217 protein-coding genes, 2 tRNA genes, 2 pseudogenes and 3 riboswitches (2 of these 224 cut by a window edge) are annotated in these 223,589 nt (G+C 69.1%); of the genes and pseudogenes, 117 read left to right on the forward strand and 104 right to left on the reverse strand.

Features of this window, described 5'->3' with window-relative positions:
* Both FKO37_RS06180 and FKO37_RS06185 read left to right on the forward strand, forming a co-directional pair.
* Positions 1–306, forward strand: partial view of a dTMP kinase gene (locus tag FKO37_RS06180; RefSeq protein ID WP_238603951.1) — the 3' end only. 1,836 nt of this gene lie to the left of the window's left edge; 306 of the gene's 2,142 nt are visible here — the last part of the coding sequence; its start codon lies off the left edge, out of view; it ends in the stop codon at positions 304–306.
* On the forward strand, positions 303–1,502 hold the full coding sequence (locus FKO37_RS06185) for a DNA polymerase III subunit delta' (protein ID WP_238603952.1): 1,200 nt from the start codon (positions 303–305) through the stop codon (positions 1,500–1,502). The genes FKO37_RS06180 and FKO37_RS06185 overlap by 4 nt, the downstream gene beginning before the upstream one ends.
* Before the next feature lie 68 nt (positions 1,503–1,570).
* On the opposite strand, the gene FKO37_RS06190 is transcribed toward FKO37_RS06185, so the two are convergent.
* Positions 1,571–3,256, reverse strand: a complete 1,686-nt coding sequence (locus FKO37_RS06190; RefSeq protein ID WP_238603953.1) for a hypothetical protein — start codon at positions 3,254–3,256, stop codon at positions 1,571–1,573.
* Positions 3,257–3,383: 127 nt separating this feature from the next.
* Here FKO37_RS06190 and FKO37_RS06195 point away from each other — a divergent pair.
* Positions 3,384–3,460: transfer RNA gene (locus tag FKO37_RS06195), tRNA-Thr, on the forward strand.
* 81 nt (positions 3,461–3,541) lie between these two features.
* Here FKO37_RS06195 and FKO37_RS06200 read toward each other — a convergent pair.
* Together FKO37_RS06200 and FKO37_RS06205 are read right to left on the reverse strand one after the other, a co-directional pair.
* A complete protein-coding gene (locus tag FKO37_RS06200) occupies positions 3,542–4,405 on the reverse strand; it encodes a hypothetical protein (RefSeq protein ID WP_238603954.1) in 864 nt (287 codons plus the stop codon).
* Positions 4,406–4,442: 37 nt separating this feature from the next.
* Positions 4,443–5,027, reverse strand: coding sequence for a TetR/AcrR family transcriptional regulator (locus tag FKO37_RS06205; protein WP_167754083.1), 585 nt, complete (start codon positions 5,025–5,027; stop codon positions 4,443–4,445).
* A gap of 87 nt (positions 5,028–5,114) precedes the next feature.
* Between FKO37_RS06205 and FKO37_RS06210 the strand changes: the two genes are divergently transcribed.
* A complete protein-coding gene (locus FKO37_RS06210; RefSeq protein WP_134728491.1) occupies positions 5,115–5,816 on the forward strand; it encodes an SDR family oxidoreductase in 702 nt (233 codons plus the stop codon).
* On the opposite strand, the gene FKO37_RS06215 is transcribed toward FKO37_RS06210, so the two are convergent.
* Entirely contained in the window at positions 5,813–6,271 is a 459-nt protein-coding gene (locus FKO37_RS06215) for an SRPBCC domain-containing protein (protein ID WP_037808312.1), read from the reverse strand. The two genes, FKO37_RS06210 and FKO37_RS06215, sit on opposite strands and share 4 nt — an antisense overlap.
* Before the next feature lie 110 nt (positions 6,272–6,381).
* Between FKO37_RS06215 and FKO37_RS06220 the strand changes: the two genes are divergently transcribed.
* From FKO37_RS06220 to FKO37_RS06230, 3 genes are all read left to right on the forward strand, one after another.
* The gene (locus FKO37_RS06220; protein WP_134728490.1) at positions 6,382–6,813 is read left to right on the forward strand and encodes an SRPBCC domain-containing protein; all 432 of its coding nucleotides are present in this window, start codon (positions 6,382–6,384) and stop codon (positions 6,811–6,813) included.
* Positions 6,803–7,138, forward strand: a complete 336-nt coding sequence (locus FKO37_RS06225; RefSeq protein ID WP_134728489.1) for a helix-turn-helix transcriptional regulator — start codon at positions 6,803–6,805, stop codon at positions 7,136–7,138. Before FKO37_RS06220 ends, FKO37_RS06225 begins: the two co-directional genes overlap by 11 nt.
* Before the next feature lie 103 nt (positions 7,139–7,241).
* Positions 7,242–7,688 carry a hypothetical protein gene (locus tag FKO37_RS06230; RefSeq protein WP_134728488.1) on the forward strand — a complete coding sequence of 149 codons (447 nt, stop codon included), beginning with the start codon at positions 7,242–7,244 and terminating at the stop codon, positions 7,686–7,688.
* Positions 7,689–7,735: 47 nt separating this feature from the next.
* Here FKO37_RS06230 and FKO37_RS06235 read toward each other — a convergent pair whose 3' ends face one another.
* A complete protein-coding gene (locus FKO37_RS06235; RefSeq protein WP_037808306.1) occupies positions 7,736–8,194 on the reverse strand; it encodes a GreA/GreB family elongation factor in 459 nt (152 codons plus the stop codon).
* A gap of 122 nt (positions 8,195–8,316) precedes the next feature.
* On the opposite strand from FKO37_RS06235, the gene FKO37_RS06240 reads away from it, so the two are divergent.
* From FKO37_RS06240 to glyA, 3 genes are all read left to right on the forward strand, one after another.
* Positions 8,317–8,904, forward strand: a complete 588-nt coding sequence (locus FKO37_RS06240; RefSeq protein ID WP_037808304.1) for a TetR/AcrR family transcriptional regulator — start codon at positions 8,317–8,319, stop codon at positions 8,902–8,904.
* Positions 8,905–8,923: 19 nt separating this feature from the next.
* On the forward strand, positions 8,924–9,442 hold the full coding sequence (locus FKO37_RS06245; RefSeq protein ID WP_043827126.1) for a gamma carbonic anhydrase family protein: 519 nt from the start codon (positions 8,924–8,926) through the stop codon (positions 9,440–9,442).
* Positions 9,443–9,609: 167 nt separating this feature from the next.
* Positions 9,610–10,878 carry a serine hydroxymethyltransferase gene (gene glyA / locus FKO37_RS06250; RefSeq protein WP_037808297.1) on the forward strand — a complete coding sequence of 423 codons (1,269 nt, stop codon included), beginning with the start codon at positions 9,610–9,612 and terminating at the stop codon, positions 10,876–10,878.
* 40 nt (positions 10,879–10,918) lie between these two features.
* Here glyA and FKO37_RS06255 read toward each other — a convergent pair whose 3' ends face one another.
* Together FKO37_RS06255 and FKO37_RS06260 are read right to left on the reverse strand one after the other, a co-directional pair.
* Entirely contained in the window at positions 10,919–12,055 is a 1,137-nt protein-coding gene (locus FKO37_RS06255) for an RNA polymerase sigma factor (RefSeq protein WP_134728487.1), read from the reverse strand.
* Positions 12,052–12,459: a YciI family protein gene (locus FKO37_RS06260; protein WP_134662001.1), complete on the reverse strand. Its 408-nt coding sequence runs from the start codon at positions 12,457–12,459 to the stop codon at positions 12,052–12,054. Before FKO37_RS06260 ends, FKO37_RS06255 begins: the two co-directional genes overlap by 4 nt.
* Positions 12,460–12,664: 205 nt before the next feature.
* Here FKO37_RS06260 and FKO37_RS06265 point away from each other — a divergent pair, with 205 nt between their 5' ends.
* Complete coding sequence (locus tag FKO37_RS06265; RefSeq protein ID WP_238603955.1) at positions 12,665–14,314, forward strand: MDR family MFS transporter; 1,650 nt, start codon at positions 12,665–12,667, stop codon at positions 14,312–14,314.
* A gap of 57 nt (positions 14,315–14,371) precedes the next feature.
* On the opposite strand, the gene FKO37_RS06270 is transcribed toward FKO37_RS06265, so the two are convergent.
* Entirely contained in the window at positions 14,372–14,890 is a 519-nt protein-coding gene (locus tag FKO37_RS06270; RefSeq protein ID WP_037369183.1) for an inorganic diphosphatase, read from the reverse strand.
* A gap of 172 nt (positions 14,891–15,062) precedes the next feature.
* Between FKO37_RS06270 and dacB the strand changes: the two genes are divergently transcribed.
* From dacB to folK, 13 genes are all read left to right on the forward strand, one after another.
* Entirely contained in the window at positions 15,063–18,140 is a 3,078-nt protein-coding gene (gene dacB, locus FKO37_RS47390) for a D-alanyl-D-alanine carboxypeptidase/D-alanyl-D-alanine-endopeptidase (protein WP_308196514.1), read from the forward strand.
* Positions 18,141–18,249: 109 nt separating this feature from the next.
* On the forward strand, positions 18,250–19,266 hold the full coding sequence (locus tag FKO37_RS06280) for a zinc-dependent metalloprotease (protein ID WP_238608226.1): 1,017 nt from the start codon (positions 18,250–18,252) through the stop codon (positions 19,264–19,266).
* Positions 19,263–20,234, forward strand: a complete 972-nt coding sequence (tilS, locus tag FKO37_RS06285; RefSeq protein ID WP_037808286.1) for a tRNA lysidine(34) synthetase TilS — start codon at positions 19,263–19,265, stop codon at positions 20,232–20,234. Before FKO37_RS06280 ends, tilS begins: the two co-directional genes overlap by 4 nt.
* 3 nt (positions 20,235–20,237) lie before the next feature.
* A complete protein-coding gene (hpt, locus tag FKO37_RS06290; RefSeq protein WP_037369179.1) occupies positions 20,238–20,792 on the forward strand; it encodes a hypoxanthine phosphoribosyltransferase in 555 nt (184 codons plus the stop codon).
* A gap of 161 nt (positions 20,793–20,953) precedes the next feature.
* Complete coding sequence (locus FKO37_RS06295; protein ID WP_043827134.1) at positions 20,954–21,322, forward strand: hypothetical protein; 369 nt, start codon at positions 20,954–20,956, stop codon at positions 21,320–21,322.
* 140 nt (positions 21,323–21,462) lie between these two features.
* Positions 21,463–22,773 carry a hypothetical protein gene (locus FKO37_RS06300; RefSeq protein ID WP_051728667.1) on the forward strand — a complete coding sequence of 437 codons (1,311 nt, stop codon included), beginning with the start codon at positions 21,463–21,465 and terminating at the stop codon, positions 22,771–22,773.
* A gap of 79 nt (positions 22,774–22,852) precedes the next feature.
* The gene (locus FKO37_RS06305; RefSeq protein ID WP_043827135.1) at positions 22,853–23,656 is read left to right on the forward strand and encodes an ESX secretion-associated protein EspG; all 804 of its coding nucleotides are present in this window, start codon (positions 22,853–22,855) and stop codon (positions 23,654–23,656) included.
* Between the two features lie 383 nt (positions 23,657–24,039).
* Positions 24,040–24,861 (forward strand): ESX secretion-associated protein EspG, encoded by an 822-nt coding sequence (locus tag FKO37_RS06310; protein ID WP_134661998.1) that lies wholly within the window; start codon positions 24,040–24,042, stop codon positions 24,859–24,861.
* A gap of 206 nt (positions 24,862–25,067) precedes the next feature.
* Entirely contained in the window at positions 25,068–27,476 is a 2,409-nt protein-coding gene (ftsH, locus tag FKO37_RS06315) for an ATP-dependent zinc metalloprotease FtsH (protein WP_238603956.1), read from the forward strand.
* On the forward strand, positions 27,448–28,062 hold the full coding sequence (gene folE / locus FKO37_RS06320; RefSeq protein WP_037808279.1) for a GTP cyclohydrolase I FolE: 615 nt from the start codon (positions 27,448–27,450) through the stop codon (positions 28,060–28,062). The genes ftsH and folE overlap by 29 nt, the downstream gene beginning before the upstream one ends.
* Positions 28,063–28,088: 26 nt before the next feature.
* On the forward strand, positions 28,089–28,895 hold the full coding sequence (gene folP / locus FKO37_RS06325) for a dihydropteroate synthase (protein ID WP_134728485.1): 807 nt from the start codon (positions 28,089–28,091) through the stop codon (positions 28,893–28,895).
* Positions 28,888–29,247 (forward strand): dihydroneopterin aldolase, encoded by a 360-nt coding sequence (gene folB / locus FKO37_RS06330; RefSeq protein ID WP_037808275.1) that lies wholly within the window; start codon positions 28,888–28,890, stop codon positions 29,245–29,247. Before folP ends, folB begins: the two co-directional genes overlap by 8 nt.
* The gene (folK, locus tag FKO37_RS06335) at positions 29,244–29,738 is read left to right on the forward strand and encodes a 2-amino-4-hydroxy-6-hydroxymethyldihydropteridine diphosphokinase (protein ID WP_134661997.1); all 495 of its coding nucleotides are present in this window, start codon (positions 29,244–29,246) and stop codon (positions 29,736–29,738) included. The genes folB and folK overlap by 4 nt, the downstream gene beginning before the upstream one ends.
* A gap of 32 nt (positions 29,739–29,770) precedes the next feature.
* Here folK and FKO37_RS06340 read toward each other — a convergent pair whose 3' ends face one another.
* A complete protein-coding gene (locus FKO37_RS06340) occupies positions 29,771–30,709 on the reverse strand; it encodes a MerR family transcriptional regulator (RefSeq protein ID WP_238603957.1) in 939 nt (312 codons plus the stop codon).
* A gap of 70 nt (positions 30,710–30,779) precedes the next feature.
* Between FKO37_RS06340 and FKO37_RS06345 the strand changes: the two genes are divergently transcribed.
* The 7 genes and pseudogenes from FKO37_RS06345 to FKO37_RS06375 all read left to right on the forward strand — a co-directional run bounded on the left by FKO37_RS06345 (position 30,780) and on the right by FKO37_RS06375 (position 38,369).
* Positions 30,780–31,232, forward strand: a complete 453-nt coding sequence (locus tag FKO37_RS06345; protein ID WP_238603958.1) for a DUF3180 domain-containing protein — start codon at positions 30,780–30,782, stop codon at positions 31,230–31,232.
* A 69-nt stretch (positions 31,233–31,301) separates the two neighbouring features.
* Positions 31,302–33,161: a DUF6779 domain-containing protein gene (locus tag FKO37_RS06350; RefSeq protein ID WP_238603959.1), complete on the forward strand. Its 1,860-nt coding sequence runs from the start codon at positions 31,302–31,304 to the stop codon at positions 33,159–33,161.
* A gap of 706 nt (positions 33,162–33,867) precedes the next feature.
* Positions 33,868–34,974, forward strand: coding sequence for a PrsW family intramembrane metalloprotease (locus tag FKO37_RS06355; protein ID WP_238603960.1), 1,107 nt, complete (start codon positions 33,868–33,870; stop codon positions 34,972–34,974).
* Positions 34,975–35,221: 247 nt separating this feature from the next.
* A pseudogene (locus tag FKO37_RS06360) lies at positions 35,222–36,136 on the forward strand (Rossmann-like and DUF2520 domain-containing protein); the annotation flags it as partial.
* Positions 36,133–37,041, forward strand: a complete 909-nt coding sequence (gene panC / locus FKO37_RS06365) for a pantoate--beta-alanine ligase (RefSeq protein ID WP_238603961.1) — start codon at positions 36,133–36,135, stop codon at positions 37,039–37,041. The pseudogene FKO37_RS06360 and the gene panC, both read left to right, overlap by 4 nt.
* 12 nt (positions 37,042–37,053) lie before the next feature.
* Positions 37,054–37,548: an aspartate 1-decarboxylase gene (gene panD, locus FKO37_RS06370; RefSeq protein ID WP_043827144.1), complete on the forward strand. Its 495-nt coding sequence runs from the start codon at positions 37,054–37,056 to the stop codon at positions 37,546–37,548.
* A 47-nt stretch (positions 37,549–37,595) separates the two neighbouring features.
* A complete protein-coding gene (locus tag FKO37_RS06375; protein WP_037808260.1) occupies positions 37,596–38,369 on the forward strand; it encodes a type III pantothenate kinase in 774 nt (257 codons plus the stop codon).
* On the opposite strand, the gene FKO37_RS06380 is transcribed toward FKO37_RS06375, so the two are convergent.
* On the reverse strand, positions 38,366–39,100 hold the full coding sequence (locus tag FKO37_RS06380) for an SDR family oxidoreductase (RefSeq protein WP_238603962.1): 735 nt from the start codon (positions 39,098–39,100) through the stop codon (positions 38,366–38,368). The two genes, FKO37_RS06375 and FKO37_RS06380, sit on opposite strands and share 4 nt — an antisense overlap.
* Positions 39,101–39,188: 88 nt before the next feature.
* On the opposite strand from FKO37_RS06380, the gene FKO37_RS06385 reads away from it, so the two are divergent.
* Positions 39,189–40,043 (forward strand): sigma-70 family RNA polymerase sigma factor, encoded by an 855-nt coding sequence (locus FKO37_RS06385; RefSeq protein WP_238603963.1) that lies wholly within the window; start codon positions 39,189–39,191, stop codon positions 40,041–40,043.
* A 3-nt stretch (positions 40,044–40,046) separates the two neighbouring features.
* Here the strand turns inward: FKO37_RS06385 and FKO37_RS06390 are convergent, their stop codons facing one another.
* Positions 40,047–40,361 carry a multidrug efflux SMR transporter gene (locus FKO37_RS06390; RefSeq protein ID WP_037808251.1) on the reverse strand — a complete coding sequence of 105 codons (315 nt, stop codon included), beginning with the start codon at positions 40,359–40,361 and terminating at the stop codon, positions 40,047–40,049.
* A 33-nt stretch (positions 40,362–40,394) separates the two neighbouring features.
* A riboswitch (guanidine-III (ykkC-III) riboswitch) is annotated at positions 40,395–40,457 on the reverse strand.
* A 49-nt stretch (positions 40,458–40,506) separates the two neighbouring features.
* Positions 40,507–41,271 (reverse strand): class I SAM-dependent methyltransferase, encoded by a 765-nt coding sequence (locus FKO37_RS06395; protein WP_238603964.1) that lies wholly within the window; start codon positions 41,269–41,271, stop codon positions 40,507–40,509.
* 82 nt (positions 41,272–41,353) lie between these two features.
* Between FKO37_RS06395 and lysS the strand changes: the two genes are divergently transcribed.
* On the forward strand, positions 41,354–42,862 hold the full coding sequence (gene lysS / locus FKO37_RS06400) for a lysine--tRNA ligase (RefSeq protein WP_238603965.1): 1,509 nt from the start codon (positions 41,354–41,356) through the stop codon (positions 42,860–42,862).
* 162 nt (positions 42,863–43,024) lie between these two features.
* Complete coding sequence (locus FKO37_RS06405) at positions 43,025–43,378, forward strand: Lsr2 family protein (protein WP_037354752.1); 354 nt, start codon at positions 43,025–43,027, stop codon at positions 43,376–43,378.
* Between the two features lie 119 nt (positions 43,379–43,497).
* Here the strand turns inward: FKO37_RS06405 and FKO37_RS06410 are convergent, their stop codons facing one another.
* Positions 43,498–44,325 carry an AraC family transcriptional regulator gene (locus tag FKO37_RS06410; protein ID WP_238603966.1) on the reverse strand — a complete coding sequence of 276 codons (828 nt, stop codon included), beginning with the start codon at positions 44,323–44,325 and terminating at the stop codon, positions 43,498–43,500.
* A 68-nt stretch (positions 44,326–44,393) separates the two neighbouring features.
* On the opposite strand from FKO37_RS06410, the gene FKO37_RS06415 reads away from it, so the two are divergent.
* Positions 44,394–44,963, forward strand: a complete 570-nt coding sequence (locus FKO37_RS06415; protein WP_238603967.1) for a TIGR03086 family metal-binding protein — start codon at positions 44,394–44,396, stop codon at positions 44,961–44,963.
* A gap of 18 nt (positions 44,964–44,981) precedes the next feature.
* On the opposite strand, the gene FKO37_RS06420 is transcribed toward FKO37_RS06415, so the two are convergent.
* The gene (locus FKO37_RS06420) at positions 44,982–45,797 is read right to left on the reverse strand and encodes a (2Fe-2S)-binding protein (RefSeq protein WP_238603968.1); all 816 of its coding nucleotides are present in this window, start codon (positions 45,795–45,797) and stop codon (positions 44,982–44,984) included.
* 367 nt (positions 45,798–46,164) lie between these two features.
* On the opposite strand from FKO37_RS06420, the gene FKO37_RS06425 reads away from it, so the two are divergent.
* Complete coding sequence (locus FKO37_RS06425) at positions 46,165–48,714, forward strand: ATP-dependent Clp protease ATP-binding subunit (protein ID WP_037808241.1); 2,550 nt, start codon at positions 46,165–46,167, stop codon at positions 48,712–48,714.
* Between the two features lie 63 nt (positions 48,715–48,777).
* Positions 48,778–49,767, forward strand: coding sequence for a hypothetical protein (locus FKO37_RS06430; protein ID WP_238603969.1), 990 nt, complete (start codon positions 48,778–48,780; stop codon positions 49,765–49,767).
* On the opposite strand, the gene FKO37_RS06435 is transcribed toward FKO37_RS06430, so the two are convergent.
* Together FKO37_RS06435 and FKO37_RS06440 are read right to left on the reverse strand one after the other, a co-directional pair.
* Entirely contained in the window at positions 49,764–50,354 is a 591-nt protein-coding gene (locus tag FKO37_RS06435; RefSeq protein ID WP_238603970.1) for a PIN domain-containing protein, read from the reverse strand. The two genes, FKO37_RS06430 and FKO37_RS06435, sit on opposite strands and share 4 nt — an antisense overlap.
* Before the next feature lie 57 nt (positions 50,355–50,411).
* Positions 50,412–50,837: a helix-turn-helix domain-containing protein gene (locus FKO37_RS06440; protein WP_037808236.1), complete on the reverse strand. Its 426-nt coding sequence runs from the start codon at positions 50,835–50,837 to the stop codon at positions 50,412–50,414.
* A gap of 133 nt (positions 50,838–50,970) precedes the next feature.
* Between FKO37_RS06440 and FKO37_RS06445 the strand changes: the two genes are divergently transcribed.
* A complete protein-coding gene (locus FKO37_RS06445) occupies positions 50,971–52,758 on the forward strand; it encodes an Hsp70 family protein (RefSeq protein WP_238603971.1) in 1,788 nt (595 codons plus the stop codon).
* A gap of 3 nt (positions 52,759–52,761) precedes the next feature.
* On the opposite strand, the gene pcp is transcribed toward FKO37_RS06445, so the two are convergent.
* Entirely contained in the window at positions 52,762–53,367 is a 606-nt protein-coding gene (gene pcp, locus FKO37_RS06450; RefSeq protein WP_037808230.1) for a pyroglutamyl-peptidase I, read from the reverse strand.
* Positions 53,364–54,809, reverse strand: coding sequence for a M1 family metallopeptidase (locus FKO37_RS06455; protein ID WP_037808228.1), 1,446 nt, complete (start codon positions 54,807–54,809; stop codon positions 53,364–53,366). The genes pcp and FKO37_RS06455 overlap by 4 nt, the downstream gene beginning before the upstream one ends.
* A 146-nt stretch (positions 54,810–54,955) precedes the next feature.
* Here FKO37_RS06455 and FKO37_RS06460 point away from each other — a divergent pair, with 146 nt between their 5' ends.
* Positions 54,956–58,138 carry a BTAD domain-containing putative transcriptional regulator gene (locus tag FKO37_RS06460; protein WP_238603972.1) on the forward strand — a complete coding sequence of 1,061 codons (3,183 nt, stop codon included), beginning with the start codon at positions 54,956–54,958 and terminating at the stop codon, positions 58,136–58,138.
* Positions 58,139–58,207: 69 nt separating this feature from the next.
* Positions 58,208–59,227, forward strand: a complete 1,020-nt coding sequence (locus tag FKO37_RS06465) for an amidohydrolase family protein (protein ID WP_037808223.1) — start codon at positions 58,208–58,210, stop codon at positions 59,225–59,227.
* Here the strand turns inward: FKO37_RS06465 and FKO37_RS06470 are convergent.
* Positions 59,216–59,629 (reverse strand): SRPBCC family protein, encoded by a 414-nt coding sequence (locus FKO37_RS06470; RefSeq protein ID WP_037808221.1) that lies wholly within the window; start codon positions 59,627–59,629, stop codon positions 59,216–59,218. The two genes, FKO37_RS06465 and FKO37_RS06470, sit on opposite strands and share 12 nt — an antisense overlap.
* A 116-nt stretch (positions 59,630–59,745) precedes the next feature.
* Here FKO37_RS06470 and FKO37_RS06475 point away from each other — a divergent pair, with 116 nt between their 5' ends.
* The gene (locus FKO37_RS06475; RefSeq protein ID WP_238603973.1) at positions 59,746–60,555 is read left to right on the forward strand and encodes a helix-turn-helix domain-containing protein; all 810 of its coding nucleotides are present in this window, start codon (positions 59,746–59,748) and stop codon (positions 60,553–60,555) included.
* A gap of 73 nt (positions 60,556–60,628) precedes the next feature.
* Here FKO37_RS06475 and FKO37_RS06480 read toward each other — a convergent pair whose 3' ends face one another.
* Positions 60,629–61,435, reverse strand: a complete 807-nt coding sequence (locus tag FKO37_RS06480) for an ABC transporter permease (RefSeq protein ID WP_037808218.1) — start codon at positions 61,433–61,435, stop codon at positions 60,629–60,631.
* Positions 61,432–62,409 carry a daunorubicin resistance protein DrrA family ABC transporter ATP-binding protein gene (locus tag FKO37_RS06485; protein ID WP_037809320.1) on the reverse strand — a complete coding sequence of 326 codons (978 nt, stop codon included), beginning with the start codon at positions 62,407–62,409 and terminating at the stop codon, positions 61,432–61,434. The genes FKO37_RS06480 and FKO37_RS06485 overlap by 4 nt, the downstream gene beginning before the upstream one ends.
* A 108-nt stretch (positions 62,410–62,517) precedes the next feature.
* On the opposite strand from FKO37_RS06485, the gene FKO37_RS06490 reads away from it, so the two are divergent.
* Positions 62,518–63,471, forward strand: a complete 954-nt coding sequence (locus FKO37_RS06490) for an endonuclease/exonuclease/phosphatase family protein (protein ID WP_238603974.1) — start codon at positions 62,518–62,520, stop codon at positions 63,469–63,471.
* Positions 63,468–63,902: an acetyltransferase gene (locus tag FKO37_RS06495; protein WP_134728463.1), complete on the forward strand. Its 435-nt coding sequence runs from the start codon at positions 63,468–63,470 to the stop codon at positions 63,900–63,902. Before FKO37_RS06490 ends, FKO37_RS06495 begins: the two co-directional genes overlap by 4 nt.
* Here the strand turns inward: FKO37_RS06495 and FKO37_RS06500 are convergent.
* The 3 genes from FKO37_RS06500 to FKO37_RS06510 form a co-directional block, all read right to left on the reverse strand.
* Positions 63,889–64,692 carry a Sir2 family NAD-dependent protein deacetylase gene (locus FKO37_RS06500; protein ID WP_238603975.1) on the reverse strand — a complete coding sequence of 268 codons (804 nt, stop codon included), beginning with the start codon at positions 64,690–64,692 and terminating at the stop codon, positions 63,889–63,891. The genes FKO37_RS06495 and FKO37_RS06500 overlap by 14 nt on opposite strands.
* Positions 64,685–64,993: an antibiotic biosynthesis monooxygenase gene (locus FKO37_RS06505; protein WP_037808215.1), complete on the reverse strand. Its 309-nt coding sequence runs from the start codon at positions 64,991–64,993 to the stop codon at positions 64,685–64,687. Before FKO37_RS06505 ends, FKO37_RS06500 begins: the two co-directional genes overlap by 8 nt.
* Positions 64,994–65,237: 244 nt before the next feature.
* The gene (locus FKO37_RS06510) at positions 65,238–66,659 is read right to left on the reverse strand and encodes a M1 family metallopeptidase (protein ID WP_238603976.1); all 1,422 of its coding nucleotides are present in this window, start codon (positions 66,657–66,659) and stop codon (positions 65,238–65,240) included.
* Between the two features lie 57 nt (positions 66,660–66,716).
* Here FKO37_RS06510 and FKO37_RS06515 point away from each other — a divergent pair, with 57 nt between their 5' ends.
* Positions 66,717–67,469: an alpha/beta fold hydrolase gene (locus FKO37_RS06515; RefSeq protein WP_199817286.1), complete on the forward strand. Its 753-nt coding sequence runs from the start codon at positions 66,717–66,719 to the stop codon at positions 67,467–67,469.
* Between the two features lie 46 nt (positions 67,470–67,515).
* Here the strand turns inward: FKO37_RS06515 and FKO37_RS06520 are convergent, their stop codons facing one another.
* From FKO37_RS06520 to FKO37_RS06535, 4 genes are all read right to left on the reverse strand, one after another.
* Positions 67,516–68,469 carry a peptidoglycan recognition family protein gene (locus tag FKO37_RS06520; RefSeq protein ID WP_238603977.1) on the reverse strand — a complete coding sequence of 318 codons (954 nt, stop codon included), beginning with the start codon at positions 68,467–68,469 and terminating at the stop codon, positions 67,516–67,518.
* A 90-nt stretch (positions 68,470–68,559) separates the two neighbouring features.
* The gene (locus tag FKO37_RS06525; protein WP_037808207.1) at positions 68,560–69,435 is read right to left on the reverse strand and encodes an A/G-specific adenine glycosylase; all 876 of its coding nucleotides are present in this window, start codon (positions 69,433–69,435) and stop codon (positions 68,560–68,562) included.
* A gap of 23 nt (positions 69,436–69,458) precedes the next feature.
* Positions 69,459–69,950, reverse strand: coding sequence for a carbonic anhydrase (locus FKO37_RS06530; RefSeq protein WP_037808204.1), 492 nt, complete (start codon positions 69,948–69,950; stop codon positions 69,459–69,461).
* Between the two features lie 106 nt (positions 69,951–70,056).
* The gene (locus FKO37_RS06535; protein ID WP_037809317.1) at positions 70,057–71,157 is read right to left on the reverse strand and encodes a LacI family DNA-binding transcriptional regulator; all 1,101 of its coding nucleotides are present in this window, start codon (positions 71,155–71,157) and stop codon (positions 70,057–70,059) included.
* A gap of 178 nt (positions 71,158–71,335) precedes the next feature.
* On the opposite strand from FKO37_RS06535, the gene FKO37_RS06540 reads away from it, so the two are divergent.
* Genes FKO37_RS06540 through FKO37_RS06550 form a run of 3 tightly spaced genes read left to right on the forward strand, consistent with a single transcriptional unit; the run spans position 71,336 to position 73,974 of the window.
* Positions 71,336–72,250 (forward strand): metal ABC transporter solute-binding protein, Zn/Mn family, encoded by a 915-nt coding sequence (locus tag FKO37_RS06540; protein ID WP_238603978.1) that lies wholly within the window; start codon positions 71,336–71,338, stop codon positions 72,248–72,250.
* Positions 72,250–73,086 (forward strand): metal ABC transporter ATP-binding protein, encoded by an 837-nt coding sequence (locus FKO37_RS06545; protein ID WP_037808198.1) that lies wholly within the window; start codon positions 72,250–72,252, stop codon positions 73,084–73,086. The genes FKO37_RS06540 and FKO37_RS06545 overlap by 1 nt, the downstream gene beginning before the upstream one ends.
* Positions 73,087–73,089: 3 nt before the next feature.
* Complete coding sequence (locus tag FKO37_RS06550; protein WP_037808196.1) at positions 73,090–73,974, forward strand: metal ABC transporter permease; 885 nt, start codon at positions 73,090–73,092, stop codon at positions 73,972–73,974.
* Between the two features lie 75 nt (positions 73,975–74,049).
* Here FKO37_RS06550 and FKO37_RS06555 read toward each other — a convergent pair whose 3' ends face one another.
* From FKO37_RS06555 to FKO37_RS06570, 4 genes are all read right to left on the reverse strand, one after another.
* Positions 74,050–75,366: a hypothetical protein gene (locus tag FKO37_RS06555; protein ID WP_037808193.1), complete on the reverse strand. Its 1,317-nt coding sequence runs from the start codon at positions 75,364–75,366 to the stop codon at positions 74,050–74,052.
* Between the two features lie 53 nt (positions 75,367–75,419).
* The gene (locus FKO37_RS06560) at positions 75,420–76,643 is read right to left on the reverse strand and encodes a DUF445 domain-containing protein (protein ID WP_037808190.1); all 1,224 of its coding nucleotides are present in this window, start codon (positions 76,641–76,643) and stop codon (positions 75,420–75,422) included.
* A gap of 48 nt (positions 76,644–76,691) precedes the next feature.
* Positions 76,692–77,867, reverse strand: a complete 1,176-nt coding sequence (locus FKO37_RS06565) for a DUF445 domain-containing protein (RefSeq protein ID WP_051171477.1) — start codon at positions 77,865–77,867, stop codon at positions 76,692–76,694.
* Positions 77,868–77,948: 81 nt separating this feature from the next.
* Complete coding sequence (locus FKO37_RS06570; RefSeq protein WP_037808184.1) at positions 77,949–79,178, reverse strand: DUF445 family protein; 1,230 nt, start codon at positions 79,176–79,178, stop codon at positions 77,949–77,951.
* Positions 79,179–79,307: 129 nt separating this feature from the next.
* Here FKO37_RS06570 and FKO37_RS06575 point away from each other — a divergent pair, with 129 nt between their 5' ends.
* Positions 79,308–81,209, forward strand: a complete 1,902-nt coding sequence (locus FKO37_RS06575) for a hypothetical protein (protein WP_238603979.1) — start codon at positions 79,308–79,310, stop codon at positions 81,207–81,209.
* Positions 81,210–81,773: 564 nt separating this feature from the next.
* Here FKO37_RS06575 and FKO37_RS06580 read toward each other — a convergent pair.
* The 4 genes from FKO37_RS06580 to FKO37_RS06595 all read right to left on the reverse strand — a co-directional run bounded on the left by FKO37_RS06580 (position 81,774) and on the right by FKO37_RS06595 (position 86,031).
* Entirely contained in the window at positions 81,774–83,213 is a 1,440-nt protein-coding gene (locus tag FKO37_RS06580; protein WP_238603980.1) for an FGGY-family carbohydrate kinase, read from the reverse strand.
* The gene (locus FKO37_RS06585) at positions 83,210–84,541 is read right to left on the reverse strand and encodes an MFS transporter (RefSeq protein WP_167754080.1); all 1,332 of its coding nucleotides are present in this window, start codon (positions 84,539–84,541) and stop codon (positions 83,210–83,212) included. The genes FKO37_RS06580 and FKO37_RS06585 overlap by 4 nt, the downstream gene beginning before the upstream one ends.
* A gap of 76 nt (positions 84,542–84,617) precedes the next feature.
* Positions 84,618–85,412: a DeoR/GlpR family DNA-binding transcription regulator gene (locus tag FKO37_RS06590; RefSeq protein ID WP_037808176.1), complete on the reverse strand. Its 795-nt coding sequence runs from the start codon at positions 85,410–85,412 to the stop codon at positions 84,618–84,620.
* Positions 85,413–85,419: 7 nt separating this feature from the next.
* Positions 85,420–86,031, reverse strand: a complete 612-nt coding sequence (locus tag FKO37_RS06595; protein WP_238603981.1) for a histidine phosphatase family protein — start codon at positions 86,029–86,031, stop codon at positions 85,420–85,422.
* 102 nt (positions 86,032–86,133) lie between these two features.
* Here FKO37_RS06595 and FKO37_RS06600 point away from each other — a divergent pair, with 102 nt between their 5' ends.
* Genes FKO37_RS06600 through FKO37_RS06625 form a run of 6 tightly spaced genes read left to right on the forward strand, consistent with a single transcriptional unit; the run spans position 86,134 to position 92,151 of the window.
* On the forward strand, positions 86,134–86,817 hold the full coding sequence (locus FKO37_RS06600) for an HAD family phosphatase (protein ID WP_037808172.1): 684 nt from the start codon (positions 86,134–86,136) through the stop codon (positions 86,815–86,817).
* Positions 86,818–86,820: 3 nt separating this feature from the next.
* Complete coding sequence (locus FKO37_RS06605) at positions 86,821–88,506, forward strand: dihydroxyacetone kinase family protein (protein ID WP_238603982.1); 1,686 nt, start codon at positions 86,821–86,823, stop codon at positions 88,504–88,506.
* A complete protein-coding gene (locus tag FKO37_RS06610) occupies positions 88,506–88,961 on the forward strand; it encodes a ribose-5-phosphate isomerase (RefSeq protein WP_037808168.1) in 456 nt (151 codons plus the stop codon). Before FKO37_RS06605 ends, FKO37_RS06610 begins: the two co-directional genes overlap by 1 nt.
* Positions 88,962–89,014: 53 nt before the next feature.
* Positions 89,015–90,055: a 2-hydroxyacid dehydrogenase gene (locus FKO37_RS06615; protein WP_037808166.1), complete on the forward strand. Its 1,041-nt coding sequence runs from the start codon at positions 89,015–89,017 to the stop codon at positions 90,053–90,055.
* The gene (locus tag FKO37_RS06620) at positions 90,052–91,500 is read left to right on the forward strand and encodes an FGGY-family carbohydrate kinase (RefSeq protein WP_238603983.1); all 1,449 of its coding nucleotides are present in this window, start codon (positions 90,052–90,054) and stop codon (positions 91,498–91,500) included. The genes FKO37_RS06615 and FKO37_RS06620 overlap by 4 nt, the downstream gene beginning before the upstream one ends.
* Positions 91,501–92,151 carry a class II aldolase/adducin family protein gene (locus FKO37_RS06625; RefSeq protein WP_238603984.1) on the forward strand — a complete coding sequence of 217 codons (651 nt, stop codon included), beginning with the start codon at positions 91,501–91,503 and terminating at the stop codon, positions 92,149–92,151. It abuts the gene before it with no gap.
* 16 nt (positions 92,152–92,167) lie between these two features.
* Here the strand turns inward: FKO37_RS06625 and FKO37_RS06630 are convergent, their stop codons facing one another.
* From FKO37_RS06630 to FKO37_RS06685, 12 genes are all read right to left on the reverse strand, one after another.
* Entirely contained in the window at positions 92,168–92,533 is a 366-nt protein-coding gene (locus FKO37_RS06630; RefSeq protein ID WP_037808158.1) for a hypothetical protein, read from the reverse strand.
* A 16-nt stretch (positions 92,534–92,549) separates the two neighbouring features.
* Complete coding sequence (locus tag FKO37_RS06635) at positions 92,550–93,110, reverse strand: TFIIB-type zinc ribbon-containing protein (protein WP_238603985.1); 561 nt, start codon at positions 93,108–93,110, stop codon at positions 92,550–92,552.
* Positions 93,111–93,168: 58 nt separating this feature from the next.
* Positions 93,169–94,602 (reverse strand): MBOAT family protein, encoded by a 1,434-nt coding sequence (locus FKO37_RS06640; RefSeq protein WP_037808156.1) that lies wholly within the window; start codon positions 94,600–94,602, stop codon positions 93,169–93,171.
* Between the two features lie 570 nt (positions 94,603–95,172).
* A complete protein-coding gene (locus FKO37_RS06645; RefSeq protein ID WP_238603986.1) occupies positions 95,173–95,844 on the reverse strand; it encodes a TetR/AcrR family transcriptional regulator in 672 nt (223 codons plus the stop codon).
* Between the two features lie 40 nt (positions 95,845–95,884).
* A complete protein-coding gene (rlmB, locus tag FKO37_RS06650; RefSeq protein ID WP_238603987.1) occupies positions 95,885–96,841 on the reverse strand; it encodes a 23S rRNA (guanosine(2251)-2'-O)-methyltransferase RlmB in 957 nt (318 codons plus the stop codon).
* 30 nt (positions 96,842–96,871) lie between these two features.
* Complete coding sequence (cysS, locus tag FKO37_RS06655; RefSeq protein WP_238603988.1) at positions 96,872–98,257, reverse strand: cysteine--tRNA ligase; 1,386 nt, start codon at positions 98,255–98,257, stop codon at positions 96,872–96,874.
* 44 nt (positions 98,258–98,301) lie between these two features.
* Positions 98,302–98,988 carry an HAD family hydrolase gene (locus FKO37_RS06660; protein ID WP_043827186.1) on the reverse strand — a complete coding sequence of 229 codons (687 nt, stop codon included), beginning with the start codon at positions 98,986–98,988 and terminating at the stop codon, positions 98,302–98,304.
* Between the two features lie 55 nt (positions 98,989–99,043).
* Positions 99,044–100,516: a hypothetical protein gene (locus FKO37_RS06665; RefSeq protein WP_238603989.1), complete on the reverse strand. Its 1,473-nt coding sequence runs from the start codon at positions 100,514–100,516 to the stop codon at positions 99,044–99,046.
* Complete coding sequence (locus tag FKO37_RS06670; RefSeq protein WP_238603990.1) at positions 100,513–102,510, reverse strand: hypothetical protein; 1,998 nt, start codon at positions 102,508–102,510, stop codon at positions 100,513–100,515. The genes FKO37_RS06665 and FKO37_RS06670 overlap by 4 nt, the downstream gene beginning before the upstream one ends.
* A 190-nt stretch (positions 102,511–102,700) precedes the next feature.
* The gene (gene ispF, locus FKO37_RS06675) at positions 102,701–103,165 is read right to left on the reverse strand and encodes a 2-C-methyl-D-erythritol 2,4-cyclodiphosphate synthase (protein ID WP_238608227.1); all 465 of its coding nucleotides are present in this window, start codon (positions 103,163–103,165) and stop codon (positions 102,701–102,703) included.
* 5 nt (positions 103,166–103,170) lie between these two features.
* Entirely contained in the window at positions 103,171–103,815 is a 645-nt protein-coding gene (locus FKO37_RS06680) for a 2-C-methyl-D-erythritol 4-phosphate cytidylyltransferase (RefSeq protein ID WP_043827350.1), read from the reverse strand.
* A gap of 67 nt (positions 103,816–103,882) precedes the next feature.
* On the reverse strand, positions 103,883–104,374 hold the full coding sequence (locus FKO37_RS06685; RefSeq protein WP_009084200.1) for a CarD family transcriptional regulator: 492 nt from the start codon (positions 104,372–104,374) through the stop codon (positions 103,883–103,885).
* A gap of 274 nt (positions 104,375–104,648) precedes the next feature.
* Between FKO37_RS06685 and FKO37_RS06690 the strand changes: the two genes are divergently transcribed.
* The gene (locus FKO37_RS06690) at positions 104,649–105,320 is read left to right on the forward strand and encodes a hypothetical protein (protein ID WP_238603991.1); all 672 of its coding nucleotides are present in this window, start codon (positions 104,649–104,651) and stop codon (positions 105,318–105,320) included.
* A 46-nt stretch (positions 105,321–105,366) separates the two neighbouring features.
* Positions 105,367–106,728, forward strand: a complete 1,362-nt coding sequence (radA, locus tag FKO37_RS06695; RefSeq protein WP_037808135.1) for a DNA repair protein RadA — start codon at positions 105,367–105,369, stop codon at positions 106,726–106,728.
* On the opposite strand, the gene FKO37_RS06700 is transcribed toward radA, so the two are convergent.
* The 6 genes from FKO37_RS06700 to FKO37_RS06725 all read right to left on the reverse strand — a co-directional run bounded on the left by FKO37_RS06700 (position 106,729) and on the right by FKO37_RS06725 (position 114,746).
* Positions 106,729–107,823: a hypothetical protein gene (locus FKO37_RS06700; protein ID WP_238603992.1), complete on the reverse strand. Its 1,095-nt coding sequence runs from the start codon at positions 107,821–107,823 to the stop codon at positions 106,729–106,731.
* A complete protein-coding gene (locus FKO37_RS06705; protein ID WP_037808130.1) occupies positions 107,820–108,425 on the reverse strand; it encodes an RNA polymerase sigma factor in 606 nt (201 codons plus the stop codon). The genes FKO37_RS06700 and FKO37_RS06705 overlap by 4 nt, the downstream gene beginning before the upstream one ends.
* Before the next feature lie 39 nt (positions 108,426–108,464).
* Positions 108,465–108,998, reverse strand: coding sequence for a hypothetical protein (locus FKO37_RS06710; protein WP_037808127.1), 534 nt, complete (start codon positions 108,996–108,998; stop codon positions 108,465–108,467).
* A 130-nt stretch (positions 108,999–109,128) separates the two neighbouring features.
* The gene (gene otsB / locus FKO37_RS06715; RefSeq protein WP_037809311.1) at positions 109,129–111,663 is read right to left on the reverse strand and encodes a trehalose-phosphatase; all 2,535 of its coding nucleotides are present in this window, start codon (positions 111,661–111,663) and stop codon (positions 109,129–109,131) included.
* Positions 111,664–111,704: 41 nt separating this feature from the next.
* Complete coding sequence (locus FKO37_RS06720; protein WP_037808125.1) at positions 111,705–113,156, reverse strand: trehalose-6-phosphate synthase; 1,452 nt, start codon at positions 113,154–113,156, stop codon at positions 111,705–111,707.
* Positions 113,157–113,240: 84 nt separating this feature from the next.
* Positions 113,241–114,746 carry a threonine/serine exporter ThrE family protein gene (locus FKO37_RS06725; RefSeq protein ID WP_037808123.1) on the reverse strand — a complete coding sequence of 502 codons (1,506 nt, stop codon included), beginning with the start codon at positions 114,744–114,746 and terminating at the stop codon, positions 113,241–113,243.
* 209 nt (positions 114,747–114,955) lie between these two features.
* On the opposite strand from FKO37_RS06725, the gene FKO37_RS06730 reads away from it, so the two are divergent.
* Positions 114,956–115,031, forward strand: a tRNA-Thr gene (locus tag FKO37_RS06730).
* Positions 115,032–115,251: 220 nt separating this feature from the next.
* On the opposite strand, the gene FKO37_RS06735 is transcribed toward FKO37_RS06730, so the two are convergent.
* Together FKO37_RS06735 and FKO37_RS06740 are read right to left on the reverse strand one after the other, a co-directional pair.
* Positions 115,252–115,530 carry a hypothetical protein gene (locus FKO37_RS06735; protein ID WP_037808121.1) on the reverse strand — a complete coding sequence of 93 codons (279 nt, stop codon included), beginning with the start codon at positions 115,528–115,530 and terminating at the stop codon, positions 115,252–115,254.
* Between the two features lie 109 nt (positions 115,531–115,639).
* Positions 115,640–116,770 (reverse strand): TetR family transcriptional regulator, encoded by a 1,131-nt coding sequence (locus FKO37_RS06740; RefSeq protein WP_238603993.1) that lies wholly within the window; start codon positions 116,768–116,770, stop codon positions 115,640–115,642.
* Positions 116,771–116,995: 225 nt separating this feature from the next.
* Here FKO37_RS06740 and FKO37_RS06745 point away from each other — a divergent pair, with 225 nt between their 5' ends.
* The 4 genes from FKO37_RS06745 to FKO37_RS06760 are packed head-to-tail and all read left to right on the forward strand — an operon-like array spanning position 116,996 to position 121,327.
* Complete coding sequence (locus FKO37_RS06745) at positions 116,996–117,862, forward strand: xanthine dehydrogenase family protein subunit M (RefSeq protein WP_238603994.1); 867 nt, start codon at positions 116,996–116,998, stop codon at positions 117,860–117,862.
* A complete protein-coding gene (locus FKO37_RS06750; RefSeq protein WP_238603995.1) occupies positions 117,859–118,383 on the forward strand; it encodes a (2Fe-2S)-binding protein in 525 nt (174 codons plus the stop codon). Before FKO37_RS06745 ends, FKO37_RS06750 begins: the two co-directional genes overlap by 4 nt.
* Positions 118,383–120,722, forward strand: coding sequence for a xanthine dehydrogenase family protein molybdopterin-binding subunit (locus tag FKO37_RS06755; RefSeq protein ID WP_238603996.1), 2,340 nt, complete (start codon positions 118,383–118,385; stop codon positions 120,720–120,722). The genes FKO37_RS06750 and FKO37_RS06755 overlap by 1 nt, the downstream gene beginning before the upstream one ends.
* Positions 120,723–120,751: 29 nt before the next feature.
* Entirely contained in the window at positions 120,752–121,327 is a 576-nt protein-coding gene (locus FKO37_RS06760) for an SRPBCC family protein (RefSeq protein ID WP_238603997.1), read from the forward strand.
* Positions 121,328–121,371: 44 nt separating this feature from the next.
* On the opposite strand, the gene FKO37_RS06765 is transcribed toward FKO37_RS06760, so the two are convergent.
* The 9 genes from FKO37_RS06765 to FKO37_RS06805 form a co-directional block, all read right to left on the reverse strand.
* The gene (locus tag FKO37_RS06765) at positions 121,372–121,986 is read right to left on the reverse strand and encodes a DUF4190 domain-containing protein (RefSeq protein WP_037808111.1); all 615 of its coding nucleotides are present in this window, start codon (positions 121,984–121,986) and stop codon (positions 121,372–121,374) included.
* A 72-nt stretch (positions 121,987–122,058) separates the two neighbouring features.
* Entirely contained in the window at positions 122,059–122,628 is a 570-nt protein-coding gene (locus tag FKO37_RS06770; protein WP_238603998.1) for a helix-turn-helix domain-containing protein, read from the reverse strand.
* Between the two features lie 43 nt (positions 122,629–122,671).
* Complete coding sequence (locus FKO37_RS06775; RefSeq protein ID WP_037808106.1) at positions 122,672–123,997, reverse strand: MFS transporter; 1,326 nt, start codon at positions 123,995–123,997, stop codon at positions 122,672–122,674.
* Between the two features lie 180 nt (positions 123,998–124,177).
* Entirely contained in the window at positions 124,178–125,134 is a 957-nt protein-coding gene (locus FKO37_RS06780) for a PDR/VanB family oxidoreductase (RefSeq protein WP_238603999.1), read from the reverse strand.
* A gap of 21 nt (positions 125,135–125,155) precedes the next feature.
* Complete coding sequence (locus tag FKO37_RS06785; RefSeq protein WP_238604000.1) at positions 125,156–125,899, reverse strand: SDR family NAD(P)-dependent oxidoreductase; 744 nt, start codon at positions 125,897–125,899, stop codon at positions 125,156–125,158.
* Positions 125,896–126,399, reverse strand: coding sequence for an aromatic-ring-hydroxylating dioxygenase subunit beta (locus FKO37_RS06790; protein ID WP_238604001.1), 504 nt, complete (start codon positions 126,397–126,399; stop codon positions 125,896–125,898). Before FKO37_RS06790 ends, FKO37_RS06785 begins: the two co-directional genes overlap by 4 nt.
* A complete protein-coding gene (locus FKO37_RS06795; protein WP_238604002.1) occupies positions 126,392–127,663 on the reverse strand; it encodes a Rieske 2Fe-2S domain-containing protein in 1,272 nt (423 codons plus the stop codon). Before FKO37_RS06795 ends, FKO37_RS06790 begins: the two co-directional genes overlap by 8 nt.
* A 13-nt stretch (positions 127,664–127,676) precedes the next feature.
* The gene (locus FKO37_RS06800) at positions 127,677–128,057 is read right to left on the reverse strand and encodes a hypothetical protein (protein WP_037808097.1); all 381 of its coding nucleotides are present in this window, start codon (positions 128,055–128,057) and stop codon (positions 127,677–127,679) included.
* Positions 128,058–128,089: 32 nt separating this feature from the next.
* Positions 128,090–129,211 carry an acyl-CoA dehydrogenase family protein gene (locus tag FKO37_RS06805; RefSeq protein ID WP_134728440.1) on the reverse strand — a complete coding sequence of 374 codons (1,122 nt, stop codon included), beginning with the start codon at positions 129,209–129,211 and terminating at the stop codon, positions 128,090–128,092.
* 135 nt (positions 129,212–129,346) lie between these two features.
* Here FKO37_RS06805 and FKO37_RS06810 point away from each other — a divergent pair, with 135 nt between their 5' ends.
* The 4 genes from FKO37_RS06810 to FKO37_RS06825 all read left to right on the forward strand — a co-directional run bounded on the left by FKO37_RS06810 (position 129,347) and on the right by FKO37_RS06825 (position 132,892).
* Positions 129,347–130,804: a PAS domain-containing sensor histidine kinase gene (locus FKO37_RS06810; protein ID WP_037808094.1), complete on the forward strand. Its 1,458-nt coding sequence runs from the start codon at positions 129,347–129,349 to the stop codon at positions 130,802–130,804.
* 96 nt (positions 130,805–130,900) lie between these two features.
* The gene (locus FKO37_RS06815; RefSeq protein ID WP_037808091.1) at positions 130,901–131,407 is read left to right on the forward strand and encodes a flavin reductase; all 507 of its coding nucleotides are present in this window, start codon (positions 130,901–130,903) and stop codon (positions 131,405–131,407) included.
* Positions 131,408–131,429: 22 nt separating this feature from the next.
* Positions 131,430–131,678, forward strand: a complete 249-nt coding sequence (locus FKO37_RS06820; protein ID WP_051171481.1) for a hypothetical protein — start codon at positions 131,430–131,432, stop codon at positions 131,676–131,678.
* A complete protein-coding gene (locus FKO37_RS06825) occupies positions 131,675–132,892 on the forward strand; it encodes an amidase (protein ID WP_238604003.1) in 1,218 nt (405 codons plus the stop codon). Before FKO37_RS06820 ends, FKO37_RS06825 begins: the two co-directional genes overlap by 4 nt.
* Here the strand turns inward: FKO37_RS06825 and FKO37_RS06830 are convergent.
* Both FKO37_RS06830 and FKO37_RS06835 read right to left on the reverse strand, forming a co-directional pair.
* A complete protein-coding gene (locus FKO37_RS06830) occupies positions 132,882–133,496 on the reverse strand; it encodes a response regulator transcription factor (RefSeq protein ID WP_009084166.1) in 615 nt (204 codons plus the stop codon). The genes FKO37_RS06825 and FKO37_RS06830 overlap by 11 nt on opposite strands.
* Positions 133,493–134,101 carry a nuclear transport factor 2 family protein gene (locus tag FKO37_RS06835; RefSeq protein ID WP_238604004.1) on the reverse strand — a complete coding sequence of 203 codons (609 nt, stop codon included), beginning with the start codon at positions 134,099–134,101 and terminating at the stop codon, positions 133,493–133,495. The genes FKO37_RS06830 and FKO37_RS06835 overlap by 4 nt, the downstream gene beginning before the upstream one ends.
* Before the next feature lie 495 nt (positions 134,102–134,596).
* Here FKO37_RS06835 and FKO37_RS06840 point away from each other — a divergent pair, with 495 nt between their 5' ends.
* Entirely contained in the window at positions 134,597–135,142 is a 546-nt protein-coding gene (locus FKO37_RS06840; protein WP_238604005.1) for a TetR/AcrR family transcriptional regulator, read from the forward strand.
* Between the two features lie 451 nt (positions 135,143–135,593).
* On the opposite strand, the gene FKO37_RS06845 is transcribed toward FKO37_RS06840, so the two are convergent.
* Entirely contained in the window at positions 135,594–135,806 is a 213-nt protein-coding gene (locus FKO37_RS06845) for a hypothetical protein (protein WP_037354589.1), read from the reverse strand.
* Positions 135,807–136,132: 326 nt separating this feature from the next.
* Here FKO37_RS06845 and FKO37_RS06850 point away from each other — a divergent pair, with 326 nt between their 5' ends.
* Entirely contained in the window at positions 136,133–136,687 is a 555-nt protein-coding gene (locus tag FKO37_RS06850; protein ID WP_134728437.1) for a hypothetical protein, read from the forward strand.
* Positions 136,688–136,707: 20 nt separating this feature from the next.
* Here the strand turns inward: FKO37_RS06850 and FKO37_RS06855 are convergent, their stop codons facing one another.
* Together FKO37_RS06855 and FKO37_RS06860 are read right to left on the reverse strand one after the other, a co-directional pair.
* Complete coding sequence (locus FKO37_RS06855; protein WP_043827210.1) at positions 136,708–137,532, reverse strand: acyl-CoA thioesterase II; 825 nt, start codon at positions 137,530–137,532, stop codon at positions 136,708–136,710.
* Positions 137,533–137,553: 21 nt separating this feature from the next.
* The gene (locus FKO37_RS06860; protein WP_238604006.1) at positions 137,554–138,282 is read right to left on the reverse strand and encodes an alpha/beta fold hydrolase; all 729 of its coding nucleotides are present in this window, start codon (positions 138,280–138,282) and stop codon (positions 137,554–137,556) included.
* A gap of 47 nt (positions 138,283–138,329) precedes the next feature.
* On the opposite strand from FKO37_RS06860, the gene FKO37_RS06865 reads away from it, so the two are divergent.
* A complete protein-coding gene (locus FKO37_RS06865) occupies positions 138,330–139,601 on the forward strand; it encodes a cytochrome P450 (protein ID WP_238604007.1) in 1,272 nt (423 codons plus the stop codon).
* 5 nt (positions 139,602–139,606) lie between these two features.
* Here FKO37_RS06865 and FKO37_RS06870 read toward each other — a convergent pair whose 3' ends face one another.
* Together FKO37_RS06870 and FKO37_RS06875 are read right to left on the reverse strand one after the other, a co-directional pair.
* Positions 139,607–140,365, reverse strand: a complete 759-nt coding sequence (locus tag FKO37_RS06870) for a maleylpyruvate isomerase family mycothiol-dependent enzyme (protein WP_238604008.1) — start codon at positions 140,363–140,365, stop codon at positions 139,607–139,609.
* Positions 140,366–140,451: 86 nt separating this feature from the next.
* Entirely contained in the window at positions 140,452–141,432 is a 981-nt protein-coding gene (locus FKO37_RS06875; protein ID WP_134728433.1) for a small ribosomal subunit Rsm22 family protein, read from the reverse strand.
* A gap of 153 nt (positions 141,433–141,585) precedes the next feature.
* Here FKO37_RS06875 and FKO37_RS06880 point away from each other — a divergent pair, with 153 nt between their 5' ends.
* From FKO37_RS06880 to FKO37_RS06890, 3 genes are read left to right on the forward strand one after another with little or no spacing between them, the layout of a single operon-like run.
* Positions 141,586–142,011, forward strand: coding sequence for a YciI family protein (locus FKO37_RS06880; protein ID WP_037808070.1), 426 nt, complete (start codon positions 141,586–141,588; stop codon positions 142,009–142,011).
* On the forward strand, positions 142,011–142,367 hold the full coding sequence (locus FKO37_RS06885; RefSeq protein WP_037808068.1) for a YciI family protein: 357 nt from the start codon (positions 142,011–142,013) through the stop codon (positions 142,365–142,367). The genes FKO37_RS06880 and FKO37_RS06885 overlap by 1 nt, the downstream gene beginning before the upstream one ends.
* A gap of 54 nt (positions 142,368–142,421) precedes the next feature.
* A complete protein-coding gene (locus tag FKO37_RS06890) occupies positions 142,422–143,699 on the forward strand; it encodes an RNA polymerase sigma factor (protein ID WP_308196515.1) in 1,278 nt (425 codons plus the stop codon).
* A 303-nt stretch (positions 143,700–144,002) separates the two neighbouring features.
* Here FKO37_RS06890 and FKO37_RS06895 read toward each other — a convergent pair whose 3' ends face one another.
* Positions 144,003–144,782 carry an IclR family transcriptional regulator gene (locus tag FKO37_RS06895; RefSeq protein ID WP_078870254.1) on the reverse strand — a complete coding sequence of 260 codons (780 nt, stop codon included), beginning with the start codon at positions 144,780–144,782 and terminating at the stop codon, positions 144,003–144,005.
* A 242-nt stretch (positions 144,783–145,024) separates the two neighbouring features.
* Between FKO37_RS06895 and FKO37_RS06900 the strand changes: the two genes are divergently transcribed.
* The 5 genes from FKO37_RS06900 to FKO37_RS06920 are packed head-to-tail and all read left to right on the forward strand — an operon-like array spanning position 145,025 to position 149,579.
* A complete protein-coding gene (locus tag FKO37_RS06900) occupies positions 145,025–146,251 on the forward strand; it encodes a MurT ligase domain-containing protein (protein WP_037808061.1) in 1,227 nt (408 codons plus the stop codon).
* A complete protein-coding gene (locus FKO37_RS06905; RefSeq protein ID WP_037808058.1) occupies positions 146,244–146,951 on the forward strand; it encodes a type 1 glutamine amidotransferase in 708 nt (235 codons plus the stop codon). The genes FKO37_RS06900 and FKO37_RS06905 overlap by 8 nt, the downstream gene beginning before the upstream one ends.
* A gap of 59 nt (positions 146,952–147,010) precedes the next feature.
* Positions 147,011–148,369, forward strand: a complete 1,359-nt coding sequence (locus FKO37_RS06910) for a HAMP domain-containing sensor histidine kinase (RefSeq protein ID WP_238604009.1) — start codon at positions 147,011–147,013, stop codon at positions 148,367–148,369.
* Between the two features lie 2 nt (positions 148,370–148,371).
* Positions 148,372–149,040: a response regulator transcription factor gene (locus tag FKO37_RS06915; protein WP_009084133.1), complete on the forward strand. Its 669-nt coding sequence runs from the start codon at positions 148,372–148,374 to the stop codon at positions 149,038–149,040.
* Positions 149,037–149,579, forward strand: coding sequence for a chloramphenicol phosphotransferase CPT family protein (locus tag FKO37_RS06920; RefSeq protein WP_238604010.1), 543 nt, complete (start codon positions 149,037–149,039; stop codon positions 149,577–149,579). Before FKO37_RS06915 ends, FKO37_RS06920 begins: the two co-directional genes overlap by 4 nt.
* On the opposite strand, the gene FKO37_RS06925 is transcribed toward FKO37_RS06920, so the two are convergent.
* The 3 genes from FKO37_RS06925 to FKO37_RS06935 are packed head-to-tail and all read right to left on the reverse strand — an operon-like array spanning position 149,568 to position 151,123.
* On the reverse strand, positions 149,568–149,969 hold the full coding sequence (locus tag FKO37_RS06925; RefSeq protein WP_238604011.1) for a CoA-binding protein: 402 nt from the start codon (positions 149,967–149,969) through the stop codon (positions 149,568–149,570). The genes FKO37_RS06920 and FKO37_RS06925 overlap by 12 nt on opposite strands.
* 41 nt (positions 149,970–150,010) lie before the next feature.
* Entirely contained in the window at positions 150,011–150,577 is a 567-nt protein-coding gene (locus tag FKO37_RS06930) for a hypothetical protein (RefSeq protein ID WP_238604012.1), read from the reverse strand.
* A gap of 42 nt (positions 150,578–150,619) precedes the next feature.
* Positions 150,620–151,123: a VOC family protein gene (locus tag FKO37_RS06935; protein ID WP_037808045.1), complete on the reverse strand. Its 504-nt coding sequence runs from the start codon at positions 151,121–151,123 to the stop codon at positions 150,620–150,622.
* Between the two features lie 152 nt (positions 151,124–151,275).
* Here FKO37_RS06935 and FKO37_RS06940 point away from each other — a divergent pair, with 152 nt between their 5' ends.
* Both FKO37_RS06940 and FKO37_RS06945 read left to right on the forward strand, forming a co-directional pair.
* Complete coding sequence (locus FKO37_RS06940; RefSeq protein WP_238604013.1) at positions 151,276–152,073, forward strand: 2-keto-4-pentenoate hydratase; 798 nt, start codon at positions 151,276–151,278, stop codon at positions 152,071–152,073.
* Positions 152,070–152,831, forward strand: coding sequence for a 2-keto-4-pentenoate hydratase (locus FKO37_RS06945; protein ID WP_238604014.1), 762 nt, complete (start codon positions 152,070–152,072; stop codon positions 152,829–152,831). Before FKO37_RS06940 ends, FKO37_RS06945 begins: the two co-directional genes overlap by 4 nt.
* Here the strand turns inward: FKO37_RS06945 and FKO37_RS06950 are convergent.
* Complete coding sequence (locus FKO37_RS06950) at positions 152,821–153,678, reverse strand: alpha/beta fold hydrolase (protein WP_238604015.1); 858 nt, start codon at positions 153,676–153,678, stop codon at positions 152,821–152,823. The genes FKO37_RS06945 and FKO37_RS06950 overlap by 11 nt on opposite strands.
* Before the next feature lie 91 nt (positions 153,679–153,769).
* Here FKO37_RS06950 and FKO37_RS06955 point away from each other — a divergent pair, with 91 nt between their 5' ends.
* From FKO37_RS06955 to FKO37_RS06975, 5 genes and pseudogenes are all read left to right on the forward strand, one after another.
* Positions 153,770–154,207 (forward strand): hypothetical protein, encoded by a 438-nt coding sequence (locus FKO37_RS06955; protein WP_238604016.1) that lies wholly within the window; start codon positions 153,770–153,772, stop codon positions 154,205–154,207.
* 32 nt (positions 154,208–154,239) lie between these two features.
* Positions 154,240–155,877, forward strand: coding sequence for a 2,3-epoxybenzoyl-CoA dihydrolase (boxC, locus tag FKO37_RS06960; protein ID WP_043827222.1), 1,638 nt, complete (start codon positions 154,240–154,242; stop codon positions 155,875–155,877).
* A gap of 4 nt (positions 155,878–155,881) precedes the next feature.
* A complete protein-coding gene (gene boxB, locus FKO37_RS06965) occupies positions 155,882–157,303 on the forward strand; it encodes a benzoyl-CoA 2,3-epoxidase subunit BoxB (RefSeq protein ID WP_037808036.1) in 1,422 nt (473 codons plus the stop codon).
* 10 nt (positions 157,304–157,313) lie between these two features.
* A pseudogene (locus FKO37_RS06970) lies at positions 157,314–158,877 on the forward strand (benzoate-CoA ligase family protein).
* A 13-nt stretch (positions 158,878–158,890) separates the two neighbouring features.
* Entirely contained in the window at positions 158,891–159,745 is an 855-nt protein-coding gene (locus tag FKO37_RS06975; RefSeq protein WP_037808033.1) for an amidohydrolase family protein, read from the forward strand.
* A 2-nt stretch (positions 159,746–159,747) separates the two neighbouring features.
* Here FKO37_RS06975 and FKO37_RS06980 read toward each other — a convergent pair whose 3' ends face one another.
* Positions 159,748–160,389: a dihydrofolate reductase family protein gene (locus tag FKO37_RS06980; RefSeq protein ID WP_238604017.1), complete on the reverse strand. Its 642-nt coding sequence runs from the start codon at positions 160,387–160,389 to the stop codon at positions 159,748–159,750.
* 78 nt (positions 160,390–160,467) lie between these two features.
* Here FKO37_RS06980 and FKO37_RS06985 point away from each other — a divergent pair, with 78 nt between their 5' ends.
* Both FKO37_RS06985 and FKO37_RS06990 read left to right on the forward strand, forming a co-directional pair.
* Positions 160,468–160,962, forward strand: coding sequence for a helix-turn-helix domain-containing protein (locus FKO37_RS06985; protein ID WP_134661924.1), 495 nt, complete (start codon positions 160,468–160,470; stop codon positions 160,960–160,962).
* Between the two features lie 219 nt (positions 160,963–161,181).
* Complete coding sequence (locus FKO37_RS06990; protein WP_238604018.1) at positions 161,182–161,685, forward strand: RNA polymerase sigma factor; 504 nt, start codon at positions 161,182–161,184, stop codon at positions 161,683–161,685.
* A gap of 564 nt (positions 161,686–162,249) precedes the next feature.
* On the opposite strand, the gene FKO37_RS06995 is transcribed toward FKO37_RS06990, so the two are convergent.
* The gene (locus FKO37_RS06995) at positions 162,250–162,702 is read right to left on the reverse strand and encodes a MarR family winged helix-turn-helix transcriptional regulator (RefSeq protein WP_043827229.1); all 453 of its coding nucleotides are present in this window, start codon (positions 162,700–162,702) and stop codon (positions 162,250–162,252) included.
* A gap of 84 nt (positions 162,703–162,786) precedes the next feature.
* Between FKO37_RS06995 and FKO37_RS07000 the strand changes: the two genes are divergently transcribed.
* From FKO37_RS07000 to FKO37_RS07010, 3 genes are read left to right on the forward strand one after another with little or no spacing between them, the layout of a single operon-like run.
* Positions 162,787–163,386, forward strand: coding sequence for an alpha/beta hydrolase (locus tag FKO37_RS07000; protein WP_238604019.1), 600 nt, complete (start codon positions 162,787–162,789; stop codon positions 163,384–163,386).
* The gene (locus FKO37_RS07005; RefSeq protein WP_238604020.1) at positions 163,383–164,513 is read left to right on the forward strand and encodes a dipeptidase; all 1,131 of its coding nucleotides are present in this window, start codon (positions 163,383–163,385) and stop codon (positions 164,511–164,513) included. The genes FKO37_RS07000 and FKO37_RS07005 overlap by 4 nt, the downstream gene beginning before the upstream one ends.
* A gap of 37 nt (positions 164,514–164,550) precedes the next feature.
* Positions 164,551–164,967: a lipopolysaccharide assembly LapA domain-containing protein gene (locus FKO37_RS07010; RefSeq protein WP_037808018.1), complete on the forward strand. Its 417-nt coding sequence runs from the start codon at positions 164,551–164,553 to the stop codon at positions 164,965–164,967.
* On the opposite strand, the gene FKO37_RS07015 is transcribed toward FKO37_RS07010, so the two are convergent.
* Positions 164,939–165,721 carry a hypothetical protein gene (locus FKO37_RS07015; RefSeq protein WP_374204214.1) on the reverse strand — a complete coding sequence of 261 codons (783 nt, stop codon included), beginning with the start codon at positions 165,719–165,721 and terminating at the stop codon, positions 164,939–164,941. The two genes, FKO37_RS07010 and FKO37_RS07015, sit on opposite strands and share 29 nt — an antisense overlap.
* 91 nt (positions 165,722–165,812) lie before the next feature.
* Here FKO37_RS07015 and FKO37_RS07020 point away from each other — a divergent pair, with 91 nt between their 5' ends.
* From FKO37_RS07020 to FKO37_RS07055, 8 genes are all read left to right on the forward strand, one after another.
* Entirely contained in the window at positions 165,813–166,604 is a 792-nt protein-coding gene (locus FKO37_RS07020) for an Abi-alpha family protein (protein WP_037808011.1), read from the forward strand.
* Positions 166,605–166,609: 5 nt separating this feature from the next.
* A complete protein-coding gene (locus tag FKO37_RS07025; RefSeq protein ID WP_238604022.1) occupies positions 166,610–167,854 on the forward strand; it encodes a DUF445 domain-containing protein in 1,245 nt (414 codons plus the stop codon).
* A 48-nt stretch (positions 167,855–167,902) separates the two neighbouring features.
* The gene (locus FKO37_RS07030; RefSeq protein WP_238604023.1) at positions 167,903–170,911 is read left to right on the forward strand and encodes a patatin-like protein; all 3,009 of its coding nucleotides are present in this window, start codon (positions 167,903–167,905) and stop codon (positions 170,909–170,911) included.
* Positions 170,912–171,154: 243 nt separating this feature from the next.
* Positions 171,155–171,649, forward strand: a complete 495-nt coding sequence (gene ectA / locus FKO37_RS07035) for a diaminobutyrate acetyltransferase (RefSeq protein WP_037808003.1) — start codon at positions 171,155–171,157, stop codon at positions 171,647–171,649.
* Between the two features lie 41 nt (positions 171,650–171,690).
* Positions 171,691–172,941: a diaminobutyrate--2-oxoglutarate transaminase gene (ectB, locus tag FKO37_RS07040; RefSeq protein WP_134661918.1), complete on the forward strand. Its 1,251-nt coding sequence runs from the start codon at positions 171,691–171,693 to the stop codon at positions 172,939–172,941.
* Positions 172,942–172,972: 31 nt separating this feature from the next.
* Entirely contained in the window at positions 172,973–173,365 is a 393-nt protein-coding gene (locus FKO37_RS07045) for an ectoine synthase (RefSeq protein WP_037807993.1), read from the forward strand.
* A gap of 63 nt (positions 173,366–173,428) precedes the next feature.
* Positions 173,429–174,331: an ectoine hydroxylase gene (gene thpD / locus FKO37_RS07050; RefSeq protein ID WP_238604024.1), complete on the forward strand. Its 903-nt coding sequence runs from the start codon at positions 173,429–173,431 to the stop codon at positions 174,329–174,331.
* Positions 174,332–174,692: 361 nt separating this feature from the next.
* Entirely contained in the window at positions 174,693–177,446 is a 2,754-nt protein-coding gene (locus FKO37_RS07055; RefSeq protein ID WP_238604025.1) for a BTAD domain-containing putative transcriptional regulator, read from the forward strand.
* 784 nt (positions 177,447–178,230) lie between these two features.
* Here FKO37_RS07055 and FKO37_RS07060 read toward each other — a convergent pair.
* The 6 genes from FKO37_RS07060 to FKO37_RS07085 form a co-directional block, all read right to left on the reverse strand.
* The gene (locus FKO37_RS07060) at positions 178,231–178,902 is read right to left on the reverse strand and encodes a hypothetical protein (RefSeq protein WP_037807985.1); all 672 of its coding nucleotides are present in this window, start codon (positions 178,900–178,902) and stop codon (positions 178,231–178,233) included.
* A 236-nt stretch (positions 178,903–179,138) separates the two neighbouring features.
* Positions 179,139–180,023: a hypothetical protein gene (locus tag FKO37_RS07065; protein ID WP_037809292.1), complete on the reverse strand. Its 885-nt coding sequence runs from the start codon at positions 180,021–180,023 to the stop codon at positions 179,139–179,141.
* Positions 180,020–180,496, reverse strand: a complete 477-nt coding sequence (locus FKO37_RS07070; RefSeq protein WP_037807980.1) for a hypothetical protein — start codon at positions 180,494–180,496, stop codon at positions 180,020–180,022. Before FKO37_RS07070 ends, FKO37_RS07065 begins: the two co-directional genes overlap by 4 nt.
* 71 nt (positions 180,497–180,567) lie before the next feature.
* The gene (locus FKO37_RS07075) at positions 180,568–181,008 is read right to left on the reverse strand and encodes a LapA family protein (protein WP_238604026.1); all 441 of its coding nucleotides are present in this window, start codon (positions 181,006–181,008) and stop codon (positions 180,568–180,570) included.
* A 6-nt stretch (positions 181,009–181,014) separates the two neighbouring features.
* Positions 181,015–181,731, reverse strand: a complete 717-nt coding sequence (locus FKO37_RS07080; protein WP_238608229.1) for an OmpA family protein — start codon at positions 181,729–181,731, stop codon at positions 181,015–181,017.
* Positions 181,732–181,887: 156 nt separating this feature from the next.
* Positions 181,888–182,727 (reverse strand): SGNH/GDSL hydrolase family protein, encoded by an 840-nt coding sequence (locus FKO37_RS07085; RefSeq protein ID WP_037807977.1) that lies wholly within the window; start codon positions 182,725–182,727, stop codon positions 181,888–181,890.
* Positions 182,728–183,003: 276 nt separating this feature from the next.
* Between FKO37_RS07085 and FKO37_RS07090 the strand changes: the two genes are divergently transcribed.
* Positions 183,004–183,687 (forward strand): DUF3159 domain-containing protein, encoded by a 684-nt coding sequence (locus FKO37_RS07090; RefSeq protein WP_043827250.1) that lies wholly within the window; start codon positions 183,004–183,006, stop codon positions 183,685–183,687.
* A 90-nt stretch (positions 183,688–183,777) separates the two neighbouring features.
* Here the strand turns inward: FKO37_RS07090 and FKO37_RS07095 are convergent, their stop codons facing one another.
* Together FKO37_RS07095 and FKO37_RS07100 are read right to left on the reverse strand one after the other, a co-directional pair.
* Positions 183,778–184,740, reverse strand: a complete 963-nt coding sequence (locus FKO37_RS07095) for a BadF/BadG/BcrA/BcrD ATPase family protein (RefSeq protein WP_238604027.1) — start codon at positions 184,738–184,740, stop codon at positions 183,778–183,780.
* Complete coding sequence (locus FKO37_RS07100; protein ID WP_037807968.1) at positions 184,737–185,780, reverse strand: SIS domain-containing protein; 1,044 nt, start codon at positions 185,778–185,780, stop codon at positions 184,737–184,739. Before FKO37_RS07100 ends, FKO37_RS07095 begins: the two co-directional genes overlap by 4 nt.
* A gap of 155 nt (positions 185,781–185,935) precedes the next feature.
* On the opposite strand from FKO37_RS07100, the gene FKO37_RS07105 reads away from it, so the two are divergent.
* Positions 185,936–186,685 carry a GntR family transcriptional regulator gene (locus FKO37_RS07105; RefSeq protein ID WP_009084055.1) on the forward strand — a complete coding sequence of 250 codons (750 nt, stop codon included), beginning with the start codon at positions 185,936–185,938 and terminating at the stop codon, positions 186,683–186,685.
* Positions 186,686–186,689: 4 nt separating this feature from the next.
* Positions 186,690–188,177 (forward strand): MFS transporter, encoded by a 1,488-nt coding sequence (locus tag FKO37_RS07110; protein WP_308196516.1) that lies wholly within the window; start codon positions 186,690–186,692, stop codon positions 188,175–188,177.
* 24 nt (positions 188,178–188,201) lie between these two features.
* On the opposite strand, the gene FKO37_RS07115 is transcribed toward FKO37_RS07110, so the two are convergent.
* Positions 188,202–188,630: a MarR family winged helix-turn-helix transcriptional regulator gene (locus tag FKO37_RS07115; protein ID WP_238604028.1), complete on the reverse strand. Its 429-nt coding sequence runs from the start codon at positions 188,628–188,630 to the stop codon at positions 188,202–188,204.
* A gap of 87 nt (positions 188,631–188,717) precedes the next feature.
* Between FKO37_RS07115 and FKO37_RS07120 the strand changes: the two genes are divergently transcribed.
* Positions 188,718–189,407, forward strand: a complete 690-nt coding sequence (locus tag FKO37_RS07120) for an SDR family NAD(P)-dependent oxidoreductase (RefSeq protein WP_238604029.1) — start codon at positions 188,718–188,720, stop codon at positions 189,405–189,407.
* Between the two features lie 220 nt (positions 189,408–189,627).
* Here the strand turns inward: FKO37_RS07120 and FKO37_RS07125 are convergent, their stop codons facing one another.
* On the reverse strand, positions 189,628–190,572 hold the full coding sequence (locus tag FKO37_RS07125) for a threonine/serine dehydratase (protein WP_134728410.1): 945 nt from the start codon (positions 190,570–190,572) through the stop codon (positions 189,628–189,630).
* Between the two features lie 154 nt (positions 190,573–190,726).
* On the opposite strand from FKO37_RS07125, the gene FKO37_RS07130 reads away from it, so the two are divergent.
* A complete protein-coding gene (locus tag FKO37_RS07130; RefSeq protein ID WP_238604030.1) occupies positions 190,727–191,506 on the forward strand; it encodes a hypothetical protein in 780 nt (259 codons plus the stop codon).
* Positions 191,507–191,733: 227 nt separating this feature from the next.
* On the opposite strand, the gene thiE is transcribed toward FKO37_RS07130, so the two are convergent.
* Positions 191,734–192,399, reverse strand: coding sequence for a thiamine phosphate synthase (gene thiE, locus FKO37_RS07135; protein WP_238604031.1), 666 nt, complete (start codon positions 192,397–192,399; stop codon positions 191,734–191,736).
* Positions 192,400–192,429: 30 nt separating this feature from the next.
* Positions 192,430–192,536: riboswitch (TPP riboswitch) on the forward strand.
* Here thiE and thiO point away from each other — a divergent pair.
* The 3 genes from thiO to FKO37_RS07150 all read left to right on the forward strand — a co-directional run bounded on the left by thiO (position 192,533) and on the right by FKO37_RS07150 (position 194,576).
* On the forward strand, positions 192,533–193,621 hold the full coding sequence (thiO, locus tag FKO37_RS07140) for a glycine oxidase ThiO (RefSeq protein WP_238604032.1): 1,089 nt from the start codon (positions 192,533–192,535) through the stop codon (positions 193,619–193,621). It overlaps the preceding riboswitch by 4 nt.
* Complete coding sequence (gene thiS, locus FKO37_RS07145; protein WP_238604033.1) at positions 193,621–193,821, forward strand: sulfur carrier protein ThiS; 201 nt, start codon at positions 193,621–193,623, stop codon at positions 193,819–193,821. Before thiO ends, thiS begins: the two co-directional genes overlap by 1 nt.
* A 2-nt stretch (positions 193,822–193,823) precedes the next feature.
* A complete protein-coding gene (locus tag FKO37_RS07150) occupies positions 193,824–194,576 on the forward strand; it encodes a thiazole synthase (RefSeq protein ID WP_037807946.1) in 753 nt (250 codons plus the stop codon).
* A 61-nt stretch (positions 194,577–194,637) separates the two neighbouring features.
* Here the strand turns inward: FKO37_RS07150 and FKO37_RS07155 are convergent, their stop codons facing one another.
* On the reverse strand, positions 194,638–195,138 hold the full coding sequence (locus tag FKO37_RS07155; RefSeq protein ID WP_238604034.1) for a hypothetical protein: 501 nt from the start codon (positions 195,136–195,138) through the stop codon (positions 194,638–194,640).
* Positions 195,139–195,410: 272 nt separating this feature from the next.
* Here FKO37_RS07155 and FKO37_RS07160 point away from each other — a divergent pair, with 272 nt between their 5' ends.
* Complete coding sequence (locus FKO37_RS07160) at positions 195,411–199,601, forward strand: polymorphic toxin-type HINT domain-containing protein (RefSeq protein ID WP_238604035.1); 4,191 nt, start codon at positions 195,411–195,413, stop codon at positions 199,599–199,601.
* Positions 199,602–200,237: 636 nt separating this feature from the next.
* On the opposite strand, the gene FKO37_RS07165 is transcribed toward FKO37_RS07160, so the two are convergent.
* Positions 200,238–201,182: an NAD(P)-dependent alcohol dehydrogenase gene (locus FKO37_RS07165; RefSeq protein ID WP_238604036.1), complete on the reverse strand. Its 945-nt coding sequence runs from the start codon at positions 201,180–201,182 to the stop codon at positions 200,238–200,240.
* A 57-nt stretch (positions 201,183–201,239) separates the two neighbouring features.
* Between FKO37_RS07165 and FKO37_RS07170 the strand changes: the two genes are divergently transcribed.
* Together FKO37_RS07170 and FKO37_RS07175 are read left to right on the forward strand one after the other, a co-directional pair.
* On the forward strand, positions 201,240–201,863 hold the full coding sequence (locus tag FKO37_RS07170; protein ID WP_238604037.1) for a TetR/AcrR family transcriptional regulator: 624 nt from the start codon (positions 201,240–201,242) through the stop codon (positions 201,861–201,863).
* A gap of 144 nt (positions 201,864–202,007) precedes the next feature.
* Positions 202,008–202,439 (forward strand): MarR family winged helix-turn-helix transcriptional regulator, encoded by a 432-nt coding sequence (locus FKO37_RS07175; protein ID WP_037718524.1) that lies wholly within the window; start codon positions 202,008–202,010, stop codon positions 202,437–202,439.
* Here the strand turns inward: FKO37_RS07175 and thiD (FKO37_RS07180) are convergent.
* Positions 202,436–203,269, reverse strand: coding sequence for a bifunctional hydroxymethylpyrimidine kinase/phosphomethylpyrimidine kinase (gene thiD / locus FKO37_RS07180; RefSeq protein ID WP_037807932.1), 834 nt, complete (start codon positions 203,267–203,269; stop codon positions 202,436–202,438). The two genes, FKO37_RS07175 and thiD (FKO37_RS07180), sit on opposite strands and share 4 nt — an antisense overlap.
* 112 nt (positions 203,270–203,381) lie before the next feature.
* Here thiD (FKO37_RS07180) and FKO37_RS07185 point away from each other — a divergent pair, with 112 nt between their 5' ends.
* Entirely contained in the window at positions 203,382–204,389 is a 1,008-nt protein-coding gene (locus FKO37_RS07185) for a Ca2+-dependent phosphoinositide-specific phospholipase C (RefSeq protein ID WP_238604038.1), read from the forward strand.
* On the opposite strand, the gene FKO37_RS07190 is transcribed toward FKO37_RS07185, so the two are convergent.
* The 4 genes from FKO37_RS07190 to FKO37_RS07205 form a co-directional block, all read right to left on the reverse strand.
* Complete coding sequence (locus tag FKO37_RS07190) at positions 204,386–204,589, reverse strand: hypothetical protein (protein ID WP_037807930.1); 204 nt, start codon at positions 204,587–204,589, stop codon at positions 204,386–204,388. The two genes, FKO37_RS07185 and FKO37_RS07190, sit on opposite strands and share 4 nt — an antisense overlap.
* Before the next feature lie 16 nt (positions 204,590–204,605).
* Entirely contained in the window at positions 204,606–205,430 is an 825-nt protein-coding gene (thiD, locus tag FKO37_RS07195) for a bifunctional hydroxymethylpyrimidine kinase/phosphomethylpyrimidine kinase (RefSeq protein ID WP_238604039.1), read from the reverse strand.
* On the reverse strand, positions 205,427–207,070 hold the full coding sequence (thiC, locus tag FKO37_RS07200) for a phosphomethylpyrimidine synthase ThiC (RefSeq protein WP_009084020.1): 1,644 nt from the start codon (positions 207,068–207,070) through the stop codon (positions 205,427–205,429). The genes thiD (FKO37_RS07195) and thiC overlap by 4 nt, the downstream gene beginning before the upstream one ends.
* Positions 207,064–207,196: riboswitch (TPP riboswitch) on the reverse strand. Its footprint overlaps the gene before it by 7 nt.
* A 127-nt stretch (positions 207,197–207,323) precedes the next feature.
* The gene (locus FKO37_RS07205) at positions 207,324–207,890 is read right to left on the reverse strand and encodes a peptide deformylase (protein ID WP_043827268.1); all 567 of its coding nucleotides are present in this window, start codon (positions 207,888–207,890) and stop codon (positions 207,324–207,326) included.
* A 139-nt stretch (positions 207,891–208,029) separates the two neighbouring features.
* Here FKO37_RS07205 and FKO37_RS07210 point away from each other — a divergent pair, with 139 nt between their 5' ends.
* Together FKO37_RS07210 and FKO37_RS07215 are read left to right on the forward strand one after the other, a co-directional pair.
* Positions 208,030–208,338, forward strand: coding sequence for a DUF3263 domain-containing protein (locus FKO37_RS07210; protein WP_037807914.1), 309 nt, complete (start codon positions 208,030–208,032; stop codon positions 208,336–208,338).
* Entirely contained in the window at positions 208,335–208,997 is a 663-nt protein-coding gene (locus FKO37_RS07215; RefSeq protein WP_238604040.1) for a LytR C-terminal domain-containing protein, read from the forward strand. The genes FKO37_RS07210 and FKO37_RS07215 overlap by 4 nt, the downstream gene beginning before the upstream one ends.
* Positions 208,998–209,148: 151 nt before the next feature.
* Here FKO37_RS07215 and FKO37_RS07220 read toward each other — a convergent pair whose 3' ends face one another.
* On the reverse strand, positions 209,149–211,437 hold the full coding sequence (locus FKO37_RS07220; RefSeq protein ID WP_238604041.1) for an AAA family ATPase: 2,289 nt from the start codon (positions 211,435–211,437) through the stop codon (positions 209,149–209,151).
* A 51-nt stretch (positions 211,438–211,488) separates the two neighbouring features.
* Complete coding sequence (locus FKO37_RS07225) at positions 211,489–212,355, reverse strand: alpha/beta fold hydrolase (protein ID WP_238604042.1); 867 nt, start codon at positions 212,353–212,355, stop codon at positions 211,489–211,491.
* Positions 212,356–212,419: 64 nt separating this feature from the next.
* Between FKO37_RS07225 and FKO37_RS07230 the strand changes: the two genes are divergently transcribed.
* Positions 212,420–213,049 carry a helix-turn-helix domain-containing protein gene (locus FKO37_RS07230; RefSeq protein ID WP_238604043.1) on the forward strand — a complete coding sequence of 210 codons (630 nt, stop codon included), beginning with the start codon at positions 212,420–212,422 and terminating at the stop codon, positions 213,047–213,049.
* 10 nt (positions 213,050–213,059) lie between these two features.
* On the opposite strand, the gene pssA is transcribed toward FKO37_RS07230, so the two are convergent.
* The 3 genes from pssA to FKO37_RS07245 form a co-directional block, all read right to left on the reverse strand.
* Positions 213,060–214,028: a CDP-diacylglycerol--serine O-phosphatidyltransferase gene (gene pssA / locus FKO37_RS07235; protein WP_037807905.1), complete on the reverse strand. Its 969-nt coding sequence runs from the start codon at positions 214,026–214,028 to the stop codon at positions 213,060–213,062.
* A gap of 2 nt (positions 214,029–214,030) precedes the next feature.
* On the reverse strand, positions 214,031–214,744 hold the full coding sequence (locus tag FKO37_RS07240; protein WP_037807903.1) for a phosphatidylserine decarboxylase: 714 nt from the start codon (positions 214,742–214,744) through the stop codon (positions 214,031–214,033).
* A gap of 441 nt (positions 214,745–215,185) precedes the next feature.
* Positions 215,186–215,476, reverse strand: a complete 291-nt coding sequence (locus tag FKO37_RS07245) for a GlsB/YeaQ/YmgE family stress response membrane protein (protein WP_037807900.1) — start codon at positions 215,474–215,476, stop codon at positions 215,186–215,188.
* Between the two features lie 61 nt (positions 215,477–215,537).
* Between FKO37_RS07245 and FKO37_RS07250 the strand changes: the two genes are divergently transcribed.
* On the forward strand, positions 215,538–216,083 hold the full coding sequence (locus FKO37_RS07250; RefSeq protein ID WP_043827274.1) for a helix-turn-helix transcriptional regulator: 546 nt from the start codon (positions 215,538–215,540) through the stop codon (positions 216,081–216,083).
* Positions 216,080–217,339 (forward strand): MFS transporter, encoded by a 1,260-nt coding sequence (locus tag FKO37_RS07255; protein WP_238604044.1) that lies wholly within the window; start codon positions 216,080–216,082, stop codon positions 217,337–217,339. The genes FKO37_RS07250 and FKO37_RS07255 overlap by 4 nt, the downstream gene beginning before the upstream one ends.
* Before the next feature lie 512 nt (positions 217,340–217,851).
* Here FKO37_RS07255 and glp read toward each other — a convergent pair.
* A complete protein-coding gene (gene glp / locus FKO37_RS07260) occupies positions 217,852–219,045 on the reverse strand; it encodes a gephyrin-like molybdotransferase Glp (protein WP_107050886.1) in 1,194 nt (397 codons plus the stop codon).
* 134 nt (positions 219,046–219,179) lie between these two features.
* Here glp and FKO37_RS07265 point away from each other — a divergent pair, with 134 nt between their 5' ends.
* The 4 genes from FKO37_RS07265 to groL all read left to right on the forward strand — a co-directional run.
* Positions 219,180–219,791 (forward strand): AIM24 family protein, encoded by a 612-nt coding sequence (locus FKO37_RS07265; protein WP_037807890.1) that lies wholly within the window; start codon positions 219,180–219,182, stop codon positions 219,789–219,791.
* 105 nt (positions 219,792–219,896) lie between these two features.
* Positions 219,897–220,100 (forward strand): cold-shock protein, encoded by a 204-nt coding sequence (locus FKO37_RS07270; protein ID WP_009083993.1) that lies wholly within the window; start codon positions 219,897–219,899, stop codon positions 220,098–220,100.
* A gap of 83 nt (positions 220,101–220,183) precedes the next feature.
* Positions 220,184–221,959, forward strand: coding sequence for a serine/threonine-protein kinase (locus FKO37_RS07275; RefSeq protein WP_374204454.1), 1,776 nt, complete (start codon positions 220,184–220,186; stop codon positions 221,957–221,959).
* A gap of 266 nt (positions 221,960–222,225) precedes the next feature.
* Positions 222,226–223,589 carry the 5' portion of a chaperonin GroEL gene (gene groL / locus FKO37_RS07280; RefSeq protein WP_037807888.1) on the forward strand. 265 nt of this gene lie beyond the right edge of the window, so 1,364 of the gene's 1,629 nt are visible here — the first part of the coding sequence; its start codon is at positions 222,226–222,228; the stop codon falls past the right edge of the window.

Below are 223,589 nucleotides of genomic sequence, written 5' to 3' on the forward strand. Positions count from 1 at the left end.
CAGCCGCCGCTGAAGGACCAGCTCTGGGTGCAGAAGCTGCTCGCCGAGATGGCTGCCGCCGACCCGGACCGGTACGTGGTGGTCGACGCCGAGGGCTCCGACGGCGACGTCGCGGGTCGCGTCCGCGGCGCCGTCCAGTCGGTCTTCGTCGGCTCGCTCGCCGGGCTCGCCCCCGCGGAACCGCCGGAGGAGGAGCCCGAGGACGCGGCTGTCGCGGACGTCGCCGAGGCGGCGGCCGCCGAAGCGGAAGCGACGCAGAACGGTGCGGACGCATTGCCCGTAGTGTCCAAAGTGGAGGATCGGTGACGACCCCGATCGGCGTCTGGACTGAGCTTGTCGGCCAGGAGCCTGCCGTGGAAACGCTGTCGACCGCAGCGGCCGCGGCGGCCAAGATCGTGGCCGGGGAACCCGTCGCGCCAGCGGCGATGACGCACGCCTGGCTGCTGACCGGACCGCCCGGCTCCGGCCGTTCGGTCGCCGCGCGTACGTTCGCCGCGGCCCTGCAGTGCAGCACCGGAACCGGTTGCGGCGCTTGCCCCGGCTGCCGGACGACGATGGCCGGCACCCACGCGGACGTGCGGCTCGTCGTCCCGGAAGGACTGTCCATTTCGGTCGCCGAGATGCGCGCGCTCGTGCAGGCGGCGGCGCGCCGGCCGACGACCGGCGAGTGGCAGGTCGTGATCATCGAGGACGCCGACCGGCTCACCGAGGGCGCTTCGAACGCGCTGCTCAAGGCCGTGGAAGAGCCGCCCGCCCGCACCGTTTTCCTGCTGTGCGCGCCGTCGGATCATCCGGAGGACGTCTCGGTCACCATCCGTTCGCGGTGCCGGTTGGTCCCGCTGCGCACCCCGCCCGCCGAGGCGATCGCGCAGGTGCTGATCTCCCGGGACGGCGTCGAGCCCGAGCGTGCCAACTGGGCCGCGGCGGTGTGCAACGGCCACGTCGGCCGCGCGCGCCGCCTCGCCACTGATGAAGCCGCTCGCCAGCGTCGTGCCACCGTGCTGCGGATTCCGCTCGGACTGCGTCGTCCGGACGACGTTTTCACCAGCGCCGACCAGCTGATCAGCGCGGCGGAAGCGGACGCGGGCGAGGAAAGCAAGGGCCGCGACGAGCAGGAACGCTCCGAACTGCGCACCGCGATGGGCGGCGACGGCACCGGCAAGGGCGTCGCCGGAGCGAAGCGTGCCGCCGAGGCCGCGGTGAAGCAACTGGAGAAGCGCCAGAAGTCCCGTGCGACGCGAACCCAGCGCGACACGCTCGACATCGCCCTGGTGGATCTGGCCGGGTTCTACCGCGACGTGCTCGTGACGGCTTCGCGTTCCGGTGCGACGCTGACGCATCCCGACCACGCCGAGCAGATCAACTCGGCCGCGGCGGCTTGGTCGCTGGAATCGACGATGCGCCGCCTGGAAGCCGTCCTGGAGTGCCGTGAGGCGATCGGGCTGAACGTGAAGCCGCGGATCGCGGTCGAAGCCATGGTCACCACGCTTCGCCAAGGCTGACCCAGACCGGTTAACGAAAACGGCCCCCTCGCCAGCAGCGAGGGGGCCGTTCTCTCTTGCCTAGCGCGTCAGTCGCGCGGATGCGGCGACGGCTTGAACGGCGTGTCCGGACCGCCGGTCGGCCGCTTCAGCACCAGCGCGGGACGCCGCCGGTTCGGGAACGCCGCCACCATCACGACGCCGAGCAGCAGCATCGCCGTGCCTGTCCAGAACAGCGGCACGGTGTCGTACGCGCCGTTCGTGTAGGCCAGGTGCTTCACCGGACCGGCCGGTGCGGCACCGCCCTGCGGCGGGGCGGGCGGAGTCGTCGAACCGCACACGACGCCGCCGGTCGGGGCGTACGAGCGGGCGATCTGCTCGCCGAGCGACAGCTGCGCCAGCGACGACGGCAGGTTGTCGCCTGCCTGCTTCGGCAGCAGCTCCTTGAGCTTCTGCGTCGGCAGCACCTGGAGGTCGAGCAGCCGCGCGGCCGCGCCGATCTGGTAGCCCTTGAACGGCGTGGTCGCCTCGGACTGCTTCTGGTCCAGGTTCGCGATGCTCAGCCGCAGCACGCCGAGGTCGAGCACCTTCCCGGTGGTGTCGCCGAGCTGTTGCAGACCCTTCGTCGCGGTGGCGACGAGGCCGCCGACCACCGGCACGTTGTCCAGCGCACCGAACTGCTGGCTCAGCGGTGCGAGCGGCAGGCCGATCGGGATGTCCTTGGTCGGGTGCGCCGCGTCGAGCGTGTACAGCGTCTTGCCGCCGGCGGCGATGGTGATCACCGGAGCCTGGTAGTCGACCTTGGACGTCTTCGCGTCGCCGGTGGAGGTGACGGTGAGCGTCGGCTGGCTGGCGACCTTGAGGTTCAGCTCGAGCGGGGTGCCCTTGAGGATGTTGATGTCCGCCGCCTGCAGCGTGGACCTCGACTGCACCGCCTTGTTCTTCGAACCGGGGATGTCGACGAGCTTGACCTGCGACCGCGACGACAGCGTGTTCGGCAGGCTCAGCAGCGAACCGGTGCCCGTCGCGGGAGTCTGGCCGCTACCGGGCAGCAGGCCGCCGAGGCTCTGCAGCCCGCTCTTCGGGTCGAAGCCCTGCGCGAGCTGGGTGCCGTCCGGCAGCTTCAGCCCGCCGCTGCCGAGCAGCGGGACCTGCGGCAGCGTCGGGATGACGTTCAGCAGCGACAGGCTCGCGACGGACGTGCTGGCGTCAGCGATCGTGTCCACGCACGGGCCGAGCGATTCGCTCCAGCGGGCGTGCGCGGTGCCGTTCAGCAGCCCGACGTTGAGCAGCGGGTTCGGCGGCGCGTTCAGGCCCCCGCTGATCTCCTTCGGGTTGTCCGGAAGCGCGGTCTGCACGAGGCTGCCCGGCGTCTGCGGAGCCTGGCCCCCGACGGCCAGCCCGAACGGAGACGACTGCGCGATCGACTTCTCGTAGGCCAGGTAGGCCTCCGAGTTCGCCGACGCGCTGGACAGGCCCATGCCGGCCTCGAGCGCGGACTGCTTCGGCAGCGTCTGGCCGAAGCCCGGAAGGATCGTGCTCGTGGTGACCGAGTTCGGCAGCAGCCGCAGGACGCCGAGCGCGGTGCCCGCGTCGCCCACCGCGTGCCCGAGCGGCTGCGGCCCGATGGGCGCGGACGCGGGCGGCTGCGAGGGGTTGTTCGGCTGCGGAATCGGCGTCGTGGGAATCTCCTGCGCACCGGCCGGCGCGGCCAGGAGCAGCAGCAACGCGGCAGTTGCGGGTACCGCCAGCGCACGGGGCAGTCTTCGCTGCATGTGCCGGGTCCTCCAGTGGATCGCCGGGTCGGGGGGTGAGACCGAAGTCATAGGAGCCTAACGACGCGGCCCCCGCAAGGTGACGCACCACGCCTCCGCTACACTGATGACCGTCGCACAGCGGCATGCCGCCTTAGCTCAGTCGGCCAGAGCGATTCACTCGTAATGAATAGGTCGGGGGTTCGATTCCCCCAGGCGGCTCCACGAATCAGGCCCCGTCCGAGACACCTCGGACGGGGCCTGATTCGTTCGATGGGCAATCCCGAGATTCACCCGTTAGGGGAGTTAGCTCCGTTCGGCGAGCAGCTCCAGCCCGCCGGACCCGAGGTGCAGGACGGACGGGACCAGTTCTGTCGTCTCGTACGGCGAAGCGAGCACCTGCTTCCGGACGGTGTCCGCCATGTCGGAGCCCTCCCTGGCGACGTACATCTCGTCCGGGCAGGGCAGGCCGACGATCAGGTCTCCAGTCCCGAGGTGCGGTGCCAGCTGGGCATGCAGATCGGGCAGTGCGAGTGCGGACGCCGCCAGCTGGTTCTCCCTGGCCAGCGAGACCAGCACGTCCTCGCCCGAACTGCGGACCTCGAACGTCAGTCCGCGCACCAGGCAGCCGAACCCGACGTCGAACAGTTTCTCGAGCGGCGCGCCCATCTGCTCCTGCTCGTGCCGGGTGATGTGCTGCATCCCGATCTTGCCCTCCGGGGTCCGCGACACCACCGCCAGCGCGACCGACACCTTGCCGGGCACGAGCGTGCGGTGCGGCAGGGCCTCGAGCAGTTCGGCGCGCGGCGAGGACGCGCTCCAGAGGATCGGCAGGATCTCCTCGGCGCTTTTCCGCTGCTCGGTTTCGGCCATTACGGCGCGGGCTTCGGCGAAGGCGCGGTCCCATTCACCGGGACCCGGCCGGGGGAAACTGTAGGTGCACTCGGCCTTCCGGAAATTCTTGGCCATGAATTTCTGATCGGCCGCGGAGGGCTGCCATTCGCTGTACACGGCCAAAACCGCGGACCCGCGCACCTTGTGCTGCTGCCGGATGCTCGCCCACGCCTGTTCGACCGCGTCCTCGGCCTGGGTGGGCGCGCTCGTCAGCACCGGTTCGGGGAGGCCTTTGATCCGGAAGACGACGAGGTTCTGGGAAACGTCATCGTTCATGAGATTCCCCTGAGGGAAAAAGATCTTCGCATGCGTCCTAGCTACCACAATCGGCGCGCAGTCCGGCGAGGCTGAACGAGAGCATGCGCCGCCACGCGTCCGGGGTTGCCTCAACGGTCTCGCGCACGATCAGCGCGTTCGTGAAGATCAGCAGCATCAAATCGTCGGACGTGACATCCGCGCGCAGCGTCCCGGACCGTTGCGCGCGTTCGAGCAGCCGGACCGACTTCGCGAGTTCGGCCGTGCAGCGCGCGGTCAGTTCAGGCGCGTCCTGGAGTTGCCTGCTGATCGCGTCGCGGAACGCGGGGTCGTCGGCTTGCTGTTCGCACAGCACGGTCACGTAGGTGACGAACGATTCCCACGGGTCGTCGACCGCCTCCGCCCGGCGCATCGCCTCGTCCATCCGCTCGGCGGCCAGTTCCGGCATCACCGCGTCGATCAGCGCTTCCCGCCCGCCGAAGCGGTTGTAGAGAGTCCCGGCGCTGACGCCCGCCCGCTGCGCGATCTCCTCCAGCGGAACCGTCAGGCCCTTCTCCCGGAAGGCGTCCGCCGCCGCGGCGAGAAGCCGTTCCTGGTTGCGGCGGGCGTCTCGGCGCAGCGTGGGCTTCCCCTCCGTTTTCACCAGGTCATCGTAGGTGCGGACGAGAAAGTTGACAACGGTCTCAACTTGGCGTCAAAGTTGAGATCACCATCAACTTATGGAGGTTCCGTGTCGAAAACCCTGGTTCTGCTCGGTGCTGGCACCGGCCTTGGCCCTGCGATCGCCCGGCGCTTCGGCGGCGAGGGCTTCCGGATCGCCCTCGTCGCGCGCAACCGTGAACGGCTCGCGGCCTTGGCTGATCAACTGGCCGCGGAGGGCATCGAAGCCGCGGCGTTCCCGGCGGATCTGTCGCGTCCGGCGGAGATTCCCGCGTTGGTCGACGAGATCCGCGGCCGCTTCGAGCGGATCGACGTGGTGGCGTACGCGCCGTTGGACCTGAACGGTTTCACTCCCGCCGCCGACTTGACCCCGGCAGTCATGCAGCAGCTTCTCGAGCTGTATTTCTTGACCCCGATCGCTCTGGTCCAGGCGGTTTTGGGGGAACTGCGCGACCGCGGCGAAGGCAGCATCCTGATCAGCCAGAGTGTCTCGGCGACGCAGCCCGCGCCTGTCCTGAGCGGCATCGGCCCGGCGATGGCGGCGACCCGCAACTACATCCAGAGCCTGTCAGCGGAAATCTCGCCGCACGGCGTGCACGCGGCGACGCTCCAGATCGGAGCCATGATCAGGGGCAGCGCCGTCCATTCCGCACTGCTGTCCGGTGCCCTCGAACCCAATACTGAGTTTCCGGAGATCGACCCGGCCGACATCGCCGAGACACTGTGGGAGATGCACGCCAAGCGTGACGCCTCCGACCTGCAGCTTCCCTAGCTGCGTTGCGGGGCAGCGGATTCCGGGATCGGCTCGCCGACGCCAGTCGTCAGCAGCGCGTGCAGACTCGTGTTGACGCAGCTCGTCCAGCCGCGCGAGCACTCGCGGTAGCAAGCCTGGTCCGGAGTGAGGCCGTGGTGCGTGAAGCGCAACGTGGTCCCGTTCGGGCCTGGCGAGATGTCGAAGCTCATCCGGGTGTCGGTCCATTCGTCCGGCTGGTCGGTGAAGGCGACGTACGCGTCCTCGACGTGCCAGGCGACGCGGCGGCCGGGCACGAGCTCCGTGACACGGATCCGGGTCGACGGGATTCCCTTGTCCACAAAGGAAAACGCGTCGCCGACCGCGGTCGCGGTGCCGGTGATCGTCTTGCTGAACCAGGCTCGGACGTCGGTGACCGCGGCGAAGACCTCTTCGGGGGTGCGGTCGACGGTCAGCTCGGTGGTGAAGGAGTTCATCGGTCTTCCTTTCGCCAAGTAATGCAACTGAACGGTTGCAACACTATGGCAACCATTCAGTTGCGTCAATGAGGTGTGGTTGCCTAGGCTCGGTCCGGAAGGAGCACGACATGGGGTTTCCCGACCGCATCGAGCGGACGGTCGAGCTGGCACAGCCGCCCGCGACGGTGTGGACGGCGCTGACCACCGCCGACGGCCTGAGCGCCTGGTTCGGCGACGAGGCCGAGATCGACCTGCGTCCGGGCGGGCTCGGCCGGGTCGCGTGGATCGGCGAGCGCACTGCCGAGATCCGGGTCGAGCGCGTCGAGGAGCCCGCGGTGTTCGGTTTCACCTGGCAGGTCGACGGGATGCCGGAGGACGACCCGCGGCGCACGTACGTCGAGTTCACGCTGCGGGCGGACGGCGGCGGGACCCGGCTCACCGTCGTCGAATCCGGGTTCGCGCAACTGCCGGACGGCCAGTACCCGGCGACCTACCGTTCGCACGTCGAAGGCTGGGCGCGCGAACTGGACGAGCTGGTGGCCAGTCTCGATGGCAGCTGACTCCGAAGCGGTCGCCGAGCAGGTGTTCGCCGCGCTCGCCGATCCGACCCGGCGCGCGATCCTCGCCGAACTGGCCGCACGCGGTCCGGCGACGGCGACGGACCTGGCGGCGCGGCTTCCGATCACGCGGCAGGCGATCGCCAAGCACCTCGGCCTGCTGTCCGACGCCGGGCTGGTCGCCGCTGAACCCGGTGAGCGCCGCCGCGTGCGGTACCGGCTCGATTCCGCGCCGATGCGGGTCGCGCAGCAGTTCCTCGCCGCGCTCGCGCGGGACTGGGACGGTCCGCTCGCCGCGCTGCGGGCTCATCTCGACGGCGAAGAATGATCCGCGATTTCACTCATGTGAGGGACGGAGTCGGCCGACTGGCCAGCGGCAAAGGACCGGAAGAACGAGGGCGGGGCACGCCGGTCTCGGTTGACTGGAAGCCATGAACAGCGTGCGGAACAAGGCGGTACTGGCCGCGACCGGGATCGCGGCTCTGGCCACGGTCGCGTCGTGCGGGCTCGGCGCCTCGATCGAGGAGAAGTCGAACGGCCACGTGAAGGCCGTTTCCTACGACACCGGAAAGCAGGGCAAAGCCAACGCGGAGGCCCGGCTCCCATCGTGGGTGCCCGACGACGCGAAGTCGGTCACCGAACTGATCCGCACCACTGGTTCGGAACGGATTCTGCGCTATCAGCCAGGTCCCGCCGGCCTGCCCGCGCTGTGCAAGCCGGGAAAGGCCGAGGCGAAAGCGCCGACGCTCACCGCGGACTGGTGGCCGGCGGGCGAGCACAAGCGGATGGACACGGACTGCGGCGGCTGGCACGTCGCGGTCGAGACCGACGGCGTGTTCGCCTATCAGGCCGAAACGGTGGCCAACGCCGACAAATAACAGTGGCCGCCCCGGAAACCGGGGCGGCCACTGTCTGTCCTCTGTGGTCAGTTGGCGGGCGGGGTCAGCTTCAGCACCGTCGCGGTGGCTTGCCCGCGCGGGGTGCGGTAGCTGATTTCCTCGCCTGCCTTCGCGTTGGCCAGCGCGAGGCCGAGCGGGCTGTCCGAGGTGATCGCGTCCGCGTCCTCGCCGGGAAGGGTCACCACGGTGAACTCTTCCTCGTCACCGTCGGAAAAACGCAGCGAAACCCGCGTGCCGTCGGGAAGCAGCGAGCTGTCGTACGCGCCGTGCTCCAGCTTCGCGGTGACGTCGGCGATCTGCCGGTCCAGACGCGCCGCTGCCTCGGCGCGGTCGATCACGTCCGCCTGGTCGGCGGCGTCCCCCGTGCGTTCCTGCTCGCCGGGCTGCGGCGATAGCGCCTCGCGTTGCGCGCGCAGATCCGCGATTTCCTTCTCCAGCTGGCGGCGCGCCGCCTCGCTGAGCCCCTTGTCCCCTGAGATCACCATGCCGGGCATTGTCCGCTGCGCGGACCGGGGTGGCCAATCCGGTTTTTCACCCGCCGGAAGACGTTGGGACGACTGGCCTAGGATTCAGGGCTGCCGTCCTGACAAACGTAACGAGGATCACCGTGAGCGCCGTACCCGGTCGCAGCACCCAGCTGTCGCCCAACCAGTTGCAGAAACAGGAACTGATCGTCGAAGCCGCTCGCAAGGTCCTCGCCCGCGAAGGGCTCGCCGGCTGCACGGTACGCGCGATCGCCGAGGCCGGGCCGCTCACCAAGAGCGCGATCCACTACTACTTCGCCGACATCGACGTGCTCATCGACCGGGCGATGGCCGCGCACATCAACACTTTCGCGGCGGGGCTGCGCAAGGTCGCGGACAAGCACTCCGACCCGCGCAAACGGCTTTTCGCGGTGACCGAGGCCTACCTCGCCGAATTCGCCGACCGGCCGCGCGGCGCGTTCCTCTGGTTCGAGTACTGGATCGCGGCGGGCCGCGCGCAGCACCCGCAGGCGATCGACGCGATGCTCACCTCGATCACCGAACTGTTCGCCGAACTCCTCGCCCCGCTCGACGTCGACGATCCGCGCGCCCGTGCCCGCGCGCTGCTGAGCTATCTGCTCGGCGCGGTGGTGCAGCAACGCGTCCGGCCGCGGTCGTCCGCGAGCCTCCGCGGCGACATCGAGGCGCTCTGCTTCGCCGGATACCGCTGACGCCGCTTAGGCTCCCGGCATGCCTTTGTTCTCCTTGGACGGCGTCAGCCCGCAGGTCCACCCGGACGCCTGGATCGCCCCCACCGCCACCCTGATCGGCAACGTGACCGTCGAGAAGGACGCTTCGGTCTGGTACGGCGCGGTGATCCGCGCGGACTTCGGCCCGATCGTCATCCGCGAGGGCGCGAACATCCAGGACAACTCGGTGATCCACTCCGGACCCGAGATGACCGAGGTCGGCCGCAACGTCACCGTCGGGCACCAGTGCCTCGTGCACGACTGCACGGTCGGCGAACAGGCGTTGATCGGCAACGGTTCCACGGTGCTCGACCGCGCGGTGATCGGAGCGCGCGCGTTCGTCGCGGCGGGGTCGACGGTCACGCCCGGCACCGAGGTCCCGGCGGAGACGATCGCGATGGGCAGCCCGGCGAAGAAGTTCGTGGAGCTCACCGATTCCGCGCGGCTGTGGGTCGACCACAACGCGGCGGTCTACCAGGAACTCGCCCGGCGCCATCGCGGCGGACTCGAGCAGGTCTGAGCCGTTTCCCGTCCGTTCCCGCGGACCGGACGGGGCTGGCGCGGTGCACTAAACTTCGTCCCGCAGCAGCGACTGGCGCCATTCAAGAGGTGGAGCACCACCGGGGAGCGACGACGAGGCCGGCACCGCGCGCCTGGGTGAGGGCCACTGCAGAGCCGGAGTACGCCATGACACACCAGCCCGCCTTGTCCGCACTGTCCTCGGCGGATCCGCAGATCGCCGGGCTCGTCGAGGACGAGGCGAAACGCCAGCACGACAAGATCCGGCTGATCGCGTCCGAGAACTACGTTTCGCAGGCGGTGCTCGAAGCCACCGGAAGCGTGCTCACCAACAAGTACTCCGAGGGCTACGCGGGCAAGCGCTACTACGAGGGCCAGCAGTTCATCGACCAGGTCGAGCAGGTGGCGATCGAGCGTGCGAAGGCTGTCTTCGGCACCGATCACGCGAACGTCCAGCCGTACTCCGGCTCCCCGGCCAACCTCGCGGTGTACCTGGCGTTCGCGAAGCCGGGCGACACCGTGCTCGGCATGGCGCTGCCCGACGGCGGCCACCTCACGCACGGCTGGAGCGTGTCCGCGACCGGCAAGTGGTTCACGCCGGTCCGCTACGGCGTCCGGAAGGAAACCGGCCGCGTCGACCTCGACCAGGTCCGCGACCTCGCCCGCCAGCACCGGCCGAAGCTGATCTTCGCGGGCGGCACGGCCATCCCGCGCACCATCGACTTCCCGGCGTTCGCGGAGATCGCCCGCGAGGTCGACGCCGTGCTGGTGGCCGACATCGCGCACATCGCCGGCCTGATCGCGGGCGGCGCGCACCCGTCGCCGGTCGGCCACGCGCAGGTCATCACCACGACCACGCACAAGACGCTGCGCGGTCCGCGCGGCGCGATGATCCTCTCCGACGCCGAGCACGCCAAGGCTGTCGACAAGGCGGTGTTCCCCGGTCTGCAGGGCGGTCCGCACAACCACACGACGGCCGCCATCGCGGTCGCGCTGGGGGAGGCGCAGCAGCCGTCGTTCTCCGAGTACGCGCACACGATCGTCGCGAACGCCAAGGCGCTGGCCGAAGCGCTGGTCGAGCGCGGGTACGACCTCGTCTCCGGCGGCACGGACAACCACCTGCTCCTGATCGACCTGACCAACAAGGCGGTGCCCGGCAAGCCCGCCGCGCAGGCGCTGGACCGCGCGGGCATCGAGCTGAACTACAACACCGTGCCGTTCGACCCGCGCAAGCCGTTCGACCCGTCCGGCATCCGGCTGGGCACGTCGGCGATCACGACGCGCGGGCTCAAGCCGGAGCACCAGGTGCAGGTCGCGGACTGGATCGACCGGACCGTGACCGCCGCGGCCGCGCAGCAGGACGGCGCGCTGGACGCGATCGCCGCCGAGATCCGCGAGTTCCTGCAGCCGTTCCCGATCCCGGGTTACGCCGAGTGACGTCGTGAGTGGCGAAGCCGGTTCTAACCGGCTTCGCCGCTCACGAGTTGTTGAGCCGCGCTGCCTGCCTGATCAAGTGAGCGCGCTCAGCCATGTTGGGTGCTTTCTCCGCCGCTTCGCTGTACAGCCGCGCGGCGGTCGCCAGATCTCCGTCCCGTTCGTGCAGGTAAGCCGCCACGGCGCGATACCGCGGCAGCTTGTCGTCCAGCTCCGCCAGCGCCTTTAACCCGGCACGAGGCCCGTCCGCCTCGCCGACCGCGACCGCCCGGTTGAGCCGGACGATCGGGCTGTCGGTGAGTGCCAGCAGCTCGTCGTACCACTCGACGATCTGCACCCAGTCGGTTTCCTCCGCGGCGAGAGCGTCGGCGTGCAGCGCGGCGATCGCGGCTTGGGCCTGGTACTCGCCGAGCTGGTCGCGGGCCAGCGCCGCCTGGAGGATGTCGACGCCCTCGGCGATCAGCCGGGTGTCCCAGACCCCGCGGTCCTGTTCGGCGAGCGGCACGAGGCTGCCGTCGGGTTTCGTCCGCGCGGCCCGGCGGGCGTGGTGCAGCAGCATCAACGCGAGCAGACCGGCCACTTCCGGATGGTCGAATCCCGCCGCGAGCTGCCGGGTCAGCCGGATGGCTTCGGCGGCGAGGTCGAGCTCGCCGGAGTAACCCTCGTTGAAGACCAGGTACAGCACTCGCAGCACGGTCGCGACGTCGCCGGGCGCGTCGAGCCGCACGCTTGAGACCGTCTTCTTCGCCCGGCTGATCCGTTGCGCCATCGTCGCTTCCGGCACCAGATACGCCTGCGCGATCTGCTTCGTGGTCAACCCGCCGACCGCACGCAGCGTGAGCGCGACGGCCGACGACGGCGTCAAAGACGGATGCGCGCACAGGAAGTAGAGCTGGAGCGAATCGTCCACCGCGGACGCCGGACCGGGCTGCGGCTCGGCGTCCATCGCCACTTCCCGGCCCCGGCGCGACGACTCCGACCGCGTGGCGTCGAGGAACCGGCGCCACGCGGCGGAGATGAGCCACGCCTTCGGGTCGCGCGGCGGATCGTCCCGCCACGCGTCCAGCGCGCGGATCAGCGCTTCCTGCACGGCATCCTCGGCCGACGCGAAATCCGCTCCGCGCCGGACGAGGATGCCGATCACCGCGGGCACGAGTTCCCGCAGCAGCTCCTCGTTCACTCGGTCACCGAAGGCGTGACGCCGTAGAACGGGCGCAGTTCGAGCCATTCGTGGATCGGCTTGCCGCCCGCTCCGGGAGCCGCGGAGAGCTCTCCGGCCAGTTCGATCGCACGGTCGTAGCTGTCGACGTCGATGATCATCCAGCCCGCGATGACGTCCTTGGTCTCGGCGAACGGGCCGTCGGTGACCGGCGGGCGGCCCTCGCCGTCGAAGCGGACCCACGTGCCTTCCGGCGACAGCGCCTGCTCGCTGACGAACTCGCCGGTCTCCACGAGCCGGTCGGCGAAGTCGCGCATGTACTGGATGTGGGCGGTGACCTCCTCGGGCGTCCACTGGTCCATCGGGATGTTGTTCACCGAAGCCGGCGCGCCGCGGTAGTGCTTGAGCAGCAGGTACTTGGCCATCGTGGTTCTCCTCCGTGCTGGTGGCGGCTCCTTGCCGGCCACGTTCGCGCCAGGGACGGAGCCGTCCGCCCGTTCTCGACATCGCCCGGCGAGAGATTAGCGTCACACGATATTTGGTTGATGAATGCAAGCTTTTCGGGAACAGTTGTGGCGAGCAAGTAGTTGAGAGATACAAGCAACTAGTACGGCACTGAGGGAGACCACCATGAGCGACACCGCCACTGCGGAAGGGGGCGCCACCACGAACGGACGGCTTTCACACCGGCAGATCCTCACGGTTCTGTCCGGACTGATGCTCGGCATGTTCCTGGCGGCCCTCGACCAGACCATCGTGTCCTCGGCGATGAAGACCATCGCCGACGAACTGCACGGACAGAGCCTCCAGGCCTGGGCCACCACCGCCTACCTGATCACCGCGACGCTTTCCACGCCGCTGTACGGCAAGCTGTCCGACCTCTTCGGCCGCAAGCCGATGTACCTGACCGCGATCTCGCTGTTCCTCGCCGGTTCGCTGGCGAGCGCGATGGCCGGGTCGATGTACGAACTGGCCGCGTTCCGCGCGTTCCAGGGTCTCGGCGCCGGCGGCCTGATGTCGCTCGCGCTGGCGATCATCACCGACATCACCTCGCCGCGGGAACGCAGCCGCTACCAGGGCTACTTCATGGCCGTGTTTGGCGTCTCGAGCGTCGCCGGCCCGGTCGTCGGCGGGTTCTTCGCCGGGCTCGACTCGTTCGCCGACCTCACCGGCTGGCGCTGGGTGTTCATGGTGAACGTCCCGATCGCGCTCGCCGCGCTGGTCGTGGTGACCAAGGTGCTGAACCTCCCGCACACCCGCGTCGACCAGAAGGTCGACTTCCTCGGAGCGGGCGCGCTGACGGTCGGCCTCGTGCCGCTGCTGCTCGTCGCCGAGCAGGGTCGCGAATGGGGCTGGGGTTCGCCCGCGTCGCTCGCGATGTACCTGGTCGGCGCGCTCGGCGTGGTCCTGTTCATCCTCCAGGAACGCCGGATGGGCGACGCCGCCCTGCTGCCGCTGCGGCTGTTCCGCAGCGGGGTGTTCCGGGTGTCGACGATGGTCACCGTGATCCAGGGCATCGGGATGTTCGGCGCGATGATGTCGCTGCCGCTGTACCTGCAGATCGTCAAGGGCGCGACGCCGACCCAGGCCGGGCTGCAGATGCTGCCGCTCACCCTCGGGATCATGGTCGCGAGCCTCGGCAGCGGCCGGATCATCACCCGGACCGGCCGGTACAAGGGCTTCGCGGTCGCCGGACTCGGCCTGATGGCCGCGGCGGTGTTCTCGTTCTCGATGATCGGGGTGGACACCGCGCTCGGCGTGGTCATGGCCATCGCGTTCGTGCTCGGACTCGGACTCGGCTCGACCATGCAGACGCTGACCCTGGCCGCCACGAACGACGTCACGCCCCGCGACATCGGCGTCGCGACCTCGTCGGTGACCTTCTTCCGGCAGATCGGCGGCACGGCGGGCACCGCGGTGTTCCTGTCGATCCTGTTCAGCACGGTCGGCGACCGGATCGCGGCGGCGGTCCGCTCGGCGATGGCCTCCCCGGCCTACACCGCGGCGCTGGCGCAGCACCCGGAGTTCGCCCGGCAGCTGGCCGGCGGCGGGCTCGACGTGAACGACACCTCGTTCCTGTCGACCCTCGACCCGGTGCTCGCCCGGCCGATCCTCGAAGGGTTCTCCAGCTCGATGAGCACGGTGTTCCTGATCGGCGGCGCGGTGCTGACCGTCGGGTTCGCGCTGGTCTGGCTGCTGCGGGAGAAGCCGCTCTCGGACAAGTCGGCCATGGAGCAGCGCGCCGAGCAGGAAGCGGGCGAACTGGCCCTCGCGGGCTGAGCGAGCAGTAAAAAGGGGCCGTCCACCAGGCAGGTGGACGGCCCCTTTTCGGTTGCCTCAGTGGTGCTCTTCGCCGTTGATCTCTTCCTTGGCGAGGCGGTCCTTCTCGCGCTCGTACGAACGGGCGATCTCCGACTCGGCGTCGGCGCGGCTCACCCAGGACGAGCCCTCGACGCTCTTGCCCGGCTCGAGGTCCTTGTAGACCTCGAAGAAGTGCTGGATCTCGAGCTTGTGGAACTCGTTCAGGTGGTGGATGTCCCGCAGGTGCTCGAGACGCGGGTCGTTCGTCGGGACGGCGAGGACCTTGTCGTCCGGGCCCTTCTCGTCGGTCATCCGGAACATGCCGATCGCGCGGCAGCGGATCAGGCAGCCGGGGAACGTGGGCTCCTGGACGAGCACGAGCACGTCGAGCGGGTCGCCGTCCTGGCCGAGCGTGTCGTCGATGAACCCGTAGTCGGCCGGGTACTGGGTCGCGGTGAACAGGGTCCGGTCGAGCTTGATCCGACCGGTCTTGTGGTCGACCTCGTACTTGTTGCGCTCCCCCTTGGGGATTTCGATCGTGACGTCGAATTCCACGGCCGTCCTCGCTGCTTCTCGAATCTCGGTGTCCCACGCGCTCGTGGGCGGCAACCTAATGACCTCGTTGACGTCACTAGTGTGGACTACGCCCCGTCGGCCGGTCGCGCCGATGTAGGCCAGACGGCATGTGACCTTGGCCCCTCCGGGGGCGGGTGAGAAGGAGTGGTGGGTGCCGGAAAACGACCAGCCGAGGTGGCCCACGGGCGACGAGGACACCTCGTCCCAGGCGGACCGGGCGACCTCCCGCCTCCCCCTGCCCAAGCGCGACGCGGGAGCCACCGCGCAGCTTTCCGTGCCGAACGTCACACCGGGCGACGGGCCGGGATCGTGGTTCCGGCCCAAAGTCGAACCGGAGGAAGTCCCCGGGCTCAACGCGCCCTCGGACGCTCCCGTCACGCCGCCGGAACCGCCCCGGTCGAACCTCGCGGACCGGATGAGCGGTGCGTCGATGCCCGCCCGGCCCGAGGAGCCGAAACCGCAGGCGCCGTGGGTCCCGGTGGAGGGGCCGACCCGGTTCACGGCCGGGGTGCCGAGGCCGGGCGACAACGCTGGCCGTCCGGCCGCCGAGGGGTCCGCGGAGAAGACCGTCCAGGCATCGCAGCAGCAGCCGCGGCCGTCCGCGGAGGGGTCCGCGGAGCAGACGGTGCGCGCGCAGCCGAATGTTTCGCCTGGTCAGGGCGGGCAGCAGCAGTCGTCGCCCGCGTGGCAGGCCGCGCGGAAGCCGGGGAACTCGCTGTTCGAGCCCGCTGGGTCCGGCGCGGGGTCTTCGGACGAGGGGCAGGGGTGGAACCCGTTCCAGTCCGGTCAGCCCGCCGAGCCTGCCGAGTCCGCCGGGAAGCCCGGCCAGTTCGCCGCGTTCCGGGACGAAACGCCGGGAACGGGCGAGAACAGCCAGGGCTGGGCGGCGTTCCGGCCGGTCGTCGCGCGGGACGAGCAGGGGCAGGAGCCGCCCAAGGAGGGCTGGACCGCCTTCCGCGACGACTCCACTCCCGCCGCGGGTCAGGACCAGTCGGGCCGGGGCGGAGAAGGTGCACCTGAGTTCCGGGGCGCGCGTTCCGATGGGCAGGCTCAATCCGGCCGCGCCGGGGAGGAACCGCAGGAGAACCGGACGGGCTTCCGAGGCGAACCGGCTCCCGGCTCCGCCGCCGCGCGGCTCAACCCGGGTCAGCCTGGCCGCCAGGGGAACGATTCGCAGGAGAACCGGGGCCGTCCCGACGCGGGGCAGGGCCGTCCCGGGGACGAGTCGCGGGAGAACTGGGGGCGTTCCAGCGCCGCTCAGTCCGGTCGTCCGGGGGATGAGTCGCAGGAGAATTGGGGGCGTTCCAGCGCCGCTCAGTCCGGTCGTCCGGGGGATGAGTCGCAGGAGAACTGGGGGCGTTCCAGCGCCGCTCAGTCCGGTCGTCCGGGGGATGAGTCGCAGGAGAACTGGGGGCGTTCCAGCGCCGCTCAATCCGGCCGTCCAGGAGACGAGTCGCAGGCGAGCCGGAACGAATCCGAAGCCGAGTCGTGGTCGCAGCAGATCGAAATCCCGGTCCGTCCTGCCCTGCCCGAACCAGCACCCGGCACCGTCCCACCGGCGGGCGGCGGCCAGGTGCGGCCGATGCGCATCGACCCGACCGGGGGGCAGTTCCCGGCAGAGGCGACCGTCGGCATCCCGCGTCCGCCCGAAGGCTTCCCCGGCGAAGCGCAGCAGGGGCCGTCCGAAGCGACCGTCGGCATTCCTCGTCCTGCGGAAGGCTTCGCCGAACGCCCAGGTCCGGAGCAGATTCCGCCGCGCGCTGCCGAGCAGCCTCCGGAACCGCCGTCCGGTGTCGGGCCGATTCCGCCGCAGGGTGACGCGCCTCGGCCGGAGGGCAAGAAGCCTCGGCGGAAGGCGTTGATTCTGGCGCTCGTCGTGCTGCTTCTGCTCGCCGCCGCGGGTGGTGCGTCGGCTGTGCCCGCCGTGTCCAACCGGCTCGGGTTGCCGTGGGCGCCGAACGCGCCGAAGGGCAGCGCGCCCGACCCCGCCGACGCCAGCCTCGCGCTGCACGGCCCGGACACGTCCGGTCAGGGACCGTCCGCGAACGGCGTCGCCGCGAAGCTTTCCGGTCCCGCCGGGGCGGCGGCGTTGTCGCAGCTCAGCGGCAGTGTGATCGACCCGGCGAACGGCACCGTGCTGTGGGATCACGCGTCGAACACCCCGTTGACCCCGGCGTCGACCACGAAGATCCTCACCGTCGCCGCGGCGCTGCTCGCGATGGAGCCGACGAAGCGGATCTCCACCAAGATCGTCCAGGGCGCGCAGCCGGGCACGGTCGTCATCGTCGGCGGCGGCGACCCGTCGCTGACCGCGCTGCCGGTCGGCACCGATTCGCCGCTCTACCCGGGCGCGGCGCACGTCGACGACCTCGTCAACCAGGTCAAGAAGGCCGGCGGCGACGTCAAGAAGGTCCAGCTCGACGCGAGCGCCTTCAGCGGTCCGAACACCGCGCCGGGCTGGGAGCCGGGCGACGCGCCGTCGCTGTACGGCGCCCCGATCGTCCCGGCCATGACCGACGGCGGCCGCGGCAACCCGAAGGTCGACGAGACCATGCGCTCGGGCAACCCGGGGACCGCGCTCTCCCAGCTCGTCGCGGACAAGCTCGGCGCGAGCCCAGCCGGTCCCGCCAAGGCTCCGGAAGGGGCGAAGGTGCTCGGCGAAGTCCAGTCGGCACCGCTGCCGGACCTCGCGTACGCGCTGCTGCAGATCTCCGACAACGTGCTCGCCGACTCGCTCGGCCGCCAGGTCGCCATGGCCACCGGCGGGGAAGCGTCGTTCGCCGGCGCCTCGGCCGCGGTGAAGAAGGTGTTGGCAGACCACGGGTTCGACGTCAACGGCCTGCAGCTGTTCGACACGAGCGGACTGTCCAATCAGAACAAGGTGCCGGCCAGGCTGCTGGCACAGGTGCTCGCCGCGGCGGCCGGTCCGGACGGCAAGGACCCGAACACGCCGAAGCTGCGTCCGCTGCTGGCTGGCCTTCCGGTCGCGGGCAGTCCGGAGGGCACCCTGCACGGCCGCTACCACTCGGGCGAAACCCAAGGGGGCAAGGGCTGGGTGCGGGCCAAGACCGGCACGCTCACCGGCGTCAACACCCTCGCGGGGTATGTGCTCGACAGCGACAACCGCGTGCTCGCCTTCGCGTTCATGTCCAACGGCTCGGAGAAGAATTCCGGGCAGGCGGCGCTCGACGTGCTGGCGACGGCCTTGCGGGGCTGCGGCTGCAAGTAGCCCGCACTGAGCCGACTCGCTGAACCGGTTCGGCTGAGCTGCCCACAAACGCGTACCGGAAGGTAGCGTCGGAGGCGTGAGCCAGGAAACCGAGACCCGACGGCGGCCCATGGTCGACTGGGACCGGGCAGCCGCCACCGGCGCGCTGCTCGTGCGCGGCGGCCCGCAGGTCGCGCGCGGCGAAGCGGACCGCGCGGTGGTCGACCTGCGGGAGCTGACCGCCGAGGCGGAGGGGCACGTCCGCGAGCTGACCGGCCTCGGCCAGGACCTGCCGCTGCTGCCCGGCACCGTGGTCGACCGGCCGGGCTGGGTCCGGTCCGCGGCGTCCGGTCTCGGCGAGCTCACCGGGCGCGCGCTGCCCGCGGCGCAGGGCGGTCCGCTCGGCCCGATCCTGGCGTCCGGCGCCGGCGTGCAGACCGGGCTGCTGCTCGCGTTCCTGGCGTCCCGCGTGCTGGGTCAGTACGACCCGTTCGGCGGCCCGGAGAACAAGGGCGAGCTGCTGCTCGTCGCGCCGAACGTGGTGGCCGCCGAACGCGCGCTGAAGGTTCCCGCACACGATTTCCGGCTGTGGGTCTGCCTGCACGAATGCACGCACCGCCTGCAGTTCACCGCGGTGCCGTGGCTGCGCGACTACTTCGCCGACGAGGTCGAACGGCTGGTGTCCGGGCTCGCGGAGAGCTCCACCGAGGGGCTGGCCGAACTGGTCGGCAGGCTGCCCGACGCGCTGCGCAACCGCGGCAAGGGCGGCGGCATCGCGGAGCTGCTGCAGTCGCCGAAGGAGCGGTCGGTTTTCGACCGCCTGCTGGCGTTGTCGACGCTGCTGGAGGGCCACGCCGACTACGTGATGGACGCGGTCGGCCCGCAGGTCGTGCCGAGCGTCGAGCAGATCCGGGAGCGGTTCACCGCGCGGCGGCAAGGCGGCGGGCTTTTCGACCGGCTGCTGCGCGCGGTGCTCGGTCTCGACGCGAAGATCCGCCAGTACGAGGAAGGCGCGAAGTTCACGCGGCACGTGGTCGACGCGGTCGGGATGGACGGGTTCAACAAGGTTTGGCGCTCGCCGAACACGTTGCCGACCCGCGCCGAGATCGCCGACCCCGCGGCCTGGGTGCGGCGCCTGCACGGGTGAGCGCGCTCGCCGCGGTCCGGACAGCGGTCCGCGATTTCCTTGCGACAGTCGCTGTTCCCGGCGAAGTGTGCGTCGCGGTGTCAGGCGGCGCGGACTCCTTAGCGCTCGCTGAAGCGACGGCGTACGTCCTTCGGCATCGAGACGTCCGTACGCGGGCGCTCGTCGTTGACCATGGCCTTCAGGCCGATTCAGCCGTTGTTGCCGCCGAAGCGGCGACGGTCGTGAAGGGTCTCGGCATCGACGTCGTCGAAGTGCATGCCGTGCACGTCGTGGGCAAAGGCGGTCCTGAAGCAGCCGCGCGCGCCGCGAGGTACCACGCGCTGCGCGAAGCGTTGCCAAACGGCGAAGGGCTCGTACTGCTCGGCCACACTCAAGACGACCAAGCCGAGACGGTGTTGCTCGGCCTAGGCCGCGGTTCCGGGCCACGGTCGTTGGCGGGCATGCGTCCGCACGATCCGCCGTGGGGCCGTCCGCTACTCGGCATCACGCGCGCGCAAACTGTCGCGGCGTGCACAGAACTCGGCCTAGCGCCGTGGCAAGACCCGCACAACGCCGATCCCCGCTTCACCCGCGTACGGCTGCGTACGGAAGCACTGCCGCTCCTGGAGGACGTGCTGTCGGGTGGAGTCGCTCCAGCTTTAGCCCGTACGGCCGCACAGCTGCGCGAGGACACCGAGGCGTTGGACACACTCGCCGCGCGCGTTCACGAGCGCGCGGCCCGCGAAGACGACCTCGACGTAGCCGTGCTGGCGGCCGAGCCCGCTGCGCTGCGCAGACGGGTTCTCCGCAGGTGGCTGCTGGACTCCGGGGTCCGCGAACTGACCGACGCGCACCTGCGTTCGGTCGACGCGCTCGTGGCCCGCTGGCGGGGTCAGGGCGGGGTGTGGCTGCCGGGCAACTTGGAGGCTCGACGGCGGCGTGGCAGGCTCTCGCTTGCCGGACCCGAACCCACCACCCGAGGGGAATGACCCGTGTACGAGGGCGAGATCGCCTCCGTGCTCATCACCGAGCAGCAGATCAAAGACAAGATCGCGGAGCTGGCGGCGAAAATCGCCGCGGACCACCCGGAAAACGGCCAGGGCGACCTCCTCCTGGTCGGCGTCCTCAAGGGCGCCGTCATGTTCATGACCGACTTCGCGCGGGCGCTTCCGGTGCCGACGCAGCTGGAGTTCATGGCCGTGTCGTCCTACGGGTCTTCGACCTCGTCGTCGGGGGTGGTGCGGATCTTGAAGGACCTCGACCGCGACATCGCCGGGCGCGACGTGCTCATCGTCGAGGACATCGTCGACTCCGGGCTCACCCTGTCCTGGCTGCTGAAGAACCTGGCGAGCCGGAACCCGGCCTCGCTCGAGGTCGTCTCGCTGCTGCGCAAGCCGGAAGCCGTGAAGGTCGAGGTGCCGGTCAAGTACATCGGCTTCGACATCCCCAACGAGTTCGTCGTGGGCTACGGCCTCGACTACGCCGAGCGCTACCGCGACCTGCCCTACATCGGCACGCTCGATCCGCACGTCTACACGTCCGGTTAGTCCGGTTCGCGATAATCCTTCCGGCCGCGGAACCCGGAAGCCCGAAATCGCGTCATAGGGCTCGACCAGGTGCGTTAACCTATGCGAAGACCTATTGCCATGCGGACGAGTGACACCAGCCGACGGGCTGGTCCTCGCGCGGGGGAACGGAGAGAGGGCAGATGGGCAACAACAGCTCGGCGGATGCCGCGGCGTTCAAGAACGCCGCTGTCAACGGCCAGGTCGGGATCGACCCGGATGCCGCGCAGACCGTGCTGAAGAAGATCCGGACCGGGCGCGACGCGGTCGAAGCTCTCCTGCACAGCGCGGGCACGCTCGCGCAGCCGCCGAAGCTCGGCGCGAACCCGGTCGGCAAGGCGATGGCGACCAAGTTCGTGCAGCGCGCCGACGGCGGCGGCGACTCCTACTCGTCCGCGCTGCAGAACCTGCTCAGCCAGTACCAGGCCGCGGAGGAAGGCATCGTCGCGGCGATGGCGCGCTACCACGAGATCGACCAGTCCGCCGCCGACCCGTTCCGCAACAAGGCCTGACGTCCTAGGGGGATCACGCAGTCATGGCACCGAACACCACCACCTCGGCCCCGGACGGCTCCGTCCCGGACGGGTCGGGCTACACCACCTCCGGCTACGGCACCTCGTCCTCGGTCCCGGCGCCCGGCTCCGCCGTCGCGATGGGCTCGAACGCGGCGACCAACGACATCGTCGCCTCCGCGCGCAGCAGCTCCGGCGGCTTCGAGATGGGCGGCGACCGCGCCATCGGCAACCCGCCGAACTGGCAGGCGCAGGAAAGCCACCAGCTCTACATCGGCGCGACCACGGACAACGACCCGGGCACCGCCGAGGCCACCGGGCAGCACTGGGCCAAGCACGGCACCGAGCTGAAGCAGGCGTCCGACGACCTGTACAACGCGATCACCGAACTGGGCAACGTCTGGGTCGGCCACGGCGCCGCCAGCGCGCAGGGCGCGCTCGTGGCGATCGCCAACTCGGGCACGCAGGCCTCCGACGCCGCGCACACGATGTCGGACCGGCTCGCCCGCCAGGCCGCCGCGGCCGCCGAGGTCAAGAAGATGCCGGCCCCGCGCGACTACGACCCGAAGCAGGCCATGACGGCCGCGCTCGCGGGCGGTCCGGCCGCGCTGGCCGCGGACCAGAAGGCGCAGGCGGACGCCGCGAACGACGTCAAGGCGCAGCAGGTCGCGTTCTTCAACGCCTACACCCAGGCGATGAGCGAGGTCGACAGCTCCACCCCGAGCTTCGGCCCTGACTCGCTCGGCATGAAGCCGACCGCGTCGCACTTCAACGGCAACTCGTTCAACAACGTCAACAACCTCGGCCACACCGACGGACCCGGCGCGCTCGGTTCCCCGGCCAGCTTCGGCACGGTGGGCGCGCACGGCGCGGCCGGCGGCGCGGCGGTCGCCGGACACGGCGCCCCGGCGCACATCTCGGCCGACTCGGGCAAGTACGGCACCTCCGGTCTCGAGGGCGGCGCGCTCGCCGGCGGCACCGGGGTGGGCGTTGGCGCCGCTTCCGGCGTCGGTGCGGCTCCGGTCGCCGCCGCGCCCGCACCCGCGTCCACGGGCGGCAGCGGCCTCGGTTCCGCGCTCGGCCTCGGCGCGATCGGCGCGGGCGCCGGGCTCGCCGGCGGCAAACTGGGCGAGGGCAACCGCAGCGGTTCGCGCAAGGAGGAGGAAGGCAAGACCTCCGCGGCGTCCGAGCACCAGAGCGGCCAGAGCGCCGCGTCGGCGGCTCCGCAGCAGCAGGGCGTCGTCCCGGCGGGCGGCACCATCGGCCAGTCGCAGGGCGGCATGAGCCCGATGGGCGGCATGGGCGGAGCGGGCGCGCACGGCGCGGGCGAAGGGGACGAGGAGCACACGCACGCTTCGTTCCTCATCGAACCGGACCCGGACGACGCGTTCGGGGCCAACCAGGCCACCCCGCCGCCGGTCATCGGCGCGTGGTCGGACGACGACAACTGACGCAGTGCTCGCGGGCGCGTGACCGGACCGGTCACGCGCCCGCGAGCGTTCGCAAACACGTGGGGTAGGGGGTTGGTCGATGCCGAACGCGGAGCTGCTCGCGCCGATCGAGGTGGACTTCCTGTGGGAGTCGGCCGGTATGGGCGAGCTGCCGTATCCGCTGCGGATCCGTTCGCACGGCGCGACGATGGACGAGCGCTCGGCGCTGCGCACGCGCACGCTCGGCGCACTGGCTGACCGAGGGCTCGCGGACGACCGCGGCAGGCCCGCTCCGCACGTCGAGGACTACTTCGGCATCCTCGCGTCGCCGGACGTCAGCCTCGACACCGTCCAGTTGCTCGACCCGAACGGCGAACCGCTGCTCGCGGTCGCGGGCAGCGCGAACGGCGACGGTCTGTTCGCCGTGCAGGACCAGCGCGGACTGCACCTGCACCCGTGCGCGCCGGACGGCCTGGCCACGGCGATCATCTCGCTCCTGCCGGGCGCCCCGCGTGGTACCGAGAAGTCGATCACCGTGCCGCTGGAGCAGCTGGTCGGCGCTTCCGGCGTCGACTTCATGCAGCGGCGCGGCAACCAGGTCGACGCCTCCGGCCGCGCGAGCGTGGACGAGGACCGCAAGGCACTCGCCCGGCTGCACGCCCAGCAGCGCCTGCGCGGCGGCCAGATCGGCGCGAACGCCCGCAACCGCCTCGGCGGCCGCAGCCGGTCGACGGTGCTGAGCTGGTTCGACACCGAAACCGGCCGGTACTTCACGCAGGCGAGCCAGGGCCACGACGGCCGCGACTGGATCACCATCGCGCCCGCCGACCCGGCGACCCTGCGGCACCGGCTAGGCGAAATGCTCGCCGGGGTGGCCGACCAGGCCAGCGCGGGCGCGTTCTGACCCGCGTTGACTGAGCTGCGCTGACCAGCCTCGGCTCCCCGCTCGGCTGAAACCGCCCCAATGCGGCATTGGGTGCGTCTGACGCACCGAACGCCGCATTGGGGGCGTGGGACGCACCCAATGCCACTTTGGGTGCATGCGACGCACCGAACGCCACTTTGGGTGCGCAGGATGCACCGAACGCCACTTTGGGTGCGCAGGATGCACCGAACGCCACTTTGGGTGCATGCGACGCACCGAACGCCACTTTGGGTGCGCAGGACGCACCCAATGCCACTTTGGGGGCGCGGGATGCACCCAAAGTGGCATCGAGGCGCTTGAAGACTGCCGATCCGGCGCTACGCTGGGCCGGAAATCGTTGACCGGAGGGTGAGCAGCACCGGATGCACCAAGAGTTCTTCTCGCCGCTGGCATTCGACTTCCTGTGGGAGTCGATGGAGCTGGGCGAGCTGCCCTACCCGCTGCGCGTGCGCTCGCACGGCGCGACCGAGGACGAGCGCGTGTCGCTGCGGCACCGGGTCGACACCGAGCTGAAGGCGCGCGGCATCCGCGACTCGCGCGGCCGGGTCGAGCCCGACGTCGAGGAGTGGCTGACGCTGCTCGCGCGGGCCCCGCATTCCATCGACGCGTTGCACATCCCGCAGTTCGAGGCGCATCCGGTCGCGTTGCTCGCCGCGGGTGACGAGCGCACCGGCGTGGTCGCGATCCAGGACGCCGACGGCATCTGGCTGCGCGCGATCCCGGCGGACGGGCTGGTCTCCACGATCGTCGAACTGCTGCCCGGCGGTCCGCGCGGCAGTGAGGCGTCGGTCACGCTTCCGCTGGACGAGGCGCTGCACACCCAGCCGATCCGGGTTCCGGTCGCCGCGGGCGGCGGGCAGTCCGAGGAAAAGGGCGGGCGGCGGGCGAAGCGCCAGTCGCTCAGCGAGCGCGCCACGGTCGATCCGCGCGAGACCTACGCGCTCATCGCGGGCCAACCGCGGCAGCGCGGCGGTCAGCTCGCAGCGAACAGCCGGTCCCAGCTGGGAAGCCGGCAGCGGTCGCGCGTGCTCGGCTGGTTCGACACCGCCACCGGACGGTATTTGAGCTTGTCGAGGGCGGGTTCGGACGGCCGGGAATGGGTCACCGTCGCCCCGGCGGACCCGGCCACGCTGCGGAGCAGGCTGGGTGAAATGGTGGCTTCGGTGGCGGTTGACACCCGGTAGCCGGGTGACGTCTCCTCCCGGAACGGGAACCCTCGCGCGGGATTGGCCGTTGACCTGCGAGAGGCTCGCCAGGCTTCCCCGCCCGCCCGGACGGTACCCTGGTGGGACGGGTGCCTTGCGGCACCCACGGGTTGTCAAGATCGCGATGGCGGGTATCACAGGAGCCGCCCAACCAGGGAGGGTCGAGGCCGCAAGGGCCGAGTCGTATGAACCGGAAGAGCGTGCTCAGGAACCCACTGCTGTGGATCGTCGCGGGGTTGCTGGCGTTGTTCGCCTACAACACGATCTTCGACAGCGATCGTGGCTACACCCAGGCTCCTATCTCCACGGCGATGCAGCAGGTCAAAGCTGGACATGTCAAGGAAGCGAGCCTCGAGGACAAGGAGCAGCAGCTCAAACTGCTGCTCACGCAGCCGATCGACATCGACGGCCAGCAGGCCGACAAGGTCGTCGCGCAGTTCCCCGGCGGTGCGACCGATGACATCTACAAAGATCTCCTCGGTGCGAACGTCGGCAACCAGGCGAACCATCCGATCAAGTTCACCACCAAGGTCACCCAGCAGAGCCTGCTGACCCAGATCCTGATCTTCGCGATCCCGCTGGCGCTGGTGCTCGGCCTGCTGATGTGGATGATGAACAACGCGCAGGGCGGCGGGAACCGCGTCCTGAACTTCGGCAAGTCGAAGGCGAAGCAGCTCAACAAGGACATGCCGAAGACCACCTTCGGCGACGTCGCGGGCGCTGACGAAGCGGTCGAAGAGCTGTACGAGATCAAGGACTTCCTGCAGAACCCGGCGCGCTACCAGGCGCTCGGCGCGAAGATCCCGAAGGGCGTTCTGCTCTACGGGCCGCCCGGCACCGGCAAGACGCTGCTCGCGCGTGCTGTCGCGGGCGAAGCGGGCGTGCCGTTCTACACGATCTCCGGTTCGGACTTCGTCGAGATGTTCGTCGGTGTCGGTGCTTCGCGAGTGCGTGACCTGTTCGAGCAGGCGAAGCAGAACGCGCCGTGCATCATCTTCGTGGACGAGATCGACGCGGTCGGCCGCCAGCGCGGCGCCGGCCTCGGCGGCGGCCACGACGAGCGCGAGCAGACGCTGAACCAGCTGCTGGTCGAGATGGACGGCTTCGACGCCCGCGGCGGCATCATCCTGATCGCGGCCACCAACCGGCCGGACATCCTCGACCCGGCGCTGCTGCGCCCCGGCCGGTTCGACCGGCAGATCCCGGTGTCCGCGCCGGACCTGCTCGGCCGCAAGGCGATCCTCGAGGTGCACGCCAAGGGCAAGCCGATCGCGCAGGGCACCGACCTGACCGGGCTGGCCAAGCGCACGGTCGGCATGTCCGGTGCGGACCTCGCCAACGTGCTGAACGAGGCCGCGCTGCTCACCGCCCGCGAGAACGGGCACGTGATCACCGACGTCGCGCTCGAGGAATCGGTCGACCGGGTGGTCGGCGGTCCCGCGCGCAAGAGCCGGATCATTTCCGAAAAGGAAAAGAAGATCACGGCCTACCACGAGGGCGGGCACGCGCTCGCCGCGTGGGCGATGCCGGACATCGAGCCGGTGTACAAGCTGACGATCCTGCCGCGCGGCCGTACCGGCGGGCACGCGCTGCTGGTGCCGGAGGACGACAAGCAGCTGATGACCCGGTCGGAGATGATCGGCAGGCTGGTCTTCGCGATGGGCGGCCGCACGGCCGAGGAGCTCGTCTTCCACGAGCCCACCACCGGTGCGTCCTCGGACATCGAGCAGGCGACGAAGATCGCCCGCGCGATGGTCACCGAATACGGCATGAGCGCGCGGCTGGGCGCGGTGAAGTACGGCCAGGAGCAGGGCGACCCGTTCCTCGGCCGGTCCGCGGGACGGCAGGCCGACTACTCGCTCGAGGTGGCGCACGAGATCGACGAGGAGGTGCGCAAGCTCATCGAGACCGCGCACACCGAGGCGTGGCACGTGCTGAACACCTACCGCGACGTGCTCGACAACCTGGTCATGGAGCTGCTGGAGAAGGAAACGCTGCAGCGCAAGGACCTCGAGCGGATCTTCGCGACGGTCGAGAAGCGCCCGCACATCACCGTCTTCAACGAGTTCGGCGAGCGCACGCCGTCGGACAAGCCGCCGATCAAGACCCCGGGCGAGCTGGCGATGGAGCGCGGCGAGCCGTGGCCGCCGCCCGCTCCGGAGAAGGAAAAGCCCGCCCTGCAGCCCGCTCCGACCCCGGTCGGCACGGCTCCTGGCGCCGGCGAGCTGCCCGGCGGTCCGCCGTACCAGGCTCCGGACCCGAACGCGAACCCGTACGCCCCGCCGAACGGCGGTCGTCCGGGCGGGCCGAACGGCGCCGGCCGCTGGGGCCAGCCGTATGGTGGTCAGCAGCAGCCGGGCGGTCCGGCAGGCGGCGGCTACCAGCCCGGTGGCCCGGGCGGTGCGCAGAGCGGACCGCCGAACTACGGGGCGCCTCCGGGCTGGACCCCGGCGACGTCCCCGGGCGGCCAGCAGCCGTGGCGCCCCGCCGAAGACCGTCCGCGTGAGCAGGGCTGGTTCGCCGACGGCGCGAACGGCCAGCAGCCGGACGAGGGGCAGCATCGGCGTGACGTCGACGGATCAGACAAGCAGTAAAGACGGCATCCGCCCGGTCTTCGATCAGGACCGGGCGGAGCGCGCCGTCCGCGAGCTGCTGCTCGCCTGCGGCGAAGACCCGGATCGGGACGGTCTCCAGGACACCCCGGCCCGGGTCGCTCGCGCTTATCAGGAAATGTTCGCCGGCCTCTACACCGATCCGGACGAGGTGCTGGCGCGGACGTTCGACGAATCGCACGAGGAGCTCGTGCTCGTCACGGACATCCCGATGTACTCCAACTGTGAACACCACTTGCTGCCCTTCCACGGCGTAGCCCACGTCGGCTACATCCCGAACGGCGACGGCAAGGTCACCGGGCTGTCGAAGCTCGCCCGGCTGGTCGATCTCTACGCCCGCCGCCCGCAGGTGCAGGAGCGGCTCACCTCGCAGATCGCCGACGCGCTCGTGCGGCGGCTGGAGCCGCGCGGCGTGATCGTGGTCGTCGAGGCCGAGCATTTGTGCATGTCGGTGCGCGGGATCCGCAAGCCGGGTTCGCGGACCACCACGTCGGCGGTGCGCGGGATGCTGCGGTCGTCGGCGACGTCGCGGGCCGAGGCGATCGAGCTGATCCGGGGGCGCCGGTGATCCCCCGGCCGGGGCGGTGCGCCGTGATGGGCGTGCTGAACGTGACGCCGGATTCGTTCTCCGACGGCGGCCGCTACCTCGATCTCGACCAGGCGCTGGAGCACGCGCGCGAGATGTGGGCGCGTGGCGCGGACCTGATCGACGTCGGCGGCGAATCGACGCGGCCGGGTGCTTCGCGGGTCGACGCGGAGACCGAAGCCGCGCGCATCTTGCCGGTGATTCGGCAACTGGCTTCCGAGGGCGTCGTGTTGTCGGTCGACACCACGCGGGCCGCGGTCGCGGAAGCCGCGGTGGCAGCCGGTGCGAAGGTGATCAACGACGTGTCCGGCGGGCTCGCCGATCCGGCGATGGGGCGGGTCGCGGCGGAAACCAAGGCGCCGTGGGTGCTGATGCACTGGCGCGGGCACAGCAAGGACATGAACGCGCTGGCCACGTACACCGACGTCGTCGCCGAGGTGCGCGGCGAGTTGCTGCAGCGGGTCGACGAGGCGATCGCGGCCGGGGTCGCCGAGAGCGAGATCGTGCTCGACCCGGGTCTCGGGTTCGCGAAGCACGCCGAGCACGACTGGGCGCTGCTGCACGGGCTGGATGCGTTGCTGGACTTGGGTTTCCCGGTTTTGGTAGGTGCCTCGCGCAAACGTTTCCTCGGCCGTCTGCTGTCCGGAAAGGACGGTGTGCCGAGGCCGCCGGACGGTCGCGAGGTCGCCACCGCGTCGATCTCGGCGCTGGCCGCGGCGGCGGGAGCTTGGGGCGTGCGGGTGCACGAGGTGGGGGCTTCACTGGACGCCGTGGCGGTGGCCGCGGCCTGGCAGCAAGGACGGGCCGATGGCTGACCGCATCACGCTCACGGGACTGCGCGTGTTCGGCCGACATGGGGTCTTCGACCACGAGAAGCGCGACGGACAGGAATTCGGCATCGACATCGTCGCGTGGCTCGACCTCGGGCCCGCCGCGGCGTCGGACGACCTGACCAAGACGCTGCACTACGGCGAACTGGCCGAACTGGCGGCGGGGATCGTCGCCGGGGAGCCGTACGACCTGATCGAGAGCGTCGCCGGGAAGATCGCCGACGAGGTCATGCGCGACGACCGGCTGACCGCCGTCGAGGTCACCGTGCACAAGCCGTCCGCGCCGATTCCGCTGACCTTCGACGACGTCGCGGTCACCGTCCGGCGGGAGCGGTGAGCCGCGCGGTCCTGTCGCTGGGCTCCAATCTCGGCGACCGGCTCGGCTACCTGCGCAGCGCGGTCGACGCGGTGCGCCCGGCGCTCGTCGCGGTGTCCGGCGTGTACGAGACGAAAGCCTGGGGCGTCGAGGACCAGCCGGATTTCCTGAACGCGCTGTGCATCGTCGACGACCCGGCACGCGACCACTGGGCGTGGCTGCGCGCCGGGCAGGCGGCCGAGCAGGCGGCGGGCCGGGTGCGCGAACTGCGCTGGGGCCCGCGCACGCTGGATGTCGACATAGTGACAGTGCAGGGCGTGACGTCCGACGATCCGGAGTTGTTGCTGCCGCATCCCGGGACCCCGGACCGGGCGAGCGTGCTGATCCCGTGGCTCGAGATCGACCCGGACGCCGAGGTTCCCGGGCACGGCCGGGCCGCCGACCTGCTCGCCCGGCTGCCGGAAGCCGACCGGGCGGGCGTCGTCCTGCGGCCCGGCCTGACCCTGTCGTGAGTGCCTAGGCCGGTTCTAACCGGCTTGGACGCTCACGAGGCCCGCAGCGCTGCCAGCAGGAATTGCACTTCCTCCTGGCGGCTCGGGATGGCGGGCCAGCCGTTGATCGTCGCGAGCAACTGCCAGTACCGCTCGGCGCGCGGATCCGCCCCGGCGGCGATCCCGTCGGCCATCCGGTTGCGGACCGCCGGGTCGGCCGGGTCCTGGTCCGGCCGGGCCGAGGCGGTCGCGATCGCGTCCGCCAGCGCCCGTCCGGCCGGGGAGCCCGGCGCGTGGCCCGCGTCGAGCGCGGACCGGGCGTCGGTCATCCAGGCGGCCCAGTTTTCCTGTTGAGCCTTGGTCGGCTGCTCGTACTCGCCCGCTTCCCGCGCGGACGAATGCCGTTCGCTCATCGTGCGGATGGACTGCCGGAATCCCGGGTCCTGCACGAGCTCGGCGAACTCGATCCAGGCTTCCAGCTGTTCCGGCGTCGGATCATCCGGAAGATCCGGTTTCGCCGACTGCATTCGCGCGTAGAACTCGGGATCGACATCGAGCCCCTCCATCATTTCGGCCCAGAACTCGTCCACCAAACGGCGGCGTTCCTCGTCCGGCATTTGGGCGATGCGATTCATCAGTTTCACTTCCTCCAGCTCGGAATCCCGTTTCAGCACTGCGCGCAATACCGCGCGGCGCAGCCGCAACCGCCGGATCTGCTCGTCGAGCGCGTCGACGTGGCTCGTCGCCAGGTCGCGCACCGTCGTCTCGCGCGCCAGTGCGCGGGACACGTCGGGCAGGCCGATGCCCAGCTCGCGCAGCGTCCGCACCAGCTCCAGCCGGGCGAGCGCGTGCGCGTCGTACAGCCGGTAGCCGGCTCCGGTCCGCTGCGTGGGCGGGAGCAGGCCCTCGTCGGAGTAGAACCGGATGGTCTTCACCGGCAGCCCGGTGCGCCGGGACAGTTCGCCGATCGTGAAGACCGTGGTCGCAGGCATGTCAGGCATCGTGGAGTCTCCAGTCGCTGGAGAGTCAAGCCTGCCAGAGCGGGCTCGGTACGGTGGAGTCATGCACTTCACGCGGTCCCGGGACCTGGTCGTGGCCGCGGTCCTCGGCCTCGCCGTGGTCTATGTGCTGTTCCAGGCCGCTTACGGCGATCTGCCGCAGCTGCCGTTGCTCGCCGGGGTGACCTTCGCGGTGCTCGCGATCGCGGAGGCGGGGTTGGCCCTCTCGATCCGGTCGCGGATCAAGTCCGGCCGGGTGCACGGCAACGCGGTCGGGATCGCGCGGGCGGTGGCGCTGGCTAAGGCGTCTTCGCTGGCCGGGGCGTTCCTCGGCGGTGGTTGGCTGGCCGCGTTCATCTACGTTTTCCCGCGACGTGACGAACTCGTCGCCGCGGTCTCCGACAGCAAGGCGGCGGTCGTCGGGGTGGTGTCGTCGGCGCTGCTCGTAGCTGCCGGTTTGTGGCTCGAGCACTGCTGCCGGACGCCACCGGAGGACCGTAAGGGAACGACCGGTTAACGCTTCGATGGCACCGCTCGAAGTACCGACTAGGTCTCATTCGGATCACCGGAAGGTACGGTGTCAGGCATGACTGGCGTGGGTGACGACTCGCACGGCCGCCGCCCTGGCAGGCCGTGGCTTGTCGTCGGATTGCTCCTCGCCGTCGGCGCCACCCTCGCGTTGGTGCTCAGCGACGACCTCCGGTACCTCCGGCTCGGGATCGTCGCGGCGCTCTGGGCTGCCCTGATCGGCGCCTTCCTGGCTGTCCGGGCCCGCAAGAACGCGGCGCACAGCGAGGACGCGGTCGCCGAGGCGCAGGCGGTATACGAACTCGAGCTGGAACGCGAGATCGCGGCCCGGCGGGAGTACGAACTCGAGCTCGAAACGGAAACGCGCGAGGCCGCGCAGGCGCAATCGCGCGAAGAATTGGATGCGCTGCGTGCCGAAGTGGCTGCGCTCCGCGAAAGCCTGCAATCGCTGTTCGGCGGCGAGGTGCTGCTCGAACGCGTCGCGCTCACCGCGCAGGCGACCCGGATGCGCTCGCTGAACGACGAGCAGCGGCTCGTTTCGGCCGGTTCGGAAAGCAAGAACGGCAATGGCAAGAAACCGGCTCAGCTGCTTGCTCCGAAGAAGCCGGTGGTCGATGTTCCGGAGCGGCCGACCGAATTCATGGACCGGGTGCTCGACGCGGCTCCCGCGGAGCGTCGCCGGACTCCTGCGAACGGGACGGCGAAGACCAATGGCGCCAAGGGGACTTCCGGTGCGAACGGCTCGATCAGCGCTGGGCTGAACGGTTCCGGGCCGAATGGCTCCGGGCCGAATGGCGACCGTTCGACTCAGCTGCGTACGCAGCAGATGCCGCGGCTCAAGCCGAAGCGCCCGGAACCGCCTGCCGAGCCGGAGCCGTTCGAGGACGAGGTCGAAGCGGAGAGTCCCGCTCCGCGCGGTGGTCGCGATCCTCGGGCCAACCTGGCGGAGGCGTTCGTGCCTCGCGGCGACTCGGGTCCGCACGAGGGGCGGGCCAGTGTGGCGGATGCCTTCGCTGCGCGTGAGCCGCGGAATGGAGCGCCGGATGCCGCACGACCCGCTCGTGGTGGTGCGCCCGAGCCGCAGGTCGAGCGTGGGCCTCGGGGTGGTGCGCCGAAGTCGCGCGCTGATCGTGCGCCGGAGCCGTATGAAGCTGAGCGTCGTTCTGCGGGTGACTCTGGGTCGCACGTCATTCCGGAGCCGTTCGAGCAGGACGGTGCTGGGGCGCGCAATGTGACTGAGCCGTTGCCGCGTGAGGCTGAGCGGGTTCGTGGGCCGCGGCCTCGGCCCCAGAAGGAAGCGGCGGAGGCGCCTCGGCGGCCTGAAGCGCAGCCGACCCGGACTGTGGCACCGGTGAGCAAGCCGGAGCCGGTCAAGGAGGAGCGGCCGGTGCCCCGGTTGGCGGCACGGCCTGCGCCGCAGCGGGAGGAGCGGCCGGAAGCTGCTGAGCAAACTGCTATTTCCCGGCCTGCTGAGCCTGCTCGGCATGCTGAACCTGCTCCTCAGATGGAGAAAGCGGTGCCGGAGAAGGAAACTGCGGTGGAGTCGCAGAAGCGGGCTCCGTCTCGGTTGGAGCAGTTCTCTCGGTCGGATTTGTCTCCGTTGGCGGAGGACACGCCGACTGGGCGGCATGGGGCTCCTGGGGCGGATGCGGTTAATCCGACGTTGCCTGAGTCGGTTCGCAGTTCGGTGAGCAATGGGACTGGGGGGCGGCGTCGGCGGCCTGAGGGGGAGGCTGTTTCGGCTTCGTCTGGGGGGCGTCGGAGGCGGCCGGACGGGGAGCCGCCTGCTTGGGAGGCTCCTGCTGAGGAGGCTGCCTCGGCTGGGCATCACGCTTCGGGGCGGTCGGTGACTGAATTGCTTGCGGCTAATGGGAAGACGGAGGGGAGTCCTCGGCGTCGGCGTCGGGCTGAGGATTGATCGTTCTTCGTCGGCTCTGTCGGCTCGTCGCCTGGCGGCGACATTGCGCCCATTGTTGCGGTGGGCACCCCGAAGCTTGATTGTGCTGACGGTCTGGGGTGGCTTGTCAAGGCGGGAAAGATGCCTTGACAAGCCACCCCAGACCGCAGGGGAGCTTCGTATCGGGGTGCGGGGGTGGTGTGGGTGCACTTCGAGTTGGGTGCATCGGTGGTGGTTTCGTTCGTGGTGGGGGTTGCGCCCCAATGTGGCGTTGGGTGCATGCCACGCACCCAATGTGGCGTTCGGTGCATGTGACGCAACCAATGCCGCATTGGGGCGCTTCCCGAGCAGGCGTGGGGCGGGCGGGGCGCGCGAGGGTCGTGAGGGGAACCCTCACGGAATCAGATTCCCTCAGGGTGGCCCTCACGTACGCCAAAAAGCCGTGAAGGGGTCCTTGAGGGAATCTAGGTCCGTGAAGGAGCCCTTCACAGACCGGCCGCGGTGAGTGAGGGGAACCCTGGGGGAATCAGATTCCGTCAGGGTGGCCCTCACGAACTTCTGGGGGGCGCGAGATGAGGGTCACGGGGCATCGCGCGGAGGGCTGAACCCGGTGCGCCCAACCGGCATCCCTTGGGGGGCCTGCGTATGGTGACCGCTCGTGAACGGCACCCTTTCTGCCACGCCGCCTGGGTCTGCGTCCACGGGCTCTCGTTCGCGGCATATCACCGTGCTCCTTCCGGTGCTCGGGTTGATCGTCGTGGCGTTGTGCGGGCTTTTTCTCTTCGGGCTCGCGACTGCGCGCGTCGGGTGGCTGGCGGTCGCGATCGGGGTGGTCGCTGCGTTGGTGCCGGTCGGCGTGGTGGTTGCCGGGTTGCTCTGGGTTGATCGCTGGGAACCGGAGCCGGCGAAGTTGCTGCTGATTGCTTTCGCTTGGGGCGCTTGCATTGCCACGGTTACCGCGCTGCTGATCAATACCGGGGCCGAGGCGTTCGGTGACCTGCTTCTCGGGGGTGGCAACGGCAGCAAGGTGAGTGCGCTCGTCTCCGCGCCGCTGGTCGAGGAAGCCGCGAAGGGCGTTTTTGTCCTGTTGATCTTCTGGCGGCGCAACGAGGAATTCGACGGGATCGTCGACGGCGTTGTCTACGCGGGGTTCGCGGCCGCTGGGTTCGCCTTCACCGAGAACATCTACTACTTCGGCCGCGCCTTCGCAGACCACGGCTTCGGCAACGGGACCAGCTCCGGCGTGCTTGCCGCTTTCCTCGTGCGTGGGGTGCTTTCGCCGTTCACGCATCCGCTGTTCACCGCTATGACCGGCATCGGGTTCGGGATCGCGGCGCGGTACGCGCAGCGGTGGGTTCGGATTCTCGCGCCGATCGCCGGGTATCTCGCCGGGGTCTTCCTGCACGCGCTCTGGAACGCGGCGGCCACGCTCAACGGCGGGAAGTCCTTTCTCACTTTGTACTTCCTCGTGATTTTGCCGCTGCTGATCGCCGCGATCTACGTGATCGTGTTGCAGCGGAGGCGAGAACAGCGGATTGTCGCCGCCGCGTTGCCGAAGATGGCGGCTGCGCGGTGGATCGCGCCGTCGGAGATCGAGTTGCTCGCCAGTCTTCCTGGGCGGCGGCAATGGCGGAAGCAGGCGCGCAAGCAGTCCGGGCGGGCGGCGGCGCGGGCGGTGGGCCGGTATCAGGCGAGCGTGACTGAGCTCGCATTCCTTCGTCGTACTCGGCTGCGCACCGAGCAGGACCGGCAGCGGCAGGAAGAGTTGTTGCAGGCACTGCGGGACGCGCGGGCGGATGCGGTGCGATTGGCGAACAATCGCGACAGTCGGTGAACATTCCCCGTCCGGGGTAGCTCGACCGTGCCAAAAGTGGCGCTCCACCGGGGGATTCGAGGGCACGGCGACCGCGGGAAGCCGAACGCCAATAGGGTACGGGCGCGATTGGACGCCCCGGGTGAAGCTGGTCACCCGGGCACCTCGAGCCAGCCGGGTCGGGGCTACTCTCGCGCCGTCGTCTGGTACCCGCGACGAAAGAGCGGGACTGGAACGAACATGAGGAGTTTCGAGCCATGAGCGTCCACAGGCGCACGCCATGAACCGACCGGCCCGCCTTGCCGTGGGCGTCGTTTCCGCCGGCCGCGTGGGCAGTGTCCTCGGTGCGGCATTGGCCAGGGCAGGCCACACCGTAGTCGCCGCTTCGGGGCTGTCCGCGGCTTCGCTGAACCGCGCGGAACGGCTGCTGCCGGATGTCCCCTTGCTGCCGCCCGACGAGGTCGTGCGGAGAGCGGATCTCGTCTTGCTCGCGTTGCCTGACGACGCGCTCGCCGGCACCGTCCGTGGTCTGGTCGCTACGAATTCGGTACGTGCGGGCCAGATCGTGGTGCACACCTCGGGTGCGCACGGCATCGACGTGCTGGCCCCGGTCGCGGAAGCCGGTGCGCTGCCGCTCGCGCTGCACCCGGTGCTCACCTTCACCGGACGCGAGGAAGACCTGGAACGCCTTGTCGCGGCAAGCATCGGCGTCACCGCGGCTCCGGACGACGACGCGGCGTGGAACGTCGGCGAGGCGCTCGCCGTCGAGATGGGTGCCGAACCGGTGCGGGTTCCCGAATCCGCGCGGGCGCTGTATCACGCGGCGCTGGCGCACGGCGCGAATCACCTGATGACGCTGGTCGCCGACTGCACCGAAACTCTGCGCGGCGCCGGAATCGGGCATCCGGAACGACTCGTCGCACCGCTGCTTTCGGCGGCATTGGACAATGTCCTTCGCCACGGGGACCGCGCCCTCACCGGACCGGTCCCGCGTGGTGATCTCGGCACCGTCCGCAAGCACCTCGACGTGCTCACGGACCGGGCGCCGCAGATCGCCCCGGCCTACCGGGCGCTGGCCCGGCGCACGGCCGAACGGTCCCGCGCGGCGGGCCTGCTCGATCCCGCGGCCGCGGGCGAACTGACCGATCTTCTCGCCGACCCCGCTGAAGGACAGACCCCGTGACGACACCGAAATTCCAGCGCGGAACGCTCAACACGTTCCAGCCGCCCGAGCACATCAGCAAGGTGAGCTGGGGCCTGCGCAGCGTCGGCCGGAAGGTCGCGCTCGTGCCCACCATGGGCGCGCTGCACGACGGCCACCGCGAGCTGCTGCGCCGCGCGAAACGGCTGCCGAACACCGTCGTCGCCGCGTCGATCTTCGTGAACCCGTTGCAGTTCGGCGAGGGCGAGGACTTCGAGGCGTACCCCCGCCAGCTCGAAGCCGACTTGACGACATTGTCCGAAGCTGGCGTTGAACTGGCCTTCACGCCCAAGGCTTCGGACCTGTACGCGGACAACGCGATGGTCACCGTGAACCCCGGCCCGCTCGGCGACGAGCTCGAGGGAGCTGTGCGGCCGGGGCATTTCTCCGGGGTGCTGACGGTCGTCGCGAAGCTGTTCAACCTGCTGCGCCCGGATTACGCGTTCTTCGGGGAGAAGGACTACCAGCAGCTGGTGCTGATCAAGCGGATGGTGGCGGACCTGAACATCGACACCCGCGTCATCGGGGTGCCGACGGTCCGGGAACGGGACGGTCTCGCGCTGTCCTCGCGCAACGTCTACCTGACGCCGGAACAACGGGAAGACGCCGTGGTGCTGTCGGCCGCTTTGTCGGCCGGGGCGCACGTCGGACGGGACGGGGCGGAGGCCGTGCTGGACATGGCGCGCAAGACGCTCGCGGCCCGTCCCCAGGTGGAAGTGGATTACCTGGAATTGAGGGGAACCGATTTGGGGCCGGCGCCCGTCGACGGTGAGGCGCGGTTGCTGGTCGCGGCCCGGGTGGGGAGTACCCGGCTGATCGACAACGCGGGAGTGCTGCTCGGAAAAGCCGTGGAACATCCGAGCGGGGATCCGGACGCAGGGGAATAGGGAGAGTCCACGATGTATCGCACGATGCTGAAATCGAAGATCCACCGGGCCACGGTGACCCAGGCCGACCTGCACTACGTGGGCTCGGTCACGGTCGACGAGGACCTGATGGAGGCCGCCGATCTGCTCGAGGGCGAGCAGGTGTCCATTGTGGACGTCACAAACGGCGCCCGGCTGGAAACCTACGTCATCACCGGCGAGCGCGGCAGCGGCGTGCTCGGCATCAACGGGGCCGCCGCGCATCTGGTGCACCCGGGCGACCTCGTCATCCTGATCGCCTACGGGCAGATGGACGACGCGGAGGCGCGCGCGTACCGGCCGCGAGTGATCTTTGTGGACGATTACAACCGGATCGTCGAGCGCGGGGACGACCCCGCGCACGCCCCGGACGGATCGGGCCTGCTGAGCGGCACGGTCACGCTGCCCGAAGAGGACACGATGACGTTCCCGGTGGCCGAAACCGCGGACGCGCGCCGGCTCGACGCGTTGCTGCACGCCGAAAACTGACCGATCGACGGCGGACGATTCGCGGGCCGCGGTAAGGAAAGACCTCGTTGCTGCTCACTGTCGACGTCGGGAACACCAACATCAATCTCGGTCTCTACCAGGGAACCGAGCTCCTCGGCGACTGGCGGATGCGCACCGACGCGCAAATGACCGCGGACGAACTCGCGCTGACCATGCGGGGCTTGCTCGGCCCGCACGCCGACGCGGTCACCGGGATCAGCGCGCTGTCCACGGTTCCCGCGGTGCTGCGGGAATTGCGGGTGATGCTCGGCCGCTATTACGCGCGGGTGCCGAAGATCGTCGTCGAGCCCGGCGTGCGCACCGGCGTCGCGCTGCTGGTGGACAACCCGAAGGAAGTCGGCGCGGACCGGCTCGTGAACACCCTCGCCGCGCACCATTTGCACGCCACCGCGTGCGTGGTGGTCGATTTCGGCACCTCCACGAACGTCGACGCGATCTCGGCCCGGGGCGAATTCCTCGGCGGGGCGTTCGCCCCGGGCATCGAGATCTCGGTGGACGCGCTCGCCGCCCGCGCGGCCGCGCTGCGGAAGGTGGAACTCGTCCCGCCGCGTTCGGTGATCGGCAAGAACACCGTGGAATGCCTGCAGTCCGGCATTCTGTACGGCTTCGCCGGCCAGGTCGACGGGCTCGTGCGACGGATCGTGCGCGAATTGCAGCACGACAGCGCAGAACCGGTCACGGTGATCGCGACCGGCGGGCTCGCCCCGTTGGTGCTGGGCGAATCCGAGACGATCAAGGAGCACGTGCCGGACCTGACGCTGCTCGGCCTGCGGCTGGTGTACGAACGGAATGTGCGCTAGCCGATCTGCTCGGCGAGGTAATCCTCGAAAGTGCGGGCGCCGGTGTCTGCGTCGAGGTTGAGGTTGCCGTCCGCGCGATAGACCTTCCCGGCCGCACCGGGAATGCGCACCGGCATTTTCAGCCGCCGTCGTCCGCGAGCCCGCAAATACTTGTCGACCAGTTCGCCCATGCCGTACACCTTGGGCCCGGCCAGATCCCGTACCCGTCCGGCCGGGGCGCCGAGCGCCAGCTGCGCGATCCGCTCGGCCACCTCCCGGACGTCGACCGGCTGGAAATTGATCGCGGGAACCGGCACGACCGGCAGTTTCGCCACCGCCTGCACGGCATTGAGGCAGAAACCGTGGAACTGGGCCGCGCGGAGGATGGTCGAGGGCACGTCCGACGCGGCGACGAGCTTTTCGGCCTCGTGCTTGCGGCGGAAATAACCCAGCGGCAGCGCGTCCGCAGCGATCACCGAAATGAAAACCAGGTGGCCGACTCCGGCGCGTTCGGCCGCGCGGACCAGATTCCCCGTCGCGACGTCGTCGCCCTTCGGACCGCCCGCCAGGTGCACGACGACGTCGGCGCCGTCGATCGCGGGAGCCAGTCCTTCGCCGGTCATCAGGTCGCAGGCGAACCGGTCGGGGCCGTTCGCGGTGCGGCTGAGGACGCGCACCTTCGCGTCGCCGAGCGCGGGAACGACCAGTTTGCCGAGGGTTCCGGTGCCGCCGGTGACCAAGATCGTCGTCATGACAATTCCTTCCGGGTACAGTGCCGCTGGGCTTGGGCACTGGGGGTGTCCTACTGGGATGAACCCGCCCGCGAAGGAGATGTGACAAGTGGACGAGAAAAGCCTGCTCGCGGCTCAATTCGAGGAGCAACGTCCACGGTTGCGCGGAGTCGCCTACCGGATGCTCGGGTCGCTGAGCGAGGCCGACGACGCGGTGCAGGAAGCCTGGCTGCGCGTCGACAGCGCGGACCTTTCCGCAGTGCAGAATTTGCCTGCCTGGCTCACGACTGTGGTCGCGCGGGTGTGCCTGAACCTGTTGCGCACGCGCGAACGCCGTCGGGAGGATTCGCTGGACGCGTTCCCGCTCGACCGCGGCGACGACGGCGCGGACCTCGCCGAAGAAGCCCAGCTGGCCGATTCCGTCGGCCTGGCGATGCTGGTAGTGCTCGACGTCCTCGGCCCGGCCGAGCGGATCGCGTTCGTGCTGCACGACATGTTCGCCGTGCCCTTCGAGGACATCGCGCAGATCCTGGACCGCAATCCGGCGGCGGTCCGGCAACTGGCCAGCCGAGCCCGTCGCCGGGTGCGTGGCGGAGAAGCCGGACCGGCCGATGCGAGCAAGCGGCGTGGGGTCGTCGAGGCGTATCTGGCCGCGGCTCGCGAGGGAGACTTCGCGGGACTGTTGAAGGTGCTCGACCCAGACGTCGTGCTGCACTCGGACACCGGCGCGGCGCCGGTGGTGCTGCGCGGCGTCCGAGCGGTCAGCAAGGGCGCGCTGCTCGCTTCGGAAATGGCGCGCAGCACGCAGGTCGCGGTGGTCGACGGCGTTCCCGGATTGGTGCTCGCCCCGCGCGGCAGGCTGGCCGTGGTTCTCAAGTTCGTTTTCGACGGCGACTTGATTGCCGGGATCGACGTGATTTCCGCGCCGGAGCGGCTGCGCGGGCTGGAGATCGCGCTCGGATGAAGCTCAGTGGAACAGTTTCAGCCCGACGACCCCGGCGACAATCAGCACGAGACAGGTGATCCGGCCGACGGTGAGCGGATCGTTCATCGCGACGATCCCGTACACCGCGGTCCCCACCGCGCCGATGCCGACCCACACCGCGTATCCGGTGCCGAGCGGAATTTCGCGCAATGAATACGCGAGGCCGGACATGCTGAGCAGCAGCGCGCCGCCGAACAGCACACTCGGCCAGAGCCTGCTGAAGCCTTTCGATGCGCCGAGCGCCGCAGCCCACACGGTTTCGAGAAATCCGGAAACAACGAGAACGAGCCAGGCCATGATCGAGAACCTTTCGCAGTGACGGATGCGTTCACTGCGCCGTCTTGTCGTCACCGGGTACGACGCGCTCGTCCGGGGCGGGAGCACCGCCGCTTCCGAAATTAGCACTCCGGGCCCGCGGCGAGGTGGTGATTTCGGTCGCCGCTCAGCCCCGGCGAGCCCGCATCACCGTCGTGACCAGTGGATAGTCGAATTCGCCTGTTCCCGTCTCCGGAACGGATTCCAGGTACTCCCTGGCTCGCGCGAGCGTCCGGTCGCGGTCCGGCTCCGAAGCGACGAGCAGATGCGAATGCGTGGACACGGTCGCCAGCAGCGAATCGATCGAGCGGCGGTGCTGGTGGGCGAACCGCTCCTGTTCGAACGGGCCGAAGCCGTCCGCGCGCAGCGTTTGCTCCGTGCCGGCGAGGTAGCGGCTGATGCCCGTGCGGATGATCCGGGCGAATTCGAGCACCCACGGCACTGATTCGTCGTCGTGATTCCACAGCGCCACGACGGCCCCTCCCGGCCGCAGCACCCGGCGGATCTGCGCGAACGCCGGCGCCAAATCGAACCAGTGCAGGGCCTGTCCGACGAACACCGCGTCCACCGACGCGTCCGGCAGCGGAATGTCCTCGGCCTTGCCGAGCAGTGCGGGAACGTCCGGCAGCCGCCGGGACAGTTCGGCGAGCATGTCCGCATCGGGTTCCACCGCGGTCACCGAGCGGCCGAGGCCGGCCAGCCCTGCGGTGAGTTTTCCGGTGCCCGCCGCGAGGTCCAGCACCTCGCGTACCGGTCGGTTTGCTCCGGACATCCCCCATTCGAGTGCGGCCAGGGGATAGTCCGGCCGGTGCCGGGCGTAGGCGCCTGCCTGGTCGCCGAACGAAGAAGCCTGCCGGGCGTGCAGTTCCGCATCACTGCCGGGATCGCTCACGAGTAACCACCCTAATACCGTGAGTGCCCCGGTAGGGGAATCCGGTTGACGCGGTTCACCAGCGGCTTCGTACGCTATGGCCATGACCGAATTCCCCGCGTCCGACGCACTGCCCGATGACGACCTGCCCGAACAGATGCGGGTGCGCCGGGACAAGCGCGACCGGATAATCGCGGAGGGCGCCGATCCTTACCCGGTAGAGGTTCCGCGTACGCACACTCTCGCGCAGATCCGTGCCGAACATTCCGGTCTCGAAGCCGACACCAGCACCGGTCAGTCGGTCGGCGTCACCGGTCGCGTCATGTTTCTCCGCAATACGGGCAAACTGTGTTTCGCCACTCTTCGTGAGGGAGACGGCACGGAACTGCAGGCGATGCTGAGTCTCGCGCAGGTCGGCGCCGAGTCGCTCGCCTCGTGGAAGTCCACTGTCGATCTCGGCGACCACGTATTCGTGCACGGCGAGGTGATCACCTCGAAGCGCGGCGAGCTTTCCGTGCTGGCCGACAGCTGGCAGATCGCGGCGAAGTCGCTGCGCCCGCTGCCGGTGGCGTTCAAGGAGCTGGCCGAGGAAACGCGAATCCGGCAGCGTTATGTCGATCTGATTATGCGGCCGAAGGCGCGCGACGTGGTGCGCACGCGCTCCGGCGTGATGCGTTCGCTGCGCGAGTCGTTCCACCGCCGGGGATTCACCGAGGTCGAGACGCCGATGCTGCAGACGCTGCACGGCGGAGCCACGGCCCGGCCGTTCGTCACGCATTCCAATGCCTTCGACCTCGAGCTGTTCCTGCGCATCGCGCCGGAGCTGTACCTCAAGCGCTGTGTGGTCGGCGGCATCGAGAAGGTTTTCGAGATCAACCGGAACTTCCGCAACGAGGGCAGCGACTCCTCGCACTCGCCGGAGTTCGCGATGCTGGAGTACTACGAGGCGTACGCCACTTACGACACGAATGCCGTGATGACGCGCGAACTCATCCAGGAGGCCGCTGAGAACGTGCTCGGTACCCAGGTCGTCACTCTCGCCGACGGAACCGAGTACGACCTTTCCGGCGAATGGACGACACTCGGCATGTACGAGTCGCTCTCGGAAGCGCTCGGCGAGGAAGTGACGCCGGATACTCCCGCCGAAGCACTGCACAAGATCGCCGCGGCGCGCGAGATCGAGGTGGATCCCAAGCTAGCGCACGGCAAACTCGTTGAGGAACTGTGGGAACATCTCGTCGGCGACGGACTGCGCGCCCCCACATTTGTCCGCGATTTCCCGCTCGAGACGTCTCCGCTCACCCGGCAGCACCGCACCCGCGCGGGCGTGGCCGAGAAGTGGGACCTGTACGTGCGCGGATTCGAACTCGCCACCGGATACTCCGAGCTGGTGGATCCGGTCGTGGAACGGCAGCGGCTCACCGAACAGGCGCGGCTCGCCGCTGCCGGGGATAGCGAGGCCATGCGTCTCGACGAGGATTTCCTCCGCGCGCTCGAGTACGGAATGCCGCCGAGCGGCGGGGTCGGAATGGGGATCGACCGGCTGCTCATGGCACTGACCGGGCTCGGTATCCGGGAGACGATCCTCTTCCCGCTCGTACGCCCTGAATAGGTCGCGGCCCCGTCGCACGGTCGGATTTTCTCAATGCGGATTTGCCTACGGCGGGGCAAGCGGGTATTAATATGGGTGTCAAAGACTTCTGTAGCTCGGGGCTTGCCCCGAAACCAGATCATGTAGCCAGATCATTCGGGCAAGCCCCGCAGGAGGAATCAGATGGCACAGAAGGTGCTGGTCTCTCTGGTCGACGACCTCGACGGCAGTGAGGCGGAAGAGACCGTTGAGTTCGGTTTGGACGGTGTGAGCTACCAGATCGACCTGTCGAGCGAAAACGCCGAGGAACTGCGGGACGCGCTGGCGCAGTATGTCGAGCACGCGCGCCGCGCTGGCGGCCGCAAGCGCGCGCCGCTGCGTCCGGTCGCCGGCGGCAAGTCCCCGGCCCGCCCGGCCGCGGTCGACCGCGAGCAGAACCAGGCGATTCGCGCGTGGGCCCGCAAGAACGGTTTCCAGGTTTCCGACCGCGGGCGCATCCCGTCGGAGGTCGTCGAGGCTTACCACAAGAAGAACTGACCGGGCATTTCCGGAACTCGCGGATGCGGTCCTCCGGTTAGCGAACCGGAGACCCCCTTCGCGGACTGCCTGCCAAACGGCCGTCGGGAACATTCCCGGCGGCCGTTTGGCGTTCCGGATTAGTTTCCCGGCTTTGCGCCGTCCGGCGCGCCCGACATCAGCCGGCGAGCGGAGCGCGCGTACTCCGCGGGAGGCGCTCCGGTCACCGCGCGGAAATCGCGGATGAAGTGAGGTTGGTCGCTATAGCCCAGCCGAGTCGCCAGATCTGCGTAATCCGGCGGGATCGGTGCGGCGAGCAACCGAGCGGCTTCGTTGAGGCGGTAAATCCGGATCGCCCACTTCGGCGTTGTTCCGACGTGCTCGGCGAACAACCGCTGCACCGCCCGGACGGACAGTCCGAGTGCCGCCGCCAGTTCCGCGACCTTGGTGATCCCCGGATCCGCGGCGATTGTTTCCACCGCGTCGGCGGCCGCCCGGGTCGCTCGCGGAATGGGACGGCGGCGTGCGATCAGCAAGTTGTCGATTGCATTGATCATTTCCGCGTCGGTCCGCGCATTCCGGATGGATTTTTCCGCGAGCGCGGCGTCCGGCCCGAAGACCTCGGCCACGTCCGCCGCGCGGTCGGCGAGGGTGCGCACCGGGGCGTCGAGGAACGGGCGGAAGCAGCCGGGCCGGATCCTCGCCCCGATCCCGTGTACGCGTCCGGTGAGCCGGTGCGTGAAAAGCTGGTGCGCCGGACCGTAAACCCCGCACGCGCCGGGGAAGAACGTCACGTGCACCGACAGATTCGGCAGCACGTGCTGGTCGTGGGGTTCGGTCAGGTCCCAGCGCAGGATCCAGTGGTGTTCCACGAATTCGCGCAGTTCCGGGGCGGGCGGATGTCGGGTCAGCGTGAACTTGGTGCGAGCCGTCCGCTCGTTCAGGATGCCGCTCGGGATCCGCCGCATGGCTGAAAACAGTAGTGCGTCGCGTAATTTCAAGACGGCCGCCGAATCCGGGTGGTTGGCTCGGGAGCATGTCGAATCACTCCGGACTGCTCGCCCCGGCCGCCGCCGAACTGCGGCGCGTCGCGGCGGCCGCCCCGTCGCTGACCGCGCCCACCGCGTGCGCCGACTACGACGTGCGCGGCCTCCTCAACCACCTTCTCTACTGGGGCTCGTGGCTGGCCGCCGCGATCCGGCACGAGCCTTACGAACCGCCCGCGCCGACCGAAGCCGAGGCGTCCCTCGTCGGCGACGACTGGCCGAAGGCGTTGGAAGCGATGACCGACGACGTGCTCGCCGCGCTCGCGCCGGCGGAGGCGTGGACCGGCACCATCACCTTCGGCGGTTCCGAGCTGCCCGCCGCGGTCGTCGGAGACATGGTGCTCGGCGAGCTCGTCCTGCATGCCTGGGACCTGACGCGAGCGAGCGGCACTGAGCTGAACTGTCCGGACGAAACTGCCCAGGTTGTCCTCGCGTTCGCGGCGGGGATGGGCGAGCAGGCCCGCAAGGGCGGCGTCTTCGGCCCGGAAGTCGCGGTGCCGGAAACCGCGCCGGTGCTGCATCGGGCGCTGGGCGCGACGGGCCGGGACCCCTACGCCTGAAATTTCACTCGATGGAGATCATCGGGGACAGGTGCGCGGACAGCTGTCGCATTCCGCCTCGCCGGGTAGGAGATAGGAGAAGCAACAGCTCTCCCGGCGGCGCTCCCAAACCCGGTGTCCGTCCTCGTTGACCGCCATTCGCAAGGTGGACGCCGAGGTCAGCGGGCGGTACTGCGCGTCGAGCACGAGCGCGGCATCCGCGACGCCAGCGCCTTCGGCCTCGGCTGTCCCGCCTTGCCGGCCAACCCGCCACAGCGCGCCGTCCAGCGCGTCTGTGGCGGCCGCCCAGAGCATGCGGCGGCCGAGCCGGGTGCCGGGGGCGTAGGCGCGGACGAAGCGGGCAGCGTGGCCGACGAACTGCGCGCGCAGCACCGCAGCCAGCGCGCGCTCGTCGCGGACGACGGTTGCCTCGGGGCGGACGCCGCCCGGGTCGGTGGGCAGGCAGTAGAAGGCGTCGCTGAGCACGGCCATGCCCTCGGGATGCGGCCGGTCGGGGCCGAGGCCGAACGCGAGCTGCTCCGGCTTCAGCGACGGCACCCGGCGCTCGTGGTGCAGCAGCAGCGCGCCCGCGTAAGCGGGGACGTACAGGTACCAAGACATCACGTAGCTGGCCGCCGTGCGCGCGGGCGCCGCGCCGTGCTGGTCGAGGAGCCAGTCGGTCAGCCGGGACCGCCACTCGGCGAACAGCTCGGGCTGTTCCAGGAGGTCAGCGCAGCGGAACCAGTCCTCGGGGACGTCGCGGCGCAGTTCGTACCGGGCGCTGGTGCGCAGCAGGGAGGACGCGAGACCGTCGCCGATCTCGCGGGCGTCGTCGCGTGAGCGCTGCGGGTTCACCGGTCCACCCCCTGTTCTGCCTGCATTAGGTGTGCCTAACCTTACATACGGCGCGGGATTGCGCCAATCGGGTGGCCAAGGGGTGAGACCACCCGGACGCGCGGGGGTGTTCGCGCTGAGCGGACAGGGGCGCCGGGGCGGAATCCTGATCCGGTCCCGTACGTTCGAGAGGGAGTAAAGGTGCAGCGCAACCGGATGAGCAGCGGTGACCGACCGGGTCGCCGTCCGGGTGCGAACGGGCCGCCGGAAGCCGTAGTGGTACGCAAGCGCGACCGCTTGGCTACTAGAGTGGTCTCACGGTGCTGTCCGCCGCGGACGCGATCCGCGGAGGTTACGGGCCGCCGACGCAGCAGTCGAGGGAGTGCGCATGTTTGAGAGGTTCACCGACCGCGCGAGGCGGGTGGTCGTCCTGGCCCAAGAAGAGGCCCGGATGCTCAACCACAACTACATCGGCACCGAGCACATCCTCCTGGGTCTGATCCACGAGGGTGAGGGTGTCGCCGCCAAGGCGCTGGAGTCGCTGGGCATCGCCCTCGAGGGCGTGCGCCAGCAGGTCGAGGAGATCATCGGCCAGGGCCAGCAGGCGCCGAGCGGGCACATCCCGTTCACGCCGCGGGCGAAGAAGGTGCTGGAGCTGTCGCTGCGCGAGGCGCTGCAGCTCGGCCACAACTACATCGGCACGGAGCACATCCTGCTCGGCCTGATCCGCGAGGGCGAGGGCGTCGCCGCCCAGGTGCTCGTGAAGCTGGGCGCGGATCTCAACCGGGTCCGCCAGCAGGTGCTGCAGCTCCTGTCGGGCTACCAGACCGGCGAGAAGTCCGCCGAGAGCGGTTCCGGCCGCGGCGAGGGCACCCCGTCCTCCTCGCTGGTGCTCGACCAGTTCGGCCGCAACATGACCGTGCTCGCCCGCGAGGGCAAGCTCGACCCGGTCATCGGGCGCGGCAAGGAGATCGAGCGGGTCATGCAGGTGCTGTCCCGCCGGACCAAGAACAACCCGGTGCTCATCGGCGAGCCCGGCGTCGGCAAGACCGCCGTCGTCGAGGGGCTCGCGCAGAGCATCGTCAAGGGCGAGGTGCCCGAGACGCTCAAGGACAAGCAGCTCTACACCCTCGACCTCGGCTCGCTGGTCGCCGGTTCCCGGTACCGCGGTGACTTCGAAGAGCGCCTGAAGAAGGTGCTCAAGGAGATCAAGACCCGCGGCGACATCATCCTGTTCATCGACGAGCTGCACACGCTCGTCGGCGCGGGCGCGGCCGAGGGCGCGATCGACGCGGCCTCGATCCTGAAGCCGATGCTGGCCCGCGGCGAGCTGCAGACGATCGGCGCGACCACGCTCGAGGAGTACCGCAAGTACATCGAGAAGGACGCCGCGCTGGAGCGCCGCTTCCAGCCGATCCAGGTGGGCGAGCCGTCGCTCGAGCACACGATCGAGATCCTGAAGGGCCTGCGCGACCGGTACGAGGCGCACCACCGCGTCTCGATCACCGACTCGGCGCTGGTCGCGGCCGCGACGCTGGCCGACCGCTACATCAACGACCGGTTCCTGCCGGACAAGGCGATCGACCTGATCGACGAGGCCGGGGCCCGGATGCGCATCCGCCGGATGACCGCTCCGCCGGACCTGCGCGAGTTCGACGAGAAGATCGCCGACGTGCGCCGGGACAAGGAGTCCGCGATCGACGCGCAGGACTTCGAGCGGGCCGCGCGCCTTCGCGACGAGGAGAAGCAGCTCCTCGGCCAGAAGGGCGAGCGGGAGAAGCAGTGGAAGGACGGCGACCTCGACGTCGTCGCCGAGGTGGACGACGAGCAGATCGCGGAGGTGCTGGCCAACTGGACCGGCATCCCGGTGTTCAAGCTCACCGAGGAGGAGACCACCCGGCTGCTGCGCATGGAGGACGAGCTCCACAAGCGCATCATCGGCCAGGAGGACGCGGTCAAGGCCGTCTCCCAGGCGATCCGCCGTACGCGTGCGGGTCTGAAGGACCCGAAGCGCCCGTCCGGTTCGTTCATCTTCGCCGGCCCGTCCGGTGTCGGTAAGACCGAGCTGTCGAAGGCGCTGGCGTCCTTCCTGTTCGGCGAGGACGACGCGCTCATCCAGATCGACATGGGCGAGTTCCACGACCGCTACACCGCTTCGCGGCTCTTCGGCGCCCCTCCGGGCTACGTCGGCTACGAAGAGGGCGGGCAGCTGACCGAGAAGGTGCGGCGCAAGCCGTTCTCGGTGGTGCTTTTCGACGAGATCGAAAAGGCGCACCAGGAGATCTACAACACCCTCCTGCAGGTGCTCGAAGACGGCCGCCTCACCGACGGTCAGGGCCGCACGGTCGACTTCAAGAACACCGTGCTGATCTTCACCTCGAACCTGGGCACCTCGGACATCTCGAAGTCCGTGAGCCTCGGCTTCTCCTCCGGAGCGGATTCGACGAACCGCTACGAGAAGATGAAGCAGAAGGTCAACGAGGAAATGAAGAAGCATTTCCGCCCGGAGTTCCTGAACCGGATCGACGACATCATCGTCTTCCACCAGCTCAACCAGGAACAGATCATCCAGATGGTGGATCTGATGATCGGCCGGGTCGAGACGCAGCTCAAGGCCAAGGACATGGAGATCGAGCTCACCGAAAAGGCGAAGGCGCTGCTGGCCAAGCGCGGCTTCGACCCGGTGCTCGGCGCCCGGCCGCTGCGTCGCACGATCCAGCGCGAGATCGAGGACCAGCTGTCGGAGAAGATCCTCTTCGGCGAGGTCGAAGCGGGTCAGATCATCGTGGTCGACGTCGAGGGCTGGAGCGGCAACCCGGAGGACCGCGACGACGAGGCGCACTTCACCTTCCGCGGGGAGAAGCGTCCGTCCTCGGTTCCCGACGCTCCGCCGGTGAGCATCGGCGCCGCCGAGAACGGCGAAGCCGAGAACGAGTGAGTTAAGCAAGGAAAAAGGGCGGCTCCCAGGTTTGGGGGCCGCCCTTTTCTCTATCGTCGGGTTATGGGGTCTTCTTCGAGAATCTCGCGGCACGCCACGGCGAGCACCGGTCTTTCGCTGCTGAGCGACCGGCAGCTCACCGAACGGCTGGAATCCGCCGAGGTGCTGTCGGAAGGAATCGGCGGCACCGGTGCCCGGCTGGATGTCGACGGAGTCCCGGTCTTCGCGAAGCGGGTTCCGCTCACCGCACTGGAGCGGCAGCATCCGCATTCGACGGCCAATCTCTATGGCCTGCCTGCCTTTTGCCATTACGGCCTAGGTTCGCCGGAGGGCTCGGCGTGGCGAGAACTGGCGCTGCACACCATGGCGAACGGCTGGGTCCTCAGTGGTGCGTGCGAGAACTTCCCACTGCTGCACCATTGGCGGATCCTGCCAGTCCCCTCGGGCCGGGTGCCAGACCGTCCGTTGGAAGAAGATGTCGAGTACTGGGGCGGCTCCAAGGCGGTCCGTAAGCGACTCACGGAATTGCGGGATGCTTCGTCGAGTGTTGTTTTGTTCTGCGAGTATTTCCCGATCAATGTGCATCGGTGGCTGCCTGACCATCTGGAGCAGGTCGAGCGCCTTGTCGAGCAGGTCGCCGAGACGCTCTCGTTCCTTCGTGCACAGGGAGTTCTGCACTTCGACAACCACTTCGAGAACTTCCTGACCGACGGCGACCGGTTCGTCCTCACCGATTTCGGCTTGTCCTTCGCGCGCCGGTTCGATCTGACCGCGGAGGAGATGGCGTTCGCGGAGCTGAATGCGGGGCATGACCGGGCTTATGGGTCGATGTATCTGGTGAACTGGCTGGTGACCGAGGTGTGCGGGACTTGGGACCGAGAGAGCCGCTTGACCGCGGTCCGCCGTGCGGCTGCCGGGGAGCTTTCGTTGCCCTCGCCGGTCGCTGAGGTAGTGGCTCGCCATGCCGCGGTGGCGGTGGAGATGAACGCCTTTTACGGGCGGTTGCTGGAGGACCGGGAGACTCCTTTTCCGGCGGAGGTTTTCGCCAGCTAACTGTCGAACGCGATCTCACGGCACCGCCTGGCGATTCGCTCAGCGAAGGCGGGGCAGCTGGATTTGGCTAGTGCGCCAGCGAAATCCAAGTGTGTGCGGCCGCGTCCGGAGAAGTACTGGATTTGCCTCCGCAGCGTGGCGCGGACGAGTCGCGGCGACGAATCGTCGATGAGCACGAAGAATTCGTCCGGGGTGTAGATCTCGTAATCGAGCGTATCCCGTACTGACGTCGGCAGGTCAGTGAACCCGCGGTCAAGGCTGACAACGCAATCCATGGATCCGGCGACGGCGGCTGCGTGGATGTGCCGATCGAAGGGATCGGTCAGAGCGACAGCCTCCTGCCCAGACGGGTAGTCGTCGATCCGGCCGTCCATCGTTCCGGCGATCGCGTCCCGGATTTTGGTGATCTCGGTTCCGCTGAGGCCGGAATTTCGCCTGCGGATGCTCTGGATGGTCTCTGCGAGAATGTCCTCGGTGTAGAAAACGTGGAACATGCTTGCGTTTCCCGTGTCCTTGAGCAGAAGCAGCCAGTCTCGGAGCGTTCTGGCGTGCAGGACATTGGCATCGGGAAGCACGCGCGTGGGCATCGCACCACGATACGAGGGCGAAATTTTCGCGGGGCGGCCCCTCCTGTTCGATTCTGACTATTCGATGCCGAGTTGGTCTTCGATCGCGAGCAGGTCGTTCAACGCGTCTCGTTGTTTGCGCAGTCGTTCCCGGCGGAAGGCGAGAACGTCGTCGCGGCGAAGTTTGGTGTGGCTGCCGGTTCGGGTGCTTGGCAGGTCGCCGGCGCGGACGTGTTTCATCAGCGTGGTCCTGGAGATCCCGAGCAATTCCGCGGCCACGGTGGTGGTGATGACCTCCGGCATCGCGCCGACGGTCACGGTTCCGCCCTCGGCCACGATGGAGATGATCTGGCGCAGCAGTTCGCGGATCTCGCCACCCAGTTCGACGCCGTCGAGCGTGACCTGGCCGCCCGCGTCGGCGATCAGTTCCGCGGCGGCGTGTGCCTCCTGCTGGGCGCGCGGGGTCGCGAACAATGACTCTCGCGCGGTGGTGGTCGGTGTCATGATCTCTCCGCTTCACGGCTGTTGACGTACCCAAGTGTGCCTCAGCTTCACTTATGTTGGCAACTTGGTTTCAGTTATATCTGTCACCAGGGCCCATGAGACGATGCGGTGGGGTTTTGGGGAGGGGAACTGCGTGGACGTCCTGTCGATCGACTTCGGTACTTCCAGCACGGTCGGCGTCTTGGCGGCCTTCGGGCGCGGGCCGCGGGCTATTGAGGTTGACGGGTCGGTCACCATGTCTTCCGCGGTGTATGCGGAGGAGGACGGGCGGCTCGTCGTCGGGCAGGACGCGGAGCGGCGGGCTCGGTTGGATCCCAGCCGGTTCGAGCCTAATCCCAAGCGGCGGATCGACGACGGTGAGCTGCTGCTCGGGGATCGGGCGGTGCCGGTTGTCGACGCGTTCGCTGCCGTGTTGCGGCGGATGGGCGAGGAGGCCGAGCGGCAGCTCTCCGGGGTTCCGGACGAGGTGCGGTTGTCGCATCCGGCCGGCTGGGGTGCGCAGCGGCAGCAGACGCTCCGGGCGGCGGCGGGGAAAGCCGGGTTCGTTCAGGCGCGGTTGGTGCCGGAGCCGGTCGCGGCGGCGGCGCATTACGCGACTCTCCGCGAAACAGGTGCGCCTAGCGGGCCGATCGCGGTGTACGACCTCGGCGCGGGCACGTTCGACTGTGCGGTCGTCGGCGCGGGTACCGCGGTTCTGGCGGAGGACGGGTTGCCGGATCTCGGCAGTCTCGACATCGACCAAGCCCTGCTGGTCCACATTGGACGATCGGTGTCGCACGCGGATCCTGCGCAGTGGCAACGGCTTCTCCGTCCGCAGACGACCAGTGACCGGCGGTTGCGGCGGGTGTTGCTCCAAGACGTCCGCGACGCCAAGGAAAGTCTTTCCCGGCACGCGCACACTGAGGTGCCGATGCCGGATCCGTTCGGCGACGTTCTCGTCACCCGCGCCGAATTGGAAGCGTTGGTTCGGCCGAATCTGTTGCGCAGTGCGGAAATGCTCGCGGCGACGATCGCCCGGGCCGGGCTTACGCCGGATCGGCTCGGGGGCGTGTATCTGGTCGGCGGGCCCAGCCGGATGCCGTTGCTGGCTTCGCTGGTCGGGTCGACGCTTGGCGTGGTGCCGACTACCGAGGACCAGCCGGAGACGGCGGTCGCGTTCGGCTTGCATCACGTGGACGTGCGTCCGGCAGCGCCCATGCCCGCGCCTGCACCGGCATCTTGGCCGCCCGTGCAGCAACAGCCCATGCAGCAACAGCCTGCCCAGCAACCCGTACTGAACCAGCGGCCTCCGGCACCCATGCCGCCCCCGCAAGGATGGCAACAGCCGCACAAGAAGAAGTCCCGCAAACCGCTGATCATCGGCGCGATCGCCCTGGCCGTGCTCGTCGTCGCCGGGATCGTGACCGCTGTCGTCGCCACTCGCGGCGACGACAAGCCCGCGGCCAACCAGCCAGTCGTCCCGCCGAACACCACCACCTGCGCTGGTTCACAACCAGCGCTCCCCGGCGAAAACGGCCTCACGAAGTGCATCCGCCGCCTGGCCGGTCCGACTATCCAAACCCGCGCCACCTGTTCCGACGACCCGGAGCTGGCGAAAGCCCTAGGCGCGGTACGCAGCGCGCTGTGCCGCTTCCCGGACAAGACCACCGTCGCGTTCCACGAAGGGCTCACCCTCGCCCAGGTCGAGCCGAGCGCGCGCAAGGACATGGCAGGCCGCATCGAGACCGACACCTGGCGCACTCGCACCGGGTTGAGCGGCCGCTACGTCGCGGGAGTCGGGCCGAAGCTCGGGTTGCTGATCTACCAGGCCGACGGCATTCCGGTGGTCGGCACGGTGATGGACACCAGCCCGTCGCACACCAGCCGCCGGCCACAGGATCTGGTGCAGTTCTTCGAGAAGACCGTCCAGCCTGGCGAATAGGGCTCAGTGCAGGGTGCCTGCCGAGGTGGCCACGTCCTCGTGCACGGTCAGCGCGGTGTCCGCCACGATCTCGAGCGCTCGCGCGATCGAGTCCAGCGGCATCCGCGCTTCCTCCGGCACGTGCACGAAACCGCCGCGCAGTCCGGGAAACTCCGTCGCGATCAGGTGCATCAGGCCGTAGAAGACTTGATTGCACACGTACGTCCCGGCGGTGTACGACACGGCCGCGGGCAGCCCCGCCGACTCGATCGCCGCGACCGCCGCTTTCACCGGGAGCGTGGTGAAGTACGCGGACGGCCCGCCCTCGACCACCGGGACGTCGACCGGCTGCGCGCCCGCGTTGTCCGGGATCCGGGCGTCGATCAGGTTGATCGCCACCCGCTCCGGCGTGACGTGCTGGCGGCCGCCGGCCAGTCCGGCGCACACGACCAGGTTCGGCCGGTGCGCCAGGATCGCGGCTCGCAGCGCCGGCAGCGACGCGTCGAACTCGCACGGCAGTTCAACCGCCACCGTGTCCGTCCGCCGCGCCGCTGCCAGCGAAGCCGCCTGCCAAGAAGGGTTCGTCGCCGCTCCGTCGAACGGTGCGAACCCGGTCAGCAGAACCGTCACTTGGCGGCCGGCTTCAGGTCGCCCGGGTAGAGGTACTCGTCGGACGGCTTGCCGTTGCCGTAGATCCACGCGTCGAAGAAGCCCTGCAGGTCCATGCCGGACACCTTCTCACAGTACTTCTGGAAGTCCTGCATGCTCGCGTTTCCGTCGTGGTGCAGGCGGTTCCAGGTCTTGAGCACCTGGTCGAACGCGTCCTGTCCCATGTACTTGCTGAGCGCGTGCAGCATGACCGGGCCCTTGGAGTACACGTAGGTGAACTCGTGGCCGGGGCCCATGTCGTACAGCTTGCCCGCCCAGAACGAATCGCTGGCCGACGCGACCTGGTCGAGGTACCTGGCGTCGAGGTCGGTGCCGTTCTTCTGCGCCCACAGCCAGGTCGCATACGACGCGAAGCATTCGTTGAGGCAGACGTCCTTCCAGTGGTCGACGGCGACCGTGTCGCCCCACCACTGGTGCGCGTTCTCGTGCACGATCGTGCCGATATTGCCCGCGCGGCCGGAGTAGATCGGCCTGCTCATCGTCTCGAGGGAGAACCCGATCGGCTCGGTCAGGTAGATGCCGCCCGCGGCGTCCACCGGGTACTTGCCGAACTTCGATTCGAGGAAGTCGAGAACCTCGGGCAGCTGCGCGTCGGCCTGCTTCGTGGCGTCGGTGGTGCCCGGCGCGTACGCGCTGACGATCGGGGTGCCGTCCGCGCGCTTGCGCTGGTTGAAGGTCCACTTGTCGATCGCGACCGTGGTCATGTACGGCGCGGTCGGGGTGTTCTCCGCCCAGACGTGCGTGGTGCCCGCGCGCGTCCGGTACTTGCCGACCTCGCGGCCGTTGGCGATCACGCCCCACTCGTTCGGGACGGTGATCGACAGCCGGAACTTCGCCTTGTCGCGCGGGGTGTCGTTGACCGGGTACCAGGTGGTGGCCGACTTCGGCTCGCCCGCCGCGAACGCGCCGCCGGACTTGGTGAACTGCCAGCCGTTCTTGCCGAGGTTCGGGTCGTCGATCGCGACCGGGACGCCGTGGTAGGCGACCTCCGTGGTGAACGGAAGGCCCTTCCACAGCGGCAGCCTCGGCGTGATCACCAGTTCGTGGTCGCCGGTGCGGGTGAACTTCGCGGGAATGCCGTTGACCCGGACCGCGTCGACGGTGAGGCCCCGCAGGTCGAGGTCGAACGAGCTGAGCGACTGGGTCGCCTTCGCGTGGACCGTCTGGACGCCGGCGAGCTGGTGGGTGTCGGGAGCGTAGTTGACCCTGAGGTCGTAGTCGGAGACCTCGTACCCGCCGTTGCCGTCTTGCGGGTAGTAGCTGTCTCCGGCGCCGTCCGAACCGGGCGTGGGCTTGTCCCAGCCGGCCGGTCCGGCCGACGCGATCCCAGTGCCGAGCGTCAAAGCGGTGAGGGTGGCTGCGACGGTCACTGCCGGGCGATGCCAGCGGTGCAGTGCTCTCATGGGCGCTCCTGTGTCTGCGGGTGAATCCTCCGCAACGTAGCGCCGGGAAGCCGGGCAGTAACCGCTTTGGCCGCAGTTTGTCCCGAAAGTCCACACTTACGTCGGGCCCCGACACGGCGAGGGCGTTGTCTGGAAAGGTGGACCTCATGCGCGTCGCGCTGCTGGGCCCGCTGCGAGCGGAGGGGGAGGACGGCACGCCGATCGACATCGGCGGAGCCCGCCTTCGCATGCTCCTTTCCCGGCTCGCGCTCGACGCCGGCCGCGCGGTTCCCGCCGAGGCGCTGATCGACGGTCTGTGGGGCGCGGAACCCCCTGCGGACGCGGCCAATGCGCTCCAGTCGCTGGTCTCGCGGCTGCGTCGAGTGCTGCGGCCTGCGGGGGCGGAGCTGGAGTCGGTCAACGGCGGTTATCGGCTCGCGGTGCCGCCGGAAGCGGTGGATCTTCACCGGTTCGAGCAGTTGTCCGCCGAGGGGCGCCGGGAACTTGCCGCTGGCCGGGACGGCACCGCCGCCGAATCGCTCGCCGCCGCGCTCGCGTTGTGGCGCGGACCGGCGCTCGCGGACGTGCTGGACGCGCCGTTCGCCGCCGCGCCCGCGACGCTGCTGGAGGAGCGGCGCACGGAGACCGCCGAGGACTGGTTCGAAGCCGAGCTGCGGCTGGGACGGCACGCGGACGTGCTCGCGGAACTCACCGCCGCCGCGCAAGCGCATCCGCTGCGGGAACGGTTGGCCGGCTTGCGAATCCGTGCGCTTTCCGCGGCCGGACGGCAGGCCGACGCGCTCGCCGCGTATTCCGCGATCCGGACGACGCTGGCCGACGAACTGGGCGTCGACCCGTCGGTGGAACTGCAGGAAGTGCATCTGCGTGCGCTGCGCGGCGAGTACACGCCGGTCGCCGCGGTGGTCGACCGGTTGCCGCAGCGGCTGACCAGCTTCATCGGCCGCACCGACGAGCTGAAGCTGCTGGCCGAACTGCTCGAAGGATCCCGGCTGGTCACGCTCGTCGGCCCAGGCGGAGCCGGCAAGACCCGGCTCGCGACGGAGGCGGCTTCTCGGCATCCAGCGCACTCGCGCGGGTTGGTGTGGTTCGTGCCGCTGGCCGGTGTGCGGGACGCGGAAGACGTGCTGACCGCGCTGCTCAACGCGTTGGAGGTCCGCGACATCCGGACGACGGAGACCGACGCGCGGCGCCGGCAGGTCGATCCGTTCGAGCACGCGGTGGAGACGCTCGGGGGCGCGGAAGCGTTGCTGGTGCTGGACAACTGCGAACACCTCGTGGACACCGTCGCGGAGCTGGCCGAGAATTTGCTGCGCCGGCTGCCCGCGTTGCGAGTGCTCGCCACGAGCCGGGAGCCGCTGGCGATCACCGGGGAAGCGTTGTGCCCGCTCGGTCCGCTGCCGGTGCCGGACGAGGCCGCGCCGCCCTCGGACGTCGGCACGCTCGATTCCGTCCGGCTGTTCCTCGACCGCGCGATGGCGGTACGGCCGGGGTTCCGGCTCGACGAGTCCACAGTGGACGCGGTACGGCAGATCTGCTGCCGGCTCGACGGAATGCCGCTGGCGCTCGAACTTGCCGCCGCGCGGTTGCGGTCGATGACCGCCGAACAGATCGCCGAACGGCTCGACGACCGGTTCCGCTTGCTCACCTCCGGCAGCCGTACGGCGTTGCCGCGCCAGCGCACGCTGCGCGCGGTGGTGGAGTGGAGCTGGGATCTGCTGAGCGACGCGGAAGTCCGGCTCGCGCGCAGGCTCGCGGTGTTCGCGGCGAGTTTTTCCGAGGAGGCGGTGGAAAACGTCTGCGCGGACGAGGAACTGCCCGCGGAAGACGTCGTGTACGTACTGGGTTCGCTGGTGGAGAAGTCCATTGTGGACGTGGTGGGCATGCGCTACCGCCTGCTGGAAACCCTGCGCGCCTACGCGACCGAGCGGCTCGCCGAATCCGGCGAACGGGAGCGGATGCGGGAGGCGATGGTCGCCTACTACGCGGAATTGGCCGACCGCAACGAACCGTTGCTGCGCGGACGGGACCAGCTCCAGGCGATCGACGTGTACGAGCACGAAAGCGATAACTTCAACGCCGCGCTGCGGGCGGCGATCGAGTCCGATTCCGCGGCAGCGGCGGCCCGGCTGCTGTTCGGATTGTTCTGGTATCTCAACATCGTCGGCCAGAACGAGCGGGGCGCGCTGTTCGTGGACGAGGTGCTCGAACTGAGCGGCGAGCTGCCGCCGGACGTGGCGGCGAGCCTGCGGTTGATCCAGGTGCTGATGCGGGTGATGGCCGGGCCGCAAGAGAAGGTGGACGTCCCCGACCTGATCGAGGAATGCGTGCGGACCGGCGCCGCGGACCGGAATCCGTGGCTGTGGGTGGGGTTGCCGATCGTGGCGTACCTCAACGGCGAGCGGGACCTGGCGCTGCGCGAGATCCGCCGGGCCGTCGCGCGGGACGATGTCTGGAGCCGCGCCGCCGGGCACTGGGCGGAGAGCTTCGTCCTCGGCGACACCGGGGATCTCGGGAGCGCGGACCGGGCGCGAGAGCTTGCCCACCAGGGCTTCGCCGAGGTCGGCGACCGCTGGGGACTCGGGATGACGCACGGGTTCCGGGCCGCGGCGCGGTCGCAGGCCGGCGACCACGAGGGCGCGATTGCCGGGTACACCGAGGGATTGCGGCTGGTGATGGAGCTGCGGTCAAGGGACGACATCGTGCAGCAGTGGTGGCGGCTGGCGGTGGAGCGTTCGCGCTCCGGAGATCAGGAAGGCGCGTGGCGGGACATGGAAGCCGCCGAACGCTACGCGGCTGCCGGGGTCAACAACGGCTTGCGCCTGATCGTGTTGCTCGGCCGTGCCGAGTTGCTGATCCGTGAGCGCAATGTCGCCGAGGCGCGCGAGGTGTTCCGGGAAATGAAGGCGGCGCGCGCGGATTGGCCGACTCCGGAGGGTTTCGAGGCGGAATGGCTCGGCACCATCGAGGCCGGTTTGCTGCTCGCCGAAGGCCGTCCGGACGAAGCGGAGCCAGCGGTGTTCGGCGTGGTCGAGCAGGCGGCGAGGCGCTTCGACATGCCGGACCTGGCTGCCATGGTCGAACTGCTGGCGCGGATCCGGTACCAGCAGGGGCGGCTGGAGTCGTCGGCCCGGCTGCTGGCGCTGAGCGCGGTGGTGCGCGGCCGGTTCGACCTGGGAAGCCCGGAGGTCCGGGAGCTGATCGAGAACCTGACCAGGGAGCTGGGCGAGGAGCGATACGAGGCGCTCGTGGCCGAGACCTCGCAGCTGGACCGGGCGGAGGCGATCGAGGCGGTCCGGGCGGAGCGCTCGCCTGTTATCGACGATAACTAAAACTTGCTTCCACTGATGTTTCCGGTGATACGCTCCATTGGGTATCACCGGAAACGCAGAGGAGCTGTCATGCGCATCGTCGCCCTGGAAGAACACGTGGTCCTGCCTGTCCTGCGCGACGCGTGGACGAAGGCGGGCCTCCAGCCGCACGGTTATCCCGATGACCATCCGGTCACGCGACGCCTGCACGACGTCGGCGAAGGACGTCTCGCCGACATGGACGACCAGGGCATCGACGTCGCGGTGCTGTCCCTGTCGACCCCCGGCGTGCAGAACCTTCCGGCTGCCGATGCCGTGCCCGTCGCGCGGGAGGCCAACGACGCACTCGCCGAGATCGTCGCCGCCAATCCGACGCGATTCCAGGCCTTCGCCACGCTCCCGACGTCCTCGCCCGAAGCCGCCGCTGAGGAGCTGGAACGCGCGGTCAGCCTGGGTTTCCGCGGCGCGATGCTTTACGGCCGCACCGGCGACAAATTGGCCGACGCCCCGGAATTCGACGACCTCTACGGAACCGCCGCACGACTCCGCGTCCCGCTGCACTTCCATCCCCAAGCGCCGGTGCAGGCGGTACAAGAGGCGTATTACTCGGACCTGCCCAACGGCGTCGGCGCGGCATTGGCGACCGCCGGGCTCGGCTGGTACTACGACCTGGGCGTGCAGTACCTGCGGATGATCTTCTCCGGCGTCTTCGACCGGCACCCCGAGCTGCAAGTGATCGCCGGACACTGGGGCGAGGTGGTCTTGTTCTACCTGGACCACGTCGGCTTCCTGCGGGAAATGGCCGGGCTGCGGCAGCCGCTCGCCGACTACTTCCGCCAGAACTTCTGGATCGCGGGCAGCGGAACGGTCAGCGAACGCTACCTGCGCTGGGCGGCGGAGGTCGTCGGGACGGATCGGATGCTGTATTCGACCGACTATCCGTACACCTTCGGCACCCGGCCGGGCGGATTTCCTTACCTGGACACGAGCGGCGGCGTCGCGCGGTCGTTTTTGGAGAAGGCGCCGTTCAGCGAGGAAGAGAAGGCGGCCATTGGCTCCGGGAACTGGGAGCGGCTGACCGGCCACCTCTCGGGGGCTTCACTCGGGTGAGCCTGGGCGACCGAGAGTCCGCTTGATCACCTCCATACCGGCCGACATCGTTTTGCTCATCGGCGCGGCCAGTTCGTCGGGCAGCACGTCGCGGATCCACACCAGCCGGCACCGCTGTTCGCCATCTTCGAGTACCTGCATAGAGGCGTTGTCGTGTTCGGGCTGGACGTCGCCGCCGACGACTGAGTAGACGATCCGGCGGATGTCGTGGTCAACGCCGATCCGCCGTTCCCGGACGACCGTGCCGGCGGCGAAGGTGACGACCCGGCAGTCCTCCTCGGCCCGGCTGTCCAGCACGAACCCCGGCGCCATCCGCCGGGGACCCGCGGCGAAGTCGCCGATCACCTCCCACACGTCGTCGGCGCTGGACTCGATCACTGCTTCTTCGCGGATGGACGCCATGTCTCCTGCTCCCTTTTTCGTGCGGTGGCAATGGATGTGCCAGCCTGCCCGGTCCCAGCCGCTCGCGTCTTGAAGATTTTTGCGGAATTGTCAGACCCTCGCCGTAGCCTCCGGGTGTGCTCTCCTTCGTCGATCTCGCCGCTCGCCCGGAGTTCGCCGTCGGCACGGTGGACTGCCGGGACGATCACCGCGGCTGGTCGGCCGAGCGGCCGCGCGAGGACGTGCGGCTCGTGCTCGTGCGACGCGGCGGGTTCCGCCGCCGGGTCCGCGGGCTCTGCGCGGACCTCGACCGCACCGTGGGATACCTCGGGACGCCCGGCGAGGAGGAGTACTTCGCCCATCCCGTCGGCGGTGACGAATGCACCTCGATCACCCTGACGCCCGCGTTCTGGCGCACCCTGGCCGGCGACGCACCGCTGCTGGAGCGTTCAACGCTCTACGTGGACGGCACACTCGACCTCGCCCACCGCCGGCTCCTCGCCGCCACCCGCGCCGCAGACCCCGAGTACGCGGCGACCGAAGGACTGCTCGGCCTGGTGGCTGTGGTGGTCCGGCAGGTCGTGGCCACAGTCGCTCCGGACGGCGGCCGGGCAGGCGACCGTGCGCTGGCAGCTCAAGCCCGCCGCGCGATCGGTGACGATCATCCCGCGGCGGACGGCCTGATCCCGCTGGCGGCCCTGCTGGGCGTCTCGCCTTACCGGCTCAGCCGGGCCTTCACCCGCGAACTGGGAGTGTCGCTGACCCGGTACCGCAATCGCGTGCGCGTAGCCCGCGCGCTGGACCGGCTGGAGGCAGGCGAACCCAGCTTGGCCGCCCTCGCCGCCGACCTCGGGTTCGCCGATCAGGCCCACCTGTGCCGAACGGTGCGCGCGCACCTCGGGCACACCCCGACCGCACTGCGCCGGCTGCTCGCCATAAAAAAGTGAGTGTCTGTGCCCGGCTGTGGAACCCGGACACAGACACTCACCCACAGCGTCCACACCCCCGTGCGGGACGCCCTCAGACCCGCTTGCGGTAGGCCCACGTCGCGAGCGGGAAGAACACCACGACCGCACCGGCCATCCACGCCAGCGCGCCCAGCAGGGAGCCGCCGTACGCGGCGCCGCCGTTGAGCAGGCCGCGCATCACGTCGGACATCAGGCTCACCGGGCTGATGTCCGCCCATGCTTTGAGCCAGCCCGGCATCGTGGCCGTCGGGAGGAACACGTTGCTGCCGAAGGTCAGCGGCATGATGAAGACGAACATCACGCCCTGCGCCGCGCCGGGGGACTTCATCAGCATCCCGACGAACACCGAACCCCAGCAGAAGCACAGGCCGAACGCGATCGCCAGCAGGATCGCGAGGACGAACTCCCCGGGACCGGTCTGCACGCGGAAGCCCATCACGGTCGCCACGGTCAGCAGCACCGTCAGGCACACCACGTACCGCACGAGGTCCGCCAGCACCGCGCCCACCAATGGCGCCGAGCGGGCGATCGGCATGGAGCGGAAGCGGTCGAAGACGCCCTTGGTGATGTCGGTGTTGAGCTGAGTGCCGACCGTCAGCGAGGCCTGCAGCACGTTCATCACGATCAGGCCGGGCACGAACGACTGCAGGTAGTTCTCGATCGAACCGCCCAGCGCGTTGCCGAACAGGTAGGTGAACATCAGCAGGAAGATGATCGGCATCAGCGTGACGTCGGCCAGCTGTTCCGGGTTCTTGCGGATCTTCAGGATTCCCCGCCAGGCAAGCGAAAACGCGTGCTTCGCGCCCTGGACCGGGCTGATGTGCCGGGGCGGGGCCGCCACGGCGGTCGCGGTGGTCACGACCGGCTCCCTTCGAGTTCGCGTTCGGGCTTCGGCTCTTCGGCGGCGTGTCCGGTCAGCGCGAGGAACACCTCGTCGAGGCTGGGCAGCCGCAGCGCCAGTTCGTCGGAGGTGATGCCCGCCGAGTCGAGCCGGCGCACCAGCGTGGACAGCAGGACCGGGTCGGACACCGGTGCGGTCAGCAGCCCGGTGGCGTCGTCGCGGACCGGGCGGGCTCCGGTGAGCTCGGCCAGGATGCGGTCGACCTCGTCGAGGTCGCTCAGCGACGTCGGCCGCACCTGCAGCGTCTGCCCGCCGACCCGCCGCTTCAGCTCGTCGGCGCGGCCGTCGGCGACCACGTGGCCGTGGTCGAACACGGTGATCCGGTCCGCCAGCTGGTCGGCCTCCTCCAGGTACTGCGTGGTGAGCAGCACAGTCGCGCCGTCGGCGACGAGGCTGCGGACCACCGCCCACACCTCGTTGCGTGCGTGCGGGTCGAGTCCGGTGGTCGGCTCGTCCAGGTACAGCACGGCGGGGCGGCCGACGAGGCTCGCCGCCAGGTCGAGCCTGCGCCGCATGCCGCCGGAGTACGTCCGGATCGGCCGCTTGGCCGCGTCGGTCAGCTCGAACCGCTCCAGCAGTTCGGCCGCCCGCGCCCGCGCGTCGGCCCGGGACAGGTTCAGCAGCTTCCCGATCAGCACCAGGTTCTCGGTGCCGCTCAGGTCCTCGTCCACCGACGCGTACTGCCCGGTGAGCCCGATCAGCCCGCGCACCCGGACCGGGTCGCGGACCACGTCGTAACCCCCGACCGTGGCCCGGCCCGCGTCGGGTCTCAGCAGGGTCGCCAGGATGCGGACCGCGGTTGTCTTGCCCGCGCCGTTCGGCCCGAGCACCCCGACCACCTTGCCGAACGGGACCTCGAGGTCCACCCCGTCCAGCGCCTTCGTCTCCCCGAAATGCTTGACCAGGCCCTCGGCCTGGATCGCGTGCGACATGACGCCTCCTCCTGTGTCGCTCAAGCACACAGTGGACGGAGGCGCTGGCAAGCCGCGCACACGGCGCTGACACGGACCTGTCAGCGCCTGCCCGGCATACTCTGGATCATGGTGATGGAGGCGCGGACGCGAACCCGGCTGGTCACGGGCCTGCTCGTGCTGGTCGGACTGCCGCTGTTCACAGTGGCTGTGCTGCGCACGATCGGCTGGGACGGCAGCAGCTGGTACCTGACCGCGCTGCTGGCGCTGACCCCGTACGTCGTCATCTACGGCGTGCTGCTCGCCGCGCTCGCGCTGGTGCTGCGGCGCTGGTGGGTCGGCGGCGTCGCGCTCGCGTTATCCGCGTTGCTGGCGGTGTTCGTCGCGCCGCGGGTGATGTCCGACGACCAGCCCGCGGCACAGGGGAAGACGGTGCGCGTGCTGGCGGCCAACCTCTACCTCGGCCAGGCCGATCCCGCGGCGCTCGTGCGGCTGGTCCGGGAGCAGCGGGTCGACGTGCTGAACCTGGTGGAGATGACACCCGCCGCGATGTCCGGACTGGAGAAGGCCGGGCTCTTCCAGACGCTGCCGTACCGCGTGCTCCATCCGGCGTCCGGTGTGGACGGTTCGGGCATCGTGTCGCGATATCCGCTTGCCGAGCAGGATTACACTGGTGATTCGGTTCAGAATCAGCCTGGCGCGGCGGCGGATCTCGGCGACGGAACGACGTTGGAGATCGTGGCGGCGCATCCGCGTTCGCCGGATTCCGGGTATTACCAGTGGGAGCAGCAGATGCGGGACCTGTCGCGCGCCATCGGCGAGCACGGCCTGCGTGTCGTGGCAGGCGATTTCAACGCCACCCTCGACCACGCCGCGCTGCGGACGGTGCTGTCGCGCGGGTACGTCGACGCGGCGGAGGCGCGCGGCGACGGCCTGATCCCGACCTGGTCGACGTCGGCGGTCCCGCTCGTGCCGCTGGATCACGTGCTGGTGGACCGCCGGGTCGCGATCCGGGATTACCAAGTGTTCGATGTGCCCGGAAGCGATCACCGGGCGGTTTACGCGGAGGTGCAACTGCCATGACGACCTTGCGGCCGAGCAGCGGGGAAGCCGAATACCCGCGGCTGCTGGAGATCTGGCGCAGTGCCGTTGAGGCGACGCACCATTTCCTGGCGCCGTCGGACGTCGAGTACTACGCGACGCGTGTCCCGGTCTATTTCCCGGAAGTCGACCTGACCGTGGCGGAGGTCGACGGAATCGCGGCCGGTTTCTCCGGGATCGCCGAGGGAAAGCTGGAAATGCTGTTCGTGCACGACGATTTCCGCGGTCGCGGGGTCGGGTCGGCGTTGCTGCGGGCGGCGTTGGACCGTTTCCCTGGCCTCACGCTGGACGTGAACGAGCAGAACCCGCAGGCGGTCGGTTTCTATCTGCATCACGGGTTCGAGGTAGTCGGCAGGCAGGAAACGGATCCGGACGGCCGCCCGTTCCCGTTGCTGGAGCTCAAACGAGCTTGACCAGCGTCTCCAGCGCGCCGGCGGGGATCGAAATCCCGCGCCCGTGGCGGATCTGCGGTTCGCGCGGATTGATCCGGATCAGCGCACCCGTGGCCGCGCTGGCGAGTTCGGAATACCGGCGCACGGTCGGAACCGCTTGTCCGGCACCAATTTCAATCACCACCGCGTCACGGTGCGCGCGCCGCCACGCCGCCAGTTCGTCCAGTTGTTCCTGACTGCGGTCCGGAACCCAGTCGAAATCCCCGAACATCAGGATGTTGGGCCGGGCGAGGCTGCCGCAACGCGGACACGACGGCAACGGCGGCCGGGCGCGCATGGTCGCCTCGTCCAGATCGACCGTGACGTCCGCGGCCGACCAGATGTCCCGAGAACACCCGGCCAGGCACTGCAGATGGTGGATCGACCCGTGCGCCTCGGCGACGCGCGGGAAGCCCGCCGCCTGGAACTGTCCGTCCACATTGGACGTAAAGACCTGGACGCCGCCAGGTTTCGCGAGCCCGCGTTCGAGCAGCAGACCGAACCCCCGGTGCGGCACCGTCTTCCGGTACAGGTCGAGCCGGTGCCCGTAGAAACCCCAGGCCAGCTCCGGGTCCGAGGCGAAATGCTGCGGGTCGGCCAGCTCCTCGAACCGCAGCCCGAGCCCGGCGTACGGCGGATAAGCCCGCCAAAACCCTTCCCCGCCACGGAAATCGGGCAGACCGGAGTCGACGCCCATCCCGGCGCCGGCGCACACGAGCAGCGCGCCGGCACCCGAGATCAGCTCGGCGGCGCGGGCGAGTTCGTCACTCACCCGGCTTCGATGCCTGCACGACCTCGAACTCCAGCAGGTTCGCACCGGTCGACACCGGGTTCTTGCGCTCGCCCGCGTGCGCCTCGCGCGCCGGACCGCCCGCCCAGGCCTGGTAGTGCTCCTCGGTTTCCCACTTCGTGTAGACGAAGTAGCGCGTCTCGCCCGCGACCGGGCGAAGCAGCTCGAAGCCGAGGAAGCCCTCCTGGTTGTCGACGGAGTGCAGCCGAGCGGCGAACCGCTTCTCCAACTCCGGGCCGGCGCCTTCGGGGACCTCGATTGCGTTGATCTTGACCACTGCCATGGCTCGAGTTTATGGCACCGACTTCGTCGGCGAGCGATCCCGCGTCGGGGTCAAGTAGCCACCGGCTGGTTCGGCCCTGGTCGGCATGCTGGTCACGGCCAAACAGCACGGTCATTACGAGCTGGGCGCGGTGGACTACGCGACGGTCGCGGTCGCCCGTACGAGGCGGCGGACGTCGTCCAGCTGGGGCTGGTCGGCACGGTCGCGACTCCCGCAGCGGTCTGACCAGGTCGTTGCTCGGCAGTCAGGGCCGCAACCCGCCCGGATAGAGATCGGCGTCCGACGGCAGTTTCGACCCGTGGAACCAGTCGTTGAGGAACGCGCTCAAGTCGCGGCCGGCGACCTTCGACACGAGCTTCTCGAAGTCCGCCCACGTAGCGTTGCTGTTGCGGTGCTCGCCCACCCACTCGTGCAGCACCTTCTCGAATCCCGGCTCGCCCAGTTCCCGGCGCAGCGCGTGGACCGCCAGGATGCCCTTGTCGTACGCGCCTTCGAACAGGTGCTCCGGCCCCATGTCGACGAGCTTCTGGCCCCAGAAATCCGTGCTGCCCTTGGTGATCTCGACGGCCGCGCGGTAGCGGTCGTCCAGGTTCTGGCCCTCGCGTTCGCCCCACATCCACTGCGCGTACGACGCGAAGCACTCGTTCAGGCAGATGTCCGCCCACGAGTTGAGCGACACCGAATCGCCGAACCACTGGTGCGCGTTCTCGTGCACCAGGGTCAGGATTTCCGCCCATTTCGCATAAGTGGGACGGGTTTGCGTTTCCAGGGAAAAATGGATGTCCTCGTCGAGGTAGATCCCGCCGGCCGCGCTCTGCGGGTACTTGCCGAACTTGCTCTCCAGGAACGAGATCACCTCCGGCAGCCGGTCGCCGGTGGCCTCGCGGGCCTCGGCGCCAGGGGCGTAGCCGGAGACGATCGGCGTGCCGTCCGGGAGCGTGGACCGCTGGACGGTGAATTTGTCGATCGCGATCGTGGTCAGGTAGCTGGCCACCGGATTCGGATCGGCCCACGTCGTGGTGGTTTTGCCGTCCTTGGCGCTGGTGCCCTTTTCCCGGACGTTGGACAGCACCGTCCAGCCGGTGGGCACGTGCGCGGTCAGCGTGAAGGTCGCCTTGTCGCGCGGGGTTTCGTTGACCGGATACCAGAACGACGCCGAATGCGGCTCGCCGACCAGGTACGCGCCGCCGTCCTCGGAGCGGGCCCAGCCGTTCTCCGAACCGCCGTCGTGCGGGGTTTTCGCCGGAACACCCGAATAGCGCACGCGCGTCCGGAACGTCGAGCCCGACCGCAGCGGTTCGGCCGGAGTCACGACCAGTTTGTTCTTCTCCCGGCTGTACTTCGCCGGTTTCCCGTCGATCTCCACCGAGGCGACGTCCAGTCCGCGCAGGTCGAAGTCGAAGCGGCTGAGGTCTTGGGTGGCTTTCGCGGCGACCGTGGTGTCGCCGTCGAGGCGGCCGCTCGGCGGGTCGTAGCTGACGTCGACGTGGTAGTCCAGAGCGTCGTACCCGCCGTTGCCGTCCTCGGGGAAATACGGGTCGCCCGCGCTGTTCGCGCCGGGTGCGGGATGCATCGGCGGCAGTGGAGCGGCGGGTTCGGCAGGGCTGCACGCGGACAGCGCAAGCACGCCGAAGAGGGCGAGGACGGCGGGCTGACGGCTGCGCATTCCTTCACCCTAGGGGCAGATTTGTGATGAGGTAGCCGGGAAAACCCGGGAGGATTAATGCGACCAGGCCTGATCGACTTCGGCGGCGACGAACGCCCTGGCGTGTCGATCTTGCTGTTGCACGGGCTGATGGGCCGCGCTCGCACGTGGTGGCCGGTCGCGCAATGGCTCAAGCGATACGGCCGCGTGCGCGCCCTCGACGCCCGCGGGCACGGCCGTGCGCCGCACACCGGTCCGTGGACCACCGAGCAGTTCGCCGAGGACGTCGCGGACGTGCTGGCCGACGTTGGTCCGTCCGTGCTGATCGGGCATTCGATGGGCGGGCTGCACGCGTGGGCCGCCGCGGCGAAGCACCCGGAGCTGGTGCGCGCGGTGGTCAGCGAGGATTTCGCGCCGGACCAGCGCGGACGCACCGTCGAGACCTGGCGGGGCTACTTCGAGAGCTGGCCGGTGCCGTTCGAATCGCTGGCCCACGTGCGCGAGTTCTTCGGTGCCGCGGGCGACTACTTCACCGAATGCGTCGAGGAACGCGACGACGGGTATCACCTGATCGCCGACCTGGAGAACCTGTACGAGATCGCCGCCGAATGGGGCCGGCGGGACTATTGGTCCATTGTGGACGGTATCCGCTGCCCGCTGCTGCTGGTCGAGGGCGAGCACACCGCGATGCCACTTGGCCAGCAAGCCGAGGTGGCGGCACGAGTACCGGGCGCGAAGCACCTGGTCGTGCCCGGTTCGGCGCATTTGCCGCACGCCGAGGCTCCGGAGACCTATCGCGGCGCGGTGGAGGCGTTCCTGTCCGGCCTGTGACGCCCCACGCGTGCCGCCCTCGCTGGCACACGTGAGGCGTCCCCGGTCAGCGGGCCAGCTCGGTGCGCCACGCGGCGGTCGAGCGGTCTGCCGGCACGATCAGCGGCCAGACGTCCGCGCCCAGGTAGGCGGACTCGTCGCTGGCGCGAGCCGCGGTGCAGCTGTCGCGGGAAAGCCCGTGCTCAGCGGCCAGCGCGGACACAGCGGCCGCGGTCGCCTTGCCGAACACGCCGTCGGTGGGCACGGCGAACCCGGCGGCGCGCAGGAATCGTTGCGCGGTCATCACCCGCGGCCCGGTGTCACCCGGTTTGAGCAGCGGCCACTCCGGTGCGTCAAGGCGCGCGACAGACAGGCCGAGCTGCTGGCCGACCGCTTTGCGCAGCTCCGGGAGCCGGTCGTAGAGCACCTGGCCGCAGCACTCGGTCGAGTTGAAATCGCGGTGGCCCTTGATGAACTCGGGCGTGATGCCGTATTGGTGCGCGATGTAGGCGATCAGCTGCACGAGCGAATCCCAGAGCGCGACCGGCACGTCGACCGTGCTGTAGAGGCCCTCGTTCTCGATGCCGAGGCATTCGCTGTTGTGGTTCGCGACGTTCGCGCCCTGCACGTGCTGCGTCCCGCCGCGCAGGATTTCGAGGCTGCGGTGCCGCCCCTCGGTGACGAAGCCGCCGCGGCTGTTCGTGAACTGCTGGCCGGTGTCGATCCAGCCGCGGGTGTCCATGTGGAAGTTCTGGATGTCCCGCGAGATCTGCAGCGCGTGCGCCAGCGAGTAGTCGGTGTTGTTGCCTGGATCGACGGTGTGGTGCACCACGATGTACGTCGGCTTGTGGTTCTCCACCACGATCGCGCCCGACGGCGGCCGGGCGTTCCACTCGGCTGTCGAATGGATGACCGGAGCGGTGACCGCCGCCGCGGATTTCGCCGTGGCGAAGCCCAACGCACCCACGGCAGTGACGGTGAGGCCGCCCTTCAAGACGGCACGACGCGATGCTTCCCCCATGCGGAACTCCTCAGCCCGGAAGTGCGACGGGGGAAAGCTAACCCGGCGCCCCGGGGGTGACAACTTTTTGCCGACTTTCGTCGTAGTGCGTCAGTGTTCCCCGGGAAGCGCGAACAGCCCGTCGCGGGTTTGCTCCAGCAGACCGTCCACGAGCAGCGAATCCAGGCACCGGTCGCGCTGGCCCGATTCGTGCCACACGAGGTCCAGCCGAGCCTTCTCGACCGGCCCCTCGGCACCGCGCAGAACGTCCAGCAGCAGCCCGCGCACCTGCCGGTCGGTGCCGGCGAACTTCTGCACCGGCTTGGCGGGACCGGCGTATTCGGGACGGCCGTTGTGCTGCCACTTGCATTCGGCGTAAATCGGGCAGTCCGCGCACTTCGGCGACCGGGCGGTGCAGATCAGCGCGCCCAGCTCCATCAACGCCGCGGACAGCTTCGCTGCAGGCGCGTCCTCGGCGGGCAGCAACGCTTCGACGTCCGCCATGTCGCGAGTATTCGACGCCGGGCCCGCGTCGCCCGCGCCATGCACGGCACGCGCGACCACGCGTCGGACGTTCGTGTCGACCACCGGCGCGCGCTTGCCGTACGCGAACGCCGCGACCGCGCGCGCCGTGTACGCGCCGATGCCGGGCAACGCGAGCAGCGTGTCCACATCGGACGGCACGACGTCGCCGTGCTCCTGAGCGATGACGGTGGCGGCGGCGTGCAGCCGAAGCGCGCGACGCGGGTAGCCGAGCTTGCCCCACGCGCGCACGACCTCGCCGGTGGTCTCCGCGGCCAGCGCCGAGGGCACCGGCCAGCGAGCCATCCACTCCAGCCAGATCGGCTGGACGCGCGAGACCGGCGTCTGCTGCAGCATGATTTCGCTGACCAGCACGCCCCACGCCGAGCAGTCCGGCTCCCGCCAGGGCAGGTCCCGGCCGACGTCGGCGAACCACTCGATCAGAACATCGGTGTCTACTGCCACCCCGCCATTGAATACGACGGCCCTTACTTGACCTCGGTCAGGCTCCCGGCCTTCACGTCGTAGACGAATCCGCGCACGTTGTCGTTGTGCAGGAGGAAGTCGCTGCGCCGGGCGCGTTCCATCGAGGTGCGCACGCTGTCCTCGACCTTGCGGAACGCCTCGACCGCCCAGGTCGGCCGCAGCCCGGTCGCGGTCTCCAGCTCGTCCTTGAACTCGTCCTCGGTGACCGTGGAGAGGCCGCAGTCGGTGTGCTGGACGATCAGCACCTCGCGGGTGCCGAGCTTGCGCTGGCTGAGCGCGAGCGACCGGATCATGTCGTCGGTGACCACCCCGCCCGCGTTGCGCAGCACGTGCGCCTCACCCTGCAGCAGGCCGAAGATCTCGAACACCCGGATCCGGGCGTCCATGCAGGTCAGGATCGACACCTGCAGCGACGGCTTGGGGGAGGACCGGTCGCCGGGAACGATGTTCCCGATTTCCTGATTACGCTTGAGCAGCACGTCGATGGAGGTCATGGGGCACCTTTCGGCCTGCGCGGGCGGTTCCCACTATGGAACCGGCCCGGACCCGCGTACACAATGCGGTGGGCCGGAAATCACGGCAAAGGCTGGGGTGAACCGCTCAGCCGCCGAACCAGGGCTCCTCGACCGTCCGCGGCGGCGCTGACGTCCTCCCGACCCGCAGTTCGGTCGGCAGCGTGATCACCTTCGGCCCGACCCGCTCGGCGGAGCTGAGCAGCAGCCGTCCGGCCACCTTGCCCTTCTCCAGCACCGGTTGATGCACCGTCGTGAGGCCGGAGCGTTCCGCCTCGGCGATGCCGTCGAAGCCGGTCACCGTGAGGTCGAGCGGCACTCGCAGCCCGCGTCGCGCGGCCTCGGCCAGCGCGCCGAGTGCGAGGATGTCCGACGTGCACACCAGTGCGGTGACCTGCGGATACGCGTCCAGGAGCTGACGTGCGGCAGAGGCGCCGTCGTCCACCGTGTGGTCGAAGCGCTCGACCACCGGGACGGTCGCCCAGTCGACGCCCGCCGAGGAAAACGCCGTCGCCAGCGCCTCCAGTCGGGTGCGTTGCACGTGGAAGTGCGCGCCGCTCTGGCGTTCGGAAGTCACGAAGTCGTCGTTGCGCTCGCGGCCGAGCCGCATGCAGAGAACGCCGATCTGCCGGTGGCCCAGCGCCACGAGATGGTCGGCGAGCTGGGTGACGGCGGCCGCGTCGTCCGGGCCGACGCGGTCCACGCCCTCGATCCGGGGCTGGTCGATGATCACCGTCGGCACGGGCCGTTCCAGGACGGCCGCGAGATGCGGGTCGTCGTCCGGCACGGAGTACACGACGAACCCGTCCACGCCCGCGCGGTGCACCGCGGCGAGATCCTCGCGACCGGGGCTGGCCGGCACGAGATGCAGGCCGACGCCCGCGTCCTCGCAGGCCAGCGCGAGTCCTTCGAGCACGCCGACGGCGGCCGGGTCGCGGAAGGCGTAGGAGAGGTTCTCGGTCAGCAGCAGCCCGACCGCGCCCGCCTTGCGGGTGCGCAGCGAGCGCGCGACCGGGTCCGGGCCGGGGTAGCCGAGCCGTCGCGCGGTCTCGAGCACCCTGCGGCGCAGTTCGGGGGAGAGCTGATCCGGGCGGTTGTAGGCGTTGGACACGGTGGTCCTGGACACCCCGAGTTCCGCCGCGAGCGACGCCAATGTCGCCTGCCTCCGGGTGCGAATAGGACGGCCCATCCGCAAACCGTAACGGTTCAGATCGTTTTCCAGAAGCGACACCCCTGTGGTGAGTGTCTCGATCCGCTCGGTGATCAAGAGCGCGTGCGGCCACCCGGTGGAGTGAGGCTCGCCGTTCGGATGGGGTAAAGTGAATCTGACAACGGTTTCCATTAGCAGTTCGACCCAGGAGTGCCCGATGACTTCCCGCCGCACCACGAGCGTCCTCGCCGCCGCGTCGGCTCTGGCTGTGTTCGCGCTCGGCGCGTGCTCCAGCACGTCGTCCTCGTCCGGTTCCGGGGCGGGAGGGGGCACGGGCGACCAGGTGAAGGTCGTCGCCTCCACCGATGTCTGGGGCAGCGTCGCGTCCGCCGTCGGAGGCGACAAAGTGCAGGTCACGTCGATCATTCACGATCCATCCGCTGACCCGCACTCGTACGAATCGACCGCCGACGACGCGCTCGCCGCCAAGAAGGCGCAGCTGACGCTGGCGAACGGCGGCGGGTACGACGAGTTCTTCACCAAGCTGTCCGGCGAGGCGGCCTCGGCGAAGAAACTGGTCGCCTACGACATCGCCAAGCCGGGCGAGGAGAACGAGCACGTCTGGTACGACCTGCCGGGCGTCGCGAAGGTCGCCGACCAGGTCGCGGCCGCGCTCGGCGAGATCCAGCCCGCGTCGAAGCAGAAGTTCGACGAGAACGCCAAGACCTTCAAGGGCCAGCTCGACGGCCTGATCAAGAAGGCGTCCGCGCTGGGCACCGCGCACCCGAACACGAAGGTTGTCGTCACCGAACCCGTCGCGCACTACTTGCTGAAGACCGCGAACATCGCCGACGCCACTCCGAAGGCCTTCTCCGACGCGATCGAGAACGAGACCGACGTGCCCGCCGCGGCGGTCTCCGAGTTCACCAAGCTGATCAAGGAGAAGCAGGTGAAGGCGCTGGTCAACAACGTGCAGACGGTCACCCCGCTGACCAAGCAGGCGGTCGCCGACGCGAAGGCGTCCGGGGTCGCGGTGGTCGACGTATCCGAGACGCTCCCGGCGAACGTCACGGGCTACATTGACTGGATGACCAAGGATGTGGACTCGCTGTCGGGGGCTCTGAACAGCTGATGTCCGTCCAGCTTCCGGAAGCCGGTCCCGCGGTCCGCGTGCGCGGGGCCGGGCTCGCCTTCGGCGACCGCACCCTCTGGTCCGGTTTGGACCTCGATGTCGAGCCGGGCGAATTCCTGGCCGTCCTCGGTCCGAACGGTTCCGGCAAGAGCAGCTTCCTCAAGGCGCTGCTGGGGATGCAGTCGCTGTCGGCGGGCACGGTGGAAATCGCGGGCGGGCGTCCGGGAGGGGCGAACCGCAAGGTCGGCTACATCCCGCAGCAGCGCGCGATCGACGATTCGCTCACGCTGCGCGGCGTCGACCTGGTCGGGCTGGGACTCGATGGGCACCGCTGGGGTCCAGGCCTGGCCGGTATGCGGGCACGGAAGCGCCGCGTGGCGTCGGTAATCGAATCCGTCGGCGGCACGCGTTATGCGAAACAGCCAGTCGGCCGCTTGTCCGGCGGCGAGCAGCAACGACTGCGGGTGGCGCAAGCACTGGTCGGCGACCCGACGGTGCTGTTGTGCGACGAACCGCTGCTGTCGCTCGACCTGGCACACCAGCGCGCGGTCAGCGAACTGATCGACGCGCGCCGGCGCGAGGCCGGGTCCGCGGTGCTGTTCGTGACCCACGAGATCAACCCGGTCCTGCAGTTCGTCGACCGCGTGCTGTACCTGGTGAACGGCCAGTTCCGAATCGGCAAGCCGGACGAGGTGATGACCTCGGAGACGCTGTCGGATCTGTACGGAACGAAGATCGAGGTGCTGCGCGTCGGCGGGCAGATTCATATCGCCGGTGCGCAGAGCGCGCTGTGCGAGGACGAACCGCATCACCACGAGCAGGAAGCAGTGGGCTGAGCCTTGGACGGCATGTTCGACTTCGCCAAGACGTGGGAGCTGATCTCGGAACTGGACAGCGTCCGCATCGCCCTGATCGCGGCCGCGGTGCTCGGCTTGCTGGCCGGGGTGCTCGGCCCGCTGATCGTGATGCGCCGCATGTCCTTCGCGGTGCACGGAACGTCCGAACTGGCCTTCACCGGCGCGGCCGGTGCCCTGTTGCTGGGCGTCGGAGTGGAATACGGCGCACTGGCCGGTGCTGTCGCCGCCGCCCTGTTGCTGGGAATCCTGGGAATCCGCGACGCCGACCGCGATTCGGTGATCGGCGTGATCCTGTCCTTCGGTCTGGGCATGGGCGTCCTGCTGCTGTCGTTCTACAAAGGACGGTCAGCGAACAAGTTCGGCATTCTCACCGGCCAGATCATCACCGTGGACAGCACGAACTTGACCGCCTTGGTGATCTCCGCCGCGGCGGTGCTGGCGGTGCTGGCGATGATCTACCGCCCGCTCCTGTTCGCCAGCGTCGACCGCTCGGTGGCCGAGGCGCGCGGGGTCCCGGTCAAGACGCTGACGGTGCTGTTTTCCCTGCTGGTCGGTGTCGCGACGGCGCTGAGCGTGCAGGTGGTCGGGTCGCTCCTGGTGGTCGCCCTGATGGTGACCCCCGCCGCGGCCGCCGCCCGGGTGACGGCCAGCCCCTTGCGCGCCACGGTGCTGTCGGTGGTATTCGCGGAGGTCGCCGCACTGGGCGGAATCGTCTTGTCGCTGGCTCCGGGGCTGCCGGTGAGTGCGTTCGTGACTTCGATTTCGTTCTTGATTTATCTGGTGTGCCGGGTGATCGCGTGGGTCCGCGACCGCCGGCGCGGAGTACGGACTAGTCCAGTGGAAGCGGCCCCGGTTCCGGTCGGTTAGCCGTAGCCGACTTGAAGAAACGCTTACGCCCTACGTCTCCGACGAGCTCCTTGGTGTGCCGCCATCACCGATCCGCTACCGGATCGGATGCTGCGCCAACGCCGTCTTCACCGCTGCGATAAAGCCCTCATCCGTGAACGGCACCAACCCGCCAGCCACATTCCGCTCCACCGCCTGCAGCACCACCACGTGCGAGTTCACGAACTGGTCAACCGCCTGCGACTGCGGTGTCTTGTCCGTCGAATACGCCAAATACGTGAGATTCGTGAACGCCGCCTCCAGATACCGCGACGACGCGAGGCTGAACGAGTCCCCGTAAACCAGGGTCGGCTGGTCGATCGTGCCGACGATCGGCGGAGCCGAGCGGTGCACCGGCTGGTCGATGCTGCCGATGAATTCCCCCGCGCGGTCGGTGACGCCGTCCGGGCGCAGGTTGTAGCGGGTGTTCGTCTTGACGCCGGTTTGCCCGAGCAGCAGCGGCAGGTCCGCGACCGCGTCGTACTGGCCGTCCGGGGCGCTCAGCCAGCTGTTCGTCGCGCCCGGCTTGATCGTGTCGGCGAGTGCGCGCGTGAGGACGAGGCCGCCTTCGTCGCGCCAGTGCGTGTCGTTGGGGGCGTAGATCGGGTGGCCGACCCTGGCCGCTTCGGCGGCGAGTTGCGGGCGCAGGTCGAGCGAGTGGCCTTCGGTGGTGATCTTGTACCAGTCGTTCGGCGAGGCGGCCTGCGAACATTCCTTGCCCGGGTAACTCGCGGGCAGGAACTGCGGCACCATCGTCGTCTTGTCCGGCGTCACCACGAACACGAACTTCCGCCCGGACGCTTCGACCGCCGCGCGCAGTTCGTCGATCCGCTTCATCGTGGTGTCGATGTCCTGGGTCGGCGTGCATTTCGCTTCGGAGTCGTAGCCGTAGTACAGCCAGCCGTCGGTGCCCTGCACGACCTTGCGGTATCCGGCCTGGCTGGAACCCGGTCCGCTCGGCGTCGACGGGCCGGTGTTCGGCGCGCCGGGCTGCTGCAGCGGCGGAGCCGGGATCGGGCCGGAGTTCGACGCGGAACCCTGGTCGAGCGGAGCGGCCTCGCCGAAGACGCCCTCGCTGATCCCGTTCGCCGCGTTGATCGCGCCGGCCCGGAACGACAGCTGGTCGGTCGCCCATTTGGGGAGGTTGGTGAAGAACTTGAAGCCTTCGCCAAGGCTGGGGAACCCGGCGAGCTTGTGGTTTTCGATCTCGCTCGGCCGGACCCCGACGACCCACAGCAGGGTCGGCGTCACGAAGAACAACAGGGCGCTGACCAGCGCGGTCAGCTGCCGTTTGCCGTGCCGCGGGCGATGCAGCGCGTGCTCGCGGGGCAGGTAGGCCTCGTGGACTGCGGGCAGCTGCGGTGGCTCGGACACGTCACTGAGGTTAGCCAGTTCGAGTGAGCCCGGCGCGAACAACCGCCGAAAAGTCAGCCGAGCATGAGGAGGACTTGCAACTCGCCGACGAGGAACCCGATCACGCCGCCGACCGCGATCAGCTTCCACTCGTCCTGCCGGAACGCCGGCCGCAGCAAGCCCTCGAACTCCAGCGGCGTCAGCGCGAGCATCCGCTGCTCCACCATCTTCGCCACGTCCATCGCCTCGGTCAGGTACCCCTCGGCGTACCGCGCGGTCAACGGCATCTCGGCCAGCGCCCGCTGCGCCGCGGCGTGCTTCATCTCCTGCAGCCGCTGCGCCCCGACGGCGAGCGCGACCACCGGTTTCGCGGCGCTGACCTGCGCGTCCACCGCGTGCCCGACAGCGCGTTCGACCATCGCCACGAGCCGGTCCGACTTCGGGCCGCGCAGCAGGGCGTCGAGCAGATTCGGGACGGTCAGCACCTCGTTGGCGACCAGCTCGCCGTACTGCCGGGCGACCTCGGCGCGCCGCCGCTGGAACTTGCCTTGCAGGATGACCCGGCCCAGCCGCACCGGCTCGCGCGGCAGGAAGATCATCTTGATCGCCAGCCAGTCGGTGAACAGCCCGATCGCGCCGCCGAAGATCGGCAGCACCAGCGGCTGCCGGGTGAACGCCCACACCAGGGCCTGGACCAGGCCGAGCACGAAGCCGAAGACGATCCCGGCGCGCGCGATGAACGTCATCTCCGGCCGGGACGTCTCGCGGATCAGCCGGACCAGCAGCGCGCGGTCGCGGGTGAGCCGTTCGACGGTCATGTGCCGGACGTCGAGGACCTCGTCCAGGTTGTCGCGGACCTCGTCCAGGAACTCCCGCACCAGCTGCGGCGTGCTGGCCTGCACCTGCTTGATCAGCAGTTCCTGGGCGAGCGTGGGCATGACCTCCCACAGCCGCGGATGATGCTGTTCGAGCACGTCGCGGGCGATCCCGTCGACCGCGCGCAGCAGCGGCTGCTCGAGTTCGCGGGTGATGATCACCGGGTCGACGCGGGCGAAGACCTCCTCGATGTCGAGCAGGTTCGCGGTGAGCAGGTCGGTCGCGATCGCGGCCATCCGGCCGCCGTGCTTCGGCACCACGCCCTGCCAGCCGAGGAACGGCCGGATGCCGACGAATTCGAGCGGACGGAACATCATCTCGATCGCGACGCGTTTGGTGACGTAGCCGATCAGCGCGGCGACGAACGGCATCGAGACGTACACCGGCCAGTGCCGCGCGAGGTCGTCCAGCACCGCGTTCACCGGGTCTCCCTCCCCCGTTCCGGAAGGAAACCGTATCGCGTGCGCGGGCTAACCGAGGAGCAGCAACGCCTGCAGTTCGCCGACGAGCCCGCCGATCACCGCGCCGACCGCGATCAGCTTCCATTCGTCCTGCCGGAACGCGGGCCGCAGCAGCTGCTCGAACTCGAGCGGGCTGAGCCGGCGCATCCGGTCCACGATCGTGTTGCGGACGTCGAGCGCGTTGATCGCGTACGTCTCCGCGTGCCGGATCGTGTCCGGCACTCGCTCGGCGGCCTTCGCGGCGGCGACCTGCTTCATTTCCTGGAACCGCTTCGTGCCGACCGCGATCGCGACGAACGGCTTCACGACGCTCGCCTGCGCGTCGATCGTCTTCTGCACCTCGCGGCTGATCAGTGAGAACAGCCGGTCCGATTTCGGCCCGCGCAGCACGGCTTCCAGCAGATTCGGCACGGTGATGATCTCGCGCGCGATCATGTCGCCGTAATCGGCGGCCACCTCGTCGCGGCGCTTCTGGAACACGCCCTGCCAGTTGTAGAAGCCGAAGAACCGTTTCGGCTCGCGCGGCAGGAAGATCATTTTGAGCGCGAGCCAGTCGGTCAGCCAGCCGATTCCGAGCCCGAACAGCGGCAGCACGATCGGCGACTTCGTCAGCGACCACACCAGCAGCTGCACGCAGCCGAGAATGAACCCGAACCAGAGGCCCGAGCGCGCGATGAACCGCATTTCCGGCCGCGAGATGTCGCGGATCAGCCGGTTGAGCAAAGCCTTGTCGCGCACCAGGTTCGTGACGACCATGTGCTTGAGATCGAGCACGTCCTCGATGTTCTGGGAAATCTCGCGCATGATCTTCGTGATCGCGCGCGGGGCCTCGGCCTGCACGCGTTTCAGCAGCAGTTGCTGCGCGCCGGACGGCAGCATTTCCCACAGCCGCGGCTGGTAGGTCTCCATCACCTCGCGGGTGACGTCCTCGACCACGCGCAGCAGCGGCTGTTCGATCTCCTTCGCGACCTGCTCCGGGTCGAGCCGGGCGAAGATCTCCTTTGGATCGACGAGGTTGGTGGTGAGCATTTCGGTCGCGGTCGTCGCCATCCGCTCGGCGTTCGCGGGCAGCACGCCCTGCCAGCCGAGGAAGGGCCGCAGGCCGACGAATTCGAGCGGCCGGAACATCATCTCGATGGCGACGCGCTTGGTGACGTAGCCGATCAGCGCCGCGATGAACGGCATGGAGACGTACACCGGCCAGTGCTCGGCGAATGTGTGCACGCGCGTCCCCTCCGTGTTGCCTACGGAACGGTAACCCGCGCACTAGTGGAGCAAGAGCAGCACCTGCAGTTCGCCGACGAGGCCGCCGATGACCGCGCCGACCGCGATCAGTTTCCATTCGTCCTGTTTGAACGCCGGCCGGAGAATGCCCTCGAACTCCAGAGGCGTCAGCTGCTGCATCTTCTCGACGATGGTGTTGCGGACGTCGAGCGCGTCGGTCGCGTAACTCTCGACGTGCTTCACGGTCTCCGGCAGATACGCGATGGCCTTCTCCGCCGCGGCCTGCTTCATCTGCTGGTACTCGCGCCCGCCGACCGCCAGGGCGACCAGCGGTTTCGCCAGGCCCGCCTGCGCGTCGACGGTCCGCTGGACCTCCCGCGTGACGAGCGCGAACAGCTTGTCCGCCCGCGGTCCGGTGAGGACGGCTTCCAGCACGTTCCCCGCGGTGAGGACTTCCTCCGCGATCAACGCGCCGTAGTCCGCGGCGACCTGTGCGCGGCGTTTCTGGAACATGCCCTGCCAGGTGAAGAACAAGAACCGGCGCGGCTGGCGAGGGTAGAAGATCATTTTGAGCGCGAGCCAGTCCGTGACGAAGCCCGTGACGAAACCGAAGATCGGCATGATCACCGGTTGTTTCGTGAACGCCCACGCGATGAGCTGGACGAGCCCGATGACGAATCCGAAGCCGATTCCGCTGCGCGCGATGAACCGGAACTCGGGCGCGGCGACCTCGCGGATCAGCCGGCAGGTGAGCGATTTGTCCCGGACCATGGCGTTGATCAGCATGTCGTTGACGTCGAGCACTTCGTCCACATTCGACGCCACTTCCCGCATCAGCCGCTTCACGACGACGGGCGCCTGCGCGCGGACGCGGTCCACCAGCAGTTGCTGCGCGCGTGCGGGCAGCATTTCCCACAACCGCGGCTGGTAGGTCTCGAACACCTCGCGGGTGACCTCGTCGACCGCCTTCAGCAGCGGTTCTTCCAGCTGCGCGACCATTTCCTCCGGGTCGAGCCGGGCGAAGACCTCGCGTGGGTCGAGGAGGTTTTTGGTCAGCAGGTCGACCGCGGTGGTGGCCATCCGCCGGGAGTTGGCCGGGATGACGCCCTGCCAGCCGAGGAAGGGCCGGATGCCGCGGAACTCGAGCGGCCGGAACATCATCTCGATCGCGACGCGTTTCGTCAGGTAGCCGATGAGCGCCGCGATGAACGGCATGGTCGCGTACACGTGCCAGTGCGCGGCCAGGTCGGCGGCGATGGCTGAAAGGTCCATGCGTCTGCCCCGTTCGCCCGCGCGGTACGTCGGGGGACAGGATGCCATGCGTGACGTCGGGTTTCGCGCTTCGTAATACAGCCGTTTGGCGGTACGTGCCGCAGGTGCCCGGATCACTAAGGTGGCCCGATGGTCGCGCCCGAGAAGCCGCAGCACCCCGCCTTTGCTGTTACCCGGAAGGGATACGACCCGCACCAGGTCGACACCCGCATCGCCCAGCTGACCAGCGAACTCAAGACGACCTCCCACGGCCGCGACGAGGCGGTGGCCACCGCTGGCGAACTCACGAAGGCCCTGACGACAGCCCAGTCGGAGCTGTCCGAGGCGAAGGCCGCACTGGTCCGAGTCACCTCAAGCCCGGCCGGTGCCGGCGCGATCTCCGAGCGCGTGCGGATGATGGTGCAGCTGGCCGAGGAGGAAATCGCCGACCTGCGCCGCTCCGCGGAAGCGGACGCGTCCTCGACGCGTACTGAAGCGGACCGCTACGCCCACGAAACCCAACGGGCAGCGGACAAAGCGGCCAAAGAAGCGGAAGCGGAACGCCAGCGTTTGCTAGCGGAGACCCACGCCGACTTGGCCGCACGCTCGGAGGCCCTCGACGCCCGCGTCGCGGCTGCGGAGCAGGACCTGGCTGCGCGACAAGCGGATCTGGAGTCCCGGATCGCCGCCGCGGAAGCGGACATCGCGAGCCGGACGGCCGCAGCGGACGAGGAGATCGCGACCCGCCTGGCGGACTTGGAAGCACGACTCAAGGCAGGCAACGAAGACATCGCGACGCGGACTGCGGCTGCCGACGCGGATATCGCAAGCCGGACGGCCGCAGCCGATTCGGATATCGCGACCCGCACCGCGGCAGCCGATGAGGACATCTCCACGCGCACCGCCGCGGCGAACGAGGACATCGCCACCCGGACCGCCGCGGCTGATTCGGAGATCGCGACCCGACTGGCCGCCGCAGAAGAAGACATCGCGACGCGCACCGCCGCCGCCGACGCGGATATCGCCACCCGCACCGCAGCGGCCAACGAGGACATCACCACCCGCACGGCTGCGGCCGACGCCGAAATCGCGTCCCGCACCGAAGCCGCCGACCGCGCCCGCGCCGAGGCAGACCAGGCCTCCGCAGCAGCCCGCGCCGAAGCCGATCAGGCAGCCTTGACTGCCCGCACCCAGGCCGACGAGGTAGCCGCCGAAGCCCGCGCCAAGGCGGATGCGGAAGCCCAGCACGCCCGCCTAGCCGCCGACGCCGAAGCCCGCCGCATCCGCGACGAGAAGGACGCCGAAGCCCTCCGCATCCGCACCGAAGCCGACGAAGCCGCCGCCCAGGCCCGCGCCGAGGCAGACGCCGCAGCCGAAGCCGCCCGCCAAGCCGCCGACGAGGAATCCGCCCGACGCCGCGCCGAAGCCGACGCCGCTGCCGAAGCCACCGCCGCACAAGCCCGAGCCGAGGCCGACCGTCGAGCGTCGGAAGAGATCGCCATCAAGAAGGCACAGGCAGAGACTGCCCTCGCCGACGCTCTCCAAAAGCAAACCGAAGCCACCGAATCCCGCACCCTGGCTCTGGACTTGCGCACCAAGGTCGCCGACCGGATCGCTGCGACCAACGAAGCCGTCCAGGAGGCGTTGCGCTTCCTCGGCTCGCAGGAGGAGGACGCTGTTTCCGCTCCTCCGCAAGGTTCCGCCTCGTCGCCGACTTCCCCTTCTCGGCAAGGCTCCGCTCCGTCGCCGACGGATGCTCCTTCCGGAACTGCCGCGCCGGGGCAGACCTCCGCGCCGGGGCAGACCTCCGCGCCGGGGCAGACCTCGACGTCTTCATCGGCTGACGCACCTTCCCAGCCATCAACCACGTCACCGACCGACGCCCCATCAGCAACCGGCTCGTCCGCACCGCCTTTGCCCCAGCCGACCCCGCGCTCAGACACCCCGTCGCCCGCGGGGCAGCAGCAAACGGCCAAGTCCTCTGAACCGCCGACCCCGCGCAGCAACGGCAACGGCCGCCGCCCCGGCCGCCCGCGCGCAGGCCGCAGCTAACCACCTCGACCGCACCGTCCGAGCCAGCCCAGCCGTCTCGACTAGCCCAGCTCGCGAGCGACCGGGCTGGCTCGCCCGCGCCCTTGCCCTTGGCTCTGGCCCGCCAGTTTGCTGGCGTGGTCGGGTTGGTTCGGCGTCGGCGTGCGGGCCTGCTGGCTTGGCCGGGCTGGATCGGCTTCGGCCTGCGAACCTGCTGACTTCGCCGCGCTGCCTCGGCTTCGACGTGCGGGCCTGCTGGCGTGGGCGGGTTGGCTCGGCCCCGGCTGCGAATCCGCTGGCGTCGCCGCTCTAGCTCAGCCTCGGCCTGCAGACCTCCTGACTTCGCCGCGCTGATGGCTCGTTCAGTTGCCGGTCGCGCAAGGATCCGAGTTCGTTGCTCTCGTCGGCGGTTGGGCTAACTCGTCCGCGATGAGAAGTGCCAGTTGGCTGGTCGGACTGCCAGACCGGCCCGCGCCTTCCAGTCACTCGACCTGCCTCGTCCCAACCATCCGGCTGCCTAGCCGCCCAACGCAGCCCACCGATCGGGTCCAAGTCCCAGTTAGCCGCGCAAAGTCCCCAGTCGCATCACCCCGCCGCCACGGTGAACAGCTCGTCGTCAATCCAGCCACGATCCAGCAGCTCACTGCAAAACCGTTGGTACGAAGCCAACATCGCCGCTGACTCACCGGGCACGGGCTCAATCAACGACCCCACCGGCATTCCCTTGCACACCGCACTCAGCCCACCCGACGTGCACCCCGCCGCCGCGAGGAGTGCTGCGCCGTAGCCTGTTTCTGCTTGCGGTGCGACCTGCAATCCAAGTCCGCTCACCGTGGCCCGGATCTGCGTCCACAAAGGACTCTTGCTGCCACCGCCCGCTGCCAGGAGCGGTTCACGGACCGGGACGCCCAGACGCCGCAAATGGTCCAGGGCGAGTCGTTCCAGGAAGGCGACCCCTTCCAATCGTGCCCGGTGCAGCTCGACCTCGTCGGTTGGAGTGCCGAGTACGAAACCCTCGGCGTCACCATGGGCGAAGGGAAAACGTTCTCCCTTGCGCCGCAATGGGAAAGCCACGACCTCGGCCGGACCGCGCGCAGTGGCGGCGGCATCCAACTCGGCTAGCCGCGGACTGTCCGAAACGGACTCGCCGCCAGTGTTCGACGCACCGCCTGGCAGCCACCAGCCGTCTGGATGGCGGTGGCTGTACATGACTCCGGTGGGATCCGGCACGAGCGATTCCGTAACACCCTTCAGGACATAGGTGGTTCCGAGGATTCCCACAAATCGCCCTGGTTCGACCGCGCCTGCGGCGAGTTGTCCCGCGCATCCGTCTGTCATGCCTGCCACCACGAGACATCCGGCAGGCAACCCGGCGACCGGCACCGAGATCTCGCCGAGCACGCTCGTCGGCGCGACTACCGGCGGGAGCATCCCCTCCGGCACGCCCAGACCGGCGAATACTTCGGACGGCCATTCCCCAGCCAGCGGGTCGTAACCGCTTTTGAGTGCGTGCGACCAATCCGCCGCGACCGGATGTCCGGTCAGTTTCGCCGCGATCATCTCCGGCGTGTGCCGGACGGCGACGGCCTCGGTGTGCTCGGCCAGCCAGGCGATCCGGCCGAGTGCCGCGGTCGGCGAGACGCTCGAACCCAGTTTCTGCCACCGTCCGGTGCCGAGTTCGACGGCTTTCGCGTTGTAATCCGCTCCGCGCCGGTCGTCGTACATCAACGCGGGCGTCACCGGTTCGCCCGCGGCGTCGACTCCCACGATCGTGCCGGACGTCGCCGCGATCGCCACCGCTGAGACTTCCGCGCCGCGGCCGGGCAGCGCGGCCGTGACCTCGTTCAGCACCGAACCGACCGCGGGCCACCACGCCGACGGATCCTGTTCGCTGCGGCCACCGCCCGCGCGCACCGGCGCCGGCAGCGACGCCGATGCGGTGGCGAGGACCGAGCCGTCGCGCACCGCGAAGGCGCGAACCCCCGCGGTGGCGACGTCGATGCCGACCGAGACCTGCTCGTTCACGCCGTGCTGACCCTTTCTTCGACATCTTGCAAGCTGCCGTCGCTCGCGAGTGCCTTCTCGGTTTCCTCAGGCAGCTTCAGGAATCGCACCAGTACCGCGGCCACCAGATACAGCGCGGCGAAGATGATGACGACTCCGGCGGCACCGGCCGGTCCGAGGAACAGCGACACGATCGCCGGTCCGACGAACGCCGCCGCGCCCGCGCCGAGGTTCAGCAGGGCCATCGCGCCGCCCTTGTGCTCCGGGGCCAGCGACGGCAGCAACGCGGAGATCGGCACGAACCCGGCGAGCGTCGCACCGTAGAGCGCGCCGACGATCAGCGCGAGCCAGTAGTACTGCGAGCCCATCGCGACCGGCACGAAGTACAGCAGCAGGATCGAGATCGCGCAGCCGATCGCGCCGAACCAGAAAATCGTGGTGCGCCAGCCGATCCGGTCGCTCAGCACGCCGAAGATCAGGTTGAAGAAGATGTTCGTCCCGTAGATCACCGACACAAGCAGCAGCCAGCGGCTTTCCCCGAATCCGATCTGGGAGATGAAGATCGTCGGGAAGAACACGAGCATGCCGAATTCGGGTGCGGTGTTGATGACCCGCACGATCATGCCGACCCCGACCCGCGGCTTCTTCCACGCGATCGAGACGCTGGAAACGAGGCTCTGCACCGGTTTCACGTCCGGCGGCGCGAGCCTGCGGTACCCCGTGCGCTGCCGGACGCCGAACACTGCCACGATCCCGCCGACGCCGAGCAGCACGACCGCCACCCACAGCGTGCCGTAGTGGCCGAACAGCGGATTGGTGAAGCTGGCGACGAGCGCGCCGAGCGTGGGCAGGCCGCCGGTGAAGGCGAAGTAGAACCAGCCGACCGCCGCGCCGAGCCGGGCGACCGGGGCTACCGCGGTGATCCACACCAGGAACCCGAACGCGAACATCGGATAGCCGAATCCGCGGATGCCGTAGCAGATCAGCATCGCCGCGTAGTTCCCGCCGGCGAGGCCGATCGTCAGGAACAGCGCGTCGAACACCAGCCAGATGACCAGGCCGATGATCATGACCCGCCGCGGGCCCCACAGTTCGGACAGTGCGCCCGACAGCCACGACGCGAGCATCACCGCGACGCCGTACACGGTGATCACGTACGACGCCTTGATTTCCGTACCCGCGCCGTTGTCCGCCATGTACGGCGCGATGAAACCGGATTCCACTCCGTCGCCGATCATGAACAGGAGCAGTCCGACATACCCGAGGAACAGGGGTGCGGGCAGCCCCCATTTCGTGAGCAAGCGCCCGAAGCCCGACTTGGGCAACTCCGCTGTTGCCGACTCGTTCATACACGCCTCCATGACGTCGAGATCCAACGTATCATGGACTGTGTGAACTTCGCACGCAAGAGTGTTATGAAGTCGATCAGTTCTCAGGGTCTTCGGCGACCTGCACCTCGACCCGGCTGCGCATCTCGTCGACGTAGTGCGGATCGGCACCCTCGTCCACGATCAGCAGGTCGTAGTCGTCCAGCGGCGCGAGCCGGTGCAGTGCCGTGCGCTTCATCTTGCTGTGGTCCATCAGCAGCACCTTGTGCCGCGCGGCGGCCAGCATGGCCCGCTTGATCATCACGATCTCGGGCTCCTGGTGGAAGCTCATCGACGTGCTCATCGCCGAGGTGGACACGAACGCGATGTCCACCGAGAGCCGTTCGATCGACTCGATGCTCTGCATGCCGAGGAACGAATCGTGGGTGGGCGAGTAGTCGCCGCCGATGCAGATCAGCCGCAGTTCGTGCACGTTCTTGAGCACGTCGATCGCGGCGAGGTAGTTCGTGGCCACGGTCAGCGGCGTCACTTCGACCAGGAGCCTGGCCAGCGCGAGCGCGCTGGTGGAATCGTCGAGCAGCACCGACATGCCCGGCTCGACCTGCTCCACCGCGTGCATCGCGATCACCCGTTTGGCGTCGACGTGCGCGTTCATCCGGTATTCGGCGTTGCTCTCGAACACCGTCGACGGCATCGCCGAGACCCCGCCGCGGTACTTGCGGACCAGGCCGCGCCGGGACAGTTCGTCGATGTCCCGGTGCACCGTCATCATGCTGACGCCGAGCAGGTCGACGAGCTCGCCGATGGTCGCCGAACCCTGCCGGAACACGTGCTCGGTCAGCTTCTGCTGACGGTTCTCGCGGGGATGGGCGGCAGGCTTTTCGCTCGACATGCCGTGATTATCGCGGTTCCACTGGGAGGTTGAAGCGCACCAGGGCAGTTCGGTCACCGCTCACCTCCAGTTCGGTGACGGCCGCGTTGTCCAGGCGGGGAAACACGCTGCGATAGCGGGGCAGTGGGATGCCGAGCAGCTCGCAGAGGGTGAGCCGCAACAGCGTGTTGTGCGCGACGACCAGTGCGGTTCCGCTGGTCGCGGCGGCAATCGAGCGGAGCGCGCGGGCTCCGCGCCTGGCCGCTGCGGCCGGATCGTCGGCATCGGGGAACGCGCCGGCGATCGGATCGGCGAGGAAGCGTTCGACCGCGTCGGGATCGGTCTCGCGCACCTCGTTGCGGGTGCGGCCCTCGGCGATGCCGAAATAGGTCTCCCGCAGGTCGGGAACGATTTCCGGGACCAGGTTGAGTGCCTCGGCCGCCGGTTCGATCGTGTGCCGGGCACGTCGTTGCGGCGAACAGAACAGCGCGTCCGGTTTCACCCGGCGGGCGTACGCGGCCAGCGCGTCCGCCTGGCGGATCCCCTCCTCGGTCAGCGCTACCTCACTGGTGCCCGCGTAGCGGTTCTCCGCGTGCCATTCGGTCTGCCCGTGCCTGGCGAGCAGCAGCCGTGCACCCACTCGTGCCCTCCTTGTGTGAACACCCTTGCGAACTTCTCATCGTCGCTGTTAACTTAACATTGCTCGTGTGAAGCGGGCTCGCTCTCTGAAGGGATCTGGTGGATGACTCTCGACGCGGTGGTGTTCGACCTCGACGGTGTCCTGGTGGAAAGTGAACACCTCTGGGAGGAGAACTGGGTCGCTTTCGCAGCTCGTCACCAGGTCGAGTGGACGGCGGAGGACACGGCCTCGGTGCAAGGCATGAGCGCGCCCGAATGGGCCGGCTATCTCGCCCGGCGGTGCGGGGTGCCGGACCAGGCGGACGAGGTGGAACGCGCGGTGGTCGACGGCATGATCGCCTCGATCGACGCGGGCGAAGCGCCGCTGCTTCCCGGTGCGGGTGCGATGGTGCGCGAGGTCAGCGAACGGGTCCCGGTCGCGCTCGCGTCGTCGGCGGCCCGCCGGGTGATCGACGCGGTGCTCGAAAAGCACCAGCTCACCGGCGAGTTCACCGCCACGGTGTCCAGCGCCGAGGTCGCGCGGGGCAAGCCGAATCCGGACGTGTACCTGGAGGCGGCGGCCCGGCTCGGCAAATCGGGCAGCGAATGCCTCGGGGTCGAGGACTCCAGCAACGGCATCCGGGCGGCGGCCGCGGCCGGGCTCACCGTGATCGCGCTGCCCAACCCGACGTACCCGCCGAAGCCGGACGCGCTGGAGCTGGCCAGCGCGGTGGCCGAGAGCAATGACGACGTCCGACTGAAGCTCCTGGCCTACCTGGCCGGCGAGCCGGTGGCTGCGAGGGACTGAACCATGACCACCTTGGGTTCCCCGGACACGTTCAAGCGGCAGTGGCTCGACGGGTTCGTCACCGCGTACGGCCGCACGGTCCAGAAGGTGCCGGACGCCTACGGCGTCGTCCGCCGCGAGGCCCCGGCGAGCTCGAAGGTCGCGGTCGTGATCGGCGGCGGATGCGGGCACTACCCGGCATTCGCCGGTCTCGTCGGCCCTGGTCTGGCCGACGGCGCGGTCGTCGGCGACGTGTTCACGAGCCCGAGTGCCGAGCAGGTCTACCGCACGGCTCGGGCCGCGGACAACGGCGCCGGCGTGCTCTTCGGTTTCGGCAACTACCAAGGCGACGTGCTCCACTTCGGACTCGCCGCTCGCAGGCTTGCGGCGGAGGGCATCCCGAGCCGCACCATCCTGGTCACCGACGACATCGCGAGCGGTCCGGCGACCGAACCGGAGCGACGGCGTGGCGTGGCGGGCGATTTCCTCGTCTTCAAGATCGCCGGTGCGGCGGCGGAGCGCGGCTACAGCCTCGACGCGGTGTACGAGGTCGCGGCGAAGGCGAACGCTCGCACTCGGACGTTCGGCGTCGCGTTCGGCGGTTGCACGCTGCCCGGCGCGGACGCGCCCCTGTTCACGGTCGCGGACCAGGAAATGGAGCTGGGCCTCGGAATTCACGGCGAACCGGGCGTCCGCACGGTGGGCCGGTTGTCCGCGGCGGAACTGGCCGACGAATTGGTCGACGGTCTCCTGTCGGAGCTTCCGGAAGGGGACGGCCGCGTGGTCGTGCTGGTGAACGGGCTCGGCCGCACCAAATACGAGGAAATGTTCGTCACCTACACCCGCGTGCACGAACGGCTCGCCCAGGCCGGGCTCAGCCCAGTGCATTCCGAGGTCGGGGAGTTCGTCACCTCGCTCGACATGGCCGGCGTTTCGCTGTCGATCCTGGTGCTGGACGACGAATTGGCCGAGTTGTACGCAGCGCCGTGCGATACCCCGGGCTACCGCACCAGCGGTGCCGATCTGACCGCGGTCGATCTTGAGTCCACAGTGGACGAATTGCTGACCGAGGAGGCTCCGGGGACCAGCGTGGTCGACCGGGTTCTCACCGCGGCGTTGCGCAGCATCGAGGAAAACGAAGCGGAACTGGGCAGGCTCGACGCGGTGGCCGCGGACGGGGACCACGGGCTCGGCATGACGCGCGGGATGCGCGCCGCCGTCGCTGCCGCGCGGCGCGAGCCGGACACGGTTTCCGGTGCGCTGCTGGCTGCCGGTACGGCGTTCGCCGATGCGGCTGGCGGTGCCTCGGGCGCGCTGTACGGCGTGCTGCTGGCGGAGACCGGTGCCGGTCTGCGCGGTGTCGATGCCGGGGACATCACCACGACAATGCTCGCCGACGCGGTCGACGGTGCGGTGCGCGCGTTCTGCGAGCTGGGCAAGGCCGAACTGGGCGACAAGACAATGCTCGACGCGATCGAGCCGTTCCGGGCCACGCTGCGGGAGCAGTCGGGCTCGGAAGTAGTGCAAGCCTGGCGGAAAGCCGCTGGAGCCGCGGTCGTAGCCGCGCAGGAGACCGCGCACTTGCGTCCGGCGAAGGGGCGCGCTGCGCGGCTGGCGCAACGGAGCGAGGGTCATTCGGACCCGGGTGCGGTGTCGTTCTCGCTGCTGGTCACGGCAGTCGGCGAGGAGCTGGAAAGGAGCGCGGACTGATGCGCATCGTGGTGGCGGCGGACAACGCCGGGGTCGAACTGAAGAATCAGCTGCGCGACCTGCTGCAGGCCGACGAACGAGTCGCCGAGGTGACCGACCTCGGCGTGCCCGACGCGGCGGACGACCGGGCGTACCCGTTGCTGGGGCTGGCCGCGGCGGAAGCCATCGCTCGCGGCGAAGCGGACCGCGGCGTCCTGGTGTGCGGCACCGGCATCGGCATGGCGATCTCGGCGAACAAGGTGCCCGGCGTCCGGGCGACGGTCGCGCACGATTCGTACTCCGCCGAGCGGTCGATCAAATCGAACGACTGCCAGGTGATCACCTTTGGAGCGCGCGCGATCGGCCCTGAGGTGGCGAAGAAGATCGTGGCCGAATGGGTCGGGTACCGCTTCGATCCCGCGTCGGCCAGCGCGACCAAGGTCGCGCACATCACCGAATACGAGAACGCCCACTGACCAAGGCGTCCGTCGTGGCGCACAATCGGCACAGAGCGAGTGAGGGAGCAGAGTTGCACATTCTCGCTGCGGGAGACCACTTCGTCAGCCCCGGCCTGCTGGCCGGAGCCGTCCGCGCGGAACTCGGGGGCGGCCACGAGGTCGCCGAGCTGACGCTGCCGTGGCCGGTCGAGCCGTTCGGGCCGGTCGGCAACGTGCTGGAGGCGAGCGGTACCGAAGACCAGGTGATCGAGGCACTCGCCGGTGCCGAGGCCGTCGTCACGCAGATGGCCCCGTTCACCAAGAAGGTCTTCGCCGCCGCGCCGGAGCTCAAGCTCGTGTCGGTGTGCCGCGGCGGGCCAGTGAACGTCGACCTCGTCGCCGCCACCGAGGCCGGAGTCGCCGTCACGTACGCGCCGGGGCGTAACGCGGGCGCGGCGGCCGAGTTCGCGGTCGGCATGATCCTCGCCGCGATGCGGCGGATCTCGACCTCCTCGGCTGAACTGCTCGCCGGCACCTGGCGCGGTGACTACTACGCCTATGACCAGGCCGGGCTGGAGCTGGGCGGCACCACGGTCGGGCTCGTCGGCTACGGCGCGATCGGGTCGCGGGTCACGAAGGTGCTCGTCGCGTTCGGGGCGAACGTCCTGGTAGCCGACCCCTATGCCGACCGTGCCGCGGTAGCAGCCGACGGCGCGCAGCTCGTCGAGCTTGACGAGCTGCTCCGGCAGAGCCGAGTCGTGAGCCTTCATGCGCGGCTCACCGAGGAAACCCGGCACCTGATCGACGCGAGCAAACTCGCTCTCCTGCCGGAGGGCGCGGTCCTCGTGAACACCGCTCGCGGTGGCCTGCTCGACTACGCGCCGCTGCCCGACGCCCTGCGTTCCGGACGGCTCGGAGCGCTCGCCCTCGACGTTTACGACGTCGAACCGCCGCCGGCGGACTGGGCGCTGCGCGACGCGCCCAACGTCATCGCGACTCCGCATCTCGCCGGCGCGAGCAGGCAGACCGCCGAGCGAGCGGCAGCGATCGTCGCCGCGGAAGTCGGCCGGTACTCCCGCGGCGAGCAGCTGGCCAACCTCGCGAATCCCGAGGTACTGGAGCGGCGGCCGTGATTGTCGGGGTCGACATCGGGACGTCGCTCACCAAAGCCGTGGTGTTCGACGAGGACGGCAGCTCCATCGCGAGCGCGTGCACGCCGTCCGAGGTGCACCACCTGTCGGGCGGCCGGGTCGAGCAGGATCTCGACCAAGTCGTCGGCACGGTCGTGAAGGTGGTGCGCGAGGTCGCGGCCGCGCTGCCCGAGCCGGTGTCCGCGCTGGCCTTGACCGGACAGGGCGACGGGCTCTGGCTCCGCGACGAAGCAGGCGCCGCGGTGCACCCGGCCATCTCGTGGCTCGACGGCCGGGCTAATACGGTGCTCGCGAAATGGCAGGCCGACGGCGTGACCGCGGAAGTCTTCCGGCGCACCGGTTCCGGCATGTTCCCCGGCTGCACCGCGGCCATCATGTCCTATTTGGACACCCATGAACCCGAGGTGCTCGACCGTGCCGCGGTGGCCGGATACTGCGTGGACGCGGTGTTGCAGCGGCTCACCGGCGAGATCACGGTCGACGTTTCGGACGCGTCGCTGCCGTTCCTGAACCCGGCCACCCGCAGCTACGACGACGGTGCGATCGAGGCCTGCGGGCTGGGACATCGCCGGTCGTTGTTCGCGAAACCAGCTCCGGCGAAGTCGGTGTTCCGGCTCGACCGGCGCGGTGCGGAACTGCTCGGGTTGCCGGTCGGATTGCCAGTCACCGCAGGGCCGTTCGACCTGCCAGCCAGCGCGATCGGTGCTGGCGTACGGAAGCCGGGCGACGGCATCCTCACCGCCGGGACCACGCTCGCCTGTCAGGTGCTCACCTCCGACCCGGCGTTCGATCCCGAAGCGGAACCCGCGGGCATGTTCCTGTGCACGCCGGACGAGCACGAGTACCTGCACGCGATGCCGGCGATGGTCGGCACTGCAGGCATCGATTGGGCTTGCCAGTTGCTGGGCATCAGCGTCGAGGAAATCGACCCGTTGCTGGCGAACAGCAAGCCGGGCGCTCGCGGGGTCCGCGCGCTGCCGTTCCTTTCGGTATCGGGCGAACGCGCGCCGTTCGTCGACGCCGGAGCACGCGCACAGTTCTCCGGGCTGAGCCTCGAAACAGGCCGGGCCGACCTGGTCCGGGCGCTGTGCGAGTCGATCGCTTACGCCGCAAGGCATTGCTTTGACGCCGCCGGGCTGTCGGGACAGCTCTACGCCTGCGGCGGGGGAGTCCGTTCGCCTGAATGGCTGCAGATCTTCGCTGATGTACTCGGTCGTCCGGTCGTGATCCCGAGCGATCCCGGCGTCGGCGCGCGCGGTGCCGTGCTCACCGCCGCGGACGCGCTCGGAACGCCGTACGATCGGGATCGCTGGGCCGCGAACGCGCGAATGGTCGAGGCCCGGCCCGAAAATGTGGCTGACTACGAGCGCGGTTACGCCGACTACCAGGCTTCCCTGTCTGCCGCGCGCGGACTGTGGAGGCTGTGAATGATCCTGGAGAACGAGCGTGCCGCGGTCTGCGAGTACGCCCGTCGGCTGACCGCGGACGGCTTGGTCGTCGGCACCTCGGGCAACGTGTCGGCGCGGGCGGGCGAGCTGGTCGCGGTAACCCCGACCGGCGTTGACTACGCCGCCCTCACTCCCGCCGACATCCCCGTGGTGGACCTCGACGGCAAGATCGCCGACGGTGCGCTGAAGCCGACGAGCGAACTCCCGATGCACCTGGCCGTGTACACCCGCGCCACCGACCCGGAATCCGCCCCGGTGAACGCGGTCGTGCACACGCATTCGGTGCACGCCACCGCAGTGTCCACTTTGGTCACCGAAGTCCCGCCGATCCACTACATGCTCGCGGCAATCGGCCCCACGGCTCGAGTAGCCCCGTACGCGACCTACGGCACCACCGAGCTTGCCGATGCGATGCTGCAAGCCCTGGATGACCGCCGAGGCTGCCTTCTGGCCAACCACGGCACGATCACCTATGGCGACTCGCTGGGGAGTGCGTACAGCCGGGCGCAGCAACTGGAATGGGTCTGCCAGGTGTGGCTGACGGCTCGATCCGCCGGTACTCCGGCTCTGTTGCCGCCAGCGGAAATCGAGCACGTGGTGGAGAAGCTGAAGGGATACGGCCAGCGATGACCGGCTAGGGCGCGGCTTACGGCAGCGGTACGAGCGCTCCCATGCCCGCCCGTACGAACTGGGTCGACAGGCGTTGCGGCAACGGGTTCGGGTACAAAATGATCGACGCGAACGGCGACGGCGTGTACCCGGCCCCGCCGTTGCTCTGCAGGTGCACGCTGACGTGGACGTTGCGGTCAGCGGGAATCTCGAACGACACCGTGCCCCAGGAAACGACGTACTGGCGGCCGTCGATTCCCGCGATCGGGATGTACGCACCGGCGTGGAAGATGTGCGTGGAAATGTCGATCATGAGCAATCGCCGCGGACCGTCGTGCGGGTCGACGTACGGGATGACATTCGGGGTGGACGACAGGTCTGGCGGCTCGGTCGGGTCAGTCATCGGTCCGGGCCTTCCGTCAGGGCGATGAGCGAAGCTTACCCTCGACGGATCGGCCGCCGGATGGCGAAGGCCGGAGAGTCGCGCGCATCCGGCCGATTCGGCGCAGGATCCGTTCGCGGTTCTTCGCGGCTTTCAGCCAGGCCGGAAGCGCGGCGAGCATGGTCATGAGGCCTAGACCCCCGCCATCAGCAGGCAACTGCTGCTCCCGAATCCGAGCGGCGACATAGGCTTCGAGGTAGTCCAGGTGTCGTTCGTTGTAGGCCCACAGCACATGTTCGTCGAAGTCGGCTTGCAGCCACAACGGGTGCTGCAGGAAAGGATCGCGCGCGTTCCCCAGCGGAGCTGGCGCGAGCTGAACGGAGTTTCGCGCGTCCTGAGTGTGACCGCAACGGTCGCACACTAGCCGTCTCGGGGCGAACAGGATCCTCTCAGTCGGCGGCGCGCCTGGTACGACGACGACTTTCGCGCAGCGCTCACAACGAGGGCAACGAACCAGCACCTCGTCAGCGGTGAAATCCCCTATCCACAGCTGCTGGTCGCGAAACCGCTCCCCGCCGTTGCTGGCTGCTGACCTCATGCGGGAAGCCTGACGTTCGCCTGTCCGGGACGTCAACCGGAATAAAGCGGCTCCGCGATCAGAACTGGTAGTACAGGAACGGGCTGAACGTCCCGGTAGCCACCAAGATCGCCGCGTAAACCAGGCCCACCGTCATGACCCCGATGCGCAGTGCGGTCGCTCCGCGGCTTCGGGACGATTCCAGCAGCGGGCCGGTCACCGGATGCGCCGGGAGGATGAACACGATCAGTGCCAGCAGCAGGATCACCAGCCGCTGGTTCGTCAGCGCGCTTTCCACGACGTCGCCGAGGCCGCCGAAATCCGGGATCAGCATGTGGCCGATCATCGACAGCGCATGACCCAGATCGGCTGAGCGGAAGAAGACCCAGCCGAACACGACCAGGATCAGGGTCAGCACTCGGCGGGCGATGCGGGCGACCGGGCTGGCGGGAGCGTCGCCGAGGTGGAAGCGGCGTTCGATGACCAGAAGTGCGCCGTGGTAGCAGCCCCAGATCAGGAACGTCCATTGCGCGCCGTGCCAGAAACCGGTCAGCACGAAGACGATCGACAGGTTCCGGTACGTCTTTCCGGCGCCCGAACGGTTGCCGCCCAGCGGGATGTAGACGTAGTCGCGGAACCAGCGGGACAGCGACATGTGCCAGCGGCGCCAGAACTCCGTGATCGTCACCGACGAGTACGGGCGCGCGAAGTTCTCCGGCAACCGGAAGCCGAGCATGCGGCCGAGGCCGATCGCCATGTCCGAGTAGCCGGAGAAGTCGAAGAACAGCTGCAGGGTGTAGCCGATCGCGCCGAGCCAGGCCGTCGTGAAGGTCATCTGGTTCGCGGGGGTCGAGAAGCAGGCTTCGACCATCGGGCTGAGCGAGTCGGCGATGATCGACTTCTTGCACAGGCCCAGCGCGAACCTCGGGAAGCCCGCGGCGATGTCGTCCAGCCGGTGCGAACGCCGTTGCGGAAGCTGGTCGGCGATCTCCCGGTAGCGCACGATGGGACCCGCCACCAACTGCGGGAACATCGCGATGTACGCGGCGAACGACACCGGGTTGCGCAGCGCGTGCCGCTCGCCGCGGTAGATGTCCACCACGTACGAGATGTGGTGGAAGGTGTAGAAGGAAATGCCGATCGGCACCACGATGTTCGCGACGCCCAGGTCGCCGCCGAACCAGTGCGCGACGGCGGCGATCTGCTGCGTCGCGAAACCGGCGTACTTCCAGATGACGAGCACGAGGACGTCGAGCGTGATGACGCCGATCAGGATCCGTTTCCGGCGCGTGCCGCGAACGTCCCACGGGCTCGGCTCCAGCGCGGGGCCGGCCAGGAAGTTCACCGCCATGCAGAGCAGCAGCAGGAACAGGTACGGGCCGGCGCCGATCGTGTAGAACAGCAGGCTCGCGACCGCGACGATGCCGTTGCGCCAGCTGCGCGGGCACACCAGGACCGCGATCAGCACCGCGGGCATGAAGTACCACAAGAACAGCGGCGAAACGAACGACATCGGTGACGGACCCCCTCGGTTCCGGAGGAGACCTTAGCCCGAGCGGGTGGCTTCGCGCGGCGATGCCCGACGGATCACAGCACGAATCACCGAGGGTGACGGATTTGGGGGGATTTCGCCCTTCGCGACGGGGAAGTGAGCGGGTGGTGGGGCTGCGCCGCGGCTGGGGCGGGAGTGTCATGGGGCGGGCGGCAGGCCGGGGGCGGCTGGGTGGAAGGGCGGTGGGTGCGCGAGAGGGCAGGGCGGGGCGGGGTTGGTGCGGGAGAGCGGTGGGCGTGCGACGGGGTAACGCGCTGGGGTGGTGGGCGCGCGGGCAGTGCGGGGCGGCGATTGGTGCGCGGTCGCGAGAGTGGTGAGCGTGCGATGTGGGGGCGGCGGAGCGGGATGTTGATGGGCGCGCGATGGCAGTGCGCGGGCGGCGGAGCGCGAAGGTGATGGACCCACGACACGGCAACGCGACGGCAGCAGGGGCACCGGAACGGAAGAGCACTGGCCGGGAAGATGCGCGACAGCCAAGCGTAAGCAGCACGTGAGAGCCGTACGAGCGAGTCAGAAGAGAGGCGTCCAGGCTCAGTCGGTGATCCGGTCCAACCACTCACCCATCAGAGCCTTCTCCGCCGCACTCAACCCCGACACCTGCGGCAACACCGCCCGCAAAGCAGTAGCCGCCGCGGTCGGGCCAGGTGCCCGGGACACCGGCCGGTCCGTGGTGATCGCTGCGATCACCGCTTCCCGGGCCGCGGCCGAGACCGCGAGGTCGCGAGAATCTGCAGGCGTCGAGATCAGGCTCAACGTCGCCCCCGAGCCGGCGGCGTGGATCAAGGCCGCCGCAAGCGGCTCCGGCACCCGGAGTCGTCCGGCTGACGCGATGCGGCTGACGCGCGTCGCGAGGATCTCCAGGGACTTCTCCAGCGCGGGCGAACGACCGGGCCGAGTGGTCATCAGCCGGTACAGCGCGGGGTTGGCCAGGCCGAACTCCAGGTGCTGATCCCAGCCCCGCCGCAGGTCGTCCAGTGGGTCCTCGGCGGGCGGCTCGGCGGTTTTCGCCTCCAGGTAATCCTCGTAGCCCTGGACGGTGATGGCGTCGAGCAGGCCGTCCTTGTCGCCGAACAGTCGATAAATCGTCGGAGGCTGGACGCCTGCCGCCGAGCTCACGGCACGGGTCGACACCGCGTCCGGGCCGTCGCTGGTCAGCAGGCCCAGTGCGGCCGTGATGATGCGGGCGCGGGCGTCGTCGGGCATGTTATCGACGATAACAGCCTGACGATTCCAGCGAAAAAACTCAGACGCGTCCGGCGATCCGGCGACGGCGGGCGACCTCGGCCAGCAGCACCCCGGCGGCGACCGAGGCGTTCAGCGATTCCACGCCGGCCGCCATCGGGATTGAGACGGTCGCGTCGCACGTTTCGCGGACCAGTCGGGACAGGCCGCGGCCTTCCGAGCCCAGGACGACGACCAGCGGGTCCGCGGCCAGTTCGAGGGCGTCGATGTCGACCGTGCCGTCGGCGTCGAGGCCGACGATCATCAGACCCTTCGAAGCCCACGCACGCAGCTGGCGAGTGAGGTTCGTGGCGACCGCGATCGGCAGCTTCGCCGCGGTACCAGCACTCGTGCGCCACGCGACCGCGGTCATTCCGGCGCTGCGGCGTTCCGGCAGCAGCACCCCCTGCGCGCCGAACGCCGCGGCGGACCGGATCACCGCGCCGAGGTTGCGCGGGTCGGTGACGCCGTCGAGCGCGACGAACAGCGGGGTGTTGCCCGAGTCGCGCGCAGCCTCCATCAGGTCGTCCGGGTGTGCGTACTCGAACGGCGGTACCTGCAGGCCGAGGCCCTGGTGCATGGCCCGGTTGGTCTTGCGGTCCAGTTCCTCGCGCGGGATCTCCAGAATGGAGATGCCCTTGTCGCCGGCCAGCCGGACGGCCTCGTTGACCCGGTCGTCGATGTCGATGTTGAGCGCGACGTACAGCGCCGTGCCCGGCACGTCCGCGCGCAGCGCCTCGACGACCGGGTTGCGGCCGGCGATCAGCTCCGGCCGGTCGGCCTTCTTCTGCCGGGCCTGGTCGCGCTTGGTGGCGGCGTTGGCAGCGCGGTACGCCTTGTGCCCGGGCCGGTCCTCAGCCCTCGGCGTCGGGCCCTTGCCCTCGAGCGCCTTGCGCCGCTGCCCGCCCGAACCGACGACGGCGCCCTTCTTGGTGCCGGTCTTGCGGATGGCACCTTTGCGCTGTGAGTTGCCTGCCATGAATCCTCAATCTCTGCTGCCGCGAGGAGGTCAGGAGTTCCTGACCGTCCATTGCGGACCGTTCGGGGTGTCTTCCACCGCGATCCCCGCCGCCACGAGACGGTCGCGGGCGGCGTCCGCGCGGGCGAAGTCCTTCGCCGCACGGGCCTCCTGGCGTTCGGCCAGCAGGGCTTCCACGAGCGTGCCCAGCGCGTCGCGGACGGGAGTGTCCGAGCCGCCGTCCGCCCAGTCCGGCGACAGCGGGTCGATGCCGAGCACGGCGGTCATCCCGCGGACCGTGCCGGCCAATTCGAGTGCCTTCGTGGTGTCGCCCCCGTCGAGGGCGGCGTTACCGTCACGGACCGTGTTGTGCACCACGGCGAACGCGGCGGGCGTCGCCAGGTCGTCGTCCATCGCCGCGGCGAATTCCGGGGAGACCGGGCCGACGTCTACCGAACCGGCCGACTCCGCCCGGCGCAGGAACGCCTCGATCCGCCGGTAGCCCTGCGCGGCTTCGGTCACCGCGCCTTCGGAATACTCGACGGTGGACCGGTAGTGCGGCTGCACCAGGTAGTAGCGCAGTTCGGGTGCCCGGTAGCGCTCCAGCATCGCCGGGATCGCGACCGTGTTGCCCAGCGACTTCGACATCTTCTCGCCGGACATGGTCACCCACGCGTTGTGCAGCCAGTAGCGGGCGAACCCGTCGCCCGCCGCGTTCGACTGCGCGCGTTCGTTCTCGTGGTGCGGGAACACCAGGTCGACGCCGCCGCCGTGGATGTCGAACTCGGCGCCGAGGTAGTTGGTCGCCATCGCCGAGCACTCCAGGTGCCAGCCGGGACGCCCCTCGCCCCACGGCGTCGGCCACGACGGCTCGCCCGGCTTCGCGCTCTTCCACAGCGTGAAGTCGCGCGAATCACGCTTGCCGCGGGTCGGCGTCTCGCCCTGCTGGACCTCGTCGAGCTGCTGTCCCGACAGCGTGCCGTACTCGGGGAACGACTTCACCGAGAAGTACACGTCGCCGTCGACGGCGTACGCGTGCCCGGCTTCGATCAGCCGCTCCATCAGCTGGACCATCTGCGTGACGTGCCCGGTCGCGCGCGGCGTGACCGACGGCGGGAGGCAGCCGAGATCCTCGTACGCCTTCTCGAACGCCCGCTCGTGCGTCGCCGCCCATTCCCACCACGGCCGTCCGGCGTCGGCGGCCTTGGCGAGGATCTTGTCGTCGATGTCGGTGACGTTGCGGACCAGCAGCACGTCCAGTCCACTGTGGAGCAGCCAGCGGCGGAGCACGTCGTAATTCAGCATGCCGCGGACGTGCCCGATATGCGGTACTCCCTGCACAGTGGCGCCACACACGTAGATCGACGCCGTTCCGCTGCGGACGGGAGAGAACTCCCGGGGGGCACGGGTCGCGGTGTCGTACAGGTGCAAAGCCACGAGGTAAAGGGTACCGGGGGCACTGTGGGAGACGTCGCAGGACGTCAGAGCACGCCGTGCTCCCGCAGCACGCCCAGCAGCGCGTCCGGCCGCTGCGCCGTGGGCAGCGGGTCGACCAGGGCGAACCGGCAGCCCAGCGCACGGGCGCCGCCGTCGGCCTCCTCGCTGTCGCCGACCATCAGCGTCTCCTCGGCGCGCACGCCGAGCCGCTCGATCGCCGACTGGAAGATCTCCGGCTCCGGCTTCACCGCTCCGACCTCGAAGGACAGGGTGAACTCGGCGACGTGCGCGTCCCAGCCGCGCTGGCCGAACGCGGGCCGGATGTCGAACGCGATGTTGCTCAGCACGCCCGCCTTGCGCCCGCTGCTCGCGACCGCCTTGAGCGCGGCCTCGGTGTCCGGGTAGGGCGTCCACTGGTCCGGGGCGATGAGCTGGGCGTACAGCGCCTCGGCCTGGTCGCGCCGGGGCACGCCGGACAGCCGCAGCACCTCGAGGTACACCTTCCGGTGCAGCTCCGGGTCGCGGTCGCGGTTGTGCCAGGCGTACAGGTGCTCCTCGTCGAGTTCGACGGACTGCTCGACCGGCGCGGTCATCCGCCGCATCAGCTCGGTCTGCGCTTCGACGTCGAGCGCCTCGCCGTCGTCGTCGCGCACGTCCTCGAGCCAGCCGTCCTGCTGCTCAAGCCGGAAAAGAGTGCCGGAGAAGTCGAACAACACCGCGTTGATGGCCACGCGCCAACCCTATCGGGCGACCCGGGTGCGCCGCCGCCCGTTTGTGGTGCCCGGCTCACGCCGCCGGGACGTAAAGCTCCACGAACTCCGGCGTCGCGTCGAGCCGGACGCGCAGGATCGGCACCGCCTTGTTCACCGGGTCGCCGCGGTCGTCGAACGAGATCATGCCGCTCGCTCCCGGGACCGCGGACTGTCCGTGCAGCCGGTTCCTCGCCTGCAGCACGTCCTGCGCGGTGACCTGCTCCGGCGACACTCGCGGGATGCCGCGGATGGCCCAGATCACGGTCAGCACCGCGTCGTGCGCCAGGATCGCGATGCCGTCGTCCAGCCGTTCCCTCGGGAAGACCGCGGTGAAGCAACCGGAGCATCCGGGTTCCTCGAAGCTCGCGACGGCCGCCTTGTTGAACGACTCCGGATGGTCGCGCCAGGCCTGCGGATGCGCGAGGCCCGGCGCGAGCACGGTGACGTTCGCCTGGAGGCCGCGGCGCATCTCCGGGCCGGGCGGCCCGACCTGTGCGAGGTCGCCGGTCAGCACGGTGAGGTGTTTCTCGAGGCAGGGCCGCTGGGCGAGCTGCGCGACGAACGACTTCAGGTGGTCCTCGCGGCCGGCGAAGTACACGACGTCCGGGTTGTCGCCGCAGATGTTGGGCATCATCTGCAGGAAGGTGTTCTCGATCCCGGGCAGGCTGGAGTCGTAGGACTCGGTGCGCCCGACGATCCGGTGCGTGGCGTCGGCGAACGTCTTGGTGAACGCAGTGGCCAGCGTCTTCGGGTACAGGTCGCCGGGGTTCTGGTCCTGCACGACGGTCGCGGTGTGCGCGGTCGGCTTCACATAGCCCGCCATCGAACTGCCGTAGGTCGAGCTGGTCGGGGACACCCGCAGGAAGCCCGGGATCTGCGAAAACTCATCGGCGGCCAGGTGCGAGGCCACGACCGGGACGCGGTGGTCGGACAGCTTCTGGATGGCGCTGCGCGCGGTGTCGAGGCTCAGCCCGATGCCGGTCACGCCCACGATCCGGTCGGCCCCGGTCCGGCCGATCAGGTCGTCGACCACCGGCTCCCACTGTTTGAGCTGGCTGCCGGGGTTGGCCAGCAGCAGCCGGATGAGCGGCACGCTGCCCCACGACTGCGTTTTGTTGGCCCGGTGCTGGGCGACATACGCCCCTTCGAGCTGATGCCGTACCCATTCGCGGGAAAGAATGTCGTGGTCGGTGAGCGTCATCGGCAGGAGCACCGCGATGGTCACGTACGGCTTCCCGGAACCGACGGTTTCGGTATTTTCCTGATGAATTCTGTTTTCCACATCGGCGAGGTCGGGAGAAAACACGAATTCGCCGTCAGTCGTGCCGATGCATTCGGAATTCTCACCGCGTTCCTCGACGCCGGCGCCGCACGTGCGGTTCGCCTCGCTGATCGCCGGGACGACGACGAACGCGGCGACGACGATGACCACGACCAGCAGCACCGCGCCGCCGCCCCAGAGCCACTTCGCCCACGCCGGCCGCGGCGGTTTGATCCGTTGCGTCATCGGTAGCGCTCCGCTCGCTCGTGCAACAGCATCGATCCTCGTCCCCGGCCTTGGGCCAGATGGTGGAATCCGCTCTCGATGGTGGCGTTGAGGGTGCCGCCCGGATCGCCGAGCGGATCGCGCGCCAGCCACAGCGAAACGACCAGCCACGCCACGGTCGTCTCCAGTTCGCCTTCCCACTCGCCGACGCGTTGCTGCACCTGGGTGTAGGGATCCGCGTTCTCCACCAGCCGGTTGGGCGCGGCGGTGATCGTGTCCAGTTCGGCCAGCCACGCTTCCGCGGTCGGCACGTCGAACTCGGCGTGCGGCGCGCTGAGCGGTTCGCACAGATGCGTCACCACCGCGTCGACGTTCTCGAGCGCCAGGTCGTGGTAGCGAGCGGCGGCGACGCGGCCGTTCTTCTCGTAGAAATCGCGGCAGCGCGTGTGCACCTTTTCCCAGCTCAACGGGTGATCGTCGGCGCGCGTCGCCAGCTTCCGCAGCAGCAACCGGCGCAGCCACGGGTGCAGGACGTAGCGCGACGGGTCGTCCGGATCCGCGCGCAGCCACAGCTGATCGGCGAGCTGCTTGAACAGCGGCCCCTCGCCCATCGGATTGCGCAGATCGAGAATTTCCTTGTGGAACAGCATTTCCACGTCGACCGCGGCGCTCGCGGTGACGAGTTCCTGGCGGCTCGCGGTGGAAAAGTCCTGCAGCAGGTAGTCGCACATCTGCGCGAGCAAAGTGGAATCGCTGCCGTCGTCCAGGGTTACCTTGGTGTACAAGGATTCCCGCAGCGTGTTCGGATTGCCCGGCTCGTACCGCGCGGCGAGCGTCTGCAGCACCTCGCGCACCGCGCCCGGGTGTCCGTCGGTGAGCCGGGACAGGAACCGCGGCAGCCGCGACGTCGGATGCACGTCGTGCGCGGCGGCGACATCGACGACGTCGCCGCTGGAAAGCGTGCCGAGTTCCAGCAGGTACCAGGGAGACCAGCGGTTGTCCGGCTGACCGGGGATCCAATCGGTTTCCACGTGCGCGGGCAGCCGCGGCACCGGCCAGTCGAGGCCGCTGGTCCGGTGCTCCGGGTTGCGCCGGATCTCCCGGTCGCTGCCCGGATGCGCGGTGACCATCGACCAGCTTTCGCTCCAGTCCGGATTCCACGTCCGGCTCGTCGCGATCACCACCAGCGGATCGGCCTCGTCCGGCGTGTGCCTGCGCGCCTCGGCGAGCGCGCGCAGGAAGTCCTGTCCGCCCTTCGTGTGCGCGTTGTCCAGCAATACCAGGCAATTCATCGTCCGGCGGGTGCCGGAGATGCCGGAGTAGGCGCGGCGCAGGTCGGCGAGGAAGGCATCGCAGATGATCGCGTCGACCGCGGCCCGGTCCTCGTCGTCGCCGTGCGCGTGCTTGGCGATTTCGATCAGGAAGTCCTGGTGGTTGCCGTGCCCGGTCGGCATGGCTTTGACCTTGCCCATCAGCCGTCGCCGGTCGTACCAGCTGAGCCCGCGCAGCAGGAGTTCGGTCGCCTCGTTCCAGCCAGGAAGGCTGTTGCCCGACGTGACGCCGCCGACGAGCTTCACGACGTCCACGATCGCGTCGCGATTGCGTTCCAGCGGCTGGTTTTTCGCGATCAGATCCCGGAGTTTGCGCAGTGCGGCCCGGCGGTCGCCGAGTTCGACCGGGGCGCTGAGCACGAGCATGCACAGCCACAGCCGGGGAAACGCGATACGGCCGAATTGCCGCCATTGCCTGCCGAGGTCGAAAGCCAAGTGGCCCAGCAGTTCCCGCGGCTGGATCTGCTCCCAGTCGCGCCGCTCGAAATCGACGAGCGCGTGCGGGATGTCCTCGCACCGGGTGCGCAATTCCTCCAGCAGCGCCGACTTCCCCGCGCCGCGCACGCCGAGCGCGACCGCGATCGGCAGCGGTCTGCTCTGCCCTCCCGGACGGGACAGCAGTTCCTCGACCAGCCTCCCGGTGATCGAACGTACTCCGGACAATCGATGCGCATCGACGGGCATCGTCCCCCTTTGGCCGGGCGGCCCCGCTCCCTGCCGCCGCAAACGTCGCGGAATAACTATAATGAGCCGCGGGTACCCGCGCAGAAGTTAGCGGAGATCGGCGAAGATCGTTTTCCGATGACCGGGCGGTTAGCGCTGGTCAGGTATCGCGAAGAATGGAATATTACGATTCCGGGTGAGCGAATTTAACTCAGCCGCGGATCAGCAGCGCGGTCGCGACCGCCGCGATGCCCTCGCCGCGTCCGGTGAGGCCGAGCCCGTCCGACGTGGTCCCGGAAACGCTCACCGGTCCGCCGACGGCGTCGCTCAGCACCTGCTGCGCCTCGTCGCGCCGCTTCCCGATCCGCGGGTGGTTGCCGATGACCTGCACGGTCGCGTTGGAGACCTGCCAGCCTTCGGCCCGCAGCAGGGCACGCACCTCGACGAGCATGTCGGTGCCGTGCGCGCCGTCCATCCGCGGATCGCCGGTGCCGAATACCGCCCCGAGATCGCCGAGGCCAGCCGCGGACAGCAGGGCGTCGCACAGCGCGTGTGCCGCGACGTCGCCGTCCGAGTGGCCCGCGCAGCCGTCGACGCCCGGCCACCGCAGACCGGCCATCCAGCATTCGCGGCCCGGCTCGACCGGATGGACGTCGACGCCGTTGCCTACCCGCAGATCGGTCACAGGGGATCCTCCCGGTCCCCGCCGGCGACGAGCGCCTCGGCGAGGGTGAGTTCGAAGGCGCTCGCGACGCGCATCGCGTCCGGATCGCCGGGGACGGTGGCCGCGCCCGCGGTGTCGGCGAGACCGGGGTCAGCGGAATCGGCGAGTGCGGAACGGAAAGCGGAAAGGGAAAAACCAACCGGGGTTTGCGCACTGCGAAGACCGTCGCGATCGACGGTGGCGGTGACAATTCCGGATTCGTCGGTGGTTTTCACCGTGTCGGACATCGGCAGCACCGGAACCGCGACCGGCGCGCCGTCCCGGACCGCGGCCAGCACGCGGCGGACCGTCCGTTGTGGAGTGAACGCCCGCAGCGCGTCGTGCACCAGCACGACGGCGTCGGAGGCAAGCAGCGGCTCGACGGCGGCGAATGCCTGCCGGAGCGAGGAGCCGGGAACGACCCGGCATTCGAGGCCGCGCAATGCCTCGGAAAACGACTTCGCACACCGCTCGGGGGCTGCGGCGACCACCAGATCGATTTCCGGTGTGCCGAGCAGCCCCCGCACGGTGTGCGTGAGTAGTGCTGCACCGCCGACCGCCGCGAGCGCGAGCTCAGGATCGGCCGGACGGTGCGCGACAGTCACGAACGCGACGCTGTGCACCTGTGGGTTCATCAGGTCGTGATCGTAGGGAACCGGTTGCCTCGGCGGCGAACCGGAGGACCCGGGGTCAGACCGTCGCGGTCTCTAGCACCTCGTCGAGGAGCGTTTCCGCCTTGCCCTCGTCGGTGCCCTCCGCGAGCGCGAGCTCGCTGACCAGGATTTGCCGTGCTTTCGCCAGCATGCGTTTCTCGCCGGCTGAAAGTCCGCGGTCCTTTTCTCGCCGCCAGAGGTCGCGCACCACTTCGGCCACCTTGTTCACATCGCCGGAGGCGAGCTTCTCCAGGTTGGCCTTGTACCGACGAGACCAGTTCGTGGGCTCTTCGGTGTGCGGAGCACGCAGAACATCGAAGACCTTGTCCAGTCCTTCTTGCCCGACGACATCGCGCACGCCGACGATCTCGGCGTTGTCCGCGGGCACGCGAACCGTAAGATCCCCTTGCGCGACTTTGAGGACGAGGTACTTCTTTTCCTCGCCCTTGATCACGCGGGTCTCGATCGCTTCGATGAGTGCGGCACCGTGGTGCGGGTAGACGACGGTCTCTCCGACCTTGAAAACCATGTGTCCTCTGCCCCTTTCGCTGACTCCATCCTATCACGGCCCGTCGGCGGCCACCTAGCGGCCCGGGATCGTCGTCGCAGGTCAGCGGCCTGAGCAGGGCTTGACAAACCGGTTTTCGCCGTGCTCATGCAGGTGAGCCGACAGCGCCCCGACCGGCGCTGTGGGATCCTTTGTGGACAGTCGATCGGCCGGGAACGCACACCGGTTCCGCGCGCGGAGAACCGCCCGGCTAGTCTTCGGGAAGGACGAGGCCGTGAAAGGGAAGGACTCTGACGTGAGGCTGCAGAATCGCCGCGTGCTCGGCGCAGGCGTGTCGGCGCTCGGCGCCGCACTCGTGCTCGCCGGTTGCGGAGCCGGTCAGATCACTCAGACCGACACCCAGCAGCCCGCCGTCAACGGCACCTACGCCCAGGTGAAGACGATCGTGCTGCGCAACGCCGCGGTGCAGTACCCGGCGCAGGGCCCCGGCTACGCGGCCGGTTCGCCCGCCCCGCTCACGCTCACCGTGATCAACCAGGGCCAGAAGGACGACAAGCTCGTCTCGGTGACCTCCGAAGGCGCTTCCGGCCCCGCGCAGATCTCCGGGGACACGGCGATCGTCGCCGGCCACTCGCTCGTGATCGGCCCGGCCGACGCGGTCGAGCAGGGCGCCCCGCCGCAGTCGGAGTCGGCGAACAGCACGCCCGCCTCCGACGCGAACCAGCCCGCCAGCGGCGCGCCCAGCTCCGCCCCGAGCAGCTCGGCTCCCAACACGGCGTCGAGCGCGCCGCAGACGGGCGAGAGCGGCGGCGCGGCGAGCCAGCTCGGCTCCGGCAAGGTCGTGCTGCCGGGCCTCAAGCAGCCGCTGTGGCCGGGCGCGACGATCAAGGTCACCTTCACCTTCCAGAACGCCGGCCCGATCGTGGTCGAGCTGCCGGTCGCGGCACCCGCGCACGCGGGCTCCTGACCGCGTCGCCGCGAGTTTTGTCGGTGTCCGCCGATAGCCTCGCGGAGTGGTGAAGAAGACCAGCACCGTCCACCGGTGCGCGGAATGCGGGTACGAAACGGCGAAGTGGGTCGGTCGCTGCCCGGAATGCCAGGCGTGGGGCACGCTCGAGGAGCGCGGCTCCGCGAAACCGGCGATCGCGCGGGTGGCCGCCGGAGCTCCGAGTGCGCCCGCGAGGCCGATCGCCGAGGTCGACGTCGAGGCAGCCAGAGCGAAGGCCACCGGCGTGCCGGAGCTGGACCGGGTGCTCGGCGGCGGGCTCGTGCCCGGCGCGGTCGCGCTGCTGGCCGGTGAACCCGGGGTCGGCAAATCCACGCTGCTGCTCGAAGTCGCGTATCAATGGGCGGTCACGGCGGGGCGTTCGCTGTACGTCACCGGCGAGGAATCCGCGGGACAGGTCCGGCTGCGCGCCGAGCGCACCGGCAACGTGCACGGTGAGATGTTCCTCGCGGCGGAGAGCGATCTGTCCGCGATCCTCGGGCACGTCGACGCGGTGAAGCCGGGCGTGCTGATCGTCGATTCGGTCCAGACCATGGCATCGCCGCAGGTCGAGGGCTCGCCGGGCGGGGTGACGCAGGTCCGCGCGGTCACCTCCGGACTCGTCGCGCTGGCCAAGGAACGCGGGCTGCCGGTCTTGCTCGTGGGACATGTCACGAAGGACGGTTCGGTCGCCGGTCCGCGCGTGCTGGAGCACCTGGTGGACGTGGTGCTGCAATTCGAGGGCGACAAGCATTCCACGCTGCGGATGGTGCGCGGCATCAAGAACCGGTTCGGCGCGGCGGACGAGATCGGCTGTTTCGAGCTCACCGAGGGCGGCATCGTCGGAGTGCCGGACCCGTCCGGTCTGTTCCTGAGCCGGACCGCGGAGGCGGTGCCGGGCACCGCGGTCACGGTCGCGGTCGAGGGGAAACGGCCGCTGCTGGGCGAGGTGCAGGCGCTGGTGTCGAGCAGCGGGATGCCGCAGCCGCGGCGTGCCGTGAGCGGCCTCGATTCGGCACGGGTCGCCATGGTGCTCGCCGTGATGGAGAAGCGCGGCCGGCTGAAGCTGGGCGACAAGGACGTCTACGTCGCGACGGTCGGCGGCATGAAGATCACCGAGCCCGCCATCGACCTGGCGCTGGTGCTCGCGCTGACCTCGTCGCTGCACGACGTGGCCCTGTCGCCCCGGCTGGTCGCGGTGGGCGAGGTCGGGCTGGCGGGCGAGATCCGGCGGGTGCCGAACGTCGGGCGCCGGCTGGCCGAGGCGGCCCGGCTCGGCTTCACGCACGCGTTGGTGCCGCCGGATTCCGGCAAGCTCCCGGATGGCATCCGGGTGCTGGAGGTGCCCGACGTGGCGAGCGCGCTCAACGCGGCGAACCACGCGAAATGATCAGTCTCCCGCCCGGTCGGTGGTCTCGGAGGAGAACTGCGCGGAGCTGACCAGAGTGCCGGGCGCGAACCTGGTGACGGAGCTCGCGGAGAGCACCTGGAGGTCGGTCAGCTGAAGCCGGGTCCGGTTGAGCGAGACGAGCACTCGGTACGGGCCGGCGAGCACCGCGTATTGCACGAAGTCCGGAGCGTCCTGCACCAACTGGAATCCGAGCACCGGGTTGTCCATCGCTTTCACGAAGGCGCCCCGCAGCTCGCGCGACGCGTACCCGGAAGCGAGGACGTTCAGGACCATCCCGGTCGCCGACGGATAGGTGATGGGGCTGGGGTCCTTCGGAGCGCCGTAGTTCAACGGCTGCGGCAGCGGCCCGTCGCCCGCCGGCGACAACTCCGGAGGGATGCGGTCCTTCAGGAGGCGATTGGTCAGCTGATTCGGGTCGGTCGGCAGGCCCGCGACGAAGTCCGGGGTCGGCTGGGACCAGCCCAGCTGAGTGCTGGCGGCCGCGTCTCCGGGGAAGCGGGCGTCGCGCGTGAACCGCCCGCCGGGCGCGGACTCCTCGGCCTGGGACGGCCCGGGCAGTTTCGCGCTGTCCCGGGGATCCCCGCCGAGCAACGTCGGTGGTTCGGCCCGGGTCCAGCGTCGTTTCCACACTCCGGACGGATCGGCCGGGATCCACAGGTCCACCTGTTCCGGGACCCTGAACACACTGCTCCCGCTCACCAGCACGGTGCGGCTGTACTTGGTCACGACGTGGGTGAACGGCGCGCCCGCTTCGCGCCGGTCCGCCGGGGCGGCCGGGCCGGCGGGAGCCAGCGTCGTCGGCGCGGTGGCGAGTTCCCGGACCACGACCACGCCGCCGGTGACGAGCGCGACCGCCGCGGCCACGGCGATCCACCGCCACGCGCCGGAGCGTTTTTTCCGTTGCGGGACAACCGGTTCGGCCGATTCGCTCACTGCCGCGGCGGCCCGCATCATGCTCGCGCGGGCCCGGTCGAGTTCGGTGCGGTCGGTGGCCGTCTCGTGCGGGTGCAGCGCGGCGAGGGCCTCGTCGAGTTCGGCATCGGACCACAGATGCCGCACGGTGTCGTCGTTCACTGGTCTTTCGCCTCCTCGCGGGTCGACGCGCCTGCGTTGGTGCGCAGCCATCTGCGGATCCGGTGCAGCCTCGAACGGACGGTGCCCGGCGGGATGCCGAGCGCTTCGGCGACTTCGACCGGTTCCAGCCCGGCCCACGAGACCAGCAGCAGCGTGTCGCGGTCGGCGACGCTCAGCTTCGCGAGCGCGCCCGCCAGCTGTGCCGCGCGGACCTGTGCGTCCACCTGCTCGGCGACCCTGGTGTCGTGTCCGCCGTGGCCGCGGTCGCCGGAATTCGCGAGCCGCGCGGTGGCTCGCAACGCCCGGGTTTCGCTGCGGACGTGGTGGCGCAGCAGGTTCGTCGCGATCCCGTACAGCCACGAGCGCGCGGTGCCCAGCTCCGGCTGGTACGACTCCCGGCGGCGCAGCGCGACGAGGAACGTCTCGGCGACGAGATCGTGCGCGGCATCCGGGCCGACGCGGCGCGCGAGGTAGCGGTGCATGGTCGCCGCGTGCGCGTCGAACAGCCGCCCGAAGGCCGGGGCGGGATCGGGTCCGCCCAGGTCGGGGCGGTCCTGCGGGCCGGTCGACACCGGCTCGGGACCGTCGTGGGTCACCTGCATACCCACTCTTGCCCGCGGCGCGGGCGAGCGTTCACGGCCTCACCAGATGGGATGGTCGCTGAACTTCTCCAGTGTGCTCACCGACGGCCGGACGAACCAAAGCCCGGCGCTGTAGCCGATCAGGCCGATGGCGAAATTCGCGAAGGTCGCGAGCAGTTCGGGCAGGCCGAGCTTGCCGTGGTTGCCCCAGAGATCCACCAGCGCGGACACCCCGAGCGCGATCAGGCAGCTGATCGACAGCACGGTGAAACAGGCGGTCAGCGTCGCGCGCGTGCCGCGGGCCCTGGCGGTCACCAGGTAGTCGCCCTGCAGGCAGCGGCGTGCGGACAGGACGACCACGGCGATAGCGAGCACGGACAACATCGGCAGCAGCAGCGCGGCGAGACCGAGCAGCCCGCGCGGCAGGCTGTGCCCGTGCAGCGGACGGTTCACGAGCGCGGTGATGCCGAAAACGAGCAGCGTGCCGATCGCCAGCGAAACCCCGATGACCACGGACGCGACGCGCACCCGGGCGGCGAACAACGGCGGCAGCGGGGCGTACTCCGCGGACTGCTGCCCGTAGTACTGCTTCACCGCATCACCTCCGCGCCGGCAACCCGAACGAACGTGCAAATGCTCGTGAAGACCACCTTAACGGAATGCGATTCCGGCAAGGCGGCCTTCACGGCACTTGTCACCGAGGCGTGCTAACGGGCTTGCCTGATCAAGCCTTCTCGGCAAGGAGATTCGCGCACCGGATGAGGCCGATGTGCGAGTACGCCTGCGGGTGGTTGCCGAGCGAGCGCTCCGCGACCGGGTCGAACTGCTCGGGCAGCAGCCCGGTCGGGCCCGCTGCGTCGACGATCTGCGCGAACAGCTCCTCGGCCTCGTTGCGCCGTCCGGTGCACAGGTACGCCTCGATCAGCCAGGCCGCGCAGATGTGGAAGCCGCCCTCGCCGCCGGGAAGGCCGTCGTCGCGCCGGTAGCGGTACACCGTGGAACCGCTGCGCAGTTCGGCTTCGATCGCCGTCACGGTCTTCTGGAACCGGTCGTCCGCCGGGTCGATGAGCCCGGTGAGGCCCACGAACAGGGACGCCGCGTCGAGGTCGGTGCCGTCGTAGGCGGTGGTGAAAGCCTGCACCTCTTCGTTCCAGCCGTGCTCGAGCACGTCGGCCTTGATCTGGTCGCGCAGCGTGGGCCAGGCACCGGGGACGTCGCGGCCGTACTCGTCGCCGAGCCGCACCGCGCGGTCGATGGTCACCCAGCACATCACCCGCGAGTACACCCGGTGCCGCGGCACGTGCCGCTCTTCCCAGATCCCGTGGTCCGGCTCGTTCCAGCGCCGCGTGACGGCCTCGGCCATCGCGCGCACCATCTGCCAGTCCTCGTCGCGCAGTTCGCCGCGCACCTCCGCCAGCGTCGCGACCAGTTCCACGACCGGGCCGAACACGTCGAGCTGCACCTGGTGGTTGGCGAGGTTGCCGACGCGCACCGGCCGCGAACCGGCGTACCCGGGCAGCGACTCGATGACCGCCTCCGCGCCGATGACGCTTCCGGCCAGCGTGTACAGCGGGTGCAGCCGCTCCGGGCCGGCCAGCGTGGCGAGCACGCCGTGCAGCCACTTCAGGTAGCCCTCGGCCTCCTCGTGCGAACCGAGGTGCACCAGCTCGCGCACGGTCATCGCGGCGTCGCGGATCCAGCAGTAGCGGTAGTCCCAGTTGCGGACCCCGCCGATCTCCTCCGGCAGCGACGACGTCGCGGCGGCCAGCACGCCGCCGGTGTCGGTGTTGACCAGACCGCGCAGGGTCAGCGCGGAGCGGCGCACCAGTTCGGTCTGCACGGTCGGCAGCTTGAGCTTCGCCGCCCAGTCGCTCCAGTACCGGCCCGCCCGGTCCCGGCGGTCCACTTCGGACAGTTCGTGCGCGGAGAGATCCGTGGTGCCGCAGCGCAATTCGAGCACCACCGGCTGCTCCGGCGTCGGCTGGACGAGCGCGGTCGCGGTGTCCTGCAGGCCGTCGGAGGCGATCGACCATTCGACGCCGGGCGAGCGCAGCACGAACGGCTCCGACGTGCCCAGCACGCGCAGGCCCTCGGCCTCGGCGACCAGCCGCACCGGCACGCCGCCGAATTCCGGCCGCGGCGCGAACACGACCTGCGCCACCGCCTCGCCGGAGATCACGCGCACGAGGTCGGTGCGGTGCCCGGGGCTTTCCGGTTCGAGATAGTCCGTGACGAGCAGTCGCGACCAGCGCGTCTCGACCGTCATCGTGTTCGGCAGGTACCGCTGGCCGAGCGGGAGCCCGTTGCGGTGCGGTTTGATCGAGAAATGCCCGGCCCCGGGACCGCCGAGCAGGTCGGCGAACACCGCGGGGGCGTCCGGGCCGGGGTGGCACAGCCAGGTCAGCTTCGCGTCCGGCGTCACCAGCGCGACCGAGCGCTCGTTGGCGAGCAGCGACAGCCGCTCGATCGGCGGCGCGGACTCGCCGTAGAGCCAGTTGCGCCGCTCTTCCAGGAGGAACGCGAGCACCATCGCGACGTCGACGGTGTCGGGCACGTGGTACTCGGCGAGCGATTCGCCGTCGCCGACCTTGATGCCGAGGTCCGGACCGGCCAGCCGGGCGAACGCCTTCTCGTCGGTGACGTCGTCGCCGAGGAACACCGCCGCGGTGGCCCCGACCTGGTGGCGCAGGGTGTCCAGCGCGTTGCCCTTGTCGGTCTTCACGACCGCCAGCTCGACGACTTCCTTGCCGTCGGTGGTCGTGACGCCTTCCCACTTCGACGGGCCTTCGTGCACGGCCGAGAGGACGCGCCGGCCCGCGTTGTGCTCGGCGCGGCGCACGTGCACCGCGATGCTCGCCGGCTTGACCTCGAGCGACACCCCGGGCACGTCGAGCACCAGCTGTTCCAGCTCGTGTTCGAGCCGCCGGTGCAACGCCTTCGCGTCCTCGTCGAGCGCGTGGATGAAGCCGATGTCGAACTCGGACCCGTGGCTGCCGACCAGGTTGACCTCGGACGGCAGCCGCGACAGCGTCGCGAGATCCCGAAGAGCCCGGCCGGAGATCACGGCGGTGGTCGTTTCGTGCAGGCCGGCGAGCGATCTCAACGCGCCGACGGACTCGGGCAGCGGCCGCGCCTCGTCCGGGTTCGCGGTGATGGGGGCCAACGTGCCGTCGTAGTCGCAGGCGACCAGCAGGCGCGGGGTACGGGCGATCTGCACGATCGCGCGCCGTAGCTCCGCGGGCAACGCCTCGGCGGTCAACACTCCTCCTCAGGAGGTCCAGCGCGGTACGGGGGAGGGGGTCAGTCGGCCGGTTCGGCACCCAGCGCCTGGAGGAACGAACGCGCCCACCGGTCGACGTCGTGGGTGAGGACCTGGCGACGCATGGCGCGCATCCTGCGTCGGCCCTCGGCGGGGTCGAGCGTAATGGCAGCCTCCAACGCGTTCTTCACCCCGTCCAGATCGTGCGGGTTGACGAGGAAAGCGCTGGTCAGTTCGGCCGCGGCGCCGGCGAACTCGCTGAGCACCAGCGCGCCGCCGAGATCGGGGCGGCACGCGACGTACTCCTTGCAGACGAGATTCATCCCGTCGCGCAGCGGAGTCACCACCATGACGTCGGCCGCGGAGAAGAAGGCGGCCAGCTCGGTGCGGTTCACGGATTGGTGCAAATAGTGCACGACCGGGTGGCCGACGCGGGCGAACTCGCCGTTGATCCGGCCGACCATCTGCTCGATCTCGCCGCGCATCCGCTGGTAGTGCTCGACGCGTTCGCGGCTCGGGGTGGCCAGCTGCACGAACGTGACGTCGCCGGGTTCGAGCCTGCCCTCGTGCAGCAGTTCGTGCAGGGCCTGCAGCCGCAGGTCGATGCCCTTGGTGTAGTCGAGCCGGTCGACGCCGAGCAGCACCGTCTTCGGGTTGCCGAGGTCGCGGCGGATCTGCTTGGTCCGCTCGACGACGCCCTTGCTGCGGGCGAGCGAGTCGAGGCCCGCCGCGTCGATGGAGATCGGGAACGCGCCGACGCGCACCGTGCGGTCGCCGACCTGCACCATGCCCGGCCGGGACCGGACGCCGACCGCGCCGCGGGTGGGTTCGAGGCCGACCAGCTGCCGGGCCAGCCACAGGAAGTTCTGCGCGCCGCCGGGCCGGTGGAAGCCGATCAGGTCCGCGCCGATCAGGCCGCGCACGATCTCCGCGCGCCACGGCAGCTGCATGAACAGCTCGACCGGCGGGAACGGGATGTGCAGGAAGAAGCCGATGCGCAGGTCGGGTCGCAGCTCGCGGAGCATCCGGGGCACCAGTTGCAGCTGGTAGTCCTGGATCCACACGGTCGCCCCCTGCGCGGCGACGGCGGCGCTGGCCTCGGCGAAGCGGCGGTTGACCTTCACGTAGCTGTCCCACCACGACCGGTCGAAGACCGGCCGTTCGACGACGTCGTGGTAGAGCGGCCAGAGCGTGGCGTTGGAGAAGCCCTCGTAGTAGTCGCGGACCTCGGCCGAGCTGAGCGACACCGGGTGCAGGACGAGCCCGTCGTCGTCGAACTCGTCCACGTCGACGTCCGGCACGCCCGGCCAGCCGACCCACGCGCCCTTGCGGGAGCGCAGGAACGGTTCGAGTGCCGAAACGAGTCCGCCCGGGCTGGCGGTCCAGCGTTGTTCCCCGTCCGCGGTCCGTTCGAGGTCGACGGGCAGCCGGTTGGCCACCACGACGAAATCCGCGGACGGTCCGCTGTTCCGGTCGGCAATCGCGTCAGTCACTCCAGCTGCTCCCTCGTCCTCGGCGGGTCGCGGCCCCAAGAGAAACCCTAGCGCGCGAGGAGTGACCGGCCGGTGACCAACTGGTTACTCCAAACGCCGTTCGGTCGGTTCCATCGGCCCGGCGAGCCGGGGTCCGGAGAGCTTCCGCTCGAGCCTGCCGAGGCCGGTGCGGACCGGCTGGGCGAGGTATTCGCCCAGTACAACGCCCGCCGCGAGGGCGAGCCCGATGGCGACCGCGGTCATCAGGGTCGAGATGTTCCCGCCTGGCGAAACCGCTAATTGGTATAGACCACGATAGGTGGAGAGACCGGGGAGCAGCGGAGTGATCCCGGACACGGCGACCACGAGCGGAGTAACTTTCAGCCGCCGCGCCATCACGCCGCCGCAGAACCCGACGAGCGTCGCCGCGACCGCCGAAGCGCTCACCGCGTCGAGCGTCGCGATGATCAACGCGCCGTACACGAGCGCACCGATCGCACCCGCCGCGGCGGCGACGAGCATCGCGCGCAGCTTCGAGTACGACGCGAGCGCGAAGCAGGCGGCCGCGCCGGCCCCGCCGACGACGATGATCGGCAAGTGCTGCGCGGTCGAGGCGGGGACGTCGGGCAGCGGCGTGCGCGGCAGTTCGAGCATCACCGCGAGCCGCAGCGCGAGCACGACGCCCGCGATCAGCCCGGCACTCATCAACGCGGTTTCCATCGTGCGGCCGGACGCGGTGACGTAATAGCCGGTGATCCCGTCCTGCACCGCGGAAACCGTGGAGAGCCCGGACAGCAGCACGGTGACCGCCGCCGCGACCACCAGCGTCGGCCGGTCGGTGGTCAGGATGTTGCTGCTGACTATGACCATCGCCGACAGCGTCGCGAACAGCCCGCCGACCACCTGCTGGAAGAAGAACGGCAGGTTGACCTTGTTGAGCAGCCTGCCGATCCGGTCGACCGCGGCGGAGATGACCATCGCGACGAGCGCGATGTCGAGGCCCCCGCCGAGCAGCAGCGTGATGAACCCGGCCAGCCCGCCCCAGGCGGCGGTCGCGGTCCAGCGCGCGTACGGGTGCGGCGCGGAGGTGATCCGGTCCAGCTCGGTGACCGCTTCCTCCGCCCCGGTGTTGCCGCGGACGATCTGGCGCACGAGCGCCTCGGTCTCGGTCAGCCGGGTGTAGTCGAGACTGCGCGAACGGACCACTCGCAACGCGGTCACCGGCGCGAGGTCGGTCCCCCGGTGACAGGTGACGGTGATCGACGTGAAGATGACGTCGACCTCGCAGTGCGGCAGCCCGAGCGCGGAGGTGAGCGCGAGAATGGTCGCGGTGACGTCGGAAGCCCCGGCGCCGCTGGCCATCTGCACTTCGCCGATCCGCAGAGTGAGATCCAGGACGAAGTTGACGGTCGCGTCGTCCGGCGGCTTGGGACCGATCGCCTCCTCGGACTCGACCGCGGGCTGTTCGGCGGTCGGAGCCTCGAGAATGTGCCAAGCGCGCCGGCGCAGCAGATTCGGCCGATGCCGCTGGTTGGAGCGCGGGTGCGGAGGCTCGAGAATCGGCCACCGTCTGCGCGCAGCCCCCTGGCCGGCACGCTCGTTGATCTTCATGATCGATCCCCACCTCCTCGTTCGTTCCCGGGGACCATCGGCCGTACCGCCCCAGCTGTTGCAGTGGTGTCCGACACACCTGCCACCGATCGTGCCGCATGGGGTTGGATCTTGCCGATTTCCGGTGCTGACCTGGGAGTTAGGGCGGGTTGTCCGGCTGCGGCGGAAGCGGCCCGATATACTTTTGGCGCGCCCGTCGCCGGGTGCGTGCCGGTATAGCTCAGTTGGTAGAGCATCTGTCTTGTAAACAGAAGGTCAGGGGTTCGAACCCCCTTGCCGGCTCCAGGAAAGCAGCCTTCGGGCCGCTCGAGTTGATCTTAACGCGCTGAGGCAAGCCCGAGCGGGCGCGACGAAGCGATTCGCGCCGTCCGTCTCGGGCGGGCCGGAATGGCCGCCGGTGCGGCAGTCTTGCCGACGACCGGAATCAGGCATCGCGCCTTGGTTGAGCCGGTTTCCTTCACCCGGCCCCAGGTTCGCGGAGACCCATTCGCGTCGACGAAGTGGTTCAGGCAGCGGATCGCGGGATGTCCGTGGCAGGCAAATCGATCGCGGCTCGACCGGCCTCGGTGAGGAGTGCCGGAACGCGCTCGCCGCGGCGGCCGGCGCGCAGTGGGACCACCAAGGCGAACCGGGCGAGGCGGTGGGCGGTGAACTGGTCGCAGCAGGGGACGCCGTCGATGTAGAGGTCGGGTTCGCAGCTGCAGGTCATTTCGGCGCGGCCGAGGCCGACGGCGGTGAGAGTGGCTCGCTCGCGGTGGTTCAGCGGGAGGATCTGGGCCGACATGACTGCCTCGCTGGGGTGGGTTCGCTTACTGCTTCCTCCCACTGTGCGAGATCCATCTGGTGCCAGCCAGAGCCAGTTTCGAGCCTGTTTCGCGGTACCAGATCCTGGATCAGGCCGGATCCGCCGAGGAGAGGGATTCTTCCAAGAGTCCCAGCAGTCTCGACAACGCAGTCCGTTCCGCGCTGCCCACTTGGCCGAGAAGTTCGTTCTCCCGCGGGAAATGCTCGCGCGCCACGCGGTCGATCAGTGCCCGGCCGGATTCGGTCAGGCGGAGGTGGACGACCCGGCGGTCCTTGCCGTCTCGTTCGCGGACTACCAGGCCTGCCTCCTCCAGCTTGTCTGCGCGCAGGGTCACGCCGCTCGGACTCACGAGCGCCGATTCCGCGATCTCGCCCACGGTGCGGCGATACGGCGCGCCTGCCCGTCGCAGTGCGGTCAGGACGTCGAACGCCGCCATGGTGATCCCGTGTTCCTCCGCGATCCGGCTCACCGAAGCCCGGTACAGCGCTGAACACCGGTGCAGCCTGCCGAAAACGGCGAACGCGGACACGTCCAGTCCGGGGGTTTCGGTCCGCCATTCGTCCGGGACGCGGTCGACGGTGTCTGCGGCCGGCGGGTGCGCGCTGTCCAGGGCCGCGGACATCGCTTCGGCGAAGTAGGGCGCGAACGTCGCGCTCGGCACCGAGTGGGCTGGCTCGTGTGCGAACAGGTATCGCTCCATGACCACGCCGAACAGCACGCTGCGGACAAGCGCGATTCGCTCTCGTGCGTCCGGCGCGTCGGCCAGCAGTTCGGCGAGCGGTTCGGTGACTTGTTCGTCGAGGATCGCGCGCAATTGCTCAGCGCTCGCTTCGTGGGTGACTGCCGAGCGGATCAGCGCGGCCCAGGGGTGTTCGGCCGGCGTGCGGTCCCAGCGTTCGAGGTAGGCGTTGGCCAGCGCGTGCGACAGCCGGGCCGGGCCGTCCGCGGCCGCCGCGACGATGTCGACGGTGATGCCCGTGCTCCGGCCGACGATTTCGCGGAACAAGCCGTCCTTCGAGCCGAAGTACGCCATCACCGAGCCCGCTGTCACCCCGGCTTCGGCCGCGACCTCTCGGATCGACGTTCCCTCGTAGCCGCGTGCGGCGAACAGCCTGCGCGCGGCGTCCAGCACCGCGCGCCGGTTGCCCTCCGGATCTTGGGGGCGACCGCGGCGGCCCGCGGTCTCGCCCTGGGGCGGCGGGGCGTCGTCGGCGCTCATGCGGCCATCTTAATCGGTGGAGTTTGAACGGTCGTTCATGATCACGGGGAGGGTGTTCGGGTGGCGGTCAGGGCCGCTAAATGGCAGGTGAGGACGGATATTGCGGAGGGCTGCAGAGATCTGACGCGGCGGCTGAGGCAAGGAAATCTGCGGATGATCCTTGCGGTAGTAAATCTTTGGTGTAACTATCTTAGAGCTCAACGAACTTGACCGGAGAGGGTCAGCATGAAACCGAGCCCCTTCGATTACGCCGCTCCTGCCACCGTCGCGGAGGCCGTCGCGCTGCTGGCCGACGGGGACCGCGAGGCCAAGGTGCTCGCCGGGGGCCAATCGCTCGTGCCCATGTTGTCCATGCGGCTGGCCCGGCCCGAGGTGCTGGTGGACATCACCCGGATCGCCGGTCTCGCCCGGTGCGCGGTCGGCGGCGAAGGGGAGCTGCGGATCGGTGCCGCGGCCCGGCAGTCGGCGGTCGCGGCCGACCCGGTCGTCCGGCGCGGCTGGCCGTTGCTCGCAGCCGCGATCGACCGCATCGGGCATCCGCAGATCCGTCAGCGCGGGACGGTGTGCGGCAGCCTGGCCCACCACGATCCGGCCGCGGAACTCCCGGCCGTCGCGATCGCGCTGGACGCGTCGTTCGTGCTCGCCGGGCCATCCGGGACCCGCACGGTGCCCGCGGCCGAGTTTTTCGTCGCCACGTTTCAGACCGCGCTCGCCGACGACGAATTGCTCACCGAGGTCGTTTTCCCCGCGCAGCCTCCCGGACGAGGCTGGGCGTTCGAGGAACTGGCGCGGCGGCACGGTGATTTCGCCACCATCGGTGTCGGTGTCGTGCTCGATTGCACCGCCGATTCTGTCGCCGGCGCACGGGTTGTGTTTTGTGGTGCGGGACCGGTGCCGGTCCGGCTGCTGCCCGCCGAAGCCGCCTTCACCGGAACTGCGCTCGACGCCGACGACCTGGCAGCGGCCGCGCGTGTCGTCCACAGCCAGCTGGAACCGGCCGGAGATGTGCACGCGAGCGCCGAGTACCGCCGCGAAGCCGCCGCCCACTTGCTGACCCGCGCCATCACCATCGCTTGGGAGCGCACCCGATGAACACACCTGCCAACCCGCCGCTGACCGAACCGTCCGCATGGCACGCCGTCCGCCTGACCGTGAATGGGGAAGCCGTTGCCGTGCAAGTGGAATCCAGGCTGCTGCTGTCCGACTTCTTGCGCGATCGGCTGCGCCTGACCGGGACCCACGCCGGCTGCGAACACGGGGTCTGCGGCTCGTGCACTGTCCTCGTCGACGGAGCACCAGTGCGCGCGTGCCTGACGTTCGCCGTGCAGTGCGAAGGCGCGGAGATCCGGACTGTCGAAAGTCTCGCGCCGGGCGACGCGCCGCTCACGGCCGTGCAGCGCGCCTATCACGAATGCCACGGAATGCAGTGCGGTTACTGCACTTCCGGGCTCCTCATGACCACGACCGCGCTCGCGTCGGCCGAGCATCGGCCCTCCGAAGCCGAGGTCGCCGACGCGCTCAGCGGGCATCTGTGCCGATGCACCGGCTACCGCAACATCCGTCGTGCCGTGGCGCAGGCTCTCGACGCGCAATTCGGAGAGGAATCCGCCTGATGACGGGAAAATCCGGCTGGATCGGCCGCCCGATGGCTCGCGTCGAGGACGACCGGCTGCTGCGCGGGCAAGGCCGATACGTCGACGATCTCGCCCTGCCGCACGCGTTGGAGGCGGCGTTCCTCCGCAGCTCCGAAGCGCACGCGCGCCTGGTTTCCGTGGATGTGTCGGCCGCGCTCGCGGCACCGGGCGTCACCGCCGTCTGGACCGGAGAAGACCTGGCGGACCTCGCCCCCTTGCTCAACCGCGAAGAATTGCGCATCCCGGCCGGTCTCGCGGAGACCGTCGATCCGACAGTGCGGATAACGCCGATGCCGCTGCTCGCCCGCGGGAAGGTCGCTTACGCAGGTCAGCCGGTCGCCGTCGTCTTCGCCGAAAACCGTTACCTGGCAGAGGACGCGCTCGAGTTGATCGACGTGCGATACGCATCGCTGCCGGTGGTAGTCGATCCGGAAGAGGCGTTGAAACCAGAGGCGCCGTTGATCCACGAAGACCTCCAGGACAACATCGCGGTCGCGGTGACGGCCCGCGTCGGCGAACCGGACGCCGTGTTTCGCGACGCTCACACCGTGATCAGCGAGGAATTCCACGCACACCGGTACGTTGCCTCTCCGATCGAGACCCGTGCCGTCGCCGCGCACGTGGACCCGTATCGCGGTGAGCTGACCGTCTGGTCCGGAACCCAGACGCCGCACCGGCTTCGCGATTCGATCGCGCGCACGCTCGGGCTCGACGCCGAAGCCGTCCGGGTGCTCGCCGTCGACGTCGGCGGCGGGTTCGGGCAGAAAGGAATCCTGTATGTCGAAGAGCTGATCGTCCCGCACGCCGCGCGATGCCTCGGCAGGCCGGTGCGCTGGCGCGAGGACCGCACGGAGAACCTCGTCGCGTCGTCGCACGCCCGCGAGCAGATCCATCGCATCGAACTGGCGGCCGACGCGGACGGACGGCTCCTCGGCGTGCGCGACCGGATCACGGTCAATTTCGGCGCTTACAACATGACCGGCCTTGTGGTGCCGTACAACTCGCTGTGCCACCTGCTCGGCCCGTACCGCGTGCCGAACGTCGCGATCGACCTGACCGGGGTGCTCACGAACACGACGTTCTCGACGCCGTACCGCGGGGCCGGGAGACCCGAAGCGGTGTTCGCGATGGAGCGCGCGATGGACCGGCTCGCCGCCGCGCTCGGGCTCGAACCCGCTGAGCTGCGCGCGCGGAACCTGGTGCGGCCCGGCGAAATGCCGTATCGGACCGGGCTGGTCGACCGGTCCGGCCAGCCGCAGGTCTACGACTCCGGGGACTTCCCCGAGCTGCTTCGCCGCGCGGTGGCGAGGGTCGATCTGCCCGCGATCCGGGCCCGGCAGGAATCGGGTGCGGTGGAAGGGAAACGCGTCGGCGTCGGGGTCGCGCTCTACATCGAGGCCACCGGCCTCGGCCCGTTCGAGACCGCCCGGATCGACCTCGCGCCCAGCGGCCGGGTGAAGCTGGCGATCGGCACCCCGTCGCAGGGTCAGGGGCACCGCACGGCCATGGCGCAGATCGCCGCGGACGCGCTCGGAGTCTCGCCGCGGCAGGTCGACGTCGTCGGCGGCGACACCGCCGCTACGGCGTTCGGGGTCGGCACTATCGCCAGCCGTGCGCTGGTCAACGCGGGCAACGCCACGCACCGTGCCGGACTGCTCGTGCGGGGGAAGGCGCTCGCCGCCGCGGCCCGCAGACTGGAGGTCGACGCGGCTGATCTCGACCTGGCAGACGGCGTGTTCACCGTGCGGGGGACCCCCTCCGGACCGTCGCTGACGCTCGCCGAACTGGTCTCGGGCGCCCCGCTGTCCGACGACGGCCCCGGTGCCGAGCTGTCCGAAACCGTGCACTTCCGCCCGCCGGGATTCGCCGTGTCCAGCGGGGCGCACGCGGCCGTCGTCGAGGTCGACGAGCGCACCGGCGTGGTGGAGATCCGGAAGTACGTCGTCGTGCACGACGCCGGTGTCATCGTGAACCCGCTGATCGCCGAGGGCCAGGTGACCGGCGGGATCGCGCAGGGCATCGCGGGCGCGCTCTACGAGGAGATGATCTACGGGCCGGACGGCCAGCCGCGCACCGCCACGTACCTGGACTACCTCGTTCCGACGTCGTCCGAGATCCCGGATCTCGACCTCGACGAACTGCACACCCCGAGCCCGATGAACGACCTCGGCGTCAAAGGACTGGGCGAGGGCGGTGCGATCGCGCCGCAAGCGGTTCTCGCGAACGCGATCGAGGACGCCCTGCGCCCGCACGGCGTGGTGGTCCGCCGCGGCCCGCTCTCGCCGAGCCGGGTCCGCGACCTGCTGCGGTCCGTCTGAACCCGCACTCACGAAACGGAAAGAACGCGATGCGCCTCGACCACTCCTTCACCGTTCCCGCTGCCCCGGACGCGGCGTGGGAAGTGTTCCTCGACCTCGAGCGGGTCGCGCCGTGCCTGCCCGGCGCGGTCCTAGACCGGCTGGACGGGGAGTCGTTCTCCGGACGGGTCAAGGTCAAGGTCGGTGCGGTCCAGATGAGCTATCAGGGTTCGGGCACCGTCAGCCGCGACGAAGCCGCCCGGACCGTGGTGCTCGACCTCGAGGGCCGCGAAAGCCGGGGCACCGGCACCGCCGCCGCGACGGTCACGGCCGTGCTGGCCGCGGATCCGGCCGGGACCCTGGTGCGGGTGCGCACCGACCTAGCGCTCACCGGCCGTCCCGCGCAGTTCGGCCGCGGGATCCTCGCCGAGGTGAGCGACCGGATCGTCCAGCAGTTCACCGCCCGGCTCGCGGAAGCTTTGGCCGACCCGGGTTCCTCCCCGGACGAACCGGAAGCCGTCGACCTCGGGGCCGCGGTCGTGCCGGTGCTGCTGAAGAAAGCCGCCTTGCCAGCCGCGGCGCTCGTGGCTGTGGCGATTGTGGTTCGCCTGTTGCGTCGTCGATAGCTGCTGGTGCGGAGAAGGGCCCGACGAGCCCTTCTCCGCGCCGATCAGAAGCCGTCGCAGGTGGCGGTCGCGAAGTTGCCCGATGCCTTTGCCGTCTTGGCTTCCTTGCCGTCCACGACGACCTTGCAGGCCACCTCTCCGCCCTCGGCGCCGGTGGTCACCGACAGGCTGCCGCCCTTGAACAGGCCCTTCGTGGTGATGTCTTTCGACCACGGCAGGGTCTGCGGCTGGTCCTGGTTGGAGGACGCGTTGCCGTCGCCGATGGTGGTGTAGGTGATCGATGCTTCCTTCGCGGTGCCGGTGACCTCGTAGTGGATCGTCACGACGCGGTTCGCTTCGTTGTTGACCTCGTTGACCACCTTGGCGGCCGTCACGGTCCACACGATGCAGATCGCCAGGCCGATCACCGACAGCACGAGACCGGCGATCGAGAGGCCCTTGTTCGTGGCCTTTCCAGACCGCGTCCGGACGAAGCCGAGCGCCGAGAAAATGATCCCGAGGATCACCAGCGGCCACGCCACGAGCCCGACGACCGGGACGAACGAGAAGATCAGGCCGATCAGTCCGAGCACGAACCCGGCGGTGCCGAGCCCGTTCTTCGGCTGGGCGGGCGGGGCCGGGTAGGGAGCGGGCGGCGGAGGATAATCAGGGGCGGACATGAGAGCCTTTCGTGATCGAACGTGCACAACCAGGTCGCACTGATCGCCCCGAGTGTTACGTGATGTCTGGTATCAATTCGTGCGCGGCTCCACATGCACTCGCTCGCCTTGGAGTCCGAAGAGGATCAGCAGCTCGACCGCGCCTCCGTCGGCGGAGCCGAGCCAATGGGGTTCCGTCGTGTCGAACTCCGCTGCCTCGCCGGGCGGGACGGTCAGGTCCTTCGCGCCCACGATCAGGCGGAGATGCCCGTTGAGGACGTACAGCCATTCGTAACCGCTGTGCGTTTTCAGCGCGGGTTCGGCGGAGCGGCCGGGGATGAGCATTTTGTACGCGTGCACGCCGCCCGGTCGCCGGGTCAGCGGTACGTAGGTCATCCCGTGCTGGTGGATCGGGCGCAGGTGGACGCGCGGGTCGCCGGCGCGGGGCGCGCCCACCAGGTCGTCGATGGGCACGTCGTAGGCGCGCGAGAGCGGCAGCAGCAGTTCCAGGTTCGCCCGGCGTTGGCCGTTTTCCAGACGGGACAGGGTGCTTTCCGAGATGCCGGTCTCCGCTGACAGGTCGGCCAGGGTGATGCCGCGCCGCGTGCGCAGGGTGCGCAACCGGGGGCCGACCGCGTCTAGGACTTCGTCGATCTCACGCATGACCCCAGTCTCGCGGAAGCGGCGAGACTGGGGCGCGTTCAGGTCAGCCGACCAATTCGGGAGCCGGTTTCGCGGCACGTCGCGCGGGGGCGGTTTCCGGGAGGATCAGCAAGCAGACGAGGCTCAGCACGAGCAGCGCGGCCAGGTAGTAGCCGACCGCGAGGGCGTCGCCGGTCGCCGCGACGATGCGGTTGGCGATCATCGGGGAGAGGCCGCCGCCCAGCACTGCGCCGACGTGGTAGCCCACGCCGAGGCCGGACTGGCGCTGCTCGCGCGGGAACAGTTCGGCGAACCAGGTGTACATCGGTCCGAAAAGGATTCCGGTGGCGGCGAAACCCAAGAGCAGCGCGACGAATACCGAACTGATGGTGCCCGCCGACGCGATCGGGAACATCACGAGAGCGGCGATGATCGACAGGACCGCGCCGGTCACCATCACCGGTTTGCGGCCGATCCGGTCGGACAGCCAGGCGGATCCGACGTTCGCGGCGGCGTGGCACAGCAGGGTGATCGTCGAAATGGTGACGATCGGCGCGCGCGGGAGGCCGAGACCTTCCGGGGCGGCGGCGGTCGCGTAAGACAGCATGAACGTGACGAGCGCGAAAGTGCAGGCGGTGAGGCCGAGGTTCGCGCCGGCGATCAGCAGCAGTCGCCGCCAATTCGAGCGGAGGACGTCGGCGAGCGGCTTTTTCGCACGCGTTTCCGCGGCGGCCATTTTCTCGAATTCCGGGCTTTCCGAAACGCCGCGGCGGACCCAGATGCCAATCGCCAGCACGATGCCGCCGGCGAGGAACGGGAGACGCCAGCCCCAGTTCATGATGTCGTCGTTGGGCAGCAGGAGAACCAGCGCGAACGCCAGGTTCGCCAGCACGACACCGATCGGTGAGCCCAGTGCGACGAAGGAACCGTAGAGGCCGCGCCGCTTTTCGGGTGCGTGCTCAACGGCGAATACAGCCGCGCCGGCGCTTTCCCCGCCGCGGGCGGCGCCGTGCAGCAGGCGCAGTCCGACGAGCAGCAGCGGTGCGGCGATGCCGATCACCGCGTACGGCGGGAGAACGCCCATGCCCAGCGTCGCGATACCCATCAGCAGAAACGCGGCGTACAGCGCGGTGCGGCGGCCTCGGCGGTCGCCGATCCAGCCGAAAAGCGCCGCGCCGAGCGGGGCCATCACGAAACCGATGGCGAAGGTCGCGAGGCTCATGAAGGTGCCGAACCAGGCGTTGCCGGTTTTGAAGAACACCGACCCGAACACCAGTGCCGCCGCGGTGCCGTAGATCGAGAAGTCGTACATTTCCAGGGAAGTGCCGACGCCGGCGGCGAATCCGAGCCGCAGCACGCCGGGAGAGTGCGCTTCGTCGCGCTTGGCCATAGCAGGCCTTTCGTCGTCTCGCGCGGAATGCGCGGAGTGTCCGGTGGTGGGGAAACGGTGGACACAGCTTAGGGAAAGCGTGACGAAGGAGGCAAAGTCCGATTTGCGGCGGATTGATAAATAAAATCGATCAATTAATAGACAAGACGGCCGGAATCGCGAGGATTCCGGCCGCTCGGCTCAGTACAGTTCGATCACCAGTTTTTCGGAGCGCGCCCGCGACACGCACAGCGCCATCTGGTCGCCGGAAGCCTTGTCGCTGGCCGAAAGACACTGGTCGCGGTGCTCCGGCGTGCCTTCCAGCACCCCGGAAACGCACGAACCGCAGATGCCTTCCTCGCACGATTTGAACACCTCGATCCCGTTGTCGGTCAGCACCGACAGGATCGACCGGTCGGCTGGGATCTCGAATACCTCGCCGGTGTCGAGTTCGACGGTGAACGGCTGGTCGCCGCTCGTGTCGACCTCGGCCGCGGTGAAATGTTCGACGTGCACCTGCGTTTCGCCGACCACGGGCGCGAACACGCCGGTGACCTGCTCCATGAACCCTTCCGGGCCGCAGGTGTAGACGTGCCCAGCGGAACCGACACCGGAGGCAACTTCGGTAAGCACCGCGGGCTGTTCGTCGCGCGGTACCCCGAAATACAGCAGCACTCGGTCCCGGAATTCAGCCTGTTCTTCAAGCAGGGAAACAAAAGCCGCGGACTCCCGGCTGCGCGCGAAGTAGTGCAGTTCGAATTCCGCACCGTCCGCGTGCAGCTGATAAGCCAGGCTCAGCAACGGAGTGATGCCGATGCCGCCCGCGATCAGCACGTGCCGCTCGGCGTCCGGAGCCAGCGAGAGCAGGTTCCGGGTTTCGCCGATCTCGAGCTTGTCGTTCTCCGCGACGGTGTGCAGCGCCTCGGAACCACCGCGCGAATCCGGCTCCCGCTTCACCGCGATCAGCAGCGAGGACGTGTCGTCCGGCCGCCCGCACAGCGAATACTGGCGCAGGATCCCGGTCGGACCGGTGACGTCGACGTGCGCACCGGCGGGATGCGGGTCGAACGGCAGACCGTCGGCGCGCACGAGGCGGAGCGCCCGGATTCCAGGCGCTTCCTCGACGACCTCGGCCACGCGGACCACGGTGTTCGGCATCGGCTCTCCGTTTCAAGCGGTTCAGCGCAGGTAAAGGCCGCCGTTGGCGTCCCAGCAGGCCCCGGTGACCGAGGCCGCGCCGGGCGAGGCGAGCAGCGACACCATCCGTGCGATGAACGCCGGGTCGCCGAGCCGTCCGACGGGGATGTTCTTCGTGAAGGCCTCGAGGTTGTCCTCGCCGACGATCGAATGCACCATCGGGCTGTCCAGCGGCCCGGGGGACACGGAGTTCACGGTGACCCCGCGCGAGGCGAGTTCGCGTGCGAACACCTTCGTCGCGGACATGATCGCGCCCTTGGACGACGCGTAGTGCCCGCCGGTCGCGGTGCCGCCGTTCTGGCCTGCCAGCGACGCCATGTTCACGATCCGCCCGTAACCCTGCTCGGCGAAGTACGCGCCGAAGATCTGGCAGGCGGTGAACGTGCCGGTGAAGTTGACCGCGAGGACCGCGTCGAGGTCTTCCGGCGTGATCTCCATCAGCGGGGCCGCCTGGGTGCGGGCCGCGTTGTTGACCAGCACCTGCACGCTGCCGAAATCGCGGACGACGTCGTCCTTCACCTGCGCGAGCGCCGCTCGATCCCGTACGTCGACCTCGTAGCCGCGGCAGTTGCCAAGGGACGCAGCCAGCTTTTCGGCCGCTTCGCCGTTGATGTCCACGATCGCGACGCGGTAGCCCTCGGCGTGCAGTTGCCGCACGATCGCTTCGCCGAGGCCGTTCGCGCCACCCGTGACTACCGCGACGTGCGGCTCCGCCTGCGCGCTCACAGCAGGAATCCCGCGGCCGGAACGGCTTCGTCGCTGTTGACCAGCCGGACGACCTTCAACGCGATCCGGTCGCCTTCGGGACCGTCCGGCGAGAACCGGATGCGGTGCACCAGATCCGCCGCCCACAGGTCGTGGTTGCCGCGCTTGTAGGCGACCAGGACCTGGGCCGAACGCAGCACGACTTCTTCGTCCGAAACGGATTCCGGCACGAAGCGCGACACAGTGCGCACGGTGCGGGCGGAGTCGACGGCGGCGAGCGCGTAGCCCTCGGTCATCCGCGCGACGCGCATCTGCCGCATCCGCGCGTCGTCGTAGACCATGTTCAGCGAACCGGCGAAATCATCGGTTTCCCGGTCGATCGGGATGACGTAAATCCCGTCTTCGGTGAACAGCTTTTCCCACTCGTGGTATTCGGTGCGGTCCAGCAGTTCGGCTTCGCGGTTGACCAGCTCGACGGCCCGCGCGACCCGCACGTCGGTGGTGGGGATGGTTTCAGTCATCGCCCATCATCTCCTTCCACTGGGCGTACGCGGCGCGCATGCCGGTTTCGTCGGTGACGTGCGAGGTCGGCCAGCCTTCGGGGCTCGCCTTTTCCCGCGCGAGCCCGCGGTTGACCAGGATCGGCAGGTCCGGGCCGCCGTGCGCCCCGCGCTGCACGCGGTCCCAGCCCTCGGCGTCGTCGGGCGTGCCGAACCCGAACGGGCCCTGGAAGTGTTCGTGGATGCGCAGCCGTTCGCGGTTGACCACATCCAGTTCCGGCGGCCCGTCGGGACCGATCGCGACGTGCTCGATCAGCGTCTCGTTGACCGAAATCGGCCGCAGCACGCGGAAAAACGCCGCGGACATCGAGACGTTCGGGAACAGGTTGAGGTTGAACCCGGTGCCGTGCATGGCCCGGACCACCTTGCGCACCTGCGCCTCGTCCAGCGTCTTCGACAGCTCGGCCACGACGTGGTCGAATCGGCCCTGCAACGGCTCGGTGCCGTCGTCGACGTCCAGATCGGAGTGCTCCGGCACCATCTGCATGACGCTGTGCCCGTTGCCGAGCGAATGCGTGATCGCCGACGGATCGGTCATGAACGACATCATGTCGGCGGTTTCCGCGTCCACCGAAGCCATCCACGACCGGTGCACGATCGGGAAGTGGTAGCCGTCGGTGGTGTTTTCCAACTGGATCTTCCAGTTGCCGCGGAACTTGAACTGGTGCTTGCCCAGCACCTTGATCGGGTAACCGCCGCCCTGCTTCATGAAGCGGTCGATCCACAGTTTCGCGTCGCCCAGGAAGTCCTCAAGGGACTCGCCGTCCTCGGCGAAGGTCGCGAAAACCATGCCGCCGTAGGATTCGGTGCGCAGTTTCTTCAGCGACAGTTCGCCCTTTTCCAGCACGCCTTCGTAGCCGTCCGGGTACGGGATGCCGCGCAGCTTGCCGTCGAGGCCGTAGCTCCAGGCGTGGTACGGGCAGGTGAAGCCGTTGGCCTTGCCGCTCGGCTTCTCGCACAGGCTCGCACCACGGTGGCGGCAGCGGTTGAGCATCGTGTGCAGCGTGCCCTTGCGGTCCCGCGTCACGATGACCGGCTGTCGGCCGACGTAAGTGGATTTGAAGTTGCCTGGCTGCGCCAATTCGCTTTCGTGCGCGACCCACACCCACGAACGTTCGAAGATCTGCGTCATCTCGCGTTCGAAGATTTCCGGGTCCGTGTAAAGCCGGGCGGCTACGCGGTCGCTCTCCGCGAAATCGGCGGGAACAACGGTGTTCTCAGTCATGAGGTCTCCGATTTCAGTCGGGCAGGTCGACGTCTTCGCGGACGGTCAGCGGACGGCCGATCCGGGCTTCGATCTTGGCGAAGCGCCACAGCTTGACGCCATTGCTGCCGACCTCCGTGGTGCGCAGCAGGTTGCAGCCGGCCTTGACGGTTTCCTGGCTGTCGGCGTCGGCGAGGATGTAGCAGGTCCACGGCCAGCCGTCAGACGGGCCGACCATGTGCGCGTCGTCGTCGATGTCGCCGATGAACGTGATGCCCGGCAACGCTTTCAGCTGGTCCATCATGGACACGAAGGACTGCCAGACGTCGCCGATGGTGATGCCGTCGGCGGGCAGGTCGAAGAAGTTCTGGTTGATGCCGATGCAGAAAAGCACCCGCAGGGGCTGCGTGCTCACAGTCGGAGACTCCTCGTCGTGGTGGTGGCTGGTCAGCGGAAGCCGGGGCTGGTCGGCGGCTGTCCCATGAGAACCGCGCCGGCGGCGTCGTGGATGGCCGGGCCCAGGAACGCATGCTGCTTGGGTACCAGTGCGTCGCCCTGAAGTCCACGCAGCGGGTGCGTCGAGTAGATCGGCGCGGTGCCGGAAATCTCGACGAGCTTCGACACCACCTCGGACGCCGTCTTCGCCAAGTGCGCGGACGAAAGCCGCAGCTGGGCGTTCTGTTCGTCGGTGGCCTCGTCGCCGGAAACGACGGTGTCCCAGACCTCGTGGCTGACCTCGTAGAACCAGGCGCGGGCGGACCGCAGCGCGGCCTCGGCGTCGGCGTACCCGGTGCGGTAGTAGCCGCGGTCGGCGAGCTTCGGCGCACCAGTGACGCCGGTGTAGCCAGCGCCGACCTCACGGGCGTGGTCCAGCGCGGCCCGTGCGACGCCCGCGCCGACGATGGCGAGAACCTGCGCGGCGTAAGCGATTGTGGGATAGCGGTAGAGCGGCTCGTCCACGGTGGGCGCGCCGCCGCGGATGAACGTCCACTCGCGCGGGACCTCGACGTCGCGCACGACCAGGTCGAACGAACCGGTGCCGCGCATGCCGACGACGTCCCATTCCCGCACGATCTCGACCTGGTCGGGCCGCAGCAGCGCGGTGCGCGGTTTCCCGCCGGTCGATTCGTCGCCGGGGATGCCGACGCCGAGGATGTCCGCGCCCATGCAGCCGCTGGCGAACTTCCACCGGCCGTCGACGCGGAAGCCGGTTTCGGTCGCCGGGGCCGGCTGGACCGGGAAAAGCCCGCCGGCGAACGCGACGTCCGGACCGTTCTTGTACAGCTCGGCCTGGGTGTCCAGCGGGAGCGCGGCGAGGTAGATCAGCGACGAGCCGAAGCTGGCGACCCAGCCGGTCGAACCGTCCACTGTGGAAATCCGCTCGATCAGGCGGAGGAATTCGGCGGGCGGGAGCGGGTTGCCGCCGAACTTCGCGGGCGTGCTGGCCCGGTAGACGCCGACCTGCTTGAGCCGGTCGATGAAGTCGCGCGACACGTAGCGCTGCTGCTGGAACTCGTCCTTGCGCGTGGCGAGCTCGGCGAGCACCTCCTCCATGGTGACTTCGCTCATCGCTGCTCCTCAGAATGCCGGTGCGGTCGGTCCGACGGTACGAAGGACGCCGCCGCGCGGGAATTGGTAGTGCCTGAGCGGGCGTAGGGGATTTCTTCAGTGCGAGCCGCCAGCCAGGGGCTTTACCCTGAGCCGATGGAAGCGGACCCGCGCGCGCCCGAGCTGACGACGCACGATTTCGTCGCGATGCTCAACGCCAGCCGCACGTGCGTGCTCGTGCACGACGGCGCGACGAAGAACATCCTGTGGGCCAATCCGGCTGCCTGCGAGATGCTCGAATGGAGCGTCACCGAGCTGCGGCCGCTGAAGGCGAACCACATGAGCAGCTCCGCGCAGCAATACGACCGGGTGATCGGGCGGGCGTGGCTGCAGGAGGCGGTCGAGAAGGGCGTCAGCCGGATCGAATGGCACTACCGCACGAAATCCGGCCGGGTGATCCCGACGGACGCGGTGGCCACGCGGGTCGAGCTGGCCCAGGGGCCGGCGGTGATGGTGCAGTTCCGCGACATCGAACGCGAGCAGGAAATCGAGCGTGAGCTGCGGTTGACCACGTCCTGGGTGGACGCGCTGGCCCGGCAGACGTCGGCGGTCGCGCTGATGCTCGACGGCTCGGGCGAGCTGCGGTTCGCCACGGATTCCGCGGTCGCGCTGTTCGGCGCGACGCCGGATGAGCCGCTGGGCCGGTTGACCGACTACGCCGCTCTGCGTCTCGACGACCGTCCGGCCACTTGGGACGAGGTCCGCGAACGCGCCGTGCCGGCCACTCAAGTTCGGCTGGAAATTCAGGGTCGCGTGTGGCTGGAGGGCAGCGTCGAACGGCTTCGCGAGCCTGGTGGAGACGCGTTTCTGCTGCTGCTCCACGACGTGTCCGAACGCATCCGCGGCGAGGTTCAGCGCGAGCGTGACCTGCACCGGGAGAACTACCTCGCGCGCTACACCGCGATGGGCGACATGGCGATGGCGATCGCGCACGAGCTGAGCCAGCCGCTCGCCGCCGCGGGCAACTTCCTGGCCGGTGTCCGGTCGCGGACGCTCGATGCCGCGCCGGTCGTGTACGGCATCGACAGCGCGGTCCGGCAGATCGAGCGGGCGAGCCAGATCGTGTCGTCCGTGCGCGCGTTCGTCGGGCATCTGGAGCACGTGGAGCAGGTCGCCGACCTCAACGAGATCGTCGAGGAATGCCTGTACTTCGTGCGGTTGCGAGCCGAACCGGCCGCGATCGAGGTGACCTTCGACCGGTCGGCCGAAGCGGTGCCCGTGCACTGCGAACGCGTGCTGACCGGCCAGGTCGTGCTGAACCTGTGCTTCAACGCGATCGAGGAAATGGCCCAGTGCCCGGCGCAGCGGCGCAGCCTGGTGCTCACCACGCGCCGCGACGGCGACACCGGCGTGGTCACCGTGGACGACCGCGGCCGCGGCTTCCCGCGCAACCCGTTCGACGAGTCGTTCACCGCGAAGGAGCGCGGCAGCGGCATCGGACTGGCGCTGAGCCACCGCATCATCACCCGCCAGCACGGGACGATCTGGGCCGAACACCGCGCGGGCGGCGGTTCGCGCTTCGGCTTCGCACTGCCCGCGACCGGCCCGGGTTAGGAATTCTTCAGCTACGCCGGGGAAGTTCTCGATATCCCGGGACCGGTGCGGCTTTGTACGGTCAGAGAAGTCCCGGCCCCAGTCCTAGGAGGCACCGTGTCCGAGCTGACCCGGACCCAGCGCGAATTCCGCACCGCGATGGCCAACCTCTCCGCGGCCGTCAACGTCGTCACCACCGCCGGCCCGCACGGCCTCGCCGGGATGACGGTGAGCGCGGCCTGCTCGGTCACCGACAGCCCGCCGACCGTGCTCGTCTGCGTGAACCGGTCGAGCCGGTCGCACGCGATCCTGGTCGGCAACGGCCAGGTCTGCGTCAACGTCCTCGGCCCCGGCCAGGAAGACCTGGCCATGCACTTCGCCGGCGCGACCAAGGTGCCGACCTCCGAACGCTTCGACCAGGACTGCTGGGACCTCGACAGCGAGGACGCCCCGGTCCTGCGCGGCGCGGCGGCCTCGCTGGTCGGCCGGATCGTCGGCGAACAGGAGCACGGATCGCATTCGGTGCTGTTCGTCGAGATCGAGAAGGTGCTGACCGCGCCGGACAGCGGTGCTTTGGTGTACTTCCAGCGCCGCTTCCACCGGCTTGCCGCACTCAGCGCCTGATCGAGGAGAACCCGTGGACCGGATGACCCTGACCTGCTACAACGACACGCACGGCTACGGCTGGCGGCACGTCGACCTCTTCGTGCACGACGAGCACGGCCGCGAGCTGGACTGGGTGCACTGGCAGGTCCCGGCCGACGGCCCGGACGCCGCCGACGAGGCCACCGCCCGCGTCGAACCGCTGCTGCGCCGGACGTCCGACTGGCGGCACGCGGTCAGCGCGAGCGGCATGGACTACTGGACCGCCGACGCCGCCTGGACCCAGCCGTGACCGGCCCGTGGTCGCTGCGCGCGCTGATCGCCGATCTGACCGCTGGCCGGACGACACCGGAAACCGCGGTGGCGGAGGCCCGCTCGCGGATCGCGGCCGCTTCCTACGACGCTTGGGTTTCGTCGGCTTACGTGCCTGCTTCGCCGGGGCCGCTGGGCGGAGTTCCGTTGGGCGTCAAGGACATCATCGACCTGGCCGGACTTCCGACCCGCTGCGGCTCTGTCCTGCGCGCGGAGGCTCCACCGGCCACTGTGGACGCTTCGATCGTCAGCGAATGGCGTCGGGCAGGCGCGGTGCCGATCGGCAAGACGGTCACCACGGAATTCGCTTTCTTCGCACCCGGTCCCACGGATAATCCCGCGGCACCCGGCCACACCCCAGGCGGTTCCTCGAGCGGTTCTGCCGCTGCAGTTGCTGCTGGACACGTCCCGCTGGCTTTGGGCTCGCAGACCGCTGGCTCGGTTACGCGACCGGCCGCGTTCTGCGGAGTCGCGTCGCTGGTCATGACCCGGGGCCGGTTCCCGGTCGATGGCGTCACCGGCCTGAGCCCGAGCCTGGACAGCCACGGCATGTTCACCGCGACGGTTTCCGACCTGGCCCTGGCCTGGTCAGCGCTGTCGGGGGAGCCGGAGGTCACTGCTTCTTCGGCACCGCGATTGCTGGTGTGGTCCCCGGCTGACGCGAGCCCAGCAATGCAGACCGCGCTCGGCACTGCGGTCTCTCTGCTGCGCGCTGCCGGTGCCGTGGTCGATGAATTCCCGGACCCTGCTCTGGTGCTTGGTTTGACCGCCGCACACCCCGTGGTGATGGCCTACGAAGCCGCGCGGGAACGCTCTGTCGAGCTCGCTTCTGCGGACCGTCTCAGCGCCCCTCTCGCGCAACTGCTGCGTACCGGCGAGGAGATGCCGCGTGCGGAGTACGAGGCCGCGCTGGACGTCGTCGCTTCCGGCGCTGCCCGGCTGGCCGAGCTCGTAACCGGCTACGACGCCGTCCTCACCCCAGCCGCGCTCGGCTCGGCCCCTGCTGGACTGGCGGCGACCGGCGACCCCGTGCTCAGCCGCCCGTGGCAGGCGCTGGGCGTGCCGGTCATCGCCGTCCCGGGCCTGCGCGACGAGGCCGGTTTGCCGCTGGGATTGCAGCTGGTCGGCAGTGCTTCCGGCGAGGCCGCGCTGCTGGGTACGGGTTGTTGGGCGGAGACCGCGCTCAAACGGTGACGCGATGGGTGAGGATGTCGCGGACCAGCGTCCCGAGGCTGTCCGCTGACGTCTTCGCCTTGATCCGCGCCCGATGCACGTCGACAGTTTTGACGCTGGTGCCCAGCCGGTGCGCGATCGCCTGGCTGGGCATCCCGTCGACCACCAGCCGCAGCACCTCGCGCTCGCGCTGAGTCAGAGTGTCGAGCCGAGCCCGGACCGCCTGCCGCTCCGCGTGCTCCGCGAACCGGCGGCGCGCCTCGATGAGCTGGGTCTGAACCACCTCGACCATGCGCTGGGCCTGGTAAGGCTTCTCGAGGAAATCGACCGCCCCCGCGGTGAGCGCACGGACCGACATCGGAATGTCGCCGTGCGCGGAACAGAAGATCAGCGGAGCCGGACAGTCGATTTCCGCGAGCTTTTCCTGCAGCTGAAAACCGCTGATCGCGGGCATGCGCACGTCGACGATCACGACCGCGGGCTCGGCCGGGTCGAATTCGTCGAGGAAGGTCTGGGCGTCCGGATAGGTCAACGCCTGCACGCCGACGCTCTCCAGCAGGAACACCAGGGACTGCCGGAGGTCCTCGTCGTCGTCCACCACGTGCACGACCGGGTCGTCGCTCATGGCTTCATCAGCACCGAGGCCGAGGGATAGTCGCTGGCCCAGCCTTCCGGCAGCGGGGCGATGAAGACGTTTTCGGTGCGCGTGCGGGTGATCCGCCAGGTCTCGCCTACCCGCCGGAACGCGTTGTTCAACCGGCTGGACCGCAGGAGCGCTTTCCCGTCGGAGAACAGCCACGGTTGCATGTGGATCCATTGTCCCGTGGCCTCGTCGCCGTCCACATGGATCTGCTCGGAAGTGAGATAATGGGCGTTCAGGAGAAGTTCGGGGTCTTTCTTCTCGCCCCAGAACCGCTGGAAATGCGCCCGGATAGCCGCGGCGCCCTCGGCCCGCCCGAACTGCCCGTCGTAGTACTCGCCGACGCCCTCCCAGACCGCGTCCTCGGTGTAGAGCTCCATGATGAGATCGATCCGCTCGTCGTCGCCGCCGACGCCGAACTCGGGGCAAGGCGTGTCGCAGAGGAACATGTAGCGCGCCTGCACCCGGCGGATCTCCGCCTCGGCCTCAAGCACCCCGACCCGCCGAACCAGCCCCGCGACAGTCTCCTCCAACGCGGCCACCCGCCGGTCCTGGCTGGCGTCGGACAGTGCGGAGTGCTCGAGAGACATCGTTTTCCTCACTAGGAAGTCGTTGACCGGTTGGCGCTTCGTGCCGGGGTTGGCCTTTCGGTGCGGTTTTCGGCTCGTTGACAGGGTAACCGGACCGCACCGGGCATTGGCAGCTTGTGACCAGCCTCTGCCGGGGTCGGAAGGGTTGTCAATCGAATCGGTGAGTTATGCGTGGCGTGTTTCAACCCGGTGGTGGGGGTTATCAATGGGTTGGCGGACAACGTCTCGGGCGGGCGGGTGTCCTGTTCGGAGTGGCGCGCTGGGATGGCTAGGCCGGGGTTCTTCGTTGTTGCTGGGCGGGGCTGTTTCCTTGCAGGTGGGATCGATGCTGCTCGCGGTCCTTGGGAGTGCTGGTGTTCCCGAGGTGCTCTCAGTCATCGACCGATGGGGGCGCTGTCCTTCCCACGGAGCGTTTGGCCCGCAGATTATGCAGCGCTCGCAGCGTCCGCGATAACGTTGCGGTATGTGCGTTTCCACAGGTACCGGTCACAGGCGATGAGCGCGGCTCAGCGGGCCGACGCCCGGGAGAACCGGGAGCGGATCGTCGAGATCGCCCGCGAGGCGATCGCCTCCACGGGAGAGTTGCGCCTGAACGCGGTCGCCAAGTCGGCCGGAGTCGGGCAGGGAACGCTCTACCGGCACTTCCCCACACGCGAGGACCTGCTCGCCGAGGTGTACCGGCAGGAGGTGGAGGACTTGGTCGCGCTGGCACCGGAACTGCTGGCCGCGTGTGAACCGGTCGAGGCGCTGTCCCGCTGGTTCGACCGGATCGCCGAATACGCACGAGTCAAACGCGGCGTCTTCGCGGCACTGGAAACCGCGGTGTGGAAAGGCCTGTCCGAAGAAAGCCACGGCCCGCTCGGCGACGCCATCACCCTCCTGCTCGACGCCGGAAAAGCCGAAGGATCCATCCGCCCCGACATCGACGCCCGGGACCTGTTCATCTTGTCGGGCTATCTGACGCGCCTGGACGAGGACGAGTGGGATTCCCGCGCTCGGCATCTCCTGGATGTCCTGCTGCAAGGAGTTCTTTCCCGCTGACCCTGGCCGCGGCTGATCGCGCCGAGCGGAGGTCGGCGGGCGGCTTTCCGGTTGGTCGGGCAACGCGGTGGTGCTTGCTTTTCACGCATATCGGTGAGCGACGCGGGTGATTTCTGCTTGCAAGGCAACGGATTCCCGCACTACGGCACCGATCGCGGCGTGGTTGTTGAGCTGCGGCAGGCGCGGTGCAGCGCCCAGGCAGCGATCGCCGCGAATGTGGCACGGCGGATATGCGTGCAGCAAATACGCGGCGTGAGCGGAGCACGTCGTGCCGTGGACAGCACGACGTGAGCACAGCAGCAAGCTCTGCCGAAAAGTTCAGGAAATTCAGCGTGAGATCCGGCCGAAAGCCGGAGCGTCGGACGTGGTGTCCATATTGGACGGGCCGCTCGCGGATGCGGCCGGCCCGGTCTCCCAGATTCCCCAGTGGTGGTGCTGTTGGTGTTGTGGCTCAGGAGGCGACGGCCAGGCGGACCCGGCGGTCGCGAGCGTACGAGACCAGTTCCCGGACCTCGTCGGTGGTGATGATGCGGACTGCGTCTTCCAGGATCTCGGCCGTGGCCACCTGCAGCGGCCAGGAACGCAGGCCGGGAGCGGGTTCGTGCCAGAACCACTGGCCTTGGGCGAGATCTTCGGCGGCGACGGTGGGTTCGTCGGTGTTCATGCCTGCAGCCTAACTTGCACCACCGACAGAAAATCGCTCTACCGGACATCCCGGGACAACCCTGGAGGAAGCGCAAGAAGTGAATGCGGATTCCGGGATAATTCCTGCTGGTCGGGAGGATGCGCGCGGGCCGACGGGTGGCGTGGGTCACGCGGCCTCCCGGGCTGGCGGGTGGGTTACGGGCCGGGTGCGAAAGTAAGGGGCGGTGACCTGGTCCCGCCCTGCGGCGGGTTCGGGTGGATTTTGCACGGTCGGACGGCCTGCCCTAGGCTTCGCCGGTCACCGCGCACACACCGGGGGTTTCCGGGACGAGAGGAACGGTGCGAATGGCTTTGCGCGACCCCGAGGCGTACCGCGACGTCGATCTGCCGACGATTCTCCGGATGGAGCGGCGGCTTCCCTGGTACGGCTGGCCGCACCTGCCGTTGGGGCTGCTGGTCTGCGTGGCCGCGATCCTCGCCGCCTACCGGGTTCCGGTTTCGTATCACCTGACTACCGCGCTGGTCGCGGGCGGCGGGGTGGTCGGCGGGTTTTCCGGGTACGGCTGCGGGCTGGTCATGGTCAGCACGCCGGGGTTGGTCCAGACCGGCTACCTGAACTGGCGGCGCACGCGGGTGCTGCGGGTGTTGCTCATCGTGCTGGGCGGGTTGTCCGCGGCGTCGATGGTGGTCGTGGTCGCGTGCCACATTTCGTTGCTGGCCGGTGCTTCCGACCAGCATCCGTTCCGGCTTTCGGTGCAGGCCGGGTTGTATTTGGTGCTCGTCGTAGCGAACACCGTTCTCGCCGGGCTCGAGGCGTGGCAGTTGTCGAAGGTGCTGCGCGAGCCGGTTGCCGAGGTTGCCGCGGAGCCTGCCGGGCCGGTGCGGGTTCGGCTTGGCTGAACTGTCTACATCGGACTGAGTCAGCGCCTGCGCAGCAGCACTTCCTGGGTCACTGAGGCGACGAGCCGTCCGTCGGTGGTGAAGAATTCGCCGTGGGTCAGGCCTCGGGTGTTCGCGTAGCTGGGGCTTTCCATGTCGAACAGCAGCCATTCGTCCGCGCGGAACGGGCGGTGGAACCACACCGCGTGGTCAAGCGACGTCAGCTGCGGTTCGCCCGGGTCGTCGCGGTGGGGCAGCAGCGCGGTGCCTGCCAGTCGGATGTCGGAGATGTAGGTGAGCGCGCAGACGTGCGCCAGCGGGGCGTCCGGCAGCGCGTCTTTCGCCCGGACCCAGATTTGCTGACGCGGGCCGCGGCCGGTGTCGGGGAGGCCGGTTTCCGGGCTGCTGACGAAGCGGACCTCGATGGCGGACAGGACGATCGGCGAGCGGTCCTGCTCGACGACGCCCGCCTCGTCCGGGGCGGGGACGTCCGGCATCCGCGCCTGGTGTGCACTGCTGTCCGCCTCGGTCTGGAACGACGCGGACAGGCTGAAAATGCTCTCGCCGTTCTGGATCGCGACGACCCGGCGCGTGGTGAACGAACCGCCGTCCCGAGTGCGCTCGACCTCGTAGATGATCGGCATGTCGGTGCGCCCGCCGCGGATGAAATAGCCGTGCAGCGAGTGCACGTGCCGCGCCGCGGGCACGGTCGCGCCGGCCGCGGTGAGCGCCTGCGCCGCGACCTGACCGCCGAACGCCCGCTGCGGCGAACCCTGGTGGCACCAGCCGCGGAACAGGTTCAGCTCGAGCGGTTCGAGCTTCAGCAGCTGGTCTAGCCCGGTCCGGGTCGGATCGATCGTCGTCACCCGGCCAGTCTAAGCGCCTGCTCAGTCGCTTCGCGGGGTGAGCAGCGCCGCCACCGCGGCCGGGTCCTCGACGTGCGCGTTGTGCCCGACCCCGGACAGGACCACTGCCTCGGGAACAAGGGCCCGCAGCTGCTCGGGACGGCACATTGGATCGTTCTCCCCGGTGGCGAGCACCACAGGGCAGCGCGCCGCCGCCAGCAGGCTCGGCATGTCCGGACGGCCGACGCCGAAGGTGGGCGAGTCCAGGGCCAGCCGCCAGCCGTCCGCGGTTTCGGTGACGCCGTCTGGGTCGGCCGGGGCCAAGCCGGTCAGCCCAGCGATCTTCAGATAGGCGGTTTCAGCCTCCTCTCGAGTGGTGAACAGCCGCGGCGGACGGGTTGCCATCGCGGCGGCACGGGCCAGGTCGTCTTCGCTCCATTCGACCTTGATGCCCACCGCCAGCACGCTGCTGACGTCGAGCCCGTAGCGGCCGCTCGCGAGCTCCAGCGCGACGACCCCGCCGAGCGAATGGCCGAGGACGGCGACCGGGCCGGGCTCGTCCAGCGCGTCGGCGACCGCGGCCGCGAGCGCTTCGAACGTGTACTCGGGCAGCCGTGACGAGCCGCCGTGGCCGGGCAGGTCCGGTGCGAGCAGCCGCTGGTCGAGCAGGCCGGCGAGGCGGTCCCAGACCGTGCCGGTGGCGCCGAGCCCGTGCAGGAGCAGGACCGGCGGTTCGCCTTGTCCGGTGACGCGCAGCTTCAGCTTTTCCACCGGACGGATCTTTCCGCAGGCGGCGGTCTCGGGGCTAGGGTCGGAACGTGTCGAGTGCTGTCATCGCCGACCCGGACACCTACGTCACGGGCGTGCCATACGACCTGCTTGCCCTTCTGCGCCGGGAAACGCCGGTGACGCGGATCGGCGACTTCTGGGCGGTGCTCCGCCACGCCGACGTGCGGCACGTGCTCCGCACCCCTGCGGTGTTTTCGTCGCAGCTCGGCGGCACGCAGATCCGCGACCCGGCCAGCGCGGAGGATCTGCGGTACGTGCGCCGGATGATGCTCAACATGGACCCGCCCGAGCACGGCAGGCTGCGCGGGCTGCTCACGAAGGCGTTCACCCCGCGCGCGGTCGGCCGGATCACGGAGCGGATCGAAGGCTGGGCACAGGATCTCGTCGCGGCGGTGGCCGATCGCGGCGAATGCGATTTCGCCAAGGACATCGCCGCCGATCTGCCGTTGCTCACGCTCGCCGAGGTGTTCGGCGTGCCTGAACAGGATCGCCGGCTGATGTTCGACTGGAGCAACCGCGTGATCGGCTTCCAGGACGCCGAATACGCGGTGAGCGCGACTGTCAACGCCGACGACGTCACCGACCTCGCCCGGGCCGCACTGGCCGTGCGTCCGGAACCCGGCCCGGACGGCCAGATGCCGGATCCGCGCAGCCGCGCCGGAATGCCGGACCTCTACGCCTACGCGCACGCGCTTGGCGAGCACAAACGCGAGCACCCCGGCGACGACGTGATGAGCAACCTGATGCATTACGTGGACGACGACGGCGGCCGCGTGTCGATCGAGGAGTTCGAGAACCTTTTCTGGCTGTTTTCCGTAGCGGGCAACGAGACCCTGCGCAACGGTCTGCCCGGCGGGATGGCCGCGTTGCTCGCGCATCCCGAGCAGTACCGCAAGCTTCTCGACGACCGCAGCCTGCTTCCCGGCGCGGTCGAAGAGATGCTGCGCTGGCACACGCCGGTGATGCACTTCCGCCGCACCGCGACCCAGGACACTCGACTGTCCGATGTGGACATCAAGGCCGGGGACAAGGTCGTGGTGTGGTTCTCCTCGGCCAACCGCGACGAGACTGTCTTTCCCGATCCGGACGCGTTCGACGTGACGCGCGCGCCGAGCGAGCATCTGACGTTCGGCCACGGCCCGCATTTCTGCCTCGGTTCGCACCTCGCGCGGATGCAGATGCGCGCGTTGTTCGCGGCGGTGTTCGACCAGCTCGGCGAGGTCCGTCTCTCGGGCGAACCCCGCCGGCTGCGGTCGAACTTCCAGAACGGGATCAAGAGCCTCCCGATCCGCTGGGACTGACCGGCTCAGCCGAACCCGACGAGCGAAAGCCAGCGGTCCAGGTATTCCGTGTCGCCGGTGCGGTGCGCGATCTCCGGCGACAGCCTGCCGTAGACCATCAGCAGCAGGTCGCCCAGCGGCGCGGACGCGGTGGCCGCCGCGTGCGCCGGCGGACCCGGATGCCACGCCAGCTGATCGCCGGTGAGGTCGACCGTCCAGGACGCCGCGTGGTCGGTCGGCGCGAGGTGGATCGTGCGGTCCGGGCCGAGCAGTTCGCGGCGTTGGGGTACGTACTCCAGCAATTGCGGCAGCGACCCGAGCTCCAGCCATTCCTCCATCGCATCGTGCGCGACTTCCGGCGCGACAGTGAATTCCCCGCCCGCGGCCAATGTCGCGTCGGCACGGTGGATCAGCGTCTCGTTCATGAACCGGCGCGCGTAGAACGCCGCTCGCGGCGGTCCATTCGGGACCGGCGTGAACACCTCCGCGTCCGGCCCCGCTTCGCGCAGGGTCGCCACCAGCGCCTTCGCCCCGTCCATGAGCCACGACGCCGGTTGCGGGGTGCTCACCGGGTTCTGGAGCCGGTCCTCCGGCAGCCAGTGGTCGGCCCGCGTCCGCACGGTCTCTTCCGCCCACCGGTGCCCGGTGCTGACGTGATCGAGCAACTGTCCGAGATCCCACTCCGGGCACGCCGCGACCCGCACCGTGCGGTCCGCGCCTTCGACGGCCGCGGCGAGCAGTTCCGTCTGCCGCAGGATCTCGGCGCAACGCTCGTGGAAGTCCATGTGGTGTCCTCTCCGGTTCAGATCCGCTGACACCAGACAGTCGGAGCCGACTCAGCCATCCGGACACCGCGGCGGGAGAACCCGGGTTATTCCACGCTCCAGGCGTCTCCCCATTCCGCGTCGCGAGCGGCGCGGTACCGCACGCCGTGCCGCTTCGACACGACGGTGCCGGGCGCGAGCCCGTCGGCGGTGCAGAGGTCGAGTTGCACGAACCCCTTGTGCTTGCGCGGATGCCGGATGATCCGGGCCGACGGACGGTCGACCGGTGCCGACGTGGCCGCCACGTACGAGAACTTCTCGTCCTCGAATCCCAGAGTGCCGGATTTGATCCGCCGGTGCACCCCGCTTCGGGGAAGCCGTGCGGAGAAATGGCACCAGTCCTCGCCCGGTTTGATCGGGCAGGCGTCATCGTGCGGGCACGGCGCCACCACGCTGCGGCCCATCTCGCGCAGGACTTCGCGAGCCTCGCGGATCCGCGCGAACCCCGCTGGCGTGCCGGGCTCGATGAGCACGACCGTGCCAGCCTTCGCGGCGAGCCACTGGACGACGTCGGCACGGCCGCGTTCGGGAAGCTCGCCGAGGACGTACGAGAGCGTGACCAGATCGGCCTCCGGCGCCGCGGACGCGGAATCGACCAGTCCGCGCTGCCAGACCGCGGTGCGGACGGCCGGCTCGTCGGCGTTCGCCGCCAGCTTGCGTCCCAGCGCCAGCGCGGCCGCCACCTGCTCCAGGACAGTGCACTTCTCCAGCGACGGCCAGACGTCGGCCGCGGCCCACACCGCTGCTCCGGTGCCGCCGCCGATGTCGACGTGCGTCTTCGGGACGAAACCGGGCGCGGCGGCAGCCACCTCGCCCAGCACCGCGCTGACCGCCGCGTACGTCGCCGGCATCCGGTACCCGGCGTACGCGGCGACATCCAGCTCCGAAGAGAGGATCGGCGAGGTCGCCGAGTCACCTTGTCGATAACGCTTGCTGAGCCGGTCCACGGCCTGTGCGAGCCGGGATTCGGGGAACCGGGCCAGCTCGTCGTCGAGCGCGGCGCGGAGAGCTTCGGGGAGTACTGCCACGGACAACGATTCTCCCACGCCCGATTTGTCCCCCGAGGTTCGCCTGACCTGCTAGTTTCGCGATCAGAAAAAAAGTTCGCGGACCTTGTCGATCCGGACGCGGCCCGTTCGACGCAGTGGTGGAAGCAAGCTGAGAGCGAAGGGGAACCGAAGATGCGATTCATGGTGATCATGAAGGCCAGCGAAGAGAGCGAAGCGGGCCAGATGCCCAGCACCGAGCTGCTCGCCGAGATGGGCAAGTTCAACGAGGAACTCGTGAAGGCCGGCGTGATGCTCGCGGGCGAGGGGCTGGCTCCCAGCTCCGAGGGCGCCCGGGTGAAGTTCTCCGGGGACAGCGAGCCCAGCGTGGTCGACGGCCCGTTCGCCGAGACCAAGGAGCTGATCGCCGGGTTCTGGATCCTCCAGGTCCGTTCGCTCGAGGAAGCCGTGGAGTGGATCAAGCGGGTGCCCAACACCGACGGCGCGCACCACGAGATCGAGATCCGGCGGATCTTCGACGCCGAGGACTTCGGCGACAACCTCACGCCGGAACTGCGCGAGGCCGAGGAGAAGCTGCGCGAGCAGGCCGCGAAGAACTGATGCGGTTCATGGTGCTGGTGAAGGCCAGCGAGGAATCCGAAGCGGGAGCCGCGCCCAGCGCCGAATTGATCGAGCAGATGGGCCGGTTCAACGAGGAACTCGCCGAATCCGGTCACCTCGTGCAGGCGGCCGGGCTGACGCCCAGCGCGGAAGGCGCCCGGCTGCTGTGGTTCGACGGCGAGGCGGAGCCGAGCGTGGTCGACGGCCCGTTCGCCGAGACCAAGGAACTCGTCGCGGGCGTGTGGATTCTGGAGGGGGAGTCGCTCGCCGAAATCGTCGAGTTGATGAAGCGGGCGCCCAATCCGGACCGGCAGGCAGGCACCGTCGAGATCCGTCCGATGTCCGGCGAGCTGTGACGCCGTGCCCGCCCTAGGGTTGCCTCGGGCGGGCCGGGCCGGTCTGATGGGCCGGTGGACACGCGAAGTGCGGTAGAGGCCGTTTGGCGGATCGAGTCGGCGAGGGTGATCGCCGGTCTCGCGCGGATGACCCGCGACGTGGGCCTCGCCGAGGAGCTGGCGCAAGACGCGCTCGTCGCCGCGCTCGAGCAGTGGCCGGAAACCGGGGTGCCGCGCAACCCGGGCGCCTGGCTGATGACGATCGCGAAGCGGCGGGCCATCGACCTGTTCCGGCGGAACGAAACCCTCGGCCGCAAGCTGGACGAGATCGGCCGGGAAGCCGAACAGCTCGGCGAGGGCGTGCTGCCGGACTTCGACGCCGTGCTCGACGACGAGCAGATCGAGGACGACCTGCTGCGGCTGGTGTTCACCGCGTGCCATCCGGTGCTGTCCACCCAGGCGCGGGTGGCGCTCACGCTGCGCATGCTCGGCGGGCTCAGCACCGACGAGATCGCCCGCGCGTTCCTGGTGAAGGAATCCACTGTCGCGCAACGCATCGTGCGGGCGAAGAAGACGCTCGCCGAGGCCAAGGTGCCGTTCGAAACGCCGGTCGGCGACGAACGCGTGGCGCGGGTACCGGCCGTGCTCGAAGTGATCTACCTGATCTTCAACGAGGGCTACTCCGCCACGCGCGGCGACGACTGGATGCGGCCCGCGCTGTGCGAGGACGCGTTGCGGCTCGGCCGGGTGCTGGCCGGACTGATGCCCGGCGAACCGGAAGTGCACGGACTGGTCGCGCTGATGGAAATCCAGGCGTCGCGCTCGGCGGCGCGCACCGGCCCGAACGGCGAACCGGTGCTGCTGATGGACCAGGACCGCAGCCGCTGGGACCGCCTGCTGATCCAGCGCGGCCTCACCGCGCTGGCCCGGTCCGAACGGCTCGCGGACGGCACGTACGGGCCGTATTCCGCGCAGGCCGCGATCGCCGCGTGCCACGCCGTCGCGGTCGCGCCGGAAGAGACCGACTGGGCGCGGATCGCGGCCCTGTACGCGGGCCTTGCGCAGCTCACGCCGTCTCCGGTGATCGAGCTGAACCGGGCCGTCGCGGTCTCGATGGCCGAGGGGCCGGAAGCCGGGCTCGCGCTGGTGGACAAATTGCTGACTGAGCCCGCGCTGAAGAACTACCACCTGCTGCCGAGCGTGCGCGGCGATTTTCTGTACAAATTGGGCCGCCGGGAGGAGGCGCGCGCCGAGTTCGAGCGCGCGGCGAAGATGACCGGCAACGAACGGGAGCGCGTGCTGCTGCTGGGGCGAGCCGAGTCGTGCAGCAAGCTGGAAGCGGGAACGAGGTAGCGGGGCACTGTGCGGTGCGGCAGTGATCGACATGCCCGCAACGGTCCACCACCACGCCGACAATTCCCGCCGTCGCCACCAGCCATCCCCAGGGTTGTCCACAAGTCGACACGCCTGTGGACAACCTGTTTCCGCAGGTAGCGAAGACGGAAACCGGCCGCCCGACCCGATCCGGTGAAAGGCGGCATGCCTCGGCCGTCCGGGGCGCTCATCCGACGTCTCAGCTCCGATGGAATGAGACGACTCGTACTGCCGCCGCGAGGATCCGCGACTAGCCGGTCTCCGCGGCTAAAACCGAAAGCCTCAGCGGTTCCGGACGTACCCCAGCCGCATCGACAACGCGGCCGCGGTCCCGGCGACCGTCGCGCCCAGTTCGTCCGCCCGGCGCATCACCCGGGGAGCCGGCCCGGCGACGCTGATCGCCGCGATCGGACGGCCCGAGTGGTCCCGCACGGCCGCTGCGACGCAGCCGACGTCCGGCTCGTTCTCCAGGTCGTCGACGGCCCAGCCGCGCCGCCGGGTGCGCGCCAGTTCGTCCAGCAACCGGACCGGGTCGTTGATGGTCTTGAGGGTGAGGCTGTCCAGCTTCATCCGGCGCACGCGCTCCACCCGGTCGGCCTCCGGCAACGCGGCCAGCCAGGCCTTGCCCAGCGACGTCGCGTGCTGCGGCCGTCGAGTGCCGAGCCGGCAGGACAGCGTGACGGCACTGGCGCTGCGTTCGGTCGCGACGTAGACCATCGCGTCGTTGTCCGGCACCGCGAGGTACGTCGTCTCCCCGGACCGCTCGGCCAGCGCGGTGAGATACCGCGGCGCGCAGCGGTGCAGGTCGGTCGCCGCCATCGCGCGGGCGCCCAGTTCGACCAGCCGGGTGCCGAGCCGCACGCGTCCGGTGACGGTGTCGGCCTCCAGGTACTCCAGCCGCTTCAGCGTGCCGACGATCCGGTAGGCGGCGCTGCGGGACAAACCCAGTTGCCGGGCGAGCGCGTTCGTGGAAATTTCCTGGTGCTGCCCGACGTGTTCGAGCACCGCCAGCCCGCGCTCCAGGGTGCCGCTTTGGTCCAGCCCGCGTACTGCTGCGTCCACGTTCGCCCTCCGCCTGTCGCTCTGCGTTCCCGGTCACCGGTGCGTGGTGCCATCAAGCGGGGTTGGACGCTAACACCTCCGATGTATGGACGGAAGATCTTGACCGAACTCTGTCATTGTGCAAGGTCAAGGTTGCGCCGAATGGTTCAACCTCCGATCGGTAAGAGTGCTTACAAAGGGTAACGGAGACTGGAGTCACCCTCTCAGGAAAATCACAGCGCCCGTGCCGCACGGTTTGGGTGATGTCCACACGTCTGCGCACCCGGGCGTCGGTCGCCGCCGGGCGGCTGACCGCGTGGTTTTCCCGTACCGCCCGGCTGGGCCGCGGCGGGGTGATCGGCGGCCGCGTCACGCTGCGGCTCGACCCCAAGGCGTTGCGCAGGCTCGGCCGCGACCGCACGGTCGTGATCGTCACCGGCACGAACGGCAAAACCACCACGTCGCTGATGCTGACCCGCGCGCTCGAAGCCCTCGCCGAAGTCGCGCACAACGGCGACGGCGCGAACATGCCCGACGGTCTGGTGGCCGCACTCGCCGCCAGTCCCGACGCGCCGTACGCGGTGCTGGAGGTGGACGAAACCTACGTTCCGTGGGTGGCCGAGCAGGTGCAGCCCGCGGCGCTCGTGCTGCTCAATCTCAGCCGTGACCAGCTCGACCGCGTCGGCGAGGTCCGGATGATGGAGCGCGACCTCCGCGCTGCCTTCGCCGGTCTGTCGCGCACGGTCGTGGTCGCGAACTGCGACGACGTACTGGTCACGTCGGCGGCCGCCGCGGCGGCGCGCCCGGTGTGGGTCGGCACCGGACGGCGCTGGTCGGGCGATTCCGTCTCCTGTCCGCGCTGCGGCGGCGCGATCACGCACACCGATCGCGAATGGCGTTGCGCGGTGTGCGCTTTCGCTCGCCCGGAGCCGACCTGGACCCTCGACGGCGACCTGGTCCACACGCCCGGCGGCCGGCAAGTCGACCTCGACCTGCGGCTGCCCGGCGAGGCCAACCGGGCGAACGCCGCTCTCGCGCTCGCCGCCGCGCACTGCGTAGGCGTGCCGCCGCACACTGCTGCGGCGCGGCTGCGCACAATCACCGACATCGGCGGCCGCTACCGCACGATTCGCCGCACCCGGCATTCAGTCCGGCTCATGCTTGCGAAAAATCCGGCTGGCTGGGCCGAAACGTTGCGCGTGCTCGACGAGGACACTCCGGTCGTCGTCGCGGTCAACGCGCACGAGGCGGACGGCCGCGACCTGTCGTGGCTCTGGGACGTGCACTTCGAGCGGCTGCGCGGCCGTCAGGTCGTCGTGGCCGGCGAGCGGTCGGCGGACCTCGCGGTGCGGCTTTGCTACGCCGAGGTGCCGCATTGGTCGGCCCCGGATCCGGTCAGCGCGATCGACACGCTGCCGCCGGGCGGGGTCGAACTCGTCGCGAACTACACCGCCTTCCGCGACCTGGTGGACCGGTTGCCCGATGTCTGATTCGACCGTCGGCATCGGCTTGTTGCTCCCCGAGGTGCTGGGGACCTACGGCGATTCCGGCAACGCACAGGTGCTCTGCAAACGCTTGCAGTGGCGCGGTTACGACGCCGAGGTGGTGCCGGTTTCGCTGGACTCCGAGGTACCGTCCACTTTGGACCTCTACTTGCTCGGCGGCGGCGAGGACATGGCGCAGGTGCTGGCCGCGGATTTCCTGCGCAACTCGGCGGGGCTGCGCAGCGCGGCGAACGCGGGACGCCCGGTGTTCGGGGTGTGCGCGGGTCTGCAGATTCTCGGCAAGCGTTTCCGCGGCGTCGACGGCATCGAGCACGCTGGGCTGGGACTGCTCGACCTCGTCACCGAGCCGGCGGAGCAGCGTGCGGTGGCTGAGCTGATCGTCGAACCGAACCTGCTCGAGACGCCGCTGACCGGCTTCGAGAACCATCAGGGCGCGAGTGTGCTCGGCCCGGGCAGCGCACCGCTGGGCCGCGTCGTCCGGGGCACTGGCAACGGCGACGGCACCGAGGGCGCGGTCACCGATCACGTGCTCGGCACCTACCTCCACGGCCCGGCGCTGGCGCGCAATCCCGAGCTGGCTGACCTGCTGTTGTCGTGGGTGCTAGGCCATGCGCTGAAGCCGCTGGACCTGACTGAGGTGGACACGCTGCGCTCGGAACGGCTGGCCGCACGCCGCGCCCGATGACGTCCCTCCGCGCTCGTTACGCTGCGTGCGTGAGACTTCTCGCTGCCGCAGGTGTCCGGATGCGGACAACCGGGGTTGCCGTGCTCGCGCTCGCGTTGGCCATCGCGACCGCGTGCGTCGTCGTGGTGCTGTTGCTGCAACAGTCCCTCGACCGAAGCGTCACCGAGAGCGCGCGAAGTACCGCGAGGCAGGTTGCTGTCCAACTCGTGCGCGCGGGTGCGCGAGACCTGTCCCCGAGCGACGTCGCGAGCACTGGGGACACTGAAGCCGTGACGCAGGTCCTCGGGCCGCGAAGCACGCCTATCGCGAGCGACCCGTCGATCGTCGGCCGTCCGGCCATCACCGCCGCGCGCCCGGCTCCGGGACAGGAGACCGTCGAGACACTGCCGCTCGGCTTAGACGGTGACGGCAGCGACTACCGCTTGGTTTCGGAAGGCGTCAACGGACCGGGCGGACCGTTCACCGTCATCTCCGCACGGTCGCTTGAGCCGGTCACGGAAGCCTCTGCTCGGCTTACGCTGCTGCTAGGCCTGATCTCGCTGCCGCTGCTCGGTATCGCTGGCTTCGCGGTGTACCGCTCTGTCGGCTCCGCGCTGCGCCCGGTTGAGCGGATGCGGCGCACTGTCGCCGAGATCTCGACGCGTGACCTCGCGTTGCGCGTACCGCTGCCACCTGGCAGCGACGAGGTGCACCGGCTTGCTGTCACGCTTAACGAGATGCTTGAGCGGCTTGGGTCCGCACAGGCCGCGCAACGACGCTTCGTCGCCGACGCGAGTCACGAGCTGCGCTCGCCGCTGTCGACCATCAGCACCGCGCTCGACGTTTCAAACCAGCACCCGGAGACCACCGACGAATTGGTGCCGGTGATTACTCGCGAGACCGCGCGCCTGCGAGAGCTGGTCGACGACCTCCTGATGCTCGCGCGCACCGACGACGCCACCGACCGGCCCGCGCGTACCGAAGTCGATCTGGACGACATCGTTCGTGCGGAAGCTGAACGCGTACGCGGCGAAGCGGCTGTCGAGATCGAAGTGCGCGCCGGACCGGCGAAGGTGCGCGGCAGCGAGGCGCAGCTGCGTCGCGCCGTACGCAACCTCGTCGACAACGCGTGCGGGCACGCGCGCGAGCGGATCCGGATTGCGAGTTCGGTGCAAGATGAGATGGTCGTCGTGGAGGTGAGCGACGACGGCCCGGGCGTCGCCGAGGGCGACCGGGAGCGAGTGTTCGAGCGGTTCGTGCGGCTGGACGCTTCGCGGCGGCGCGGCGGGACCGGACTGGGCCTGTCGATCGTGGCCGGCATCGCGGCAAGGCACGGCGGCCGCGCGCGGTACGTCGACGTCGCCGACCCGAGTTACCCGGGCGCGCATTTCGTGATCGAACTGCCGAGCATCGAACTGCCCCGGATCGAGGAGGACTGAGCATGCGGTTGCTGATCGTGGAGGACGAGCTGGAGTTCGCCGAAACCCTTCGCCGCGGCCTGGTCGCCGAGGGGTTCACGGTGAACGTGGCGCACACCGGCCGGGACGGGCTCTGGTCGGCGATGGAGCACGATTACGACGCCGTGGTGCTCGACATCATGCTTCCCGAGCTTTCCGGCTACGAAGTGCTGAAACGCTTGCGGGCAGCGGAGAATTGGACGCCGGTGCTGATGCTCACGGCGAAGGACGGCGAATACGACGAGGCCGACGCTTTCGACCTCGGTGCGGACGATTACCTCTCGAAACCGTTCTCGTTCGTCGTTTTGCTGGCTCGGCTCCGGGCGTTGCTCCGCCGGGGCGCACCGGCTCGCCCGGCGGTGTTGACCGCTGGTGATCTGCAGCTCGACCCGGCTGCGCGCACTGTCCACAGGGGAGAGACGCGGATCGAGCTGACCGCGCGGGAGTTCGGGTTGCTGGAGTTTCTGCTGCGGCGGCAGGGCGCGGCGTTGACGAAGAACGAGATCCTCGGACACGTTTGGGACGCGCATTACGAGGGGGACGAGAACGTGGTCGAGGTTTATGTGGGGTATTTGCGGCGGAAGATCGACGCGCCGTTCGGGACGCGGACGATCGAGACGGTGCGCGGGGTGGGCTACCGGCTCGTCGGATGAGCGGGCACGTCATTTTCCTCAACGGCACGTCCAGTTCCGGCAAGTCGAGCATCGCGGCGGAACTGCTGGATTTGCTGCCGGGTCCCTATTTCTACCTGCCGCGAGACGCGGTCAACAGCATGCGGTCGCGGTCCCGGACTCCCGAATTCGGCACGCCGGACTTCGACGCGGTTTTCGAACGGACCGTGCGCGGCTACCACCGCATGCTGGCCGGACTCGCGGCGGCGGGTAACGGCGTGATCGCCGACCACGTACTCCGGCCGCACTGGCTTGCCGACTGCCTGGAAGTGTTGCGGGAACAGGAAGTTACCTTCGTGGGCGTGCATTGCCCGCTGCCAGAACTAAAACGGCGCGAGCAGGCGCGAGGCGACCGCCCCGCCGGTCTGGCGGAGCGGCAGTATTCGATCGTGCACGCGCACGGCGGTTACGACCTCGAATGCGACACGTCAGTGCACAGCCCGAAAGAATGCGCACAAATAATCGCGGACTTCATCGCGAAACCAGGGCGTTCCCAAGCGTTCGCCCGGTTAATTCAGTGAAATCCCCGCCACCGCCCGTACCACGGCAGTGCATCGGTCCTCGACATACTCCAGCCCGGCCTCCGAAGCGATCTTCCGCGCCTCTGCGGACACGATCCCCTGCTGCAGCCACAACGCCTTAGCCCCGATCGCCACCGCGGAACGGGCGATGTCCGGTGTTTCCTCAGCAGGGCGGAACACGTCCACCAGATCCACCGGCTCCGGAATCTCCTCCAGCGACCGGTAAGCCTTCTCCCCGAGCAGTTCAGGCGCCGACGGATGCACCGGGATGATCCGGAAACCGTGCGCCTGCAGCGAAGCCGGTACGCCGTGCGCGGCCTTGCCCGGGTCACGGCTCAGGCCGACCACAGCGATCGTGCGCGCACCAGCGAGGATCTCTTCAGGCTTCATACTCTCCTCAACATCCCGACCCAGCGAACGATTCCGCCGCGTCACAACCGCCACAGCCGCAGGCCGCGGACGCGATACACCGGCCACAGCACGTGCCACGGCGACCGTCGCAGGAACGCGGAGCTGCACGCTAAAACATTGCGCGCGACGGTGGACGCGACTTCGTTCCGGTCCGGCCACACTTCACCGCGGGCGCCGAGCGCTAGCCGAAAGACGGTCAGCAGACCGCGTCCTTGCAGGTCATAGCGGGCACCGGTATCACCCGCGTCCGGAAGGAGACGGCTGATCTCCGCGCGAAAAGCACCAGCGACCGGCTCGCCCGCAGGCACGTCCGCGACACTGCCCACGATCGCGCGGCCGTGCAGCCGACGTGCGAACCGCGTGAGCAGCCGTCGCTCCCACCACGGCAGCAACCGCCGGTGCGCCAGCAGCGCGGCACACTCGCCGTGGCCGAGGGCGAAAACCTCGGCGAGCTCGTCGTACCGGCTGATCGCGGTCGGTTCCGCCAGGTGCAGCCGCACCTCGAAGCGGACCCGCGCGATCAGCTCGTCGATCGCTTCCCGCCGGTCGAGCCGTGCTTTCTGCCGCGAAGCCGCCCAGTCGCCCATGGGCCCACACTCTGAACCCGGCGGCGCACCGAGTCCAGTGGTTCAGCCGATCTTCGACCCGTACATCTCGCCGAGGTCGTCCGCGATCAGCTCGATCCGGGCGCCGTCCGGGTCCGCGAAGTAGATCGACGTGCCGCTTTCTTCCTGGTACTTGACGCCGGCGGCGTCGAGCCGGGAGCGCGCGCCCGCCCACGCTTCCGGGGTGAGTGACAGGGCCAGGTGGTGCAGGCCGCCGAGTACCTCCGCGTACGGGCCGAGGTCGAGTCCGGGCAGGTCGAAGAACGCGACCGCGTTGCCGTTGCCGACGTCGAAGAAGAAGTGGCTCGACCCCGGGTAGTCGCGGTTTTCGATCAGCTCGGTGAGCGGGAAGCCGAGAATGTCCTGGTAGAAGGTGATCGTCCGCTCGACGTCGCTGGACAGCAGCGCGGTGTGGTGGATGCCGCGGCCAACGGTCGCCGGACGTTCCTCCGCCGGGTGCAAATGCTGCTCCCGCAGCCGGTCGCGGGTCTGCGCGAGCTGGGCGACTTCGGTCTCGGTGGGTGCCATCGCGGGTCACGTCCTCTCTGGGAGCCAACACGAAGTACAGTACGCCGACAAACTCTCGCGCGCAAGAGGTTAGCGAGCGAGAGAAGTAGCTCGTACCGGTGAATGGAACGACCGGGTTGGCGCGGGCGGCTCGGTCAGGCAGAGTCCGACCCGTGGAACCCGCTGAGCTGCAGGACGCCGTCGCGCTGCTGACAAGCGCGTACGAGCGACGCGAGCCGATCGATCCGCTCGTGAAGACCTTCCCCGATGCGACCATCGAAGACGCCTACCGCGTGCAACAGGAGCAAGTCCGCGCGTGGGTGGCGGCGGGCGACGTGGTGCGCGGCCACAAGGTCGGCCTCGCCTCCGCGGCGATGCAGCGCCAGATGGGCGTGAACCAGCCCGACTTCGGGCACCTCACCAGCTCGATGTTCCTGCTCGAACACCAGCCGATCCCGACGACGCGGTTCCTGCAGCCGCGCATCGAACCGGAGATCGCGTTCGTGCTCGGCGCGCCGCTGCGCGGTCCGGGCGTGACCGTCGCCGACGCCGTCCGCGCGGTCGACTTCGTGCTTCCGTCGCTGGAGATCGTCGACTCGCGGGTCCGCGACTGGAAAATCTCGATCTTCGACACCGTCGCGGACAACGCGTCGTCCGGCGGCGTCATCCTCGGCAGCAGCCCGACCAATCTGCGCGACGTCGACCTGCGGCTCGCCGGCTGCACGCTGCACGTCAACGGCCAGCTCGCGGCCACCGGCGCGGGCGGTGCGGTGCTGGGTTCGCCGATCAACGCCTTGGTCTGGCTGGCCAACACAGTCGGCCCGCTCGGCGTGACGCTGGAGCCCGGCCACGTCGTGCTGCCCGGTTCGATGACCGCCGCGCAGACCGTCCGCCCCGGCGACACCGTCGTGGCGACCATGGCCGGACTCGGCAGTGTGACCGCGGTGTTCGCGCCGGAGGAGGACAAGTGACCGCCGAAATCGTTGCCGCAGCGCAGGATTTGCTCAACCGGACGGACGAAGGCGCGCAGCTCACCGACACCTGGGCAGACCTCAACCTCGCCACGGCGTACGCCATCCAGGACGAGGCTCTGCGGCTGCGTCAGGAACGTGGCGAGACGCTGATCGGGGTGAAGCTCGGGCTCACGTCGCGCGCGAAGCAGCAGCGGATGGGCGTCGAAGAACCCCTGCTCGCGTGGCTGACCGACGCGATGGTGCTGCCCGCGGGCGCGCCGACGCCGCAGCTCATCCACCCGCGTGCGGAACCGGAACTGGTGTTCGTGCTCGGCGAGCGGCTCGCCGGTCCTGGCGTCACCGCGGCCACTGCGCTCGCCGCGGTTTCCCAGGTGTACGGCGGAATCGAGATCATCGACAGCCGTTATCGCGACTACCGGTTCACGCTGCCGGACGTCGTCGCGGACAACGGTTCGTCGGCGCTGTTCGGGCTCGGCTCGGTCGGCCGTCCACCGTCCTCTTTGGACCTTTCGCTGGAAGCCGCGCTGCTCGAAGTGGACGGTCAGATCGTCGACACCGCGACCGGCGCCGCCGTGCAGGGGCACCCGGCCGAGGCGTTGGCGCTGGCGGCGAATTCGCTGGCCGCACGCGGATTGGCGCTGGAGGCGGGCTGGCTCGTGCTGACCGGCGGGATGACCGACGCCGTCGAACTGCGCACTGGCTCCCGCGTCGCCGCGCACTTCTCGAACCTGGGCTCGGTGACGATCAGCGGGTAGCGAGCCGTTTGATCCCGGCGATCACTCGCGGCCACACCTCGCGCGGCAGGTCGTGTCCCATCCCGGGGACGAGATCGAGGTCCGCGCCCAGCGCGCGGGCCGTCGCGCGGCCGCCGGACACGTGCACGAGCGGATCGGCCGTACCGTGAATCACCAGGGACGGCACGGAAAGCCGGCGCAGATCGGCGGTCCGGTCGCGGGAGGACAGGATCGCGGCGAGCTGCCGGAACACACCCGCCGGGTTGAGTCCGCGGTCGTACGTGCGTTCCGCGCGCTGGCGGAAATGGTCCTCGTCGAACAGGTACTCGCGCGAGCCGATCAGCTTTGACGTGCGCACCAGCTGCGTCACGTAGTCCTCGCGCGTGCGCGGTCCCGGAGCCAGCATCGCGAGCGCGGCCCGCGGACTGGGCAGGCCGACGGTCCGCGCGCCGGTGGTCGACATGATCGAGGTCAGCGTCCGGACGCGCTGCGGATGCCGGATCGCGAACTCCTGCGCGATCATCCCGCCCATCGACGTGCCGACGACGTGCGCGCGCTCGATGCCGAGTGCGTCGAGCAGTTTGCCCGCGTCGTCGGCCAGGTCGCCGAGGGAGTACGGCGCGGATCGCAGGAAGTACGCGAGCGGCAGGCTGGCCCGGCCGGTCCACCACTGCGAACGCCCGACGTCGCGGTTGTCGAACCGGTGCACGTGGAAACCGGCCTCGGCGAGCTGGGCGCAGAACTCGTCGTCCCACCAGATCATCGGCGCGGCGAGGCCCATCACCAGCAGCAACGGCGGCGCGGCCGGATCGCCGAAGGATTCGTGGCACAGGGTGATGCCGTCGGCCTCGATGGTCTGCTCGGTCATGGCTCCAGTTTCGCGCACGGCTTGGCCGGTCGCCGCCGTCCGGGTACGCTCCCGCTAGAGCGATCTATCAAATCGCAAGGGGGCGAGCGGCATGGACGTTCTGCGCGAGAAGGGGCTCGGCCCGCTGCGGCTGATCCTGGCGTTCACCCTGGCCAGCACGGTCCTGCACTACACCCACAACGTCGTGCGCGCGGCGGACTACCCGCAGGTGCCGGGGATCAGCGTGCCCGTCACGCAGGTCGTGGTGGCGATCAGCTGGGTGGTCTTCACCGCGTTCGGCGTGCTCGGCTATCGCACCTACCGGCAGGGCCGGTACTGGCGTTCGCTGGCGTTTCTGCTGGTCTACTCGCTGTCCGGGCTGGCGAGCGCGGGGCATTTCCTGGTCGGCGTACCGCAGGTCCCCGCGTTCTGGTTCGCGACGATCTTCACTGACACGTTCGCGGCGTTCGCGTTGTGGGTATTCGTGTGCTGGGCAGCCATGCGGCTCAACCGGGTGAGCGTTGCCGGGCAAATGTCTACACAACATTGACGTTCGTTGAAACCATGTAGACAATCGAGGGCGTGACCACCACCACACCTGTCACGTTCGAGCGGCATCCGGACACTTACCGGCACTGGCGGCTGACCGTCGACGGCGAGGTCGCCTGGCTGGAGATGGACGTCGACGAACAGGGCGGCCTCGTGCCCGGGTACGAGCTGAAGCTCAACTCGTACGACCTCGGCGTCGACATCGAGTTCTACGACGCGACGCAGCGGCTGCGGTTCGAACATCCGCAGGTGCGCGCGGTGATCGTGACGAGCGCCAAGGACAAGGTGTTCTGCGCCGGGGCCAATATCCGGATGCTCGCCGCGTCGCCGCACGAGTGGAAGGTGAACTTCTGCAAGTTCACCAACGAGACCCGCAACGGCATCGAGGACGCCACCGAGTTCTCCGGCCAGACCTACGTCGCGGCGGTGAACGGCAGCTGCGCCGGCGGCGGCTACGAGATCGCGCTGGCCTGCGAAAAGATCCTGCTGGTCGACGACAACTCGTCCACTGTCGCGTTGCCCGAGGTGCCGCTGCTCGGCGTGCTGCCCGGCACCGGCGGGCTCACCCGCGTGGTCGACAAACGGCGCGTCCGCCGGGATCTCGCGGACGTGTTCGCGACGCGGCCGGACGGGGTCAAGGGCAAGACCGCGGTCGACTGGCGGCTGGTGGACGAGCTGGTGCCGCGCGTCGGGTTCCGCGAGAAGGTGCTGTCGCGGGCGCACGAACTGGCCGCCGAATCCGACCGGCTGCCCGCTGAGCAGGGGATCGAACTGGCCCCGCTGGAGCCGTCGGTGACCGACGACGGCATCGAGTACCGGCACGTCCGGATCGCGTACGACCGGCCGAACTCGCTGGTCACGCTCACCGTGCTCGGCCCGGACGGGGAACCGGCGCTCGACGGCTGGCTGTTGCGGCTGACCCGCGAACTGGACGACGCGATTCTGCGGCTGCGCACGAACGAACCGGAACTGGGCACCTGGGTGCTGCGCACCGAAGGCGACCCGGAGCAGGTGCTCGCGCACGAGGAGGTCGTGCTCAGCGGGAAAGACTGGCTGAGCAACGAAATCCTGCACTACTACAAGCGCACGCTGAAGCGGCTGGACGTTACCAGCCGCACCTTGATCGCGTTGATCGAACCGGGCAGCTGCTTCGCGGGCAGCCTGCTCGAACTGGCCTTCGCGGCGGACCGGCAGTACCTGCTGGACGGGCCGCCGATCGACGACGAGGACTCGCCGGAGCGCGCGTCGATCACCTTGTCGGAAGCCAACTTCGGCGTGTTCCCGATGGGCAACGGACTGTCCAGGCTCCAGTCGCGGTTCTACGGCGACGACGACCACCTGACGTGGCTGGCCCGCGAACGCGACCGTGCGCTGAGCGCCGCCGAAGCCGTCGAACTCGGCCTGGTCACCGACGCGCCGGACGACCTCGACTGGGAGGACGAGATCCGGATCGCGCTGGAAGGCCGGGCCTCGCTGTCGCCCGACGCGCTCACCGGGATGGAGGCGAACCACCGGTTCGTCGGCCCGGAAACGATCGAAACCAAGATCTTCGGGCGGCTGACCGCCTGGCAGAACTGGATCTTCACCCGACCGAACGCCTCCGGGCCCGACGGCGCGCTGCGCCGGTACGGCACCGGGCAGAAGGCGGTCTTCGACAGGAAGCGGGTCTGAACCGATGCCCGAAAAGATCGACTACGACGCCAAAATCCCGAACAACGTCCAGCTCGCCGACGACCGCAGGCTCCAGCGCGCGCTGGAGGGCTGGCAGCCGAAGTTCATGAACTGGTGGGGCGAGATGGGTCCCACGCTGGAAACCGAGGGCGTCTACCTGCGGACCGCGGTGAGCGTCGGCCGCGACGGCTGGGCGCACTTCGACCACGTCAACGTCCCGGACTACCGCTGGGGCATCTTCCTCGCCGAACGGGAACCGGACCGGCGGATCGGATTCGGCGAGCACGCCGGCGAACCGGTGTGGCAGCAGGTGCCCGGCGAGTACCGGGCCGATCTGCAGCGACTGATCGTGATCCAGGGCGACACCGAACCGGCGTCGGTCGAGCAACAGCGACTGCTCGGACTCACTGCGCCGTCGCTGTACGACCTGCGCAATCTCTTCCAGGTGAATGTGGAAGAGGGGCGGCACCTCTGGGCGATGGTGTATCTGCTGCACGCGTACTTCGGCCGCGAAGGCCGGGACGAGGCGGAGGGGCTGCTGCTGCGCAACTCCGGCAGTCCGGACGCGCCGCGCATCCTCGGCGCGTTCAACGAGGAAACGGCCGACTGGCTCGCGTTCTACATGTTCACGTACTTCACCGACCGCGATGGGAAATACCAGCTCGGCACGTTGAAGGAAAGCTCGTTTGACCCGCTGTCGCGCACCTGCGAGTTCATGCTCAAGGAGGAGGCGCACCACATGATGGTGGGCACCACGGGCGTCGACCGGGTGGTGCAGCGCAGCGCCGAGCTCATCCGCGAGCACGACACGTACGACATCGCGTCGCACGGCGGGATCCCGCTGGACGTGATCCAGCGGTACCTGAACTTCCACTACACCGTGTCGCTCGACCTGTTCGGCAGTGAAACGTCGACGAACGCGGCGAACTACTACACCGCAGGACTCAAGGGCCGCTGGCAGGAGACGCGGCGCAAGGACGACCACAAACTCACCGAGGACAGCCGCCTGCTGGAGCGTCCGCGCGACGACGGGACCTGGACGTCCGAGGAATTGCAGGCCATCCTGCTGCTCAATCTCGACCTGCGCGGCGAGTACACCGCGGACTGCCAGACCGGGGTCAACCGGTGGAACAAGATCCTCGGCGACGCCGGCATCGACTTCCGGTTCGCGTTGCCGCACCCTGGTTTCAACCGCGAGGTGGGCATAAACTCCGGCCACCACGTCACTCCGGACGGCAGCATCGTCGACGAGGCAACGTGGGAGGCAGCGCGGCACAAGTGGCTGCCGACGGCCGAGGACCTGACGTTCGTCCGGTCGCTCATGCACCCGGTGTACGAGCGCGGGAAGATCGCCAGCTGGGTCGCGCCGCCGAGGCAGGGCATCAACGGCAAACCTTTCGACTACGAGTACGTGTACCTCACCTGAGGGGGCACCGATGACGGTTCCCGCGAACTTCAACGCCGCGGAGTACCTGCTCGGCCAAGGCCGTCCGGACGCGCTCGCGGTCGTCTCGCCGCGGCGTACGCTCAGCTACGGCGAACTCGCCGCCGAGACCCACCGGGTCGCTTCCGGGCTGCGCGCGCTCGGCGTGCGTCCGGAAGAGCGGGTCATGTTCTGCATGGTCGACGACGTCGAACTGCTGAGCGGGATCCTCGGCGCGATGCTCGTCGGCGCGGTCGCGGTGCCGGTGTCCACTATGGTCACCGGGCTGGAACTGGGCCAGGTGCTCGCCGATTCGCGGGCGCGGGTGCTGTGCGTGTCCGGGGAGTTTTCCGCGCAGGCGGCGGGCGCGCTGACCGGTGCGCCCGAGGTGACCGACGTCGTGCTCGACCGGGCGGACCCGGCGGAATTCCCCGCCGGAGTGCGGACGCACCGGTGGCCGCTGACCCCGACGGACGACGTCGTGGCCTCGCCGACCTGGGAGGATTCGCCCGCGCTGTGGCTGTACACCTCGGGCACGACCGGTAAGCCGAAGGGCGCGATGCACCGGCACGGGAGCATCCGCGCGGTGTGCTCGACTTACGCCGCGCAGGTGCTGGAAGTGTCCTCTTCGGACCGGTTCTTGTCGGTGCCCAAGTTGTTCTTTGCTTACGGTCTCGGGAATTCGGCGTTCTTCCCGCTCTCTTGTGGAGGGACGACGCTGCTGGAACCGGCCCGTCCGACGCCGGGGGTCATCGCGGGCGCGGGCGCGGGCGGACCGTCCGACGTTGTTCTTCGGAGTGCCGACGTTCTATGCGGCGCTGTTGGCCAGCGACGTGCCGGACGACTCGTTCTCCTCGGTGCGGTACGCGGTTTCGGCTGGGGAGCCGTTGCCGTCGGCGCTGTTCACCCGGTTCCGCGAGCGGTTCGGGGTCGAGATTCTGGACGGGATCGGGTCGACCGAGGCGTTGCACATTTTCCTGTCCAACCAGCCGGGTGCGGTGCGGCCGGGCAGCACCGGGGTGGCGGTGCCGGGGTACTCCGTCGAGCTCCGGGACGAGCAGGGCGCGGTGATTTCGGAAGCGGGACGGCCGGGTGAGCTGTTCGTGTCCGGCCCGTCCATCGCGATCGGGTATTGGGCGCGATACGAGACTACGAAACAGGTTTTCCAGGGCCCGTGGCTGCGGACCGGGGACAGCTACGTGCGCAACTCGGATGGCACGTATACGTGTCTCGGCCGGTTTGGCGACATGTTGAAGGCGGGCGGGATTTGGGTGTCTCCGTCCGAAGTGGAGGAACGGCTGCTGCAACATCCGGCGGTTGCCGAGGTGGCGGTGGTCGCCGCACCGGACGAGGACGGATTGGACAAACCGGTGGCCTGCGTCGTCGCCGCCCCTTCGTCCACTGTGGATGCTGAGGAGCTGATCGAGTTTTGCCGGGAGGGTTTGGCGGCGTTCAAGCGGCCGCGTGGAGTGGTCGAGATGGCCGAACTGCCGAAGACCGCGACCGGGAAGATCCGGCGGAACGTGATCCGCGAAATGGTGCGCGAGTCGCTGCTCGTGCCGCAGCCGCAATCGTGATCGACTGGCCGGCATGATCGACGAGCATTTCGTGGTGGACGCCCACGTGCACACCCCGCGGCTGCCCACGCTCAAACCCGCGTGGCTGGACTGGGCGCGCGACTTCGCCGGCGAGTACCCGTGGCGCACGGTCTACGACGCGGACGGCGCGGTGATCCCCGCGGCGATGGACGACCTCATGGCACAGGAGGGCGTCGACCGGGTGCTGCTGTTCTGTGAATACAGTCCGCGGGCCACCGGTATCCAGGCGATTGAAGACAATCTACCGTTGGTCGCATACAACCCTGAGCGGTTTCGCTTGGTGGCCAACGTGAACCCGCATCTGCACCATCCGCTGGTCGACGAGGTGGAACGGCAGCTCGCGCTGGGCGCGGTGGCGTTGAAGATCCACCCGGTGCACGGCGCGTTTTCCCCGGCGGACAAGGAGCTGTACCCGGTTTACGCCTTGTGCGCCGAACGCGGGGTTCCGGTGATCCTCCACTCCGGACTGTCGGTGTTCCCCGGATCCCGTGCCAGCTATGGGGATCCTTCGCTGCTGTCCGATGTGGTCGAAGACTTCCCGTCGGTGAACTTCGTGTTCGCGCACGGCGGCCGGGGCTGGTGGTACGACGTGGCGGCGTTCATGGCCCAGGCGAGGCCGAACGTGTGGCTCGACCTCGCCGGGCTGCCGCCGAAGAAACTGCCGGAGTATTACGCGCGGTTCGATCTCGTGCGGTTGGCCCGGAAATGGATCTTCGGCACGGATTGGCCGGGGGTTCCGGGAACTGCCGTGAATGTCCGCGCGGTCGCCGATTTGGGGTTGCCCGCGGAGGTGCTGGACGGGGTGCTGTCCGGCAACGCGTTACGGCTGATGCCCGGCTTGCGCTGAGGTTATTTGCGCCAGAACAAGTGGTGCACGACTCCGCTGGGGCTGGGGATTTTCTCCAGGTGGTAGCGGTCGGTCAGCTCGTCCGGGCTGGCCCAAAGCCGTTCCCCGGAACCAAGTTCGACCGGCGAGACGGCGATGTGCAGCGTGTCGATGAGACCGGCTTCGAGGAATTCCCGCACTGTGTTGACGCCGCCGCCGATGCGCACGTCCTTGTCGCCAGCGGCTTTCTTCGCCTGCGCGAGTGCTTCCTCCGGGGTTGTATTGAGGAAGTGGAAAGTGGTCTGGCCCAAGGTGATCGACGGACGTTCGTGGTGGGTGAGGACGAAGACCGGGGTGCGGAACGGGGGTTCGTCGCCCCACCAGCCCTGCCAGTCGTGGTTCTCCCACGGGCCGCGGTGCGGGCCGAACTTGTTGCGTCCCATGATTTCCGCGCCGACGTCACCGCGGTGCATGTCCCGGGTGAAGTAGTCGTCGAGCCCGCGAGTGCCGCCGGGCTCGCCGCGCATCGGCCAGCTGGCGGTGGCCCCGGCCCAGGCGAAGAGCGGTCCCGGGTTCGGATGACCGAACGGCTGCTCGAGCGTTTGGTCCGGACCGGCGCCGTAGCCGTCGGCGGAAACGTTGAAGCACTGGACGCGTACCAGCATCGATACTCCCTGCTTGTCTTTTGCAAGCACTATGCCGGAGGCGATGGTAAAGTGCAAGTGGTTTGGAGGAGGTATGCGATGCCGGACGGCCCGCGCTCGGGGTGCCCGATCAACGCCGCGATCGAGGTCGTCGGCGACCGCTGGAGCCTGCTGGTCCTGCGCGACGTGATGTTCGGCGACCGGCGGCATTTCCGGCAATTGCAGTCGCAGTCGGAAGAAGGAATCGCGTCGAATATCCTCGCCGACCGCCTGCGCACGCTCACCGAAGCCGGTTTGCTCACCCGAGATTCGGCCGGTCGCGGACAGCGCGCGACGTACAGTTTGACCGAAGCGGCGATCCAGCTGGTGCCGGTTTTGGTAGCGCTGGGAAGCTGGGGTTTGCGGCACCGGCCGACGACGCCGGAATTGCGCGTGCGAGCGGAACTGCTTGAGGCTGGCGGTCCGGCGCTGTGGGAAGAGTTCATGGCGGAGTTGCGGGAGCGGCATCTTGGGATCCCTCGGCCGGACGGCGACGGGCCGACGGCAACGGAACGCTTGGCGGCCGCTTACGCGGAGGCTGTCGCGCGAGCTTGACGCGGCTGGCTTGGCGCGACGGTTTTGGCTCGGCTGGGTTGATGCGGTTGGCAATGTGCGCCGTTGCCTTGCATCGATTTGTCGACCTCATCTCCGCGCGCCCGAGACGCGTGCCCGCCCCTGGATACATCCAGCAGAAGTTGATCACTCAATCCGGCATCCGTCCTGCTGAAACGGATCCGCCGAGCCGCCCGGCCCGTCAGCGTTCCCGTGCAAGGAATGCGGAACGAGGACGAAGTACGCCGTCTGTCGACGAGAATGAACCGGATCGTCGGCGCGAACCCGGGATTTCGCGCCGAGGCGGACGACGCTTGCCAAACGGCCTGGCTGGAATTGCTCAGCCGCCAGCCGGACTTGCAGGATCCGAACGGCCTGGCCGGTTGGCTGACGACCGTCGCGCGGCGGCACGCGCTCCGTGCAGCCGAAAATCGCGCGCGGGTGCAACTGGTCGATGACGCGTGCCTGGACGCGCACGAACCAACGGAGTCACCCGAGGCGAAGACCTTGGCCGGAGAACTGGCAGCTGCGCTGTGGCGAGCGGTGGAGAAGTTCCCGGAACGCCACCGGCGGATGCTGCTCCTGCTGGCGCACTACCCGGAGTTACGACACGACCAGCTGGCCGCCGAACTGGGCATCTCGCCGTCGAGCGTGAGCCGAATCCGGCACCGCTGCTTGACGGTCCTCCGTCGTCGGCTGGAGGCCGAGGGTTTCAGTTATCCATGACCCGGGTGGCCGCGCTGCCTTGCGGGACCATCAGGCCGGACCGGTCAGTGCTGGCCGTCCGGTCCAGCCCCTGCGCGGTGGTCCGTCGGACGACTCCGGTAGTGCCGCTGAGCTGCGCTTTCCCGGCCTGTCCACAACTTCCTTCTCCTGTGGGCAGCCGGACCCGAGCGCCCTCGCCGGTCGGACCGCGCCGATAGACTGGGCTGGGGCAGCCCCCCAAGGGAAGGGCGGGGGCTGTGTCGGCGGGGGCTGTGTCGGCGGGGGCTGTGTCGGCGGGGGCTGTGTCGGCGGGGGCTGTGTCGGCGGGGGCTGTGTCGGCGGGGGCTGTGTCGGCGGGGGCTGTGTCGGCGGGGGCTGTGTCGGCGGGGGCTGTGTCGGCGGGGGCTGTGTCGGCGGGGGCTGTGTCGGCGGGGGCTGTGTCGGCGGGGGGCAGCCGAAAGCTCGCTGCCGGAACGCCATGCCGGAAAGTGCTGCCATAAGGCACGCCGCGCGAAAGAAGCCCGCCGTTCGGAAACAGGTCGTTCAGAGACCTCGAGAGCCCGACCGTACGCCGGCGGCCAAAAATCACCCGTTCACCGAACGAAGTGTCCGCATCGCCTCCGCCAACCCCTCCGCATCAGGACCCAGCGGCGTCAGCACGATCCGGCGCAAGATCTCCGCGCACGCGGCTCGTGCCTTGAGCGCTACCTCCAACCCGTGCTCGGTCAGGGAAGCGAATGTCACCCGGCGGTCTTCCGGGCTCGGGATGCGGCAGATCAAATCCGCGGCGACCAAGCGGTCCGCCACCTTGGTGAAGCCTCCGCTCGACAGGGCGGCTTCGGTGGCCAGGCGGGTCATCGGCATGCGGTGTTCCGGCGACCGCACCAGGCGCAGCAGGATGTCGAACGACGCGGGGGCCAGGCCGAACCGGTCGGCGATTTCTCCCATCAGTGCGTTCTGTGTGGCCAGATAGCCCTCGATCACGAGGCCCCACCACGTCACGATCTCGTCGTCGTCCGTCTGCGGATCCGGGGTCATCTGCCGGAGTCTACCCGGAATACATCTTGCGCGCGAGAAGTTACCCTGGACAATGAAGGAAGCGGTGTCCACAGAGGAGCGACGATGATGCACCGGTACATCGAGGGCGACCCGGGCCTCCCGGTGCTTGTTCTCCTGCACGGAACCGGCGGTGGTCCAGACGATTTGCTCAGTGTGGCGCGCGAACTGAGTCCGGAATCGGCAACGCTCGCGCCGACCGGGCCGGTTTCGGAAAACGGGGCGGCGCGGTGGTTTCGGCGGCTGTCGGAGGGCGTGTTCGATCACGAGGACGTCCGGGCGCGGGCGGACGAGCTGGCGGATTTCCTCAACGACGCCCGGGAAAAGTACGGGTTCGGCAGGGCGGCGGCGGTAGGGTTTTCGAATGGGGCGAATATCGCCGCGGCGGTAGCGCTCACCCGGCCGGACGCGCTCCGGGAAGCGATTCTGTTCTCGTCGATGTCTCCATTGCCGGAATTGCCGAGCCTTGATCTCACCGGAACTCGCATATTCCTTTCCAACGGCGAGCACGACCCGATGGCTCCGCTGCCCGCCAACGACGAACTCGTGCGCCAGTTCCGCGAGCGGCATGCGGACGTGGCGACGCACCGCTGGCCGGGAGGGCATCAGGTGACCGTCGAAGGAATAAGCGCGGCGAAGGCCTGGCTCGCTAGGGTCGAGGCATGACCGAGCTGACCCGCGCGCAAGACCTGCTCGCCTCCACGATCCTCGCCGACGGACACAACGACCTGCCATGGGCGCTCCGCGACAAAGCCGGGCCGAACCCGGTCGAGGCGGTGGCCGGCGTGGATCTCACGGTGCCGCAGCCGACGCTGCACACCGACTTTCCCAAACTCGCCGAAGGCAAGCTGGGCCTGCAGTTCTGGTCGGTGTACGTCCCGTGCGAGTTCAAAGGCGACAGCGCGGTCACCGCGGTGCTGGAACAGATCGAGGTGGTTTACCAGCTCGCCGAGCGCTACCCCGAACGGCTGCGGCTGGTCACCACGGCCGACGAGGCCGAGGCGGCGTTCGCGGACGGGCGGATCGCGTCGTTGCTCGGGGCCGAAGGCGGGCACAGCATCGCCGAATCCCTCGGGGTGCTGCGGATTCTGCGCCGGCTCGGCGTCCGCTACATGACGCTGACCCACAACTTCAACACCACCTGGGCGGATTCCGGAACCGACAAACCCGAGCACGACGGGCTCACCGAGTTCGGCCGCGAGGTCGTACGCGAGATGAACCGGATCGGCATGCTGGTCGACCTTTCCCACGTCGCGCCGAGCACCATGCGCGCCGCGCTCGAGGTGTCGAGCGCGCCGGTGATCTTCAGCCACTCGTCGTGCCGCGCGGTCAACGACCATCCGCGCAACATCCCCGACGACGTCCTCGCCCAGCTGCCCGGCAACGGCGGCGTCGCGATGATCACCTTCGTGCCCGCCTTCATCTCCGCCGCGGTCACCGAGTGGGACAACCAGCTCCGGGACGCGATGACCGCCGCCGGGCAGGAATTCCTCGACCTCGGCCAGCGCGGCCGATTCGCCAAGACCTGGCACGCGCCGCCCAAGCCGAAGTCGACGATCGACGACGTCGTCGCGCACATCGAGCACGCGCGCGAGGTCGCCGGGATCGACCACATCGGGCTCGGCGGCGACTACGACGGCGTCGGCGAACTGCCCGAAGGCCTCGAGGACGTGTCGAAGTACCCCGTGCTCATCGCCGCCCTGATGGAACGCGGCTGGAGCGACGAGGACTGCGCGAAACTCGCCGGCCGCAACACGCTGCGGGTGCTGCGCGAGGTCGACGCCAAGCGCTGAATTAGCGCATCACGGCGAGTGGGCGGACAATCACGATATGTCCCACGCGCGAAACGACGGTCCCGACGAGGCCGCGAAATCGGAAATTCCCGAGGCGCCGGGCACTGAGGTGCCCGGCGCACTCGACCACGCCGCCCCGGGCACCGCACCGGGAGCCGAACCCGGACCGCGGCCGTCCGCCGCGAAACCCGCGGGCCGCCGGGGCAAGGTCAAGTCCACCCGGATCAGCGGCACCTGGATCGCCGTGATCGTGGCGATCGTCGTGCTGGCGTTCCTGCTGGTGTTCATCCTGCAGAACCTGGACACGGCGACCGTCCACTTCCTCGGCGCGTCCGGCAGCATGCCGCTCGCGGTGGCGATGCTGTTCGCCGCGATCGCGGGCGCGGCGCTGGTCGCGCTGATCGGCGGGGCGCGGATCCTGCAGCTCAGGAAGCAGGCGCGGCGTCGGCGGTGAAGGGCTCGCGAGCCCGCAGGCTCAGCAGGATCTCGCACACCGCGGGATCCCCGCTGACCTGCACTCGCGCGTCGGCTTCCGCTGCGGGCAACGTCCCGCTGCACAGCCGCCACAACGCGTCCGCGTCGGTCGCCAAAGCCGCGAGCGGAGACCGTGACGTCGCGGCACCGCGGTCGATCGTCCAGCCCACCGAGGTAGCGCGGAGCGTCCACCGCCCGGCCCCCTCCACCGAACACGCCACCTGACGTCCGGCCCGCGCGGGCACCGCCCGCAACGTCTGCGGCAGCGAACGCAGCAGCGTGTCTACCACCGGCGTCCGGAACTCCGGCTCGTCGAGCAGCGGAGCTTCCACTGCCTCCCGGATCTGCTGCTGGAGCACCCACTGCTCCGTGTAATCGCGAGCGACCGTCAGCCACGTCGGCGCCGCGGCTGGTTCGTCCAGGTCGCGGTGCTTCCACAGTTCGGTCAGCTGCGTCGTACTGTCCACGAGCATCGCGAACAGCACCTCCGGCGACAGTTGCCGGCAGGCGGAGACCCAGGACGTCCCCTCGCCGAGGTGGCCGTCCCGATCCCGCGAGAGCCGCCTGAGTTTCAGCCCCAGGATGTGCGCGGTCAGGTCGTGCACCGTCCATTCGCCGAGCGCGGGGAGGGCCCATTCGGGCGTCCGGAGGTCGGAGAGAACCCCGATCAGCGCCTGTTCCTCTCGCACGAGCAGCGGCAGCACGTCGATCGGCGGTCCCCACGGCGCGGTCATGCGCGTCATCCAACACCCACCGGCAAGGCATCACAGGGCCATTCGGCCTACTCGCAGGTAGCATCAGCGCGAACAGTGAGGGGAGCAGCCCGTGGACTACCAGCGACCGAACGGCCGGGGCACCGCCGAGGACGTGGCCAACCTGGCCCGCCGGGCAGGCCAGCTCGCCGGATGGGCGGCGCGCACCGGCTTCGACCTGACCCGCAAACTCCCCGGGATCGACACCGCCGAACGCGGCCTCAAGCAGGTCGAACGCGGGCTGCTGAGCGAACTGCGCCGCCGCCTCGACGAGGTCGACGATCCCTATCACGCGGCGCTGACCGCGGCGTCCGCGATGAACCGGGCCGACGTCGGCAGCCGCGCCGTCGAAACGACCGTGACGCTGGTGCCCGCCCGCGATCACGTCGAACCGCTGCGCGCGGCGATGGCCGAACTGCTCAACCACTCCATCGGCTTCGGCCGCGAGCGCGCCCGCGAATACCTGTACGCGATCATTCTCCGCCAGCTCACGCCCGACGAGGCGCGCATCCTCTCCGCGCTGTCGGACGGCTCCCCGTTCCCCGCGATCGACGTCGCCGAGCGCAGCGCCATCGGCGGCACCGGCCGGATCGTGCTGCGCAACGCCTCGACGGTCGGCAAGGCGGCCGGGGTGTCGCTGCCGGACCAGGTGCCCGGCTACGTGACCCGGCTGATCGGCCTCGGGCTGGTCGAACTGGACGAGGAGGTGCCCTCGCTCGAGACGCAGTACGAGATCCTGCTGACCGACGAGTCGGTCCGCGAGGTGGAGAAGCAGGTGAAGCGGATCAAGATCATCCGCCGCACCATCCACGTCTCGCGGCTCGGCGCGCAGTTCTGGCAGGCCTGCGACCCGAGCCTGGGCTGACCCCGATGGGCGAGTTCGTCTCGAGGCTCTTCGACGATTTCGTCCGGCACTGGCCGCTGTATGTCTCCATCCCGATCGTCGCCGCGCTGATCGGGTACGGCACGAAGCTGGTCGCGATCCGGATGATGTTCCAGCCGGTCGAGTTCATCGGCGTCAAGCCGTTCCTGGGCTGGCAGGGCATCGTGCCCAAACGGGCCGCGCGGATGGCGAGCATCGCCTGCGACACGATGACCGAGCAGCTGATCAAACCGGCCGAGGTCGTCGCCAGGCTCGACGCCGACCGGATCGCGAAGGAAATCGAGAAACCGCTGCTCGCGGCGGTCGAGGATATCGTGCGCGAGGTGGCCGGGCACTACCAGCCGGGCCTGTGGGAGTCGCTGCCGGTCGGCGTGCAGCGGCTGGTGATCCAGCGCGTGCAGGCCGAATCGCCGCACATGGTCAAGGCCGTGCTCGAACTCATTCAGTCCGATGTGGACAGTGTGTTCGACCTCAAGGGCATGGTGGTCACCAGCCTCGTCAAGGACAAACGGCTGCTCAACCGGATCTTCCAGGAAGCGGGCGCGGAGGAGTTCAAGTTCATCGCGCGCTCCGGCCTGGTGTTCGGCGGCCTGATCGGCGTGATCCAGATGGTCGCGTGGGTGCTGTTCAAATTCCCGCCGATCATGCCGTTGTTCGGTCTCTTCACCGGCTGGTTCACCGACTGGCTGGCGCTGCGGATGATTTTCTACCCGCTGGAGCCCAAGAAATACTTCGGCGTCACCTGGCAGGGCCTGTTCCTCAAGCGGCGCGCGGAGGTCGCCGAGGCGTACGGCGAGTTGATCGCGAAAGAAATCATCACGCCGCACAACGTCATCGAGGCGGTGCTGCAGGGCCCGCTTTCCGACCGCGTGCTCGCGCTCATCCAGCGGCAGCTCGACCGCGAGCTGGGCCGGGCGGCGAACGTCGCGAAACCGTTGCTGGTCTTCGCCATCGGCAGCCGCCGCTACCAGGACATGAAGCTCGCCATCTCCGAGCAGATCATGACCCGGCTGCCGGACACGATGCGCTACATCGAGGATTACGCCACCGACGCGATGGACATCCGGAACGTCCTGGTCGGCAAGATGAAGGAATTGTCGCCCGAGGAGTTCGAGCAACTGCTGCGCCCGGCATTCCAGCAGGACGAATGGATTCTCATCGCGACCGGCGCGGTGCTCGGGTTCGCGGTCGGCGAGGCGCAGGTTCTGGTGCTGGAGCACCTCGCCTCCTGAATCCGCCCCCCTTGTGGAGGAGCGGGCCGGGCCGGGAGACTGACCCTCATGGGTGAGACGGCGGTGCCGTGGCCGCAGGAAATCCGGATCGCGATGGCCATGGTGGGGGGATCCAGCCTGGCAGTGTGGATGGGGGGAGTCGCTACCGAGACGTCGGCGTTGCTGCACGCTTCCCGCACGCCGAACGAAGGTAACGGCTATCGGAAACTGCTCGACCTTTTGCACGCTTCGGTGCGCCTGGACGTGCTCACCGGGACGAGCGCGGGCGGCATCAACGCCGCGTGTCTCGGATTGGCCGAGGCCTACCGGTCGACGCCCGCGATCTTGCGCGACACCTGGTTCTCGGCCGGGTCGCTGGAGAATCTGATCCGCGACCCCGGCGAGACGCGGCCGCGTTCGGTGCTGAACGGCGACAAGGTGCTGCTCGGCGGCCTCGTCCAGGCGATGCACGACATCACCGGATCCGGCGTCGTGCCCACCGAGCCGCCGGACGTGACCGTGCTGCTCACCGGCACCATGCTCGACGGCGAGACCACGCAGTACGACGACGCGCTCGGAAACCGGGTGCGGGACACCGAACATCGCATGCTGTTCCGCTTCGACGGTCCATTGTGGAACAACCAGGTGCACGGTCCGCTCGCGCTCGCCGCCCGGTCGAGCGCGTCCTTCCCCGGCGCGTTCGAGCTGTCGCGCATGCCGATCGGTCCCGAGGCGGCGGACCGGCTGCATCCGGACATGACCGACTACACGGAGCTGGTGCGTTCGCATTGGCTCGCCGACGGCGGCGTGCTGGTGAACAAACCGCTGCGGCCGGCGTTGCGGGAGATCTTCGAACGCTCGTCGTCGACGGATGTGCGGCGGCTGCTGCTGTACGTCGTCCCGACGGTCGACGGCGAAGCCAAGCCGATGACCTGCGACCCGGCCGAGCCGCCGATGCTCGGCACCGCGCTGGCGAAGGTCGCTTCCACGATCATGAGCCAGACCATCAGCGTCGAGCTGGAGGAATTGAGCAGGCACAACTCCGCCGTCACGCGCGCCAGGGACACCCGGGTCGCGCTCGCGTCGCTCGGCCTGCGCGGCGGGCAGCTGGTGGACGACCGGGTGCACCGGGCGTACCTCGACCGCCGGGTCGCGCTCGACGCGGCCGACCTGGTCCGCGCGGTCACCCGCCGCTACGAACTGTCCGATGAGGACAGTGGGTGGGCAGCCGGGAATTCGGCGCTGCTGCAGGACATCGCCGCCGACGGACTGCGCCGCGGGATTCCCAGCACGCTGCCCGGCGAATCGGTCACGGTCGGCGAGATGGTCCGCTACCGCACCTCGACGCTGGATGATGCGGTCGCCACCGGCATCCAGCTGATCAACGCGGGCTTCCGGATGGGCCCGGACCTCGATCAGGCGACCCAGCTCAACGAGGCCCGCGCGAAAATGCACGCCGCCCGCCGGAGCGCGGCTCGCGACGTGCGGCTGTCCGCGTGGGTGGCCCGGCACGAGCCGCCGCCGTCCGGCACCTCGATGCCGGACTGGATCGGTCAGCTCGCCGCCGAATGGGCGGATCTCGGGGCATCGGACGCGGTCCGCGAGGCCTGGCCGGAGGTGACCGGCGCGCTGCGGTCGGCCGCTCCGGTGCTGCAAGCGTTGTCGGGCAAGGAAAACCAGTGGTCCGCGGATGCCGCCGACACGGTGACGGCGCTGCTGGACTGGTTCGGCCTGGACAACGCGGACGTCGCGGACGGGTTCGTGCTGGCCCGGTTTTTGCTGCTGCACATGGCGACGCGTGGGCTGCTGGCCGAAGCGCCGGCGGTGGACCAGCGCGTCGACCTGGTGCAGCTGAGCGCGGACAGCCGGACGCTGCTGGACCTGGCGCGCCCCCGTGGCCGGGACAAGCTGACCGGCACTCAAGCGAACAACTTCGGCGCGTTCTACAAGGCGTCCTGGCGCGCGAACGACTGGATGTGGGGCCGGATCGACGGCGCTGGCTGGCTGATGCAGTGCCTGCTCGACCCGAAACGCCTGCGGGTGCTGCGCGACATCGTCGGCCCGGAGGAATTCCGGGAGCAGGTAAGGACGACGTTCCGCGAGATCGGCTGGGAGCCGCCCTCGCCCGCGGACAACGGGATGCCCTCGGACCTGCCCGGCCTGCTCGCGCAACTGGGCGACGAACTGGCTTTCCTCGGCCTGGACGCGAATCTGTCGCCGGTCGACTTCGGCAAGGAGGTGCCGACGAGTCTTCCGGTGACCTCGATGGTGCTGGCGAAGTCGCGGCAGCTGGCCATCGCGCGGGAGGAACTGCCGGTGCTCGCGAGCCAGGCCGAGGCGGATGCGAAGGAGGGCAACGGAAAGGCTTCGGAGAGTTTCCGGAAGCTGATGGCCGCCCGGCCGCTCGAGCGGGAAACGGCTGCCCAGCCGGAAAACTCCGGCCAGCAGGACGCGGCGCAACGCGCTTTCCAAGCCTGTCAGGTTTCCGCCGAACGTTTCGAGGGCGAACTCGGCAGTACCCTGCTCACCAAAACGATTGTCAAAGCCGGAGCTGCCGGGCTCAATGCCGCTTCCACAGCCACCCGGGTCCCGAAAACGCTCCAGCCGCTGGCGAAATTCGCGCAGCTCAGCAGCCGCAGTTCGTGGTGGGTCACGCAAGGCGCGACGCGGCTGGGCCGGCCATGGAACCTGCTGGCCGCCGCCATCACCGCGGTCGCCGGGTTCGTGCTCAGCGGCGAAGGCGGATCCGTTCTGCAATGGCTCGGCCTTCCGGTGGCGGGCGGCGCACTCGTGTTCCTCGTGGTGAGCCTGCTGACCTTGAGGCGCACGTGGCGAATGGTGCTCACCGTGCTGGGCGTGCTGGTGATAGCCGCGTTGCTGTTCGCGGCTTTCCTGCCGCCCATCGCACAGCCGTTGTTCGGCTGGCTCGGCACCGTTGTGGACGGTTGGCGGCGCGGGCAGGCCCCGCTGTGGTGGCTCGCTGTGGTCGCGCTGCTCCTGCTCCCGGCGGTCTGGACGCCGCTGTCCGGGCTCGGGCGGAGGAAGCGGCGGCGGTCGCGTCCGGACAGTCCACGCTGAACCCCAGGTAGACCACGATTTTCCGGCGCTGGAGTTGCGGTAGCGCCGCGGAAGGCCCATGGTCTGGGGTCACAGGTCGCATACCGATGGTGTGCGGCCCAGGCGCACGCATGCCCAGAACTTTCCCCCGCTAAACATGTTTGTGGTCCTCCTCACCGGGGTATCCCTGTCGTCCCTGGTGAGGGCGGTGGACGTGGCATGGATCGCTGGCGGCGCGAAAATTCTCTGTTACGTTTCCAAAGTATGTCCGGAAAGCACTTGATCGAATCCCCGACCAAGGCCGATGGTGCCGCTCTCTGGCGAATCGCACGCGATTCGCAGAAGCTTGATCTCAACTCGCCGTATGCGTACCTGTTGTGGTGCAAGGATTTCGCGGAGACCTCGGTCGTCGCCCGCGTCGACGGTGAGCCAGTCGGATTCGTGATCGCTTACCGAAGGCCGTCCGCACCGGACGCCGCGCTCGTGTGGCAGGTCGCCGTCGACGCGTCGCAACGCGGAAAAGGCCTGGCCGGGCAGTTGCTGGACAGCCTGTACACGCGTCTGGTCGGCGAGGGCGTGCGGTACCTGGAAACCACGATCACCCCGGACAACGCGGCGTCGATCCGTCTCTTCGAGTCGTTCGCGAAGCGTTGGAACGCGGATCTGGAACACCGCCGGTTGTTCGAAGTCGCTGATTTTCCGCAGGGGGAGGCGCACGAACCCGAGGATCTTTACCGCATCGGGCCGTTGCGCCGCTAATAACCCGTCAATTTCGCCGAGTAGGAGCGAAAGAAATCGTTATGAGCATCTTCGAAGAGCTCGAATCAGAAGTCCGCAGTTACAGCCGGGGGTGGCCGGTCGTCTTCGACCGGGCGCAGGGCAGCAGGCTCTACAGCGAGGACGGCAAGGCCTACCTCGACTTCTTCGCCGGCGCCGGCGCGCTGAACTACGGGCACAACAACCCGCACCTGAAAAAGGCGCTGATCGACTACATCCAGCGCGACGGCGTCACGCACGCGCTCGACATGTACACCGTCGCGAAGCGGGACTTCCTGGAGACCTTCCGGGAGAAGATCCTCGCGCCGCGCGAGCTGGACTACAAGATCGTCTTCCCCGGCCCCGGCGGCGCGAACGCCGTGGAGGCCGCGCTGAAGCTCGCGCGCAAGGTGACCGGCAAGGAATCGGTCATCAACTTCACCAACGCGTTCCACGGCATGACGCTCGGCGCGCTGTCGGTCACCGGCAACTCGATGAAGCGCGGCGCCGCGGGCATCCCGCTGGTGCACGCCACGCCGATGCCGTACGACAAGTACTTCGACGGCGCGATGCCGGACTTCATGTACTTCGAGAAGCTGCTCGAAGACTCCGGCAGCGGCCTGAACGAGCCTGCCGCGGTGATCGTGGAGGGCGTGCAGGGCGAGGGCGGCATCAACGCCGCGCGCCTGGAATGGCTCAAGGGCCTCGACGACCTGTGCAAGCGGCACAACATCCTGCTGATCCTCGACGACGTGCAGATGGGCTGCGGCCGCACCGGCCCGTTCTTCAGCTTCGAGGACGCCGGCATCTCGCCGGACATCGTGTGCCTGTCGAAGTCGATCGGCGGCTACGGCCTCCCGATGGCGCTCACGCTGATCAAGCCGGAGCTGGACGTCTGGGAGCCGGGCGAGCACAACGGCACCTTCCGCGGCATCAGCCCGGCGTTCGTCACCGCGACCGAGGCGCTGCGCGTCTACTGGAGCGACGACGAGCTGGAGAAGTCGACCAAGGCCAAGGGCGAGCGCATCGCGAGCACCTTCAAGGACCTGGTGGAGAGCTACCCGGAGGCGAACCTCGTCGCGAAGGGCCGCGGTCTGGCGCGCGGTCTCGAATTCGCGAACGGCGAGCTCGCGGGCGCGGTCTGCAAGGCGGCGTTCGAACGCGGACTGCTGATGGAGACTTCCGGCCCGGACGGCGAAGTGATGAAACTGCTGCCGCCGCTTACCCTCACCGACGAGGAGCTGAGCGAAGGCCTCGCGATCATCACCGAGTCCGTCGCCGCCGTCCTCAAGTAACCACCCCGAAGAACAAGAAGGAGCCTTTCACTTGCTGGTCCGCACGCTCGACGAGATCACCGACACCGACGCTGACATCAAGACCCCGAACTGGCGAAGCAAGCGCATCATCCTCGCGAAGGAGGGCGTCGGCTTCTCGGTGCACGAGACGACGCTGTACGCGGGCACGGTGAACGACTTCTGGTACGCCAACCACATCGAGGCCGTGTTCATCACCTCCGGCGAGGGCGAGATCGAAGACCTCGCCACCGGTGAGGTGCACCAGCTCAAGCCGGGCACGCTGTACCTGCTGAACGACCACGACAAGCACCAGGTCCGCCCGAAGACCGAGATCAAGTGCGTGTGCGTGTTCAACCCGCCGGTCACCGGCCGCGAGGTGCACGACGAGAACGGGGTCTACCCGCTCGTCACCGAAGACTCCTGAGACTGAGCCACTCCCACCACCCCGAGAAAGAAGAAACGCCAGAAGAACTGGAGGCGAGCCACTGTGACGATCATGGACACCCGGGTCGAAGACGGTTACCCGACCCGGATCACCGGTACGCCGGAGCATCTTCCGCGCGTGCACCCCACGGTGTGGGGTACCGAGGCTGACGGCCCGATCGACGCCGCGACCCTGGCTAATCACGACGCCAAGGGCTACACGGTCGTGGACGGACTGCTCTCGCCCGGTGAGGTCCAGACGTACTGGCAGGAGGTCGTCCGGCTGTCGTCGGACGAGAAGCTGCGCGACGACGAGCGCGTGATCACCGAGGCGCGGACCGGCGAGGTCCGGTCGATCTTCGACGTGCACGAGATCTCCGGCCTGATCGCCGAGCTGGTGCGCGATCCCCGGGTGCTCGACCGGGCGCGGCAGATCCTCGGCTCCGAGGTCTACATCCACCAGAGCCGGATCAACTACATGCCGGGCTTCAAGGGCACCGGCTTCTACTGGCATTCCGATTTCGAGACCTGGCACGCGGAGGACGGCATGCCGTCGCCGCGTGCGGTGAGCTGCTCGATCGCGCTCACCGACAACTACCCGTACAACGGCGGGCTCATGGTCATGCCGGGTTCGCAGCGCACGTTCGTGCAGTGCGTGGGCGAGACCCCGGACGCCAACTACAAGAGCTCGCTCAAGGACCAGCGGGTGGGCGTGCCGTCGCCGGACGACATCACCAAGCTGGCGGCCGACTGCGGCATCGACCAGTTCACCGGTTCGGCCGGTTCGGCGCTGTGGTTCGACTCGAACATCATGCACGGATCGTCGAACAACATCACGCCGTATCCGCGCTCGAACATCTTCCTGGTGTTCAACAGCGTGGACAACGCGTTGCAGGAGCCGTTCGCCGCGAGCGCGCCGCGGCCGTCGTTCATCGCCGGCCGCAACTCGACGCCGATCACGCGGTGACCAGCGTTACCTTCGCCAACCGGCGGGTCGCTCGTAACGAAGAATGTGCGCCCTGTTACGTTGTCGCCACCTCGCAGTTCGTCTGCGGAGGCAGGGTTGTCCGCAGCGGTCCGGGTTCTTGCTCGGGGTGAGCCCCCCGAACCGCCGGCGGACGGCCGAGATGCACGGGTGGACCGCGCCCCCTGGCGGCCCGGCCGACGATCATTGAGTCCGGCCCCGCACCATCAGATCGGGACTGATGGTGCGGGGCCGGACTCGTCTGTTCAGGGTCGAAATTCACGAAAGAGCGGTGTCTGCGGGCCGCCGCTGACGGTAAGTTGACCTGTCTGGCTGGGGGTGAGCCTGGGAGGTGCGCGCGAGCATGGCCGATGCCGGCGCGCGGGTCGAACTGCTCGGCCCGGTGCGGCTGCTCGACGGCAGCCGTGCGGTTCCCGTCGGCGGCCCCGGGGTGCGGGGGCTGCTGGCGCTGCTCGCGCTGCGCGTGGGCAAGGTGGTGCCGCTCGAGGAGATCATCGACGCGCTGTGGGGCCACGATCCGCCTGCCACCGCCCGCACCATCGTGCACGGCAACGTGTCGCAGCTGCGCCGGCTGCTGCGCGAGATGGCCGATCCGGTCGCCGAGATCAGCACCCGCCCGCCGGGCTACCAGCTTTCCCTCGCGCCGGACCGGATCGACGCGCACCGGGCGCGGGCGCTGCTGGACCAGGCCGCGCTGGAATCGCCGGAGAGCGCCTCGAAGCTGCTCGCCGAGGCGCTCGCGCTGTGGCAGGGGCCGACGCTGTCCGGTGTGCCTGATTCGGTACGGGCGCCCGAATTGGACGAGTTGCGGCGCGCGATCCGCTACGCCCGGGTCAACGCGGATCTCGACCTTGGCCGCTACGACGAGCTGATCGTGGAGCTGAGCCCGATCGTCCGCGCCGACCCGCTCGCCGAGCGCATCGCCGGGCAGCTGATGCGCGCGCTTTACCACGCCGGGCGGCGCGGGGAAGCGCTCGAGCTGTACCACACCGTCTCGCGGGCGACGCTCGGTTCGCTCGGCGTCGAACCCGGCGCGGATCTGCGCTCGCTGCACGAGCGGGTGCTCAACGACGATCTCGCCGCGCACGAGAGCGCGGTTCCGGAGCAGGCCGTCGCGCCGTCTCAGCTGCCGCCCGCGCTGCCGACGCTGGCCGGGCGCGAGGCGGAGCTGGAATGGCTCGACGGGCTCGCCGAACGCGGCGACAGCACGGTGATCGTGTCCGGCACCGCCGGGGTTGGCAAAAGCGCGCTGGTCATCTGGTGGGCGCACCGCGCGGCCCGGCTGTTCCCGGACGGGGTGCTGTACGCGGCGCTGCAAGGGTTCGATCCGCACCAGCCGCCGCTGGAACCGGGCGATCTGCTGTCGCAGTTCCTGCTCGGGCTGGGCGTGCCCGCGGACGAGGTGCCGGAGCAGGTGCACGAACGCGTGGCGTTGTACCGCTCGCTCATCGCCGGACGACGGATGCTCGTGCTGCTCGACGACGCGCGTTCCGCCGAACAGGTGCGTCCGTTGCTCCCTCCGGGCGCACGGTCGATGACGGTGGTGACCAGCCGGTCGCGGCTGGAGGCGTTGGCGGTGTCCCACGCGGCGAAGCTGCGGGTGCTCGGCACGCTCGCGCCGGAAGCCGCGGTGAGCGTGATCGAGGAATTGGCTGGGCCGGCGGACTTCGACCTCAACCACGCGCTGGCCCGGCTGTGCGGCTACCTGCCGCTCGCGCTGCGGATCGCCGGGGCCAAGCTCGCCGCGAGTCCACAGTGGACACTCAAGGATCTGGTCGGGGAGCTGGGAAACGAACGCACCCGGCTGGCCGGACTCGACGTCACCGGAGCCGAAGACGGCGTCCGGGCCGCCTTCGACGTCTCGTTCCGCGGCCTTCCGGACGGGCTGGCCCGGACGCTGCTCCGCCTGGGCGCGGTGCCCGCGCGGCACACCGGTCCGCACCTGACGGCGGCGATCGCGGAGATCCCGGTCGAGCAGGCCCGCCGCGAACTCCGCACGCTGGCCGCGCACAACCTGGTCGCCGAGACCTCGCGCGACGCCTTCGCCCCGCACGACCTGGTCCGGCTGTACCTGCGCGAGCTGGCGGAAACCGAACTGGACCCGGCGGAACGCGCGGCGGTGCTCGACCGGGCGATCCGCTACCACCAGGCCGCCTCGGACACCGCGCGGCGGAAGATGCTGCGCATAGTCGACCCGCTCGACCTCACCGGCCTCGTGCCGCCGGACGCGCTGCCGCCGCTGGAAACCTTCGCCCAGGCCCAAGACTGGTTCGCCGCGGAATGGCCGAACCTGCTCGCCGTGCTCGACGCCGCACACGCCGACGGCCGCTACGCCGACGTCTGGCGGCTCGCCCGCGTCGCGCACACCTACCGGGTCGTCTGCCCGCTGTACGAGGAATGGATCCGGCTGGTCGACCTCGGCCTCGCCGCCGCCGAAGCCGCGAACGAACCGCTCGGGCAGTGCTGGATGCTGATCTCCCGCTGCGCCATCGCGCTCACCTTCGAGCTGTCGCAGGGCAGCATCGCCGACGCCGAACGCGCGGTCGGGCTGGCCACCCGGCTCGACGGCCGTTCGCTCATCGTCGCCAAGATCCACCTCGGCAGCGTGCTGACCCTGCTCGGCCGCTATTCGGAGGCGATCGAACGGCTGCTGGAGGCGGTCGCGGAGACCGAACGCACCGGTGATCTCGAACTTCGCGGGCAGGCCCTCAACAACTGCGCGGAGACGGAGAAACGCGCGGGACGTCCGGCCGAGGCGATCACGCATCAGCTGGCCTCGCTGGAGATAGACCGCGAACTCGGGGACGACAGCTATGCCGTGGTGTCGCTGAACAACCTCGCGGAACTGCATCTGGGCATCGGCGAGCTGGAAGCCGCCGAACGCTACGCGCGGGAAGCCGTGTCGCTGGCGGTCGCGCGGCAGTTCGAGCTGCAGGAGGGCATCCTGCGGGTGACCCTGGCGCGGATCCTGCGCGGCCAGCAACGGCTGGAGCCGACACGCGAGCAGTACCGGCTGGCGGTGGCGCTGTACGAGCGGATGAACCCGCGGCAGGTCGAGGACTTGCGGAAGGAAGCGGCTGATCTGGGGGATCAGTAGCGGCCTGATTCCCGGAACACGGGGTTCCTGGTCCTTCACGGACCTTCCGCGACCTATGCCAGGAGGCTTAGGCCGGGCGTTACGCCATCCGGTTGAGGCGAGTCTGCCCAGGCCGGAGCGGGCGGCGGGGGTGTGTCGTGCGTGGGGGCCGCCCTGAGGGACTCCGATTCCAATGCCAGGGACTTAAGGCGGCCCTGCGGGTGGGTGGGGAGCGCGTCCGTCCGGGTCGAGAAGGCCGGGCTGACTGCCGGCAGTCGGGCGGAAGCGCGGTGTGCGGTCTGTGAGGGACCCCTTGAGGGAATCAAATTCCCTCAAGGGGTCCCTCACCGACCCACGGATACGGTCATACGGGTATCAATCAGCCATTTCGTCGGGATTGGCGTCCTGTGTGGACAGTCCGCAGGCCGAGGCCGCCCGGCTTAAGTCCCTGGCATTGGACCTGAAGGCACCGGCCGCGGCAACCCCGGAATGCCGCCGAGCGGGCAAGAAAGCCGTCGGCGCACAGTGAGCGGGCAGTCGTCCGCGCCCGGCTCTTGTACAATGTTCAGCTGTGTTTTCCCAGGTCACCGTGGTAATAATCGCGTCCGCTTAGCGGATTCTTAGCCATCAGGCGGTCAGCGCGCGTAGGGTCGGCCGCGACGCTGGCGGAGCCCTAGGGGAGGGGCAGGCTGTGAAGCCGGCGACGGGACCGCGGCAGTACCGCGCGGACCTGGAAGAGCCGCCAGGAGCGGTTCGGTGGCGGTTGGCCGGCCGAGATGGGGGTAGGCCGGCCGGCCGCCAGGCCCTATTCGACGTTCGAGGTGCAGAGCGCGATCGAACTGCCGCTGCTTTCGGCGACCTTCTTGCCGTCGACGATGATCTGGCAGCTGATCTGGTTCGTCACGCCCGCGTTGGCGGTGTCCGCGGTCAGCGAAAGCACCGGCCTGCCGCCGTCGTAGGAGGCGTGCCCGTGCCAGTCGTCGGTGCTCGGCGGGGTGGTCGCGGTGCGCTGGTCGTTCAGCGTGCCGTAACGGACCGTCGCGCCGTTCGCCGAGCTCACCACGAAGTCGACCGAATGCTTCTCGCCCGGCTGCGGCGGGATGTGCAGATCGCCCGCGCGGGCGGTGCCGAACATCGACGGGTACAGCAGCATCGCGCCGCACAGCAGGGCGGCCAGGGCGGAAAGCGTGGTTCCGGTGAGTGCGACACCCAATCCGCGCATTTTTCCCTTGGAGGAAAGGACGATTCCCGCAATTCCGCCGGCGAGGCCGATGCCGGCGAGCGGCCAGGCGAGGAAGCCCCAATCCGGGAGGAAGGCGACGCCCGCCGCGGCCAGTCCGAGGGTGACCGCGAGCCCGCCGGGCCAGTTGGCCTGTCTCCGGGACGGCTCCTGCTGGGGCGGACGGTGCGGACCAGGACGAGCAGTGGTCCTGCTGTGTCGCGCGGGTGCGGCCGGATACGGCTGCTCGGTCGTCATGCGTGCCTCTTCCGCTGGGATGGCGAAGACGCTAACGCAGATGCCCGCGTGGTTGGAATAATCGTTATCGACTGACAATGTCATCCATTTACCGCGTCCGGGCGGACGGGGTCATTTCCCGCCGGATTGCGCGAAGCGGCGCCATTCGCTGCCCGAAAAAGGCAGCGTGATTCCGCAGAGCGACCGCGCGCTTACCCGGCGGTCCTGACCTGGCGACGCGGCACCGCGCGCGCCATTCACTGATCGAAAAGATTGACTTCCGGAGTGATCTCGAGAAGTTCGTGCACCGGCCTGCCGCGCCGTCCGTCGATGGTCGTCGTGCGCACTACGCGCAACCGCGCGGTCACCGGCCGATCGAGGTTTTCTTTGATCTGGTCGAGCAGATCCGGGGCGACCGCGCCCTGAATGGTTCCGCCCGATTCCCGCTCCAGGTAGAAAATCCGCCGCCGGGTGCGCACGCCGTCGAGGCGTCCGGTCACCGTCTCGTAGCCGACCGCCTCGCGGGACTCGCGCAGGCTGCCCTGCAGCACCCGCGCCTGTTCGGTGGTCATGCTCCGGGTCACCTGCTCGCCCGCGGTGGGCGTGAGCGCCATCCCGATGCCCGCGTGCTTGCTGACCGCGTTGACGACGTCGCTGACCGCGTTGCGCACCGTGTCGCGCTGCAGCAGCACCGCGTCGAGCGCGCCGTCGTCGGAACCGTTGGCGGGCAGGAAATCGCAGAGTTCCTTCACCGCGCGCTCGGACAGCGTTTCGATGCCATCGTGGATCAGCGCGTCGTCGACCGCCGGTTCGGGGAAACCGAAGAAGATCGCGTTGCCCGCCTGTCCTTTTTGGATCAGCGGGGCCTTGTCCCGGTCCGCCTGCTGGACGAAGGTGACCTCGTTCGACGGATTGCGGATGATGTGCCCGATCTTCGCCGTCGCGTCCTGCAGCGCGCGGCTGATGTCGGAAAAGGTGTACGCGTCGATGTGCGTTTCGCCGATCACCGACACGTGCAGCAGCGGCGCGCGGCAGGTCCGCTCGAACTTCGCGTTCGCCGCCATCGCCGAGGCGCGCGCGAGGTCGTCCAGCCACGTGCCGCCGGGGATCTCGTCGGCGATCCGCCGGAACTCGTTCCTCACCACACCATCTCCGGAATGCCTCTGCCGCCGTCGGCCCACACCGCTTCCCACACGTCCTCGTCGCCGGGACGGCACAGGAAACCGTCGAGCATGCCGCCCACCGGCTGGATCTGGTCGAGGTACATCGCGGGCTGGCCGACGATGATGCCGCGCAGGGTCAGCAGGCCGTACAGGGCGGTGCGGCCGCTGTCGTCAAGCCGCTTCAACGCGCCCCACTCGTCCGGCAGCAGCACCACGTCGAGCCCGCGCGGCGGATGCGCCGTGCGGGTGACGAACGCGCCGCCGAGCCAGGCCCGCCCGGACGTGATCACCCGCTGGGCGACCCCGAGGTAGCTGTTGAGCGCGCTGAAGAGGATCTCGCGCTCGTTCTGGTGCGGCGCGTCGTAGACCAGGCGCTCGTAGACGTCGGCGAGGTCGGCGTGATGGCGGCCGGGGGGCAGCAGGTTCTGTGGCGTCCAGTGCGGAAGCGCCATCGGACCTCCTGACGTCGTCCGGGGCCCTCGGCGCCCGCTTACCGTGCGTAGCCGAATCTACCAGGTGGGTGTCAGCCACTGCGTCCAGGTCGGCGGGGCGCGGGTTCGTCGGCCGGCCAGTGCGGACTCCGCTGGTCGTCCTCGGGCCAGCTCAGTTCGCCGGACAGCCGCGGCTCGGGATCGGGCAGCGGATGCCCGGCCGGGTCGTGCGCCGGGGGCTGCCCGTGGTACGGATCGTCCGGGTCGACTTCCGGATAGTCGTTGTAGACGCGCTCCGGCTGGTCCTCGTAATGCGGGTACGCCGGTTCCTCGTAGTCCTCGTACGGGTTCGCCGGCGGGATGTGCCGGGTCTCCTCGGCCGCTTCCTCCGCCGGAGCCGCCGCGGGCCGGTACGGCTCAGCCTCGGGTTCGGCCTTCGGCCGGGCGGCCCGCGTGAACAGCCACATGACCGCCGCCCCGAGCAGGAACGAGACGAGCAGCCACAGCCAGATCTGCCCGAAGAGCCAGAGCATCCGCCATCACCTCTGTTCCACTGTGATCTCGACCCGCCGGTCGCTGTCGCCCCCGTTGCCCGAACTGTCCGAGTCGTCCGAGCCGCTCGCGCTGGCCACCGCGAGCAAGCGGTCGGGCGGCACGTCCTCGCGGATCAGCAACCGGATCACGGTCAGCGCCCGGTTGCGGGAGAGCTTCAGCGCCGCGCTGCGCCCGCCCGGACCGTCGGCGACCCGGCCGACGAGGCGGTAGCGGAAGTTGTCCGGTGCGTCGCGCAACAGCGGCGCGAGATCGCGCGCGGCCTGCTCGCCCTCGTCGGTGAGCTTCGCGGTGTCCGGTTCGAAGGTGATCGGCGCGGCCGCGAGCTTGCGGTCCACTTCGGCCTGGATCCCGTCGCGGTCGGTCGGCGGCGCGGACGGCGGGGCGGAAGAACTCGGCGGCGGGCTGGACGGCGGCGTCGTCGACGGTTCGGGCGACGGCGCGGACTGCACCGGCCCGGCACCGCCGGAGGCTTGCGCGGATTCGACCCCGTCGACCCCCTGCACGATGCCCAGCGCGCGGCCGGCTTCTTCAGCCGGGAATCCTTCGAGGGTCGCCTGCCGTCCGGAGAACTTCACCTCGCCGCCGCGCAGGCCCGCCGCGTCGAGCGCGGAGCGTGATCGCGCGGCGAGGTCGTCCTGGATTCCGCTGCCCTGCAGCCAAGTCACGAGGCCCGCGAGCAGGGCCGTGACCACCACTGCCACGGGGATCAAGCGAAGCCACCCTCGTGCACCGGACATAACAGGACCCTATGCCGGGCCGGTCGGCTTGGCGACCTGGTAAAGGCCGCCGTTCGGGTGGCTCTCGCGACAGTGCCCGCACCGGTGGTGACCGGCGCGGGCACTGTCGGGGGACGGCGTTCAGGAGGCGGTCGCGTTGCCCCGCACGTCGCCCCGCATGTCGAGGTCGATGCTCGCCGGGTTGTCCGGCACGAGCGGGACGAGCGGAGCCAGTTCCGGGCGCTTCGGCGACAGCCCGTCGCCCATGGACTCGCCGCGCAGCTGACGGCGGATCCACGGCAGCAGGTGCACCTTGGTCCACGCGAGATCGGAGCGCCGCGAGGTGATCCAGGTGGCCGGTTCGGTGCTCGCCGGGTACGGCTCGCGCCAGTCCTCGGTGACCGGGACGCCGAGCACCTCGGCGGTGAGCAGCGCGATCCGGCGGTGCGCGTCCGGCGTGAAGTGCAGCCGGTCGTCGCTCCAGGCGCGCCGGTCGTGCAGCGGCTCCATCGTCCAGAGGTCGACCATCTTCGCGCCGTGCCGGGCCGCGATCGCCCACAGGTGCGTGTTGTAGATCGCGACCTTGCCGCGCAGCACGCTCATCACCGACAGCGTCTTGGTGTCCGGCCCGTTGAAGATCACCACCGGGATCCCGGCCGCGCGCAGCTTCGCCACCCCCGCTTCGAAGCGCTCCGCGATGGCGTCGACGTCCGCCCCCGGCACGATGACGTCGTTGCCGCCCGCACACAGCGTGACCAGATCGGGTTTCAGCTCGAGGGCGATCGGGAGCTGCTCGTCCATGATCTCGTCGAGCATCTTGCCGCGCAGCGACAGATTCGCGTACTGGAAGCCGGGCTCGTCGCCGGCCAGCATCTCCGCGAGCCGGTCGGCCCAGCCCCGGAACGTCCCGTCGCCCCGATGGTCGTTGAGGCCCTCGGTGAAGCTGTCCCCGATGGCTACGTAGCTGTTGATCCCGTACACGCTGGGTTCCCCTTTCCCGCTGGTGCGCGCCTGTTCCCCGTGAAGTCCCGGATCTAGTTGTACACCCCAACTAACAGTCGGATATCCCCATATCCTTCCCGCCGGACACGACCGGTTCAGCCGGACGTCACAGTCTCTTACCTTGTCGGGGGTTCGCGCCTCCCTATTACGGCAATTTCACCGGGACGAACCTCACGTTCCGGGCTGTACCGGGCGCCATGTGGGGTAGGTCTCCCGACCTGGGGCTCCGCCGGGAGTTGCGGCAGGCTGGAAGGTGTGACAGACGAGACTGCGAAAGGGCCGGCGCGGGAGTCGCTCACGCAGATCCTCGGCGGGCGGCGCGGCGCGATCGACGCCAGCATCCCGCCCGCCGCGTTCGTCGTCGGCTGGCTCGTTTCCGGCCAGTCGATCGCCTGGGGAGCGGGCGTCGCGATCGGCGTCGCCGTGCTGCTCGGCGCGTACCGGCTGATCCGCGGCGACAAGGCGCGCGCGGTGGTGGTGAGTCTCGCCGCGGTGGTGATCGCCGCGCTGATCGCGATGCACACCGGCCGCGCCGAGGACTTCTTCCTGCTGCAGCTGTTCTCGAACGCGGCGAGCGCGCTGCTGTTCGCGGCGAGCATCGCGGTCCGCTGGCCGCTGCTCGGCGTGATCGTGGGACTGCTTCTCGGACAGAAGACGCGCTGGCGGCGCGACCCGGCTCTGCTGCGCGCGTACTCGTGGGCGAGCGCCGTGTGGGTGCTGCAGTACTTGCTGCGAGTGGTCGTTTACGGGCTGTTGTGGTGGACCGGGCAGGTGGTGGCGCTCGGAGTGGCGCGCACCGTGCTCTCCTGGCCGCTGGTGGCCGCGACCGTCGCGGTGAGCGGCTGGGTCCTTTACCGGAGCCTTCCAGCAGAACACCCGGGCCTTCGCCTGGCGAAAGACCCGGGTGCGGGCGAGTCCGAAACCGGACCCGGAAGTTAAGGCGGCCCCCGGCGAGGGGGGAGGGTCCGGGGGCCGGTTCCTACGGTACCCGGACCGGAGGGGTTGAGTCGACGGTTTCGACTCTTCCGCTCAAGTTTTGGTGGCATTCACCCGTCGGGATGGTCGCGGGGTGTCCTCGCCCCACGCGTGCACCGCCGCGAGCCAGGCCGCGCCGAGCACCCCATCGGAGCTGGTCAGAACGTTAAGACCGGCGAATTCGGCCCGCACGCGAGCCCCGACCGGGCCGTTTTCGGCCAGCACGCTGCCCACGAGCACGATCGGAGTTTTTTCTCCCGGCTCGCGCGTGGCGCGAGCGACGCGCACGAGATGCCGGGCGCCCCGCGCGACGATCTCCTCCGCGGCGGGCTCCCCGGCGGCAGCGGCGGCACTCACCAGCGGCGCGTACCGGGCCAGCCGGACCGGGGGTTCCGCGTTGGCATGGGTCACCAGTGCCCACATGACCTTGAAGCGATCGGACAGGTCCACTGCGGACGGTCCGAACGCTTCGGCGAGGACCGCCTCGGGCAATCCGCCGAGCGGGCCGTCGCCCTCGAGCGCGGCGAGCGTGGCGCGCACGGCTTCGCGGCCGAGCCAGAAGCCCGAGCCCTCGTCGCCGAGCAGCCAGCCGTGCCCGCCCGCGGTGGCGACCATCCGGCGGCCGCGGATGCGCCCGGCGATCGAGCCGGTGCCCGCGACGAGCACGGTGCCGTCCGGCTCGGCCGTCGCGGACGCGTAGGCCACCTCGGCGTCGCCGGTCACCCGGACCCGGCCGGCGAGACCGATCCGCTCCCACGCCGCGCTGAACTCCGCCGCGACGGCCGGGTCGGACAGCTTGCTCTCGCCCGCCATGCCGACCACGACGCCGAGCACGTCGGTCCGTCCGTCCACTGCGGACTCGATGGCCCCGGCGATCCGGGCCGCCGCCTCCGCGGGCGGATGCGAGTTCGGGTTCGCGCCCGCCGCGGCTCCGGTGCCGTGCACGACGCCGGCGGCGTCGATCGCGATCGCTCGCGTCGACGTGCCGCCGGCGTCCACGCCTACTACGAGGCTCACCGGGTCTTGGTCACCTTCAGCAGACCGCGCGGGTTGTCCGGGTTGCCGCCGCGCGCGAGCGAAAGCCCGAGCGCGATCCGCTGGATCGGCAGGATTTCCAGCACTGGAGCCAATTCCTCGACCGTCGGGGCGACCGGGATGCGCACCGCGGCGGGCACGTCGTTCGCCGCCGAGCCGACCGCGAGCACGTCCGCGCCGCGCTCGCCGACCGCTTCGAGGACCTCGCGCATGGCCTCGCCGCCGCGGCCGAGGCTGGTGGCGGCGAGCACGGCGGTCTCGCCGTCGACCGCCGCGACCGGACCGTGCAGCAGGTCCGCGCCGCTGTACGCGCGGGCCGCGAGATAACTCGTCTCGGCGAGCTTCAGCGACGCTTCGAGGGCGCTGGCGTAGGAGTAACCGCGGCCAGTGGTGAGCACTCGGTCGACAAAGCGATAACGGTCCACCGCGCGCTGCACGCCTTCGGCGGCGCCGTCGAGCGTCTGCTGGGCCAGTTCGCCGATCTTCTCCGCGTCCTCGCCCTTGCCGCCGCGGATCGCGTCGATGAAGAGGTACAGCGCCATCAGCGTCGCCGAGTACGTCTTGGTCGCCGCGACCGCCTTCTCGACCCCGGCGCCGATGTCCACGCCCAGTTCCGAAGCCGCGCGCAGCGGCGAGTCCGGGGTGTTGGTGACCGACACGGTCAGCGCGCCCTGACGGCGGGCGGCCTCGGTGACCTCGATCAGGTCGGGCGACCCGCCGCTCTGGCTGACGGTGATGAAGAGCACGTCGCGCAGGTCCGGACGGGCGCCGTACAGCGTCGCGGTGGACGGCGACACGAGGCCGGCCGGGAGGCCGAGGAGTACCTCGATCAGGTATTTCGCGTACAGCGCGCCGTGGTCGCTCGAACCGCGAGCGGCGAGCAGGGCGAACCGCGGCGGGTTCTGTGAAATCTTTTCCGCGACTGCTGCGATGCCGGACCGCCGCTCGACCAGCCCGGCCAGAATGCTGGGCTGCTCCGAGATTTCCGCGGCCATGTGCTCGCCGGGACGTAGTTGGGTCATCACTTTCCTCTCCGCCGGGACGGGTGTCCCGGTGTGCTGAGCGGCGTCCGGTCAGGTCTAGACCAATGCTAGCCGGGCGGAGCGGGTCGGGAGAAGGGTACGTTTCCTCACGGGGCAGTGGCGCGTTTAATGTGGGAAGACTGAGGGAGCCGGGCATGCTGGAGACACCCCCCGCGAGCGAGGCGGGGACTGCTGCGCGAGGGCAGCGCGAACCCAAGTACTGGGCGCTGAAGCAGCATCTGCTGGACCTGCTCGACGCACTGCCGCCGGGATCGCCGATCCCGACCGAGCGGGCGCTGGCGGGAGAATTCACCGTTTCGCGCACCACCGTGCGCCAGGCGCTGGCGGATCTCACCGCCGAGGGCAGACTGCACCGCGTCCAGGGCAAGGGCACCTTCGCCGCCGAGCCGAAGCTCGCGCAGCGGCTGCAGCTGTCCTCTTATACCGAGGACATGCGCAAGCAGGGCCTGAAGCCGTCGTCCCAGTTACTGGAACTCGAAGAGCTTCCGGTCGAGGGCGAGATGACGAAGCTGCTGCAGTTGCGCAACGGCGCGAAGATCCTGCGGCTGCGCCGGCTCCGGCTCGCCGACGGCCAGCCGATGGCGCTCGAGACCACGCACCTGCCGCTCGGCCGGTTCCGCGGGCTGCGCAAGCACATCACCGCGGGCGGTTCGCTGTACGCGGTGCTGCGCGAGCATTACGGCGTCGAGCTGGAGCGCGCGGAGGAGACGATCGAGACGTCGCTGGCCGGGCCGCAGGAAGCGGAGATCCTCGGCGCGGACGTCGGCATGCCGGTGATGATGCTGACCCGGCATTCGTTCGCCACCGACGGCAAGCCGGTCGAGTTCGCCCGCGCGGTCTATCGCGGCGACCGGTACAAGTTCGTCACCACGCTGCTGCCCTGATCGAGTGCGCGCCGACGTTCGCTGGGGCACGCCCGCGGCTCGCGGCGTGCTCTGGACGACCATCCTCGGTTCGGGGATGGCGATGCTCGACGGCACGATCGTGAACGTCGCACTGCCCCGGATCGGCGAGGAGCTGGGCGCGTCCGTCGCCGGTCTGCAGTGGATTCTCGACGGCTACCTGCTGGCGCTGGCCGCGCTGATCCTGGTCGCCGGATCGCTCGGCGACCGCTACGGCAGGCGTCGGGTGTACCTGATCGGGGTCGTGTGGTTCGGGCTCGCGTCCGGGCTGTGCGCGGCGGCGACGTCGACCGAGCTGCTCGTGTTGTTCCGCGTGCTGCAGGGAATCGGCGGGGCGTTGCTGACGCCGGGTTCGCTGGCGATCCTGCAGTCGTCGTTCTCGCACGAAGACCGGGCGCGGGCGATCGGCTCGTGGTCCGGGCTCGGCGGAATCGCCGCGGCGGTCGGGCCGCTGCTCGGCGGACTGCTGGTGCAGGCGTGGTCGTGGCGGCTGGCGTTCCTGATCAATCTGCCGCTCGCCGTGATCGTCGTGCTGATGGCGCGGCGGTTCGTGCCGGAATCGCGCGATACCGCGGCGACCGGGCATCCGGACTACGTCGCTGCTGCGGTCGGCGCGCTCGGGCTGGCCGGGGTGACCGGTGCGCTGGTCGAGGCACCGGTGCGCGGGATCGGCGATCCGGTCGTGCTGGTCGCGCTGGTGGTCGGTGTCGCCGGGCTCGGGATGTTCCTGTGGCTCCAGCACCGGGCTGCCGAACCGCTGGTGCCGCCTTCGTTGTTCCGCGACCGGACGTTCACGCTGTCGAACGCGCTGACGTTCGTGGTTTACGCGGCGCTCGGCGGCGTGATGATGCTGCTGGTGCTGCAGCTTCAGGTGTCGCTGGGTTATTCGCCGACGCTGGCCGGGCTGGCCGGATTGCCGATCACGGTGATCATGCTGCTGCTCTCCGGCCGCTCGGGGGCGCTCGCGCAGCGGATCGGACCGCGACTGCAGCTGGTGGTCGGGCCGATCGTCGTCGGCGTCGGGATGTTGCTGCTGACGCGGGTCGGGCCGGGGTCGTCGTACCTCGGGTCGGTGCTGCCCGCGGTGGTGGTGTTCGGGCTGGGACTGGCCACTGTGGTCGCCCCGGTGACCGCGACTGTGCTGGCCGCCGCCCCGGACCGGTACGCCGGGGTCGCGTCCGGAGTCAACAATGCGATCGCCCGATCGGGTGGACTTCTGGCGGTGGCAGTCCTGCCCGCCGCGGCGGGTCTGACCGGTTCGGCTTACCGCGATCCCACCGCGCTGACCGCCGGATGGCAGACGGCGCTGGTGATCTGTGCGGTGCTGGCGATCGTCGGTGGGCTGATCGCGTTAGGAATTCACAACGGGGTGCTCGGCGCTGCCGAACCGGACGATTCGCCGCATCCCGGGGATTGTCTGCATTGCGGGGTGGAAGGGCCGCCCACGCACGTCCATCCGGGCGGGCATCGCTGATTCTTTGTGGGAATGCTGGCTGGCCTACGTGGTGCTGCGGGATCGGGCGACTAGCCGGGTCTCGATGCCCTGCAAGGCAGTGATCAAGGCGCTGGCCTCGGCCGGTTTCGTTCCCTCCAGCAGAGCGGACCACGTGTCGCGCAGCCGTTGCAGGTTGTCCGCTGCCTTTTCGGTGGGGTAGAGACGCACTCGGCGGGCGTCGTCGGGATCGGCTTCGCGGCGCAGCAGCCCCTTGTTCTCCAGGCCCCGCACGGCTCGGCTGACGTTGCTGGAGATCATCTGGGTCGCCTCGGCCGCGGCGTTGACCGTCGTTCCCGGGTGCCGGTCGACGAACCGCATCACCGCTCCTTCCAGCGGCGTTCCCGACTCGGCGTTGGCTTCCTTGGCGGCGTTGATGTGCCGGGCCACCGCGAGGATCAGGTCGGCCAACTCGAAGAGCTGTTCGTCTTTCACCCGGCCAGCGTAGCCCAATACCTATCGTTTGACAGGTATCTCTCCGGCGACGTAGCTTAGCTATCAATTGATAGCTAAGGGGAAGTCATGACCACAGGCAAGAGCGCGTTGATCATCGGGGCGTCGCGGGGGCTCGGCTACGCGCTGGCCGCCGAGTTCCTCCGCCGCGGCTGGCAGGTCACCGCGACCGAACGCACGCCGTCCGCACTGCACGAGCTGGCCAAATCGGCCGAGGGCAGGTTGACGGTGGAGACCGTCGACATCACGGTGCCCGAGCAGGTCGCCGCGCTGCGTGCCCGGTTGGGGCGGTTCGACCTGCTGTTCGTCAACGCCGGGACCAACTACACGACCGACCCCTCGGCGACCTTCGCCGACGTGTCCACCGAGGACTTCACCCAGGTCATGGTGACCAACGCGCTGAGCCCGATGCGCGTCGTCGAAACCCTGCACGACCTGGTTCCCTCGACGGGCACCATCGGCGTGATGTCGTCCGGCCAGGGCAGCGTCTCCGGCAACACGAACGGCGGCTTCGAGGTCTACCGGGCGAGCAAATCCGCGCTGAACCAGCTCATGCGCAGCTTCGCCGCACGGCACGCCGACGACCCGCGCACCCTGCTGCTCATGGCGCCGGGCTGGGTGAAGACGGACCTGGGCGGGCCGAGCGCGCGGCTGACCGTCGACGAGAGCATCCCCGGAGTCGCCGACACGATCGAGGCTTGGGCGGGCAAGGGCGGGCTGCACTACCTGGACCGGCAGGGGCAGACCGTCAACTGGTGACCGGCCTTGAACATCCCCAAAGCCACTTTGGGTGCGCTAGACGCACCGAATGCCACTTTGGGTGCGCTAGATGCACCGAGCGCCGCATTGGGTGCGCTAGATGCACCGAATGCCACTTTGGGTGCGTTAGACGCACCGAGCGCCGCATTGGGTGCGCTAGATGCACCGAATGCCGCATTGGGTGCGTCAGATGCACCCAATGCGGCATTGGGGCGCTCGGCTAGGCGAGCAGTTCGGCCAGCATCGCCGGATCGATGTTGCCGCCGGAAACGACCGCGACGGTGCGTCCGCCGGGGAGTTCGTCGGCGTGGTGCAGGTAGGCGGCCGGTGCGGTCGCGCCGCTGGGTTCCGTCACCAGGCGGCCCTGCTGGGCGAGCGCGCGGACGGTGTCGCGGATTTCGTCCTCGGTCACCGTGATCACGCCGTCTAGGACGTGCCGCAGGTGCGCGAACGTGAGCTCGGACGGTTGCGCGCGCAGGCCGTCCGCGATGGTGCGGGCGCGGTCGGTGATGGGCCACTCCACGATCTCGCCCGCGGCGAGGCTGGCGGCGGTGTCGGCGGCCAGTTCCGGTTCGACGCCGTAGACCTTCGCGTTCGGGCACTTCGCCTTGATCGCCACGCCGACCCCGGAGGCGAAGCCGCCGCCGCTGATCGGGACCAGCACGGTCTCGACGTCCGGGAGGTCCTGCGCGATCTCCAGCCCGACGGTGCCCTGCCCGGCGATGATGTCCGGGTGGTCGAACGGCGGGATCAGCGTGAGGCCGCGTTCCTCGGCGAGGGCGAGCGCCGCTGATTCCCGTTCCGCGATCGGCACTTCGCGGACTTCCGCGCCCCAGCGGCGGGTCGCTTCGACCTTCAGCCGCGGAGTGACGTCCGGCACCACGATCACCGCGGTGATCCCGAATTCGCGCGCGGCGTAGGCGACCGCTTGCGCGTGGTTGCCGCTCGAATACGCGACCACGCCGCGTTCCCGTTCGGCGTCGGTGAGCGCGGCGATCGCGTTGTACGCGCCGCGGATCTTGAACGCGCCGATCGGTTGCAGGCTCTCGGGTTTCACCCAGAATTCGCCGGGAACCCAGAGCTGGCGCAGCAGCGGGGTGTGCACCGCGGTGCCCTTCAGCCGTCCGGCCGCGGTTTCGATGTCGGAGATCGTCACGAGGTGCATGAGGCGAGTATGTCAGGAAAGTGTGAGCTTTAGTCCATCCATTGTGGACAGTCAACGTGGCGTCCCTCACGCCGGGGCAACGAAGGGAGCACCTCGGACGACTTAACCGTTGAAGAAGCAGGGAACAGGGCTGGGAAACGATCAGATCGGAATCATGAGCGAGGAGCAGAAGGAAACCGCGGAGGACAAGAAGAAACTCCGCATGACCTCGGTGCTCGCCGCGGCGCTCGCGGCGGTCACCGCCGCGTTGCTGGGTTCGACGCTGGGGGTCGCGGGAACAGTCATCGGCGCCGGGGTGGCGAGTGTGGTCAGCACCGTCGGCGGCGAGTTGTACCTGCGGTCTTTGCAGCGCACTCGCGATGCCGCGCGGAAGGCGATGGAGACGGCTGCCCGGCGCAGCAGGGGCGCGCTGGTGCCGGTGGAGGCGGTGCGGGAATCCGGTTCCGGCGACGCGGCGACGGTGCATGTCGACGCTGACGTGGCGAACATGCCGACGGTTCGGTTGCGTCCTACTGAGCCGGATGCGGCCGAAGGTCTGGGCGAGAAGCTGCGGAAGATGCGGTGGCCGTTGATCATCGCGTCCAGTGTGGTCGCGTTTGTCGTGGCGTTGGTTGTGCTGGTGGGGATTGACTGGACGACTAAGGGGAATGTGTCGACTGGGTTGATTCCTCGGCAGCCGGAGACCGGTCAGCAGCGGGATGATCATCCGGACAACACGCCCAGTACTCAGCCGCAGGCGCCGCCGACTGGGGAGTCTCGGTCCAACGGTTCGACGTCTACGCCTACTACTACGGCTAGTGCGCCGCCGTCTTCGCAGGCTACGCGGGAGAGTCAGGCGCCGTCTTCTTTGTCTAAGCCGTCTAGTAGTTCGCAGGCGCCTAGTGGTAGTCAGACGGCTACTGCGCCTGTGGTTCCGTCTAATGGTGGGGAGTAGCTCGTCGCCTGGCGGCGACATTGCGCACGGTGGTTGCGTGGGGCACCCCGAAGCTTGATTGTGCTGACGGTTCGGGGGTGCTTGTCAAGGCGGGAAAGATGCCTTGACAAGCACCCCCGAACCGCAGAGGGGCTTCGTATCGGGGTGCGGGGGAGGTGTGGGTGCCTCGCTCGTTGGGTGCACCGGTGCGGTTGGGTGGCTCGCCTTGGGTGTGTCGGCGGGCGTGGTTATCCCAGGTGGGCTCGTAGGGTTTGTGCGGCTGCTTTGGGGTCTTCGGCCTCGGTGATTGCTCGGACGACGACGATTCGGGTCGCGCCTGCGGCCAGTACTTCGGGTAGGCGGGGTTCGTCGATGCCGCCGATGGCGAACCAGGGGCGTTCGGTGTTGCTCGCTGCGGTTGAGCGGACTAGGTCCAGGCCGGGGGCGAAGCGGCCGGGCTTCGTCGGGGTGGGCCAGCAGGGGCCGGTGCAGAAGTAGTTCACTCCTGCCTCGGTGGCGGCTGCTGTGGCTTGCTCCTCCGAATGGGTGGATCGGCCGATGACTACGTCGTCGCCCAGGACTCGTCGGGCTAGGGAGACTGGGATGTCGTCTTGGCCCAGGTGCAGGACGTCGGCGCCGACGGCCAGCGCTACGTCCGCACGGTCGTTCACCGAGAGCAGCGCTCCGTGTCGGGCGCACGCCTCTGCCAGGACTTCCAGCGCTGCGATCTCCTGCTTGGCCTCGAGCGGGGCGCCGCCGGTCTTGTCCCGCAGTTGGATGATGTCCACGCCGCCCGCCAAGGCTGCGTCAGCGAACTCGGCCAGGTCGCCTCGGGACGTGCGGGCGTCGGTGCACAGGTACAGCCGGGCGTCGGCTAGCCGGGTGCGAATTTGGTCTCCGGTCAAGGCAGGCATGGCGGTGACGTTACCCGCGCGCTACGGTGTGGGAGTCCGCACGGGAGCCCGAGGCAACGGGCTGAGAGGGAGCTGCCGCTCCGACCGTGGAACCTGATCCGGGTCATGCCGGCGCAGGGAGCGTGATTCCACTGTGAACACCAGCACCACAACCGTCACTGTCGTCGGCGGCGGCGTCATCGGGCTGTCCGTCGCCTGGCGCGCGGCCGCCCGCGGATGGCGCGTCACGGTCGTCGACCCGGAGCCCGCGCGCGGTGGCGCGTCCTGGCTGGCCGGCGGGATGCTCGCACCGGTCACCGAGGCGTGGCCGGGCGAGGAAGCCGTGCTCAGCCTGGGGGAAGCGTCGCTGCAGCGCTGGCCAGGTTTCGCACGCGACCTCGCCGACGAGGGCACCGATCCCGGGCTGGCCGAGCACGGCACGATCGTCGTCGGGTTCGACAGCGCCGATGCCGGGCACCTCGACATCCTCGCCGGGTACCTGCGTTCGCTCGGTCGCGACGTCGAGACGCTCACCGGCCGCGAGGCGAAGCGGCTCGCGCCGGGCGTCGGTGCGGTGCGCAGCGGCCTGCACGTCCCGGGTGATTTAGCCGTGGACAACCGGAAACTGCTCACAGCGCTGAGCGAAGCGGCTACGAAGCGTGGGGTCGAGTTCCGGCGCGAGCGGCTCGAGAGTCTTTCCGACGTGTCCGGCCCGGTGGTCCTCGCCGCGGGGGCGTGGACCGGGCAGCTGCATCCGTTGCTGGAGCACGCCGTACGCCCGCTGAAGGGCGAGATTTTGCGACTGCGTCCGCGTCGTGGCTGTCTGCCGCCTCCGCCGTACACGGTGCGCGCGATGGTCGAAGGGCGGCCGATCTATCTGGTACCGCGAGAAGACGGCGAACTGGTCCTTGGCGCGACGCAGTACGAAGCCGGTTTCGATCAGGCTGTCACCGCGCGCGGCGTACGTGAGTTGCTGGAAGGCGCGGAACGTATTCTGCCCGGCATCACGGAGTACGAACTGGTGGAAGTCGCCGCCGGACTGCGCGCCGCGAGCCGCGACGCTCTGCCCTACATCGGCGAAGTGAGCGAAGGCGTGTACGCGGCGACAGGACATCACCGCAACGGTTTGCTGATGGCGCCCGCGACTGCGGACGCCGTGGTCGCGTGGCTGGCCGGCGAAGCCCCGCCGCCGGAGGTCGCCGCGGCGACGCCCGCCCGTCTTGTCGAGAAGGAGCGAGTCTGATGGAGATCAAGGTCAACGGCGAATGGCGGGAATTCCCCGACGACAGCACCGTTTCCGCGGTCCTCGACGCGCTGGGAGCGGAACGCAGGGGTGTGGCCGTCGCGGTCAACGGCGAGGTCGTGCGGCGTGGCGAATGGGAAGAATCGGTCGTGCCGAAGGGCGCGCAGCTCGAAGTGCTGACCGCGGTTCAAGGAGGTTGAGCATGGACGACCTGATCATCGGCGAACACAAGCTGTCGTCGCGACTGATCATCGGCACCGGTGGCGCGGCGAATCTCGAAGTGCTGGAACGAGCGCTCGTCGCGTCGGGCACCCAGCTCACCACCGTGGCGATGCGCCGAGCCGACGCCGAGGGCGGCTCGGGCGTACTGGAGCTGTTGCGGCGCTTGGACATCGAGCTGCTGCCGAACACCGCAGGCTGCCGCACGGCGGCGGAAGCCGTGCTCACCGCCCAGCTGGCCCGCGAGGCGCTGGAAACGAACCTGATCAAACTCGAGGTGCACGCCGACGACCGCACCCTGCTGCCCGATCCGCTGGAAACCCTGGAAGCAGCCGAACGCCTGGTGGCGGACGGTTTCACGGTGTTCGCGTACACCAACGACGATCCCGTGCTAGCGCTGCGCCTGGAGGAAGCGGGCTGCGCCGCGGTGATGCCGCTCGGTGCTCCGATCGGTACTGGGCTGGGAATCCGGAACCCGCACAACATCGAACTGATCGTCTCGCGCGCGTCAGTGCCGATCGTGCTGGACGCGGGGATCGGCACGGCGTCGGATGCCACGCTGGCCATGGAACTCGGCTGCTCGGCGGTTCTGCTGTCGACCGCAGTGACCCGGGCGGCGGACCCGGAACGAATGGCCTTGGCGATGCGGAGCGCCGTGGAGGCGGGGTATCTGGCGCGAGGTGCGGGAAGGGTGCCGCAGCGGTTTTGGGCGCAGGCGTCCAGTCCGCCTCGCTGAGCGGCTCGGACTTGGTCAGGCCGGGTCTCACCGACTGCGATGAGATCCGGCCTTCCGGCACTCAGGAAGAGGCCGTCAACCGGAGCAATGTGGTTTCCGGGTTCTGCGGGCCAGAACCGGTGCCGACCGGGGTGCTGCGGTTCGGGTTGACGTCGACAGTCGTGTGAGTTCCCGAATCAGTGGTGAGATCGGCCTTGACCTTGTGTCCAGTACCGTCGATCTGCCCGTCGCCACGGATTTCGTAAACCTTTGGGATTTTCACCTCGATCGTGCCTGGCGTCGCGAGAATCTTGAAGCAGATGCGCCCGTCCAGTTGCATTCCGACGCTGCCCTGTGCGCGCACTTGGAGTGCTCCGATGTTGTTTTCCGGGGGAGCGGAACAATCCGCGAAGAGGATGTGGCCGTCGCCGGAAATCACATTCACGTGGTAATTGGCCTCGATCGAGGCGGCACCGGGGTATGAGAAGTCTTCGACCAGCGCCGGCTGTTCGTTCGGCGCGGGATCGTCGCCGGTGGCGGCTTGGGCGGTCCAAATCCCGCCCAAGGTAATTGTGGTCGTCACGGCGGTCGCTACGGCTACCGTAGTCCTCGTGCGCATTTAATGTCCGTTTCATCCGTTTTCGGAGCGAGACTGACTGGGCGCACGGGTTATCGGTCAAAAAGGTTGACAGTTACCGTGCTTGAGTGTGATATGGATCATATTGCACCTTTTCTTATTTTCTCTTTACTCTTCAGTTTCGACGTCGTGTCACGACTGTCGGGGGGTCTTCAATTTCCATTCCGTGTGCGGCATTCGCCGCGCACGGTTTTTGGTGCCCGCTGAAGGGAACTGCGGTGAAGAAGACGAGACGGGGCAGCGCAAGACCATTGCGCGCACTGGTCCTGTTCCTGATCCTTGCACTGTCGGCTGGACTGGTGGGCGCGCCCACTGCGGAGGCCGGCCAGACGGACAATCCGCCACCAACGCCACCAACTTCGAGTTCAGGTGCGGACGACAGCCGAACCCAGGTGCTGCATCTGTGGAAGTACGGCGGTCCCAGCATCAAAGAGGCCGCCGGGAAGGCGTTGCTGGGCTCGGACAGCGATATCAAGACCTTCCTTGCTTCCGATCTGAGCAAGCTCAAGGCCACGGACGACCGGATCAGCGTGGACCGGGTGCTCGCCGCCGGCGGCCAGGCGACCAAGGACGCGGCACAGCGAGCGCTCGACGCTAGTGACGACGCGTCGTTGCTGGCTTTCCTGCGGGACGGCTGGAAGGTGCCGTGGGAGCAGGACCAGCGAATCCGAGTCGACCAGATCCTCGCGACCGGCGGCCCGCAACTGCAACTGGCGGCCCAGAAGGCCCTTGACGCGAATACGGTCGGCGCGTTGCAGTCCTTCCTCAAGGACGGCTGGCAGGTCCCGTACGAGCAGGACCAGCGGATCCGGATCGACCAGATCCTGGCTGCGGGCGGCCCGGAGGTCAAGCGCTCGGCGCAGGAGGCTCTTGACGCGAATACGGCCGCCGCCTACGCCCAGTTCCTGAATCACGACCTGACGATCGCCCAAGCGCGTGATCAAGAGACCGCGACCATCGCGCAGCTTGCCGGTGCGGCGAAGGATGCCGGTGAACAGGCTGCGAAGGAGACTCAGGCGGCCAAGGACGCGTCGGCTCGCGCGATCACCGAAGCAGCGCTGGCAAAGAAGGCCGCCGAAGCGGCAGCAGCCGCCAGCGCGGCGGCTCACGACGATTCCAATGCTGCCTCGGCTGCGGCCCGTCAAGCGGCCGACGCTGCGGACAAAGCCGCGGTTGCAGCAAGGGAGGCGGTCAGCGCGGCGAACGCGGCGAGCGTTGCCGCTCGAGTGGCCGCAGGGGCTGCGACTCGAGCAGCTTCGGCGGCGTCGAAGGCAGGGCAGGCGGCTTCGGCCGCTTACTCCGCGGCGTCGGCGGCCGACACCGACGCCAAAAGCGCGGAGAGCGCTCGGAAAGCGGCCGGTGCGGCGCGGGACGCGGCTATCGGCGCTCAGGACGCGGCTAAGGCGGCGAAGTCCGCCGGGGAGGCGATTAACCGAGCAAAGGACGCTATATCCGCAGCGGGCCGCGCGGGCCAAGATGCTTCGGCTGCGGCCAAAGCCGCCAGCGACGCGAGCAAGAACGCTTCGGCAGCCGCTGCTGACGCTGCGACTGCTCGGCGGGCGGCCGCTGCCGCTTCGGCGAACGCGGCTCGGGCGACCCGGGCGGCGCAGGCGGCGAGCGGGTTCGCGGACACCGCGGCGACAGCTGCTTTCGAAGCTCAAGCGGCGGCGGAACGCGCTGCGGCAGACGCGAACGCCGCCGCGGCCGCAGCCGACGATGCTGCTTTGCATGCGGGGCAGGCCGCTGATGCCGCCAATCAGGCGACGCTGCACGCGAACGCAGCGACCGCTGCCGCTCAGGCCGCCATCACCGCCGCTGATCAAGCCAAGAAGGTCTATGACGCGGCGCGCAGCGCCGAGAAGACGCGGATCGCGACCGAGACGGAGCAGGCCGACGAGGCGGCACTGGTCATTTCTCGAGCCAACGACCAAGCACCGAAGCCCAATGGCGGACCGAAACCGCAGAGCGATCTGCGTGACGCGGAGACGAACCGGCTGATCGCCGAGGCGACCGCGGTAGGCACTCCCGCCGCCGTCGCGGTGACGGACGCCCGCAAGGTCGCCATGACCTTAAGCCAGACGGACGGATCGTGGACCAAGGCAGCCGCGGACGACGTGCTCTCGGGTCCGGATGCACTGGCCTTGGATTTCGTGCAGCACGGCATCGTCGTCGCCGCGGGGCAAGACGACCGCGTCGCTCTGGGTGACCTCGAGCAGACGAGCACCGACAATTTCAAGGCCGCGGCCGAGGCCGCGCTGGCCGGCAGCGACGCGGACGTCGCAAGCTTCCTCCGGGACCAGAACTATCCCCAGCGGGAGACGGACGACCGGATCGCTGTCGACCGGATACTGGCTGCGGCGCAGCAATCCAAAGACATCGCCACCATTGACGCCGCGCAGAAGGCCCTCGACGCCCAGAACGACCAGGCTCTACGGGACTTCCTGGCCACCGGCCAGTACGTCGCGGCTGGTCAGGACCGGAGGATCAAGGCCAACAACATCCTCGCGTCGGATACCAGTGGTCCGGAGTCGAAGGGCGCTGCACAGGTCGCGCTCGATGGCTCTCCTGCGATGCTGGCCGACTTCGTCACCTCCGGCCAGTACTCCGCGGCTCAGCACGATCTTGACAGCGCCGCGCACGACGCAGTGGTCTCCGCCTACTTGGCGCAAGCCTCGCAGGCCGCCGCGACCGCATCGCAGAACGCCAACGAGGCACAGCGAGTCGCCGCGACCGCCCGGCACGCCGCGGCCGAGGCGGAGGGCTATCGACAGCAGGCAAGCAAGGACGCGGACCAGGCCAACGGTTACGCACAACAAGCGCACCAGTCCGCCGTGGATGCCCAGAATTCGGCCGTACGCGCGGCTCAGTCGGCAGCGACGGCACGCAACGCGGCAACGTCGGCCAAGCAGTCCGCGCGCAAAGCGAGCCTGTCTGCCGCATGGGCCAACTCCTCGGCGAGCTTCGCCGCGAGCAAGGCGACTGAAGCTTACGGGGCGGCGAAGTTCGCGTTCCAGCGTGCGATTGACGCCGGCCGGGATGCCGAACAGGCGAAAGCGGCGGCGAAGGAAGCAGTCGACGCTTCCATCGCCAAGGTCAAGGAGGCGCAGAAGCAGGCACACACCGACTTGCTTCTGCACTGTGAGAACGTGCCGAAGCTCGCGTTCGACGAATGCGTGAAGTTCGCTACACAGTCGGACGCGGACCGTATCGCGGAAATCCTTGACCGAGACCGGTTGTGCGACCATCTGGGCAACGTCGGGGCAGGGATCCAGAAGCAGTGCTACGCCGATGAGTTGAGCCCTACTTTCAGAACTGACTTCGCACTCTCGGTCGCCACGACAGCGCTCAGCGAGCTTGCCGCGATCTACGGAACGGTGGCCGCGACGGAAATAGCCGTCACCGGAGGCATACTCTGCACGGTTTCCGAACCGTGCGGCCTCCTTGCCGCGTCGATCATTCCTGAGGGCACTGCTTTCACCTCGTGGATAGGTATCGCCGGGGTCAACACCCTCGCGCTGACCCGAGCCGAAGCGATGCTCGAGGAATCACTGGTGGATGCCGGTGCGCTCGTTGGCCGGCGTTCCTCCAACGCGGTGGACATGCTGACGGAATGCGCGGTGAATAGCTTCACCGGGGACACACCGGTGTTGCTGGCAGACGGGAGCCGGGAGCCGATCAGCACGGTTCGCCCGGGGGAACAGGTCCTCGCGACGAACCCGGTGAGCGGGGAGACGCGGGCCGAGCCTGTCGTCAAGCTGATCACAGGTTCTGGTCCGAAGAACATTGTTTCGGTGACGATCCGCGATTCCAGCGGGGCCGAGTCTGTAGTGCAGGCGACTGCCTGGCATCCGTTCTGGGTCGGCAACGGGAAAGGGTGGACCGGTGCGAGTCGTCTTGTCGCCGGGGACCAGGTGCGGACTTCGTCCGGCGGGGTTGCGCAGGTGGTCGGTACTGCGACCCGAACTTACCCGGTCAAGGTCTACAACCTGACGGTCAGTTCGCTCCACACGTATTACATCGCGCCTGGCCGTACGGTATCTGCGCTTGTTCATAACACTGGCTGCTCCGATATTGCGCTTGGGAAGGAAAGAATAGATGGCAATGAGGATTCTTTATTCGAGTTTGCGATGGATATCGGTGCCGCTCCGCACTGGGAATGGTCCGACGATGCGACCTGGTATCAGCACGTCTTGAACGCCATTAAAGACGGCAAGACGCGTATCCACTTCAACCTCGACGGAATTCCTGACGCGAGAGCGTACGCAGACCTAGGTGTCGGCGCTGACCCCGTGCTTGACTACGGGCGGCTTACTGCGTGGGAGCTCAATGAAATCAGGCAGGATCCGTCCTGCTGGAGCCGGGTCAAGTTTTACCGAAACGGAAAGGAATGGAAAAATCCATTCGCGTGATTAAAGCGCGGGTAAGTTCTGGCGGCTGAGCGAGTGGGGCTTTCAGTGCTGGGCTTATGGGGGCGGATCGATTAGGCGCTTGCTTGGCGGTGAGGTCGGCTCGCAATCAAGTGCACCGGTGCGACGGCGCGCATCGAGCACCGTCGCACCGGTGCGAGAGCGGTCTGCTCACTCCCGGGACGACTTCGGTGGGTGTCGGGCTTGTATGCTCTCGAGGAGAGCTACGCGAGGAGGATGCGAGTTTGAGTGATCCAAAGCGAGAGTTTCTCTGGTCAAGTGACCGGAATTTCCAGGTATGGTCCTATGCTGCCGGACATTCGGAATTGACCTTGAAGACAACGGAATTGAATGCGGATTCGGATGTTCTTCGCATTCTGTTCTCCGGCGTCGTCAGGATGGACCTGGGTACTTTGTATACTGGCCCGGTAGTTCTGTGGGCTTTTGATCGGCACGATTCGTATTCGAGGAAAACGAAGTATCCGTACTTGCTTGTGGAGATCCACGGTGCTGGCCAGCAAGGATTCGTCGCCGCGGCCAGTGTTCGGATCTATCGAGAAACGCAGAATGATGGTCAGGCCGAGCGGATTTTCGGGACTAATATGATAGAAATATGGAAGCGAAAAAACTCGTCGCCCCTCACGTGACCTCGATCACCACCTTGCCGCGCACTCCGCCTTCCTCGAGTGCTCGATGCGCCCCCGCGGTATCCGCCAACGGAAACGCCCGGTCCACCAACGGTCGCACCAGTCCGGCGGTGACCCAGCGGCTCAGGTCGGCCAGCAGGTCTGCCTTCGGATTGCCGCTGAACCCCCGCACCCACCGCCGACGTCGTAGCGAGTTAGCCGCGACATAGCCAACCGTGCGGGCCGGACGGTTGAGGTCGAACGCGATCGCGACCATCCGTCCGCGCGGGGTCAGCAGTTGCCGGAACGTGTCTAGGTCTCGGCCCACGGTGTCGAGGATGACGTCGAACTTCCCCAACTGGCCCGGATCGCGGTAGTCGAGTGCGACGTCCGCGCCGAGGTCCCGTGCAAGCTCAAGGTTCTTGGCGCTGGTAAGGCCGGTCACGTGCGCGCCCATCGCTTTGCCGAGTTGTGTGGCCACAAAGCCGACCCCGCCGGTCGCGCCGCGGACCAGCAGGCGTTCGCCCGGTTTCAGATGGGCCTTGTCCCGCAGTGCGGTGATCGCGGTGATGCCCGCCAGCAGCGACGCGGCCTGCGCGGGATCCAGCCCGGCTGGCACGTGGTCCAGTCGATCCGCGGCCAGCACGTGGTACTCGGCGGCGGTGCCCATCCGCCGCCCGCCGCCCCAGACTAGGTCGCCGGGTGTGAACCGGCTCGTTCCGGGATCGACGACCTCGCCGACCAGGTCTACGCCGATTCGCTTGGGGAAACGCTTGCCGCTGAACGGAAGCAGCTTCCCGGACCGCATGGCCAGTTCGCCGCCGTTGACTGTCAGCGCGCGCACTCGGACCAGGACTTCGCCGGGGCCGGGCGTCGGCGTCGGGACAGTGGTCTCGCGCAGGACTTCCGGTGGTCCATAGCGGTCGTAGGTGATGGCGCGCATCGAAGTGGAAGGCATCTTCCACTTCTAGCACGGAAAGTGGAAGGGGTCTTCCGATTCACGTAAAGTGAGAGAGTGCCGGAAAAATCGACTCGGTTGCGCACTGACGCCGCCCACAATCGCGCGCACATCCTCGAGGTCGCCGAGCGCACGTTCGAGACCGAGGGGCTCGACGTCTCGATGAGCGAGCTGGCGCGCCGCGCGGGGCTCGGCGTCGCCACGGTGTACCGCCATTTCCCGACCAAGGCCGATCTGGTCGCGGAAGCCTTCGCGGAGCCGATGGCCGAGTGCGCGGGCATGCTCGACGAGGCGCTCGCCGACCCCGATCCGTGGCGTGGGTTCTGCCGGGTGATCGAGGAGGTGTGCTCGATGCAGGCGCGCAACCACGGTTTCTCTGCCGCGATCGTGACCGCGCTGCCGGATCAAGCCGCCTTCGCCGAGTTGCGGGACCGGGCGTTGCGGGCGTTCGCCGAGTTGATCCGCCGGGCGCAGGACGCCGGTGCGCTGCGGGCTGACTTCGCGGTTTCCGACCTGTCGTTGATCTTGCTGGCGAACGGCGGGCTGCGATCGGGCGCGGGAGCGGCGGCACCAGCGGCGTCGCGGCGGCTCGCCGGCTACCTGCTGCAGTCGTTCCGGGCGGAGGCCGCCGCGCCGCTGCCGCCGCCCGCGGAGCTGCCGCTTGACGTGTCGGTGCTCTGAATGGGGCGGCCAAGCTGCACAAATAGTCGGGTTGTGGTGATTTCGCCCGCGCTTGACACGGATTGAGCACGGGTACGCCGTATGGTTGACGGCACCCTTTCCGGCGCACCCAGCGGCGGGCACCAGCGTCAGAAGGAGCCGATCGTGACTCTTTCCTCGGTCCAGGACGTAACGGGCCGGTTGTATCTAGCGGTGGGGCGGCTTTCCCGCTCCCTGCGCCAGGCGGGCGCGCCCGGGCCCGGACACGGGTCGATTTCCGCGCTGGCCACGCTCGTCCACTTCGGCGAACTGCGCCTCGGCGACCTCGCCGCGAAGGAAGGCGTCGCGGCGGCCACGATGTCGCGGATCGTGGCCACCCTGGTGGAGGCCGGTTACGTCACGCGCGAATCCGACCCGGTCGACCGGCGCGCCTGGCTCGCCCGCGCCACCGAGGAAGGCGAACGCCTCGTCTCCGGCGTGCGGTCGACCCGCGTGCAGGAACTCAACCGCCGCCTCGACCGGCTCACGCCCGAGGCTCGCGAGTCGATCATCGCCGCGCTGCCCGCGCTGGAAGCCCTGATCTCCGACGAGGGCTAGCGCTCTTCCGGGGCCAGCCGCCAGAACGCCGACACCGGGCCGACTTTCGCGCCCATCGGGTAGGAGTGTTCGACGGCCTGCGACACGAACCACTTGCCGTAGCGCGCCGCCTCGACCACCGGCATGCCCTTGGCCAGCCCGGCGGTCAGCGCGGACGCCATGGTGTCGCCAGCACCGTGCGTGTGCGGCGTCTGCCAGCGCGGGCCGGGCAGCTCCACGAACGTCGAACCGTCGAAGAGCAGGTCGACGCACTCCGGGTCGGACTGCAGGTGGCCGCTCTTCACGAGCACGTACTTCGGGCCCAGCTGGTGCAGCACGACGGCCGCGGTGTGCATGCCTTCGCGGTCGGTCACGGTCATGCCGGTGAGCAGCCGCACCTCGTCCAGGTTCGGGGTGAGGACGGTGGCGCGCGGCAGGAGTTCGTCACGCAGCGCGGCGAGGCCGTCGTCGTCGAACAGCGACTGGCCGGTCATCGCCGCGGCCACCGGGTCGACCACGAACGGGATCGCGCCGTCGCGCCCGATCCCGGCCTTGTCGCAGGCCGCCGCGACCGCGTGGATGATCTCCGCGGACGCGAGCATGCCGGTCTTCGCCGCGCCGACGCCCATGTCCGCCGCGACCGCCTCGATCTGCCCGGCGACGATGTGCGGCGGGAGGTCGGCGCGGTCGTGCACGCCGAGCGTGTTCTGGACGGTGACCGCGGTGACCGCGACCAGGCCGTGCACCCCGCAGGTGAGGAAGGTCCGCAGGTCCGCCTGCAGCCCGGCGGCCCCGCCGGAATCCGATCCGGCGATGGTGAGCGCGGAGGGCGGGCTCGGGTTCTCAGTCATGTGCGCGTTCCGACTTCTGGTCTGGTCCATTGAGGCAACTGTGCTTCATTCACAGTCCACCACGATGGCACAGTAAACGTTCGTGCTGGTCCCCGTGACGAAGGAGACATCAGTGAAGCTCGCCGCGGCCGGTCTCCTGCTCCTGTCCACGCTGGCGGTACCGGGGGTCGCCAGCGCGGACAGCCCCCAGCTCTCGCACGTGACCACGGTCGGCGTGCACAACACCTACGACCCGGCCGCGTACCCGTACCTGGCGCAGGCGCTGGACAACGGCTCGTCCCTGCTCGAACTCGACGTCTGGCCGGACTTCTTCACCCACGAGTGGAAGGTCAGCCACTCCAACCCGCTGGGCAACGGCAACAACTGCGTCGACGCGCACACCGCGGCCGACCTTTACTCCGGCGGGACCAACAAGGACCTCGAATCGTGCCTGGACGACATCCGGATCTGGCTCGGCGCCCATCCCGGCCGCGGGCCGCTCACGGTGAAGATCGAAATGAAGACCGGGTTCTCGGCGAATACCGGCCTCGGCCCGGCTCAGCTGGACGCCGCGTTCCGCGACCATCTCGGCGACGCGGTGTTCAAGCCCGCGGATCTCCTCGGCAGCCACGCCACGCTGGATGAAGCGTCCAAAGCGGACAACTGGCCGACGCTGGACGCGTTGCGGGGCAAGGTGCTCACCGAGATCATCCCCGGCACCGTCGAAGAAGGAAACCCGACCGACACGCTGCACACCGATGTCGAGTACGTCCGTTACCTGCTGGGCCAGAAGGCGGCCGGGAAGCTGAATTCGGTCCAGATCTTCCCGACCGTGCACGGTGCCGCCGGCGGCGATCCGCGCGACAAATACACCGCGGAGCAGAAACCGTGGTTTGTCGTTTTCGACGGAGACGCGAGCGAATGGCTCGCGAAGGCCGGAATGTCCTGGTACGACGAAAACCACTACTACGTGGTGATGACGGACGCCCAGAACGTCGCGCCGGCCATCGACGACCACAACCCGACCGTCGACCAGGCGACCCAGCGCGTCGCCGAACTGGCCAAGCAGCACGCGTCCGTGGTGACGTCCGATTGGACCGGCCTCACGACCGTGCTGCCGACGGTGGACTCGCGGGGCTAAAAGCGCGGCGGCGGCTTCAGCACCGACATCCGGTATTCGTACACCGCTTGCGCTTCGGCGATCCCCGGGCGCGGCGTGACGCCCGATTTGCGGATCGTTTTGACCGCCGAAGCGGTGCGGTGCTCGGTGACCAGGCCGTCGACCTCGTGCTGCACCTCAAGCGGCAGCCGCGCCCACAATGCTTCCGGTGTCTCGCTCATCCGGCCAGTGTCGCATTCACTGCGGATTCGCGAGCCGCCAGAACGGGGAAACCGGGCCGACCCCGGCGCCGAGCGGATACGCCTCCTGGACGCAGCGTTCGATGAACCGTTTCGCCTCCGCGACCGCGGTGGGCACGTCCGCGCCCTTCGCGAGCGACGAGGTGATCGCGGACGCCATGGTGTCACCACCGCCGTGGGTGTTCTCGGTGTCGATGCGCGGTCCGCTCAGCTCGATGACCGACGAGCCGTCGGTGAGCAGATCGACGCAGTCGGCGGCGTCGTAGAGGTGCCCGCCCTTGACCAGAACCCACTGGGAACCGAACTCCAGCAACGCTTCCGCGGCGACGTGCTGGCTCTTCGCGTCGGTGACGCTGACGCCGGTCAGCAGCCGGACCTCGTCGAGATTCGGCGTGATGAGCGTGGCGCGCGGAAACAGTTCCGTGCGGATCGCTTCCAGCGCTTCCTCGCGCAGCAGCGCGTGGCCGGTCATCGACGCGGCCACCGGGTCGACTACGAACGGGGTGTCCGTAGTGCGTCCAATGTGGACTTCGTCCAGCGTTTTCGCCACCGCCTGAATGATGTCCGCGGTAGCGAGCATGCCGGTCTTCGCCGCGTTGACGCCCATGTCCTCGGCGACCGCTTTGATCTGCGCGGTGACGACGTCGACCGGGATCTCGGAAAACCCTTGCACGCCCAGCGAATTCTGCACGGTGACCGCGGTGAGCGCGACCAGTCCGTGCACGCCGTTGGCGAAGAACGTGCGCAGGTCCGCCTGCACGCCCGCACCACCGCCGGAATCGGATCCGGCGATGGTGAGGGCGGTACGAGGGGTGACTGTCACTGGTTGACCACGGGCAGATAGACCTTGTTGCCCTGCTCGGAAAACTCCGCGGACTTCTCGGCCATGCCCGCCTCGATCGCCTCCACAGAGGACAGACCGTGCTCCTCGGCGTACTTGCGCACGTCCTGGGTGATCCGCATCGAGCAGAACTTCGGCCCGCACATCGAGCAGAAGTGCGCGGTCTTCGCCGGTTCCGCGGGAAGCGTCTCGTCGTGGAAGGACCGAGCGGTGTCCGGGTCGAGCGACAGGTTGAACTGGTCGTTCCACCGGAATTCGAAGCGGGCCTTGGACAACTCGTCGTCCCAGTCCTGCGCGTACTGGTGGCCCTTGGCGAGGTCGGCGGCGTGCGCGGCGATCTTGTAGGTGATCACGCCGGTCTTCACGTCGTCGCGGTTGGGCAGGCCGAGGTGCTCCTTCGGCGTGACGTAGCACAGCATCGCCGTGCCGTACCAGCCGATCTGCGCCGCGCCGATCGCCGAGGTGATGTGGTCGTACGCCGGGGCGATGTCCGTGGCGAGCGGGCCGAGCGTGTAGAACGGGGCCTCGCCGGTGAGCTTTTCCTCCAGCTCCACGTTTTCCTTGATCTTGTGCATCGGCACGTGGCCGGGGCCTTCGATCATCACCTGCACGTCGTGCTCGCGCGCGATGTGCGTCAGCTCGCCGAGGGTTTCCAGTTCGGCGAACTGGGCCCGGTCGTTGGCGTCCGCGATCGAGCCGGGACGGAGGCCGTCGCCGAGGGAGAACGTGACGTCGTACTCGCGCAGGATCTCGCACAGCTCGGAGAAATGCGTGTACAGGAAGGACTCCTGGTGGTGCGCGAGACACCAGGCGGCCATGATCGACCCGCCGCGGCTGACGATGCCGGTGACCCGGCGCGCGGTGAGCGGGATGTAGCGCAGCAGCACGCCCGCGTGCACCGTCATGTAGTCGACGCCCTGCTCGCACTGCTCGATTACGGTGTCGCGGTAGATCTCCCAGGTGAGCTTTTCCGGCTCCCCGTTGACCTTTTCCAGCGCCTGGTAGATCGGCACGGTGCCGACCGGGACCGGCGAGTTGCGCACGATCCACTCGCGCGTCTCGTGGATCCGCTTGCCGGTGGAGAGGTCCATGATCGTGTCGGCTCCCCAGCGGGTGGCCCACACCATCTTGTCGACCTCTTCCTCCACAGAGGACCAGACGGCCGAGTTTCCCATGTTGGCGTTGATCTTCACCAGGAAGTTCTTGCCGATGATCATCGGCTCGGTCTCCGGGTGCTTGCGGTTGACCGGAATCACCGCGCGACCGCGGGCGACCTCGTCCCGCACGAACTCCGGAGTGCAGCGTTCGCGCGCGGCGATGAACTCCATTTCCCGGGTGATGACCCCGGCTTTCGCCCAGCCGAGCTGGGTGTTGTGCTCCCGTCCGTCAGCCCAGCCGGAGCGGAGCGGGTGCAGTCCATTGTGGACATCGATGTTCGCGTCCGGATCGGTGTAGGGGCCGGACGTGTCGTACACGTCGAAATGCTCCCCGTTCGACAGGTCGATCCGCCGCGCCGGAACCCGCAGTCCGGATTCGGTGCGGTGGTAGACCTTCCGCGAGCCGGTGATCGGCCCGGTGGTGACGGACGGGGCGATGGCACCCTGGTTTTCCAGCGTCGTCAACGACGTTCACTCCCTACGCCGGCATTACCCGGTCAGGTTCATGCGGTCGGTGACGCCGGGTGTCCGCGAGATGGACACCAGCCACCCTCTCAGCCCGCCAAGGCGCGAGCTCCCGCGTTGCATTCGGTTGAGGTTGCTTGTCCGACGATGCCATGGCGCCTCGGTCGGGCACAACCCCGCCGCCCGTCTGGCCGAAGGACGACGAAGGCCTCCCCGGTGATTCCGGGGAGGCCTTCGGGAAATTCGGCGCGCGTCAGGCGTCCGCGGGTTCTTTGGGCGGCAGCCAGGTCAGGCCGGGAACGCCCCACTTGTTCTTCTTGAGCATCTTCTTCGCCGCGCGCGCGTGGCGGCCGACGAGCCGGTCCAGGTAAATGAACCCGTCGAGGTGATCGGTCTCATGCTGCAGGCACCGCGCGAAGTAGCCGGTGCCCTCGACCTCGATCGGATTTCCCTCGACGTCGAAGCCGGTCACCTTCGCCCACGAGGCGCGCCCGGTCGGGTACGACTCGCCCGGGGCCGAGAGGCAGCCCTCCCAGTCGTCGTCCGGGTCCGGCATGGTCTCCGGGATCTCGGAGGTCTCGAGCTTCGGGTTGACCACCACGCCCTTGTGCTCGACGCCCTCGTCGTCCGGGCAGTCGTATACGAACACCCGCAGGTCGAGCCCGATCTGGTTGGCCGCGAGGCCGACGCCCTCGGCCGCGTACATGGTCTCGAACATGTCCTCGACGAGGGTGGCGAGTTTGTCGTCGAACTCGGTGATCTCGCGCGTGGGCTGGTGCAGCACGGGTTCGCCGGCGATGCAGATGGGGTGGACGGTCACGGACGCCGAGTTTAGTCGGACCCTTCTGGTACACCTGGATCGGACCGTGACGCGCCGTGTCGGATGCCCATGTCGAGCATGGGTTCCGTGGTTCAATGACGCCCGCGGAAGGACTGCCGACACCGATTGCGAGGACCGCATGGACGCCGCGGAGTCGATGGCTGAAAACCAGCCGTCGCCGCCGGAGAATGTCGGTGGCCTGACCGAACGCGAACTGGACATTCTCGCGTTCGAGCGGCAGTGGTGGCGCCACGCCGGGGCGAAGGAGAACGCCATCCGGGAGCGCTTCGGACTGTCCTCCACCCGTTACTACCAGTTGCTGAACACGCTGCTGGCCAAGCCGGAGGCCGTCGCGGCCGATCCGATGCTGGTCAAGCGGCTGCGCAAAACGCGCGCCGCCCGTCAGCGCAAACGCGGGGCCCGGCGGTTGGGGATCGAGCTGTCATGAGCGTCTTCTCGGGACTGTCCCGGCCGTTGAAGGCCGCGGGGGTCGCGCTGATCGGGGTAGCGGTCGTCGCCGCCGTCATCGGCGGGGTCACCGTGCTCAACACGAACGGCGACCAGAACGCCGGGCCGAGCACGTCCGGCGAGCCCAGCGCGCCCGGCGGATCGTCGTCCGCGCCGTCGTCGTCCTCGTCCTCGGCGCCCAGCTCCGCGCCGTCGTCGCCCGCCTCGTCGGCACCGGCCTCGTCGTCCGCTGCTTCGTCGGCGCCGGCGTCGGGCCAGCCAGGGCAGCCCGGCGGCCAGCCGGGCCAGCAGCCAGGGCAGCCGGGTCAGGCGGGTCCGGACCAGCAGGCCTCGAACAAGTGGGTCACCCTTCGGGTCTACAACAACTCGCTGATCAAGCACCTCGCCGAACAGGCCGCCGCCGACTTCCGCGGTTCGGGCTGGAACGTCGCCGAGGTCGGCAACTACTCGCAGGGCAACATCCCGACCACCACGGCCTACTTCCGGCCGGGCACCGACGAGGAAGCCGCCGCGAAACAGCTGGCCAAGGAGTTCGGCTTCCAGGCCCAGCCCCGGTTCGACGGCATCCAGAACTCGAGCCCGGGCGTCATAGTGATCATCACGAAGGACTACCGGCCCGGCGGCCACCAGGGCAGCTGACCCGGTTCGTGACAGCCCGCGCTACGGCGCGGGCTTTGTCATGTCTGCCGGGCCCGGCGCTCGGCTGCGCTCGAGGTACGTGAGGGGAACCCTGACGGAATCAGATTCCGTCAGGGTTCCCCTCACGTACAGCTCGGTCGCGGAGGCGTCCTCAGCGTTCCTGCTGCGCCTGCGCGTAAGCCTCCAGCGTCGCCAGCTGCGCGGCGTCCAGCGAGGGCCGCACCGCCTCGCGTGCCTTGTCCAGATGCGCCGCAGTCACCTCGCGTGCCTCCAGCGACTCGCGCATCGCGGTCAGCGCCGCCTCTCGGATCAGCGCGGCGCAGTCGGCGGCCGAGTAGCCCTCCAGGGCCGCCGCGGTGGCCGCGAGGTCCACATCGGACGCCATCGGGGTGTGCTTCGCCGTCGCGGCGAGGATCGCGGCGCGGGATTCGGCGTCCGGCGGCGGGACGTAGATCCGCCGCTCCAGCCGTCCGGGACGCAGCAGCGCCGGGTCGACCAGTTCCGGCCGGTTCGTCGCGCCCAGTACGACGACCTCGCGCATCGGCTCGACGCCGTCCAGTTCGGTGAGCAGCGCGGCGACCACGCGGTCGGCCACGCCGGAGTCGGACGACTGGCCGCGGCGCGGGGCGAGCGCGTCGATCTCGTCGAGGAAGATCAGCGAGGGGGCGGCGTCGGCGGCCCGGCGGAAGAGGTCGCGGACCGCGCGTTCCGATTCGCCGACCCATTTGTCCAGCAGTTCCGCGCCCTTGATCGCGAACACGTTTAGCGCGCCCGTGCCGGCGAGCGCCCGGACCAGGAACGTCTTGCCGCCGCCGGGCGGGCCATACAGCAGCACGCCGCGCGGCGGTTCGATGCCGAGCCGGGCGAACGAATCCGGGTAGCGCAGCGGCCACAGCACGGTCTCGGTGAGCGCTTCCTTGACCGACGTCATGTTGCCGACGTCGTCCAGCGTCAGGCCGCCGGTGGCCAGGTTGTCCGAAGTGGACAGCGAGATCGGCCGGACGGTGGCCAGCGCGTCGAGCAGGTCCTGCTGGGAGATCTTGGGTTCGTCCACGTCCCGCTGACGCAGCGCGGCCCGCAACGCCGCGTCGCGGCGCAGGGCGAGCAGGTCGGCGGCGACGAAACCGGGGGTCCGTTCGGCGAGCACGCCCAGGTCGGCACCGGATTCGACCGGCACGTCGCGGAGCAGGATCCGCAGCAGTTCGACGCGGGTTTTCGCTTCCGGCAGCGGCAAGCCCAGCTCGCGGTCGAGCAGGTCGGCCCCGCGCAGCCGCGGATCCACCGACTCGGCCCGCGCGGTCGTGGCGACTACCGCCAGCCTGTCCCGGCGCAGCGCGGCGCGCAGTTCCTCCAGGACCACTGTGGCCACCGGCGGCGGCTGCGTTGCCGGGAGCAGCGCGTCGATGTCGTTGATCAGCAGCACGCCGGGACCGTCGCCGTCAGCGGCCCGGTCGATGGCCTCGCGCAGCGAGCGGTGTGCCGCATTCGGTTCCAGCACCGCGATATTCGGCGCGGTCACCGACACCACGCGCACCTTCTCCGCCGCGGCGACCGCCCGCACCAGCGTCGCCTTGCCGACGCCCTCCGGTCCCGACAGCAGCACGCCCAGATGCGCGGAAGTGCCCAGTTTCGCCAGCAGCTCCGGCCGGTGGAACGCCAGATCGAACCACTCGGCCAGCTTGCGCGCCGCGCCCTCGGCCCCGACCAGATCGGCGACCGGCACCGGCTCGTCCAGCTCTTCCTCGCGGGCCTCGGTGACGACCTCTTCGACGATCTCCGCTTCGAGATAGTCCTCGGCGGCGGTGACAGCAGTGGTGCGAACGAGCGCGGTCGCGGAGCGCGTCGGCGGTTCGCTGGTCGGGGTGCCAGTGCGGGCGCCGTCCCGCCAGCTGACCACAGTGGACGGTCCAACCACGACGACGCCAGCCGGTTCCGTCGCCGTGACGGTCAGCAGCTCGTTCGTCCAGGTCGCCCCGATCACGCGGGACAGTTGTCCACGCACAGCGGCGACATCCGAGCCCGGCGCGGGCGCGAGGTCTTGCGGCAGCAGGGAAACGGCGTCGCCACGGGTCAAAACCTTGCCGGTGAGCGCGAGCCGCAACGTCTGCGGGGACACCGAAACCGACGCGAGCCGAGACCCGGACACAGTGACCGTGCGGGCAGCAGTCACCTCTGCTGGCGAGACGACAACCTCGCCGCCCTCCGCGACGCCGAGGTTCGACATGGTGACGTCATCGGTCAACACGACCCCCGGCGTCGCCTCCTCGGCGGCGGGCGCGGCCAATGCGGCACTGCGCCGCGCGCCGGTGAGGTGCACGGCGTCCCAGGCCCGCAGGCCGAGCGCGTCGAGCACTTCCGGGTGCAGCCGGACAACCCCCCGCCGCGCGTCGAGCGCGGACGGCGTGTGCCGGACGGTCAGGGTGATCTGCGGATCGCTCACCCTGCTCACCCTAATGAACCGGCGGGCGGTTATGCGCGAACGAAAGGCCGCTTACCGCGTTGCCGACCAGTCGCGGATCGCGGCGACGAACTCGCCGGGTGCGTCTGACTCCACGTAGAGGCCGACACCGTCGAGGGCCACCGTCTGGTGGTTCGGGAAGCACGCTTCCAAGCGTTCGCGCTCCCGCGGCCGGAAGCCGATCTGAGCGTTGCCCCACACGATCAAGGTCGGCAGGTCGGGAAGGTTGGCCTCGACCTCGGCGAAGAAAGCTCGGCTGGCGAGGAGGCGACGAGGCAGCACGCCGGACGCCTGGCGTCGCTCGGGCGTGTCCATCGCGCGGCGATAGTGGGCTGTCTCGGGCGCGGTCAGCTTCCGCTTCCGGTGGCCCATCGGGAGGAATGCCTTGACGACCAGGTTGAACTGCCGGGCCAGGAACCGGATCGGCGGTCCGCCCGCGATCCGGCCGAACGCCTCGAAGTACGGGTCGCCGTTGACCGGCCAGGCCCAGGCGTTGACGAGCACCAACCGGTCGAAGGCGTCCGGTCGACGCTCTGCGGCGGCGAGGCCGATCGGGCCGCCCCAGTCTTGGCCGACCAGGGTGACGCCGCTGAGATCGAGCGCGTCGACGAACTCGGTGACCACCTCGGCGTGTTCCTCGGGCAGATAGCGGTAGCCGGGCTTCGCGGTCGACAGCCCGAAACCCGGGTAGTCGAGAGCGACGCAGCGGAAGTCTTCCCGCAGGGCGCTGATCACGTCGCGCCAGAGGAACGACCAGGTTGGATTGCCGTGCAGGAGCAGCAGCGTGGGGCCCGAGCCTTCGTCGACGTAATGCACGGTGTGCCCGTCGATGTCCACGAAGCGGCTCTTGAACGGGAACAGATCGTCGTCGACCCAGGCGGGCCGTGCGCTCTCAGCCATCTCGGACCCCTCGACGCTATGCTTGAGGAAGCCAAGCGTACTTGAGATTGTCAAGCATGAGGAAATGATGCGCAGCTACGGCCAGTACTGCGGGCTCGCCCGGTCGCTCGAAATCGTCGGCGACCGGTGGAATCTGCTCATCGTCCGCCAGCTCTTGATCGGCCCCGCGCGCTACCGGGACCTGATCGACGGGCTCCCGGGCATCGCGACCAACCTGCTCGCCGACCGGCTCCGCGACCTCGAGACCGCGGGCGTGCTCGAGCGGCGGCTGGCGGACAAGGGCAGCGTGGTCGAGTACGCCCTCACGCCGTGGGGCGCCGAGCTGCGCGAACCGATCGAGAGCCTGATCCGCTGGTCCGCTCCGTTGATGATTCGCGGCCCCGAGGGCGACTCGTTCCGTCCCGAATGGCTCGCCCTCGCGCTTCCCGCGCTGCTCGACGCCCGGGTCAAGATCCGAACCGCGGCGACGGTGGGCATCGAGGTCGGCGGCGCGCCTTTCCAGCTCCGCGCGACGCGGTCGGGATTTGAGGTCGGCCCGCGGGACGGCAGCGATCTCGACGCCACCGTCCGCGCTGATCCGGCCTGCGCCCTCGGCCTCGCCGCGGGCGCGCTCGCACTCGACGACGCCCGTGCGCTCGGGATGATCGAGATCGACGGTGCTGAGTCTGTGGTCCGTGCTGTGTTTGGGATCTGACGAGGCCGGATTACCGGCGCCGGATGCCGATCCGACGCCAGCTCCGCCGCCGCTGCGTAGGTCCGGACGTGGCCGAGCTGTGGTCCCGTTCGCGCAGATTCCGGGTCCGCACCAGGTCCGAGTTCGTGCGCCGCACCGCGCGCATCGCCGCACCGGCGACTCGGCCCGAGGCCGGGCGCAACCGCAGCCGTCGGTGGCTGCGGGCCCGGCGGATCGCACGGCGTTCGCGCGGCGGCACTTCCCAGGCTTCCGGGTGTGCGGCGAGCCAGCGGTGCCGGTAGACCGAGTACGGGATGTGCAGCAGGTACAGCACCAGCGCGACCGCGAGCGCGGCCAGCGGGAACACGATGATCGCGGCGGCCAGCAGACCGACGCCCACCAGCAGCGGCGCGATCGCCTTCGCCGGGGCCTTCACCGTCTTGAGCGACAGCGTCGGGATGCGGCTGATCAGCAGCGCGGCGACCGCGATGGTCCAGATGAGCACCACGTACTGCTCGGACCACCAGCCCTCGCCCCACTGCAGCGTGGCGATCAGCGGCAGCATCGCGACCAGCCCGCCGGCCGGCGCGGGCACGCCGACGAAGAACTCGGCGGCGTACGGCGGCTGGTCGGTGTCGTCGAGCAGCGTGTTGAAGCGGGCGAGCCGCAGGATCATGCAGACCGCGAAGATCAGCGACGCGACCCAGCCGATGCGGTCGCCGTGCGCCTGCCAGACGTAGAGCACCAGCGCGGGCGCGACGCCGAACGAGATGCCGTCGGACAGCGAGTCGAGCTCGGCTCCCATTTTGGACGTCGCGTCGAGCAGCCGGGCGATGCGGCCGTCGAGGCTGTCGAGGACGGCGGCGATGCCGATCGAGCCGATCGCCATCGCGTAGTTGCCGGTGAGGGCGAACTGCACCGAGGAGAGTCCGGCGCAGAGCGCGAGCACGGTGATCGCGTTCGGCAGCAGCCGGACGCCCGGGGTGGTCACGCGGACCATGGTCAGCTTTCTCCCTGCGCAGGAAGTTCGGCGAGCACGGTTTCGCCGCCGACGGTCCGCTGGCCCTTGGCCACCACGACCCGGCTGCCTGGCGGCAGGTAAGTGTCGACGCGCGAGCCGAAGCGGATGATGCCGTAGGTCTCGCCCGCGGACACCTTGTCGCCCTCGCGGACGTCGCACCGGATGCGGCGCGCGACCAGTCCGGCGATCTGCACGACGACGAGCTCGTGGCCGTCGACGGTGTGCAGCACCAGCGAATTGCGCTCGTTGACCTCGCTCGCCTTGTCGAGGTCCGCGGAAAGGAACTTGCCCGGCTTGTACGCCACCTTCGAGATCACGCCCGCCGCCGGCGTGCGCTGGACGTGCACGTCGTAGACCGACAGGAACACGCTCACCCGCATCCGCGGTTCGGCGGGAAGGCCGAGCTCGGCGGGCGGGACCGCTTCCTCGATGAGCGAGACGGTGCCGTCGGCGGCCGAGATCGCGACGTTGTCGCGCACCGGGGGCACGCGCTTCGGCTCGCGGAAGAACGCCGTCATGCCCGCGGTGGCGAGCGCGCCGACCACGCCGAGGCGCTTGGAGAACCGGCGCAGCACGAACGTCGCGGCGAGGCCGCCGAACAGGAACGGCCGTCCAGCCGGGTGCATCGGCGGGAACGTCTCGCGGGCCAGCTGGACAGCGTGCGCGAGGGGGTTACCGGTGGGCTGGCCGCTCATGGGTCGAGTTCCCCGCTGTTCGTCTCGGTCGGTGTAAGGGTCCGATTTGGGCTTCCCCACGCTACCGCCCGCTTGCGGCGGACCGGGCGGCCCCTGGTCGTAAGGGTTGTCCCGGCGCGGGTGGGCGCGACCACAAACCGGTAACGACGCGTCGAACAATCCGATAACACCGGGTAGTTGACGCCGCTCGGGACCGGTGCCCGGGCCGACCTGGCGAGGGAGACGATGGCAGTACCCGATCTGCTCGCGCGGCTGTTGCGCGACTGGCGCCGGGATGTCCTCTCGGTGCCCGTTCCCCAGCTCGTCGACCCTGTTCACGCTGTTCGGCTCGTGCGGGACGCGGCCCGGGTGCATGCGTCCCCCGACGAAGCACGCACCCGGGCGCGGAACGGATCAGTTTAGCCCGTCGCCCAGGTGTTCTGACAGATCGTCGGGAAACCGTTACCAACGGTCACGATCGCGCCGGCTCGCGGTCGCGGCGCTGACCAGCCGCAACACGAGCAGCAGCACGATCGCGCCGAGGATGGCGACGCCGAAGCTCGGGAAATCGAACTCGAAGTGTTGCTGCTCACCGGTCGCGAGCCGGTAGATGAAGCCGCCGAGCGCCGCCCCGACCACGCCGACCAGCACGCTGACGAGGCAGCCCTGCCGCTGCCGTTCCCGGCCGCCGACCACGAGGTTCGCGATCCAGCCGACCAGCGCGCCGAAGACGATCCACAGGATGATGCCCATGCCCGCGAGGATACCTGCGGGCTATTGCACAAGAGTTGTTGTACAACTACTCTTGTGCATTATGGAAGTCCGCGATTCCCAGGTCCTGGCCGCGATGTCGCATCCGCTGCGCCGCCGCCTGCTGGACGTGCTGAAGCTCGACGGCCCGGCCACCGCGTCGGTGCTCGCGGAGAAAACCGGGCAGGCGGTGGGCAATGTGAGCCACCACCTGAAGGTGCTTTCCGGGGCCGGTTTGGTGGTCGAAGCGCCGGAACTGGCGCGGGACCGGCGGGAGCGATGGTGGCGGCGTCCGTCGGGCACGTTGTCGTGGGCCACTTCGGACTTCGCCGGAGATCCGGTGGCGGAGGTCGCGGAGACGGTGAGCCTCGATCGGCAGATGACGTTGTCGCGGGGCTGGCTTTCGGAAATGGAGACGGCACCGGAGGAATGGCGCGATGCGTGGTTCTCCTCTGATGCGTGGATGCGGTTGACGCCTGCGGAATTGGCGGAGTTGAACGATCGGATTTTCGCGCTGTTCGAGGAGTTCGGGGCTAAAGCGGCGGCGGATCCTTCGACGGAACGGGAGCCGGTTTTCGTGTTTGGGCGTGGTTTCAGAGCGCAGCCGTGAGGGGTGCCGCGTTCCGTCTCTTGTGGACTGGGCAGACGGTCAGCACGGTCGGTAGCGCGGTGGCCAGTGCGTCGGTTCCGTTGGTGGCTTTGCTGGTGCTGCACGCCTCGACGTTCGAGGTTGCTTCACTTACCGCGGCCGCTTGGATCCCCTGGCTCGCCGTGGGTTTGCCTGCGGGCGCTTGGGTCGACCGGTGGCCTAAACGGCGGGTGATGCTGGTCTGCGACGTCATCCAGCTGGCGGCTTTCCTTGCTGTGCCTGTTTCGTGGGCTTTCGGTTTTCTTTCCTTTGCGCTGCTCTTGGCCGCGGCTTTGGTCGGCGGGTTCGCCAAAGTCTTCTTTTCCCTCGCTTATCGGGCTTTCCTCCCGTCCGTTGTGGACGATGCGGACTTATTGGGAGCCAACGTCCGGCTCCAGGGCGCGGAGTCCGCGGCGCAAGTGGGCGGTCCGGGTTTGGCCGGACTGCTGGCTTCCGCGTTCGGGCCGGTCAGCGGTGTGCTCGTGGATGCGTTGAGCTTCGGGTTTTCCGCGCTGTGTCTGGGTTTCCTGCGGGCGGACGAGCCGCCTCCGCGTCCGCGAAAGCGGTTGCGCACCGAAATCGCCGAAGGAATGCGAATCGTGGCGCGGGACTCTTACCTGCGGGTCCTGGTCCTGTCGGGCGGGGTCGCGAACCTTGCCCTGAACGGGTTTTATGCGGTGGCCGTGGTCTTCCTGGTCGACGATTTGGGCCAGGGCCCGGTGGCCGTCGGGCTTGTGCTCGCCCTAGGCGAGGTAGGCGGGGTGCTAGGCGCGACGCTGGTGAGCCGAGTCGCCCGACGGACCGGCACGGCGTGGGGTTTCCTGTGGTGCGAGGCACTGGTGGTACCTGCGATGCTGCTCGGCCCTCTCGCCCAGCCGGGGTGGGGTCTGACGCTGTTCGTTCTCGCCGGAGCCGGCATCGCGGCGGGGGTGGTGGGGTCGAACGTGCTGGGCGCGACCTTTCGGCAGCGGTATTGCCCGCGCCATCTCTACGGACGGATCAGCGCGAGCTCGTCGATGGTCAACTACGGCACGATCCCGTTGGGTGCCTTGGCGGGCGGGGCACTCGGACAGGCGGCCGGGGTGCGGGTGGCGATGTTCGCGATGGTGGGCGTTCAGCTGGCTTCACTGGGGGTGCTGCTGCTGGGTCCGTTGCGGCGGGAGCGGGACTTTCCCCAAGTCGCGCTTGCTGTGGACAACCCGGTCGAAGGGGCTGGGGTTGTCGGTGGGGGCGGATAGACTGGACAAGGGCCGTCCCCCAGAGGAGGGCGGGGGCTGCGTTGGCGGGGGCTGCGTTGGCGGGGGCTGCGTTGGCGGGGGCTGCGTTGGCGGGGGCTGCGTTGGCGGGGGCTGCGTTGGCGGGGGCTGCGTGTCTGGCGCGAGGGTGGCGATGTTCGGCATGCAGTTGGCTTCGCCGGAGGTGCCGTTGCTGGGTCCATTGCGGCGGAAGCCGGACTTTCCCCAAGTCGCGCTTGCTGTGGACAACCCGGTCGAAGGGGCTGGGGTTGTCGGTGGGGGCGGATAGACTGGACAAGGGCCGTCCCCCAGAGGAGGGCGGGGGTTGCGCCCCTCCTCGCGGGGCTGGACGGCGGAGAACGTCTGGCGTGCAGAATCCGGTTGCTGCGCGGCGAAACGCGGCACCGAGTCGCGAGCGTGGCGCCCTTTGACGCAGGAACGTCAAAGGGCGATCGCCAGCACAAGGCCGCCCACCCGCGAAACAGTTGGAGTCAGCAAAAGCCGCCCAGCCAGAACTAAAGCAGCAGCACCTCGACCTCATCCCCCTCCGAAGCCGCCGAAACCTCCTCCGGCAAGACAATCAAGCAATTGGCCTGCGTAAACGCCGCCAGCAAATGCGATCCCGGCCCACCGCGCGGCCCGACCACCCCGGTTACCTCGCCGAGCACCGGCGTGAAGAACCCCCGTCGATACTGCCGCCGTCCGGCCGGGGAGGGCATGTCCTCCGTCAACCGCGCGCGCACCCGTCGGCGGTCCACGTCCGTATGGCCCATCGCCGACAGCACCGCCGGGCGCAGGAACGCCTCGAACGACACCAGCACGCTCACCGGATTCCCCGGCAGCGTCACCACTGGCACGCCGTTCCACCGGCCGCATCCCTGCGGTCCGCCTGGCTGCATCGCGATCTTCTGGAATTCCACGCCCTGCCCGGTCAGCGCGTCCTTCACGACCTCGTACGCGCCCGCCGACACCCCGCCCGACGTGATCAGCAGGTCTGCCGCTTCCAGTCGCGGTTCGATGATCTTGCGGAATTCCGCCACGTCGTCGACCACGCTGCGCACGACCTCGACCTGGCAGCCGAGCTCCCGCAGCGCCGCCGCCAGCATCACGCTGTTCGACTCGTAGATTTGCCCGTGCTGCAACGGGTTCGGGGCTTCCACCAGCTCCGTGCCGGTCGACACCACCAGCACCGACAGCGGCCGGTACACCTCGAGCTCCGCCAAGCCGACCGCCGCGGCGAGGCCCAGGTGTGCGTGGCTCAGCACGGTGCCCGCGTGCAGCGCGATTGTCCCCTTCGTGACGTCCTCGCCCGTCCGGCGGATGTGGTTGCCGACGGTGGCCGCGCGGGAGATCTGGACTTCCGCCGTGCCGCGGTCGGTGTCCTCGACCATCACGATCGCGTCCGCGCCCGGCGGCAGCGGCGCGCCGGTCATGATCCGCTGAGCGGTACCCGATTCGAGCGGTTTGACGTCGACCCGTCCGGCCGGGATGTCGTCGGCCACTGGGAGCGTCACCGGCACCTCGGCGACGTCCGCGGCGCGCACGGCGTACCCGTCCATCGCGGAGTTGTCGAACGGCGGCAGCGCCACCCCGGCGAGCACGTCGCGGGCCAGGACGAGCCCGGCCGCATCAGCGACTGGAACAGTACGAACAGGCGCGCGGCCGAGCAGTTCGGTCACGGTCTCGCGGTAGGCGTCGACAGAGATCACGCGGACCATCCTCCCTCTTGCTGCCCGTCGTGCAACACTCTCCCGGCACAAGCCGGGGAGTACGGGGAGAGTTCTCATGCAGTTTCTGGTCCGCAACCAGCCCGGGCGCGCCGCGCTCGCGACGCCCCGCTGACATGCGCGTCCACACCAGGCACACGCCGGGGTTCGGCGTCGCCCGCGTGCTGCTCGCCCCCGGCGAAGCCGTGCAGGCGGCCGCGGAATCGTTGCTGGCCAGCAGCTTCAACGTGGCCGAGACGAACCAGAACCGCGGCCGCAAGGGCGGTCGTTCGGTGTTCACCGCGCCCGCCGACGGCGGCTGGGTCGACCTCGCCCCGCTCGGGCCCGGCGACGTCTACCCGCTCGAGCTCACCGGGTCCACCGGCTGGTCGGTGCACCGCGAGGGCGTCCTCGCCCGGCCGAGCACGGTCCGCGTCGACCAGAACTGGGCCCCGCTGCAGCAGTTGTTCGGCGCCGATTCCGGGTTCCTCGAGCACTACAGCGGCCGCGGCCCGCTCCTGCTCACCGCGCCCGGTCCGGTCGACTCGTTCGACCTCGGCCGCGGCGAGATCGTCACCGTGCGCCCGGACTATCTCCTCGCCTATCCCGACACCGTGCAATGCCGGTTGCGCGCTCTCGACCCGAGCGGTCCGCAATCACTGCGCACGGGCGAAGGACTCGTCCTCGATTTCGCCGGACCGGGAACCGTGCTCGTCCAATCGCGCAATCGGCGAGCAGCGCAGGCGTAAGGGGAATCTGCCGATTACCCCATTGCCGGGAGCGCTGATTCCGGTAGCGTGAACTCCACTTCGCACGCTGATGGACAGCGGATTCTTGTCCCGAGGGAGGGCGCCGTGGCAGTCGGCACCGTCAAGTGGTTCAACTCGGAAAAGGGCTACGGGTTCATCGAATCCCCCGAAGGTCCGGACGTCTTCGTCCACTATTCGGCCATCCAGGCCGACGGATTCCGCACCCTCGACGAGGGCGATCGCGTGGAGTTCGAAGTCCAGTCCGGCCGCGACGGCAGAAGCCAGGCCGCGGACGTCCGCAAGGTCTAGCGAGGCAGGTCCGCTGACCGGTTGGGCGAACCGGCAGTGGCAGCGGATACCGGCGCGTTAAGCTGCGCTGCGTGACAGGCGATGTGTCGGGGGACCTCACCGGTCGCCAGCTGGGCCACTACCGCATCGACTCGGTGCTCGGCAAGGGCGGCATGTCCGTGACCTACCAGGCCACGGACACGCGGCTCGGCCGCAAGGTGGCGCTGAAGGTCATCGGCGACCACCTCGGCGCGGACGCCGAGTTCCGCGAACGGTTCGTCGACGAGGCCCGCAACACCTCCGCGATCGACCACGCCAACGTCGTCCCGCTGTACGACTTCGGCGAACTCGAGGGCATGCTCTACATCGCCATGCGGATGGTCGACGGCGGCGACCTCGCCGGCCTCATGTCCGCGGGCCCGATCAGCCCGTCCCGCGCGCTCAGCCTGCTCGACCAGGTCGCCGACGCCCTCGACACGCTGCACAACCACGGCCTCGTGCACCTCGACGTCAAACCGGCCAACGTCCTCGTCACCAGCCGCGAGACCTCCCGCGAGCACGTCTACGTCGCCGACTTCGGCCTCACCCGCCGCGGCGCCACCGGCCACCGCACGCGCGGCGGCGACTTCCTCGGCTCGCCTACCTACGCCGCCCCGGAACACCTGCGCGGCGAACCGCTCGACGGCCGCACCGACCAGTACGCCCTCACCTGCGTCCTGTTCGCCTGCCTGACCGGCAACCCGCCGTTCCGCGGCGACGTCCCCACCGTCATCAAGGGCCACCTCGGCGGGGAACCGCCGTCGGTGGCGAGCGTGGTCGCGCTCCCGGCCGCCGTCGACGACGTCATCCGCAAGGGCATGGCGAAAAACCCCAACGACCGCTACCCGAACTGCGTCGCGATGATCGCCGCGGCCAGGGTCGCGCTCGGCCCGCTCGCGACGTCGGACACCCCGCCGGGCCCCGCCCGGCCGAACGGACTTCCGGAGGCGGGCATGCAGCAAGGACCAGGCGGACCCGGTGGACCTGGAACCGGCGGGCAGGGCGGCCCTGGTGCCAACGGTCCCGCCGGTGCTGGCGGACCCGGTGCCGGTGGACCTGCTGGGCCAGGCGGTCCCGGTGGACCGGGCGCCCAGCCAGGCGGACCCGGAGCCGCGGGCCAGGGCGGCCAGGGAAACCCCGGCGGCTGGGGCGCTCCGCAACCTGGCCAACAACCCGGCCAGCAAGCGGGCTACCCGGCCCAAGGCGGCTACGGCGGCCCTGCCGGTTACGGCAACCAGCCCCCGCCCGGTTATCCAGCACAGCCCGGCCAGCAGCAACCCGGTCAGCCCGGCCAGCCACAACTCGGCCAGCCAGGTCAGCAGCAACCCGGCCAACCCGGCCAACCCGGCCAACCCGGGCAGCCTGGTCAACCCGGTCAACAGGGCTACCCCGGCCAACCCCCGGCAGGCCCCCCGCCGGGCTACAGCGGCTACCCGGGCCAGCCCGGCCCCGGACAGCAAGGCCCGCCGCCCGGCTACGGCGGTTACCCGAACCAGCCCGGCTACCCCGCCCAGCCCAACCAGCAGGGCCATCCGAACCAGGCCTTCGGCGACCCGATGCGGCTGCGCCCGCCGTCCCCGGCGGGCGGCGCGGGCGCGTTCGAAAAGCAGCCCAAGAGCGGCGGCCTGAAGTGGCTGTGGATCGCGCTGGGCCTGCTCGTCGTGGCCGGGCTCGTCGTCGGCGGGATCTTCCTCTTCAGCGGGGACGACAACGGCACCGGCGGGACCGCTCCGGCGTCCTCGGCTCCCAACATCCCGGTCGGTCCCGGCGGCTCGAAGTCGGCCGGTCCGTCGTCGCTGCGCCCGCCGCCGTCGTCGATCCACATCCAGCCGAGCCACTGACCAGGCCGACCTGCTGCGGAAGTGCACCGACGCTGACCTGCGCTCCTTGCACTCGACCCCGGAGAGTGCTAAACACGGCATTGGCACTCGACGCCGTCGAGTGCTAGGCGAGCGGTCACCGACCGCCTGCCTGAAGGTCGGGACGGTGAGGCTGACCCACCGGTCAGTCGTCCGTCGCGGGCACCGAGCCTGGCCGAGGACGTGTCCTGCTGCCGCCGCTGGAGACAGCGCGGCGGTAGCGCCCAATACCGGAGGACCACACCGCAATGGCCAAACTGATCGCGTTCGACGAGGACGCCCGCCGCGGTCTTGAGCGCGGCTTGAACACCCTCGCCGAAGCCGTCAAGGTGACCCTCGGCCCGCGGGGCCGGAACGTCGTGCTCGAAAAGAAGTGGGGCGCGCCGACGATCACCAACGACGGTGTCTCCATCGCCAAGGAGATCGAGCTCGAGGACCCGTGGGAGAAGATCGGGGCCGAGCTCGTCAAGGAAGTTGCCAAGAAGACCGACGACGTCGCGGGCGACGGCACCACCACCGCCACCGTGCTCGCCCAGGCGCTCGTGCGCGAGGGCCTGCGCAACGTCGCGGCCGGCGCCGACCCGATCTCGCTGAAGCGCGGCATCGAGGCGGCCGTCGAGGCCATCACCGAGCAGCTGCACAAGGCCGCCGTCCAGATCGAGACCAAGGAGCAGATCGCTGCTACCGCCTCGATCTCGGCCGCTGACCGCACCATCGGCGAGCTGATCGCCGAGGCGCTGGACAAGGTCGGCAAGGAAGGCGTCGTCACCGTCGAGGAGAGCAACACCTTCGGGCTCGAGCTTGAGCTCACCGAGGGCATGCGCTTCGACAAGGGCTACGTGTCCGGTTACTTCGTGACCGACCCGGAGCGCCAGGAAGCCGAGCTGGAGGACCCGTACGTCCTGCTCTTCGGTTCCAAGATCTCCAACGTCAAGGACGTCCTGCCGCTGCTGGAGAAGGTCATCCAGTCCGGCAAGCCGCTCCTGATCATCGCCGAGGACGTCGAGGGCGAAGCCCTGGCGACCCTGGTCGTCAACAAGATCCGCGGCACCTTCAAGTCCGTCGCCGTCAAGGCCCCGGGCTTCGGCGACCGCCGCAAGGCGATCCTGCAGGACATCGCGATCCTGACCGGCGGCCAGGTCATCTCCGAGGACGTCGGCCTCAAGCTGGAGAACGCGGACCTGTCGCTGCTGGGCCGCGCCCGCAAGGCCGTCATCACCCGTGACGAGACCACCATCGTCGAGGGTGCGGGCGACGCCGACCAGATCCAGGGTCGCGTCAACCAGATCCGCGCGGAGATCGAGAACTCCGACTCGGACTACGACCGCGAGAAGCTGCAGGAGCGGCTCGCGAAGCTGGCCGGCGGCGTGGCCGTCATCAAGGCCGGCGCCGCGACCGAGGTCGAGCTGAAGGAGCGCAAGCACCGCATCGAGGACGCGGTGCGCAACGCCAAGGCCGCCGTGGAAGAGGGCATCGTCGCCGGCGGTGGCGTGGCCCTGATCCAGGCTGCCGAGGCCGCTTTCGCGGGCCTGAAGCTGACCGGTGACGAGGCCACTGGCGCGAACATCGTCAAGGTCGCCGTCGAGGCTCCGCTCAAGCAGATCGCGATCAA

This window comes from Amycolatopsis sp. Poz14 (assembly GCF_006704225.1).
GTDB lineage: Bacteria > Actinomycetota > Actinomycetes > Mycobacteriales > Pseudonocardiaceae > Amycolatopsis > Amycolatopsis nivea.

Bases quoted from the DNA above. Each gene is read 5' to 3' on its own strand.
- FKO37_RS06600 (WP_037808172.1), top strand. From the start codon at position 86,134: ATGACTCTCGACGCGGTGGTGTTCGACCTCGACGGTGTCCTGGTGGAA.
- FKO37_RS07190 (WP_037807930.1), bottom strand. From the start codon at position 204,589: ATGAGCGAGACACCGGAAGCATTGTGGGCGCGGCTGCCGCTTGAGGTG.
- FKO37_RS06590 (WP_037808176.1), bottom strand. From the start codon at position 85,412: ATGTCGAGCGAAAAGCCTGCCGCCCATCCCCGCGAGAACCGTCAGCAG.
- FKO37_RS06605 (WP_238603982.1), top strand. From the start codon at position 86,821: ATGACCACCTTGGGTTCCCCGGACACGTTCAAGCGGCAGTGGCTCGAC.
- FKO37_RS06215 (WP_037808312.1), bottom strand. From the start codon at position 6,271: ATGAACTCCTTCACCACCGAGCTGACCGTCGACCGCACCCCCGAAGAG.
- FKO37_RS06735 (WP_037808121.1), bottom strand. From the start codon at position 115,530: ATGTCGGCCCAGATCCTCCCGCTGAACCACCGCGAGCGAGCCACTCTC.
- panD (WP_043827144.1), top strand. From the start codon at position 37,054: ATGTATCGCACGATGCTGAAATCGAAGATCCACCGGGCCACGGTGACC.
- FKO37_RS06740 (WP_238603993.1), bottom strand. From the start codon at position 116,770: ATGAGCGCCGACGACGCCCCGCCGCCCCAGGGCGAGACCGCGGGCCGC.
- FKO37_RS07245 (WP_037807900.1), bottom strand. From the start codon at position 215,476: ATGGGCATCATCCTGTGGATCGTCTTCGGCGCGCTGGTCGGCTGGATC.
- FKO37_RS06990 (WP_238604018.1), top strand. From the start codon at position 161,182: ATGCGGAACGAGGACGAAGTACGCCGTCTGTCGACGAGAATGAACCGG.
- FKO37_RS06645 (WP_238603986.1), bottom strand. From the start codon at position 95,844: ATGCCCGACGACGCCCGCGCCCGCATCATCACGGCCGCACTGGGCCTG.
- FKO37_RS06935 (WP_037808045.1), bottom strand. From the start codon at position 151,123: ATGGCACCCACCGAGACCGAAGTCGCCCAGCTCGCGCAGACCCGCGAC.
- FKO37_RS07015 (WP_374204214.1), bottom strand. From the start codon at position 165,721: ATGACCGCGCCGTGGGGACCGCCGATCGACGTGCTGCCGCTGCTCGTG.
- FKO37_RS06790 (WP_238604001.1), bottom strand. From the start codon at position 126,399: ATGACTGAAACCATCCCCACCACCGACGTGCGGGTCGCGCGGGCCGTC.
- FKO37_RS06455 (WP_037808228.1), bottom strand. From the start codon at position 54,809: ATGAGAGCACTGCACCGCTGGCATCGCCCGGCAGTGACCGTCGCAGCC.
- FKO37_RS06780 (WP_238603999.1), bottom strand. From the start codon at position 125,134: ATGCCGAACACCGTGGTCCGCGTGGCCGAGGTCGTCGAGGAAGCGCCT.
- FKO37_RS06575 (WP_238603979.1), top strand. From the start codon at position 79,308: ATGGTCGCGCCCGAGAAGCCGCAGCACCCCGCCTTTGCTGTTACCCGG.
- FKO37_RS06665 (WP_238603989.1), bottom strand. From the start codon at position 100,516: ATGACGCAACGGATCAAACCGCCGCGGCCGGCGTGGGCGAAGTGGCTC.
- FKO37_RS06350 (WP_238603959.1), top strand. From the start codon at position 31,302: ATGACTGGCGTGGGTGACGACTCGCACGGCCGCCGCCCTGGCAGGCCG.
- FKO37_RS06795 (WP_238604002.1), bottom strand. From the start codon at position 127,663: ATGACTGAGAACACCGTTGTTCCCGCCGATTTCGCGGAGAGCGACCGC.
- FKO37_RS06950 (WP_238604015.1), bottom strand. From the start codon at position 153,678: ATGACCGAGCAGACCATCGAGGCCGACGGCATCACCCTGTGCCACGAA.
- FKO37_RS07240 (WP_037807903.1), bottom strand. From the start codon at position 214,744: ATGAGCGGCCAGCCCACCGGTAACCCCCTCGCGCACGCTGTCCAGCTG.
- FKO37_RS07055 (WP_238604025.1), top strand. From the start codon at position 174,693: ATGGCCGATGCCGGCGCGCGGGTCGAACTGCTCGGCCCGGTGCGGCTG.
- FKO37_RS06705 (WP_037808130.1), bottom strand. From the start codon at position 108,425: ATGCAGGTGACCCACGACGGTCCCGAGCCGGTGTCGACCGGCCCGCAG.
- FKO37_RS06260 (WP_134662001.1), bottom strand. From the start codon at position 12,459: ATGGCCAAGTACCTGCTGCTCAAGCACTACCGCGGCGCGCCGGCTTCG.
- FKO37_RS06460 (WP_238603972.1), top strand. From the start codon at position 54,956: ATGCGCGTCGCGCTGCTGGGCCCGCTGCGAGCGGAGGGGGAGGACGGC.
- FKO37_RS06435 (WP_238603970.1), bottom strand. From the start codon at position 50,354: ATGCCCACGCGCGTGCTTCCCGATGCCAATGTCCTGCACGCCAGAACG.
- FKO37_RS07060 (WP_037807985.1), bottom strand. From the start codon at position 178,902: ATGACGACCGAGCAGCCGTATCCGGCCGCACCCGCGCGACACAGCAGG.
- FKO37_RS06625 (WP_238603984.1), top strand. From the start codon at position 91,501: ATGATCCTGGAGAACGAGCGTGCCGCGGTCTGCGAGTACGCCCGTCGG.
- FKO37_RS06995 (WP_043827229.1), bottom strand. From the start codon at position 162,702: ATGACCCCGGATCCGCAGACGGACGACGACGAGATCGTGACGTGGTGG.
- FKO37_RS06545 (WP_037808198.1), top strand. From the start codon at position 72,250: ATGTCCGTCCAGCTTCCGGAAGCCGGTCCCGCGGTCCGCGTGCGCGGG.
- FKO37_RS06930 (WP_238604012.1), bottom strand. From the start codon at position 150,577: ATGGGCGACTGGGCGGCTTCGCGGCAGAAAGCACGGCTCGACCGGCGG.
- FKO37_RS06925 (WP_238604011.1), bottom strand. From the start codon at position 149,969: ATGAAGCCTGAAGAGATCCTCGCTGGTGCGCGCACGATCGCTGTGGTC.
- FKO37_RS06540 (WP_238603978.1), top strand. From the start codon at position 71,336: ATGACTTCCCGCCGCACCACGAGCGTCCTCGCCGCCGCGTCGGCTCTG.
- FKO37_RS06830 (WP_009084166.1), bottom strand. From the start codon at position 133,496: ATGAGCGACGACCCGGTCGTGCACGTGGTGGACGACGACGAGGACCTC.
- FKO37_RS06775 (WP_037808106.1), bottom strand. From the start codon at position 123,997: ATGGCCAAGCGCGACGAAGCGCACTCTCCCGGCGTGCTGCGGCTCGGA.
- FKO37_RS06565 (WP_051171477.1), bottom strand. From the start codon at position 77,867: ATGCCGTTCATCGCGGCGCTGATCGGCTACGTCACCAAGCGCGTCGCC.
- rlmB (WP_238603987.1), bottom strand. From the start codon at position 96,841: ATGGCAGGCAACTCACAGCGCAAAGGTGCCATCCGCAAGACCGGCACC.
- FKO37_RS06490 (WP_238603974.1), top strand. From the start codon at position 62,518: ATGGTGATGGAGGCGCGGACGCGAACCCGGCTGGTCACGGGCCTGCTC.
- FKO37_RS06750 (WP_238603995.1), top strand. From the start codon at position 117,859: ATGAACACACCTGCCAACCCGCCGCTGACCGAACCGTCCGCATGGCAC.
- FKO37_RS06610 (WP_037808168.1), top strand. From the start codon at position 88,506: ATGCGCATCGTGGTGGCGGCGGACAACGCCGGGGTCGAACTGAAGAAT.
- FKO37_RS06245 (WP_043827126.1), top strand. From the start codon at position 8,924: ATGCCTTTGTTCTCCTTGGACGGCGTCAGCCCGCAGGTCCACCCGGAC.
- FKO37_RS06755 (WP_238603996.1), top strand. From the start codon at position 118,383: ATGACGGGAAAATCCGGCTGGATCGGCCGCCCGATGGCTCGCGTCGAG.
- FKO37_RS06280 (WP_238608226.1), top strand. From the start codon at position 18,250: ATGGTCGACTGGGACCGGGCAGCCGCCACCGGCGCGCTGCTCGTGCGC.
- folP (WP_134728485.1), top strand. From the start codon at position 28,089: ATGGGCGTGCTGAACGTGACGCCGGATTCGTTCTCCGACGGCGGCCGC.
- FKO37_RS06220 (WP_134728490.1), top strand. From the start codon at position 6,382: ATGGGGTTTCCCGACCGCATCGAGCGGACGGTCGAGCTGGCACAGCCG.
- FKO37_RS07130 (WP_238604030.1), top strand. From the start codon at position 190,727: ATGAGCGAGGAGCAGAAGGAAACCGCGGAGGACAAGAAGAAACTCCGC.
- FKO37_RS06810 (WP_037808094.1), top strand. From the start codon at position 129,347: ATGGAAGCGGACCCGCGCGCGCCCGAGCTGACGACGCACGATTTCGTC.
- ectA (WP_037808003.1), top strand. From the start codon at position 171,155: ATGTCCGGAAAGCACTTGATCGAATCCCCGACCAAGGCCGATGGTGCC.
- FKO37_RS06885 (WP_037808068.1), top strand. From the start codon at position 142,011: ATGCGGTTCATGGTGCTGGTGAAGGCCAGCGAGGAATCCGAAGCGGGA.
- FKO37_RS06505 (WP_037808215.1), bottom strand. From the start codon at position 64,993: ATGGCAGTGGTCAAGATCAACGCAATCGAGGTCCCCGAAGGCGCCGGC.
- FKO37_RS06515 (WP_199817286.1), top strand. From the start codon at position 66,717: ATGCGACCAGGCCTGATCGACTTCGGCGGCGACGAACGCCCTGGCGTG.
- FKO37_RS06585 (WP_167754080.1), bottom strand. From the start codon at position 84,541: ATGAACGAGTCGGCAACAGCGGAGTTGCCCAAGTCGGGCTTCGGGCGC.
- FKO37_RS07030 (WP_238604023.1), top strand. From the start codon at position 167,903: ATGGGTGAGACGGCGGTGCCGTGGCCGCAGGAAATCCGGATCGCGATG.
- FKO37_RS07070 (WP_037807980.1), bottom strand. From the start codon at position 180,496: ATGGCGCTTCCGCACTGGACGCCACAGAACCTGCTGCCCCCCGGCCGC.
- FKO37_RS06535 (WP_037809317.1), bottom strand. From the start codon at position 71,157: ATGGGCCGTCCTATTCGCACCCGGAGGCAGGCGACATTGGCGTCGCTC.
- FKO37_RS06915 (WP_009084133.1), top strand. From the start codon at position 148,372: ATGCGGTTGCTGATCGTGGAGGACGAGCTGGAGTTCGCCGAAACCCTT.
- FKO37_RS06300 (WP_051728667.1), top strand. From the start codon at position 21,463: ATGGGCTCGAACGCGGCGACCAACGACATCGTCGCCTCCGCGCGCAGC.
- FKO37_RS06640 (WP_037808156.1), bottom strand. From the start codon at position 94,602: ATGTCGTTCGTTTCGCCGCTGTTCTTGTGGTACTTCATGCCCGCGGTG.
- FKO37_RS06685 (WP_009084200.1), bottom strand. From the start codon at position 104,374: ATGGTTTTCAAGGTCGGAGAGACCGTCGTCTACCCGCACCACGGTGCC.
- boxB (WP_037808036.1), top strand. From the start codon at position 155,882: ATGCCCGAAAAGATCGACTACGACGCCAAAATCCCGAACAACGTCCAG.
- FKO37_RS06760 (WP_238603997.1), top strand. From the start codon at position 120,752: ATGCGCCTCGACCACTCCTTCACCGTTCCCGCTGCCCCGGACGCGGCG.
- FKO37_RS06820 (WP_051171481.1), top strand. From the start codon at position 131,430: ATGACCCTGACCTGCTACAACGACACGCACGGCTACGGCTGGCGGCAC.
- FKO37_RS07025 (WP_238604022.1), top strand. From the start codon at position 166,610: ATGGGCGAGTTCGTCTCGAGGCTCTTCGACGATTTCGTCCGGCACTGG.
- lysS (WP_238603965.1), top strand. From the start codon at position 41,354: ATGACCGAATTCCCCGCGTCCGACGCACTGCCCGATGACGACCTGCCC.
- FKO37_RS06470 (WP_037808221.1), bottom strand. From the start codon at position 59,629: ATGGCGTCCATCCGCGAAGAAGCAGTGATCGAGTCCAGCGCCGACGAC.
- FKO37_RS07210 (WP_037807914.1), top strand. From the start codon at position 208,030: ATGGACGCCGCGGAGTCGATGGCTGAAAACCAGCCGTCGCCGCCGGAG.
- FKO37_RS06235 (WP_037808306.1), bottom strand. From the start codon at position 8,194: ATGGTGATCTCAGGGGACAAGGGGCTCAGCGAGGCGGCGCGCCGCCAG.
- FKO37_RS07010 (WP_037808018.1), top strand. From the start codon at position 164,551: ATGTCCCACGCGCGAAACGACGGTCCCGACGAGGCCGCGAAATCGGAA.
- FKO37_RS06635 (WP_238603985.1), bottom strand. From the start codon at position 93,110: ATGAGGTCAGCAGCCAGCAACGGCGGGGAGCGGTTTCGCGACCAGCAG.
- thiE (WP_238604031.1), bottom strand. From the start codon at position 192,399: ATGCCTGCCTTGACCGGAGACCAAATTCGCACCCGGCTAGCCGACGCC.
- FKO37_RS06850 (WP_134728437.1), top strand. From the start codon at position 136,133: ATGGCTTTGCGCGACCCCGAGGCGTACCGCGACGTCGATCTGCCGACG.
- FKO37_RS06265 (WP_238603955.1), top strand. From the start codon at position 12,665: ATGAGCGACACCGCCACTGCGGAAGGGGGCGCCACCACGAACGGACGG.
- FKO37_RS06380 (WP_238603962.1), bottom strand. From the start codon at position 39,100: ATGACGACGATCTTGGTCACCGGCGGCACCGGAACCCTCGGCAAACTG.
- FKO37_RS07150 (WP_037807946.1), top strand. From the start codon at position 193,824: ATGGACGACCTGATCATCGGCGAACACAAGCTGTCGTCGCGACTGATC.
- FKO37_RS06230 (WP_134728488.1), top strand. From the start codon at position 7,242: ATGAACAGCGTGCGGAACAAGGCGGTACTGGCCGCGACCGGGATCGCG.
- FKO37_RS07000 (WP_238604019.1), top strand. From the start codon at position 162,787: ATGATGCACCGGTACATCGAGGGCGACCCGGGCCTCCCGGTGCTTGTT.
- glyA (WP_037808297.1), top strand. From the start codon at position 9,610: ATGACACACCAGCCCGCCTTGTCCGCACTGTCCTCGGCGGATCCGCAG.
- FKO37_RS06520 (WP_238603977.1), bottom strand. From the start codon at position 68,469: ATGGGGGAAGCATCGCGTCGTGCCGTCTTGAAGGGCGGCCTCACCGTC.
- FKO37_RS06410 (WP_238603966.1), bottom strand. From the start codon at position 44,325: ATGCGGCGGATCCCGAGCGGCATCCTGAACGAGCGGACGGCTCGCACC.
- FKO37_RS06670 (WP_238603990.1), bottom strand. From the start codon at position 102,510: ATGCCCGTCGATGCGCATCGATTGTCCGGAGTACGTTCGATCACCGGG.
- FKO37_RS06920 (WP_238604010.1), top strand. From the start codon at position 149,037: ATGAGCGGGCACGTCATTTTCCTCAACGGCACGTCCAGTTCCGGCAAG.
- FKO37_RS06745 (WP_238603994.1), top strand. From the start codon at position 116,996: ATGAAACCGAGCCCCTTCGATTACGCCGCTCCTGCCACCGTCGCGGAG.
- FKO37_RS07125 (WP_134728410.1), bottom strand. From the start codon at position 190,572: ATGCACCTCGTGACGATCTCCGACATCGAAACCGCGGCCGGACGGCTG.
- FKO37_RS06975 (WP_037808033.1), top strand. From the start codon at position 158,891: ATGATCGACGAGCATTTCGTGGTGGACGCCCACGTGCACACCCCGCGG.
- FKO37_RS06900 (WP_037808061.1), top strand. From the start codon at position 145,025: ATGTCCACACGTCTGCGCACCCGGGCGTCGGTCGCCGCCGGGCGGCTG.
- FKO37_RS06190 (WP_238603953.1), bottom strand. From the start codon at position 3,256: ATGCAGCGAAGACTGCCCCGTGCGCTGGCGGTACCCGCAACTGCCGCG.
- FKO37_RS06765 (WP_037808111.1), bottom strand. From the start codon at position 121,986: ATGTCCGCCCCTGATTATCCTCCGCCGCCCGCTCCCTACCCGGCCCCG.
- FKO37_RS06835 (WP_238604004.1), bottom strand. From the start codon at position 134,101: ATGTCTCTCGAGCACTCCGCACTGTCCGACGCCAGCCAGGACCGGCGG.
- FKO37_RS07215 (WP_238604040.1), top strand. From the start codon at position 208,335: ATGAGCGTCTTCTCGGGACTGTCCCGGCCGTTGAAGGCCGCGGGGGTC.
- FKO37_RS06295 (WP_043827134.1), top strand. From the start codon at position 20,954: ATGGGCAACAACAGCTCGGCGGATGCCGCGGCGTTCAAGAACGCCGCT.
- FKO37_RS07250 (WP_043827274.1), top strand. From the start codon at position 215,538: ATGGAAGTCCGCGATTCCCAGGTCCTGGCCGCGATGTCGCATCCGCTG.
- FKO37_RS06310 (WP_134661998.1), top strand. From the start codon at position 24,040: ATGCACCAAGAGTTCTTCTCGCCGCTGGCATTCGACTTCCTGTGGGAG.
- FKO37_RS07005 (WP_238604020.1), top strand. From the start codon at position 163,383: ATGACCGAGCTGACCCGCGCGCAAGACCTGCTCGCCTCCACGATCCTC.
- FKO37_RS06870 (WP_238604008.1), bottom strand. From the start codon at position 140,365: ATGGACTTCCACGAGCGTTGCGCCGAGATCCTGCGGCAGACGGAACTG.
- FKO37_RS06530 (WP_037808204.1), bottom strand. From the start codon at position 69,950: ATGACCTCCATCGACGTGCTGCTCAAGCGTAATCAGGAAATCGGGAAC.
- FKO37_RS06905 (WP_037808058.1), top strand. From the start codon at position 146,244: ATGTCTGATTCGACCGTCGGCATCGGCTTGTTGCTCCCCGAGGTGCTG.
- FKO37_RS06405 (WP_037354752.1), top strand. From the start codon at position 43,025: ATGGCACAGAAGGTGCTGGTCTCTCTGGTCGACGACCTCGACGGCAGT.
- FKO37_RS06415 (WP_238603967.1), top strand. From the start codon at position 44,394: ATGTCGAATCACTCCGGACTGCTCGCCCCGGCCGCCGCCGAACTGCGG.
- FKO37_RS06805 (WP_134728440.1), bottom strand. From the start codon at position 129,211: ATGAGCGAAGTCACCATGGAGGAGGTGCTCGCCGAGCTCGCCACGCGC.
- FKO37_RS07230 (WP_238604043.1), top strand. From the start codon at position 212,420: ATGATGCGCAGCTACGGCCAGTACTGCGGGCTCGCCCGGTCGCTCGAA.
- FKO37_RS06340 (WP_238603957.1), bottom strand. From the start codon at position 30,709: ATGCCTGCGACCACGGTCTTCACGATCGGCGAACTGTCCCGGCGCACC.
- FKO37_RS06630 (WP_037808158.1), bottom strand. From the start codon at position 92,533: ATGACTGACCCGACCGAGCCGCCAGACCTGTCGTCCACCCCGAATGTC.
- ectB (WP_134661918.1), top strand. From the start codon at position 171,691: ATGAGCATCTTCGAAGAGCTCGAATCAGAAGTCCGCAGTTACAGCCGG.
- FKO37_RS07105 (WP_009084055.1), top strand. From the start codon at position 185,936: ATGCTGGAGACACCCCCCGCGAGCGAGGCGGGGACTGCTGCGCGAGGG.
- FKO37_RS07225 (WP_238604042.1), bottom strand. From the start codon at position 212,355: ATGGCTGAGAGCGCACGGCCCGCCTGGGTCGACGACGATCTGTTCCCG.
- FKO37_RS07165 (WP_238604036.1), bottom strand. From the start codon at position 201,182: ATGCCTTCCACTTCGATGCGCGCCATCACCTACGACCGCTATGGACCA.
- FKO37_RS06495 (WP_134728463.1), top strand. From the start codon at position 63,468: ATGACGACCTTGCGGCCGAGCAGCGGGGAAGCCGAATACCCGCGGCTG.
- FKO37_RS06880 (WP_037808070.1), top strand. From the start codon at position 141,586: ATGCGATTCATGGTGATCATGAAGGCCAGCGAAGAGAGCGAAGCGGGC.
- FKO37_RS06955 (WP_238604016.1), top strand. From the start codon at position 153,770: ATGGACGTTCTGCGCGAGAAGGGGCTCGGCCCGCTGCGGCTGATCCTG.
- ftsH (WP_238603956.1), top strand. From the start codon at position 25,068: ATGAACCGGAAGAGCGTGCTCAGGAACCCACTGCTGTGGATCGTCGCG.
- FKO37_RS06225 (WP_134728489.1), top strand. From the start codon at position 6,803: ATGGCAGCTGACTCCGAAGCGGTCGCCGAGCAGGTGTTCGCCGCGCTC.
- pssA (WP_037807905.1), bottom strand. From the start codon at position 214,028: ATGGTCCGCGTGACCACCCCGGGCGTCCGGCTGCTGCCGAACGCGATC.
- FKO37_RS06980 (WP_238604017.1), bottom strand. From the start codon at position 160,389: ATGCTGGTACGCGTCCAGTGCTTCAACGTTTCCGCCGACGGCTACGGC.
- FKO37_RS06485 (WP_037809320.1), bottom strand. From the start codon at position 62,409: ATGTCGCACGCGATCCAGGCCGAGGGCCTGGTCAAGCATTTCGGGGAG.
- FKO37_RS07075 (WP_238604026.1), bottom strand. From the start codon at position 181,008: ATGCTCTGGCTCTTCGGGCAGATCTGGCTGTGGCTGCTCGTCTCGTTC.
- FKO37_RS06910 (WP_238604009.1), top strand. From the start codon at position 147,011: ATGCGGACAACCGGGGTTGCCGTGCTCGCGCTCGCGTTGGCCATCGCG.
- FKO37_RS07100 (WP_037807968.1), bottom strand. From the start codon at position 185,780: ATGACCCAACTACGTCCCGGCGAGCACATGGCCGCGGAAATCTCGGAG.
- FKO37_RS06390 (WP_037808251.1), bottom strand. From the start codon at position 40,361: ATGGCCTGGCTCGTTCTCGTTGTTTCCGGATTTCTCGAAACCGTGTGG.
- FKO37_RS06440 (WP_037808236.1), bottom strand. From the start codon at position 50,837: ATGACACCGACCACCACCGCGCGAGAGTCATTGTTCGCGACCCCGCGC.
- FKO37_RS06985 (WP_134661924.1), top strand. From the start codon at position 160,468: ATGCCGGACGGCCCGCGCTCGGGGTGCCCGATCAACGCCGCGATCGAG.
- thiD (WP_037807932.1), bottom strand. From the start codon at position 203,269: ATGACTGAGAACCCGAGCCCGCCCTCCGCGCTCACCATCGCCGGATCG.
- FKO37_RS06840 (WP_238604005.1), top strand. From the start codon at position 134,597: ATGAGCGCGGCTCAGCGGGCCGACGCCCGGGAGAACCGGGAGCGGATC.
- FKO37_RS06570 (WP_037808184.1), bottom strand. From the start codon at position 79,178: ATGGACCTTTCAGCCATCGCCGCCGACCTGGCCGCGCACTGGCACGTG.
- FKO37_RS06345 (WP_238603958.1), top strand. From the start codon at position 30,780: ATGCACTTCACGCGGTCCCGGGACCTGGTCGTGGCCGCGGTCCTCGGC.
- FKO37_RS06465 (WP_037808223.1), top strand. From the start codon at position 58,208: ATGCGCATCGTCGCCCTGGAAGAACACGTGGTCCTGCCTGTCCTGCGC.
- FKO37_RS06510 (WP_238603976.1), bottom strand. From the start codon at position 66,659: ATGCGCAGCCGTCAGCCCGCCGTCCTCGCCCTCTTCGGCGTGCTTGCG.
- FKO37_RS06200 (WP_238603954.1), bottom strand. From the start codon at position 4,405: ATGAACGATGACGTTTCCCAGAACCTCGTCGTCTTCCGGATCAAAGGC.
- FKO37_RS07120 (WP_238604029.1), top strand. From the start codon at position 188,718: ATGACCACAGGCAAGAGCGCGTTGATCATCGGGGCGTCGCGGGGGCTC.
- folB (WP_037808275.1), top strand. From the start codon at position 28,888: ATGGCTGACCGCATCACGCTCACGGGACTGCGCGTGTTCGGCCGACAT.
- thiS (WP_238604033.1), top strand. From the start codon at position 193,621: ATGGAGATCAAGGTCAACGGCGAATGGCGGGAATTCCCCGACGACAGC.
- FKO37_RS06770 (WP_238603998.1), bottom strand. From the start codon at position 122,628: ATGCGTGAGATCGACGAAGTCCTAGACGCGGTCGGCCCCCGGTTGCGC.
- FKO37_RS06425 (WP_037808241.1), top strand. From the start codon at position 46,165: ATGTTTGAGAGGTTCACCGACCGCGCGAGGCGGGTGGTCGTCCTGGCC.
- FKO37_RS07265 (WP_037807890.1), top strand. From the start codon at position 219,180: ATGCGCGTCCACACCAGGCACACGCCGGGGTTCGGCGTCGCCCGCGTG.
- FKO37_RS06845 (WP_037354589.1), bottom strand. From the start codon at position 135,806: ATGAACACCGACGAACCCACCGTCGCCGCCGAAGATCTCGCCCAAGGC.
- FKO37_RS06725 (WP_037808123.1), bottom strand. From the start codon at position 114,746: ATGAAGATCAACGAGCGTGCCGGCCAGGGGGCTGCGCGCAGACGGTGG.
- FKO37_RS06305 (WP_043827135.1), top strand. From the start codon at position 22,853: ATGCCGAACGCGGAGCTGCTCGCGCCGATCGAGGTGGACTTCCTGTGG.
- FKO37_RS06430 (WP_238603969.1), top strand. From the start codon at position 48,778: ATGGGGTCTTCTTCGAGAATCTCGCGGCACGCCACGGCGAGCACCGGT.